This window comes from Myxococcales bacterium, assembly GCA_022184915.1.
Lineage (GTDB): Bacteria > Myxococcota_A > Polyangia > Fen-1088 > Fen-1088 > JAGTJU01.
Genome location: JAGTJU010000002.1, coordinates 1 through 230,686 on the forward strand (window position 1 = coordinate 1; position 230,686 = coordinate 230,686).

184 protein-coding genes and 3 pseudogenes (1 of these 187 cut by a window edge) are annotated in these 230,686 nt (G+C 64.5%); 109 read left to right on the top strand and 78 right to left on the bottom strand.

Features of this window, described 5'->3' with window-relative positions; genetic code table 11:
• A partial coding sequence (locus KA712_07610) for a hypothetical protein (GenBank protein MCG5052812.1) occupies positions 1 to 196 on the top strand: 196 nt, incomplete at its 5' end.
• Between the two features lie 244 nt (positions 197 to 440).
• On the top strand, positions 441 to 875 hold the full coding sequence (locus KA712_07615) for a hypothetical protein (protein MCG5052813.1): 435 nt from the start codon (positions 441 to 443) through the stop codon (positions 873 to 875).
• Between the two features lie 523 nt (positions 876 to 1,398).
• On the opposite strand, the gene KA712_07620 is transcribed toward KA712_07615, so the two are convergent.
• Positions 1,399 to 1,977 carry a Uma2 family endonuclease gene (locus tag KA712_07620; protein MCG5052814.1) on the bottom strand — a complete coding sequence of 193 codons (579 nt, stop codon included), beginning with the start codon at positions 1,975 to 1,977 and terminating at the stop codon, positions 1,399 to 1,401.
• A gap of 424 nt (positions 1,978 to 2,401) precedes the next feature.
• Between KA712_07620 and KA712_07625 the strand changes: the two genes are divergently transcribed.
• From KA712_07625 to KA712_07660, 8 genes are all read left to right on the top strand, one after another.
• Positions 2,402 to 2,758 carry a hypothetical protein gene (locus KA712_07625; GenBank protein ID MCG5052815.1) on the top strand — a complete coding sequence of 119 codons (357 nt, stop codon included), beginning with the start codon at positions 2,402 to 2,404 and terminating at the stop codon, positions 2,756 to 2,758.
• Entirely contained in the window at positions 2,755 to 2,991 is a 237-nt protein-coding gene (locus KA712_07630) for a hypothetical protein (GenBank protein ID MCG5052816.1), read from the top strand. Before KA712_07625 ends, KA712_07630 begins: the two co-directional genes overlap by 4 nt.
• A gap of 464 nt (positions 2,992 to 3,455) precedes the next feature.
• Complete coding sequence (locus tag KA712_07635; GenBank protein ID MCG5052817.1) at positions 3,456 to 6,959, top strand: DUF3883 domain-containing protein; 3,504 nt, start codon at positions 3,456 to 3,458, stop codon at positions 6,957 to 6,959.
• A gap of 181 nt (positions 6,960 to 7,140) precedes the next feature.
• The gene (locus KA712_07640) at positions 7,141 to 7,725 is read left to right on the top strand and encodes an NYN domain-containing protein (protein MCG5052818.1); all 585 of its coding nucleotides are present in this window, start codon (positions 7,141 to 7,143) and stop codon (positions 7,723 to 7,725) included.
• Complete coding sequence (locus tag KA712_07645) at positions 7,722 to 9,710, top strand: DUF1156 domain-containing protein (GenBank protein MCG5052819.1); 1,989 nt, start codon at positions 7,722 to 7,724, stop codon at positions 9,708 to 9,710. Before KA712_07640 ends, KA712_07645 begins: the two co-directional genes overlap by 4 nt.
• A 242-nt stretch (positions 9,711 to 9,952) precedes the next feature.
• Entirely contained in the window at positions 9,953 to 10,618 is a 666-nt protein-coding gene (locus KA712_07650; protein ID MCG5052820.1) for a hypothetical protein, read from the top strand.
• Positions 10,615 to 13,440, top strand: coding sequence for a DUF499 domain-containing protein (locus KA712_07655; GenBank protein MCG5052821.1), 2,826 nt, complete (start codon positions 10,615 to 10,617; stop codon positions 13,438 to 13,440). The genes KA712_07650 and KA712_07655 overlap by 4 nt, the downstream gene beginning before the upstream one ends.
• Positions 13,441 to 13,488: 48 nt before the next feature.
• Positions 13,489 to 13,701 carry a hypothetical protein gene (locus tag KA712_07660; GenBank protein MCG5052822.1) on the top strand — a complete coding sequence of 71 codons (213 nt, stop codon included), beginning with the start codon at positions 13,489 to 13,491 and terminating at the stop codon, positions 13,699 to 13,701.
• A 365-nt stretch (positions 13,702 to 14,066) separates the two neighbouring features.
• Here KA712_07660 and KA712_07665 read toward each other — a convergent pair whose 3' ends face one another.
• Together KA712_07665 and KA712_07670 are read right to left on the bottom strand one after the other, a co-directional pair.
• Entirely contained in the window at positions 14,067 to 15,305 is a 1,239-nt protein-coding gene (locus tag KA712_07665; protein ID MCG5052823.1) for an ISAzo13 family transposase, read from the bottom strand.
• A 1,672-nt stretch (positions 15,306 to 16,977) separates the two neighbouring features.
• Positions 16,978 to 17,262, bottom strand: coding sequence for a hypothetical protein (locus KA712_07670; protein ID MCG5052824.1), 285 nt, complete (start codon positions 17,260 to 17,262; stop codon positions 16,978 to 16,980).
• A 405-nt stretch (positions 17,263 to 17,667) separates the two neighbouring features.
• Here KA712_07670 and KA712_07675 point away from each other — a divergent pair, with 405 nt between their 5' ends.
• The 4 genes from KA712_07675 (at position 17,668) to KA712_07690 (ending at position 21,699) form a co-directional block, all read left to right on the top strand.
• On the top strand, positions 17,668 to 18,837 hold the full coding sequence (locus KA712_07675) for a hypothetical protein (GenBank protein MCG5052825.1): 1,170 nt from the start codon (positions 17,668 to 17,670) through the stop codon (positions 18,835 to 18,837).
• Positions 18,838 to 18,981: 144 nt separating this feature from the next.
• Positions 18,982 to 19,464, top strand: coding sequence for a sigma-70 family RNA polymerase sigma factor (locus tag KA712_07680; protein ID MCG5052826.1), 483 nt, complete (start codon positions 18,982 to 18,984; stop codon positions 19,462 to 19,464).
• Entirely contained in the window at positions 19,461 to 20,243 is a 783-nt protein-coding gene (locus KA712_07685; GenBank protein MCG5052827.1) for a hypothetical protein, read from the top strand. The genes KA712_07680 and KA712_07685 overlap by 4 nt, the downstream gene beginning before the upstream one ends.
• Positions 20,244 to 20,286: 43 nt before the next feature.
• Positions 20,287 to 21,699, top strand: a complete 1,413-nt coding sequence (locus KA712_07690) for a hypothetical protein (GenBank protein ID MCG5052828.1) — start codon at positions 20,287 to 20,289, stop codon at positions 21,697 to 21,699.
• A gap of 219 nt (positions 21,700 to 21,918) precedes the next feature.
• Here KA712_07690 and KA712_07695 read toward each other — a convergent pair whose 3' ends face one another.
• Positions 21,919 to 22,083 (bottom strand): hypothetical protein, encoded by a 165-nt coding sequence (locus tag KA712_07695; protein MCG5052829.1) that lies wholly within the window; start codon positions 22,081 to 22,083, stop codon positions 21,919 to 21,921.
• A 69-nt stretch (positions 22,084 to 22,152) separates the two neighbouring features.
• Between KA712_07695 and KA712_07700 the strand changes: the two genes are divergently transcribed.
• On the top strand, positions 22,153 to 23,646 hold the full coding sequence (locus tag KA712_07700) for an adenylyl-sulfate kinase (protein MCG5052830.1): 1,494 nt from the start codon (positions 22,153 to 22,155) through the stop codon (positions 23,644 to 23,646).
• A 366-nt stretch (positions 23,647 to 24,012) separates the two neighbouring features.
• Here KA712_07700 and KA712_07705 read toward each other — a convergent pair whose 3' ends face one another.
• Both KA712_07705 and KA712_07710 read right to left on the bottom strand, forming a co-directional pair.
• Entirely contained in the window at positions 24,013 to 25,287 is a 1,275-nt protein-coding gene (locus tag KA712_07705; GenBank protein MCG5052831.1) for a DUF1552 domain-containing protein, read from the bottom strand.
• 2 nt (positions 25,288 to 25,289) lie between these two features.
• On the bottom strand, positions 25,290 to 27,017 hold the full coding sequence (locus tag KA712_07710; GenBank protein ID MCG5052832.1) for a DUF1592 domain-containing protein: 1,728 nt from the start codon (positions 27,015 to 27,017) through the stop codon (positions 25,290 to 25,292).
• A gap of 279 nt (positions 27,018 to 27,296) precedes the next feature.
• Here KA712_07710 and KA712_07715 point away from each other — a divergent pair, with 279 nt between their 5' ends.
• The 5 genes and pseudogenes from KA712_07715 to KA712_07735 all read left to right on the top strand — a co-directional run bounded on the left by KA712_07715 (position 27,297) and on the right by KA712_07735 (position 33,446).
• Positions 27,297 to 28,580 carry an IS4 family transposase gene (locus KA712_07715; GenBank protein ID MCG5052833.1) on the top strand — a complete coding sequence of 428 codons (1,284 nt, stop codon included), beginning with the start codon at positions 27,297 to 27,299 and terminating at the stop codon, positions 28,578 to 28,580.
• 932 nt (positions 28,581 to 29,512) lie between these two features.
• Positions 29,513 to 29,857, top strand: coding sequence for a type II toxin-antitoxin system RelE/ParE family toxin (locus tag KA712_07720; GenBank protein MCG5052834.1), 345 nt, complete (start codon positions 29,513 to 29,515; stop codon positions 29,855 to 29,857).
• Positions 29,844 to 30,170 carry a putative addiction module antidote protein gene (locus tag KA712_07725; protein ID MCG5052835.1) on the top strand — a complete coding sequence of 109 codons (327 nt, stop codon included), beginning with the start codon at positions 29,844 to 29,846 and terminating at the stop codon, positions 30,168 to 30,170. The genes KA712_07720 and KA712_07725 overlap by 14 nt, the downstream gene beginning before the upstream one ends.
• 172 nt (positions 30,171 to 30,342) lie before the next feature.
• Positions 30,343 to 31,590: pseudogene (locus tag KA712_07730) on the top strand (ISNCY family transposase).
• A gap of 647 nt (positions 31,591 to 32,237) precedes the next feature.
• On the top strand, positions 32,238 to 33,446 hold the full coding sequence (locus KA712_07735) for a PDDEXK nuclease domain-containing protein (GenBank protein MCG5052836.1): 1,209 nt from the start codon (positions 32,238 to 32,240) through the stop codon (positions 33,444 to 33,446).
• A 410-nt stretch (positions 33,447 to 33,856) separates the two neighbouring features.
• On the opposite strand, the gene KA712_07740 is transcribed toward KA712_07735, so the two are convergent.
• Entirely contained in the window at positions 33,857 to 34,468 is a 612-nt protein-coding gene (locus tag KA712_07740) for a site-specific integrase (GenBank protein ID MCG5052837.1), read from the bottom strand.
• Between the two features lie 466 nt (positions 34,469 to 34,934).
• Between KA712_07740 and KA712_07745 the strand changes: the two genes are divergently transcribed.
• The 4 genes from KA712_07745 to KA712_07760 all read left to right on the top strand — a co-directional run bounded on the left by KA712_07745 (position 34,935) and on the right by KA712_07760 (position 39,716).
• The gene (locus KA712_07745) at positions 34,935 to 35,978 is read left to right on the top strand and encodes a transposase (GenBank protein ID MCG5052838.1); all 1,044 of its coding nucleotides are present in this window, start codon (positions 34,935 to 34,937) and stop codon (positions 35,976 to 35,978) included.
• Positions 35,979 to 36,582: 604 nt separating this feature from the next.
• Positions 36,583 to 38,223 carry a hypothetical protein gene (locus KA712_07750; GenBank protein MCG5052839.1) on the top strand — a complete coding sequence of 547 codons (1,641 nt, stop codon included), beginning with the start codon at positions 36,583 to 36,585 and terminating at the stop codon, positions 38,221 to 38,223.
• 627 nt (positions 38,224 to 38,850) lie between these two features.
• Complete coding sequence (locus tag KA712_07755) at positions 38,851 to 39,285, top strand: nucleotidyltransferase domain-containing protein (protein MCG5052840.1); 435 nt, start codon at positions 38,851 to 38,853, stop codon at positions 39,283 to 39,285.
• On the top strand, positions 39,282 to 39,716 hold the full coding sequence (locus tag KA712_07760) for a DUF86 domain-containing protein (protein MCG5052841.1): 435 nt from the start codon (positions 39,282 to 39,284) through the stop codon (positions 39,714 to 39,716). The genes KA712_07755 and KA712_07760 overlap by 4 nt, the downstream gene beginning before the upstream one ends.
• A 994-nt stretch (positions 39,717 to 40,710) precedes the next feature.
• Here KA712_07760 and istB read toward each other — a convergent pair.
• The 3 genes from istB to KA712_07775 form a co-directional block, all read right to left on the bottom strand.
• Entirely contained in the window at positions 40,711 to 41,457 is a 747-nt protein-coding gene (gene istB / locus KA712_07765) for an IS21-like element helper ATPase IstB (protein ID MCG5052842.1), read from the bottom strand.
• 9 nt (positions 41,458 to 41,466) lie between these two features.
• Positions 41,467 to 43,008: an IS21 family transposase gene (gene istA / locus KA712_07770; protein ID MCG5052843.1), complete on the bottom strand. Its 1,542-nt coding sequence runs from the start codon at positions 43,006 to 43,008 to the stop codon at positions 41,467 to 41,469.
• Positions 43,009 to 43,212: 204 nt separating this feature from the next.
• Positions 43,213 to 43,560, bottom strand: coding sequence for a hypothetical protein (locus KA712_07775; GenBank protein ID MCG5052844.1), 348 nt, complete (start codon positions 43,558 to 43,560; stop codon positions 43,213 to 43,215).
• Positions 43,561 to 43,956: 396 nt separating this feature from the next.
• Between KA712_07775 and KA712_07780 the strand changes: the two genes are divergently transcribed.
• The 3 genes from KA712_07780 (at position 43,957) to KA712_07790 (ending at position 44,977) form a co-directional block, all read left to right on the top strand.
• On the top strand, positions 43,957 to 44,196 hold the full coding sequence (locus KA712_07780) for a hypothetical protein (protein ID MCG5052845.1): 240 nt from the start codon (positions 43,957 to 43,959) through the stop codon (positions 44,194 to 44,196).
• Positions 44,197 to 44,280: 84 nt separating this feature from the next.
• On the top strand, positions 44,281 to 44,568 hold the full coding sequence (locus tag KA712_07785) for an AbrB/MazE/SpoVT family DNA-binding domain-containing protein (protein MCG5052846.1): 288 nt from the start codon (positions 44,281 to 44,283) through the stop codon (positions 44,566 to 44,568).
• Positions 44,552 to 44,977: a PIN domain-containing protein gene (locus tag KA712_07790; protein MCG5052847.1), complete on the top strand. Its 426-nt coding sequence runs from the start codon at positions 44,552 to 44,554 to the stop codon at positions 44,975 to 44,977. The genes KA712_07785 and KA712_07790 overlap by 17 nt, the downstream gene beginning before the upstream one ends.
• Before the next feature lie 109 nt (positions 44,978 to 45,086).
• Here KA712_07790 and KA712_07795 read toward each other — a convergent pair whose 3' ends face one another.
• Positions 45,087 to 45,584: an ATP-binding protein gene (locus KA712_07795; protein ID MCG5052848.1), complete on the bottom strand. Its 498-nt coding sequence runs from the start codon at positions 45,582 to 45,584 to the stop codon at positions 45,087 to 45,089.
• Here KA712_07795 and KA712_07800 point away from each other — a divergent pair.
• The 5 genes from KA712_07800 to KA712_07820 all read left to right on the top strand — a co-directional run bounded on the left by KA712_07800 (position 45,574) and on the right by KA712_07820 (position 48,719).
• Positions 45,574 to 46,020 (top strand): ISAzo13 family transposase, encoded by a 447-nt coding sequence (locus KA712_07800; GenBank protein ID MCG5052849.1) that lies wholly within the window; start codon positions 45,574 to 45,576, stop codon positions 46,018 to 46,020. The two genes, KA712_07795 and KA712_07800, sit on opposite strands and share 11 nt — an antisense overlap.
• Before the next feature lie 3 nt (positions 46,021 to 46,023).
• Entirely contained in the window at positions 46,024 to 46,206 is a 183-nt protein-coding gene (locus KA712_07805; GenBank protein MCG5052850.1) for a hypothetical protein, read from the top strand.
• A 77-nt stretch (positions 46,207 to 46,283) separates the two neighbouring features.
• Positions 46,284 to 46,748, top strand: coding sequence for a nucleotidyl transferase AbiEii/AbiGii toxin family protein (locus tag KA712_07810; GenBank protein MCG5052851.1), 465 nt, complete (start codon positions 46,284 to 46,286; stop codon positions 46,746 to 46,748).
• A gap of 1 nt (position 46,749) precedes the next feature.
• Positions 46,750 to 46,935 carry a hypothetical protein gene (locus KA712_07815; GenBank protein MCG5052852.1) on the top strand — a complete coding sequence of 62 codons (186 nt, stop codon included), beginning with the start codon at positions 46,750 to 46,752 and terminating at the stop codon, positions 46,933 to 46,935.
• Positions 46,936 to 47,435: 500 nt separating this feature from the next.
• Positions 47,436 to 48,719 (top strand): IS4 family transposase, encoded by a 1,284-nt coding sequence (locus tag KA712_07820; GenBank protein MCG5052853.1) that lies wholly within the window; start codon positions 47,436 to 47,438, stop codon positions 48,717 to 48,719.
• Between the two features lie 31 nt (positions 48,720 to 48,750).
• On the opposite strand, the gene KA712_07825 is transcribed toward KA712_07820, so the two are convergent.
• A complete protein-coding gene (locus tag KA712_07825) occupies positions 48,751 to 49,791 on the bottom strand; it encodes an L-rhamnose/proton symporter RhaT (GenBank protein MCG5052854.1) in 1,041 nt (346 codons plus the stop codon).
• Positions 49,792 to 49,919: 128 nt separating this feature from the next.
• Between KA712_07825 and KA712_07830 the strand changes: the two genes are divergently transcribed.
• Positions 49,920 to 50,735, top strand: coding sequence for a TIM barrel protein (locus tag KA712_07830; protein ID MCG5052855.1), 816 nt, complete (start codon positions 49,920 to 49,922; stop codon positions 50,733 to 50,735).
• 14 nt (positions 50,736 to 50,749) lie between these two features.
• Here the strand turns inward: KA712_07830 and KA712_07835 are convergent, their stop codons facing one another.
• Positions 50,750 to 51,688 carry a phytanoyl-CoA dioxygenase family protein gene (locus KA712_07835; GenBank protein ID MCG5052856.1) on the bottom strand — a complete coding sequence of 313 codons (939 nt, stop codon included), beginning with the start codon at positions 51,686 to 51,688 and terminating at the stop codon, positions 50,750 to 50,752.
• Positions 51,689 to 51,769: 81 nt separating this feature from the next.
• Positions 51,770 to 52,603, bottom strand: a complete 834-nt coding sequence (locus KA712_07840; GenBank protein MCG5052857.1) for an AraC family transcriptional regulator — start codon at positions 52,601 to 52,603, stop codon at positions 51,770 to 51,772.
• A gap of 253 nt (positions 52,604 to 52,856) precedes the next feature.
• On the opposite strand from KA712_07840, the gene KA712_07845 reads away from it, so the two are divergent.
• Positions 52,857 to 54,140, top strand: coding sequence for an IS4 family transposase (locus tag KA712_07845; GenBank protein MCG5052858.1), 1,284 nt, complete (start codon positions 52,857 to 52,859; stop codon positions 54,138 to 54,140).
• Between the two features lie 68 nt (positions 54,141 to 54,208).
• On the opposite strand, the gene KA712_07850 is transcribed toward KA712_07845, so the two are convergent.
• The gene (locus KA712_07850; protein MCG5052859.1) at positions 54,209 to 54,847 is read right to left on the bottom strand and encodes a TetR/AcrR family transcriptional regulator; all 639 of its coding nucleotides are present in this window, start codon (positions 54,845 to 54,847) and stop codon (positions 54,209 to 54,211) included.
• Positions 54,848 to 54,943: 96 nt separating this feature from the next.
• Here KA712_07850 and KA712_07855 point away from each other — a divergent pair, with 96 nt between their 5' ends.
• Positions 54,944 to 56,404 carry an FAD-dependent oxidoreductase gene (locus tag KA712_07855; protein MCG5052860.1) on the top strand — a complete coding sequence of 487 codons (1,461 nt, stop codon included), beginning with the start codon at positions 54,944 to 54,946 and terminating at the stop codon, positions 56,402 to 56,404.
• 309 nt (positions 56,405 to 56,713) lie between these two features.
• A complete protein-coding gene (locus KA712_07860) occupies positions 56,714 to 57,277 on the top strand; it encodes a hypothetical protein (GenBank protein ID MCG5052861.1) in 564 nt (187 codons plus the stop codon).
• Here KA712_07860 and KA712_07865 read toward each other — a convergent pair.
• Together KA712_07865 and KA712_07870 are read right to left on the bottom strand one after the other, a co-directional pair.
• Positions 57,261 to 57,959: pseudogene (locus KA712_07865) on the bottom strand (ISAzo13 family transposase). The gene KA712_07860 and the pseudogene KA712_07865 sit on opposite strands and share 17 nt — an antisense overlap.
• Positions 57,960 to 58,243: 284 nt before the next feature.
• Positions 58,244 to 62,533 carry a PKD domain-containing protein gene (locus tag KA712_07870; protein ID MCG5052862.1) on the bottom strand — a complete coding sequence of 1,430 codons (4,290 nt, stop codon included), beginning with the start codon at positions 62,531 to 62,533 and terminating at the stop codon, positions 58,244 to 58,246.
• 389 nt (positions 62,534 to 62,922) lie between these two features.
• Here KA712_07870 and KA712_07875 point away from each other — a divergent pair, with 389 nt between their 5' ends.
• Positions 62,923 to 63,141: a hypothetical protein gene (locus tag KA712_07875; protein ID MCG5052863.1), complete on the top strand. Its 219-nt coding sequence runs from the start codon at positions 62,923 to 62,925 to the stop codon at positions 63,139 to 63,141.
• A 43-nt stretch (positions 63,142 to 63,184) separates the two neighbouring features.
• Here KA712_07875 and KA712_07880 read toward each other — a convergent pair whose 3' ends face one another.
• Positions 63,185 to 63,505, bottom strand: coding sequence for a hypothetical protein (locus tag KA712_07880; GenBank protein MCG5052864.1), 321 nt, complete (start codon positions 63,503 to 63,505; stop codon positions 63,185 to 63,187).
• A gap of 126 nt (positions 63,506 to 63,631) precedes the next feature.
• Here KA712_07880 and KA712_07885 point away from each other — a divergent pair, with 126 nt between their 5' ends.
• Entirely contained in the window at positions 63,632 to 64,576 is a 945-nt protein-coding gene (locus tag KA712_07885; protein ID MCG5052865.1) for a zinc-dependent alcohol dehydrogenase family protein, read from the top strand.
• 377 nt (positions 64,577 to 64,953) lie between these two features.
• On the opposite strand, the gene KA712_07890 is transcribed toward KA712_07885, so the two are convergent.
• Positions 64,954 to 66,291: a diiron oxygenase gene (locus KA712_07890; protein ID MCG5052866.1), complete on the bottom strand. Its 1,338-nt coding sequence runs from the start codon at positions 66,289 to 66,291 to the stop codon at positions 64,954 to 64,956.
• A 277-nt stretch (positions 66,292 to 66,568) separates the two neighbouring features.
• On the opposite strand from KA712_07890, the gene KA712_07895 reads away from it, so the two are divergent.
• A complete protein-coding gene (locus KA712_07895) occupies positions 66,569 to 66,982 on the top strand; it encodes a hypothetical protein (protein MCG5052867.1) in 414 nt (137 codons plus the stop codon).
• Between the two features lie 78 nt (positions 66,983 to 67,060).
• Positions 67,061 to 67,468: a hypothetical protein gene (locus KA712_07900; protein MCG5052868.1), complete on the top strand. Its 408-nt coding sequence runs from the start codon at positions 67,061 to 67,063 to the stop codon at positions 67,466 to 67,468.
• 225 nt (positions 67,469 to 67,693) lie between these two features.
• Here the strand turns inward: KA712_07900 and KA712_07905 are convergent, their stop codons facing one another.
• Complete coding sequence (locus KA712_07905) at positions 67,694 to 68,836, bottom strand: hypothetical protein (protein MCG5052869.1); 1,143 nt, start codon at positions 68,834 to 68,836, stop codon at positions 67,694 to 67,696.
• A gap of 216 nt (positions 68,837 to 69,052) precedes the next feature.
• On the opposite strand from KA712_07905, the pseudogene KA712_07910 reads away from it, so the two are divergent.
• The 4 genes and pseudogenes from KA712_07910 to KA712_07925 all read left to right on the top strand — a co-directional run bounded on the left by KA712_07910 (position 69,053) and on the right by KA712_07925 (position 73,768).
• Positions 69,053 to 69,262, top strand: a pseudogene (locus tag KA712_07910) (biotin synthase).
• Between the two features lie 408 nt (positions 69,263 to 69,670).
• Positions 69,671 to 71,245 carry a DUF2330 domain-containing protein gene (locus KA712_07915; GenBank protein ID MCG5052870.1) on the top strand — a complete coding sequence of 525 codons (1,575 nt, stop codon included), beginning with the start codon at positions 69,671 to 69,673 and terminating at the stop codon, positions 71,243 to 71,245.
• A gap of 17 nt (positions 71,246 to 71,262) precedes the next feature.
• Complete coding sequence (locus KA712_07920) at positions 71,263 to 73,407, top strand: hypothetical protein (protein MCG5052871.1); 2,145 nt, start codon at positions 71,263 to 71,265, stop codon at positions 73,405 to 73,407.
• A gap of 154 nt (positions 73,408 to 73,561) precedes the next feature.
• Positions 73,562 to 73,768, top strand: a complete 207-nt coding sequence (locus KA712_07925; GenBank protein MCG5052872.1) for a hypothetical protein — start codon at positions 73,562 to 73,564, stop codon at positions 73,766 to 73,768.
• A gap of 15 nt (positions 73,769 to 73,783) precedes the next feature.
• Here the strand turns inward: KA712_07925 and KA712_07930 are convergent, their stop codons facing one another.
• The 6 genes from KA712_07930 to KA712_07955 all read right to left on the bottom strand — a co-directional run bounded on the left by KA712_07930 (position 73,784) and on the right by KA712_07955 (position 81,045).
• The gene (locus KA712_07930) at positions 73,784 to 75,376 is read right to left on the bottom strand and encodes a hypothetical protein (protein ID MCG5052873.1); all 1,593 of its coding nucleotides are present in this window, start codon (positions 75,374 to 75,376) and stop codon (positions 73,784 to 73,786) included.
• A gap of 167 nt (positions 75,377 to 75,543) precedes the next feature.
• Entirely contained in the window at positions 75,544 to 76,236 is a 693-nt protein-coding gene (locus tag KA712_07935) for a TetR/AcrR family transcriptional regulator (protein ID MCG5052874.1), read from the bottom strand.
• A 94-nt stretch (positions 76,237 to 76,330) separates the two neighbouring features.
• The gene (locus tag KA712_07940) at positions 76,331 to 77,083 is read right to left on the bottom strand and encodes a hypothetical protein (GenBank protein ID MCG5052875.1); all 753 of its coding nucleotides are present in this window, start codon (positions 77,081 to 77,083) and stop codon (positions 76,331 to 76,333) included.
• Positions 77,080 to 78,357 carry a hypothetical protein gene (locus tag KA712_07945; protein MCG5052876.1) on the bottom strand — a complete coding sequence of 426 codons (1,278 nt, stop codon included), beginning with the start codon at positions 78,355 to 78,357 and terminating at the stop codon, positions 77,080 to 77,082. Before KA712_07945 ends, KA712_07940 begins: the two co-directional genes overlap by 4 nt.
• 532 nt (positions 78,358 to 78,889) lie before the next feature.
• The gene (locus KA712_07950) at positions 78,890 to 79,684 is read right to left on the bottom strand and encodes an acyl-CoA desaturase (GenBank protein MCG5052877.1); all 795 of its coding nucleotides are present in this window, start codon (positions 79,682 to 79,684) and stop codon (positions 78,890 to 78,892) included.
• A 401-nt stretch (positions 79,685 to 80,085) separates the two neighbouring features.
• Entirely contained in the window at positions 80,086 to 81,045 is a 960-nt protein-coding gene (locus KA712_07955) for a LysR family transcriptional regulator (GenBank protein ID MCG5052878.1), read from the bottom strand.
• Positions 81,046 to 81,283: 238 nt separating this feature from the next.
• Between KA712_07955 and KA712_07960 the strand changes: the two genes are divergently transcribed.
• The 12 genes from KA712_07960 to KA712_08015 all read left to right on the top strand — a co-directional run bounded on the left by KA712_07960 (position 81,284) and on the right by KA712_08015 (position 94,389).
• Positions 81,284 to 81,883: a hypothetical protein gene (locus KA712_07960; protein MCG5052879.1), complete on the top strand. Its 600-nt coding sequence runs from the start codon at positions 81,284 to 81,286 to the stop codon at positions 81,881 to 81,883.
• Between the two features lie 21 nt (positions 81,884 to 81,904).
• Positions 81,905 to 82,366: a DUF2141 domain-containing protein gene (locus KA712_07965; GenBank protein MCG5052880.1), complete on the top strand. Its 462-nt coding sequence runs from the start codon at positions 81,905 to 81,907 to the stop codon at positions 82,364 to 82,366.
• A gap of 309 nt (positions 82,367 to 82,675) precedes the next feature.
• The gene (locus KA712_07970; GenBank protein MCG5052881.1) at positions 82,676 to 83,686 is read left to right on the top strand and encodes a hypothetical protein; all 1,011 of its coding nucleotides are present in this window, start codon (positions 82,676 to 82,678) and stop codon (positions 83,684 to 83,686) included.
• A gap of 158 nt (positions 83,687 to 83,844) precedes the next feature.
• A complete protein-coding gene (locus tag KA712_07975; protein MCG5052882.1) occupies positions 83,845 to 84,423 on the top strand; it encodes a hypothetical protein in 579 nt (192 codons plus the stop codon).
• 541 nt (positions 84,424 to 84,964) lie between these two features.
• Positions 84,965 to 86,467, top strand: a complete 1,503-nt coding sequence (locus KA712_07980; protein ID MCG5052883.1) for an RtcB family protein — start codon at positions 84,965 to 84,967, stop codon at positions 86,465 to 86,467.
• A 589-nt stretch (positions 86,468 to 87,056) separates the two neighbouring features.
• Positions 87,057 to 88,235, top strand: coding sequence for a DUF1592 domain-containing protein (locus tag KA712_07985; GenBank protein MCG5052884.1), 1,179 nt, complete (start codon positions 87,057 to 87,059; stop codon positions 88,233 to 88,235).
• A 1,014-nt stretch (positions 88,236 to 89,249) separates the two neighbouring features.
• The gene (locus KA712_07990; protein ID MCG5052885.1) at positions 89,250 to 89,498 is read left to right on the top strand and encodes a hypothetical protein; all 249 of its coding nucleotides are present in this window, start codon (positions 89,250 to 89,252) and stop codon (positions 89,496 to 89,498) included.
• A 575-nt stretch (positions 89,499 to 90,073) separates the two neighbouring features.
• Positions 90,074 to 90,451 (top strand): hypothetical protein, encoded by a 378-nt coding sequence (locus KA712_07995; protein MCG5052886.1) that lies wholly within the window; start codon positions 90,074 to 90,076, stop codon positions 90,449 to 90,451.
• 267 nt (positions 90,452 to 90,718) lie between these two features.
• Entirely contained in the window at positions 90,719 to 92,584 is a 1,866-nt protein-coding gene (locus tag KA712_08000) for a PQQ-dependent sugar dehydrogenase (protein MCG5052887.1), read from the top strand.
• Positions 92,585 to 92,715: 131 nt separating this feature from the next.
• A complete protein-coding gene (locus KA712_08005) occupies positions 92,716 to 93,294 on the top strand; it encodes a hypothetical protein (GenBank protein MCG5052888.1) in 579 nt (192 codons plus the stop codon).
• A gap of 265 nt (positions 93,295 to 93,559) precedes the next feature.
• Complete coding sequence (locus tag KA712_08010; GenBank protein MCG5052889.1) at positions 93,560 to 93,997, top strand: LemA family protein; 438 nt, start codon at positions 93,560 to 93,562, stop codon at positions 93,995 to 93,997.
• Positions 93,994 to 94,389, top strand: coding sequence for a hypothetical protein (locus KA712_08015; GenBank protein MCG5052890.1), 396 nt, complete (start codon positions 93,994 to 93,996; stop codon positions 94,387 to 94,389). The genes KA712_08010 and KA712_08015 overlap by 4 nt, the downstream gene beginning before the upstream one ends.
• A gap of 241 nt (positions 94,390 to 94,630) precedes the next feature.
• Here the strand turns inward: KA712_08015 and KA712_08020 are convergent, their stop codons facing one another.
• The 3 genes from KA712_08020 to KA712_08030 all read right to left on the bottom strand — a co-directional run bounded on the left by KA712_08020 (position 94,631) and on the right by KA712_08030 (position 96,617).
• Positions 94,631 to 94,852: a type II toxin-antitoxin system prevent-host-death family antitoxin gene (locus KA712_08020; protein MCG5052891.1), complete on the bottom strand. Its 222-nt coding sequence runs from the start codon at positions 94,850 to 94,852 to the stop codon at positions 94,631 to 94,633.
• A gap of 93 nt (positions 94,853 to 94,945) precedes the next feature.
• Positions 94,946 to 95,797, bottom strand: a complete 852-nt coding sequence (locus tag KA712_08025; GenBank protein ID MCG5052892.1) for a hypothetical protein — start codon at positions 95,795 to 95,797, stop codon at positions 94,946 to 94,948.
• A 115-nt stretch (positions 95,798 to 95,912) separates the two neighbouring features.
• Positions 95,913 to 96,617: an OmpA family protein gene (locus KA712_08030; protein MCG5052893.1), complete on the bottom strand. Its 705-nt coding sequence runs from the start codon at positions 96,615 to 96,617 to the stop codon at positions 95,913 to 95,915.
• 174 nt (positions 96,618 to 96,791) lie between these two features.
• On the opposite strand from KA712_08030, the gene KA712_08035 reads away from it, so the two are divergent.
• Entirely contained in the window at positions 96,792 to 98,168 is a 1,377-nt protein-coding gene (locus KA712_08035) for a metallophosphoesterase (GenBank protein MCG5052894.1), read from the top strand.
• Here the strand turns inward: KA712_08035 and KA712_08040 are convergent.
• Together KA712_08040 and KA712_08045 are read right to left on the bottom strand one after the other, a co-directional pair.
• Positions 98,147 to 98,983 carry an Fpg/Nei family DNA glycosylase gene (locus tag KA712_08040; protein MCG5052895.1) on the bottom strand — a complete coding sequence of 279 codons (837 nt, stop codon included), beginning with the start codon at positions 98,981 to 98,983 and terminating at the stop codon, positions 98,147 to 98,149. The genes KA712_08035 and KA712_08040 overlap by 22 nt on opposite strands.
• A gap of 6 nt (positions 98,984 to 98,989) precedes the next feature.
• The gene (locus KA712_08045; protein MCG5052896.1) at positions 98,990 to 103,600 is read right to left on the bottom strand and encodes a DEAD/DEAH box helicase; all 4,611 of its coding nucleotides are present in this window, start codon (positions 103,598 to 103,600) and stop codon (positions 98,990 to 98,992) included.
• Between the two features lie 100 nt (positions 103,601 to 103,700).
• On the opposite strand from KA712_08045, the gene KA712_08050 reads away from it, so the two are divergent.
• Entirely contained in the window at positions 103,701 to 104,921 is a 1,221-nt protein-coding gene (locus KA712_08050; GenBank protein ID MCG5052897.1) for a hypothetical protein, read from the top strand.
• Between the two features lie 64 nt (positions 104,922 to 104,985).
• Entirely contained in the window at positions 104,986 to 105,483 is a 498-nt protein-coding gene (locus KA712_08055; GenBank protein ID MCG5052898.1) for an ankyrin repeat domain-containing protein, read from the top strand.
• Between the two features lie 21 nt (positions 105,484 to 105,504).
• Here KA712_08055 and KA712_08060 read toward each other — a convergent pair whose 3' ends face one another.
• Positions 105,505 to 106,164, bottom strand: coding sequence for a TetR/AcrR family transcriptional regulator (locus KA712_08060; GenBank protein ID MCG5052899.1), 660 nt, complete (start codon positions 106,162 to 106,164; stop codon positions 105,505 to 105,507).
• A gap of 270 nt (positions 106,165 to 106,434) precedes the next feature.
• Between KA712_08060 and KA712_08065 the strand changes: the two genes are divergently transcribed.
• From KA712_08065 to KA712_08085, 5 genes are all read left to right on the top strand, one after another.
• Positions 106,435 to 108,855, top strand: a complete 2,421-nt coding sequence (locus KA712_08065; protein ID MCG5052900.1) for a DUF3536 domain-containing protein — start codon at positions 106,435 to 106,437, stop codon at positions 108,853 to 108,855.
• A gap of 57 nt (positions 108,856 to 108,912) precedes the next feature.
• Positions 108,913 to 111,117 carry a 1,4-alpha-glucan branching protein GlgB gene (glgB, locus tag KA712_08070; GenBank protein MCG5052901.1) on the top strand — a complete coding sequence of 735 codons (2,205 nt, stop codon included), beginning with the start codon at positions 108,913 to 108,915 and terminating at the stop codon, positions 111,115 to 111,117.
• Positions 111,118 to 111,172: 55 nt separating this feature from the next.
• Positions 111,173 to 113,011: a UbiD family decarboxylase gene (locus KA712_08075; GenBank protein ID MCG5052902.1), complete on the top strand. Its 1,839-nt coding sequence runs from the start codon at positions 111,173 to 111,175 to the stop codon at positions 113,009 to 113,011.
• A gap of 121 nt (positions 113,012 to 113,132) precedes the next feature.
• Positions 113,133 to 113,480, top strand: coding sequence for a helix-turn-helix domain-containing protein (locus KA712_08080; protein ID MCG5052903.1), 348 nt, complete (start codon positions 113,133 to 113,135; stop codon positions 113,478 to 113,480).
• 3 nt (positions 113,481 to 113,483) lie between these two features.
• Positions 113,484 to 114,764: a type II toxin-antitoxin system HipA family toxin gene (locus tag KA712_08085; GenBank protein MCG5052904.1), complete on the top strand. Its 1,281-nt coding sequence runs from the start codon at positions 113,484 to 113,486 to the stop codon at positions 114,762 to 114,764.
• Between the two features lie 168 nt (positions 114,765 to 114,932).
• Here KA712_08085 and KA712_08090 read toward each other — a convergent pair whose 3' ends face one another.
• From KA712_08090 to KA712_08100, 3 genes are read right to left on the bottom strand one after another with little or no spacing between them, the layout of a single operon-like run.
• The gene (locus KA712_08090; GenBank protein ID MCG5052905.1) at positions 114,933 to 115,664 is read right to left on the bottom strand and encodes a YebC/PmpR family DNA-binding transcriptional regulator; all 732 of its coding nucleotides are present in this window, start codon (positions 115,662 to 115,664) and stop codon (positions 114,933 to 114,935) included.
• A 52-nt stretch (positions 115,665 to 115,716) separates the two neighbouring features.
• Positions 115,717 to 116,694 carry an RluA family pseudouridine synthase gene (locus KA712_08095; GenBank protein ID MCG5052906.1) on the bottom strand — a complete coding sequence of 326 codons (978 nt, stop codon included), beginning with the start codon at positions 116,692 to 116,694 and terminating at the stop codon, positions 115,717 to 115,719.
• 9 nt (positions 116,695 to 116,703) lie between these two features.
• Positions 116,704 to 117,915, bottom strand: coding sequence for a class I SAM-dependent rRNA methyltransferase (locus tag KA712_08100; protein MCG5052907.1), 1,212 nt, complete (start codon positions 117,913 to 117,915; stop codon positions 116,704 to 116,706).
• A 581-nt stretch (positions 117,916 to 118,496) separates the two neighbouring features.
• Between KA712_08100 and KA712_08105 the strand changes: the two genes are divergently transcribed.
• A complete protein-coding gene (locus tag KA712_08105; protein ID MCG5052908.1) occupies positions 118,497 to 120,572 on the top strand; it encodes a glycosyltransferase family 39 protein in 2,076 nt (691 codons plus the stop codon).
• Positions 120,573 to 120,596: 24 nt separating this feature from the next.
• On the opposite strand, the gene KA712_08110 is transcribed toward KA712_08105, so the two are convergent.
• From KA712_08110 to KA712_08125, 4 genes are read right to left on the bottom strand one after another with little or no spacing between them, the layout of a single operon-like run.
• Positions 120,597 to 121,985, bottom strand: coding sequence for an aldehyde dehydrogenase family protein (locus KA712_08110; protein MCG5052909.1), 1,389 nt, complete (start codon positions 121,983 to 121,985; stop codon positions 120,597 to 120,599).
• A 17-nt stretch (positions 121,986 to 122,002) separates the two neighbouring features.
• Positions 122,003 to 122,797: a gamma-glutamyl-gamma-aminobutyrate hydrolase family protein gene (locus KA712_08115; protein ID MCG5052910.1), complete on the bottom strand. Its 795-nt coding sequence runs from the start codon at positions 122,795 to 122,797 to the stop codon at positions 122,003 to 122,005.
• The gene (locus tag KA712_08120) at positions 122,794 to 123,951 is read right to left on the bottom strand and encodes an iron-containing alcohol dehydrogenase (protein MCG5052911.1); all 1,158 of its coding nucleotides are present in this window, start codon (positions 123,949 to 123,951) and stop codon (positions 122,794 to 122,796) included. Before KA712_08120 ends, KA712_08115 begins: the two co-directional genes overlap by 4 nt.
• A 24-nt stretch (positions 123,952 to 123,975) precedes the next feature.
• Entirely contained in the window at positions 123,976 to 125,346 is a 1,371-nt protein-coding gene (locus tag KA712_08125; GenBank protein ID MCG5052912.1) for a glutamine synthetase, read from the bottom strand.
• A gap of 128 nt (positions 125,347 to 125,474) precedes the next feature.
• Here KA712_08125 and KA712_08130 point away from each other — a divergent pair, with 128 nt between their 5' ends.
• From KA712_08130 to KA712_08140, 3 genes are all read left to right on the top strand, one after another.
• The gene (locus KA712_08130) at positions 125,475 to 127,994 is read left to right on the top strand and encodes a hypothetical protein (protein MCG5052913.1); all 2,520 of its coding nucleotides are present in this window, start codon (positions 125,475 to 125,477) and stop codon (positions 127,992 to 127,994) included.
• A gap of 135 nt (positions 127,995 to 128,129) precedes the next feature.
• Positions 128,130 to 129,914, top strand: coding sequence for a hypothetical protein (locus KA712_08135; protein ID MCG5052914.1), 1,785 nt, complete (start codon positions 128,130 to 128,132; stop codon positions 129,912 to 129,914).
• A 100-nt stretch (positions 129,915 to 130,014) separates the two neighbouring features.
• The gene (locus tag KA712_08140) at positions 130,015 to 130,878 is read left to right on the top strand and encodes a hypothetical protein (GenBank protein MCG5052915.1); all 864 of its coding nucleotides are present in this window, start codon (positions 130,015 to 130,017) and stop codon (positions 130,876 to 130,878) included.
• 19 nt (positions 130,879 to 130,897) lie between these two features.
• On the opposite strand, the gene KA712_08145 is transcribed toward KA712_08140, so the two are convergent.
• The 5 genes from KA712_08145 to KA712_08165 form a co-directional block, all read right to left on the bottom strand.
• Positions 130,898 to 131,662 carry a hypothetical protein gene (locus tag KA712_08145; GenBank protein ID MCG5052916.1) on the bottom strand — a complete coding sequence of 255 codons (765 nt, stop codon included), beginning with the start codon at positions 131,660 to 131,662 and terminating at the stop codon, positions 130,898 to 130,900.
• 341 nt (positions 131,663 to 132,003) lie between these two features.
• The gene (locus KA712_08150; GenBank protein MCG5052917.1) at positions 132,004 to 132,738 is read right to left on the bottom strand and encodes a hypothetical protein; all 735 of its coding nucleotides are present in this window, start codon (positions 132,736 to 132,738) and stop codon (positions 132,004 to 132,006) included.
• 473 nt (positions 132,739 to 133,211) lie between these two features.
• A complete protein-coding gene (locus tag KA712_08155) occupies positions 133,212 to 133,454 on the bottom strand; it encodes a hypothetical protein (protein ID MCG5052918.1) in 243 nt (80 codons plus the stop codon).
• 692 nt (positions 133,455 to 134,146) lie between these two features.
• Positions 134,147 to 137,269, bottom strand: a complete 3,123-nt coding sequence (locus KA712_08160; protein MCG5052919.1) for an error-prone DNA polymerase — start codon at positions 137,267 to 137,269, stop codon at positions 134,147 to 134,149.
• 60 nt (positions 137,270 to 137,329) lie between these two features.
• Positions 137,330 to 138,868 carry a GGDEF domain-containing protein gene (locus KA712_08165; GenBank protein MCG5052920.1) on the bottom strand — a complete coding sequence of 513 codons (1,539 nt, stop codon included), beginning with the start codon at positions 138,866 to 138,868 and terminating at the stop codon, positions 137,330 to 137,332.
• 127 nt (positions 138,869 to 138,995) lie between these two features.
• On the opposite strand from KA712_08165, the gene KA712_08170 reads away from it, so the two are divergent.
• The 6 genes from KA712_08170 (at position 138,996) to KA712_08195 (ending at position 143,404) form a co-directional block, all read left to right on the top strand.
• The gene (locus KA712_08170) at positions 138,996 to 139,514 is read left to right on the top strand and encodes a peptidylprolyl isomerase (protein ID MCG5052921.1); all 519 of its coding nucleotides are present in this window, start codon (positions 138,996 to 138,998) and stop codon (positions 139,512 to 139,514) included.
• A 214-nt stretch (positions 139,515 to 139,728) separates the two neighbouring features.
• On the top strand, positions 139,729 to 140,856 hold the full coding sequence (locus KA712_08175) for a hypothetical protein (protein ID MCG5052922.1): 1,128 nt from the start codon (positions 139,729 to 139,731) through the stop codon (positions 140,854 to 140,856).
• A 60-nt stretch (positions 140,857 to 140,916) separates the two neighbouring features.
• Positions 140,917 to 141,210: a DUF493 domain-containing protein gene (locus tag KA712_08180; protein MCG5052923.1), complete on the top strand. Its 294-nt coding sequence runs from the start codon at positions 140,917 to 140,919 to the stop codon at positions 141,208 to 141,210.
• A gap of 110 nt (positions 141,211 to 141,320) precedes the next feature.
• A complete protein-coding gene (locus tag KA712_08185) occupies positions 141,321 to 142,760 on the top strand; it encodes a hypothetical protein (GenBank protein MCG5052924.1) in 1,440 nt (479 codons plus the stop codon).
• Positions 142,761 to 142,773: 13 nt separating this feature from the next.
• A complete protein-coding gene (locus KA712_08190) occupies positions 142,774 to 142,953 on the top strand; it encodes a hypothetical protein (GenBank protein MCG5052925.1) in 180 nt (59 codons plus the stop codon).
• Positions 142,954 to 143,083: 130 nt separating this feature from the next.
• Positions 143,084 to 143,404, top strand: a complete 321-nt coding sequence (locus KA712_08195; GenBank protein MCG5052926.1) for a hypothetical protein — start codon at positions 143,084 to 143,086, stop codon at positions 143,402 to 143,404.
• Between the two features lie 60 nt (positions 143,405 to 143,464).
• Here KA712_08195 and KA712_08200 read toward each other — a convergent pair whose 3' ends face one another.
• The gene (locus KA712_08200; protein ID MCG5052927.1) at positions 143,465 to 143,899 is read right to left on the bottom strand and encodes a thioesterase family protein; all 435 of its coding nucleotides are present in this window, start codon (positions 143,897 to 143,899) and stop codon (positions 143,465 to 143,467) included.
• A gap of 59 nt (positions 143,900 to 143,958) precedes the next feature.
• The gene (locus KA712_08205; GenBank protein MCG5052928.1) at positions 143,959 to 144,384 is read right to left on the bottom strand and encodes a hypothetical protein; all 426 of its coding nucleotides are present in this window, start codon (positions 144,382 to 144,384) and stop codon (positions 143,959 to 143,961) included.
• Positions 144,385 to 144,557: 173 nt separating this feature from the next.
• On the opposite strand from KA712_08205, the gene KA712_08210 reads away from it, so the two are divergent.
• Positions 144,558 to 147,371 carry a glucosidase gene (locus KA712_08210; GenBank protein MCG5052929.1) on the top strand — a complete coding sequence of 938 codons (2,814 nt, stop codon included), beginning with the start codon at positions 144,558 to 144,560 and terminating at the stop codon, positions 147,369 to 147,371.
• Positions 147,372 to 147,414: 43 nt separating this feature from the next.
• On the opposite strand, the gene KA712_08215 is transcribed toward KA712_08210, so the two are convergent.
• A complete protein-coding gene (locus KA712_08215) occupies positions 147,415 to 147,966 on the bottom strand; it encodes a hypothetical protein (protein MCG5052930.1) in 552 nt (183 codons plus the stop codon).
• A gap of 194 nt (positions 147,967 to 148,160) precedes the next feature.
• Between KA712_08215 and KA712_08220 the strand changes: the two genes are divergently transcribed.
• A complete protein-coding gene (locus KA712_08220) occupies positions 148,161 to 148,334 on the top strand; it encodes a hypothetical protein (protein MCG5052931.1) in 174 nt (57 codons plus the stop codon).
• 19 nt (positions 148,335 to 148,353) lie between these two features.
• On the opposite strand, the gene KA712_08225 is transcribed toward KA712_08220, so the two are convergent.
• Positions 148,354 to 149,637 carry a hypothetical protein gene (locus KA712_08225; protein ID MCG5052932.1) on the bottom strand — a complete coding sequence of 428 codons (1,284 nt, stop codon included), beginning with the start codon at positions 149,635 to 149,637 and terminating at the stop codon, positions 148,354 to 148,356.
• Between the two features lie 97 nt (positions 149,638 to 149,734).
• Between KA712_08225 and KA712_08230 the strand changes: the two genes are divergently transcribed.
• The 3 genes from KA712_08230 (at position 149,735) to KA712_08240 (ending at position 154,848) form a co-directional block, all read left to right on the top strand.
• Positions 149,735 to 151,381: a DEAD/DEAH box helicase gene (locus tag KA712_08230; GenBank protein ID MCG5052933.1), complete on the top strand. Its 1,647-nt coding sequence runs from the start codon at positions 149,735 to 149,737 to the stop codon at positions 151,379 to 151,381.
• The gene (locus KA712_08235; protein MCG5052934.1) at positions 151,378 to 152,430 is read left to right on the top strand and encodes a Gfo/Idh/MocA family oxidoreductase; all 1,053 of its coding nucleotides are present in this window, start codon (positions 151,378 to 151,380) and stop codon (positions 152,428 to 152,430) included. Before KA712_08230 ends, KA712_08235 begins: the two co-directional genes overlap by 4 nt.
• A 192-nt stretch (positions 152,431 to 152,622) precedes the next feature.
• A complete protein-coding gene (locus KA712_08240; GenBank protein MCG5052935.1) occupies positions 152,623 to 154,848 on the top strand; it encodes an NADP-dependent isocitrate dehydrogenase in 2,226 nt (741 codons plus the stop codon).
• Positions 154,849 to 154,954: 106 nt separating this feature from the next.
• Here KA712_08240 and KA712_08245 read toward each other — a convergent pair whose 3' ends face one another.
• Positions 154,955 to 155,992 carry a putative zinc-binding peptidase gene (locus KA712_08245; protein ID MCG5052936.1) on the bottom strand — a complete coding sequence of 346 codons (1,038 nt, stop codon included), beginning with the start codon at positions 155,990 to 155,992 and terminating at the stop codon, positions 154,955 to 154,957.
• 69 nt (positions 155,993 to 156,061) lie between these two features.
• On the bottom strand, positions 156,062 to 157,444 hold the full coding sequence (locus KA712_08250; protein ID MCG5052937.1) for a class II fumarate hydratase: 1,383 nt from the start codon (positions 157,442 to 157,444) through the stop codon (positions 156,062 to 156,064).
• Positions 157,445 to 157,621: 177 nt separating this feature from the next.
• On the opposite strand from KA712_08250, the gene KA712_08255 reads away from it, so the two are divergent.
• Both KA712_08255 and KA712_08260 read left to right on the top strand, forming a co-directional pair.
• The gene (locus KA712_08255; GenBank protein MCG5052938.1) at positions 157,622 to 159,772 is read left to right on the top strand and encodes a VTT domain-containing protein; all 2,151 of its coding nucleotides are present in this window, start codon (positions 157,622 to 157,624) and stop codon (positions 159,770 to 159,772) included.
• Positions 159,772 to 160,506, top strand: coding sequence for an endonuclease/exonuclease/phosphatase family protein (locus tag KA712_08260; GenBank protein MCG5052939.1), 735 nt, complete (start codon positions 159,772 to 159,774; stop codon positions 160,504 to 160,506). The genes KA712_08255 and KA712_08260 overlap by 1 nt, the downstream gene beginning before the upstream one ends.
• A 7-nt stretch (positions 160,507 to 160,513) precedes the next feature.
• On the opposite strand, the gene KA712_08265 is transcribed toward KA712_08260, so the two are convergent.
• From KA712_08265 to KA712_08295, 7 genes are all read right to left on the bottom strand, one after another.
• A complete protein-coding gene (locus tag KA712_08265) occupies positions 160,514 to 161,662 on the bottom strand; it encodes an AI-2E family transporter (GenBank protein ID MCG5052940.1) in 1,149 nt (382 codons plus the stop codon).
• Positions 161,659 to 162,165 (bottom strand): tryptophan-rich sensory protein, encoded by a 507-nt coding sequence (locus tag KA712_08270; GenBank protein MCG5052941.1) that lies wholly within the window; start codon positions 162,163 to 162,165, stop codon positions 161,659 to 161,661. Before KA712_08270 ends, KA712_08265 begins: the two co-directional genes overlap by 4 nt.
• 141 nt (positions 162,166 to 162,306) lie before the next feature.
• Positions 162,307 to 162,936: a superoxide dismutase family protein gene (locus KA712_08275; protein MCG5052942.1), complete on the bottom strand. Its 630-nt coding sequence runs from the start codon at positions 162,934 to 162,936 to the stop codon at positions 162,307 to 162,309.
• A 103-nt stretch (positions 162,937 to 163,039) separates the two neighbouring features.
• Positions 163,040 to 163,471 carry a GDP-mannose 4,6-dehydratase gene (locus KA712_08280; GenBank protein ID MCG5052943.1) on the bottom strand — a complete coding sequence of 144 codons (432 nt, stop codon included), beginning with the start codon at positions 163,469 to 163,471 and terminating at the stop codon, positions 163,040 to 163,042.
• 69 nt (positions 163,472 to 163,540) lie between these two features.
• Complete coding sequence (locus tag KA712_08285; GenBank protein ID MCG5052944.1) at positions 163,541 to 164,779, bottom strand: ISAzo13 family transposase; 1,239 nt, start codon at positions 164,777 to 164,779, stop codon at positions 163,541 to 163,543.
• Complete coding sequence (locus tag KA712_08290) at positions 164,776 to 165,345, bottom strand: GDP-mannose 4,6-dehydratase (protein ID MCG5052945.1); 570 nt, start codon at positions 165,343 to 165,345, stop codon at positions 164,776 to 164,778. Before KA712_08290 ends, KA712_08285 begins: the two co-directional genes overlap by 4 nt.
• 133 nt (positions 165,346 to 165,478) lie before the next feature.
• A complete protein-coding gene (locus KA712_08295; protein ID MCG5052946.1) occupies positions 165,479 to 166,417 on the bottom strand; it encodes a GGDEF domain-containing protein in 939 nt (312 codons plus the stop codon).
• A gap of 187 nt (positions 166,418 to 166,604) precedes the next feature.
• On the opposite strand from KA712_08295, the gene KA712_08300 reads away from it, so the two are divergent.
• Positions 166,605 to 166,928, top strand: coding sequence for a DUF3817 domain-containing protein (locus KA712_08300; protein ID MCG5052947.1), 324 nt, complete (start codon positions 166,605 to 166,607; stop codon positions 166,926 to 166,928).
• Between the two features lie 78 nt (positions 166,929 to 167,006).
• Here KA712_08300 and KA712_08305 read toward each other — a convergent pair whose 3' ends face one another.
• The 4 genes from KA712_08305 to KA712_08320 all read right to left on the bottom strand — a co-directional run bounded on the left by KA712_08305 (position 167,007) and on the right by KA712_08320 (position 173,497).
• Positions 167,007 to 167,630, bottom strand: a complete 624-nt coding sequence (locus tag KA712_08305) for a DUF4019 domain-containing protein (GenBank protein ID MCG5052948.1) — start codon at positions 167,628 to 167,630, stop codon at positions 167,007 to 167,009.
• A gap of 82 nt (positions 167,631 to 167,712) precedes the next feature.
• Positions 167,713 to 168,717 carry a hypothetical protein gene (locus KA712_08310; protein MCG5052949.1) on the bottom strand — a complete coding sequence of 335 codons (1,005 nt, stop codon included), beginning with the start codon at positions 168,715 to 168,717 and terminating at the stop codon, positions 167,713 to 167,715.
• A 1,400-nt stretch (positions 168,718 to 170,117) separates the two neighbouring features.
• Positions 170,118 to 170,516 carry a hypothetical protein gene (locus KA712_08315; GenBank protein ID MCG5052950.1) on the bottom strand — a complete coding sequence of 133 codons (399 nt, stop codon included), beginning with the start codon at positions 170,514 to 170,516 and terminating at the stop codon, positions 170,118 to 170,120.
• 293 nt (positions 170,517 to 170,809) lie between these two features.
• Positions 170,810 to 173,497 carry a hypothetical protein gene (locus KA712_08320; protein MCG5052951.1) on the bottom strand — a complete coding sequence of 896 codons (2,688 nt, stop codon included), beginning with the start codon at positions 173,495 to 173,497 and terminating at the stop codon, positions 170,810 to 170,812.
• Between the two features lie 168 nt (positions 173,498 to 173,665).
• On the opposite strand from KA712_08320, the gene KA712_08325 reads away from it, so the two are divergent.
• The 3 genes from KA712_08325 (at position 173,666) to KA712_08335 (ending at position 178,208) form a co-directional block, all read left to right on the top strand.
• Positions 173,666 to 175,570 (top strand): PAS domain-containing protein, encoded by a 1,905-nt coding sequence (locus KA712_08325; GenBank protein ID MCG5052952.1) that lies wholly within the window; start codon positions 173,666 to 173,668, stop codon positions 175,568 to 175,570.
• A 77-nt stretch (positions 175,571 to 175,647) separates the two neighbouring features.
• Positions 175,648 to 176,823 (top strand): hypothetical protein, encoded by a 1,176-nt coding sequence (locus KA712_08330; GenBank protein ID MCG5052953.1) that lies wholly within the window; start codon positions 175,648 to 175,650, stop codon positions 176,821 to 176,823.
• The gene (locus KA712_08335) at positions 176,820 to 178,208 is read left to right on the top strand and encodes a hypothetical protein (protein ID MCG5052954.1); all 1,389 of its coding nucleotides are present in this window, start codon (positions 176,820 to 176,822) and stop codon (positions 178,206 to 178,208) included. Before KA712_08330 ends, KA712_08335 begins: the two co-directional genes overlap by 4 nt.
• Here the strand turns inward: KA712_08335 and KA712_08340 are convergent.
• Complete coding sequence (locus tag KA712_08340) at positions 178,199 to 178,747, bottom strand: DUF3996 domain-containing protein (GenBank protein ID MCG5052955.1); 549 nt, start codon at positions 178,745 to 178,747, stop codon at positions 178,199 to 178,201. The genes KA712_08335 and KA712_08340 overlap by 10 nt on opposite strands.
• Before the next feature lie 210 nt (positions 178,748 to 178,957).
• Here KA712_08340 and KA712_08345 point away from each other — a divergent pair, with 210 nt between their 5' ends.
• The gene (locus tag KA712_08345; GenBank protein MCG5052956.1) at positions 178,958 to 180,481 is read left to right on the top strand and encodes a protein kinase; all 1,524 of its coding nucleotides are present in this window, start codon (positions 178,958 to 178,960) and stop codon (positions 180,479 to 180,481) included.
• A gap of 28 nt (positions 180,482 to 180,509) precedes the next feature.
• Here the strand turns inward: KA712_08345 and ilvD are convergent, their stop codons facing one another.
• The 3 genes from ilvD to KA712_08360 form a co-directional block, all read right to left on the bottom strand.
• The gene (ilvD, locus tag KA712_08350) at positions 180,510 to 182,387 is read right to left on the bottom strand and encodes a dihydroxy-acid dehydratase (GenBank protein MCG5052957.1); all 1,878 of its coding nucleotides are present in this window, start codon (positions 182,385 to 182,387) and stop codon (positions 180,510 to 180,512) included.
• A gap of 101 nt (positions 182,388 to 182,488) precedes the next feature.
• On the bottom strand, positions 182,489 to 183,481 hold the full coding sequence (locus KA712_08355; GenBank protein ID MCG5052958.1) for a 2Fe-2S iron-sulfur cluster binding domain-containing protein: 993 nt from the start codon (positions 183,479 to 183,481) through the stop codon (positions 182,489 to 182,491).
• Positions 183,482 to 183,484: 3 nt separating this feature from the next.
• Positions 183,485 to 183,853, bottom strand: a complete 369-nt coding sequence (locus KA712_08360; GenBank protein ID MCG5052959.1) for a group 1 truncated hemoglobin — start codon at positions 183,851 to 183,853, stop codon at positions 183,485 to 183,487.
• A 100-nt stretch (positions 183,854 to 183,953) separates the two neighbouring features.
• Here KA712_08360 and KA712_08365 point away from each other — a divergent pair, with 100 nt between their 5' ends.
• The 5 genes from KA712_08365 to KA712_08385 all read left to right on the top strand — a co-directional run bounded on the left by KA712_08365 (position 183,954) and on the right by KA712_08385 (position 188,167).
• On the top strand, positions 183,954 to 184,409 hold the full coding sequence (locus KA712_08365) for an Rrf2 family transcriptional regulator (GenBank protein ID MCG5052960.1): 456 nt from the start codon (positions 183,954 to 183,956) through the stop codon (positions 184,407 to 184,409).
• A gap of 192 nt (positions 184,410 to 184,601) precedes the next feature.
• Positions 184,602 to 185,249, top strand: a complete 648-nt coding sequence (locus KA712_08370) for a sigma-70 family RNA polymerase sigma factor (GenBank protein MCG5052961.1) — start codon at positions 184,602 to 184,604, stop codon at positions 185,247 to 185,249.
• Positions 185,236 to 186,282, top strand: coding sequence for a FecR family protein (locus KA712_08375; protein ID MCG5052962.1), 1,047 nt, complete (start codon positions 185,236 to 185,238; stop codon positions 186,280 to 186,282). The genes KA712_08370 and KA712_08375 overlap by 14 nt, the downstream gene beginning before the upstream one ends.
• Positions 186,279 to 187,682 (top strand): hypothetical protein, encoded by a 1,404-nt coding sequence (locus tag KA712_08380; GenBank protein MCG5052963.1) that lies wholly within the window; start codon positions 186,279 to 186,281, stop codon positions 187,680 to 187,682. Before KA712_08375 ends, KA712_08380 begins: the two co-directional genes overlap by 4 nt.
• A 125-nt stretch (positions 187,683 to 187,807) precedes the next feature.
• On the top strand, positions 187,808 to 188,167 hold the full coding sequence (locus tag KA712_08385) for a hypothetical protein (protein MCG5052964.1): 360 nt from the start codon (positions 187,808 to 187,810) through the stop codon (positions 188,165 to 188,167).
• 28 nt (positions 188,168 to 188,195) lie between these two features.
• Here the strand turns inward: KA712_08385 and KA712_08390 are convergent, their stop codons facing one another.
• Together KA712_08390 and KA712_08395 are read right to left on the bottom strand one after the other, a co-directional pair.
• The gene (locus tag KA712_08390; GenBank protein ID MCG5052965.1) at positions 188,196 to 188,945 is read right to left on the bottom strand and encodes a Bax inhibitor-1/YccA family protein; all 750 of its coding nucleotides are present in this window, start codon (positions 188,943 to 188,945) and stop codon (positions 188,196 to 188,198) included.
• Positions 188,946 to 189,013: 68 nt separating this feature from the next.
• A complete protein-coding gene (locus tag KA712_08395; protein MCG5052966.1) occupies positions 189,014 to 193,438 on the bottom strand; it encodes a TonB-dependent receptor in 4,425 nt (1,474 codons plus the stop codon).
• Between the two features lie 345 nt (positions 193,439 to 193,783).
• Between KA712_08395 and KA712_08400 the strand changes: the two genes are divergently transcribed.
• Together KA712_08400 and KA712_08405 are read left to right on the top strand one after the other, a co-directional pair.
• Entirely contained in the window at positions 193,784 to 194,530 is a 747-nt protein-coding gene (locus KA712_08400) for a hypothetical protein (protein ID MCG5052967.1), read from the top strand.
• 5 nt (positions 194,531 to 194,535) lie between these two features.
• A complete protein-coding gene (locus KA712_08405; protein MCG5052968.1) occupies positions 194,536 to 194,907 on the top strand; it encodes a hypothetical protein in 372 nt (123 codons plus the stop codon).
• Positions 194,908 to 194,938: 31 nt separating this feature from the next.
• On the opposite strand, the gene KA712_08410 is transcribed toward KA712_08405, so the two are convergent.
• The 4 genes from KA712_08410 to KA712_08425 all read right to left on the bottom strand — a co-directional run bounded on the left by KA712_08410 (position 194,939) and on the right by KA712_08425 (position 200,361).
• On the bottom strand, positions 194,939 to 195,340 hold the full coding sequence (locus KA712_08410; GenBank protein MCG5052969.1) for a DUF302 domain-containing protein: 402 nt from the start codon (positions 195,338 to 195,340) through the stop codon (positions 194,939 to 194,941).
• Between the two features lie 259 nt (positions 195,341 to 195,599).
• Complete coding sequence (locus KA712_08415; protein MCG5052970.1) at positions 195,600 to 198,812, bottom strand: hypothetical protein; 3,213 nt, start codon at positions 198,810 to 198,812, stop codon at positions 195,600 to 195,602.
• A gap of 230 nt (positions 198,813 to 199,042) precedes the next feature.
• Positions 199,043 to 199,558, bottom strand: a complete 516-nt coding sequence (locus tag KA712_08420; GenBank protein ID MCG5052971.1) for a hypothetical protein — start codon at positions 199,556 to 199,558, stop codon at positions 199,043 to 199,045.
• Entirely contained in the window at positions 199,555 to 200,361 is an 807-nt protein-coding gene (locus KA712_08425) for a DUF4349 domain-containing protein (protein ID MCG5052972.1), read from the bottom strand. Before KA712_08425 ends, KA712_08420 begins: the two co-directional genes overlap by 4 nt.
• 307 nt (positions 200,362 to 200,668) lie before the next feature.
• Here KA712_08425 and KA712_08430 point away from each other — a divergent pair, with 307 nt between their 5' ends.
• Together KA712_08430 and KA712_08435 are read left to right on the top strand one after the other, a co-directional pair.
• The gene (locus KA712_08430) at positions 200,669 to 202,378 is read left to right on the top strand and encodes a hypothetical protein (protein MCG5052973.1); all 1,710 of its coding nucleotides are present in this window, start codon (positions 200,669 to 200,671) and stop codon (positions 202,376 to 202,378) included.
• Between the two features lie 140 nt (positions 202,379 to 202,518).
• A complete protein-coding gene (locus KA712_08435) occupies positions 202,519 to 202,737 on the top strand; it encodes a DUF839 domain-containing protein (GenBank protein MCG5052974.1) in 219 nt (72 codons plus the stop codon).
• A 33-nt stretch (positions 202,738 to 202,770) separates the two neighbouring features.
• On the opposite strand, the gene KA712_08440 is transcribed toward KA712_08435, so the two are convergent.
• Positions 202,771 to 203,682: a LysR family transcriptional regulator gene (locus tag KA712_08440; protein ID MCG5052975.1), complete on the bottom strand. Its 912-nt coding sequence runs from the start codon at positions 203,680 to 203,682 to the stop codon at positions 202,771 to 202,773.
• A gap of 84 nt (positions 203,683 to 203,766) precedes the next feature.
• Between KA712_08440 and KA712_08445 the strand changes: the two genes are divergently transcribed.
• Entirely contained in the window at positions 203,767 to 204,756 is a 990-nt protein-coding gene (locus KA712_08445) for an aldo/keto reductase (protein MCG5052976.1), read from the top strand.
• Positions 204,757 to 204,880: 124 nt separating this feature from the next.
• Here KA712_08445 and KA712_08450 read toward each other — a convergent pair whose 3' ends face one another.
• From KA712_08450 to KA712_08465, 4 genes are all read right to left on the bottom strand, one after another.
• On the bottom strand, positions 204,881 to 205,573 hold the full coding sequence (locus KA712_08450; protein ID MCG5052977.1) for a hypothetical protein: 693 nt from the start codon (positions 205,571 to 205,573) through the stop codon (positions 204,881 to 204,883).
• Between the two features lie 187 nt (positions 205,574 to 205,760).
• Positions 205,761 to 207,209, bottom strand: coding sequence for an NADP-dependent isocitrate dehydrogenase (locus KA712_08455; GenBank protein MCG5052978.1), 1,449 nt, complete (start codon positions 207,207 to 207,209; stop codon positions 205,761 to 205,763).
• 144 nt (positions 207,210 to 207,353) lie between these two features.
• Positions 207,354 to 207,593: a VF530 family protein gene (locus KA712_08460; GenBank protein ID MCG5052979.1), complete on the bottom strand. Its 240-nt coding sequence runs from the start codon at positions 207,591 to 207,593 to the stop codon at positions 207,354 to 207,356.
• Between the two features lie 55 nt (positions 207,594 to 207,648).
• Positions 207,649 to 207,921 (bottom strand): hypothetical protein, encoded by a 273-nt coding sequence (locus KA712_08465; protein ID MCG5052980.1) that lies wholly within the window; start codon positions 207,919 to 207,921, stop codon positions 207,649 to 207,651.
• 425 nt (positions 207,922 to 208,346) lie between these two features.
• On the opposite strand from KA712_08465, the gene KA712_08470 reads away from it, so the two are divergent.
• From KA712_08470 to KA712_08495, 6 genes are all read left to right on the top strand, one after another.
• Entirely contained in the window at positions 208,347 to 209,477 is a 1,131-nt protein-coding gene (locus KA712_08470; protein MCG5052981.1) for a DUF2254 domain-containing protein, read from the top strand.
• A complete protein-coding gene (locus tag KA712_08475; protein ID MCG5052982.1) occupies positions 209,474 to 209,653 on the top strand; it encodes a hypothetical protein in 180 nt (59 codons plus the stop codon). The genes KA712_08470 and KA712_08475 overlap by 4 nt, the downstream gene beginning before the upstream one ends.
• 309 nt (positions 209,654 to 209,962) lie before the next feature.
• A complete protein-coding gene (locus KA712_08480) occupies positions 209,963 to 210,622 on the top strand; it encodes a sigma-70 family RNA polymerase sigma factor (GenBank protein MCG5052983.1) in 660 nt (219 codons plus the stop codon).
• Positions 210,622 to 211,854 carry a tetratricopeptide repeat protein gene (locus KA712_08485; protein MCG5052984.1) on the top strand — a complete coding sequence of 411 codons (1,233 nt, stop codon included), beginning with the start codon at positions 210,622 to 210,624 and terminating at the stop codon, positions 211,852 to 211,854. Before KA712_08480 ends, KA712_08485 begins: the two co-directional genes overlap by 1 nt.
• Positions 211,851 to 212,876, top strand: coding sequence for a hypothetical protein (locus tag KA712_08490; protein MCG5052985.1), 1,026 nt, complete (start codon positions 211,851 to 211,853; stop codon positions 212,874 to 212,876). The genes KA712_08485 and KA712_08490 overlap by 4 nt, the downstream gene beginning before the upstream one ends.
• A gap of 96 nt (positions 212,877 to 212,972) precedes the next feature.
• Positions 212,973 to 214,385, top strand: coding sequence for a hypothetical protein (locus tag KA712_08495; GenBank protein ID MCG5052986.1), 1,413 nt, complete (start codon positions 212,973 to 212,975; stop codon positions 214,383 to 214,385).
• Positions 214,386 to 214,420: 35 nt separating this feature from the next.
• Here KA712_08495 and KA712_08500 read toward each other — a convergent pair whose 3' ends face one another.
• Complete coding sequence (locus KA712_08500) at positions 214,421 to 216,214, bottom strand: hypothetical protein (GenBank protein MCG5052987.1); 1,794 nt, start codon at positions 216,212 to 216,214, stop codon at positions 214,421 to 214,423.
• A gap of 237 nt (positions 216,215 to 216,451) precedes the next feature.
• Here KA712_08500 and KA712_08505 point away from each other — a divergent pair, with 237 nt between their 5' ends.
• From KA712_08505 to KA712_08530, 6 genes are all read left to right on the top strand, one after another.
• Positions 216,452 to 219,880: a hypothetical protein gene (locus KA712_08505; protein ID MCG5052988.1), complete on the top strand. Its 3,429-nt coding sequence runs from the start codon at positions 216,452 to 216,454 to the stop codon at positions 219,878 to 219,880.
• Between the two features lie 72 nt (positions 219,881 to 219,952).
• A complete protein-coding gene (locus tag KA712_08510) occupies positions 219,953 to 220,846 on the top strand; it encodes a UbiA family prenyltransferase (GenBank protein ID MCG5052989.1) in 894 nt (297 codons plus the stop codon).
• Position 220,847: 1 nt separating this feature from the next.
• Positions 220,848 to 222,368: an FAD-dependent oxidoreductase gene (locus tag KA712_08515; GenBank protein MCG5052990.1), complete on the top strand. Its 1,521-nt coding sequence runs from the start codon at positions 220,848 to 220,850 to the stop codon at positions 222,366 to 222,368.
• Positions 222,365 to 223,189 (top strand): carotenoid biosynthesis protein, encoded by an 825-nt coding sequence (locus KA712_08520; protein MCG5052991.1) that lies wholly within the window; start codon positions 222,365 to 222,367, stop codon positions 223,187 to 223,189. The genes KA712_08515 and KA712_08520 overlap by 4 nt, the downstream gene beginning before the upstream one ends.
• A 112-nt stretch (positions 223,190 to 223,301) precedes the next feature.
• Positions 223,302 to 226,457: a PSD1 and planctomycete cytochrome C domain-containing protein gene (locus KA712_08525; GenBank protein ID MCG5052992.1), complete on the top strand. Its 3,156-nt coding sequence runs from the start codon at positions 223,302 to 223,304 to the stop codon at positions 226,455 to 226,457.
• Between the two features lie 6 nt (positions 226,458 to 226,463).
• Positions 226,464 to 227,879 carry a DUF1501 domain-containing protein gene (locus tag KA712_08530; GenBank protein ID MCG5052993.1) on the top strand — a complete coding sequence of 472 codons (1,416 nt, stop codon included), beginning with the start codon at positions 226,464 to 226,466 and terminating at the stop codon, positions 227,877 to 227,879.
• A gap of 16 nt (positions 227,880 to 227,895) precedes the next feature.
• On the opposite strand, the gene KA712_08535 is transcribed toward KA712_08530, so the two are convergent.
• On the bottom strand, positions 227,896 to 228,927 hold the full coding sequence (locus KA712_08535) for a hypothetical protein (protein ID MCG5052994.1): 1,032 nt from the start codon (positions 228,925 to 228,927) through the stop codon (positions 227,896 to 227,898).
• A 168-nt stretch (positions 228,928 to 229,095) separates the two neighbouring features.
• Between KA712_08535 and KA712_08540 the strand changes: the two genes are divergently transcribed.
• On the top strand, positions 229,096 to 230,686 hold the 5' portion of the coding sequence (locus tag KA712_08540; GenBank protein MCG5052995.1) for a hypothetical protein. Its footprint extends 29 nt past the window's final position; 1,591 of the gene's 1,620 nt are visible here — the first part of the coding sequence; its start codon is at positions 229,096 to 229,098; the stop codon falls past the right edge of the window.

The window sequence follows — 230,686 nt, forward strand, 5'->3', positions numbered from 1 at the left end:
CGCCGTCTCGGCTGCAACTTTGACGCTGGTGCGCATGAGCTTGGAAATCGAAGCATGGGTTGCGGGATCGTGGTCGATCGATACGTCAGGGCTCCTTTTGTGCAACTCCCTCATGGTCGCCACCGCACTGTTTCTGGGATTCAGCCCAGCCCGCGGCATCGGGTTTCTCATCCGACGAGGTGCCAGGCCTAGCTGAGGGATCCCCACGAACCATTCGTGAAGAGCCCTGAAGGATTGATGCGCGGATGAGAGGGATTGAGGCGATAAGTCCGAGAGTGGAGACGGACTCTGGCGCCGGGGACGCGCAAGCGGAAGGGCCGCACGATGTGGAGCGCCTTTCTCGCGCACGGGAGTATGGCTGGCGACTACCACCTCAGACGGAAGGATGGCTGCCCTGCCTTCCGTGCTCGACGACGTCTTTGGGCCCGAAGCGTGGAACGATGATCCCCTGCCTGACTTCGGCGACACCCCGCTGCCCCCCCCCACCGGCAGATCTGACGGACGAGGCGGCCACGGAAACCCGCCTGACCCCCGTGCCGCCCCCGGAGGACGACGCCGGCTACAGCGTGGTCAGCTCCGTCAAACCCATGGCCCCGCTTACCGCGAGCCGCCGCCCCTGGGCCGCGCTGGCGGGGGGCGCCCTGCTGCTCTTGGGGGGAGGTGTCGTGGCCTTCCACACGGACGGCAGGCCCCCCCAGGCGCGCCCTGCGGCACCACGTTCAGCGCTGCCGACCTCAAAGGGCGCGTCGCTCCTTTCGCCCGCCGCCGCGCCCCCCGCTCCTGCGCCGGAGCCGCCGGCCGTCAGCGAAGCCCCCCAGGAACCCGAGCCTGGTTTGACGGCCAAGTCGAGGTTAGCCGGAGCCGAGCGCGGCTAGCCAGAGGCGGCCGGGTGGGTATGATCGGGGGTATGCATGTATTGCGCCGCATTACACACGACCCTGCCGTGATGCGCCTATGGCAGGAGGCTCTTGGTCATTCAGGAGAACGTTGCTTCCAGCGAGCGGACGCATACGGGGGTCGCCTTGAGTGACGTCTTTTTGGATACCCACGTCTTCGTTTACGCTGAACGATGGTGACGCGGGATCCAAGCAGGCACGGGCTCAACAAGTGATTTTACAAGTCGTTCAAAGTGGACGAGCGAAGATATGCAGAACGGGCAGGTTATCGAAACAGTCCGGGTGCGGAACCCGTTCGCCTGACGAGCATGGCAAAGAGACTGAAGCCCAAGCGCTGAGCGACTGCTTCAAGGTGTCGTGCACTGAGGATGTCGGGGATCCGCCCGCTGCACGGTTGAGCCGAAAACACCAAGGAGCTCTCGCCACTCGATCACTCGGTGGTCGTCTCCCTTCCAGGTGGAGAATTCGCGATAGCTGACAGGTCACGCCTACGGCCGCTACCTTACGGACTCTCTCGTTGCGCCTGCATCCACAGCGCCGCGACGTCGAGCTCGATGGCGTCGAAGGGCGCGATGCGGGCGGGGACGTCGTCGGCATACGTGCCCAGCAAAAGCCAGTGCGGCCCCTGACGCCGGTAAGCCTCCACCGTGCGCGCGAGAGGATCGACCAGCCAGGCGAACGCCACCTCATGCTCCGCGTAAATGGGCAGTTTGCGCCCCCGATCGCGTGCGGCGGTTGAAGGCGACACGACCTCACAGATCCAATCGGGGGTCAGGGTGAAGAAGGGCGCGTCCGCAGGGCTGGCCATACGCTCGCGACGCCAACCGGCCAGGTCGGGCACCAGCACGTGCCTGCCCAGGTGCAGTTCCGGTTCGTCAAAGAGCCACCATCCGCCCGGCCCGCCACGGCCGCGCTGAAAGGCGCCGCCCAGATCCATGCCCAAAACGCTTGCGGCGAACGCGTGGGGAGACGCGGGGCGCGGGCTTACCTCGAGTTCGCCGTTGATGATCTCTCCCACGACGTGAGGTGGGAGGGCGACGAGGTCGTCGTAGGTTGCCGCTTTCTTCGCGGGCAGGCTCATGGGAGAAGCCTACCATAGTCACGGTGCGCCATGTCCGGCCCATGCGGCAAGCCGCCGCTTGCGCTGACCGCGGGAAGATGTGCCGCAGGTCGGGCCTGGGGCAGCGCCTTGGCCGTCGACGCAAGACGGCGTCGTGCCCGGGCAGCGCCACCGCCGCGTGTGCGTTCACGGCCCGGGCCCCTGGACGCACGTCGCCGCTGGCGTCCTCCTGCAAGTTGCACGTCTGCCCGGGCCTGTCGCGCGCGAACGCGAGACCCGCCATGCCCTTGCCATACGGAATGCGCTGGGTGACCTGCACGACCTGCGGCGGGATGTTCACGGCCGCCCCCATCACGAGCTCCTGTGAGCGTGCGCACCTTGAATCGTTGGGCAAGGTGAACGTCAGGCTAAGGCGACGAGCGTCGCCGGCCTCGACGAAGCTGGTGTGGCCAAGACCGGCGCCGGCAAAGTACGCCTCCTACGCCCGAACGAGTATCCGGCCGATTGGGACCCTCGCAAAGACACGCGCATCCCCATCTGGGAGGCCCTCCATCAACTGATCCGCGCCCTGCGCGATCAAGGCGAGAGCAACGCCGGCGAGATCCTCGCCGTCGTCAAAACAAAGAGCGAGGCCATTCGGCAGCTCGCGTATCGCCTGTACACCCTGTGCGAGCGCCGCGGCTGGGCCGAAGATGCCCGTGCCTACAACGAACTCGTCACCTCGTGGACAGCAATCGAATCCGCGGCCGGTCAATTCCCAGAGACAAACGAGCAGCTGAAACTATTCGGAGAGAAACAATGAAACCGTGGCGTGAGATCAGCGTGCCCCATCCAGACGTGCTTGAGGGCACGTTTCAGCAATCAGAGTTTGCTGCGGACATCACCGCCGTACGGGACGGAAGAGCAACGCAAGAGTATCAAGACGCCACAGCGTTCTTCCAACGGACCTTCATCACTGAGGGTATGCGCCTGCTGCTCACGCAGGTTGCACAGCGGCTTAACAGCAAAGGCGGCGAGCCCAAACACGCCTGCTGATCGCTTTTGGACCTCGACGGCCTACCCAGGCTCCGTCTTTCTGACCTACGTCGATTTTGGCCGCGGCGAGACGGGCCAGCAGGTGAGATACGACACGAATAGCTTGTACTACGTTCGCTGCGTGCGGTAGCGGGGGCATGTGGGCACGGCTGGAACGTGCACCTCGTGTGGATCCTTAGGCGAGGTCCGCGGGTTCACGAACGCCTTAACAAAAGTCGGCTACAGATCGTTGAAGGCGGCCAAGAACATCTGATAAGGTGTTCAGGATCGTACCTAAGCGTCATTTAAAGACGACCTGGGCCCCCTGGCTGACGAGACGCGGAGTATTTGGGAGTGAGCAGAGACACCACCTATATCTGGCTGACGCTGCAGCGCCTTGCCTGCGACAGTAGTATTCAATTTTGGAAGTTCATGGGCGGCGAAGCTGAGGCGTTCACTCGCGTGGGCGGGGCGGGCACCTGGTGGTGAAGCTAGAAGAACTGACCAATGGAATGAGCCTTGAGGGCATAGAGCCGCGAGGTGTGGTGACTGTTGTTGCGGCAGTGTCCATCCCACCGGACTCCGTCCAGCTGGTTTACCGACTTGCCGATGGCGGTTTGCGCGAACGTTTGTTGGGCCGAGCCGACGAAGCGTCGGTCACCGTCGCCACGGTTGAGCGCCCGTGGTCTTTTGACGGCGACGGCGCAGCTTTTCAACTTGCCGCGGAGGCGAAACGCATCGACCTCGCGTTTCTCTTCGATCCTATGATGGCGGTGCACACATCGAACGTTGATCCACTGCCCCATCAAATCACGGCTGTCTACGAATCACTGTTGCCGCGACAACCACTTCGTTTCGTACTCGCCGATGACCCAGGCGCCGGCAAAACAATTATGGCGGGCCTCTACATCCGCGAGCTCATCATGCGAGCCGATGCCCGTCGCATTCTCATTGTTGCGCCAGGTAGCCTGGTGGAACAGTGGCGCGATGAACTGTTTGAGAAATTTGGACTTGAGTTCGGGGTATTCTCAAAAAATCTCGAGCTGGCTTCACCCAGCGGCAATCCCTTCGAGGATGTCGACCGCCTCATCGTGCGACTCGACCAGATGTCCCGCGCCGAGGACATGCACGCCAAACTTTGTGCCACACCATGGGATCTAGTTGTGTTCGACGAGGCCCACAAGCTGTCGGCTCACTTCTTTGGTCAAGAACTCAAACGCACGAAGCGCTTTAACCTCGCCGAAAAGCTGGGCGCGCACACGCGACACCTCTTGCTCATGACGGCGACGCCTCACAACGGCAAAGAAGAAGACTTCCAGCTGTTTCTTTCCTTGCTGGATTCGGATCGCTTCTTCGGCAAGTTCCGCGATGGCGTCCACAAGGTTGACGCTTCGGACTTGATGCGAAGGATGGTCAAGGAGGAACTGCTCAAGTTCGACGGTACGCCCCTTTTCCCGGAACGCCGTGCCTACACGGTCAATTACAAGCTGTCGGATCTGGAGGCGGAGCTCTACAAGCGTGTCACCGATTACGTCAGAGAAGAAATGGGCCGCGCCGAGCAGTTGGAGGGCGGGCACCGTGGGTCGGTCGGCTTTGCCCTGACCGCACTACAACGCCGGCTTGCTTCGAGCCCAGAGGCGATCTTCCAATCACTGAAGCGGCGTCATGCACGTCTTGAGAAGAGATTGCGCGAGGCGAGGCTGGGGGCGCGTGGGCCAATTCTGGCCGACACAATTCCTGAAGTTCCCGATGACGAAGATGACCTCTCGGCAGACGAACAGGAACAACTCGAAGAAACGCTTGTTGATGCGGCGACAACAGCTCAAACGGTTGGCGAACTTGAGGGCGAGGTTCTGGCGCTTCAGGCTCTCGAACAGCGCGCTCTCAGGGTTGTTTCATCAGGGCAAGATCGAAAGTGGGAAGAGCTGTCGCGAATCCTTCAAGACGACCCGCATATGCGTGATGCGGGTGGGCGTCTTCGCAAGATCATTATCTTTACAGAACACCGCGACACGTTGAACTATCTGCATCAAAAGATCGCTGGTGTCCTGGGAAACCAAGAGGCGATTGTGACGATTCACGGTGGCACCCATCGTGACGAACGACGCCGGGTTCAGGCTCTTTTCCGTGACGACGTTGACGTCAGAGTGCTCATCGCGACGGACGCGGCTGGGGAAGGTGTGAACCTTCAATGTGCCAACCTGATGGTCAACTACGACCTGCCTTGGAACCCAAATAGACTTGAGCAACGCTTCGGTCGTATCCACCGCATTGGCCAACAAGAGGTCTGCCACCTGTGGAACCTGGTCGCAAAGGAAACGCGCGAAGGCGATGTCTACCATCGCCTGCTTGAGAAGATCTCAATCGAGAGCGACGCCCTCAAGGGGCGCGTGTTCGACATTCTTGGCGAGGTATTTGAAGAGACAAGCCTCAAGGATCTTTTGCTTGATGCGATCCGGTATGGGGACCAACCCGAGATTCGCGCGAAACTGTATCAAAGGGTCGAGAACGCGCTCGATATCAGCCATCTGCGAACGATCCTCGATCGCAATGCGCTGGCACAGGAATCGATGAACGCGGAGCGGCTGTTTGCCGTCAAGGAAGAGATGGAGAAGGCCGAGGCCAGGCGGCTACAGCCTTTCTTCATCCGTTCGTTTTTCATGAAGGCTTTTGAAGGCCTGGGCGGCATAATTCATCGACGCGAAGCTGACCGCTTTGAGATTTCATATGTGCCGACCTCCATTCGTGAAAGAGATCGCCAGATCACGGGTCGGAATCGGCGTGACACAACGCCGGTTCTGAAGCGGTATGAGCGGGTTTGTTTCACGAAAGATGGCGTTCGCCCGGAGAAGGCTGGTCTTGCGATCGCCGGGATGCTGCATCCTGGGCATCCGCTGATGCTAGCGGTGACGGACATTGTGCTTGAGCAGCATGCGAACCTGCTTCGTCAGGGAGCAATCCTTGTAGATCCCGCTGACGATGGGCTGGAACCGCACCTGTTGTTTCTCCTTACGCACGAGATCAAATCGGGCGACGGCCAAACGCTTTCGAAACGTATGCAGTTCGTTCGGGTCGAGCCCGATGGCAGCGCGAGCTTTGGAGGGTGGGCGCCGCACCTCGATTTGCAGCCGCTCGATAATGCCGATCGTCCACGACTAAAGAGTATCATCGATGCTGACTGGATCCGGGCCGACCTTGAACAAAAGGCATTGACGCTTGCTGCTTCAACTCTGGTGCCCGCGCATTTTGCCGAGGTGGCCGAGCGGCGAATTGCTCACGTCGATAAGACCTTGGCGGCGGTGCATGAGCGCCTGAGCAAAGAAATCAAGTATTGGACCGACCGGTGGATACGACTTGGCGACGATCAAAAGGCTGGCAAAGACGTTCGCTTGAACCTTGAGAACGCGCGACGGACGGTGACCGACCTAGAAGGGCGGCTCGTGAACCGCAAGCGCGAACTTCAGGCGATGCGACATGTTGCCTCGGCGACGCCGGTGGCGCTTGGCGGCGCGCTGGTGATTCCTTTGGGCCTTCTGCGAAAGCTGCGCGACGAGGGTCCAAGTGGCGATGCATTCTCCACCGATCCTGTTGCACGCGCTCGAATTGAAATGCTTGCGATGCGCGCGGTTTGGGCGGCAGAGGAAGCGCGAGGGTGCCGGGTTGTCGACGTCTCTGCACAAAAGTGCGGCTGGGATCTCACTTCCTATCCGAAGGAGATCGATGGCAAGCAGCCACAGGCGCGCCACATCGAAGTCAAGGGGCGCATCAAGGGCGCGAGCACAGTCACCGTCACTCGGAACGAAATGCTTTACGCATTAAACCAGGCCGACAAGTTTCATCTCGCCATCGTGCTTGTTGGAGATGACGACGCGGTGGAAGGGCCCTTCTACCTTCAAAACCCGTTCGACGGTGAGCCGCCCTGGGGTGCTGCTGCCGTGAGCTTCGAGCTGAAGTTGCTTCTTGAACGGGCGGCTCGGAGGAACTCGTGAGCCGCAAAAAAAGAAACGCCCCACAGGCTTTCGCCGCGGAGCGTCGGGCCGGCAGTGCTACCACCGGCGGGGTTCAAATCCAGAGTGCTTCCCGTAGGACCGCCTGTCAAGGCCATTCGAGCCGGTGTGCCGGCGGGGCGCCATGACGAGGCGTGTAAACACATACATCGACGGATTCAACTTGTACTTCGGCCTCCGCTCAAAGGGGTGGCGGAAATACTACTGGCTCGATCTCGTCGCCGTGTCTTCTGCACTCTTGAAAGACGGACAGACCCTTGCGGGCACGCACTACTTCACCTCGCGGATTCGTGCGATGCCGGGGAATGCCAACGACGTTAAACGCCAGTCGACATATCTAGATGCCCTTGATGCCCACGGCGGAGTCGTGCGCCACGAAGGTCACTTTCTTGCCAAAACGCAGCGCTGCAAGGGCTGCGGCATGGAGTGGCAAGGTTTCGAGGAGAAGATGACGGACGTGCGCATTGCGACGCGCTTGCTTGGCGACGCGGTCGACGACCGATTTGACACCGCCATCGTCATCTCGGGCGACAGCGACCTCACTCCGCCCGTTGAGGAGGTGTTGGCGCGCTTTCCCACAAAGCGCATCGTGGTTGCGTTCCCTCCCGGTCGCCATTCTGACCAACTCCGCAAAGCAGCTAGCGGTGCGTTCACTTTGGGTGAAGCACACTTGCGTCGCTCTCAACTTCCGGACGTCGTCACGACGGCCACTGGCTTTCAACTCACGCGTCCGGCGCATTGGAAATGACCTACCCCATCAAGTCCCCTAAGAAGCTTATCGAGGTGGCGTTGCCACTTGATGCCATCAATGTAGCGGCGGCTCGTGAGAAGTCGATTCGCCATGGGCATCCGAGCACACTGCATTTGTGGTGGGCACGGCGTCCACTGGCTGCGGCGCGCGCTGTGATTTTTGCGCAGCTTGTGAATGACCCTGGCTTTCAGCAAGGGGGCGGATTCAAGTACGGCAAGAACAAGAAGGAAGCTGCGGCCGAGCGAAAGCGGCTGTTCGGCATTTTGGAAGAGCTTGTTAAGTGGGAAAGCACCACGAACGAAGAGGTTCTTGAGGCGGCACGCGTGGAGATCCGCAGGTCGTGGCGTGAGGTCTGCGAGCTGAATAAGGATCACCCGCAAGCTGCGGAGTTGTTTGATCCGGAAAAGATGCCGGGGTTGCATGATCCGTTCGCTGGCGGCGGGACGATCCCGTTAGAAGCGCAACGGCTGGGCCTTGAGGCGTTTGCGAGCGATCTCAATCCGGTGGCGGTGCTGATCAACAAGGCGATGATCGAGATCCCACCGAAGTTTGCGGGCAGGCCGCCCGTACATCCCAGGGCAGAAAAGCGCGCGGCGGGGATCGGAGCTTGGAAGGGCGCCGAGGGGCTCGCCGAAGATGTGCGGCGTTACGGGGCGTGGATGCGTGAGGAAGCAGAGAAGCGCATCGGGCATTTGTATCCGAAGATTGAAGTCACTGCCGACATGGCAGAGACGCGGCCGGATCTGCGCCCGCTGGTGGGGCAGAAGCTGACCGTGATTGCGTGGTTGTGGGCGCGTACGGTGAAAAGCCCGAATCCTGCATTTTCGCACGTGGATGTGCCGTTGGTTTCGACGTTTGTGCTTTCGAGTAAAGAAGGCAAGCAAAGTTATGTGGTGCCGGTGGTGGAGGGGGATCAGTATGGCTTCGACGTACGAACGGGTATGCCACCAGACGGTACCGATGAAGGGACGAAGCTGGGGCGGGGCGCGAACTTTCGTTGCGTGCTGTCGAATGCGGCGATCGAGCCCACGTACATCAAGGCGGAGGGCTTTGCCGGTCGCATGGGTACTCGCTTGATGGCTATTGTCGCGGAAGGTCCGAAGGGCCGGTTCTATCTGCCGCCCTTTGCAGATCACGAGGCGGTCGCCAAGTCGGCCGAGCCCGCTTGGAAGTCCGACTTGAACCTTCCGAATGATCCGAGAAATTTTTGGACGCTAAACTATGGGCTCACGAAATACGGCGACCTCTTCACACCTCGGCAATTGGTGGCGTTGACGATGTTCTCGGATCTCGTCACGGAGGCGCGCGAACTCGTCCGCCAAGAAGCCGTCACCGCAGCGCTCTCCGCCGACGGGATCGGGCTCGACAACGGCGGCACCGGTGCCACAGCGTACGGGGAAGCGGTGGGCGTCTATTTGGCCGTCACGATTGACAAGGTCGCCGATTACAACAGTTCACTCTGCGCGTGGAGTCCAACGCGGGATCAAGCTAAGACGACCTTCGGCCGACAGGCACTGCCAATGGTTTGGGATTTCGCGGAGGTCAATACTTTCGCACATGCGGCAGGGGACATCGGTGTTTCGATCGAAGGAATAACCCGCTCATTGAAGGCTGCCGCTACTGCCCCAGGGAGGGTGTTCCAAGCAGGAGCTCAGTCGCAAAACATCTCGGCCGGTAAATTCGTCTCAACAGATCCCCCATACTACGACAACATCGGTTATGCAGACCTTTCCGACTTTTTCTATGTCTGGCTCAGACGGTCATTGAAGGAGTTTTTTTCCCGATCTGTTTTCAACGCTAGCTGTGCCCAAGGCGGAAGAACTCGTGGCGACCCCTTATCGCCACGGAGGAAAGGACGAATCCGAGCGTTTCTTTTTGGATGGCATGACGAAGGCGATGACTGCGCTTGCGCACCAATGCCACCCTTCAGCGCCTGTTACGATCTACTACGCATTCAAACAATCAGAGACCGGGGCCCTTGAGGGAACGTCGTCGAGCGGGTGGGAGACATTCCTGGGAGCGGTTCTTCATGCGGGTTTTGCCATCTCAGGCACTTGGCCGATGCGGACAGAGCGAGACGCTCGGTCGATTGGAATTGGTACCAACGCGCTCGCCTCCAGCATCATCCTCGTCTGCCGCAAGCGTCCGGATACTGCTGCCACCGTCTCCCGCCGCGAGTTCATTTCGTGAACTCAACCTTGTTCTACCCGAAGCTCTCGACGAAATGACCAAGGGTTCGGGGGATGATCGCTCGCCAGTTGCACCCGTCGATCTCTCCCAAGCCATCATCGGCCCTGGCATGGGCGTTTTCTCGAAATACTCCGCCGTGCTCGAAGCTGATGGTTCGCCGATGACGGTGCGCACAGCGCTGCAACTAATCAATCGCTTTCTCGCCGAAGACGACTTCGACCACGACACGCAGTTCTGCCTGCATTGGTTTGATCAATACGGCTGGGCCGAAGGTGCCTATGGCGAAGCCGACGTGCTCGCGCGCGCTAAGGCAACCAGCGTCGCGGGCCTCGATGATGCCGGTGTGGCGAAAACCGGCGCCGGCAAAGTACGCCTCCTACGCCCGAACGAGTATCCTGCCGATTGGGACCCTCGCAAAGACACGCGCATCCCCATCTGGGAAGCCCTCCACCAACTGATCCGCGCCCTGCGTGATCAAGGCGAGAGCAGCGCCGGTCAGATCCTCGCCGTCGTCAAAACAAAGAGCGAGGCCATTCGGCAGCTCGCGTATCGCCTGTACACCCTGTGCGAGCGCCGCGGCTGGGCCGAAGATGCCCGTGCCTACAACGAACTCGTCACCTCGTGGACAGCAATCGAATCCGCGGCCGGTCAATTCCCAGAGACAAACGAGCAGCTGAAACTATTCGGAGAGAAACAATGAAACCGTGGCGTGAGATCAGCGTGCCCCATCCAGACGTGCTTGAGGGCACGTTTCAGCAATCAGAGTTTGCTGCGGACATCACCGCCGTACGGGACGGAAGAGCAACGCACGAGTATCAAGACGCCACAGCGTTCTTCCAACGGACCTTCATCACTGAGGGTATGCGCCTGCTGCTCACGCAGGTTGCACAGCGGCTTAACAGCAAAGGCGGCGAGCCCGTCATTCAATTACAAACGGCCTTCGGGGGCGGCAAGACGCACACAATGCTGGCCGTCTTCCATTTGGCCGCCCGTTCATGCCCGCTCAAAGGTCTCGTTGGCATTCCCGCGCTGCTTGACCAAGCCAATCTCATGGATGTTCCTAAGGCGCGGGTGGCCGTGCTTGACGGAACCGCGCATGCTCCTGGCCAGCCGTGGGCGCACGGCAATGTTCGCGTGGCCACGCTTTGGGGCGAGCTTGCGTGGCAGCTGGGTGGAGAAGAGGGCTTCGCTTTCGTTCGAGATGCCGACGCAACCGGCACCTCACCTGGCAAAGACGTGTTGCGTGCGCTCCTTGAGCGCTTTGCCCCTTGTGTCGTCCTTGTAGATGAATTGGTCGCGTACGTGCGCCAGTTCCCTGATGGCCAAGTTTTGTCCGGCGGGACGTACGACAGCAACCTGTCGTTCATTGATGCCCTCACGAATGCCGTCAAATTGGTACCGAACGCCGTCGTTTTGGGATCATTGCCTGAATCCGAAGTCGAGGCCGGCAGCTCACGTGGTGTTGCAGCGTTGCGGGCGTTGGAAAAGATCTTTGGTCGCGTCCAGGCGTTGTGGAAGCCAGTGGCCACTGAAGAGGCCTTCGAGATCGTGCGGCGTCGGCTGTTCCAGCCAATTCAAGATCGAGGCGGCCGCGATGACGTTTGTCGCGAATTTGTAAAGCTTTATGCCGCCGAGGGATCGAAGTTGCCTTCCGAAACGCACGAGGCGCGCTACTACGATCGCCTAGTTCAGGCATACCCCATTCATCCCGAAGTTTTCGATCGCCTCTACGAGGACTGGACCACGCTGCAATCGTTCCAGCGAACCCGTGGCGTCCTAAAATTGATGGCCCGAGTGATCTATCGCCTGTGGAAGGACCAGAACCAGGATCTGATGATCCTTCCTGGCAGCCTTCCGCTATACGACAGCGGGGCGCGTAACGAACTGGTCTATTATCTGCCGCCTGGTTGGGACGCCGTGCTCGAGCGCGACATTGACGGCGAGCGTTCAGAAACTACCGAGCTTGATACCAGAGAACCACGCTTCGGCGCCGTCCACGCCGCTCGGCGAGTCGCGCGCACGCTGTTCCTCGGCAGCGCACCATCATCTGGTGGGGCGCAGACTGGCACGCGAGGCATGGACCGCGCCCGCGTGTTGCTGGGATGTGTGCAGCCGGGCCAGCCATCAGCGGCATTCTCAGACGCACTCAACCGGATCTGCGACCGCCTGCACTACTTGAACGTTTCTGATGACAAGGCGAAAGAGACGGCGCGTTTTTGGTTCGACACGCGCGCCAACCTTCGTCGAGAAATGGAAGATCGCAAGGGACGGGTAGACGCCATAGCCATCCGCGCGAAGATCGCCGAGGTGTGCAAGCGCCTCACCGATGGTGGCGAACTATTCGACGGGGTCCACGTCTTCACACCGCACGCTGACATTCCCGACGATTCAACCCTGCGACTCGTCTTCCTGCCGCCCGACAAGGCCTACAGCAAGTCCGCATCCCAAGTGGCTTTTGATGAGGTGTTGGAAATCGTTCGCTCAAACGGAAGCAAACCGCGGTATCGCGGAAATCGTCTGGTCTTCATTGCGGCAGACCAGGCATCACTCATCCGACTCAAAGAGTGTGCCTGCACGGCCCTCGCATGGGATTCGATCGTCAAAGACATCAAGGAAGGTCGGCTCAACATCGATCGCCTACAAGAGAAGCAGGCAGCCAAGGAGCTTGAGACAGCGGAAAGCGTTGTACCTCGCGCCGCAAGAGAGACCTTCAAGTGGCTGCTTAGCCCCGGTATGGCATCAGCCACCGATCGGCAGGTCCTTGTTGAGGCATTCCCTCTAAACAGCAGTGGACGAGCCTATGGCGCCGAACTCGAACATGTATGCCAAGAAAACGAAATCGTGTTCCCCATATGGTCCCCCATTCACCTTCGCACGCGACTGCGCGAGCTTTATTGGAAGGATTCAGCGATCGCCGTTCGCGCAGCGGTGGTCTGGGAAGATCTGCAGAAGTACCTGTATCTTCCCCGTCTCAAGAATCGCGGCGTCCTGGAGCAGATCATCCAAAAGGGTGCGGCCACCAAGGATTTCTTTGGAACCGCATACTCCCAATCTGGTGATCAATTCGAAGGCTTCAAGCTCGGTGATCCGAATGTCCAGCTCGACGATACCCTTCTTCTTATCGAACCCACCGCCGCAGCCGCTTACCTCGCCACGATGGAGAAGAGGGCGGAACTCGCCGCTGCGGCAATAGCATCGCCACCCGCCTCAGCGAACGCTGGCGCCACAACGGGCACCGCCCCAGCGCTGCCGCCCAAGGCATCAACACATACGGCCGTGGCTCAGGCCGCGAAGACCAAGGCATTCTTCGGCTCCGTTGACGTAAGCGCCACAAAAGCGAAGATGGATCTGGTCTCAATCGCGGATGAGATCATTGCCGTGCTTGCCTCTGATCCCAATGCCAACGTGAAGGTCACTGTGGAAATCTCTGCGGATTTTCCCGCGGGCGCCACCGAGCAAACAAAGCGCGCGGTATCCGAAAATGCGACGGCGTTGGGGTTCAAGAGCAAGCTGTGGGAGTGACGGAAAGTCGAAATCGCCCATGCCCACTTCTCTGCGTACGCGACCGTTTTGAAGGCATTCGACCTGCAGGCGGATCTGTTTGTGTACCTGCTTCAGGGCGGCCAAGATGCGGAACGCAGCTCAATTCGTCGCGGGATCGCATTGCTTCCCGGTGTCGAGACCATCGACACGGAGAATGAGCGCGACCGCCAGGCGTTTTTCGGTGCGATTGCGAATCCCGGGACGTCCGGGATGAAGCAGCTGAGCAGTCGGAGCGTGTAAGTTCGGCGCGGTGTGCATCAATGCGTCGATTGGCTACGCAGTGAGTAGCTTTTTCTGGTGCCATATGCACGCGTTGGTGCCTGAGGTTCTTGCCGGGACAAGCAGCACCGAAAAGGTGCCCGTTGCCTTGGCCCGGAAACTCTACGAGGTGCGTAGACTATTCAGCTGGTCCACCAGCGCGTGGTCATCGGCGGGTATGTTTGCTTCTCAACGTGCCGTGTTGAAGCGTTTACGACTCCAAAAACCACCGCCTCCTAAGGGGCGATGGGGGGCGCTGTCTCTGCTCTGGGATTCGCCCGGCAGTAAGGCTAAGGACGCAAGGCGGCTTACGTTAGGGGCTGCCGCGAAAAAAGTCGATCGTCTCGTCATGTCGGTACGGTCGGGTGGATGGTGTAGTTCCACTCGCCGTGGAAGACGTTGGGATCGAGATTCACGAGTGCGAGGTCCTTGTCCGAGACGCGGCGACCCTTGGCGTAAGTGCGACTGTCGACTCGGCTCTTCACGAGCAGTCCGGTCGTCGTCGTCGTCGCTGCGATTAGATTGACGATGACTTGATGGGTGACCAGAGGCTTTCCGCGCCAGTTCTGGGTGATGAAGGAAAACAAGCGGTGCTCGATCTTGTTCCACTTGCTCGTTCCCGGAGGCAGATGACAGACGGTGATGGGGAAGCGCAGGTCGTCGACGAGCTTTTGTAGCTCGAGCTTCCATAGGCGCAGCCTATAGCCGTTGCTTCCACCTCCGTCCGCCGTGATCACGAGCGAGGTCGCGTTTGGATACCTCGAGGCGCCCATCTCGCTCCACCAGGTGCGGATGCTCTGCACCGCGAATTCCCCCGTGTCGTGGCTCACGCCAACGCTGACCCACGCCTCGTTCTTCTGGAGGTCGTAGATGCCGTACGGTGTGGCGCGTCCCTTTTCGTCGTCGACGAAGTCGTGCACGTTCACATCGACCGGATCTTCCTTCCCGCTGAGCTCGCGGCCGCCGTTCTTGTACGGTCCGACAAGCTCTCGTTTCTTCGTGTCCACAGAGATCGCCGGCTCGTTCGTTTCGAGCTGTCGACGGAGTGTCTCGTTGATGTGCTCAAACTGAGCGTTTCGATCTGGATGCTGCGCGCCCTCAAGCCGCTTGCGATTCGCCTGGAGACTGTAGCCGAGCTCCTTGAGCAGTCTTGAGACCATCTTCATGCTCGTTTGGTGCCCCTGCTTCTTGAGCGCCTCCACGAGATTGCGCTGGCTACGAGCTGTCCACAGAAGCGGCGACTCGGGATCTCCGCGTGTCGTCGATTCTACAAGCTTCTTCAGATCCGGAATCAATCTCGGATCCTTCTCGGTTGCCTTCTTGCGCCCGGCGCCTGGTCGACGGCTTCGCGTTGGCGGTAAATGGCTCGCCGTCCCGTTTTCGATCGCCCGTACTTCGGCGATCCCGCGCCCCACCACGCTCGGTGCCATACCCGTCGCACGAGATGCAGCGACAATGCCGCCGTAGCCAAAAGCGATCGCCTCGTTCGCCACGAATAGCCGCCGAGCTCTCTCTGTCAGGCTCCCCTTTATCTTGCCGTAGCGATCCCGTATCTCGGATTCACGCCGCGATCGTTCCTTGGTCATGCACCACCAATGGAGATCCTCCTCGCGGATAAAGTCAACCTATTTATTTCGCGGCAGGCCCTTAGCAGCCAAACATGCTCAACTGTGGTGACGGTATGGCCGCAAGTTTGCGTTGGGGCGCCTTTTCGCGGACCTCATAGGCAAACGTTGATCGGCGATGCACAGGTGAGGCACCGCAATTCTGGACGTTTCGCGCAGTGGTCCACGGTCCGGGTAGCGCACTGCTTTCCGGGCACGCAATCCCGATCGCTCTCGCAATCCACGGCGGTGCGCGCAAAGCAGCCGGCCACCGACAGCTTGTTTCCGCTGCAGCCGGGTTCAAGCCACCGACAGGCTTGATCAAGCTCGCATGATTTAAGGTCGCGAATATCGCTACACGACGCGGGGCACGAAGTCATTTGCCAACCGCATTTGCCCTTGCTGCGAGTGCATTCCGGGCCGGCCGTTGAACCATCCTCGCAGATGCGCGTCGCTACTTTCGGCGCCACCCCACACTCCTGCGTGGTGCAAGTGGGGGCCGGGTTGCATTGGCACAGCGGGCAGCCATTGGCGTTCGTCTTGTTGCCGAACTCACACAAAATGCCGCACTCCGGGGCTGTGCACTCGTTGCATTGGCCTATGTTCCAGGTGCATTTACCACTGGTGACGCTGCGTTCGCAGGACATCGAGGGCCCTGTGCCACCAGGGCAAGGCGCTACGGGGGGCACGGGGCCGCAGTCTGCGTTGGCGCATGCGGGGGGCTCAGCACAGCTACAAATGTCACAACCCGAGACGCCTTTTTTGAACCCTGACGGGCAAGCCAGGTCGCACGCCACGGGATTGCAGGCGGTCGGACATTTATCTTGTTGCAGGGAACACCGCCCACGCGAGTCGAGACGGCAAGAAAAGCCCACGGCCGAGCCATCGGGGCATAACATGGCGATGGCAGGCGCCTCCTGGTTTGCGCAATCATCCGGGCTGCATTCTTGGGGCGCTGGCTTGCAAGTGCACGTTGGACAGCCCTCGCCATCAAGGCGGCCGTCAAGCTCGCAGTCCTGGGGGCAGACTTGCCCGCACACGCCGCTGGCCCCGCTGCCGCCCCTGCCATCCCCTGCTGCGCTGCCGCCGGTCCCGTCAGAGTTTAGGCCGTCGTTGCCGAGGCAGGCCGCCAAGGCCATCGCGCCGAGCACAACCACGACCCATTCGCTGGAGCAAGCTTTGAACTTCATGGCGGTCCTTTCGGTGGTTGACATTGACAAAAGAACATTGCAACGCCCATGCCACTCGAAAGTGCGCGTTTCTACGCAATTTTGGCCCGGAAATCCGAAATTCGGAAGGGTCAAGTCTCAAGAAACTGAGGGTTAACCTCTGAAAATCAGTCTGCGCGCCCGGCCCGCAGCCAACGATTGAGCCCTGTTGATCGTTCCAAACGTCGGGTCGTCGCTTTGCCATCGGTGGGTCTCGTAGACGTGCATCGCGATTCTATCTGGTAAGTAGAGGCCTGTGGCTTTGCTCCTGTCCGCCCAATCGTTGGGGCACGCTTTCGCGGCGCGTCCCCTGTTTCAAAATGTCAGCTTTACGATTGCCGGCAGCAGCTGAGGATGTAAGGCGTCTTACGTTATTTGACAGAACATATTTTATCGGACAGATTTGACGCGGAAGGACGTGGCGCTTGTAGTTCCTGTACGCAGTCCTATCGCGTCTCCCTTCGGATTGCGGGGTGACGTGGCCGTACCTCGAGGCCCATCCAGGGCCCCGAACGGAGCGCGCTCGAAGAAGGCCTGCCAGAAGGAGGCTGGTGCACGTTGCCAAAGACGTGCCCCTTGTGCTCGTCCGCCTCCGCGGCGCCAAGCTGCGCGTAGCGCCCGGCAATCCGGCGGGCGATGGCGTCCACGTCTACAGGCTGGACCTCCACCTGGTGCGGAGGCAACGACGCAAAAGACACGCGGATCGCAAAGCGCCTATCGGGAGTCAACATCGCAGACTCGTACGACGCCCCGTTTGGCCCTGCGAACACAGCGGAAGGTTGCGGAACACCGGAAAGCCCAGCGTCCTCACGCTCGGCTGCCGGCAGTAAGGCTAAGGACGCAAGGCGGCTTACGTTAGTTGATAGAACATATTTTATCAGACAAATTTGACGCGGAGGGACGTGGCGCTTGTAGTTCCTGTACGCACGTTAGTTGACGGAACATATTTTATCGGACTTTCTGGCTCTACGCGTTATCTCAATTAAACTTCCTATCCACTCGACATTGGAGACTTTTAAGCCGCGCCAGGACGTGGCGTTTGTTCGTCCTATCCACACACACCGAGACGTGGGCCAATCGCAACACGACTGCACGTATTTTGTTCGGACAAATGCGCTGCGTGTAACATCGCTGCGATGATCAAACGCGCGGCCTTGTGTGTTTCCTTGGCGTTGAGGTGGCCAAGGTCGCGCGCGTTTGACGTGGCGGTGACCCTTTTTGCGTTGAGTGTTGCACCTGCGGCGGCAACCGCCGCGGTCCATGAGAACTTGGTTAAGGTGCTGGTGGTCGATGATGGCAGCGCAGAAGCGCTGGTTCGGCGCATTCGTTTCCAGACGAACGATCTGGCGCTCGAGACAAAAATCGTGAGCGCGCGCCTCGTCGGCGATTTCGCCGAACAATCGCGCGCGGCTTTGGCTATGGCAGCGCGCGCGGACGCACGCATTCTCATCTGGTTCCCAAGCGCGGAGAGCGAAACACTCATCGCATTTGCCGAACCAGCCTCTTCCGCGGTGTATGCGAAAGCCCCCTGTGCCGCCATCCCCACCGGTCGATCCTCGGTTCACGTTTCTTCGTGCCTTGAAACCACTGCGCTGGTCGCGCGCTCCACACTAAGCGCGTTGCTGGAAGGCGCCTCGTTGGTTGCACTTTTGGGGGAACCGCCTTCGCCCAAAAGCGGGCCTGCGCCGAAGCCAACCCCGCCGCCGGACGCGCCCAAAGCGGTGGTGGCAACGCCTTTCGCTGCGGCGCCACAAAACGCTTGGCTTTTTGCTGGTGGCCCACTCGTCATCGCCAACGGCCAAACCCAGCCCGGTATGTGGGGCCTGGCGTTGGGCGCCGCGCGGGTTCACAATTTTTGGATGGGCGAGTTACGGTTGCTGGGCACGCTTGCCTCAACTGTGCGCAGCCAAGGGGTTGCCGCCGATATTTTTGAAATGGGAATGTCGGCCACGCTGTGGCGCAAAATCGGCGCCTTTGAATCGATCGACGTGGCCTTCGGTTTGCCTTTGGGGTGGGCGGCGTGGCGGCGCGGCACAGCGTCGGTGCCGCAAAACGCAGGGGTGGCGGCCACAGGCGCGTCAACCACCTTTTCGGTGACAACCGGCGCCGAAGCGGCGATTGCGTTCAAACCAACGCGCAGCGGCCTAACCGCGCGCTTGCTGGGCGGGCTTCATTTTGTGCCGGGCGCACCAACATTCACCTACGCCGACCGCGGCCAAGACCGCAGCTTATGGATTGTGCAGCCATTTGTTTCGCTGCAGCTGGCCTGGCTCACCGCAGATCCCCGCGCCCGAAACGAAGTTTGACCGAATTGCCGTTGAGGCCGCCTCTATACCGGAAGCGAGATGACCTTGACATCGCCTCCGAAGTCAAAGCAGGCCGATGACGGAAACACAGTAGAGTCTTTGGCTCAGGCGGCGTTGATTGGCGAACGCGCCGACGTGGAACGCTTGCTGACGTTCTTGTTGCCAAGCATTCGAAACCTCATCCGTTACTTGCTGCGAGGTGACGAAGATGTGGACGATGTCACGCAGGAAGCGTTGATCGCTTTGGTGCAGGGGCTTCACACATTCTCTGGCAGCGGCGCATTTGTGTCGTGGGCCAATCGCGTGGTGGCCAGGGTGACCTTTGCGTTCATTAAGCGGCGGCGAAGCGCGGTGGCTTCGTCAGACGCCGCGCTTGACGAAGTTGTGCCCGCACCACCAAGCCACGGTGGCGATTTTCTGGCCCGCCGCGCATTGGTGGATCTGTTGGACAAAATTCCCGAGGACCAGCGCGTGGCGTTCGTCATGCATGATCTGTTGGAACTGACGCCCCTCGACATTGCACGGGATCTGGGTGTGCCCGTTGAGACCGTGCGCAGCCGCGTGCGCCTTGCGAAAGAACGCTTGCGCATACGCGCCGCGTGGCTTTGGCGAGACACCTCTTCTTGAACGGAAAACAAACCGTGAAAACCTCAAAGACACCCAGCGATCAAGAAGCCTTCTTGCTACCACGGCTCGATCGACGCCCGGGCCCGGCGGTGCCGATTTCGCAGGCACGCGCGCACTCGATGGTGGCGATGGCAGTCAACGCCGCGGGACGCCTCGAAACGCCCCGCACAATGAAACCCAACCACCTTTACATGTTTGCGTCCGCGGCGGCGATCACGTTGGTGGCCGCATCAGCGTGGGGGATTGCAACGTGGCAGCGCTCGCCACAAACCGCGGTGCCCATCGTCGTCACCCCCCCAGCCCCAACCACCGTGGCCCCCCACGTGGAGCCCGAGCGAAAAGACACCCTACCCAAGCCACGGCTTGGCCCCCCTTCGGCTGCGCCGCCTGCGCGTCCTCGCCGCAGCGAAGACTGGTTGGCAACTGCCAATCGCTTGCGTGGCCAAAAGCGCTGGCGCGACGCCGCGCGAGCCTATGAAAACGCGGCCCGTCTTGGCAAAGAGCCACACACCGTGAACGCGGCCCAATTCTCGGCGGCTTTGCTGCGACGCGATCACCTAGGCGATCCCAAAGGCGCATTGGTGGCTCTGCAGAAATTGGCGGGCAATTTAACCACCGGTCCGTTGGCGGAAGAAACGTTGTGGGAAACCGCTACAACGCAGCGGATTTTGGGTAAAACCGAAGCTGAACGCGTAACTTTGTTGAAGTTGCTTAACGTTGGCAAAAAAGAAACCGTTGTAACACGGCGAGCGCAAGCAAGGCTGCGCGAAATTCTTTAACCGTTCTTCTGTACGCAACACCTCTATTCAAACGGAGGCCTTCGTGAAAACAAAACTTATGAAATGCGCCGTGATGATCGCCTTGATGTTGACCGCTTGCGATAGCAAAGACGCTGTGGTGGTGGGTGCAGGTGATGCGTCTGAGGCAAAGCTTGATGGCGGTGTTCCGTCCACAAACAACGGTACAGGCAAAGACATATTTCCCGGCCTGATCGGCAATGGCCCAACCAACGCCGATCGCGAAGCCTTTTGCAAAGGCCGCGGCCCCTCGGTTGTGGTGCCGGGGGAAACGCCGGTATGCGCGGGAAAACTTGCGGAGAAAACTTTCCGTTATGGTTTGTGCACCTGCCAAGATGTGATGCTGAATGGCAAACTTCATACAGATTCCATCGACTCCAACGCAGGAATGTCGGTGGCCAATGGCGGAGCCTCTGTGGGCATAAATGGGACCTTCAGTAACCCGGGCGAATCACGCATCGGTGGCAGTTTGATTGTCAAAGGCCCCATGGGAAGCTCTGCGTCTCAAGAGATCACAGGCGATTTGAAGGTGGACGGACTCCTTTCGAGCGAGGGCAAGGTGGCGGTGGGTCGCGACGCATGGATCAACGGATTCATTGCGGTGACTGGCGAACTTTCGGTGGGCCGTGATTTGCACAGCCCTTCGGGAAAACCATTGGTAGACGGTGCAAGAGTAGGCGGCAACGTGATCACTGAGCCGTTCACGTTTTCGCCTCCGTGCGACTGTGAAAAGCCCCTGGATGTAACGGCGATCGTAAATGAAGCCAGAACCAACAACCACAACGCGCTCATCAATTTGGATCCCGACCGCTTGGCGCTCGTGTCACAACCCACAATCCTCGAGTTGCCGTGTGGACGCTACTATCTTTCCGGCATCCGCGGGGCCGCTCCGATTACCATCAAGATCACCGGTCGCACAGCGATTTATGTTGGTGGCAGCATCGAGGCGGCCTCGAGCCTCAACGTGGATGTGGGCCCGCAAGGAGAAGTCGATCTCTTCGCCGAAGGAGCCGTCTTCGCGGTTTCGGGATCAATGAGATTGGGGAGCAGCGACCGCCCCGCCGCTTCTCGCATGTACTTGGGTAGCACAAGCATCATGAACATCGAGGGCTCGGGTGAACTGGTGGCGAACATCTACGCCCCACGCGCACAACTGATCGCCGCGGTGTCGAAACTGCAGATCTACGGTTCGCTGTTTGTGCGCGGGGTCGTTGGCTCCAATCTCAGTGTGCGCTTTGACCGCGCCATCACCGGAGCTGGCAACGATTGCGACAAAGAGATCGCCCCGCCGACGAAGGGAGGGGAATGCAAGGCGTGTGGCGACTGCGCGAACTATGCAGCCTGCATTGATGGCGTGTGTGGCGCCTGCCGCACCGACGCCGATTGTTGTTCGCCCCTGATTTGCCAAAACGGCCAGTGCGTGGTCATCGTGAACTGAGCGCGTAGCCAACGGGGCTGCACCTTAGGGCGGCAGCCCCAGACCCAAGCCCGGCAGTAAGGCTAAGGACGCAAGGCGGCTTACGTTAGTTGATAGAACATATTTTATCAGACAAATTTGACGCGGAGGGACGTGGCGCTTGTAGTTCCTGTACGCCGACGGTGAGTGATATTTCCTTGTGCGGCGTGGGTTCTTCTTGTGTGCCCATGTGGCTCGACCTCATAGCCTCAAAGTCTTGGTGCGGCACTTGTCCTGGGGGCAGAATCGAATGCGTATGGCTGCGCTCTTTGGATTGATGATGAGGCGGTAGCTGCCATTTTCGGTGGCCTCGAAGCCGGGGATCGGCGGGAAGACGAAGTTGTCATAGGGGTTATTATCGGACAAGTGCAAGCGTCTCACCGTTCTTGACGCAAGCGCAAATGCAGCTTATTCGTCCTATGCTCTACGAACGCGTTGCCCGAAGGCAAGCTCGAAGCCGTACGCCGCGAGTGTCTGCGCACCGACAAGCCCTTCGAGTACGCCTTTTTGCTGGACGCGCTTTCGGACGAGCAGGACCAGGGCATCACGATCGACACGGCCCGTGTGTTCTTCAAGACGAACGCCCGGGACTACATCATCATCGATGCGCCCGGGCACATCGAGTTTCTCAAGAACATGATTTCGGGCGCGGCGCGCGCCGAGGCGGCGGTGCTGGTCATCGACGCCAAGGAAGGTGTGCGCGAGAACAGCCGCCGCCACGGGTACATTCTTTCGATGCTGGGCATCCGGCAGGTCGTGGTGTGCGTCAACAAGATGGACCTCGTCAACTTCGACGAGGCCGTGTTCCGGCGCATCGAGCAGGAATACCGGGCGTTTCTCACGGAGATTGGCGCCGTATCCCCCGAGCGCTTCATTCCGATCTCCGGCATGCAGGGCGACAACCTTGCGTCCCGCAGCGACAAAACCCCCTGGTACGACGGGCCCACGCTGCTCGAGATGCTCGACACCTTTCAAAAGGCCCCGCCGAAGGTGGATCGCCCCCTGCGCATGCCCGTGCAGGCCGTCTACAAGTTCACCAACCAGGGTGACGATCGCCGCATCATCGCGGGCCGCATCGAATCGGGCCGGGTGAAGGTGGGCGACAAGGTCGTCTTTACGCCCTCGAACAAGATCACCTACGTCAAGAGCATCGAGGGCTTCAACACGGAGTCGCGCGAGGAGGTCGAGGCGGGTTGGTCCACGGGCTTCACGCTCGCCGAAGAGCTCTACATCACGCGCGGCCAGGTGATGAGCCACGTGGAGCGGGCGCCGCTCGTCAGCACGCGGCTGCGTGCAAACATCATCTGGTTGGGCCGCAAGTCCTTCGAGCCGGGCCGGGATTACAAGCTCAAGCTGCACACGGCCGCCGTGCCGGTGCGCATCCACCGCATCAACAAGGTCATCGACGCTTCCGAGGCGGGCAGCCAGCTCGACAAGCGCCGCGTGGACCGGCACGACGTGGCCGATCTCGTGCTGGAGACGCAAAGCCCTGTCGCGTTCGACACCGTGGGCGACAACGAGGCCAGCGGCCGCTTCGTCATCGTCGATGGGTATGAGATCGCCGGTGGCGGCATCATCGTTTCGGCGGAGGAAGAAGAGCGCGACGAGCTGCGCTTCGAGGCACGCATGCGCGACTTCCACTGGGTCAAAGGCGGCGTGACCGCCAGCCAGCGGGCCGAACGCCATGGTCACCCCGCGGCGCTCGTGATGTTCGTGGGCGGCCCAAAAACGGGCAAACACGGCTACGCCCGCGCACTCGAGAACGCCCTGTTCGAGAGCGGCCGGAACGCGTACATGCTGGACGGCACCAACGTGCTTTTGGGCATCGATGCCGATCTGCACTTCGTCGATGCCACCGGGGATCGGCGGGAAGACGAAGTTGTCATAGGGGTTATTATCGGACAAGTGCAAGCGTCTCACCGTTCTTGACGCAAGCGCAAATGCAGCTTATTCGTCCTATGCTCCGCCAGGTAGGCCAGGAGTGGGCTCAGAACCTTGACCAGGTGCGCTGTCACTTTGCTGGTCGTCTTGGCCGTTTGTTCCAATGTTGCCTGTGCACGAGGTGCTCCAGGGGAGCCCCAGGGCCACAAAGGCTATTGGAAACACACCCTTGCCCATAAACCGCGAACGGACTGAAAACTGGCGCGTCATCTTCGTTGGGTCGCGGGAGCCCAACTTTCCGGGTCAATCTCGAACCAGTTCTTGAGACGCTGGGGAGATGGCCCAGGGAAGCATTTGACAGGGCAAGCGAAAGCATAGGGCTGGCCGCTCGACGTGCGCTAATCCCTGGCCTGGTTACGAGACGCGCAGATCGGGCAGTGGCCCCGTCGAGATGTCCCCGAACTTCTCGATCGGCAGTCCAGCGAAGTTGGCAACCGAGATCAGAACGTCGCTCAGCGCGTGCTTTTTGTCCGGATATTGCAGGTAGCGGCCGCCGCGAAAGTACCCCTTTCCCCCGATCAAGATGGCGGGGTGCGTTTGGGTGCCCTCGTGATGAATCCCGCCGGCCGCGTTGACCCAAACGAAGACGGTGTTGTCCGCCATCGTTCCGCCGCCCTCGGCCGTCGCCTTGAACTTGCCCACCAGACTGGCAAGCCAGGCTGCGTGCTGGGTGTAAGCCTTGGTGAGCTCGGGCATCATCGAAAAGTGGTGCATCTGGTGATGGATGGACCCCTTGATTCCCAGGAACCCATATCCCGAACCGGCCCCGTTGTACCCTTCGATGGAGATGAGCGAGACGTGGGTGAGGGAGCACAGGTGCGCCGCGAAAGCAAGATCGAGCAGCGGCGGAACAGCCTCGCTCGGGAACTCATCGTTTTGCTGGCGGTAGGCGCTCTCGGGCTTTGCCGGGGCCTTGACGGTGTCACACTTCAGCGAGCTGCCGGCCGCCAGGCGGCGCTCTATCTCCCGCAGCGACTCCAGGTACTGGTCCAGCTTCGCTCGCTCGGGGCCGGCGAGCCGACCTGAGGCACGCTGCACGTCCTGCACCAGGAAGTCGAGGGCGCTGCGCTTGGAACTGAGCAGCTGCTGGCCGAGATCGGGCTGCGCCGCCGTCCCGGTCCGACCGGCGAACAGCGTCTGGTATATCTTGTTCGGGCTCCACTCGGCCGGGAACGGTTGGTTCGGACCGTCGGCGCTGACACAGACCACCTGCTTGTTCTCGCCGCCGAGTGTGCCGAAAGCGGTCGAGGAGACGGGATCCGTCTTGCCCAAAGAGCGGGCCAGCACGCGGTCCATCGAGGCCCCGCCTGGCTTTCCCGCGACACCGGTGAGCGTCGCGTAGCCGCTGCCGTGGTTGTCCTCACGGTGCATGTGGAACTTGTCGAGGATGAGGACCTCGTCGCGGTACGGAGCAAGCGGCGCGAGGATCCCGCCCAGCTCGAAGCCACTCTTCGGGGCATAGAGTGCGGGGAGCAGGCCGCAGCTGTCGACGAAGAAGATCACCCTGCGGCGGGGCTGCGCCTGCGCCGTGCCCTCGCCGACGAGCTTGTTCAGCATCGGAACGAGGAAGCTCGCGCCGGCGCCGAGCCCCATCATGCGCACGAAGTCGCGTCTTGTGTGCCGTGTCATGGTTACTTCTCCTGGTTGGAAGCGTTGCTGCGGAAAAGGAAGTGCTCGCCCACCGCGACCTGAACAACCAGCTCGCGGATGTTGCCTCCCGAGGCGACGAACGCGGCGTTCAGGCGTTTGAGCTCGCAGGCATCGTCGCCGGCCGCCGGCTCCCCACGCGCGTAGCGGTACAAATGCTGGACGAAACACTGACCCACGCGCGGGGATCCGGCCAACAGGGAAGAGAGCTCCAGCGCGCTGCCGACCGGGACCCGGCCGCCGTCGGTGACGACCTCCCCTTGCGAGTCCACCGGCCGGGCGCCGTCGGCGGTCCGGTAGGCTCCGATGGCGTCGTAGTTCTCGAAGAGGAAACCCATCGGGTCGATCAGGTTGTGGCAGGCTCGGCAGGTCGGGCTTGCGGAGTGGGCGTTCATGCGCTCGCGGTGGGTCAAGCGCGGGTCGGGCGGCGGCGGAAATATGTCGACCCCAACCGGCGGCGGTGGCAACGGCTCGCAGAGGATGACGTCGCGCAAATAGAGTCCTCGGTGCACGATGTCCGTCTCGGTGTCCGTGGCCAGGACGGCCATCGGCCCCGCCAGGGTCAGGAAGCCGCGGCGCTGTGCGGGCGGCAGCGCCACCCGCTGGAACCCCGAGCCGCCCGACGGGATCCCGTAGAGCCCGGCGAGAGCGGGTGAGACGACGGAGTGATCGGCCGTGAGCAACGTGTGCAGCCGGGCGTCCCCCTCCCACAGCACATGGGAGAACAGCATGCGTCCCTCGCTGGCCATGTCTGCGGCCATCGCCTTCGAGAAGCGCGGGAATTGCGTGGAGTTCTTGGCCTGTTGGGGAACGAGGTCGAAGTTCGCGTATTCCTCAAAGAAGCGAATGATGCCGCGGGCGCCGTCGGGTGTCGCCAGCAGGCGACGCGCCTGCTTCTCGACCTCCGCCGGCGCCCCGAGGGCGCCCGACTCCGCAGCGGCACGCAGCTCGCTGTCCGGCGGTGCGCCCGAGATGAAGAACGACAGGGCCGACGCGCGTTCGGACGGCGTCAACGGGACGACCGCCTTGGTGTCACGAGGATCACCTTGCTCCCAGCGGAAGAGCGCCTGTGGAGACGTCAGGATCACGGTGAGGACCTGCCGCAAGGCCGAAGCGGCCCCGGCGCGGTCGTACTCGGCGGTCGCGTACTGCTCGTAGGCCGCTGTCTCCTCGGCGGTCAAGGCGCGCCGGAACAAACGCGGTGCCAAGCGCGCAACGGCGAGCTGCTTGAGACACCCCAGCTCCGGGGTGCCGCTTGGACACTCCAGCAGCTCCGATCGTCTCGCGTAGATCTCGTCGGCGATCTTGGCCGCTTGATCCAGCAGTTCCTCGACGGCGTTCACGGCGACGCCTGCCTGCCGGGCGTCGCTGCTCGATGTCCCCGGCAGGCGCAGCCGAAGCGTCGGGGCGGGCGTCCCTTTGAGACCACCGGGAACCAGCGCCGAGACCGTCTCGAAGGCCTCTTGCGGGGAGAGCCGCCAGATCCGCGCCGCCGGCACGCGGCAGCCCTGGCCCCAGTCGAGGGGCGACGACCCTAGCGGATCCGGCCTGTCGTCCCCGGGGGGCGGGGTGCCAGGGGTGCCAGGCGTTGGCTCAGAACCTTGACCCGGCGCATTGTCACTTTGCTGGTTGTCTTGGCCGCCTGTTCCAATGTTGCCCGTGCACGAGACGCTCCAGGGGAGCCCCAGGGTCACAAAGGCTATTGGAAACACGCCCATGCCCATAAACCGCGAATGGACTGAAAACTGGCACGTCATCTTCGTAGGGTAGCGCGAACCCAACTTTCCGGGTCAATCTCGAACGAAATCTTCCCGTATTTAGGCCTGGCTCCCGACCTGAGACGCTGACGTTTGCGTTCGCACAGTCGACACCCCTGCGCCTTATAGGTACGGTTCTAAGCGCAATGCTGTTCACTTAAGAAACCTCGTAACCATCTGAAAATATTGTGCAATTCGTCTTGACAAGGCCCGAGGCTGCGAGCGCCGGCCTTCATGAGCCTGCTTCGTGGACCTGGCGATCACTTTCGAGCGTTCTTCAAACTGACCAGTGGCTGTGCGGACAAGTTCGACCGGACACGGACATGGAGCGCCCGCAGCGTCTTGATGTGGCTGATGGTCCTGACGATGCCGGACCGAAAGATGAGCTATCGACGGAGCTTGCGGATCGTGGCGTACTACGGGCGCAAGGTGTTCGATTGGGCGAAGGTACCGACGTTGTCGTCCATCAGTGAAGCAAGAAAGAAGGTCTCGATCGAGACATGCCGTGGGTTGCTGCACCAGCTGGTCGAGCGGTGCGAGTCCATCATGCCGACTCCGAAAACCCCGTGGGGGAAACGTCGATTCATCGCGTTCGATGGAACGCGGGTTGTGTTGCCGCGCAGCGCGGATACAGCGAGGAAGATGGCGCGGCCGAAGCGGCCGAATGGGACGTCGGTGCACAATCCACAAGGGTTGGTGGTGATGGCTGCGGATGTGTTTCGCCGTCTTCCGTTGGATTGGTCCCTGACCGGAAAAGGCATCGGCGAGAGGACGTCCATGCAGAAGCTGGTTCACCGATTGCCGTTCAAGGCAGGCGACGTGGCCGTCATGGACAGAGGGTTTCCGAGTCGCCACCTGTTCTCAGCCTTGATTGAACATGGCGTTGACATCATTGCGAGAATGAGCGCATCGAAGGCGACGGCGTGGAAAGAGCTCAAGCCATTCTTGTCTTCAAACAAGAAGACCGCGAAAGTGACACTGACGCTTCCGGGGGCGAGAGGGAACATTGAGCTTCAGGTGCGCGTCGTCGAGCGCGACGCAAAGCCAGGCCGCCCGAGGAAAGGCACGAAGAACGAAAGGATGGTCATCGTGTCCACCTTGAGCGGAAAGGACGGATTCGATCGCAAAGACATCATCAAGCTCTACGCCTCTCGATGGGGAATCGAATCTCTCTTCAAGGAAATGAAGAGCTTCATGCAGACCGAGGACTTCCACAGCAAGAGCGTCCAAGGATGTGAACAGGAACTCATTTCCGCGATGATCTGGATAGCCCTGGCATCGTTCCTTCAAGCAGAAGCGGAGCGTACCCTTGATGGCCGACGCGTCGTTCGCGCAGACTGCCTACGAGCGGCCGGTGATCTGCTCTCTGCGATGCTTTCAGGAAAATCCATCCATGAACAGATGGACGATGACATCGCCGCCCTTCGAATGTTCGCGTACGCCCCACAACAAGACAGGCACTATCCGAGGGAGTGCAAACGTCCCTTCGGTCGCACCATCCAAAGGGGTGGTGCTTAAGTGAACAGCATTGGTGCTAGCCGGCGGTCTCGACGCTGACTGGACGCCAACCGCATGGGCGTGGCGCAGGCGATAGGGGTCGAGCGGTCTCGGTGCCGTGCGAGATGGTCCCCTCGCGCGCCGTCAAGGGCCTGGAGGGGGGAGCACCAGGTTGACCCGTTGCGATCCGGACTTCGTACACTCAGCATCGATGACAGCGGAAGAGGCGACCGGATCTCCCGGAGCAGGCGCGAATCTTTCGCCCTCGACTGACGTGCCGTCCACTCGTAACCCGCCGGGAAGCTGGCGAGGCGCCCAAGCAACCACTGCGAACCGCGCCGGCCCGCATCCCGGATCGAGGTGGCCGAACGAGCGCTCGTTCGGGGGTGCCTCCGCATCGGCAACCAACACTCCAAGCCGAGATGTTGTGCCGATCAGCGTTTCTCCCGAACCGCCCTCCTGAGGCCGGAGTACCAAGAACACCACGAGCGCACGCTGGGAACCAGCAAGGGCGGTCGTGTCGATAGTTCCCTTGACCTCGAACGCGGACTCGCATCCAGTGAGCGCGAGGAGTAACCCGAATGCAGCGCTCAGGGCTCTCGGTATTTGGACTGGCATCACTCTGGATTCAGCTGGTTCCACGACCGCAGACAATCACATGGCCAGCGCATGGTTTCCACCCCCCTTCTCCCGGCGGGTCCCTCTACCCCCTTGCAGGCCCTGCCCCCCTCGCTCCTCGCTTCCCGGCGAGTCGGGGCATATAGTCCTATGCCCGCCCTTGACCGAACCCGCCTCTGGCCTGTGCAAAAGCACAGGAGCGCGGTTGCGCCGCATCGTAAACAGACTCGCAGACCACTCCAGACGCTCCCAACTGGCGAAAAGCCTGAGAAACCAGGATGCAGCCTGGATTTCTTCTGGCCTCTGAAGTATCCTTGAGGATACGCTGTTTTGCGATGGAGGTAAAGCCAAGAGCGCTACGACGGTATGTCAAGGATGACGGAAGAGTTCCCTTCGGGGAGTGGATGGACGCCCTACGGGACGTCAGAGTCCGAGCAATTATAGCCAAGCGTCTGACGCGGGTTGCGCTAGGCAACTTCGGCGACCACAAAGCAGTAGGGGGCGGCGTGATGGAGCTGCGATTCGATATCGGTCCGGGGTACCGCATCTATTTTGCTGAGCAGGGCTCGACGATCGTCCTGCTTCTAAACGGAGGCGATAAATCGACCCAGGCCCAGGATATTGCCACCGCGAGAGGGTTCTGGGCCCACTGGAAGGAAAAGAACGATGGCCAACTTTAAGAACAGCGATAGTTACGACGACGCCCTTAGTGAATCACTGCGGGATCCGGCTTACGCGGCCGAGTATCTCAACGTTCATCTGGCCAAAGACGAAGGCGACTCGGACGAAGACGCCGAGCGCCTTTTCCTGATCGCGCTACGCAATGTTGCGCGCGCCCACGGCGTGAGCGCCATCGCCGAGCGAACGGCGCTAGGTCGCGAAAGTCTTTACAAGGCACTGTCTGCCGGCGGAAACCCAAAACTCACCACATTGAGGGCGGTGCTCGATGCGATGGGACTGCAGCTGTCAATCCATCCCCGTCACGCTGCCTGATCGCTGCAAAGTAAGCCCGGCAGCAAGGCCGAGGATGCGAGACGGCTTACGTTAGTTGACAGAATATATTATATCGGGTGTTTGCTATGTAGACGCAAAGTGAAAATGTCCGCTTTGTGCAACTTAGAAACGTCCTCTTTTGGGTGCAGCTGCCTGGCAGCCTCGGGCCACAATGGCCAGGGATCTTGTCACAATGAGCGCGCTGGAAATGGACCGAATGCAGGTCGTCCAGCGGGTGTTGGAAAAGCGGCTGACGCAAGCAGAAGCCGGTATGGTTCTGGGTCTTAGTCAGCGCCAGGTGCGGCGATTGTGCCAGTCCATGAGGCGTCAAGGGCCTCGGGCTCTCGTGTCGCGAAAGCGCGGACGCCCCAGCAACCGTCAGTTGCCGAAAGTGGTGCAAGAATACGCCGTAGGTCTCATCAGCGAGCGCTACAGCGACTTCGGGCCGACGTTGGCTCACGAGAAACTTGCTGAGCTACATGGCGTTCGTGTGTCCCGGGAGACGTTGCGAAAGTGGATGATCGGCGCCGAGATCTGGACGCCGCGGGCGCAACGAGGGCCGCGCATCCACCAGCCGCGAAGACGGCGGGACTGTCTTGGTGAGCTGGTTCAGATAGATGGGAGCGATCACGAATGGTTCGAGGGCCGTGGACAAAGATGCACCCTGTTGGTGTTAATCGACGATGCCACGGGAAGGCTGATGGAGCTGCGCTTTGTAGAAGTGGAATCGGCCTTCGACTACTTCGATGCGACCGCAAGCTACGTACGGAAGCATGGAAAGCCGGCGGCCTTCTATAGCGACAAACACAGCATCTTTCGAGTGAACCAGGAAGGTTCAACAGGTGCAGCAAAGGGTGTCACGCAGTTTGGTCGCGCATTGGGCGAACTAAACATAGACATCATCTGTGCGAACACAGCGCAGGCCAAAGGTCGTGTTGAGCGTATGAACAAAATGCTGCAAGACCGTTTGGTCAAGGAGATGCGGCTTCAGGGCATCAGCAATGCGGAAGATGCGAATGCCTTCGTCCCTGCTTTTATGGATGCCTACAACAACCGCTTCGAGCGTGCCCCTCGCAGCCTCCATAATGCGCACCGTCCCTTGCTTGAGGGCGAAGACTTGAATCTCATCTTCACGTGGCAAGAGGACCGAAAGCTGTCGCAGGGTTTGGTGGTGCAGTTTCAGAGAAACTCATATCTGGTTGAACCAACGACAGAAACGAGCAAGCTTGCTGGTAAGACTGTGCGCGTGCACTTGTGGAAAGACGGCCAAGTGCAATTGTGCCATAACGACCAGCCGCTTCCCTTTACACTCTTCGACAAGAGCCCCCACGTGAACCAGGGTGAGATTGTCGAGAACAAACGATTGGGCGCTGCGCTGGCGGTCATTCAGCAGCAGCAGCAGGTTCGAGATGAAGCCCGTCTTAGGTCCAAGAAGGCGCGGAAGCTGAATCATCGGCACCGGTGTCCACAAGCATCAACCCTGCCGCGGCGGAAGCCTTTGCGAACTATCTGCAAGAGGTGCAGCGGGAACAAAAAGCCCGGCAACGCCGCTACAACGAAAACGCACGCTTGCGCAGGGCTGCAGCCCGCGAGGCGGCGCTGAGCCCCACCACAGTCCCGTGAGGCAGAGGGGGGGCGGTCGCTATCGTGCCGCGCCCCTTTGCCTAGCTCCTGCCTAGCTCACCACAAGCCGCTGCGGCATGCTTTTGGCCCTGCACTTGCCCACAGCCGCACGTCGCCACCCGCCTGCGCGTGGGCCGTGCCCGCCGTGCATCTGTGGACAAGTGGCCAAAACCCCGCCTCCGCTACCCCCTCCACGCCGCGCCGCGTGAGGGACATTTCTACTTTGCACAAAAGCGGACATTTCTACTTTGCGTTGACATGTTTGACGCGAGTGGGCTTGGTGCTTGAACTTACTGTACGCAATCCTCCGTGCGCCGGGGAAGTCGATCGGCGTCGAGGACATGCAGGCGTGCGTTCACGGATAGCTCAAGGTCATTCGACCTGTCGGACTGGGCGGCCAGAAGCTGGCTCTTGTCGCCCGTTTGGGGCATTCTCGCCGGCGTCATGGCTCGGTCCCGCAAGACGTTCACGAAGAAGACCGCGCCGGCCAAGCTGGCCGGCTACGAGGGTCTTTTCGCAGACGTCGCCCGGGTGATCGAAGAGGCCCGGCATTCCGCCGTCCGCACCGTCAACGCCGTGATGACGGCAACCTACTGGCTCGTGGGTCGCCGCATCGTCGAAGCTGAGCAGGCCGGAGAGACCAGGGCCGAATACGGCAAGGAGATCGTCGACCGACTCTCGGCCGACCTCACTGAGCGCTTCGGGTGCGGATTCGGCAGGAGCAACCTGTTTCAGATGCGCGCGTTCTTCCTCGCGCGCCGCAACATTGTCCAGACAGCGTCTGGACAATCCTCTCTGCCTGGGGACGGGACCGAGAAAGTCCAGACAGCGTCTGGACAATTGGGGGATGCTGCCAGCCTGAGCGAGGTGGCAGCCTGCTTCCCGCTTCCGTGGTCTCACTACGTGCGCCTGCTCGCCGTGAAGAACGAGAACGCGCGGGCCTTCTACGAGGACGAAGCCCTGCGTGGCGGGTGGACGGTTCGCCAGCTCGACCGGCAGATCCAGTCTCAGTTTTATGAGCGAACCGCACTGTCGCGGAACAAGGCGGCGATGCTGACCAAGGGCGCTCAACCTCGGCCGGAAGACCACATGACTCCCGAGGAGGAGATCAAGGACCCGTACGTGCTCGAGTTCCTTGACCTCAAAGACGAGTACTCAGAGACGGACCTCGAGGCCGCGCTCATCGCAAAGCTCGAGGCGTTCCTGCTCGAGCTGGGTGGTGACTTCACCTTCGTCGGCCGCCAACGCCGCCTGCGCGTCGGCGACGAGTGGTACCGGATTGACCTCCTGTTCTTCCACCGGCGGCTGAGATGCCTGGTGATCATCGACCTGAAGATCGGCAAGTTCACGCACGCCGACGCCGGGCAGATGCACCTCTACCTCAACTACGCACGCGAGCACTGGACGCTACCGGACGAGAACCCACCGGTCGGGCTCATCCTGTGCGCCGAGAAGAACCACGCCGTCGCGAAGTACGCGCTCGAGGGCTTGCCCAACAAGGTCCTCGCCACCGAGTACCGCACGACCTTGCCGAAGGAGCGTGTGCTCGTGGAGGCCATCGAGACGACCAAGCGCCAGCTGGAGACGCGATCGCCCGCGAAGCCGGCGGCTGCCAAGAAGACGACCGCGCGCAAGCGAAAGCCTCGACGTTGAATCGAGTCGCGACGGCGGCCTCCGACGTCGCCGATGCCCACACCGCCCGGTCTGCCTGAACCCGGCGGTTCACCACCACCGCGTTCGCCACTTGTCCGGCCTGTGCGGCCCTTCGAGGCCCGGCAGACCGGGACGCTCAACCGCCGCTTTCCGCAGTCTGGGCGAGGGCTTCGCGTAGTTCATGGCGAGCACGACATCGAGGCCGCGTTCACCGCCGAGACCACCGAGGGGTGGGGGGCCGGTTCATCTTTCGAAAGCTGACATCGACTGCCCACCTGTACCCGGGCCCGACTGCGACAGCGGCGCATCCGGCGATGTGCACGGTGGTCTCGGCGAGCGTGTCCACGTTGACCACCGCGATCACGATGACCGAGGTGGACACCGCGACTGTGCAAGTGGGTCCGAGACCATCAGCATCGCAGGCCTTCGACGGCCTTGACCAGGTCGTCCTCGCTCGGGTGCGTGTAGACCATGGTCGTCACGAGGCTGCGATGCCGGGCGAAACGCTGCGTGAGGCGGATGTCCTTGGTGAGCGTGTAGAGATTGGTCACGGCCGAGTGCCTCAACATGTGAAACGTCACGCGCCGCTCGAACGCGGCCCGGTCCTGCCACACGGTGAAGCCGTGGCGGACCTGCCTGAGCGACAGGCGCCGCCCGAGGCGGCTGACGAAGAGCGGGGCTGCGTCGTCGAGGCTCTCACGCTCCCGGGCCTTCCAGGCCCAGAAGCGGCGCAGCTTGCCGCGCAGGGACTCGCTCAAGAGAACCTCCTGCGTGCCGCCGGCTTTGCCCGCGCCCTTGAAGACCGACAGCAGCAGCCTGCGCCTGGGCCGACCGTCCCGAAACACATCCCCGACCGAGAGCGCGATGAGCTCGTGCTCCCGCAGGCCCGTGCCGAGGGCCATGGCGTACAGGCAGTGATCGCAGTAGCCCGCTCGGTGCTCGCCGGTGACCTTGAGCAGGGCTCTCTGCTCGCGTTCGGTCAGAGTCCGTGGGGTGCGTGTCGAGTCGGCGTAGTTCGCCATCCTTGGGGATGAAGGCGTGGCGTAGCCGGGATGGCAAGTGCCACGACCGACCCTGCCGGTGGAGTACTGTCGGTCGGTTTGCGCTATTTCTGGACCAAGAGAGCAGTACGCCAGTTCGGTTCAGAGTCGACCGGTACGCCCAGCGCCAGCAGATAGCCGTGAAGCATATCGCCCGTTAGACGACTTGATTTGGCTCTTTTCGTGTAGGCCGTTTGGTCCTCGAACGGAAATGCGGTGCCGCTGGTTTCGAAGACCCAGCGTCCACCGTCGTTGGCTGCAGCCACTGATCGCTCAAGAGCAAGGGGTGGCTCTCGCGGAAACCCACGTCAGTGAACCTGTATTCTTGAAGAGCCGGGTGCGGTAGTCCCGCAAGCCCGGATCTGTGGGGGCCCTGGGGTGCGTAAGTGCCCAGGGCTACCCGAGCACATGCGGCGCACGAACCCGCAACGGGGTTTTCGGAGTCGGCATGATGGACTCGCACCGCTCGACCAGCTGGTGCAGCAACCCACGGCATGTCTCGATCGAGACCTTCTTTCTTGCTTCACTGATGGACGACAACGTCGGTACCTTCGCCCAATCGAACACCTTGCGCCCTGGGGGAAACGTCGATTCATCGCGTTCGATGGAACGCGGGTTGTGTTGCCGCGCAGCGCGGATACAGCGAGGAAGATGGCGCGGCCCAGGGTTGGTGGTGATGGCTGCGGATGTGTTTCGCCGTCTTCCGTTGGATTGGTCCCTGACCGGAAAAGGCATCGGCGAGAGGACGTCCATGCAGAAGCTGGTTCACCGATTGCCGTTCAAGGCAGGCGACGTGGCCGTCATGGACAGAGGGTTTCCGAGTCGCCACCTGTTCTCAGCCTTGATTGAACATGGCGTTGACATCATTGCGAGAATGAGCGCATCGAAGGCGACGGCGTGGAAAGAGCTCAAGCCATTCTTGTCTTCAAACAAGAAGACCGCGAAAGTGACACTGACGCTTCCGGGGGCGAAAGGGAACATTGAGCTTCAGGTGCGCGTCGTCGAGCGCGACGCAAAGCCAGGCCGCCCGAGGAAAGGCACGAAGAACGAAAGGATGGTCATCGTGTCCACCTTGAGCGGAAAGGACGGATTCGATCGCAAAGACATCATCAAGCTCTACGCCTCTCGATGGGGAATCGAATCTCTCTTCAAGGAAATGAAGAGCTTCATGCAGACCGAGGACTTCCACAGCAAGAGCGTCCAAGGATGTGAACAGGAACTCATTTCCGCGATGATCTGGATAGCCCTGGCATCGTTCCTTCAAGCAGAAGCGGAGCGTACCCTTGATGGCCGACGCGTCGTTCGCACAGACTGCCTACGAGCGGCCGGTAATCTGCTCTTTGCGATGCTTTCAGGAAAATCCATCATTGAACAGATGGACGATGACATCGCTGCCCTTCGAATGTTCGCGTACGCCCCACAACAAGACAGGCACTATCCGAGGGAGTGCAAACGTCCCTTCGGTCGCACCATCCAAAGGGGTGGTGCTTAAGTGAACAGCATTGTGCCTAGGAGTTGCCTAGGAGACTGACCCGCCTGGCACCTTGGCCGTCCGCTTGGTGGGCATTCGGTCTTCCTCAAGAAACTGCAGTTCGCCTCAGATTTTCGTGGCGGTGAACAAAAAGAGGCAAGGATGCCCCTCATAAAACGCCCCGATGCCGTGCCTTATTGAGGCAAGGCCAGGCTGGACCGCCCTTTGCAGACCGATGCCGCCGATGTCTCAGAACTCGGAACCTCCTCGTCGACCCGCAATGCGTTACGGTGCGTCCTGTTTTCTGGTTGCCCTGTTGGGTTGTCTATCATCGGGCTGCGGTAGTGGTGGAGACTCGCTTTCGGATAGGGAGGAAAGCGGCGCGGAGGAACCTGATGCCGGCGACACGCCTAACCCCATCGCGGGGCGCGGAGCTCGAGGTGAAGGCGCCGCCGGGGGAACAGGCGGCGCTCTGCTGGGGGGCACCATGGAAGGACCGCCCATGGGTGGCATGCCCCAGATGCCCATGGGTGGCATGCCCGAGATGCCCATCGGGGGCGCGTCGCCAGACCTTCCGTTGGACCCGACGGGTCCTTTTCATTACCAACGGCCTCCCCTCGGCCCGATGGCGATCCCGCTCGAGCCTGAACACGTGCGCGAAGGACGCTGCGCCCCTGGCCGCGTTTTGCTCGGCCCGCTCGTGGGCACGCCTCCACGCGTACCGGCTCATGCCGTCTCCGCCGCTTTTTGCGAATTTCCCCTTCTGCCACCCCCGTCAGGCTGGACTTACCAAATTGGTGGTGGACCTGATGCATCGACGGATGGTCTCGTGCGGGCGACCGTGCTGGGTGAAGAGGCTCTCATGAAAACAGGGTGTCATCTCGAGGGAACCCCTCAAAAGTTGGTCTGCCCGAGTGTGGCTGTGTCGAAGGAAGGCGCCAAACGCGTGGCCCTTTATTTTTACGAGCAACGTGTCTCGGAGTCTTTGGCGGCATTTGAAGTTGAAGCGAATCCGTTCCCATTCGATATCCACGCGGGTGCGCCGACGCCCGAGTTCGAATGGGTACCCCAGGGTGAGTCGGTATCGCTCACGTTGGATATGACACGCATGTGGCGTGACCATGCCGTGGACTTTATTGGGTCCGCGCAGTCTCAGAGGGCGTGGCTGTTCGTAAGACGAGCCGAAAGTTCGGATAAAGTCGCCGCCGTCGATTTGGGTCCCGTCCAGGTGGAGACGACGTCGCTTTCCTCTGCATACAGATTTCCTCGGGAGGGGCTTTATGATCTGTCGGTTTGTTTTGGGGCGTTTGCCACTGAGTGCACGGAATCGGACTATCGCAAACGCTTCGTGGTGACCGCGCCGGCGACGGCATTGTACCCGGAGCACAACGACACCTCGCGAGACCGCATCAACCTCGTCTTCGCCCATGCGGGGTTTGGTTCCCAGTCACAGCTGCTCGACAGCATTCAGAGGGCGGTTTCGCTCGATCTGCGAAGTAAGTTCAATGTCGTTCAGACCCAGCGCAGCAACGATGAAGCCACGTGGCTCTTTCGTCCCGGCTTGATGCAGATCGAACCCTTTCGCAAGTTTCCTTCGGCATTCAATTTTTGGGTCATGGCCCTGCCGATTCATGCTTTTGAGGAAAGGCTGGGAACTTTCATAGAAACAGAGGTCCGGAAGGTGGGGGCTCGTGGCCCCGTCATGCGAATCTCGTGGACGACGGGGCGCACCTCGGGTTGGGCTGTAGGTGGAATCTCGGTATTGATCAATCTTCTGGAGTCGCCACCGGAGGGAGACATCCCTGTCAATAGTGCGCCGCTTCGGGTGGATTGGGAAAATGTTTATGACAGATCATCGGCGGTTCTCATCCACGAGCTGGGGCACGCGATCTTCGGTTTTCAAGATGAGTACCTAGCGGCGCCAGGGCGGAGCGCGAGTTACCCAACCACGCTGCCGGCAGATTCCGAGCTTTCGTGGACTTGGTGGAGCCCTTATAGTGGACTTGTTCCGCCGTTCCTCAAAGAACTACAGGGCGTCCTGCAAGGCACGGGGATACTCTACGATAGCAGCATAGATTCTGAAGTGCGCTTCGTCGTGGATTGTAGTGCTGGACTGCAAAGATGCGGCTCCCGTCACCTGGTCGAAAGGCGGGGGCTCATTTCTGCCACGCAGCAATCCGTCATGAGAACTTCGTCCAGCTACGTTTTTCCCTTGCCTGCGATCGACCATATGGAACGCGTCCTCAACCAATTCGCGTCGAAGTAGGCGGGCAGAGCTAAGGCTCGGATAAGGCGGCGTACAGGAAGTTCAAGCACGACTGTCACTGTGCGTTAAAATGTAGACGCAAAGTGAAAATGTCCGCTTTGTGCAACTTAGAAATGTCCTCTTTTGGGTGCAGATGCCTGGCAGCCTCGGGCCACAATGGTCAGGGATCTTGTCACAATGAGCGCGCCGGAAATGGACCGAATGCAGGTCGTCCAGCGGTGTTGGAAAAGCGGCTGACGCAAGCAGAAGCCGCTGTGATTTTGGGTCTTAGTCAGCCTCCGCTACCCCCTCCACGCCGCGCCGCGTGAGGGACATTTCTACTTTGCACAAAAGCGGACATTTTTACTTTGCGTTGACATGTTTGACGCGAGTGGGCTTGGTGCTTGAACTGCCTGTGGTGCGCCAGGAAAGCTTGGCGAAGGTGGACGTCATGACCTGAACAAGACATAAACCATCGACCGGGATCTTACGGGTGAAAGCCCCGTGCGGAAAAGGGTGGTCGCCAACCGCAACCGAGTCTTGCGTGGAACGAGGAGTGGCCCGTGCCCGCGCCGGGCGCGAGCTGTAGGGCGTTGCCTGGGTCGGAGGCGAGTCTGCTGCTACCTGCCGCTGGGCCCAGAGCGAGGTATGCTGATTTGGTTGTCTGTACCAATTCCTTTCGATGCGCTGAAGGCTGCCCTGGCCCAAGGCCCCTCCTTGCGTCTTGCTCTGATATTTGGGTCAGCCGCTACAGGAAGCTTGCGGCCCGATAGCGACCTTGACATCGCCGTTCTTCCGAAGAACCCGAATCTTTCGCTTTCGGACGAACTTGCGCTGCAAGTGGCCCTGACCCGCGCCGCCCGACGTGACGTCGACTTGATCAGGATCGACTGCGCGCCCACGCTCTTGCTGTGGGAGATCGCAAAGCAGGGGATCGTTCTACATCAAAGTACAGATGCAGAGTCCACGCGCTTCAAGGCGGAGGCCGCTGCCGAGTACATTGACTTCGCCCCCGAGTATGATAGGGCGGCAGAACGTTTTCGAGAACGGCTAGCGGGCACGAGGAAAATGTCCAGCACATGACCGACCAGAGACTCATCCTGCGCAAGCTTGCATCCCTGCGCGAGCACGTGAACCGCATGCGCCGCCGTCACATGGGGAACTTGAATGCCTTCGTGGCTGATGTCGATCTGCAGGACGCATTGGGGATGAGTCTTCTGGTTTCTGTTCAAGAGGCTTTGGACATCGCATTGCATTTTTGTTCCAACCAACAATGGGGACTGCCAGCTTCCTACGCTGAAGCCTTTGCGCTGCTTGGGTCCCATGGCGTGATCACGCCGGAGGTTGCGGCATCGCTGGCAAAAATGGCCGCTTTGAGGAACCGCCTTGCACATGGCTACGCCAGTGTGGAAATGGCGCGCATCTGGCACGAGTTGCCTAGCGGCATTGCGGCGCTCGAAACTTTTGCGTCCAGCGTCGCCTCTCATCTGGGCCCTTCCACTTCTATCCCCTGATATCTGCAGGCTCACGGCCAAGCAAAGAGAAACGAATCACCGCTCATCTCGGGGCAGCGTGCGTCTTCTCGTCGCAGTATGAGGTTGGCGCGAGAGCCTGATGGAAGTTGGCGATGAAGTGACCGAGCGACAGCGCGTATGGCAGTTCGCTTTGCGGTTGGCGTGGGCAAAGTCGCCGCAGGGGAAAACTCATCAGAGCAGGTGCAGGCGCAGCGTACGCTATGGCGAAGGCTGCAATCGCTGGGCGATCAATGTGCGCCTGTAGAAAAGCTGACCCCGCCTGCCACGGCCTGCTGCGTCTCATGGCCCTGGTGAAGGAAGCCGCCCCATTGCTGAACAACCTTCGATCTACCTATCGGCCCGAGGACGACCTCGACCAAGTCTCGGCCCGGCTAACCCAGACCTAGACAAAATCCTGTCTGAATGTCTGTATCGGGCGCCCACGGACTCGACGGCATGTACGACCTGGTGATCGAGGGAGGCACCGTGGTGACCCCGACGGGGGCACAGGTGACCAACGTGGCTGTCGCCCCCCGTGGCAACAATACCCGAGACGCCAGATTGACAAGAACTGAAGTACATTGTGGGGCGAGAGTGGTCAAGAAGAAGTGCCAAAACCAGTAAGCATCGACAACAAAGTGATTGCGCTGCCGGAGAACGACGGGCCAGCGGCGAAAGTTCAGCGCGGGGGAGAAGCTCCGGATCTTGAGAGAAGCCGACGCATGCGCCGAGCGCGGTGACGTGGGGAAGCTACTGCGGAAGGAAGGCATCTGCGCGTCGCAGCTTGCGAGCTGGCGGCTGCGCCTCGAGGCGGAGGGGGCCAAGGGTCTGAAAGGAAAGGAGGTGGGGCGTAAGCCGATCAGGGACGCAAAGGATCGGCGGATCTCCGAGCTGGAGAAGCGCAATGTGCATATACCGGCGAACGTGATCAATCAGATCGGGCATCGTGATCGGTCGGAGCGGAGCGACGATGGAAGTTGTTCTGGGGGCAAGGTTACTCGGTCGGGATCTCCTGGGTTGTCTTTCTGCGCGAAGGACCCTTTAGCACGATGCGGTGAGAGTTGTGAAGAAGGCGGTCGAGGATGGCATCTGCCATGGTTTGGTCATTCAGATGTTCGTACCAGCTGTTGGGCGGGAGCTGGCTGGTCATGATGGTGGACCGCTGGCCATAGCGGTCCTCAAGGACCTCGAGAAAGTCCCTGCGCTCCTGCTCACGTGCGGGTGCCAGTCCCCAGTCATCCACCACCAGGACATCTGCGCGCGCGAGCTTTGCAAGAAGGCGCACGTAGCTGCCGTCCGCTCGGGCGAGCGCCAGTTCGTCGAAGAGACGAGAGGCTCGACGGTAGATGGCGGAGAAGCCCTTGCGGCACGCCTGCTGGGCGAGCGCACAGGCAAGAAAGGTCTTTCCGGTTCCAGTCATTCCCGTGACGATCACGTTTTGGTGTTGCTGGATCCAAGCACAGGAAGCCAGCTGACGAACGGTGGCTTTGTCGATCTCTCGGCGTGGTGAGTAGTCGATGTCCTCGATGCAAGCTTGACTCAGGCGTAGCTTGGCTTCTTTCAGCAATCTCGAAAGCCGCTTGTTTTCTCGCGCGAGGCATTCCGCATCGACGAGCAATCCAAGCCTCTCGTCGAAGGACAGTCTGGCGATTTCTGTGTTCTTCTGCTGCTCTGTCCACGTCGTGGCAAAAGCGTCAAGACGTAGGCTGCGAAGCTTGTCGAGTGTCTGTTCCTTCAGCATGTGGTTCCTTCAGTTGTAGTAGTTGGGTCCGCGAATATTCGAATGTGCAGCAGGTGCTGCGCTTGACGAGTTTTCCTGCGAAGGCAAAGGCGAAGCATCCAAGCCGTTTTTCAAGATCGAATCGACATGGCGATAGGACCGCGCGCCCACGGCAACGGCCCGCGCGCATGCGGCCTCCAGCCTTGAGGCGCCGTAGCGCTTCTCCAGGCGCAGAATTCCAAGGCAGGATCGATAGCCCTGCTCCGGGTGGGGCCGATCGCCGAGGATTCGTTCCACCAGAAGGCGCGTCTGTGGTCCGATCGTTGCCGCCCAGTTCGCAATGCGCGAAGGAGACCACTGCATGTGTTTGCGGTGCGCAGCCGGCATATGCTCGGGCACGGTGGTGTGGCGCCCGCGCTGGAAGCTCCTTGCGTGCGAGGCGATGCGATGGCCGTCGCGAATAACCTCAACCGTGAAAGCCGACATCCGAGCCTCGACCTGTTCCCCCACATGCTGATGGGGAACCGAGTAATAGTGACCATCCACCTCGACGTGGTAATCGATGTTCACCTTGACGGCCTTCCACTCGCCGTAGGAGAACGGACGTTCGGGAAGCGGTCGGAGCATCGGTTTATCGAGCCGCTCGAACATCTCGCGCCGGCTGCGTTTGTATATCCGCATCTGCCGGTTGTTCAGGTCCTCAAGCAGTTCCCAAATGCGCTCATTCAACGATACGATCGAGAAGTGCTTCTCGTGGCGCAGACGCGCCAGGATCCACCGCTGTGCGACGCGCACGGCGGTCTCGACTTTGGCCTTGTCCTTGGGATGGTGTGGACGAGCAGGAATGACTGACGTTCCGTAATGTTCTGCCCACTCTTCGTAGGTCCGCTGGATGCCGGGTTCGTATCGGCAAGGGGCCGTGACGCCAGAGCGAAGCTGATCGCACACAACAACCTCGGTGGCACCGCCAAAGTATTGGACCGCGTGGCAGTGGCTCGAAATCCAATCGGGCCCCCGTTGTGTGGGCGTCGCCTCAGCGTACGTGTAGTTGGAAGCTCCGACAACCGCCACGAAGAGCTCAACGTCGATGCGCTCGCCCGTCTTCGGATCCCAAATGCAAGGCTTCTTTCCGGAGTAGTCAACGAACGTCTTCTCGCCGCCGCGGTGAACCTGCCGCATCGAGTAGCTACGCTGCTTGAGCCACGCACGATACATGTCGCAGAACCGCGTGTACCCGTAGCCATTGGGGTTGTCCTGGACATACTCGAGGTGCAGAAGCTCGAGCGTCACGCCAGGATAGCGCCGCTCGCGATGGATCCACGCACAGTCGGGGCGTGGCCTCTCTGCCTCAGCAGAGGACGGGTACAGCCGCCTTTCAAGCGCGCTTGCTGCCAGCGTGTCCACCTCCGCGAACTGTGTGAAGCCTGCTTCCTTGGCACGGCGAACGGTCTCGCCTACCGCCCCCGCGCTGATTCCGAGGCTGCGGGCGATATCGCGATGGCTCCGCCCAAGCAGCCATTTCTGTCGAAGGATTTCTCTGACTTGTCTCATTGGTAGTCGCTCCGTAGGCATCCCCGGCTTTTAGCCGGGGGGCAGCCCCTTCGAGCAACTCCATCGCCGCGACGCGGCGTGTTCCTTCGCAGGACACGCTGCGGCATCCGCTGATCACGATCACCGATCTAGGTGATCATGATGGCCGATCCCGCTGATCGTGAGCACCGATCCAGGTGATCATGATGGCCGATCCCGGCGATCACGATGGTTCGATCCGAGCGATCACGATCCGCCGGTGCATGCATGCCGCAGTACCGGAGTGCCCAGACGCTGGCGGACCTCAGCGAGCGTGGGCTCGCAGTTGCCGAGCAGCGCGGGCGTCGAGGTCACCAGCACCAGCAGGGCCGCCCGGGTGGCGCTGTAGCGGCGGCGCACCCATCGCACCGCCCCGGGCAGTTCGATGTCTGGCCGCAGCCGATCGGCGGCTGCCTCTATCGACGGCGCGGCCTCCACCGCGGTCACCACGGCCTCGACCTCCTCCAGGGAGCCACTGAGCCGAGACGCCAAGCAGTCGGGCAACAGGCTGAAGGTCCGATGTGCCGTCGGGCAGTAGTACCGGGCCACCCGCATCCCAGCTGGCTCCACCCGGGCGTAGGTCCCGAGGCTGCGAAAGCCACATTTGCTACCAGATCCGTGCGCCGGACACCGCTCGAGCCTTGCCTGTTGCCAGCCTTCCTGCTTAACGTATTGCTCGCTGGTCAGTACTGTCGCTTGGCGCAACTGCACGACCGGCCAAGGGCTCGCACGGTTGCCTCCGTGGCGGGCCCAACCTTTTTCTGGGGTCCCAAGGGCGGGCGTTATGCCTGCCGGCCGGTAGCCTCACCCAGATCCCCGTTTCCCGCAAAAAGCCACCTCACCCTTGTCCCGCTTTCCGCCCCCTCATCACGAAAACCACCAGGGACCCAGTGCGGGAATTCCTTCCTGGGGGTTTACGGATTTACGTGAGACCTAACAATCGAGCACCGCTTGTTTTCCTTCATCACCCAGAACTGGCGCGGAAAGCCTCTGGTCACCCATCAAGTCATCGTCAATCTAATCGCAGCGACGACGACGACGACCGGACTGCTCGTGAAGAGCCGAGTCGACAGTCGCACTTACGCCAAGGGTCGCCGCGTCTCGGACAAGGACCTCGCGCTCGTGAATCTCGAGCCCAACGTCTTCCACGGCGAGTGGAACTACACCATCCACCCGACCGTACCGACATGACGAGACGATCGACTTTTTTCGCGGCAGCCCCTGGAGCCTAGGGGTCGAAATTGACAAGGATTCTATCCTTGCTAAAGTAAGGAAATGGCTCGCGTTACGAGCAAACTCCAGGTAACAGTCCCCAAGGTTATTGCGGAGCAGTTCGCCATCCACCCTGGTGACGAAATTGATTGGGTTCCAGCGGGCGACGGCATTCGCGTCGTAAAGCGCGCGCCAGCTCAGGGTAAACTTGCGGGCTCCGGCGCGAATGAACGCTTGCGGCTCTTCGATGAAGCCACCAAGCGACGGGAACAATCGCCCAAGTCACCTGCATCGAGTGGCGAGCGCGCTTGGACAAGAGAGGAGCTGTACGATCGTGGCCGCGTTGGTTGATACCAACGTGCTCGTGTACCGCTTCGATTCGCGGTTTCCGCAAAAACAAGCCACCGCTACGGCATGGTTAAGACAAGCAATTGCCGAAGAGGGTGCGCGCATTCCCCATCAAGCGCTTGTGGAATTCGTAGCGGTTGTCACCCGAAGCTTTGCCGGCGCTGCGCCGATTCTGAGCCGCGCGGAGGCAACACGTGAAGTTGAAGAACTGATCGCCCAATTTCCAATTCTGTATCCGAACGAGCATGTGTTTCTGTTGGCGCTACGGGGCATGGCAACCTACCAGCTCAGTTGGTTCGACGCCCATATGTGGGCCTACGGCGAACACTTCGGCCTTTCAGAACTATGGACAGAAGACTTTCAGCATGGCCGTTTATACGGCTCTGTTCGCGCTGTGAACCCCTTCATTTGATGGCATCACCCGAGCGAGCGACCATCCCTTGAACAAGTAGCGACAGGCTATGCCAGGGCGACTGTTGGCGATCGCGGGAAAGCGCAGAAAAGTGGACAGGCGGCCGAGATCACGGCTTGTCCGGGCGTTTTTGCCTCCGAGCATCGCTGGTGCCTTGGGCTTCGCGGCGCCTGAAGCTGTCGCCCTCGATGGGGATAATGTCGGCGTGGTGGATGATTCGATCGATAAGGGCGATGGCGCAGGTGGCGTTGGGGAAGATGGATGGCCAGTCTGAAAATGGCAGATTGGTCGTGAGCAGAATGCTCTTGTTCTCGTAGCGACGGGAGACGACTTGAAAGAGAAGGTCGGCGTTTCGATTGTCGTAGGAGAGATAGCCGAGCTCGTCGCACACGAGCAGCGCCGGTTGGGCGTAGTGGCGTAGACGGCGATCGAGACCGCGAGGGCTGTCCTGGCTGCTGAGGTCCATGAGGAGCTCCGCGGCTGTCACCGACAGGACCGAGTGGCCGTGAAGAATGGCTTGATGAGCGACGTTTTTGGCTATCATGGTTTTGCCGAGTCCTTGCGGAGCCACCAGGATGAGATTGCGACCATGTTTGGTGAAGTACAAGAATGGCGGCCGCGAGCTCAGCGGGAAGGGAGATCCGGTCGATGTCAACGTGCACGACTTCGTCGACGACGAAAAGGGACGCGCCACACCGTACGGCATCTACGACCTCCAGAAGAACGAGGCGTGGGTCAGCGTTAGCGTGAGCCACGACACGGGGGAATTCGCGGTGCAGAGCATCCGCACCTGGTGGAGCGAGATGGGCGCCCCGAGGTATCCAAACGCGACCTCGCTCGTGATCACGGCGGACGGAGGTGGAAGCAACGGCTATAGGCTGCGCCTATGGAAGCTCGAGCTACAAAAGCTCGTCGACGACCTGCGCTTCCCCATCACCGTCTGTCATCTGCTTCCGGGAACGAGCAAGTGGAACAAGATCGAGCACCGCTTGTATTCCTTCATCCCCCAGAACTGGCGCGGAAAGCCTCTGGTCACCCAATAAGTCATCGTCAATCTCATCGCGGCGACGACGACGAAGTCCGGACGGCTCGTGAAGAGCCGAGGCGACAGTCGCACTTGCGCCAAGGGTCGCCGCGTCTCGGACAAGGGCCTCGCACTCGTGAATCTCGAGCCCAACGTCTTCCACGGCGAGTGGAACTACACCATCCACCCGACCGTACCGACATGACGAGACGATCGACTTTTTTCGCGGCAGTCCCCAAGGCGCGGCGCCCCCGCTTGCAGCCGTCGGCTCGAGAGCCCACAATGTGGGCGATGGACCTTTATGCGGAGCTAACCCAGCTGCTGGGGGAAATGCAGCGGCTAAAAGTGGACTACGCACTGTGCGGCGGCATCGCGTTGGCGGTTCACGGTGTGCCCCGCGCGACCCAAGACATCGACATCCTTGTCCCGGAAGACGCGCTCGATGACTTGCGGCAAAGCGCCCGCGCCGCTGGATACGCTTTCGAGACCGAACCGCTCGATTTTCCAAGCGGCGTGACCATCGTGCGTTTCACCAAGGTCCTCGCCGACGGCCAACCGCTGATGCTTGATGCGCTTATTGCCAAGGGGCCGCTACACAAAGTGTGGAAGCAACGTCAGACCTTGAGTTTCGACGGCGGTACGGTGACCGTCGTCTCGCGCGAGGGGCTCATTTCACTGAAGCTTGCAGCAGGACGGCCTCAAGATCTGGTTGACGTTCAAAAACTCGCGGAGGTCAACCGTGGTTGACATGAGCCCTTCCGCCATCACCGAACGGCTCAAGAGCATGGCGGCCGCGCAGCGGCATCGTGGCTACGTCGCCAAGGGCGTGGATATGTCACCGGCCGCCATCTCCAGCCGCTTGAAGATGCAGAGCCAGTTGACGAACGTGTGCCTGCGCCTGGGCCAACTCCGACCGCGCGCACAAGAGTCATGAGCTCTGCACGTCGCGAACGATATCATCAGCAAGCTCGCGCAAGCATGGGCGGCGCACAGGAAGTCTAAGCACCACATCCTTCCGCGTCAGCCTGGCAACGCAAAGTAGAAATGTCCGCTTTTGTGCAGGCGGTCTCAAGGCAACGACGCAACGGTTCGACGTGACGATTCACTCGAACGGAGGCATATATGGGACGCTGGGGAGATGGCCAAGGGAAGCTGCGCACGGGACGAACGCGCCGAAAGCGCCAAGGGCGAACCTCTGCCCAGGGGCGCATGTGCGACATGGTGATGGTCGGCGACCGACCTGTGCAGGCTTCAGACCGAGCTGTCCCCGTGCATTGGGAGGAAGATCTCATCATCGGCAAGAATGGCGAATCCGCCATCGGAACTCTAGTAGAGGCCTAGCTACAATGCTGTTCACTTAAGAAACCTCGTAACCATCTGAAAATATTGTGCAATTCGTCTTGACAAGGCCCGAGGCTGCGAGCGCCGGCCTTCATGAGCCTGCTTCGTGGACCTGGCGATCACTTTCGAGCGTTCTTCAAACTGACCAGTGGCTGTGCGGACAAGTTCGACCGGACACGGACATGGAGCGCCCGCAGCGTCTTGATGTGGCTGATGGTCCTGACGATGCCGGACCGAAAGATGAGCTATCGACGGAGCTTGCGGATCGTGGCGTACTACGGGCGCAAGGTGTTCGATTGGGCGAAGGTACCGACGTTGTCGTCCATCAGTGAAGCAAGAAAGAAGGTCTCGATCGAGACATGCCGTGGGTTGCTGCACCAGCTGGTCGAGCGGTGCGAGTCCATCATGCCGACTCCGAAAACCCCGTGGGGGAAACGTCGATTCATCGCGTTCGATGGAACGCGGGTTGTGTTGCCGCGCAGCGCGGATACAGCGAGGAAGATGGCGCGGCCGAAGCGGCCGAATGGGACGTCGGTGCACAATCCACAAGGGTTGGTGGTGATGGCTGCGGATGTGTTTCGCCGTCTTCCGTTGGATTGGTCCCTGACCGGAAAAGGCATCGGCGAGAGGACGTCCATGCAGAAGCTGGTTCACCGATTGCCGTTCAAGGCAGGCGACGTGGCCGTCATGGACAGAGGGTTTCCGAGTCGCCACCTGTTCTCAGCCTTGATTGAACATGGCGTTGACATCATTGCGAGAATGAGCGCATCGAAGGCGACGGCGTGGAAAGAGCTCAAGCCATTCTTGTCTTCAAACAAGAAGACCGCCCAAGTGACACTGACGCTTCCGGGGGCAAAAGGGAACATTGAGCTTCAGGTGCGCGTCGTCGAGCGCGACGCAAAGCCAGGCCGCCCGAGGAAAGGCACGAAGAACGAAAGGATGGTCATCGTGTCCACCTTGAGCGGAAAGGACGGATTCGATCGCAAAGACATCATCAAGCTCTACGCCTCTCGATGGGGAATCGAATCTCTCTTCAAGGAAATGAAGAGCTTCATGCAGACCGAGGACTTCCACAGCAAGAGCGTCCAAGGATGTGAACAGGAACTCATTTCCGCGATGATCTGGATAGCCCTGGCATCGTTCCTTCAAGCAGAAGCGGAGCGTACCCTTGATGGCCGACGCGTCGTTCGCGCAGACTGCCTACGAGCGGCCGGTGATCTGCTCTTTGCGATGCTTTCAGGAAAATCCATCCTTGAACAGATGGACGATGACATCGCTGCCCTTCGAATGTTCGCGTACGCCCCACAACAAGACAGGCACTATCCGAGGGAGTGCAAACGTCCCTTCGGTCGCACCATCCAAAGGGGTGGTGCTTAAGTGAACAGCATTGGGCCTAGCTATGGCCTAGCTAGGCTTTACCCAACTTTGCAGCCAAACCGATCACCACGGTGGAAAGCACCACCAACGCCAACCCCGTGGCCAGGCGTTTGAGGGTGTGGCGACCACATCCCTGCCACTCGCCAAGTTGCAAGCCCCACAGGGTGGAGAATACGATGATGAACGCCATGTGCAGCGTCCAGCCGGCGAAGTCGTAGGTGCCCAAGTAGGTGGAGCCAAATCCATAGAACATGAATTGGCTGTACCAAATAACCCCTGCCATTCCCGAAAATAGGTAGTTGTTCGCCAGCGGCTTTTGGGTGTCAACGTAATCGCCGCTGCTGCGGTTGCGCGCATGCAAGAACGTGCACCACAGCAAGTTCGTGGTGAAGCCTCCGCCCATGATGAACACGAACGCGACGCTGTTCTGCCACAAATTTGGCGTTCCTTCGGCCAGCGCCAAGGACGCCAGCGGTTTGCCAGCCGCTAGGCCGAAGGCGAAACACGCGCTCAGTAGCCCCGACACCACCGCCACCAGCAAGCCGCGCCCCAAATGAAACTCGGCCACCGTGGCCCGCTGTTGTGAGGGCGATAGCTCGCGCTCTTTCAGCATGCCGGCTTGTCCGCACAACGCGATGCCAACCACACACAAGGCCACCCCGCCCAACGTGGCCAAGCCCGAAGCTTGCGTGACCAGAAATCCCAACTGCCCTTGCTGCAGCATGGGCACCAAGGTGCCGAAGGCCGCACAGAAGCCCAAGGCCACCGCCATGCCCAAAGACACGCCTAGGTAGCGCATGGTCATGCCGAAGGTCAGGCCGCCAATGCCCCACAACAAGCCAAAGCCAAAGCAGGAGAGGATTACATTCGCGGGCGCCGATTGCATAAGCCGCTCCCAATGCGGCACCATGGCCAGCACCACCAGCCACGGCATCAACAGCCACGCGAACACGCCATTGACCAGCCAATAGCTTTCCCACGACCACCCGCGTACGCGACGAAAAGGCACGTAGAAACTGCCGGCGGCCAGGCCGCCAATGCCGTGAAACAACACCGCAAACAAAGCGCTCATGCTGTGCCACTTCTTGGCCTCGATGGCCGCTTTCGCATTTGACCAGATTGTCCATGCCGCCCACCAGCGGGCACATGGCCTTCGCAAGCCGCGGCGCCCATCATGGCAGCTGTATGAAATTGCAAGTCATGAGGCATTTGTGGGGTTTGGATGCGGTGACGCCCTCGCTGCTGACGCGGATCAAAGGCGCCGGTTACGACGGCGTGGAGGGCATGCTGCCTGCGGGCATGGAAGCGCACGTTTACCGTGAGCTTTGCCTTGAGTATGGCCTCGACTGTGTGTTTCAAGTGGTCACATGTTTTCCCGAACCGGGCGGCAGCGTGCAAGACCACGTGCGGTCGTTTCGCGCGCAGATGGAGGTGGCGGCGCAGGTGCGTCCGCGCTTCGTGAACGCCCACAGCGGCGTTGACTGTTGGGAGGCCGAAGAAGCCAAGGCGTTTTTTCGTGAAGCTTTGGCGATTGAACGCGACCTGGGATTGCTGGTGGCCCACGAAACCCACCGCGGGCGCGTGTTGTTTAACCCGCGCGACACGCTGGCCATGTTGCGCGCGTTTGCCGATCTGAAGATCACGGCAGACTTCAGCCATTGGGTGAATGTGTGTGAGCGGTTGCCGTTTGATCAGAAGGCGGCGTTCGATTTGGCAATTGAGCACGCCGTGCACATTCACGCGCGCGTGGGGCATGAGCAGGGGCCGCAGGTGTACGATCCGCGCGCCCCGCAGTGGCAGGCCCACGTTCAGGCCCACGAAAATTGGTGGTCGCGAATTTGGCAGCGGCAAGCCGCACGTGGGGCCACGACCTCCACGCTGACGCCCGAGTTTGGACCGCCACCTTATGAGATGCTCATGCCCTACACACAAGCGCCGATCGTGAACATGTGGGACGTGGCCGTGTGGCAGATGCAGCGCCAGCGCCAGCGTTTTGCTGACGCGTGCGGCGCCTGATCGCGCCTGCAACATCAGCAGATCTTCCCGCGTTTGCTGGCGGGCCCATGTCCGGGGGGATCGGCACCTACCCAACGTTCGTCCACGGGCTGGCAAGCCAGCTGATAGCGGCTGTCGGATGACAATCGAAAGCTTTGGCTTCGGTTGTCGAGGCCCCCATGCACGAGAAACATATCGAAGATCAGCACGTCACCGGTCGCGAATGGGCTTGTGAGCCAGCGGCCCTTGAACCCGCGTTGCAGGTTCACCGGATCGTCAGAGAGCCATCCGTTAAGCCCGCGCGCTGAGCGCGAATCGTCGTCGGGTTTGTTGCTGCAATAGGTATCCACGTCGCGTTGGCCGTAGCCATTGCGCAACCGCTCGTTCAAATGCGAGCCTTCAAGCACCATCACACCGCCCATGTCGAGATCCACATCGCCGAGCGGCGTCCACGCGGTGTAAAGCCTGTGCGTGCCGCGGCCCATGTACACAATGTCGCAATGGGGGGGCGTGCCTTTTCCCGGGGCCACGCAGCGCAACCATGTAAAATCAAAATGCCGAACTTGCCCGCCCAAGAAGCCCTCAAAAAAGCGCATCATGCGGCCTTCTGGGTTGTAGAGCAGATGCTTGAGCGCCGCGTTTTGCGCCGCCATATCGGGGCGAAAGTAAAGGTCCGTACCACGCCGGGCCACGGCCTCGTCGATGTTGGTGCCGGGTTCAAGCTGCGCTTCGTCGGCCAGCGCTTGCACGATCGGACCGCGCGCGGCCAACACTTCGTTGCGATCCAACAAGTTGCTCAGCAGCAGGTATCCGTCTTGCTTCATGCGCGCCTGAAGCGCCACGGTGTCGGCGGCGATGTCGTCTGATCGGCGCATTGGTCCAAAACGCTCGGGGCTTGTGTCCAAGGCCTTGCCCAATGATGTGATCGGCTGCGCGTGCTCCATGTTCATGGCGATCCCCCTGCCGTCAAGCATGCGCGCCTTGGGCGGGCGGGGGCATGGCGGGCTTGGGCAAAGACTTGTGCGTTTTGGTCGCGCGCCCCGAGCTATCCGCGCTTAGGCCGTTCGCGACATTTTGCGGCGGTAGCTGCGAGGGGGCACGCCAATGATCTGTTTGAAGCGCCGCGAAAAGTGAAATTCGTCGCAGAATCCCAGCTCAAGTGCGATTTCCTTGTCAGTCATGTGGCCATGACGAATCAGCTCGCACGCCCGTTCCAGTAATCGCGCGCTGCGGTATCGGGCCGGGGGCACGCCCACAACTTGCACGAATTTCTTGCGAAAAGTTTCGTAGCTCATGCCCATTTCTCGCGCCAGGTCTGCCAAATCCACCGACTGGTCTACGTCGGACGCCAGCAGCGCGCACGCGCGAGCGATTTCGGGCAAGGGCCCTTGCCCGCGGGCCGCCGCCGCACCGCCCGTGACAATTTCCGCCAACACGTCTTGCAGCCGGCACACCTCAAGCAGCGGCAGCGTCAAGCCGGGCTTGCGGGCGCGCTGCACCACCTGCTCAAGCCGCCGCAACCAAACGTCCACGGGGTGGGCGTGATGTTTGGGCGCGGTGGGATCCAATATGCCCTTGGCCCGCCAAAGATCGAACACGGGGCCGTCGAAGATGAGATAAAACTCGCTCCACGTTTGCCCGGGCTTGGGGCCATAGGCATGGGGCAGGTCGGGAAACAGCAGGATCACGTCACCTGGATCGATGTCTTGGTGGATGCCATTGCGATCGCGGTACTGGGCGCCGCCCGACAACGAATACACCAGCGCGTAATGACCCAAGGTGCGCCACTCGTGCGGGCCTTGGCTATTGCGAATGAGGCCGGCTTCCGTGATCCGTCCCAGTTGTGAGGCGGTGGAATACTGAAAGCGAAAGCGATTGCCGGGCCGCATGCAGTCGGCAGCTTAACGCAAAGTCGGCCGCCCGTTTGGTGCCTGTCACCGGCACCCGAGAAACGCCAAAACCTGAGCGCACTGGTGTGAGATTCGCCTGATCGAGGGTTCCGGGGTAGACGGGGCGCCGCTCGAGGGAGAAGTGGGGAGCTGGGTCTAGACACAATGCTGTTCACTTAAGAAACCTCGTAACCATCTGAAAATATTGTGCAATTCGTCTTGACAAGGCCCGAGGCTGCGAGCGCCGGCCTTCATGAGCCTGCTTCGTGGACCTGGCGATCACTTTCGAGCGTTCTTCAAACTGACCAGTGGCTGTGCGGACAAGTTCGACCGGACACGGACATGGAGCGCCCGCAGCGTCTTGATGTGGCTGATGGTCCTGACGATGCCGGACCGAAAGATGAGCTATCGACGGAGCTTGCGGATCGTGGCGTACTACGGGCGCAAGGTGTTCGATTGGGCGAAGGTACCGACGTTGTCGTCCATCAGTGAAGCAAGAAAGAAGGTCTCGATCGAGACATGCCGTGGGTTGCTGCACCAGCTGGTCGAGCGGTGCGAGTCCATCATGCCGACTCCGAAAACCCCGTGGGGGAAACGTCGATTCATCGCGTTCGATGGAACGCGGGTTGTGTTGCCGCGCAGCGCGGATACAGCGAGGAAGATGGCGCGGCCGAAGCGGCCGAATGGGACGTCGGTGCACAATCCACAAGGGTTGGTGGTGATGGCTGCGGATGTGTTTCGCCGTCTTCCGTTGGATTGGTCCCTGACCGGAAAAGGCATCGGCGAGAGGACGTCCATGCAGAAGCTGGTTCACCGATTGCCGTTCAAGGCAGGCGACGTGGCCGTCATGGACAGAGGGTTTCCGAGTCGCCACCTGTTCTCAGCCTTGATTGAACATGGCGTTGACATCATTGCGAGAATGAGCGCATCGAAGGCGACGGCGTGGAAAGAGCTCAAGCCATTCTTGTCTTCAAACAAGAAGACCGCGAAAGTGACACTGACGCTTCCGGGGGCGAGAGGGAACATTGAGCTTCAGGTGCGCGTCGTCGAGCGCGACGCAAAGCCAGGCCGCCCGAGGAAAGGCACGAAGAACGAAAGGATGGTCATCGTGTCCACCTTGAGCGGAAAGGACGGATTCGATCGCAAAGACATCATCAAGCTCTACGCCTCTCGATGGGGAATCGAATCTCTCTTCAAGGAAATGAAGAGCTTCATGCAGACCGAGGACTTCCACAGCAAGAGCGTCCAAGGATGTGAACAGGAACTCATTTCCGCGATGATCTGGATAGCCCTGGCATCGTTCCTTCAAGCAGAAGCGGAGCGTACCCTTGATGGCCGACGCGTCGTTCGCGCAGACTGCCTACGAGCGGCCGGTGATCTGCTCTCTGCGATGCTTTCAGGAAAATCCATCCATGAACAGATGGACGATGACATCGCCGCCCTTCGAATGTTCGCGTACGCCCCACAACAAGACAGGCACTATCCGAGGGAGTGCAAACGTCCCTTCGGTCGCACCATCCAAAGGGGTGGTGCTTAAGTGAACAGCATTGGGTCTAGACAGACGAGGTCACCCGGGCGCGCTGGGGCTCTGGGTCTAGACACCAACTAGCCCCGCGTGTTCAGGCGGCTGGCTGCACGCTGGGCCACGATCGAAACAGCGGTCTCCACCGAAGCTTCAAGTAGTTTTTGGGGGCTGGCACCGATCTCGCAAGCCGCTTCGTAGGTACTTGCAAGCCCCTCGAACTGCGAGCAGACGAGGGTGGCACAAAGCAATACTTCGTCAGGCGGAAGATCCGGAAACTCCGCTGCGACGATGCTCCCCATGGCTTCAAGGTAAGAGCGCATGAAGCGCTTCAGCGCCTGATGAGATGCCTCATCGTGATGGGCGCGTGCCTCGATCATGGCCAGCACGCCCCCTTGAGCAACCGCCAGCGTCTCGCGCGCCACGAAGTCGAGCATGTTGACGAAGCGCGTCGGAGGCTCGTTTTCGCTGGCAATCCTTGCGATGCGCTTCTGGTACGTGTCGACGCTGTGCTGCACGAAGGCGTCGAAGAGCGCCGCCTTGCTCGGGTAGTGGTACTGCAGGGCCGCCAGCGAGACACTCAAGGCCCGGGCAACGTCGCGCATCGACACGTCGTCAAGCCCCTTCTGACGGGCAAGGTCATCGAGGCATTGCAAGGCCAATCGTGCGGTATCTCCGGCCAAAGCCGGCGCCGCTGAGGTTGTGTGCTGTTGCTTCGTCATCGCTCTTCCGCTGCCATCATGACATCGCACCTGTCACTTGACAAGTGGGGACGCAAGGGATAGCCTGTCAACTGACAAGTCAACGGAGAGAACGAGATGGACCCCTCCAAGATCAGCCGCCGATCGGCCCTTGCCAGCGCAACTGCAAGCATTGCGGCAGGCGCCGGCATGAACGTCGCCTCAGCAGGCGCAATCGAAGCTGCAGACACGCCTGCCAGAGGCGTTTTGGCAGCCTCAAAGCGCCCCGACGTCGTCGTGATAGGGGGCGGCATCGCCGGACTTGCAGCTGCGCGCCGACTGAAGCGGGAGGGCGCGTCGGTGGTCGTTCTCGAGGCTCGCGACCGCCTGGGTGGGCGCATCCATACGCAGCCCTTGGAGAGGGGTGGCGCTATCGACCTTGGCGCGCAGTTCATCGGAGACGCCCAACACCGGATATCCGCTTTGGTCGACGAAGTGGGGCTCACGCGGGTGAAGCCCCATCAGGACGGGGACAGTCTCTACCGGGCAAATGCTGGAGGCGGAAAACCACTGCGGATGGATGATGGGAAGCTCCCGTTGTCGGTACTCAGCCAAATGGATGCCTACCAGGCGACCCAACGCCTGGGCCGCCGGGCAGTGACCGATCCGGCAGCGCGCACCCGTCTTGACGCCATCACCGCGGCTGCATTCGTTGCTGACCAAACGTTCACCCGCGCCACCAACGCGTTCTTGTTGGGTTACCTGGAAAGCGAGTCCTGCATAGCGGGCGATGAGATTTCTGCCCTGGAGATGCTGGATCAGCTTGCGTCGATCGGCGGCTTTGCTGGCGAGCAAGCGTCTGCGCAGTGGTTCTTGGCCGAAGGCACCGGCCCTCTCATCCAGCACCTTGCTGCTGGTTTGGGGCCGTCCATTGCCCTCAACGCTCCTGTCGTGGGGCTGGAAAGGAAATCCGACCGCATGGTGCTTGAGACGCCGCAAGGCTCGTTCGCTGCGCGCCAAGTCGTCGTTGCAGTGCCGCCGCAGCTTTACGGTCGCATGCGGCTCACGCCGTGGTTCTCAGCGGCACAGCAGAAGGTGCTCTCTGAGTACCGGCTGGGTGCGGTGATCAAGACCTTGCTTGTGTTTGCCACGCCTTGGTGGCGCGAACTCGGCCTGTCGGGCCGTGCCGGCGGTGCAGGTGGCCTCTTCAACGCGATGGTCGATGCCTCGCCCGCAGATGACAGCATCGGTATCCTCGTCCTGTTTTCCACGGGCCCCAGCGGACGGCGTCTCGCCGCAACACGGTCGGAAGCTGCGCGCATTGGACTTGCACTAGAGGATCTGCGCAACACTATTGCGAAGACGCCGGCAACGCTCTTCGCACGGTCGGTCGACTGGAACGATGACCCTTGGTCGTTGGGCGGCTATGCAAGTCGGCGAGGCCCTGGCGGATGGGTGCAGGCTCCCGACCTGTTCCAGTCACGCGACTGTTTTCACTTCGCTGGCACTGAGACCGCAGACGAATGGCGCTCGTTCATGGAAGGTGCGCTGCAGTCCGCTGAGCGTGCCGCCCATGCGGCACTGCGCGGCTTGGGCTGACGCGAAGTGCCGCGCGTCGAGCTCCTGTGCCAGCTTTACTGGCACCAGAGCGGCGATCTTGGACAGTGCTTCGCGCGCCGCCGCGGCGAGCGGCCCCTCACCGCGTTCGGCCAGCCAGCGCGAGCCCAGCACCAGCGCCTGCACCTCTTCCGAGGAGAACAAGGCTTGTGGTCAGGTCCACAATCCGAATCCCACCCCAGAGTGACCGAACGCCGGGGATGACGCGCTTTCGGTCTGGTTGACACGGCGCGTTGCATTGGGAGCGGAGTCAAAGCAGCCGTCGGCGAGACACCGCTCCTGGCCGACAGGGTGAGTCCGGCCAGCGCGGAAGCCCGCACGCCCTGCGCCGATGGGTTCAAGGACTTCGAGCGCCGCGAACTAGAGCGCCAGCGGGTCCACCTCCACCGCCCAGCGCAGCACGCCCTTCTGCTGCTGCCGCAGGCCGTGCAGCAGGGGAAGCCAAGCCGCCAGCATGTACTCGCGGCGGTGGGCGAGAGCATCGCCGACGGGATGTACTGGGTGATTGATGCGGACATCGAGCGATACTTCGACTCGACACCTCACGATCGCCTGATGAAGGTGGTAGCGAGGCGAGTGGTGGACAGTTCGATCCTAGCGCTGATCCGAATGTTTCTGGCGGCGCCAGTGATCGATGAACGGAACGGAGTGGGGCCACGAAGGCCACTGGCCGGCGTGCCGCAGGGAGGGGTGGTCTCGCCGCTGCTCGCGAACCTGTATCTACACCTGATGGATCGGAACTTTCGAAGGCGAGTAGAGCATGGGGAACTGAGTGGTCGGTTGGTGCGCTACTGCGACGATTTCGTGCTCGTGACACGGTTGCATCCCGCAAGCGCAGCGTGGCGACGAGGTTGACCCACGCCTCGTTCTTCTGGAGGTCGTAGATGCCGTACGGTGTGGCGCGTCTCTTTTCGTCGTCGACGTACGGTCCGACAAGCTCTCGTTTCTTCGTGTCCACATAGATCGCCGGCTCGTTCGTTTCGAGCTGTCGACGGAGTGTCTCGTTGATGTGCTCAAACTGAGCGTTTCGATCTGGATGCTGCGCGCCCTCAAGCCGCTTGCGATTCGCCTGAAGACTGTAGCCGAGCTCCTTGAGCAGTCTTGAGACCATCTTCATGCTCGTTTGGTACCCCTGCTTCTTGAGCGCCTCCACGAGATTGCGCTGGCTACGAGCTGTCCACAGAAGCGGCGACTCGGGATCTCCGCGAGTCGTCGATTCTACAAGCTTCTTCAGATCCGGAATCAATCTCGGATCCTTCTCGGTTGCCTTCTTGCGCCCGGCGCCTGGTCGACGGCTTCGCGTTGGCGGCAAATGGCTCGCCGTCCCGTTTTCGATCGCCCGTACTTCGGCGATCCCGCGCCCCACCACGCTCGGTGCCATACCCGTCGCACGAGATGCAGCGACAATGCCGCCGTAGCCAAAAGCGATCGCCTCGTTCGCCACGAATAGCCGCCGAGCTCTCTCTGTCAGACTCCCCTTTATCTTGCCGTAGCGATCCCGTATCTCGGATTCACGCCGCGATCGTTCCTTGGTCATGCACCACCATCAGGGCCAAACACGTGTTGAGGAAAGGCTGAGGTTGCCGCGCTCTCGGGTCAAGGGCCCACGTCGTGGAGCGACTTTTGCTGCTACGCCGACGAGGACAAGAGCTTGATGAGCTCTCGAAGCAGAAAGTCGCTGCTCAGCTCGACGAAACCGTGCTCCACGATACCGGTTTGTCTGGCGGTCCGGGAGGCCTTGCGGTCGGGAAATGAACACGCCCCCGGAAGCGGCAGGGCCTCCGGAGGCGTCGGGTTACGTCAGATGGGCTTGGCGGTGGCTTAGCGGGCGCTTTCGGCGGGGCCCTGCCCCGTGGGCCCCGGCAAGCTGGTCAGCTGGATGACCAGCTTGTCGAATCCGGCGCCGTTTTCCCGGAAGGTGATCTCCAGGTCGTGGTCCCCCGCGGCAAGGTCGCTGGCAAACGCCCGGCTGCTCCAGACCCAGGTCCCGATGGGCATGTTGTTCACGCGGTTCCAGGGCCCGCCGTCGAGTCGCCAGTAGAAGGAATCGTCAGCGCTCGAGGCTGCTGCACCCCGGAGCCAGAAGGTGTAGGTGCCTGGGTTGCTGACGATCGTGAAGGGGTAGGTCACGATCCGGGCGGGTTCCGTGGACGCGGGCACGGTGCCCGCCTCGTTGTAGGTGGGCTCGATCTCGATGTAGGCACCCCCGGAGGCCGCCTCGGCTTTGGTCCCGCTGCCCAGTGTTTGCCAGAGCGTCGCCGCATCGAAGCTGCCGTTCTCCGCTTCTATCGAGACCACACCCAGGTCCTCCTGGAAACGCCCCGTTCCGCCGTCGCCACAACTGGAAGACTCCGGGCTCTCCGCGGGCCCCACGCCCGAGGGTGTCGAAGCGCTCAGGTTCGTGGTGAGGAGGATGCGGTCCACGCGATAGCCGTCTTCGCGCTGCACCAGGTGAAGGCGTCGGGTGCCCGCAGCGCTCACCACGACGTTGTCCAGCTTCATCCAGGTCCAGGCGCCCAGGCCCGAGTTCTTGTTGTCGAAGCCGGCGGTCGATGCGACCCCGTCGAGTCCCACCCATACCGAGTTGTCTCCCCCGCCTACGGCGTAGCGGCGGACCCACACCGCATAGGTGCCTGCGGTCGAGAACTCCACGTCGTAAAAGAGCGCGGCGGCCGTGTCGAAGGCCCCGAGGCGGGTTCCGTCCGGCGTGTCGGCGTACCCGGTTCCGGCAAAGCCGGCCATGGCCGTTTGGTCTAGGCGCCAATCCAAGCCGTCAGCGCCGGTGCCCGCCGCCATGGCTTTTTCGGCTTCCATCACCACCAACCCGTTCGCTTCGACGTAAGCGCAGTCCGGAGGAGGCGGGGGCGGCGGAGGAGGTGGGGGCGGCGGAGAACCGGCGCTCAGCAGCTTGACGTTGTCGATGCGCTGCAGGCCGCCCGAAGTCACCCCGGTGACCAGCATGACCACCAAATTGTCGAACCCGGTTTCCAGATCGAGCGTCATCTCGTAAGGACGCCAAGACGAGGTCAGGTCGGTGACGGTGCGGTCGAGAAGCACCTTCGTCGATATGGGGTTGGCGTGATCCAGGGACTTCGGCGGGTTGGTGTTTCGGGTCTCCGAGGTGAAGTAGTTGCCCGCGATGCCGTAGATCAGAACCCGCAGCGTGTCGCCCCCGGTGTTGATCGCGTCGAAGGTGAACTTGTGGGCTCCCCGGGACAGCTTGCCGTCATGGATGTTTTGCACCGCCGTGCGGCCCGGGTTCTTGTCATCGAACGTGGCGTCGAGGGTGCCCTGGGAGACGTTGTGAACCCAAGGACCACTCTTGTGAATGGTCCAGGACTGATCGGTGCGAGGGTGAATGCCGGTGGGCAGGTACATCCAAGGGGCGTCGGTGAAGGTGGTCCGCTGGCCGATGATGGGCTTCGGCTCGAACAGCTTGGTGGTCGGGTTGAACACGGGCATGTTGGTGTCGAAGGTGCCGTCCATCACGACGTTGGCAGCTGCCGTGTCGACCACCTGGATGGTCTTGACGGTGCTGCTGGACCGGCCGTCCTCGTCGTATACGGTCAGCTTGACCGAGTAGGAGCCGGCTGCCGCGAACCGGTGGTCGAAGTAGCGGCCGAACCCCTCGATGGTCCCGTCGTTGTTGACGTCCCAAACGAACGCGGCGAGCGTGTTGTCGTTTTCCTCCGCCCATCCGCCCTCGGCGGCGGATTTGGTGCCCCAAATATAGGCCCCCGTGGGCTTCGCCCCTGAGGGGGCATCGTCGGGATGCCTACCGAGTCGAGTTTGGTAGTCAGGGTCAACGGATCCCTTGCCGCTCAGCCGCACCGTCAAGCCGCCAACGGCGCTGGAGGAGATGGAGGCCGAGGGCGCCTGCCCGCCGGGCTGCGCCGGGAAGGTTGGGCTGCCCTTGAGCGCGAAGTATGTAGGAAAGGGGGGCGACATGATGCGGTCCGCGGACGCGATGTCGTGAAATCGGCTGGGCGGCGGCGCAAAAACGTGGGTGTTGTTGCGGAAAGTGCCCCCGATGACCTCGCTCATGCCGAAGGGGGTCTCCTCGACCTCTCGCAAACCCTGCTGGCCTGTCTGTGCCACCATGACGGCAGCGTAGAAGCCCTCGATGTGGCAGGTGTCGATCTTCGACTCACGGCCGTTCTTCTGGAAATAGATCCCGAATCCAGTCGGATCCGCGCCATCCCAAGCGGCTTCGGTGAAAGGAATGGGGGCTTGTGGTTTTCCAAGGAACAGGCAGTTTTTGAAGTCTGTCCGTGCGCCGTACTGAATCGATGCGCCGGTCTCGGTCAGATTGAAGCCCTTGGCGTTCTCGACCACCTCGTGCAGGGTGTTCGCGCCTCGAAAGAAGTACTTCACCCCGGAGTCGTCGCGGAGGTTGCCCGCGAACATGGCGTAAGCTCGGGCGTTGAACCCTACGTTGTTCTGAAACGGGCCAAACGGTACCTCGGAACTCGTGAAAGTGGCCTCTGCGTTCGTGGTGCCGAAGGCTCCCTGGTACGCGGGAAGAATGTTCTTCAGCTTCACCGGTAGCAGTCCGTGTTTTTCGTCGAACTCGTCGTTGGCGTCGTCGTTGCCGTACACGAAGTAGGCTTCCGCACGCACACCCGAGACCACGTTGCCAGTGGCTTCCCGGATGGAGTAGGGCGAGTCGAACCAGAACCCCACCCCGCGTGCCGCGAAGTCGTTGCGCCAATCGCGTTCATTCGGCAACGCGAGCAGGCCTGTTTCGTAGTCCGACCCGCGTGACGAGATGGCGATGTTGTTGCGGAAGGAGGCGACCTCGGTCTCTTCCTCCGTGACGAAGTGGCCGCCCGTCACGTCGTAGGAGACGTTGTCATCGACCTCGGCGTAGCTCTTGTGAATGACGAGGCCCCATCCCGGGCTGTGCAGAATGGCGAGGCCCTTGAACCGCGCTGGAGGTACCGTGAGGTCTTCGTCTCCGGCGTGATGCAGGTGAACCGCGTAACGTCCTCGTACGTTTTCGGTCGAGATGCGGGTCGTCTGAAGGCTCGCGGGCGCGAAGCGGTCTTTTCCATCACACGAGGAATAGAGGGGCGGGTTGTTCTGAAAGGTCCCTTGCGGATCGGTGACCAGTCGACTCTTGTCGGTTCGGCCCATGAAGCGGAAAGCGGCGTAGCGCAGGTCCTTGTCGAGGTTGTGCATCAACATGACGTGAGCGCGCCGCTGGGGAGTGACACCCGCCCCGTCCACCGTCTCGAAGACGACGTTGCGGGTCGTGTTCGCAAGGTAAAGGGAAAGGCCGAACCCGGTGGGGTAAGTGTGAGCGTACGCGAGCCCCTGGCTGGCCGTGATTTGGTTGGTCCCGATGGCGCCGACGACGAGCTCGTCATCATGGGAAAAGCTCGTGGCATCGTTCGGATCGAGATACGTGCCGGTCAAGATGACGGCGTCGCCCACCTGCCAATCCGCAGGCACCGCCTGAGCGAGCGGTATGGCCGTTTCGCTCACGGCGAACTGGCGGTTCGCCGGGGTGCGCACGAAAGCGGTTCGCGGCGTGCCGTGCACTTGCACCCGACCCATCGCGAGGAGGCCACGGCTGAGGGCCATGGGGTCTCGTGCGAGATCGATCGCGCTGCTCCCAGGAAACTGAAGTTTGGCAGCCACACTCGAGGCCACAGGGCTCGCTTCGGTGCCGATGATGAGGCTGCCGCTTTCCATCACCACCATCGTGTCGAGGCGCATGGTCGTGTTCACGTCGGTGCGGAAGGCGAGCGTGCCGTCCACGCGCACCCAGTCGAGTGTCGTGGTCACGTTGCGATCGTAGGTTACAGTCTTTCCAGCCGGAATCCACACGCGTGCGTTGGCGCCGGGAACACCGTTGTTCCAGGTGGCCGCGCTGTTCCAGTTGCCATTGGCGATCGCCTGGTGGGTTGGACCGGCACTGCCACTCGTCGGGACGAGGGCCATGACGTGGCCCGAGATGGGCAAGCTCACCTTGGTGGGGCGTACACAGTCGGCGCTGGCCAGCCGGCTACTCGCGAAGAGGAGCGCCGCCAGAAGAAGGTGGGTCGTTCGGCTCCGAACGAGTTGTCTTGCCGTTCGTGACGACATGAGGTCTTGGGATTCGGTCATTCTTTTGTACATTCGATCACTCGCGAGAGCCATTTAGTGAAGGTGGTCGCAAGCTGTCTAGACAAAATACGTGCGTGATCGGCGAAGTTACGTGCACGCCGCGTGTGTAACGGCACGAGCCGAAAAATTCACGATTTCCTCTGAAAAACTGCACGCCTCGCCTGCGACATTCTCACCGAACGTCGTCATGGGCGCGCCACGAACGCGGTCACGCTTGGGCCACGGCCGAAGACGTGATGGACGCCCCGCCGTGTGCGGGCCTCATCCTGGGCTCGCCGCAGGTGCCTCGGATTGATGACGCGCCGTTTTGTCTGGCCTGGCAGCGAGGCTGAGGATGCGCGAACCCAGACAGTTCGGCCGCGGTCACGCTGTCCCGTCCGTCCCTCGTGATGCAGACCGCGGTGGCGCGGATGACACGCTCCTTCGCCTTTCCGTTCGATTCTCAAGGGGCCGTCCGCGAAGAGAGGCTCGAGGTGATGATCCAGAATCGCGCTCCTCACGGCAAAGGCGACGCCACCGGCGCCGGACGGGCGACGAATTCGCTGAAGGCGATCTCGGTGGGCTTGCCCGGAACGCCAGACGGCTGGAGCTGCGCATTCGTGAGCTGAAAGTTGAAAACCGAGTCCAAACGTTGAGTGCCCCCGTTGCCTTCTACGTGAAGTTGGTTTGGGTCAGCTTGCCGCTCGCGCCGGCAGAAAGTTGAGTGTACTTGTCGATCAGGACGTTCTTGACGACCTTCGAGGGCGAGCCGCCATGTTGAACGCCGTCTGCGGAGTAGGCATTGGGAATGGCATCGGGCCCCGCGTCGGCGGTGACCATGCCCCCATCGGGCAACGCATCGGGGACGTCGTCTTCACAGCCGACAGAAAAGAGCACAAGCGCCGCGCTCAGACGGAACAAATATGAACGTGGTCCGATCATTGTGAGGTCGCCGACGTGCTCCGATGCGGGCGCGCGGAGATGAGTGGGCATCGGAGGATCCTTTGGTCTGCTTGGGGGGGGCTGGCCTCGACTTGGTCGTCAGATACCTTGCGAGGGGCGCCCGGATTGGCGGCCGCCAGCTCGACAACGCCTCACCCTGCGTACAAAGTACTCGTCATGAAAGCTTCCATCATTCGATCCTTCGGTGGTCCTGAAAACATCGAGCTGGCCGAGATGCCGAAGCCGGTGCCGGGGCCAAAGCAGGTGCTGATTCGCGTTGTTGCGGCCTCAGTGAACCCAGTTGATTACAAGATCAGGCAGAATGGATCGTGGGCAGGCGTGCCAATGCCGGCCATCCTTGGCTACGACGCTGCGGGTATCGTAGAAGCTGTGGGTGCGCAAGCTTCGCGATTCAAACCTGGCGATGAAGTCTTCTACAGCGCGCGCATTTTTGGGCGGCAAGGCACGTACGCTGAGTATCATGTCGAAGACGAAGAGATCATCGCACTCAAGCCGGCTGCGTTGACGTTCGAGGAAGCGGCTGCCGTGCCTTTGGCGGCGATCACAGCTTATGACACTGTGATCTCGTTCTTTCAGACCAAGCCTGGAGATACGGTCCTTATTCAAGCGGGCGCGGGTGGGGTGGGGCATTTCGCGGTGCAGTTGGCGAAAGCTGCGGGCGCGCGGGTGCTGGCCACGGGGCGCGCCTCCAATGCAGAGCTCATCAAGAGCCTGGGCGCTCATCACGTGATCGATTACCAGAAGACGGTGTTCGAAGATGAAGCCTTGCGGCTGACCGATGGCTGCGGTGTTGATTTCGCGTTCGATACCGTGGGAGGCAACACGGTGAGTCGGTCAATCAAAGCGGTGCGCGCCTACGGAAAGCTTGCAAGCGTTGTCAGCGTCGAGGGCTCACTTGCGGGCATGCAACCCAAAAACCTCACGCTTTACTTTGGCTTCATGGAGCGCACAGAAGCAAAGATCCAAGCGATGTCGACCTTGATTGCGCGCGGGCAGATTAAGCCGCTCATCGACAGCGTGTTCCCCCTGGACGGCGTTGCGGACGCACACCGCAAGCTCGAGGCGGGCGGCATCAAGGGTAAAGTCGTCATTCGGGTATAGATGCGTGCGCGTGTCACGAGAGGCCACGCCAGACGCTGGTGTGCGTCTGCGCGGTGGCCGCGAAGGACGGCGAACCCTGCAGCGACACGACCCCATGTCTCGAACCCGCCCGCTGCGTAGGTGGCCGTTGTCAGCTGAACAACAGCTCTACATGCAACTAGAAAACGCGAACCGGGCCTCGCGGAGGTAGGGCTGCTCGCACAAACCGCGAGCGCCGGGCTGGCCCCGTGAAACTCGAGCGGCTGGGCGCGCTCCGGTTAGAGACGGACTTCTGGGCTCGTTGCCGTCGCGGGGTCATTACACCGCAGGCCGATGCGCACGCTACCAATCTCGCGCCTGGGTATGCGGGCGCCTGCCAGTGCCTTCTCGCTGCCGATTCAGGTGGCGTTCAGGTGGGCGAACAGAGACTTGTGAAGCTGCAGAGCGACCTCGGGACGGGGGTACCCGGCGGCGACGTACACCTCTTCGTCGTGGCTTTCCTGGAGGGCCTCCTCGCAGGCGCCGATGGCCGTGAGCCGGGCTGTGTGCACCTGGTGGCGCTCCTCGGGTGAAAGCTGGGGCCAAAGCCATGCGTCCAATTCATGTGCGAGCTCTGCGTGCGAGGCTTCGTCGCGCGCGATCTGCTGCATCAGCGCGGCGACATTGGGATCAGCTGCGCGCGTGGCCTGATAGGCGGCCACGAGCGCGCCGAACGTTTCGCGCACGCAGCCTTCGACGGCGTTGTCCAGAGCCAATGCCAGCCGCGTCTTCGGGGCCGAAGCGTCTACGACGACCTCGCGAACTGCGCTTCCGTATTTGTTCGCCAGGTCCTGGGTGTCTCTTGCGTGCTTGACCTCATCACGTGCAGCCCGGCGGGCCCCGTGGACCAGATCCTCTGGGGCGCCCAAATGTTCGAGGTCGCGCGCCAGCAGCATGAATGCGGGGATGGACGCCGCTTCCAGCTCGGCGATCTCGGCGAAGAACGCTCCCAATGTGCGTCCGCATGGGCTGGCCGGTGTACGCAGGCCTTCGGGCAGGCGGCCCACGGCGCAGTTATTGTTCCGGGGCGGCCCCTCGCGACGAAGCTCGGTCACTGTCCCGTCTTTGCCCACGCGCAAGAGCACGTCATCAACCTCGCAGTCTCCTCGCGTGGACTGTGCGCGAACCTCGAAGCTGCCATTTTCGAGTGGGCGAACGCCCCCTGCCGCGACGGTGCAGCCGATGTTGAACCAGGCGCTACCTACCAAAAGGGCGGCCTCGTCAGCGGTATCGATGGGGGCAATCACGGGGCGAAGCTCTTCGAGGCTCGTCAGGGCTTTTGCCTCGTCACCCCGGGTCATCATGACGATGGACGGGCAGCCGCCGGGCATGCACCCATTCGCGCGAGCCTGCTGAAGCAGGGCTTCGTACGTGCTCTGGCACGCGGCAGGCGTCGTGGCGCCGGAACAAGCCGCCCCGCGGGAGAAAACCTGCGAACGCGTATCGAACAGCCAGTGATCCGCGGGCGGGGTGGCGTTGAGTCCGGGCAGCGGGTTCCAGACCTGGCCCTCGGCCGTCGTCTCACAGCTGCGTGGCTGAAAACCAGCGGAGGGGAGCGCATCACCGCCGCAGGCAAAGAGCGATAGTCCACCGGCACCCATCAGTGCGTCCCGAAGCGCGGCCCTGAGCGCGTTGCGAAGCCGGGCGGAGGCAGAGGGGGAGGTTGGCAGCTTGGGGACCTCGTAAGTCGTGGGCATGGTCTCGGTTTAACGCATTTTCCGTGCCACGGGTCAACAGCCGCAGGACGGGCGGTTCCGGCCTGCGCGGGCGCCGGGGGCCGGACAGCGGTGCCAGGCAGCCTCAGATTTTCGAACGCCGCCTGCGCGCGAGATGAGGGGGGTGGTGGACAGAGCCGTTGTGAACGCCTCCAGGTATCGGCGCCGCGAGCCTGAATAGACGCAGCTCTATCGCATGGCACGGCAGGCTACCACTCTGGCGGTTGCAACCTCACGTCTCTTGCGCAAGGTTTCGGGCATGTGGCTCGACCACCGCGACGCCTCGGGCGTTCGCCCGTCCGATGACGCGCAGGCGCGCACCGCCGCCATGTGCATTGGGATCTACGTCGCGGCGGAGGCGCTCGCGCGGTTGCTTCTGCGCGACACGGCTTGGCCTGCTTGGCTCACGCTGGCGATCGATGCCGGGTTGCTCCTGTTCTTGTGCCTTGGGGAGCGGTGGGCGCGCACGTTGTTCATCATCCGCATCGTCCTGGGGCTCACGGCTTGGCCTGGGTGGTGGCACGGCAAGGATTTTTTGGCTTTGGCAGTGAACGCCTCGAGCGGCGTCTCGTACCTGATTGCCTTGTGGGGTGGTCCACATCACCGCCTTCGCTACCTGGCTTACGCGCTCGCCGTCATGGCAGCTGGCCTCGTGCTGCTCGACGCCTTGTGAAGCTTCGACCGACCTCGCGCTTCGGCTTCGTCGTGGGGTGGTGAGGGCGACGCCCGCGAGGCATGCCCCGTCCACGGCTTGCTTCAGGCGAGCGCAGCGGCAGGCCTGGGCAGCTGGGCTCTCGAGCGGCCCGCCACGGGCGAGCGGCACACCGTCGAGGTTCGTGCACGCATCGTGAGCACCACACCCTCCGTTCTTCGCCAAGCAGCCATCGAAGGGGCGGGCGTGGCCCTGTTGCCGGACTGGCTGGTGGCCCGCGACCTTCAGAGCAAGCGGCTGCGCGCCGTGTTGTCTCAGTGGGTCTCTACGGAGGTCTCCGTCTGGGCGCTCTATCGCCGCGAGCTTCGGGGCACGCCAGGCATTCGAGCGTTTCTCGAAGCTCTGCCACCCCCTCTGGGCATCGCGGGCGCACCGGCCGCCCGGCAAAGAAGAAGGCCGCCGCCAAGTCAGCCGCAAAAAAGAGCCGCATCGAAGCCCGAAAAGTAGGCTGTGGATAGCCCGAGATCAGGCTAGCTTTGAATCGTCGACAACGTCCGCCCGAACTACTTGATCACCAGCTCGCAGCCCCACTTCGTCTGAAGCTTGCCGTCCTTGCTGGCCTCCACGGATTGGCAGGACTGACGCGGCACAGACGAACCGAGTCGCCTTCGAGATAAATCCCGTCGCGACCGGCACACTCGTTTAGCCCCGCAACGGGCAAGAACGTACGGGTCACCCCGGCCTCCTCGAACTCGAGCACGACCGAGGTCCGGTCCAGCGTTTCGCCTTTGGGCGGGGTGGGGATCTGGAACTGGCGCAGGGCAGTTTGGCCTGCTCGTTCAAGCTCTCGGCCATTTTGCGGAACATCGATTCGTAGTTCGGCTCGGCGCCGCAGGTGGGGTAGCGGTAACCGCCCGTCACGATGCTCAGCTCTTGGTAGGCCTGCCCTGCTGCGACCGCGCCTTCGCAGCGTCGGCCAGAGACCGGTGACATGGGGCCTATGGGCTCGCCACCGCCTGCGAGGCCTCCCGCGCTCGACTCCTGGCCCACGAACGACCAGAACACGTAGTTGCGCGTTTCCTCACTGGCTCCGAACAAGTTGGGAGCGATTGACTGAAGCGCAGCCTCGAAGCGGCGTGCCAACGATCTCGGTGCCAGCCGCTGGTCCAACGCGACGGCGCCCCCGGGGGTGGTCGCCGGCAAGGAACAGTTGGGGTTGTCGTCCGTGACGATGGCAATGTTCTTGATGGCGTTCGGGCGGAGCCTGTCGGCAAGGCCCCCGGTGGCCAGCTGAGAGAGCAGGAGGCACAGGCCGTTGTTGCTTCCGATGAGCACGTCCTTGTGAAACAGCAGGGGTGTTTGCGTGGGCTCGGTTCCCACCTGGTCGCAGAACCCATCTTCATCGGCGTCCGTGCCCCCGCCAAGGGGTTCACTCACGCAGACCCGGACCCGTCTCCTCTCGCCGTAACCCGTGAGGATTTGGACATTGAAGTCAGTGCCCGCAGCCTCGAGTACGGGATAGAGCTGCCTGTTCAGCTGCCTGACGACCTCGGCGATTTCGCCCAGCATCGATGTCGAGTTGTCGATGACGAAGACGAGATCCACGGCGCCCGGTTTGGCGACGGCCGTTGCCGTTTGTTGCACGCAGGCCGTTTCGTTGCGGCTCCCGTCTGCCAGCGCGTCGACGAACTCCACGCCGAACGCAGGCGCGGCGTCTGCGGGCCTCTCTTCCTCCGGAGCCTCGTCCTCGCCGGACGTTGTGCCTCCTCCCGAAGCCCCGCAGGCCACGACGGCAGACAACGCCATCGCGAGGACCAGCGTGCGAAGCGGCGCCCAGGGACACTGCGACCATCGACTCTCACCCACTGAAGACATGGAAAAACTCCGAATCCGTGCCCAAGGGTCGAAGCAGCCCCAGCGCCGCTCGACGTCCTCACACTGACGAACGATCAGGCCAACGGTTATCCGTCGCCGAGTGGATTTGCAAGAGAAATACCCCGGGACAGTCAGCTGCGACTGTTGCAATGAGTCGATCTCGGTCGTGGCGCGGATGCCGGGAACTATACAAACGTTCAGACGTGAATGCGGCACACGAAAGGCATGGGGATCTGTCACAGCTATACGCCCGACGGGCGGTGTGTCTCGCTGCTCAAGCTCTTGCTCTCGAACGTCAGCGTTTACGATTGCCAGTTTTGCGTGAACCGTGCTTCGAGCGACACCCCGCGGGCCACGTTCACCCCCCGCGAGGTCGTCGATCTCACGCTCGAGTTTTACCGGAGGAACTACATCGAAGGGCTCTTCGCCTGAAATGAAGGCGCGCACCGGGGGGCTTGCGCCGTGCCAAGCGGCATCCGACGACTGCGCGCATATCACACACCTTTCGGCGCGGCAGCCTCGCATTCATCGCGGCGAAGGCCTCACCGGTGGCTGCGCTTACGTCGGCGGGAGGCGCCAAGGAAGGCGTGGGCGGCAAGGGGCGCCCCCGAAAGAACGCGAATATCCGGCGCGGGACCGCGGATTTCTGAGGGGGGCAGAAGGGGATGCCCCGACTTCGTCCCGCTCCAGCGAGCCTGGTGGTGGCAAACGGGGCCTCGTGTGAGAACTTGCAGACGTGGCGCGTTGCTTGCAAAGCGGTCAACGGAAAGGCCCGCCTCCGGCGCCCGGTCGGGCGTGCCGTGAGATTCCGGTTTGCAAGAAAGCGAAGGACCCATGACAGCTTCACCTCCCACGATTCGTCCCACGCCCTCGAGATGGATACGCACCGCCCTGGCGGCGGGCCTTCTGGCCGCCAGCGGGGCCCCCGGTGCAGCCCATGCATTTTGCGGCTTTTACGTCTCGGGCGGCACCGCCAACCTGTTCAACGACGCCACCCAGGTGGTGCTGATGCGCGACGGGACCAAGACGATCCTCTCGATGCAGAACAACTACCAGGGCCCTCCCACCGACTTTGCCATGGTGGTGCCCGTGCCCGTGGTGCTGCAAGAGGCAAACGTGAAGACCTTGCCGGCTTCGCTCTTTGCCAAGATAGACACCCTCAGCGCCCCGCGCCTGGTGGAGTACTGGGAGCAGGACCCCTGCCAAGAGTACGGGGATGAAGACGACGGGGCGGGCCCTGGGAGAGTCGCTCCGGAAGCAGCCGGAAGCCCCTCCACGGACGGGTCCGATCCGCCGAAGGTCAAGGTGGAAGCCCAGTTCGAGGTGGGCGAGTACCAGATCGTGGTCCTCAGCGCCACCGAGGCCACGGCCCTCGAAAGCTGGCTCACCACCAACAAGTACAACATCCCGACGGGGGCGGCCCCGATCTTCAGCCAGTACATCCAGCAGGGGCAGTACTTCTTCGTGGCCAAGGTCGACCCAAAGAAGGTGACCTTCAAAGAGGGGCGCGCCGTGCTGTCGCCGCTTCGCTTCGATTACACCAGCGACAGCTTTTCGCTGCCCGTGCGCATGGGCATGGTCAACTCGTCCGGGGCGCAGGATTTGATCGTATACATCCTGTCGCGTGAGGGGCGCTTCGAGGTGGCTAACTACCCGAACGTGACCATCCCCACCAACATCGAGGTCTCGCAAGATGTTCGCAAGGATTTCCCGACCTTCTTCACGAAGCTCTTCGAGGCCACGCTGGCCAAGACCCCGAATGCCGTCGTGACGGAGTACGCCTGGGACGCTGCCACCTGCGATCCTTGCCCTGGTCCCACGCTCGAGGGAGACGATTACGCCACCCTCGGCGCCGACGTGCTCGGCAATCTCGAGGACTTCGGTGGCTGGGGCGGGGGGTGGACGCTCACCCGCTTGCACGCGCGCTACGGAAAGACCGGACCCTCCGAGGATCTGGTGTTCAAAAAAGCGCCGGCCATCGTGGGCGGGCGAGAGGCCTACCAGGAGGACGACAAGCTCGAAACGGGCGCAGCACCGTCACCCGCGAGTTTCGACAACTTCCAGGGGCGCTACATCATGCGCAACCGCTGGAAGGGGCCGGTGACCTGCTCCAACCCCCGCTTCGGCAGGTGGGGAGGTCCGCCCAACGAGTCGCAGCCGCCTCCTTCGGCTTCCCTCAGCCCCAACAGCTCGGGCCGCAGCTCCGACGTGGCGGCCGCGAGTGAGCTGGCCCCGCGCTCTTTGGCCAGCCTGGTGAAGGAGCCCATCGTCGAGCTAGACGTGATGCCGCAGGCGTCTGCGAAGACCGGTGGCAGTGGCTGCTCGTTCTCGGCCGGCGCCGCGGCGACGGGCTCGGCGCTGCCGCTCGCGGCGGCCTTCCTGCTGCTGTGGCGTCGTAGGCGGCGCTGAGCGAAACGGCGGGCTCCATGCGCTCTATCTGCATCATCGTGGTGGCGCTGGCGGCGTGTCAGCGGCGCCCGCCACCACCGCCCGCGGATCCCGCGCCGGGTGCCAGCCTGCCCGCCCCGAAGGTCCCCCGGGAGGGCGATGCCTTCAGCCCCTCACTGGCGGCGCTCGAAGGGCCCGCTCGGCCCGAAACGCTACAAACCTTCGCCTCCTGCGCCCGTTGCCACGCGGCCATCGTGCAGGAGTGGAAAGAAAGTGCGCATTCACTCGCTTCGCTCACGAACCCGCTCTACCAGCGAAGCTTCAGCGACTTCGTGCAGGCCCGAGGTGAAGAGAAAACGCGCTTTTGTGCCGGGTGCCACGATCCTGCCTTGCTCTTCGATCCCGGGGCGAAGCTTGCCACCGACCCCACGCAGCCGGGCGCGCACGTGGGCATCGGCTGCGCCGTTTGCCACGGCGCGGTGGCCGCCCGACCCGCAGGCAACGGGGCGTACACGCTCACGACCTCCGAAATTCCTCTGCCAAAGGGGGATCCGGCCTCGCTCGACGCCCATCTCGCGCGGGTGGCGAACACCACCTTGCGCACGAACACGCTCTGCATCAGCTGTCACCGCGGGGCGCTGACCCCGGCGATGGGCCACGCCGTGGCGCTGCTCGGTTTGGACGAGTGGGGCCCGTGGCGCCGATCGGTTTATGCCGGCAACCAGACGAGGCGCATGGACGAGGAGGGCGGGGAGCGGAAGGGATGCACCGATTGCCACATGCCCATGGTGGCAGGGCACCGCTCGCATCGCTTTGCGGGAGGGCACACGACGTTGGCCGGGATGATCCACAGCCCTGGGCAACTTGCCGCCACCCGCGCCATGCTCGAGGGGGCTGCCAGCGTGGACGTGTTTCCGCTGCCTGCGCTTCCCAAGGGGGTAACGCCACCCGCCGGCGCGGCGCTCGCGTTCGACGTGGTGATCTTCAACGAACGCGTGGGGCACAACTTTCCCGGCGGGGCGAAAGATCTCCGCGACACGTGGCTCGAGGTGAAGCTCGAGGACGCCGCGGGCCGGGTGCTGGCCGCGTCCGGGGTGGCGCACGAGACGACAGGCCGTGAGCCCTACGCCTACGTTTTACACACCCGCGTGGCCAACGAGGCCGGCGTGGCCCAGGCCGAGCACGAGGTGGCCCACTTTCGCACGCCCGTTTACGATCACACCATCGCGCCCCGGGATGCCGCCGTGGTCCGTTACGCCGTGTCGCTGCCCCCAGCGGCGCACGGGCCCTTCACCGTGGCGGTTCGGCTGCGCCACAGGCGGCTGACCTCGAGCAGCTTCGAGGCGGGCTGCCAGGTGTTTCGCTCGGACACCGGGCAGGCCTACGCCCGGCGGCTCCGGCAGCTCAAGGGGTTGTCGCTGGATGGTTGTGCACCTCAACCCCTCATCGACGTGGCCAGCGCCCGCGTGGCCCTCGAAAGCCAGGGGCCGGCGCCTGCGCTCGGCGTGGGGGCATGGCGCCGGGCCTACCGGTATGGCCTGGGGCTGCTGCATGCGCGGCAAGAGGATCTGGACGAGGCTCGCTTGGCCTTCGGGCAGGCCCTCTTGGCGCTGGGCGACGGTGGCCCCGCCCGGCTGCGCGCGATGGCGCTCGAGGGGTTGGCCGAAGTGGCGGCGCTGCAGTCACGCCGCGACGAGGCCCTCAAGCTCTTGGCCGAGGCCGGCCGCCTCGTGCCTGACGCCCCTTCGCTTTCCTACGGGGCCGGCGAGGCTCACCTGGCCGCGTGGCGCTTCGCCGAGGCCGCTTTGGCCTTCGAGACCGCCGCCGCGCAACAGGACGACGATCGGAGCTGGCGCCACTTGGCAACGGCCCTTGGCAGCATCGGCCGCCCCAGGGATTCCTTGCTTGCGGCCCAACGGGGGCTGGCGCTCGAAGGGCGAGACGCCCTCTTGCTGCGCAACCAGCTCCTGGCTTACCGCAAGCTGGCGGCGCCCCAGGAATGGGTGTCTCAGGCATCGCGCGCTTTGCAGACCTACGAACGGGATGTCGAGGCCCCGCATGTGCGCGACCGCTGCGCGCAGAACGATCCCGTCTGTCGCGTGGAACGAACTCCGCTCGCGGTCCGCTGGCTTGGGAGTTACCCGCCGCCGCAGAATACGAGGGTCAGTTCCGCTTCTCGATGAGAGACGCCGTGGCTTCCCCCCGGGACCAGCTCCCGCATTTTTTTTCATTTTGCGCGAGCCGATCCGCTCGCACGAGCGTACCTAACCGATCGTGAGGGGGTTTCGTTCAACGTCGCAGGCGTCTCAGCCTCCGCCGCACGCGTCGGCGTGCGCGGTGGTTCCCGCGACGGCCCTTGGCTGGTACGATGCGTTCTTCGCCGTGGTGGTCGCCACGGGGGAAACGAAGTCCCTTCCGAACGGTTTATCGGGCCGCCGAATCAGCTTGTCCGTGGACCAAGGGAAGCCCGGAGACAACTGGCAGACCGGCGTCCCTTACGTCTTTTCCTTTACCGAATCCGAGGGCATCCCAATGCCGATGTAGCCTCTCCTCGAGGCGCTATCGCGGCCGCCCGTGGCGACCACTTGGCTTCGTGTGTGAAACGACCCTGATTCCCTCGGCTTCATGCAAGCGAAAGCGGGCGTTTTCCAAGCCCCGCACGACGGCGCCGTGGACGCGGAGGTTCTCGACGCTGACGTTGCGAATCTGATGCTGCTCATCGTAGCCGTGAAACAGGGAAAAGGGGAACAGCCCGTCGGTGACCTCGACATTGCGCAAGGTGATGTCACGGATCTGGCCTCGCGCCGACGCATGGGCCTGGCGCTGCACAGGGTTGAGTGTGAGCACGCCATCCCAAGCGCCATGCAGATACCGTCGCTCACTCTCTTGTGGGTCCTTCGGAGCATCAACGCTGTACTTGCTGAGCACGATCGCGAGGTCGAATAGCTTATGTCGCGCGTCTTCGATCCTGAGTCGATCGACAAGGACGTTCCTGACCGTGGCCACATCGGCATTGTGTATGGCAAACACAGCGCCACGTTCGACACGAATTATGTCGTTGTTGTGAAACGTTATGTTTTGTACGAAAGGTGACCTCAGCTCGAAGCCTATCTCCAAGGCATTGCCCCAATCCGTGTTCCAGAAAACCGAGTCGATCACGCGGACATCGTCGACGCCTGGGTCCTCGGGTCCACCCGCACCTGGACCGAAGGCTTTGATGGCGATGCAGTCATCTTTTGTGTGCACAAAAACATCCTCGATGAGCACACGCCGGCTCCGCACGATATCAATGCCATCATCCGTGGGGTTGTTGCTGACGATCTTGACATTTCGGACGTGAAAGCCATCGACGTTGTCCGGGATGACTTGCCAGGACGTGGCGTTCGAGAGAGTGACCCCTTCGACCGTGATGTTTTGGCTGTCGCGAAAGTCGATGAACCGGAAGAACTCTCCGTCAGCAGGCTCAGGGTGCTGGCTCGCATCGATGATGCCGTGACCGCGTACCGTAACGTCCTTGACGTTGACTCCGCGAATCGCGCCCTTCACGACGGCACCACCGGCAATGTAGACCGTCTCGCCGCTTTGGACCTGCAGAACGCCCATGTCATGGACCTTCCCGGGACCGAAATAGTGCACACCGGGAGACGGCCCCTCGAGAGGATTGGATTCAGTGGCGTTTGCAAACACAAAGAGTGGTTTGCGCGGACCGCTTTTGAACTCGCCGTTGAGTTCCACGCTTAGCTTGGCTGGTCGCGAGAGGGAGAATTCGATGCGTCCATCCTCGATGCGCCCCCGCACGCCCCTTTGCCGAGGCCGAATGTCGACCCATTTGACATCGCGTTTTGGTTGAATTTCGACATCGACCTCACCCGAAATGTCAAAGCTGACGATCGCGGCTGATGGATTGTCGTAGACGAAGACCGGCTTTCCATCGACTCTTACGCTGTACTCTGCCGAAGGCAGGAGGCCTGCAGGCGGTGGATAAACCGTGGCCTTACCGGCGGCCTGTGCAGAAGACGTCGACAGAACCACGGAAGCGGTCAGCCACAGCGCGCATAGAAACGGCCCTCGAGGCACCTTGCCGAGGCAGCACAGACCCAAAGATGTCATCGAGCGCCAAATCTGTCGGGCGACGTATGCGTCAAGGCTCATGTCGCTCACCCTAGTCGCGGCCTTGCCCGCACGCTACCTGAGAGCAGCGGCTTTCGTGCGTCATCTCACACGCCCCTCGCTCCAAGAAACGGTTTCGTTGCCGAAGACCTGTGTGCCGCAACCTGGCTCGCAGGTGCGCGCGCCCTCGGTGACCACGTGGATGCGGTTCAGAAAAACGGGCGGACGGCGCGTTCGATGAAGGCTGCAATCGCGTTCCAATCCTCGTCGGTTTCCACGTTCAAACCACCGAATCGGCGAATGGTCCGGCTGCGGATGGCGAGATAGTGAATGGCGCCCGCCAAGAAGCTTGAAAACGCCATGAGGTCTGGCGACAGAGGCAGGCCAAGTTCCCGTAGCCTCTTGAAGAGGGCCTGCGTGCGCGCCTCACGCACCTCCTCGAGGACGACGGTCAATTCATTGCGTGCGTTGAGTTCGCCTGCCAGCAAGGCGAGGGTGATGGGGCGTTTGCGAATCGCCCGTGCATAGGCCCCCAAGACCGACGCTGTCACCTTGGCGGGATCCTCTCGATCAAGAACCGAAAATGCGGGGTCAAGCACTTCCTCGACGCTGGGCCAGAAATCCGCGGATTCACCATAGGCGCGCATCAATTCAGGCAGTCCCCCAAAGTATCGATAGATGAGCGCCTTATTGACACCTGAGACTTCCGCGACCTGATTGATACCGAGCGCCGCGACGCCGTGCTCCTCGATGATCTTTCCAATAGCGGCGATGAGCCGCGCTTCGGTTTCTTCGCGCCGAGCCTGTCGTTTGCGCGTGGGTATGGCTTCGGCCTGCGCGGGCGATGCGGCCTCAGTTTCAGGTGTCGTGAGATTCCGTGTGGATTTGTGCGTGCGTTTCAATTGGGAAGCCTCATCCTTCCTCGGATCGAGGTCTGCGTTTATTGGGCGCCGCGCGTTGCGACCGTTGTGACGTAGGTGGCCACGCAGCCGCGCCTCAGAAGGTGTAGCGCAGGCTCAGGTCGAGGGGTACAAACGTCGTCTCGACTTCGTTTTGCAATCGTCCCCCAAAAGTATCGCGTTTCCTCTGTCCGATGGGGACCGTGAAATGCGGGCGCAAGGCGAGGGCGAGCCCCTTCCAGGCGACCGCGGCATGTAAGCCGACCATGGCATGGGAAAACGGGTTTTCAAAGCTGACCCGAGCGCCCAGCATCGGACCAACCTCCACGGCGAGGTGCTTTGTGATGTGGGGCGTATAGACCACCGTTTGCCTTGCGATGAGAGGGAAATCGCCCGGATGATAAACGAGCCCGAATCCCAATTCGGAAAGCGAGACCAAGGGAAGGCCTGCAACGAAAAAGGCCGAGGGCAGGGGGAGCCGGTACCCCACCGTCAAATCGGAGAGCAGCAAAGAGCGGGACGAGCGGGCCATGGTGTCGCCTTGGTCGTCGAGGAGCTCCTGGGACTCGTCGTATCCGGAAAGGGAAGCTTGCACAAAGACGCCCTTTTCATGGGTGTCTCGTGGAACGTCTGCGGCCTGCGATGCGATCGTCTTTTCGGGTGCATCGTCCTGGGCGAACGCCAGCGACGACGTGATCATGAGCCACGCGCCAAGACCGAGACCCATACGGGCGAGACAAAGCCAGAGCGACCGCGGAGAGTATTCGTGTGTGTACATGACGAGGCTCCGATGAAATTGTGATCTTTCCTTTTCGTGTTTCGTATCGACGGCGTTGGTGAAGGTGTTCATGGCCGGTCCTCTGCACGCACCACCCATGCGACGGGGCGTCGAGGGCTGGAGATGACAGGATCCCATGCATAGCCGATGCGGAACAAAAACTGGGCACCCACGTCGGTGCGGCTCTCCATGAAAGACGCAAGCAAAGCCGCGCTTTGCTCGGGCTGGCTAAGTTGCTTCTCGCGATCTTGCCGTTCCGGAAGTTGGTTGAGAGGCTGGATGGCCAGGCCCTCGGAAGTCGCCCAAAGGTGCAATCTTTGGAATACCCGGCCACAGATGAGCTGCTCGATACGAGAATATCGATCGGGCGTCGCCAAAATGCCGAAGGCTCCTGCCGTCGTTTGTGCACCCTTGGTCGCGTCGAGCCAGTAATTGCCGGCCGAAGAGGCGCTGGGTGCTGGCAAGGCTTTGCCGAAGGTGCGTAGCGTCGCCCCGTTGCCGGTGGCGTCGATCGTCACGCCATCACGATGGGTGTCGATATCCTTGGCGCTGTGGCGGTACCACGCGTGGCCATCGTGGCTCATGTCGGCATCGGCGTTGATGGCGCGGGTCGCGTCGATGGTGGCTTGTCGAAACCGCGCTTTGTCCTCTACCGATTGAATCAGGTATAGCGATACGGGCGGTGAGCCCACTGTCACTTGAGGCGCGGGTACGGCACGGGTCAGGGCGTTGGCCACCTCGCCGCGGAACGCCGCTTCGAACGCGGCGGGCATGGGATTCTCCATATAGGCACCGCGATGCGTGTGTCGATTTGGAATCGCTTTGGCAAGCGGATCCTCGACGACGGTGCTGTCCGGGGTCAGGGTGATGCGGGCGACGTGATTCGGCTCCTCGGGAACCGGTAAGAGCACGACGTCCGCGCGAAGCCCAAACTGTGTCGCACCGGTCACCAGGTTTTCGATGGCGCAGCCAAGGCCCATGGTCATTTCGCGATGAAAAGGGTCCATGGCGCCAAGGCTTCGTTCTGTATCGGCAAACAGGTCCACGCGTCCCGGCCGCACCTCGAAGAGCCAGGGCTGGGTGTTGTGAGGGCTCGCGGCAAGGATGGCGGCTGCCACGGCGTTCAGTTCGACCGGCTCCAGCGGTTCGCGCGGCGGATAGTGCCAAGGCTCGTAGGCGGCGCCGTCTTCCGCCGGATAGACACCACAGGCCGCGCTCCCGGCGATGCCCGCGATTCCCGCAGAGCGGAGGGCGGCGGCGCTGCCACCGGCCAAAACACGGATGAGGAAGTTCCTTCGCCCGCTAGGGGCGGATGATGCGGATTGAGCGAGGAGCGGATGAGCCATGGGTGTGTCTCCATCTCGAGTAAAAGTAACCGTGTGGTTGCATTGGTCCATTTACCCGACGCGAGGGCGGCTGTCGAGTGAAAAAGAACCCGATCGGTTACTTTATCGAAGGGCGACCCATGCAAGGCCGTGCAGCCGGCGTGAGGGGACCACGGCCGCCGAAAGTACGAGTCGGTGGGCCTGTGCCACCGGACTGACGAACAACCGTCGTCTCAACGGCGAAATCGACACTGCTCCCGGAGGACCGCAGGCCCCGCTGCCCTGCAAGTGGCATCTCGCCTGCGGCGCCGACGGCGCCGGAAATCCAGACCACGTGATTGCCCGGCGCCAACCGCTCGGCCACAACTCACCTTGGCTTCCTCGGTGTGTGTGGTGGATGAGTCGAGCGCAGTCTGCCTACCCACCCAGTCGGTTGCGGTGCCGTGGGCTTGAACGATTCCCCTTCGCTGGCACTGCAGCTTCGTCGCTTCGTCAGTCGATCACAACCGTCCGGCAGTTGAACGCGAAAACGTTTCGCGCTGGAAACACCACCTCATTGCGTGGGCTTGGTGAACGGCAGGTCACCGTCTGCCCCCTGCAGAGATGAAAGATACTCCCTGTCAATGCTGAGCAAGCCGAACAGCTGAAGCAGCTTACAAAGCGCGTACCCAGTATCTATCTCGAACCACAGGTACGAAAACTTAGCGGATCTCGGGTTCCTGTGATGGTTGTTTTGAAACCCCTCACCGGCGACCAGCATGGCCACAACTAGGTTGTTGGTGGAGCTGTCGCCGTTGTCGAACGTCCGGTACCCCTTGGAGTGTCCAAACGCATTCACCATCCATCCTTGAATCGGATGCGTGACTGATCCCAAATAAAATAGTCCGCCCGCCAACCATCCCCCTACGGACGCGGATACTGCAGCGGCCAAGAGCAAATGAATCGTGTAGGGCAACCACCAGAGCTTTCGCCGGTACAACCAATGGACAGGGAAGTTTAGGTCTCCGCTCTCGATTTCGCGGAATTTCTTCTTCGCAATCAGGCCTCGCATGATTCGCTCGTATGAGCGCAGCTGCTCAACAATGACACGCACGATGCTAGAGTTGGCGGGGCTGTGGGGATCGGCTGGCGTGTCCGAGTGTTTGTGGTGCAGCCTGTGCATGACACACCATGTGAGCGGATCGATTCCGACGACCCATGGGCCAGTTGACACGACAAAACGCCGGAACCGGTCTCCGAACACGACAGCCCCGTGGGTCAGGCCTCGGTGGTAAAGCACCGAAATGTAAATCGAGTTGACCGCGTAGGCCGCAAGAAAAATTCCGGCGCAAATGCCGTAGTATGTCAAGCCCATCTCCCTCGAAATATGGGGTCCATACGCATGGGTGCGTTAAGTCTCAGGATAGCTGTCGCTTTTGTAAATAGCGGCATTGCGTAAGGCAGGTCAAGCAGCGGAGGTCCGTCGACCTCTCATTTCGGTCGGCTTGAGAGCGCCGGAGGTGCCGGAGCACAGTCGGTTCCTTGCACGCGTACACTTTGGGAGGCGCGGAGCCGTTCGGGAATCGAATGAACTCAACCGCACAGCGTCGCCCCAGCCTGCTGAGATTCACGAACCTGCGGGAGTGCCTTTCCGTATAGCCCACAATGAAACATCATAAACAATGCAGTGCATTTCCTTGCGGTGTCTCGCGTGGATCCCCGCCTTCTCGAAGTGCGGGCGTGCGAGCGAACGGACAAAGGTAGGTTCGTTCAAGCGCCCTTGCGGGTGTTGGGGATTGGGCTGGAGGCGCTTTCGCCCCGAATGAGGTCTACGAGCCATTCCCAGACCGCGGCGATCCGGGGCACGTGTCGGTACCTGGAATGGCCAGCGATCCACAGCTCTACGTCAGGAAGTTCGTCGAGGCTGTTGCGCAATCGCTCACCGCAAGGGAGTGACACCACGCCTGTCAAGCGGCCATAGGGCTCCGGAAGTATCGCTGCGCCGAGCCCTTGGCGGACCGCGCCCACGAGACCGTCCATGCTTGCGAAGCGCATGCGCACCTTGTCCGAAGGGACGTGGGTCTCCACCCAACGGGCCTCGGGCAATTGGCTCAGATTCTCGCCCCAGGACAACCACGGAAGATCCCCGACCGTCTCGAGCCGGCCGAGGGCGTTCGCTCGCTCGGGGCTGACCGCTACGATCCACTTGGCAGCAATCAACTTCTGGGCCACCAGATCACCGGCGGCGGGTCGGCTCGTCCGCAGGGCGATCTCGGCCTCGAGGCGGCTCAGGTCCAAAAACGCCACGCTGCCCCTCAGTTCAAGTTGCAGCTGAGGATGGCGAAGCAGCAGGTCGGGCAGTGCAGGGATCAAGAAGTGCTCGAGCAATCCGGGGGGAACGGTGATGCGTACGAGGCCGGCCACCTCCCTCTCGAAATTGGCAAGCGCGTACTCGAAATCGCGCGCGGCTGCTTCAATCGACTCCGCGTACGGCGCAATCTGCGTTGCGGCCGCGGTCTTTCGGAGACCGTCAGGCGTGCGGTCGAAAAGCCGCGTCTTCAAGGCATCCTCCATGTTCTCGAGGCGCCGCGAAACGGTCGAGATGTTGAGGTCTAGCTCCCTGGCGGCCCTTTTGAGGGAGCCGTGGCGCCAAAGCGAGAGGAACACGCGGGCGTCGTCCCAGCGAAGGGAGCGCGCGCCCGGAGGCGGGGTTTGCTTTTTCGCAACCACGACTTGCTTCGATACGACTTTTGCAGCGATTGGGCAAGCGACACAGTGTGGGCATGGCGAAAGGCACTCGTACGGCGGTTGGCGCTCCACCTAGCGGCCGAAGTCGCACGGGTTCGGCTCGTCCCCTGTAGTCCCGCGTCGCGCGTCGCATCACATCCGCATCTGATGTTCGTGCCCGACGACAGTGCCATTCGCGACTCCCTTAGATTCAACCCCATCGAAAAGAGAGAGCAGCATCATGAACTCATCACGCACTCTGATCAGCTTGTGTCTCGGTACCTTCGCCTTTGCTTCGCAAGCGTACGCAACGAACGATCCGGCGCCATCGCTTTCGGATGAGGCGCCTGCGCCTGTGCTCCGCACCTGGGGCATGGAAGCCGACTTGCTGGTGCCGTTCATTCCGGAGGCCGAGATCATCACCATTCGTGGGACCCGCACGCTCTGGGGGCAAGGGCAACCTCTGCATGGCGACCTCGTCTTAGGCGTGTTTCTTCGTCCGAACGTCGAGCACGACATCGTCGAAGAAATCGATGAATACCTCTTCACGATAGGCTACAGGCAGTACCTGTGGAGAGGCTTGCATCTCGAAGGGCAAGTCGATCTTGGCTACGCCTGGGGCACGCGCAACAGGATCGACGGGCGTGACCATAACAACTTCGCGATGCTCGTCGAAGGACACGCCGGGTACCGCTTCGATTTCGCACCATCGGCGGCCACGAGCCTCTACCTCAACCCTCAGGTGGGTGTCATCCACGGGGCCATCACGGACATCGGACCCCGGGGAGGGAAGTCAGACACCTTTCTCTCGGCCAAGATCAATCTGGGCGTGCAGTTCTAGCGCACCAACGTAGGAGTCATCATGAAGCGCAACACATTGATTGGTTCATGGGCCTTCGTTGGCCTGTCTGTGGCAAGGGCGGCCGCCTCGGCCGCGTCGTCCCCGCCCCCCTCGGGACGCCTCGTGGCCGAAGTGGAGGCCTTTGATCCCATGCGAGGCGAACTCGGGTGCTCTCTGTTCCGAAGCGCCAAGGGTTTTCCGGGAGACATTCGTCACGCCGTCGTGCAAAGGCACGCGGTGGTCAGCCGAAAGGGCCAGTGCGTGTTCGAGGGCCTCGCACCGGGGACCTACGCGCTGTCCCTCATCCACGACGTGAACGGCAACAGGAAGTTCGATACGAACTTTCTTTGCATGCCGAAGGAGCCGTGGGGCACCAGCAACAACGTCACCCACAAGTTCTCGGCGCCAAGCTTCGAGGAAAGCGCGTTCACCATCAGCGCAGGAGAAACCAAGCGCATTGCGGTGGTGCTACACGCACGCTGAAGGACCGCAGAGCGCGCCGTGGCGACGCGCGCCTCTCCGAAGCGGCTGATCAGCTCCTTGGGATCTGGGACATTTTCGGAACCTTCGATGGTTCCCGTTGTCTGAACGGAAAGAAGGCGAAAAGAAAGCACCCCGGTCGGGGGCCTCATGAACGCGCTGTTGTTCCTTGTCGGCAACGTTCTCGTGGGCGTTGACCGGGATCGCGTTCGTTCCAGCGGAACAAGGCCCTCCCGGGCCTCCCGGGGCCACTCGCCACGCCACTTCAGGGCTACTCCCTCGAGGTGCCATCCGTTCCAAGGAGTTCTGATCATGTCCACGTCCAAGGTCCCGCTTTGCTTCCCGATGGCAGGCCTGCCGCCGTGCCCCGAGATCGAGGAGCTCGGGAGCCACGCGATCGAGGTGCAGGCGTCTTTCTGCAACGTCGTCATCAACACCCGCCACCTGACGGACCCGAGCGGAAAGCCTCACGACTCCGCCGGCAAGGTGGTGACTCTGGTGGGCTGCGTGCTGGGACTCGTCGGTTTGGTGACCTTGGTGGGGGCTTCGATCCAGGACGGCCATGAAAAGGAGCGTTTCGAGGCTCACCAGGTTGCGGGGAAGGATCTCGAGAAGTTCCCGCGCGGCAATGGAAACCCGGCCCTCGACGTGATCTTTTCCGGCAGCCTGATCACGGGCGTAGCGCTGGCCTACATGGGGCTCAAGCGATGGGGCCACAGTGAGAAGGACTACATCATCGGCAGCGTGCCGGGCGTCGATGCTCCCATGCCCCCCGAGTACCTGGGCGGTGAAAGGTTCAGGTTAGTGCGTGCGACGGGCGCCGACTTCTCGGTGCAGACCACGCCACAGATGCAGGGCGAGGTCTACCTCTCCGGCCAGGCGATCCCGCTCGCGCAGTTCGTCCAGCAGCGTGGCCCCGCATTCCCACTGCCCGAAGGGGCACGCGTGCGCCTTCAGCTCGGCGAGGCGGGTTTCCTGGTGTCTTCCGTGGCGAAGCCGCGCACACTGCCGGTGCCCATTTTTCTGTGGAGTTGGGCCGAGCAAAAGTTCACTGCGGGGGCTGCCGCAGTCCTGCTGCTTTTCCTCGTGATCATTTTCTCCGTGCCGCCGGATCCGAAGTCACTCTCCCTCGATCTTCTCAACACGCACCACCGCTTCGTCAACTTCCTCATCAAGCCTCCCGAGGTGAAAGAAGAGGAGGTTCCCGAGTTCCTCAACAGCAACAAAAACGACGACAAGGGCGGCAAGGGGAAGCGCCACAAGGGCGACGATGGGAAGATGGGTAAGGAGCCGTCCAAGAACAAGCAGGGGCTTTACGCCTGAAGGGTCCGCCGGACAACCCCGATCCTCACCTCGCCAAGAAGCTGGGTGAAGAAAACGCCAAGAACGCGGGTATCCTCGGGATGATCAAGGCCGACGAGGGGTCTCACCTTGCGTCTCTCTTCGGTCGTGACACGGCCCTGGGAACAGATGCGGAGAACGTGCTGGGCGGCCTTCTCGGTAACCACATCGGCGAAGCCTACGGCGTTGGCGGCTTGGGGCTCGTTGGCACCGGGTCCGGCGGTGGCGGTACCGGTGAAGGAACGATCGGTCTTGGAAATCTGGGGACCATCGGCAAAGGTAATGGCGGCGGAGACGGGCTCGACTATGGGCGCAATGTTGACGAACTCCGCGGTCGTCGTACCAGACCTCTCGGCGTCATCTCAGGTGTGCTTGCGGTGCGCGGCTCGCTCTTGACCGAATTTGCCCGCTGGTACCTCGGCGAGGTGCGCATGAACATGTTCTTCATGGCGGAGATGGACATGCACCACCTGACGGTGCGTGGGCAAGAGCGCCTCAAGGACATCAGCCTTCGCCATGTGTTTCGCCCGCTTGGCGAGGTGTTTTCCGGCTTCTCTCCGCTGGCCAAGGAGCCCTTCGATCCCGAGCTCTTCGTCACCAGCTGGATGGCCCTGCAATCCTCGATTCCGGCCTCTCTCATGCTGGGCGACCAGAAGCTCGACCAACTGCTGCGATTCCAGGTCGGGTTGTTTCTCGAAGGGCTTCTCAAGCGGCCTTGACGATCTCGTCATGATCGGAAGATAGGCGCGCGAGGACAGGCGCTCACCCTAATAGACGAGCCGCGCGTTAGGCAGCGAAGGAACGGGTAGGGGCCCGCGAAGACGCATTGCGCTGTTTGCGAGGGACAGGGCAACGGGTTCGTGGGGATTGTGACGAATCCCAAAAGGTGCGAAAGCTTTCGATATCAAGGATGGGCATCTGGTTCCTGAGACGGCTGCACCTGCATGAAGGAAGCGTCGAGGCCCCTGACGGCCATGCGCTTATGCCTCAAGCGATCGCTCAGAGCGAGCGCCTTCTCGCCGCGCTCTTGGCGAGAAGACACGTCCGGAGCCGGGTTGGCTCGTGCTGAGCCGCTCATGCTGCCAAGGAAGAGCGCTGCCAAGGCAACGAGAACGTTACTCCCGATCGCTCTTCCGGACCCCAAATGTCTGCTGGATCCGCGCTGCGCTGAGGAGGAATCAGTGGGGCCCGATACGCCGGGCTTGGGGCAGGGTTCCCGGGCCGGTTGCGAGGCCTGGCGCCAACGGTCAGGCTTCGGGAATGGCGAAGCTTGCTCCCCTTGTTGCGGATGCGGATTGGAAACGCCGGGCGGTGTTCACCAGCGATGGCTACTACGCGCTCGAGACCGAAGACACGCGGGGGGTTCCCGTGCGCCTGTTTTTGACACCCACGTTGCTGGCCGAAGCGGAGACCACGCTGTACCGGCAGATCGTCAACGCCACGCGCTTCCCGGGGGCACGTTTGGTAGCGATCACACCTGACTCGCACTACGGCTACGGAGTGCCCGTTGGATGCGTGATCCTCACCGATCGCGCGGAGGGTGCCGTGGCGATGGGGCCTGTCGGCTTCGACATTGGCTGCGGAATGATGTCGGCGCGCTCTGACGTGTCTGCTGACTTGGCAACGCCTGACCGCAAGCTCGCGTTCAACCGCGAAGTGATGGAGCGCGTCTCCATGGGCGCCGGAGGCACCAGCCTCCGCTTGGGCAAAGTATCAGATGGCGAATTTCAGAACCTCGTGCGGGGTGGGGCTGAATACTACGTCGACAGGTACGGAGCTGCGTTCGACCGCAGCCGCGCCGAGCGGCACCGCATTCCCGTGGACGACGGGTGGCAGATCCCCTGGGGTGGCGAGGGCAGGCCTGAGCGGGGACGGGAGCAGCTTGGCTCGCTGGGGGGCGGTAACCACTTCATTGAGCTGCAACGGGCGGAAGAAAGCGGGTCGCTCTTCGTTCAAGTGCACACAGGCAGCCGCGGTTTTGGACATGGCCTGGCCACAAACTACTTCTCGATGGCGCGTACTGAACACCCGGAGCAGGGCGATGACATCGATCTCGGATACTTTACGCCGAGCTCGCGCCACCATCGCGCCTATCTGAACGCGGTGGCCGCGGGGGGCAACTATGCCATCCTGAACCGTCTCATCATTTTCGAGCAGATCTCCGAAGCCTTTCGCAAGGTCTTCCGCGCCGATTTGGAACTTGTTTACGAGATCTCCCACAACCTGGTCCAGGCGGAAACGCACCCTGACTTCGGTGACGTTTGGGTGCATCGCAAAGGCGCAACGCGCGCCTTTCCCGGTGGCCATCCGGCGCTGGCTGGAACGATTTGGGAGACGAGCGGCCATCCGGTGCTGATTCCCGGCAGCAATCGCGACTACAGCTATATCCTGCGACCGCTTCCAGGAGCGGTGCGAAGTGGATACTCCGTCAACCATGGTGCTGGCCGGCGCATGTCTCGAGGCGAGGCGCTGCGACAACTCGATCAAAACAAGGTGAATGAGCAGTACCGTCGCGATGGCATCTTGGTGAACGTTGATGGGAAAGTGCCTCTGGACGAATCGAGCGCTTGCTACAAGCGGGCAGAGGATGTGGTGCAAGCCGTTGTCGACGCGGGCTTGGCTACCATCGAACACACCCTGTGGCCTCTGGCGTCGCTCAAGGGGACCGACGAGGCGCGCGGGTCCAAACGCGCACGCCGCATGCGAGATCGTTCGCGGGACAAGGACCGCAATGCAGCCCGAAGGACGAAGGTCCATTACTGAAGCACGGGCTCGACGGGGAGAGGCTGAGAGTCATCCGCCCACGCACCCTTTTCGGGTGCGAGGTGACAGCCCCCGGCCGGAAACACGGGGGCAGCAGCCCAACACGAGGTTCGCACGGCTCCTGCTGTGCCCCCTTTTCATGCCGTTGTCGTCGAATCTGGGCCTGTTGTACTTGGCGCTGGTCACGTGGGGCTTGGGTGCAACCTCTTCGTGGGCCAGCGCGTCCTCCGTGGACACCCTCGTCGCCGCTGAACGTGGTAAGGCAAATAGGATGAATCATCAGCCGAGGCCGGTGCCACGAAAAAGCGGCAGGCCTCGGGTAAAGAGTTGATCCGATTTGCCATCCCCGTCCGACGAAGGGGGTATGAGGTATTCGGACCCCAGCGTTGTGCAGTTGCGGCGGGTTTGTCTCCTGGCGACAGGTCTTTTTGTATCATGCACTGCATCGGTTGGCTCCCCGTCTCCGCTAGATGACCAGGACGATGATGTGGGCGAGCAGGGTGGGTCCCCCCCAGGCAACGAGTCACCCTCAGGGGGCAGCGGTCCAGATCCCATCGTCAGGGGTGACGCCACGCCCGGCGGATCCGTCATGCGGAGACTCAACCGCGAAGCCTACGCGTACACGATTCGCGATCTTCTGGGAATCGAGTCGGAGGTTGTGCGGCGGTTTCCTGACGACCAGCGCGCCTTCGGCTTTTCCAATAACGGATCCGTGCAGCCCGCATCGCCAGCGACTACGGCGCTTTGGTACGACGCCTCAGAAGAAATCAGCCGTGCGATGGTCAGCCCAAACACCGAGGCTTACAAACGCTTCGTCAGCTGCACGCCTTCGGGTGTGGATGCGTGCGCGAGAAAGATTGTAGGTGCCTTTGCCACCGCGGCTTGGCGGCGCCCCGCCACGGGTCAAGAGGTGGACGACTTACTGGCACTCTACGAAAAGGTCCAAGAAGCAAATGCGGGCGCAGATGCGCTCGCAGGCCTGCAAGCAGCATTTCAAGGCGTACTGCTATCCCCACACTTCATTTTCTTGGTGGAAGAAACCGGCGCCGAGCAAGGTCGCGGGCTGAGCGGCCGAGAACTTGCCGCACGCCTGTCTTATCTGCTTTGGAGCAGTGTCCCCGACGAAGAACTCTACGAAAAAGCCGACAGCAATGCACTGACAGACCCAAACGTTCTGCGCCAACAAACGGAGCGGATGCTCAAAGATCCGCATGCCACTCGGCTCGTAAAGGCTTTGGCTTCTGAATGGTTGGGGCTCCAACGTCTTCGGATACACCAACCTGATCCCGCACTGTTCCCAGAGTTTACAAGCGATCTGAAGGCCGACATGGTCAAGGAAACCGAACTCACTCTGGCGGGATGGCTCGAAGACAACGCCTCAGTCTCCGCGCTGCTCACCAGCGATGTGTCGTATATCAACAAGCGACTTGCGGCACACTACGGCCTACCCACGGCTGGCGACGAGTTCAAGCGAACAAACTTGGGGGGGAATCGTCGGGGAATCCTGACCCAGGGCAGCGTCCTGACGGTGACCTCAAGGGTCGATGGGACCTCGCCGGTCGTGCGTGGCGTCTGGGTGCTGGAAGATCTGCTTTGCATCACCCCACCCCCGGTTCCCGACAACGTGCCCGCGATACCTGAACAAGACCGCTCTACCAAAACCGCCCGTGAAGCCCTGGAAACCCACAGCGTCCCTGAAACGCGTTCAGGGTCTTCAAGGTTTCTTTGCCTGGCCCCCACTCCGAAAGCCACATTCCGTTGGGCATGAACATACCTGTGCGGCACGAAAGCTGTCCCCGCCCGGGAACCGATGCAGTCCCGTCAAGGCGCAGCCGCGTTCTCGTACGCCTCGTCAATTCGGCTGAGGATCTTCATGTTGCCTCGTCGAGTCACAAACCCCCGCTGCACTAGAAACATTCCGCAGACAAGGGTGGCGAGCCCAAACACGAACCCACCCGTCGCGAAGCGAGGAAGTGAGAAAACATGTTCCACGTTCATGACGGGGCCTTGGCGTGAGGTGACGACAACCGAAGCCGGTGGAAGCGGTCTTGCGAGTTCCTCGAGACTGTGTGCACTTGGCCAAAGGGCACCGACGTTCGAACGCACCCGAAGGTGCGGAAGCTGAGGCAGAGCATGTTCGTACCAAGCCTCTCTCTCCCTTTGGGCTTGGCGCTGCTGCTCCTCGAGACGTTGAACTGCGGGTTCAAGATGCTCCTCGAAGGCGACCTCAATCCGTGCCGTCATGAGATCGGCATAGTTCTGCGCTGCTTCGAAACTGCTGATGCCCTTGGAGAACACGGACGAAAAACGTGGGCCATCTGCGTAGATCGCCTTCTTGAAGCTCTCGAACTCAGGTAGCTTGGCGAGCTGCCGGCTGTAAACCTGCATGGCCCCTGGATCCGAGCGCAAGCTCCTCAAGGCGGAAAGGGTGTCGTCGTCCTCGCGCGATTGGATACGCTCCGCTCGCCTCTCCGCTTCGGCAGCGACGTCATGTAGCTTCCGTCTTGTCAACCAGGAAGACGTTTCGACCTGCGTGCATCGAAGCCGCCCCATCCACGTGGACTACCATGCCCTTCTTCACAGAAGGAGCCTTGACGAGGGCGCCCAGTGACGGAAAGTGAAGCTCGGGGCTGAAGACCGTACGAACCGCCCAAACCATCGTCGTTGCCTCATGCCGGCTCATGGTCATAAGTGACGCTGTGGACCCAACCACGACAGCCATCACGCCAACTCCGAGTGCCATGTTCCTTCGTATCTGGAGCAAGCCGAGCTTCACCTCAGAATGGATCCGTCTCTCCTGGTTCAAAGAGACCACAGGAAGTCCAAGCGTCAATACCGGAGACGGTACCTCAGCAACCTCAACCGCCGTGGGGGCACCGTCCTTCAGATGGGAAAGCCAGTGCGACGGAAACTGCAGGCTGACTCCGTCAATGCAGTAGCTCGTCTGGTGGTGATTCCCGATGCGAACATCCAGGATCTCAAGGGGCCCCTTCAACTCCACGACATGAACGTCATCGTCGGAATCGGGTGAGGCAAGAGTCTTCGCCGCTCGAAAAGACAGCCACGAAATTGCGGCACCCGTGAGGAGCGCAACGGCCGGCATCCAGTACGGAAGGTCGACACTGAGGAGCAGGACCGCGATTGAAAGGCCCAGGATGCCAAAGAGCCATCCACCGAACCGCCAAACGGAGCTGTGATCGCGAGAAAAAGTGGCAACGTACGCCCGCTCTTCCGGGGTCGCCAGCCGCTGTATGCGGCGAGGTGCTCTGCGCGTTGTTCTCCTTTTGGACACGAGATCCGAAAAGATCCATCAGAATCGGTGCGACGTCCAGAACCAAACCGACAAGAAGGTCAAGCGTCTATCGCTGAATTCCTCGAGCCGTAGAGCTTCTCCCCACACGCGGCGTGCGAAGACGATGCCGAACGAAAGGTTCGCGGGGATGGCGGCGTAGCAGCAGCGAGCTGCGACGGAGCGGCAGGCGATCTCGGGTTCGCGGACGCTCTGGACGCAGCGAGCGACGTCGCGCGCATCGATGGGGCCCCTGAACGTTCAAAGCCAACGGAACGATCGTAGGCAACGGGCTTGCGGCCGTTCACCAGGTGTTCGTGAGTGGCGATGGCGACGTATTCGCAGCGAATCGCAATGGCGGAGTGTCGCATTTTGCGTTTTCGGCTGACGGTAGATTTTTGCCCAAAGGCACGATCGGAGGTGGACAGGCGCGTGGTGTCGCAACCGCGCCTGATGGCAAGCGCCTCTACATGACGGGTGCATCCAATGCCATTCGCCAGTTTGATCTGGAGAGCGGGACCGAGTTGGCTGCCGTAACGCTGGCGACGCGAGGCAACCTTCATTACCTGGCCATTCGCAAAGGTCAGCTTTACGCCGCCGCACTCGACGATGGCAGAGTCTATCGGTACGACATCCAGGCAGATGATGCTCTGTCGTTCGTTGACGCCATCAGTGTCCCTTCTCCCATTCCGTAGCCGCGAGCCTTCGCCACCAGTCGCGGAAGGCGGTGCGCCGGCAGGGGGGCCCCGATTCACGCGCTGTGGCAGCTCCGCCCGCTGGCGGACGGCATGCGAGGCCGCCCCTCAGGGTGGCCCCCCCCAACCGATGGGAAACCACGGGATTTTCTAATTGAGAACGGCTTCCCCAGCTCGGAGCATGAAGGGACGCCTTCCGCACCGGGAGGTTCACCTTCGAAGTCATGCGCTCGCTGCGCCTTGGGCAACTGCCCGGGAGGTTTCGTCATGCACATCGCTCTCGTTTGGCGTTCGGCCGCCCTACTGGTCCTCGTTGCCGGCTGCGCCGGGGACGGAGGCCCGGGCGAACGCGATCCCGGGGGCGAAGGCGGGGACACGGGCGCCAGGGCCGGGGCAGGGGGCAATGCGGCCTCCGGCGGCCGAGACGGCGAGGGAGGAAGGGACAGCGTGGGGGGCTCCGATGGGGTGTTTGCAGGCGCCTCTGAAACTGAGGTGGTGGAGGGGGACGGACAGAGCGCCACCGTGGACACGGCCGTAGCAGTTCGTCCACGCATCGTCGTGCGAAATACCGCAGGCCAGCCGGTGGCGGGAATCGCGTTCACGTGGGCCGTCACCGAAGGCATGGGACAGATCACCAACGCCGACAGCGTCACAGGCAGCGACGGGACCGCGGCGGTGGGCAGCTGGACCTTGGGGCCCAGCCCCGGAACGAACCGCCTCGAAGCCCGTTTTCAGGGACTACCGCCGGTGGTCTTCACGGCCACCGGTGTTGCTGACAGCCGCGGCAGCCTCGTCGTGCATGAGGGCAATGATCAGACTGTGTCCGTCGCCACCGCGGTGCCCGTGCGCCCCGCCGTCAGGCTGCAGGGTGGCAACGGGGCCCCCCGGGTGGGCACGAGCGTCACGTTTCGTGTGACATCGGGCGGAGGCACCGTGAGTGGCCCCTCCGCCACCACTGACGTGAGCGGTGTGGCGCGCGTGGGCGGCTGGACTCTGGGCAACACCCCGGGGGACAACACGCTCGTGGCCGAGGTCGAGGGCTTGCCGCCCGTGTCCTTCCGGGCCGTGGGTGTAGCGCTCGGCGCACCGGTGCTGCCGGAGCCAGAGGTGGTCGTCGAAGGACTCGACAACCCCTGGGACATCGGGTTTGCGCCCCGCGGTCCTGGACAAAACCCCGTCATGTTATTCACCGAGCGTCCCGGGCGTCTCAATGCCCTCATCGACGGAAGCCGCGTCACCGTTGCCGATCCGCCTCAGGTCAACGAACAAGGACAAAGCGGCATGCTGGGCTTGGCCGTGGACCCGCAGTTCAGCTCCCATCGCTTCGTATACGTCTATGTCGCCTGGAACACGAACGGCACCATCGACAACCGTGTCGTGCGTTGGCGCGTGTCTGAAGATTTTCGGAGCGTTTCCGATCAGAGGTTCCTCGTGACCGGCATCCCCTACGCGGGTGGCGGTCACTCGGGCGGTCAGCTCGCGTTCGGGCCGGACGGATACCTCTACGTGAGCACCGGCGACAACCGGAACGGAGCGCTCCCCCAGGATTGGAACAGCTTCGGGGGGAAAGTCCTGCGCATCACGCGCGACGGGGCCGCGACACCCGGTGGCTTTGGCCGGGAAAGCAAGCTGTACGCTTACGGCTTCCGCAACATCAACGGCCTGGCGTTTCATCCCGCCTCGGGCCAGCCGTACACCTGTGAGCACGGCCCGGGCTCGCCCACGAACGACGAGGTCACGCCGCTTGTCCAGGGCGGCAATGGCGGATGGAACCCGGGGCCCGGCAATGATGGCTATGGGGGCACCCCCATGACGAACATGAGTTTGCCGAACGTCATGTCGCCCGCCTTCGGCCTGCCTTCGGAGGGCATGTCAGGTTGTGCCTTCGTGACGGGCGGCGCCTGGGGCGCGTGGAGCGGCCGCCTTTTCGTTGGCTCTCTCGCGGGGCGCCGGATCGTCACGGTTGCGCTGGATGCCGCGGGCACCGAGACCCTTGCAAGCGACCGCGCGCTCGACGCTGAGCGCTACCGACGCCGGGTTCGGGCCGTGGTCCAAGGGCCTGACGGCGCTGTGTACGTCACGACAGACGACAACGCGCCCCAAGGTCGTATCTGGCGGGTTCGTCCTCGATGATGAGGGCGGCCTGACCCCGCTTTGGCTTTGCGCACGCCCGGAGGCAAGCGCACCGCAACGGCGCTTCTGGTTCTTCAGTCAACCCACCGCGCCGATTGCCGGTTGCCAGGCAAGCGGCTAGGTTTGCGCTGATGTCCGAGCCACCCCCCCCCGTTCGACGCCGGCCCCATTTCGGCTTGTGGCTCGTTCTTCTCACCTTCGCATGGGGGGCGGGAACCCTGTTGTTGTTCAGCGACGGCGCAGTTTCGTTGTACGTGGACATGGTGGCCCTTTACGTGGGGGCCGTGGTGGTTGGCATGGCGGCGCTCGTGACCCTCATCGCGGGGTCCGTTTCGCGCGCGGGCAATCCACCCGGCGCCCCCCGCCGTTGGCTGCCCCTCGCCACAACGTGCCTGGTGATGGCCATCGTTCCCAGCCTCTGCCGCTACGCTGTCCCGTTCTCGGTGCGCTTTTCCTTGAGTGAACAGTCTCTCCTGGCCGCCGTTCAACACGCTTCGTCTTTACAGGTGAAGCCCGGCTGGATCGGCTGGTTCGATGTGCGGCAGGTCGAGTTCGAGGATGGGACTACGCTCCTTGCGACAGGGGTTTGTGCGGTGAAAGCCCGTTGCGGGATCGCTTACAAGGCCGATGGACGTCCCTCGCCCACGGAACGTACGGCCTACAAGGCGTTTCGAGGGCCCTGGTGGCTTTTCGAACAGCGTTCTCCTTAGCTCTCTCATGGTGGCGCTGCTCGACACGGCCGAAGCGGAAGAATGACGGCCTGAACCGAGCCCCGGAGGTCGGCTGTTCTGGGGATGCTGCATGCGCGCTCCCCCAGGTCCTTGTCCCTGTGATAGTTTACGACGCACCATGACCACCTCCAGTTGGCTAATCGTTGGCGCCGGGGCGCTCATCGTGCTGTTCTTCGTGCTTGCGCACAACACGCTCGTCGGGCGCAAAAACTAGGTCGAGAACGCCTTCGGCGCCATCGACGCCATGCTCAAGAAGCGCTTCGACCTGATTCCGGGGATCGTCGCCACGGTCAAGCAGTACGCACGACACGAGCAGGACACGCTCACCCAGCTCACGGAGCTGCGCGCGCGAACCGGCACCATGGCGACCAGCGAGCGCGTTCAGAGGGAGAATCAAATCTCGCACGCCCTTGGCAACATCATGCTCGTCGCCGAGAACTATCCCGAGCTTCGTGCCAGCGAAAACTTCCAGCAACTGCAGCGAGCGCTCAACGAGCTGGAAGAGCAGCTTTCTGCCGCCCGCCGCGCCTATAACGCGGCCGTCACTGACTACAACGATGCCGTTCAGATGCTGCCCACCAGCCTCGTGGCTTCACTGCTCAAGCACCAGAGGATGGCCGTGTTCACGGCCGAGGCCGCCGAGCGCAAGAACCCGGACGTTCAAGCGATGTTCCAGTCATGAACGCGCGGCAGAAATTGGACACGGTGCTTCCCGCGCTGGAAGCACGTCGCAAGCAGATTCTCATTCGTGGCCTGGCCACATTGACGGTTACGCTGGCCATCGGATTCGCACTGCTTGCGGTGACCCACGTGCCATGGCCCACGTTCGACCTCCTCGCTTCTTTCCTCCCCATTCCGCTTCATCTGGGCCACGTTCTCACGCTGGTGGCTGCGCTCGGCGTGGCGGCCCTCGTGGTGTTCACGTCCGCACAAAGCTTCCGAGCCGACTTCAAGCGAGACGTCGTAGGAACTTTGGTGCACGAGATTGAGCCGACCCTCACTTACACACAGTACGGAGGGTTCACCTGGCACCTGGTCTGCGCAAGTTCGAGCCCACCTGGTTCCGCCCGTTGACTCGTGCATCGTTCATCGAGGGCCTGCGGCGCGACTTGCGCTTCGTGGCCGACTTGGTCGATGAGCTCAACCTGAACACGCGCATCTGGTCAAAGACCTGACAGCGCCCGGCGCGTTCACGCGCCACGAACGCCGCGGGCCGGCTGCACCTCCCGCTTTGCCGTGCCTACCAAACGCAGCGGCGGAAGTTGGCCATCCACCAAAGCAATGCGTACGTATTCAGCAAGTACGGCTGCAACGGTCAGCCCCAGTCCGCGTCGACCGGCCCCATGGGCCCCAGCACATCGCCCGTAATCAAGCCCCTGAAGGCTCCGGGCACGCGCCGCGCTGCGGTCCGAATCGGCACGAGACGGGCGTATGGCTTGCCGTCTTTGGCAATGATCACGTCCTCCCCGCGGTGAGCCTGTTCGAGGAGCCTTGATAAGTGAGTCTTGGCCTCGTGGATGTTGGTCTGAATCGCCATATTTCGGGCTGAGTCCGTCAGTATGACCGACGCAAGTGGGGCCGTCATGACGTCGTAACCCCACCGGGCGTGGCCGGGGCCCACGTCGGGCGTTCACTGAAAGTTCGCCAGCGCCCACGCCTTGCGCACGCGTCGTTTGGCTCGTGCGCGGCACGTGTCGCGGCCGTACGAGACCTCCACGTGCGTTGCCGAGAAGCTGACGATCCCGGGATCCATCTCGACGACGGCGTCTACAGGGAAGCCCCAGTCATGGCCCTCGCGGCTTGCGTAGAGCGTGCAATCCCGCGCGGACATGGGCGGCGGGGCGGGCGCTCTGGCGACGTCGAAGAGGCGATCGGAGATCGTGTTCCAAAGTAAGACCCGGTACCCGGCTTCAAGACTCCCGACGAGCGCGACAAAACGTAGGTCCGGGCTTGGAACGGCGGCGAAGGCGTACCACGTGCGTTCATCTTGCCAACGCTTCACTTCACCTGTGGCTTCGTCCAGGTAGGCCATGGCGCCGTAGGGCTCGAAGGCCCCTTGCTCCCAGGCCCCACCGACGATGTAGCTCTTTCGTTCCGGCACGTACCCGAAGAGCCGCCATCGCCCAAATTGTTCATGCTCGATGCGTGCTCGACCACTCCCGTCCGTGTATTCCATCTCGATGCGGCTTCGTCCGAAGGGGCCGTCGTGCCGCGTCTGCACCGATATCAGGCCGAAGCGGGCGCGTGTCGTCGTGCCCGTCAACCAGGGCGAGGGCTCGTACGTGACCGGGATGGTTCCACGCTGAATGTCCAAGCTCTCGTCGGCGTCCGGACGCGCACGTTCTGTTTCGGCATCTGCTCGTGCCGAAGCGTCAGGCGCGGGCGCAGTGGTCAGGTGATTTTGCTGCGGCTGGCACGCCCATGCAGCCCCCCACGCCCCTAGCGTGATCCACGGGAGCTTCGTGCGAGGAATTCTTTTCACGGATAAGCTCGTAGGAGGGTAGGGCTTGGCATGGAATGACCTTCGTTCTCGCCGCGCGCCCTCGACGCAGGAAGTGCGCACGCCATCCCGGGGCCTTGGCGTGCGCGCGAGGGACTCAGGGCGACGTGGGCGCCGCTGCGGTCTGCTCTTGTTTCTTGAGCTCTTCGTTGGCTGCGATTTCCACCTGAACGCGGCGGTTCTGCATGCGACCGTCTTCGGTGCCATTGTCGCCGATCGGCTTTTCGTCGGCGAAGCCAATCGCGCGCATGCGGCTGCGCTCGACGCCCTGGGCTTCGAGGTACCCGATCACCGCTTCGGCGCGCTCCGTGGACAGCTTTTGGTTGCGGGCCTTTTTGCCCTTGTTGTCGGTGTGGCCCTCGATGATGAGGTCCGTGTCCTTGTACTCCTTGAGCACCTTCGCGAACTCGGCCAAGTCGCGCTCGGACTGCGGCTTGAGCTTCGCCTTGTTCGTGTCGAACAGGATGGCCGAGTCGAACTTCACGAGCAGCTTGTCGCCCTCACGATCGACCTTGGCGCCCTTGACCTCTTTGAGGGCCTGTTCTTGCTTGTCCATGTAGCGGCCAATGAGGGCCCCGGTTCCCGCGCCCGCCGCGGCGCCCACCCCGGCGCCGATGAGCGCGCCGGACTTGCCGCCGGCCAGGGCACCGATGCCCGCGCCCAGCAGCGCGCCCGCACCACCCCCGGCCACCGCGCCCTTGCCCGTGTTGCTCGCACATCCCGCGATTCCCAAGCAGCCCACCAGCCCCACGCTCACCACCGTGTTTCGAAAAGCTCTTCTCGTGACTGTCTGCGACGGCATGGTCGTCCTCCTACGCATGTTGAGGCGCCGAGTATATCCGCGATGGTCCGTTTCGGTGATCGGGAGGCGCTGTGAGAGCCAGAGTCGTTTTTGGGGGGCATTCGCAATGGCAACGGGGATGTGTGCGACGGCGCGGGTTCACGCACGGCTTTGTCGCTATGCTCGCGGGGCACCATGGGTCAGCCCCGCCGCCCCCGCCTCTGGCTCGTCGCCGCCCTCCTGGGGTTGGGGAGCGTCGTGGCCGGCCTGGCGCTGTGGCTGTCGTTCGACCTGCGATCGGCCCGCTGGGCCGTAGCGCCGGTGCCTGTGCCCCGCGAGGATGGCCGGCCGCGGGTGGTGAGGGGCCCCTACTTGCAGACCCTGACGCCGAAGAGTGTCCTCGTCCGTTGGCGTACCGACCTGCCCGTGGAGGGGCGGGTTGCGTTTGCGACCGTGGCAAACCCCACCAAGCGTGTGGTCCGGGAGTCTGCGGCCACGCGGGAACACGAGCTTTTGCTGGGCCCGCTCGCGCCCGGGACTGCCTACGCTTACGACCTTGTGGGCCCTGACGACGCTCCGCTTGCCGGGGGGCCTTCCGTGACCTTCACCTCGCCGCCTGGCCCGGCTTCCCAAGCGCCAGTTCGTGTCTGGGCGCTGGGCGATGCGGGTACGGCCTCCGAAGGCGCACGCGCCGTGCGCGACGCATACCTGCGCCATGCGAAGGGACGCCTGCCCGATGTGTGGCTGATGCTGGGGGACAACGCCTACACGCGGGGCACCGACCTCGAGTACCAGGCCGCCGTGTTCGAGACGTATGCCGACATTCTTGCGCGGGTGTCCCTGTGGCCCACGCGGGGCAATCACGATCAGGGCGAAGGTCTCGCGGCGCCCTACTTCCAGGTCTTCAGCCTGCCCACGCGCGGCGAAGCGGGCGGGCTCGCGTCGGACACCGAGGCCTACTACGCGTTCGAGCACGGCAACACGCATTTCGTGTGCCTGGATTCCTACGGCAGCGATCGCGGCCCGGAGGGCCCCATGGTGTCGTGGTTGCGGCGCGATCTTGCGACCCGTGATGCCCGCTGGACCGTGGTCTTCTTTCACCATCCCCCCTACAGCCGCGGCACCCATGACTCCGACCGCGAGCGCGCGATGATCGAGATGCGCAAAAACGTGCTGCCCGTGTTGGAAGAGGCGGGCGTGGATCTCGTGCTCACCGGGCACAGCCACAACTACGAGCGCTCGGGCTTGCTCGCGGGGCATTACGGGGCGAGGGCGAGCTTCGAGGCCCACCACAAGCTGGCCTCGGGCGGACCGGGAGTGGTGTTCGAAAAACGCGTGGGACCGCGTGGAGGCACCGTGTACGTGGTGGCCGGGGCTTCGGGCAACGTGGGGCGGCGGTTTGCGGGCCTGGATCATCCCGCCATGGACGTGTCGTCGGCCACGTTGGGATCCGTGGTGCTCGAGATCTCCGACGAGGCGATCGAGCTTCTCTACCTGGATGCCAACGCGACGGTGTTCGATCGCTTCACGCTGCGCAAGCTCGCGGCCCCTCAGGGGCGGCGCGGCGGCTGACAGGTCGGGCAAAAGAACGTGGTGCGCGCGTGCACGCCTTGTTTGCGCTCGACGATGGGCGTGCCACAGCGCCGGCAGGGCTGCCCGCTTCGTCCGTAGACCCACAGCCGCGCGCGCGGATCGGCGCGCCTCGTGGTCCGGCGCAAGCCTGTGTACGTGGGCGCCTGGACCTGGGGGTCGAGGGCGTTGTCGCGGATTGACGTGCGCGCCAGCTGCACGAGGCGCGCCCGGGTCGTGAGGTCGAGATCGGCCACGAGCGCAAACGGGTTCACCCCGGCCATGAACAGCACCTCGGACTTGAACACGTTGCCAAGCCCGGCCATCACGCGCTGGTCGAGGAGCGCTTCGGCCACCTCGCGTCCTTCTCCGGCCGCCAGGTTGGCGAGCGCCTGCTTCGTGCTGAATCCCGTATCGAGCAAGTCGGGCCCCAGGCTGCGGAGCTGGGGGTCACGCGCGAGGGCCGCGGCGGTGAGGAAGCGTGCCACCGGCACGTCGAAGCCCACCGCCACGAAGGCCTCCGTTTCGAGAACGATGCGGGCCCGGCTGCGGGCTTTTTGCCAGGATTCCCCGGGGCGGTAGACGTGCCAGCTGCCACTCATGCGCATGTGTGTGACCAGGATCAGATCGTCCGATAGGCTCATGAGAAGGTGCTTGCCCCGCGCCTCCACGGTTTCAACCGTGCGGCCTGCCACCGGCCTGCCCGCATCCACGGTCGCGAGGTGAGCGTAGCCCGTGTCGAAGCGCGTGACCACACGCCCCGCGAGCGCCAAGGACAGCGTACGTGCGGCACGGAAGATCGTATCGCCTTCGGGCATCGCGGCTCACGCGCGGCGGGGCGCGACCCCTTTGTCTCGGGGGCCCCGCCGCATCTGGAGGCCGGCCGCCGTGGCCACGAAGCCTGCCTGCACCAGCGCGTCGGCGAAGGGATGCACCCGCGCCGAAGCGCCCTCGATGTGCGTGAGCAGCACGCCTTCGCCTGTCTGCCCCCCGTGCCGTGCGTGATGGGCAATGGCTTCGGCCACGAGCCGGGCCCTGCGTCCGCGGTCGGGCTCGTCTTCGGGCAGCCACACGCGCAGCTGGCGATGGCCTCGCGAAAGATACGCCCCGAGCTGCCCATCGACGAGCACCACGTGCGCGCCCACGGTGCGCAGCAAGGCGCGGGGATTTGGCCCTTCGGCCTCCGGATCGCCGCTGGCAGCGGCCGGACTCTCCGGGCTTGCCGGCCACGGCAAGAGCGAGCCGTACGGGTTGGCGGGATCCAAAGCGGCGAGGCACAAGACCTCGGGCGTTTCGGGGGGCGTACGCAGCGCACGCAAAAGCTCGAGGGCGGCGGGCTCGGCGAACTGTGTGGCGGCCACGCCCTCCACGAAGTACCCGCGGCGAATGCGGCCGGCTTCCTCCATGAGCTTGAGCGTGTCGTACACGGCGGAAAACCCGCCCACGAGATCCTCGGCCGCCAGCGCGTCGCGGGTCAAAAGGGCGTGCCGCTCGAGCAGCTGCCGGGCCAGCGCGGCGGCCCGCTCCGTGTCGTTCGGGCGCGCCCGATGAGCCGTGCGCGCTTCGACCAGGGACCACCGCCCCTGCGCGTTGGCGGGCGCGAGGCGTCGCGATTGAAAGGAACGTCCGTCGCGCAGCACCCGCCTCCCGCTGCGCTCACCCGCAGGACGCGTGTACGTCCGCAACACGCCGAAGGTGTCGTTCGTGACCAGGCCCTTCCACACCAAGGACCAAAGCGCCTCCACGGTCTCGTTGGCAAAGCCGCCCACCGCTTCGGCCACGGCGGCGAAGAACGAGGCCCCCGCGCCGCGCAGGTTTATGAGCACCGCACGCTCCCGCGGGGTCAGCGCGTCTTCGTCCACGGTGGGCGCGCGGTGAAGGCGCGGGAGCGCATCGGTGAGGTAGAGCGCCACGCGGCCGTCGCGGGGGCCGAGCGGCGACAGGCCCACCCAGACGAGCTCGCCCGCGGCGGCGAGGGCGTCGAGATCTCCGGGCAGGTAATTGTCGACCCGCGCGGGGAAGATCTCGGTTTCGACGAGTGAGGCCGGCAGCGGCGCCCCCTGCAGCTTCTCCACCGCGTCCATGACGGCGTCGAGGCCCCCACGCTTTTGTCTCAGCCCCTGCCAGTGCGCGATCGTGCGTGCCAGTACGGCAGGGGCTGCAGGCTCGACCTCTTTGCGCAGCTTCGCCAGGGAGCGCCGGCGCAGGCTGCTCAAGACCTCGGGGGCGCAATACTCGCGTTCGCGGCCGCCCGGCCGGAAGGCCCCCTCGAGCAGTTTTTGGGCCTCACGCAGGCGCCGCAAGGTGGGCGCGAGCGTGGCGGCCGGGACCCCCCAGCGCGCCGCCGGCTCGGCGGTCGTGAAGGGGCCGTGGGTGCGGGCGTAACGCAACAGCAGGTCGCCCAGAGGATCGGCCACCGGACGCAGCAGCGACTCAGGAAGCCCGGGAGGCAGGGGCAAGCCCAAAGCGTCGCGGTAGCGGCTCGCGTGTTCGATGGCCAGCACACGCGGCTCGGCGGCCACGAAGAGCTCCACGGCGCGCCGTTCGCGCAACAAGGTTGTGAGCGCGGCCGCGGCCGTGCCCGGGAGCATTTTGCGCTCGATCTCGGCGCGGGACAGCTCCCCCAGGCGGAGCAGCAGATCGGCGAGCCCGTCGGCCGTGCGCAGCCGCTCGCGCGGCACGGGTTGGACCAGCTCGGCTTCGAGCGTCTCGAGCGCTTCGGGATCGAGGAGATCGCGCAGCTCGACGTCACCCAGGAGCTCCCGCAGCTGCGCCTGATCGATGGAAAGCGCCTGCGCCCGCCGTTCGGCCAAGGGGGCGTCGCCGTCGTAGATGTAGTTGGCCACGAAGCCGAAAAGCAGGGTGCCCGCGAAGGGGGAGGGCACGTCGGCGTCCACGGTGTGAACGGCGATCTGTCCGCTCTTGATCCCGCGCAGCACCTCGAGCAGGGCGGGAAGATCGAAGGTGTCGCGCAGGCACTCGCGGTAAGCCTCGAGCAGGATCGGAAACGAGCCCGCTTGGGCCGCCACCGCGAGCAGGTCGGCGGCGCGCTTGCGCGTTTGCCACAACGGCGCGCGCCGTCCCGGGTGGCGGCGAGGCAGGAGCAGCGCGCGCGAGGCAGCCTCCCGGAAGCGCGCGGCGAACACGGCGGTGCCCCCGAGCTGCTGCATCAGCAGATCCTCGAGCTCTTCCGGCTCGGGCAGGAGCAGCCGGACATCGGGAGGGTTTTCCGTTTCGGGAAAACGCACCACCAGGCCGTCGTCGGTCCACATCGTTTCGACCTCGGCGCCCGTTTCCGCGCGCACCCGGGCCGCCACCGCCATCGCCCAGGGTGCGTGCACCCGGCCCCCGAGCGGCGACAACACACACACGCGGTAGTCGCCGAGCTCGTCGCGCACCCGCTCCACCACGAGCGTGCGCTCGTCCGGCACCACCCGCGTGGCCGCCGCCTGATCGCTGAGGAACGCCAGCAGGTTCTGGGCCGCCGCCTCGTCGAGCCCGTGGCGCTTGACCAGCAACGCCCGTCCGCTGGCGGCGGAAAGCCCGCGCAGCTCGCGTACGAGCGCGCCCACTTTGCGTCCCAGTTGCACCGAGCGCCCGGCGGCGTCGCCGCGCCAAAAGGGCATCTTGCCCGCCTCGCCGGGCGCAGGCGACACCAGCACACGATCGTGTGTGATCTCTTCGATCCGCCACGTCGAGGCGCCGAGGACAAAGGTCTCCCCGGGCCGGCTCTCGAACACCATCTCTTCGTCGAGCTCGCCGATGCGGGCGTGCCCCCGTTCGCTGCCCACCGCCAGGTACACGCCGTAAAGGCCGCGATCCGGGATGGTGCCCCCGCTCGTCACAGCCACGCGCCGGGCGCTCTCGCGCGCGCTCAAGGTGCCGGCCGCACGATCCCAGGTGAGGCGTGGCCGCAGCTCGGCGAAGTCGTCGGACGCGTAGCGGCCCGACAGCATGTCGAGCAGGTTCTCGAACGCCGCGCGCGGAAGGTGTGCGTAGGGTGCGGCCTTGCACACGGTTTCGTAGAGCGCTTCGGCGCCCCACGGCTCCATGGCCACCATCGCGACCAGCTGCTGGGCGAGCACGTCGAGCGCGTTGCGCGGGTACGCCACCGGCTCGACCTCACCTTCGTTCATGGCGCGCGTGAGGGCTGCGCACGCGAGCAGATCGGCGCGGTACTTGGGAAACAGAACGCCCTGGCTGGTGGCGCCCACCTGATGGCCGCCTCGGCCGATCCGTTGAAGGCCGCTGGCCACCGAAGGGGGCGCTTCGATCTGCACGACCAGGTCCACCGCGCCCATGTCGATGCCGAGCTCGAGCGAAGACGTCGCCACGAGCGCGCGCACCTGCCCTAGCTTGAGACGGTCTTCGATCTCGGCGCGCTGGGAGAGCGCGAGAGAGCCGTGGTGCGCGTACACCAGCGTCTCCCCAGCCAGCTCGTTCAGTGCGGCGGCGAGACGCTCGGCGATGCGGCGGCTGTTCACGAAAATGAGCGTCGACCGGTGTGCCTTGACCAGCTCGAGCAGGCGCGGGTGCATGGCCGTCCAGATCGAGGCGCGCACGGGGCCCTGTGCAGCCGGGCCGCTCGGGATGTCGATCACACGGCCGATCTCCCGCATGTCCTCCACGGGCACCTCCACCCTGAGAGCCAGGGCCTTTTTGAGGCCCGCATCCACAATCGTGACGGGGCGGTACGGGGCCGCTTTATCGGTCGTGTCTCCGAACACCAGCGGATCTTCGGGCGCGGGGGCCGGCTCGGCGCGCCCTGCGAGGCCGCCCAAAAAGCGGGCCACCTCGGCGAGCGGGTTCTGCGTGGCCGACAGCCCCACGCGCTGCAGGGGCCGTCCCCCCAGCGCCTCGAGGCGTTCCAGGGACAGCGCCAGATGCGCGCCCCGCTTGGTGGGCACGAGCGCGTGGATCTCGTCCACGATCACCGTCTCGACGTGGCGCAGCCCCTCGCGGGCCTGGGAGGTGAGCAGCAGATAAAGCGATTCGGGTGTGGTGATGAGGATGTCCGCGGGCGCGCGCAGAAGCCGCGCCCGCTCCCGCGCGGGGGTGTCGCCCGTGCGCAGCGCGATCGACGGCGTGTGGAACACGTCGCCGCGATCGAGGGCCACGTGACCGATACCCGTCAACGGCGCGCGCAAGTTGCGCTCGACATCCACGGCAAGCGCCTTGAGCGGGGACACGTAAAGCACGCGGCAGCGCGGCGTCGCGGGCACCGGCGCAAACATCAGCCGGTCGATGGCGTGCAGGAAGGCCGCCAGGGTTTTGCCGCTGCCGGTGGGGGCCAAGAGCAAGGTGCTCTCGCCTCGCTGCAACACGGGCCAGGCTTGGCTTTGGGCCGCCGTGGGAGCCGCGAAGGTGCGCGCAAACCACGTCCCCACGGCGGGGTGGAAGCCGGCGAGGGCCGCGGGCAGCGCGGAGGGCAGCATGGGCCAAGCATAGGATGCCGTTCCGTCGGCCGCCGGGGCAGCAGCCACGACCGGCAAGAGTTGCCAGGGACGCGGTCTTGCTGGAGGCTGCGCGCCTGCCATGGCCCCCCGCAACGCCTCGTCCGCGCACCCCGCCACGTCGTTCACGCCCCTTGCCCGGGTGCTGGTGGCCACGTTTTTCGGCTCGGTGAGCGGCGGGGCGTTCTGGAGCGCCATGTTCTTCGTCTCGGCGCGCGTTCACCACTTTTCGCCCCTGCGTAACCTCGTTTTGGCCTGCGTTTTGGGGGCGGCCTACACCGTGTGGGCGTGGTCGGCGGGCTGGCTCACGCGCGGTCCCCTCGGCCGCCTGGCGCCGCGCACGTCGTTGCTGCTGGTGTTGGCCACCTGGGCCGCGGCGGCGGTGTTGCCCGCCTGCGCGCCCACGTCGGAGCTCCTGTTCTGGCTGGCCACGCTTGTCGGCACGTCGGCCTCGGCCGTGGTCTGGCCGCTCGTCGAGAGCTTCATGAGCGCGGGCCGTCACGGGCCCGAGCTGCGCAAGACCATCGGGTGGTTCAACGTGACCTGGACCCCCGCGGTGGCGGTGCCCCTTTTGCTCATGCCCTGGGTGACCCGCCTCGGGCCGCTGGCCAGCATCTGGACGAGCGCTCTGTGCAACGGCGTAGCGATGGTGGCGGTGGCCGGTTTTCCCGCGCGCCCCGCGCACCACGATCCCGAGCGGTCGCGCCAAAGCGTGGGCGCCGACTATCGCTTCCTGCGCGACGCCACCCGCTGGCTGCTGCCGCTCGCGTATCTCATGGCCGCCGTTCTTTCCCCGGTGCTCCCGGCGCGCCTTTTGGCCTTGGGAGTGCAACCCGACGTGGCGCCCGTGTTGGCTTCCACCTGGATGGTCAGCCGCTTCGCCACCTTGGCGCTGCTGGCGGCCACTTCGTTTTGGCATGGCCGCTGGAGCACGCTGCTGGGAGGGGGTGTCGCGCTGGGCACCGGCATGGCGTGTGCGCTGCTTGCGCCCACGGCGTGGCTGTTCACGCTCGCGCTGACCCTGTTCGGCGCGGGCATGGCCGTCCTCTACTACGCCTCGCTCTACTACGGCCTGGCCGTGGGCCACGCGCAGGTCGACGCGGGCGGCACCTTCGAGGGGCTCGTGGGCCTTGGGTACTTCCTGGGACCCGCGCTCGGCATCGCGGGCTACCAGCTGGCCGGCGCCGCACGAGGTGAGGTGGCGACGGTGGCGCTCGCCTGGCTGTTTGCGCTGGCAAGTCTTGCCGGACCGCTGCGGGCGTGGCGGCGGAGCGTGGCCGCCGCACGTGCGCGGGGGGAATGAATCACGCCCGCACACACGATCGCTTTCTTGACGCAGTTCGGACAGGCGGGCAGAACGGAAATCAATGCAGCATCCCTACCCGCTGGCTCAACAACTCGTGGACGCCGCCACCTTCGGTGACGCCGCGTGGGTGTGCAGCCTCCTGGCACGCGGGGCCGACACCGAAGGCCGAGACGAGACGTACCGAACGCCTCTTCACCTCTCCGTGCTGAGCGGCGACCGTGACGCCGTGCGGGCGTTGCTCGAAGCCGGCGCCGACGCCAACGCCCGGGATCGCGAGGGCGCCACGCCCTTGCATCTGGCGGCGCGCCGCCGTGATCTGTCCCTGGCTTATTTGCTGGTGACGTACGGGGCCGACGTCAACGCCCAGGACTGGGCCGGCAGCTCCGTGCTGTGGCAGGCCGTGATCGTGGGCCTCTCGTCGTCGGCCGTGGTGCAGTTCCTCCGGCGGCAGGGCGCAAGCGATACAGCGCCCAACCCCGCAGGCTACTGCGCCCAGGATCTCGCCGGGCGCCTCGGTGTTCCGTTCGAGCCCCTGGCGAACGAGTGCCGCGGCCACTGACCGTGGCGGCGGCGCCTTGATTTAGCCTTGCGCCTTCACGCTTGGCCGGGTGGCCCCACGGGAACGCACCGTCTCGTCATCGGGCAGCCCGGCGGTGAGCACGCCAACGATCGTGTCAGGGTTGACGGGGGCGCCCACGGCGATGCGGAACGAACGGTACCCGGTGATCGCGCCCACGAGAGCCGTCACGATGTCGAGCCGGCGGGGATGTGACTCGGCGGTCACGCCCTCGTCGCCCCACAGCGCGCCCGCGATGACCACGAGGTAGTTGGCAAAGGCCTGCCGCAAGCGGCTCGTGCCCTGGGTCTTCAGCTTGAGCAAGCCGCGGGCCTGGTGAAAGAGCACGATCTGCTCGGGGTGCTCGTCGAAGAAGCGTTCGTGTGCCGTGATGACGAATCCAACGCGGTCGTTGAACGGCTTTTCGGGGTCGAGGCCCTGAAGGTTCACGGAGAGGCGCTGAACCCCTTCCGAGATCAGCTCGGCGATGAGGGCGTCCTTCGATTCGAAGTAATTGTAGAAGGCCCCTTTGCCCAGGTCGGCCCGCTCGGTGATGTCCTCGAGCCGGGTGGCGTAGACCCCCCGCTCGGCGAAGAGCTCCATGGCCGCATCCAGCAGGGCTCGTCGGGTCTGTTGCTTGCGCCGCTCCCGGCGCCCCACGGTGGCGAGGTTGTCTTGGGTCACTACCCGGTCTCCTTGAGGGTCGTTTACGAACGATGCTCCCGCTCTGAAAGCTGACTGTCAAGATGTCATGTCGTAACAATCTTGTGTTTTCAAGGTGTTGAAGGCGCAGCTTTCGGGCGACTCAACCGAGGTGACAAAAAAGCGACTGGAGATCTGCGTCGCGAGCCTCGTAGGCGAACGTTTCGGGGTGGATGCGGGGCGGTGCGCTACGGATGCCAGGGCGGGTGTGCCGGGTAGGCGGATTTGTCAGGGTGCGCTAGTCTCACGCCCATGGCGACAGCCCTAGTCATCCACGGCCACTTTTATCAGCCGCCGCGAGAAAACCCCTGGACCAACAATGTGGACCGGGAGCCCAGCGCCCACCCAGAACACGACTGGAACGAGCGGATCTACAGGGAGTGCTACCGCCCGAACGCCTTCGCGCGCATCGTGGGGGACTACGGGCAGATCCAGGAGATCGTCAACAACTACGCCTACCTCAGCTTCAATCTGGGGCCCACGTTGCTGTCCTGGCTCGAGACGCATCATCCCGCAACGTACCTGCGCATCATCGAAGCCGACCGGATGAGCGCCCAGCACTGGGGACACGGCAGCGCGATTGCCCAGGGCTACAATCACGCGATCCTGCCCCTGTGTAGCGAGCGGGATCGCGTGACGCAGGTTCGCTGGGGCATCGCGGACTTTCAGCATCGCTTCGGGCGGAGGCCCGCGTCGCTGTGGCTGCCGGAGACGGCTTGCAACCAGGCCACCCTGGAGACGCTCATCGAAGAGGGCCTGGCGTATGTCGTTCTGTCGCCCTACCAGGCCGAGCAGGTGCGGCCCCTGTCGGCCAACGGCAAGCCCGGCGCGGGCGCCTGGCAGTCCGTGGGAGACGGCAGCATCGACCCGTCGATGGCCTATGAGGCCTTCCACAGCGACGGCTCAGGGCGCTCCATCGCCGTCTTCTTTTACGACGGGCCGAAGTCGCGCTCGATCGCGTTCGAGGGCGCGTTGGCCTCGAGCCAGGCGCTGGTTTGGCGCTTGTCCCAAGGGGTGAGCCCCAACACCAAGTTGGTTCACATCGCCACGGACGGCGAGAGCTACGGGCACCACACCAAGTTCGGTGAGCTCGGCTTGGCGCACGCTCTCGTGCACGAGGCCCCTGCCCAGGGCTTCGAGGTGATGAACTACGGCACCTTCCTCGCCCGCAATCCCCCCACGATGGAGGTGCGGATCAAAACGGGCCCTGACGGTGAAGGCACCGCCTGGAGCTGCGCTCACGGTGTGGGCCGGTGGTACCGCGACTGCGGCTGCAACACCGGCGCCCAACAGGGCTGGAATCAAGCGTGGCGCGGCCCCCTGCGCGCGGCGCTGGACCTGCTGCGCGACACGGCCGCAAACCACTTCGATGGCGAAGGCCGGGAACTCTTCTTGGACCCGTGGGCTGCCCGTGATGCGTACATCGAGCTGGTGCTCGACCGCAGCCGCTCCCGCGAGGCCTGGCTCGAGCGCTTCCAAAGCCGGCCGCTGTCCACGCGGGAACGTGAGCGCGCGCTGGCTCTGCTCGAGATGCAGCGCAACGCCATGCTGATGTACACGAGCTGCGGCTGGTTTTTCGCCGACATCTCGGGAATCGAGACGGTGCAGATCCTGAAGTACGCGGAGCGCGTCTTCGATCAGATGGACGCGCTCGGCATCGAAGCGCCGCGCGAGCGTTTCCTCGCCCGCCTCAGCGAGGCACGCAGCAACGTGAAGGAACACGGCACGGGCGCCGACATCTACCGCAAGTGGGTGGAGCCGATGCGTGTCTCCACGCACAGGGTGGCGGCGCACCTTGGCATCATGAGCCTCGTCGAGGGCGAGGCCGCCGAGGGCATGATTTCGGGCTACCGGTACTGCCGAACGTCTTTCCAGAAGCACCGTCACGGACGCCTCACCTTGGCGACGGGCCGCCTCGAACTCGAAGACGTGCCCACCGGCCGCCTGACCGACTGGGGCTTTACGTCGGTGCACATGGGCGGCGTCGATTTTTACTGCGTGTGCCAGCCCTTCCCCGGTGGCCAGGCCTTCGCCCAGGCCACGCAGAAGATCTGGGGCGTGTACCGGACGGCCACCTTGCCGCGCCTGCTGCGCCTCATTCAAGAGTCGATGGGGCCCGAGGATTACGGGCTCGAATCCATCCTGGAAGAGGGCCAACACCGCATCTCCGAGCTGGTGTACGGCAACATCGTGACGCGTTTTTCACAGCAGTACGTGGCGATGTTCGAGAGCAACCAGCGCATTCTCGACATGCTTCAGGAGGCCGGGCTCGAGCTTCCGGAAGAGCTGGTTCGGGCGGCGGAGTTCACCTTGGGGCGCCGCTTCGAGGAAGAGATCCGGCGTGCGCACGGCAGCTCCGATCCGGCTGCGTACGAGCGGGCGCTGGAGATCGCACGGGAGGTGAAGCGGCGGGGATTCAAGATTGACACCAGCCGGGCGGGGCGGCTGTTCGGACGTACGCTGGCCGACGTGGTCTCCGACGCCTTTGCCGAACCCACGCAGGACAAGTTCGCTGCGGCCACGGCGCTGGCCAACCTGACCGAGCCGCTGGGACTCAAGCCCAACCTCGGCCGTTCTCAAGAGCTCGTCTACCTCGGGTTCAAATCGCATCGGGATTGGAAAACCTCGCTGGTGCAGCTGGCCAAAGCCGTGGGCGTCAAGCCCAGGACTTGACCGTCCGTTCGTACCCTTCGTTCACCCCTCGCACCTTGTCGAAACGGATCACGTCGCATGTCGAAACAAAATCCCCCCCTCCTCATCGATGACAGGTCGCTCGCGCTCTTTTTGGCGCTGGAGCACCACGATCCGCATGCAATCCTGGGTGCGCATCCCACGCCCGCTGGCGTCGTGGTCCGCGTGTTCCAGCCCCATGCCCGCTCCGTGACGGTGCTTGCCGAGGGCGCGCGCCTGCCGCTCGAGAAGGTTCACGACAACGGCCTCTTCGCGGGTCTTTTCCCCGACGCCCAGCAGGTCTTCCCCTACAAGTTGCGCTTCGACTATCACGACGGCGAGTCGCACGAGCAGGTCGACCCTTATAGCTTTTTGCCCACCCTTGGTGATCTCGATCTGCACCTCATCGGCGAGGGACGGCACGAGAAGCTCTACGAAAAGATGGGCGCGCATGTGATGCGCATGGGCAGTGTGGAAGGCACCTCGTTTACCGTGTGGGCCCCGAACGCCCGCGGCGTGAGCGTGGTGGGTGACTTCAACGGCTGGGACGGCCGCGTGAACCCCATGCGTATGTTGGGCGGCTCGGGTATCTGGGAGCTCTTTTTGCCCGGGGTGGGCGCGGGGGCCCGCTACAAGTTCGAGTTGCGCAAGGCGCATGGGGGCATCGTGCTCAAGGCCGATCCCTACGCGCAGGCCGCCGAGCATCCCCCCCAAACAGCTTCGGTGGTGGTGAAGTCTTCCTATAGCTTCAACGACGACGCGTGGCTTCAGCAGAGGAAGGCCTCCAACCCCTGGCGCTCGCCCTTCTCCGTTTACGAAATGCACCTCGGTTCGTGGAAGCGTGTGCCCGAGGACGGCAACCGCAGCATGACCTACCGCGAGTTGGCACCCGAGGTGGCGGACTACCTCGGCCGCATGGGCTTCACCCACGTCGAGCTTTTGCCCGTGTTCGAGCACCCCTTCGACGGCAGCTGGGGCTACCAGGTGAGCGGCTATTTTGCGCCCACGAGCCGCTTCGGCTCTCCCGACGACTTCAAGTACTTCGTGGACTACTTGCACGACAAGGGCTTCGGCGTGCTGGTCGACTGGGTGCCCGCGCACTTCCCGAAGGACGAGTTCGCGCTCGGACGCTTCGATGGAACGGCGCTTTACGAGCACCTGGACTCACGCCAGGGTGAACATCCGGACTGGGGCACGTTCGTGTTCAACTTCGGCCGCCGTGAGGTGCGCAACTTCCTGATCGCGAGCGCGCTGTCCTGGTTCGACCGCTTCCACATCGATGGCCTGCGGGTGGATGCCGTGGCGTCGATGCTGTACCTCGACTACAGCCGCAAGGAGGGCGAATGGGTGCCGAATCAATACGGTGGCCGTGAGAACCTCGAGGCTGTCACTTTCTTGCGTGAGCTCAACGAGGTGGTTCACAGGGATTATCCCGGCGTGTTGATGATCGCGGAAGAGTCCACCGCATGGCCCGGCGTGAGCCGCCCCAACTACCTCGGCGGGCTGGGCTTTGGCTTCAAGTGGAACATGGGCTGGATGCACGACACGCTCCAGTACTTCTCGAAAGATCCGGTCTACCGGCGCTACCACCACAACGATCTTACCTTCGGTCTGGTCTACGCCTGGAGTGAGAACTTCATTTTGCCGTTCTCGCATGACGAGGTCGTGCACGGTAAGGGTTCGATGCTCGACAAGATGCCGGGTGATCGCTGGCAGAAGTTCGCCAACCTGCGCGCGCTTTACGCCTATATGTGGGCTCATCCCGGCAAAAAGTTGTTGTTCATGGGGCAAGAGATCGGCCAGTGGCAGGAGTGGAAACACACCCAGAGCCTCGATTGGAACGTGCTCATGGGCGAAGACCACCAGGGGCTTCAGTGGCTGGTGGCGGATCTCAACCGCGTGTACAAGAGTGAGCCCGCGCTGCACGAAGTGGACGAAAGCCCCGAGGGCTTCGAGTGGATCGATTCGCACTCCGCCGATGACAACGTGATTGCGTTTTTGCGCAAGTCGCCTGCTACGGGGCGCAGTGTGATCTGCGTGGGCAACTTCGCCCCGGTCCCCCGCCACGGCTACCGCATGGGTGTGCCGCGTGCGGGCCAGTACCGTGAGCTCTTGAACACCGACGCCGCCGTGTGGGGGGGAAGCAACGTGGGCAACGATGGCGCCGTGGCGTCCGAGAACGTGCCCCACCATGGGCGCCCCTTCTCGCTCAACCTCACCTTGCCGCCGCTTGGGGTTTTGTGGCTCGAGGTGCCGAGCGCCTGAGCGCTTCGCCTGACACGCCGGTGTGCCGGGCGGCATCCGAAGCTAAAACGCCTCGATGGGATACAGCTCGCTTTTTGCCTGCGTGGACGATCTTGCCCGAACGAAGCAGCTCGTTCGGGTGGACGCCGAGATCGATCCTCACCTGGAGATGGCGGAGATTCAACGCCGCGTGTACCGCGCGGCGGGACCGGCCCTGCTCTTCACGCGGGTGAAGGGCTGCCGGTTCCCCATGGTGGGAAACCTCTTTGGCACCCTTGCGCGGGCCCGGTACATTTTTCGCGACGCCCTCGAGCCCGTGCGGCGTTTGGTCGAGCTAAAGGTCGATCCTTCCCAGGCGTGGCGGCGTCCCTTTCGATACCTGGGGGTGCCCCTGTTTGCCCTGAACGCGCTTCCAAAGCGCGTGAGAGGAGGGCCTGTGTTCGCCCACGAGGCCCGCCTCGGCGAACTGCCTTCTCTCGTGAGCTGGCCCCGCGACGGAGGCCCGTTCATCACGCTGCCGCAGGTGTACACCGAAGATCCACACCGCCCCGGCGTGATGCGCAGCAACCTGGGCATGTACCGCGTGCAGCTTGCAGGGAACGACTACGAGAGGGATCGAGAGATCGGACTTCATTATCAGATCCACCGCGGCATCGGCGTGCACCACACGGCGGCGCTGGCGCGCGGCGAGCCCCTCAAGGTGTGCATTTTCGTGGGCGGGCCTCCGGCCATGACGCTGGCTGCGGTGATGCCGCTGCCCGAGGGGCTGACGGAGCTGGCTTTCGCCGGGGCCCTCAACCGGCGGCGGGTGCGTATGGCCTCCCGCGCGGGCGCACCTGCCGTGCACGCCGAGGCAGATTTTTGCCTCGTGGGCGAGGTGGCGCCCCAGGCGCGCAAGCCCGAAGGCCCCTTTGGCGATCACCTCGGCTATTACAGCCTGACCCATGACTTCCCGGTGATGCGCGTCGAGCGCGTCTACCACCGCCGCGATGCCATCTGGCCCTTCACCGTGGTGGGACGGCCCCCGCAAGAGGACACCGTGTTCGGGCAGCTCATCCATGAACTGACCGGGCCCCTCATCCCCGCGGTGTTGCCCGGGGTCAAAGCCGTGCACGCCGTGGACGCTTCAGGGGTGCACCCGCTCTTGCTGGCCGTGGGCAGCGAGCGCTACACGCCCTACGACACGCCGAAAGAGCCACAGGAGCTGCTCACGCAGGCCAACGCCATTCTGGGACAGGGGCAGCTTTCGTTGGCCAAGTATCTGTTCATGGCCGCCGACGGCGACGGGCCACCCGACGTGCACGATGTCGGGGCGTTTTTCCAGCACCTGCTGGCGCGCTTCGATCCCCGGCGCGATCTGCATTTCCAGACACGCACGACGATCGATACGCTCGACTACTCGGGTACGGGGCTCAACCAGGGCTCGAAGCTGGTGGTGGCCGCGGTGGGCCCTGCCGTACGCACCTTGCCCACGACGGTGCCCAGCGACCTTGCGCTGCCCGAGGGCTTTTCCGCTCCCACCGTGTGCCTGCCCGGCGTTTTGGCCATCAAGGCGCCTGCGGCCGGCGCCCCCGCCGCGTGCGCCGAATCCCGCGAGCGTTTTTGCGGCGCCTTTACACCCGATGCGGGCATCAACCGCTTTCCGCTCATCGTGCTGGTCGACGATCCGGCCTTCGTGGCCCGGCAGCTCCACAACTTCGTGTGGGTGGTGTTCACCCGATCGAATCCGGCGGTGGACGTGAGCGGCATCGGTGCGTTCATTCAAGACAAACACTGGGGCTGCACGGGCGCGGTGGTCATCGACGCCCGTATCAAGCCCCACCACGCGCCGCCGCTCGAGGAAGATCCCGAGGTCAGCCGGCGGGTGGACGCACTGTGCGCTGCCGGTGGCCCGCTGGGCGCGCTCGGGCTTTAATTTCGCGGCAGTCCCTCCGAGAGTCTGAGAAGAGAGCGACGAGCTCGAAACGCCACTGCAAACGGCTTTCGTAAATTATTGTTGCCACCATTTCGCATTAATGGCAATAATAGTTGCTGTTATGGCCCAGGTGACCTCCGCCCCCCATCCCGTCGTCCAGCGACTGCTGAAAGACCTCGGCGAGCGTCTACGACTCGCTCGGCTTCGGCGGGGTTTTTCGATGGAAGTCGTTGCGGAGAGGGCCGGCATGTCGCGCCCGACGTTGAGGGCCGTCGAGAGCGGGGCGCCAGGTGTCAGCCTCGCCTCGTACGTCAACGTGCTCCACAGTTTGGGTCTTCATGACGATCTTTCGCTCCTCGCGCGCGACGACGAGCTGGGTCGCAAGCTTCAAGACGCGCAGCTTCCTACGCGCCGCCGTGCGATCAAGAGTGCGCAAGGTCCGCGAAGAGGGAGCGAAGAACGCTCGTGACGCATGGGCAAGCAGCGAATCATCGAGGTCGCCGCCGACTGGGCAGGGCTTCGGGGCCCCGTCCTGATGGGCCAACTTACGGCGACGCCCTCCCGTGGCAAAGAGATCTTCGCCTTCGAATATGACAAAGCGTGGCTGTCCACGAGCGCACGGCGAGAGCTCGATCCCTCGTTGGCCCTTTATCGGGGGCCCCAGTATCCAGCGAAAGATCGAGAGAATTTTGGCGTCTTCCTTGACTCGTGTCCTGACCGCTGGGGGCGTGTTCTCATGCGTCGCCGGGAAGCCCAACTTGCCCGCGTCGAAGGTCGACAAGAACGGCATCTCCTCGAATCGGACTATCTGCTGGGCGTCCACGATGGGCACCGCATGGGTGCGATTCGATTCAGAGTGAACGGACGGTTCCTCGATGACAATGACGAGCTTGCGTCTCCTCCCTGGACCTCCCTGCGAGACCTCGAGCATGCAAGCCTGGAACTCGAACGAGAGGGGGCCGAAAACGACCCCGATTATGGCCGCTGGCTGCGCATGCTCATTGCCCCGGGCGGGTCGCTTGGCGGAGCGCGTCCCAAGGCGAGCGTTCGCGATGAAGGTGATGCGCTTTGGATTGCGAAGTTCCCGAGTCGCCATGACGATGACGACATCGGCGCCTGGGAGATGGTGGTACACGAACTCGCCGCGAGCTCCGGACTCGTCGTTCCTGACGCCCAATTACGTCGCTTCGGAAAAGGTTCAGGAGGTCGCTCGGCTCATCACACCTTCCTGAGCCGCCGTTTCGATCGATCCGTCCGCGGTGGTCGGCTACATTTCGCCTCGGCCATGACCTTGCTTGGCCGTGTTGACGGTCAGAACGCAGATGACGGGGTCAGCTACCTGGACTTGGCTGACTTGCTCATCCGCCTTGGCTCGAACACGTCTACCGACCTCGAGCAGCTTTTCCGCCGCATCATCTTCTTCGTCTGCGTATCGAATACCGACGATCACTTGCGCAACCACGGCTTCATGCTCACCCCCACGGGCTGGGCGCTCGCCCCGGCCTATGACATGAACCCCGACCCTGATGGCGCCGGCCTCAAGCTGAACATCTCCGAGACGGACAACGCCCAAGACCTCGACCTGGCCATCTCGGTGGCCTCCGCGTTCCGGGTAAAGCCGCGTCGAGCGGAAGAACTCGTGGATGAGATCACGTTCGCCGTCAGAAAGTGGCGCGAGGTCGCAGCTGCCAATGGGATCTCGCGCATGGCCCAGGATCGTATGCGGCGTGCGTTCCGCGTCGTGGAGTCGTGAAAACCACGAGCAAGCGAAAAATGGCACCGTCGTCTGGAAAGCTCGGGATCTGGCTTCAAGCCCAAGCAGGACGCCGGCGCGTTTTTCCGCTCGATCCACGGCACGGGCGGGTGGATGGTGTCGTTCCACTCGCCGTGGAAGACGTTGGGGCCGTCGGGTGCGGCGGCCCTACGCCAGGTTGTGGAAGACGTGCTGAACGTCGTCGTCCTGTTCCATCTTGTCGATGAGCTTGAGGACCTCCGTGGCCTTGTCCTCGGGAAGCTCGACGAGGTTTTGGGCCACGTACTCGGAGGCGGCTGACTGGACCGTCAGGCCGAGCTTTTCGATGGCGGCTTGCAGCTCACCGAAGCCCTGAAAGGCGCCCCGGACGACGATCTCCTTGTCACCCTTTTCGTTGGTGCCTTCGCCCATCTCTTCGAGGCCGTGGTCGATGAGCTCGAGCTCGAGCTCGTCGAGGTTGCGGCCTTCCACCGAGGCCGGATCGATGCGGAACACGCCCATGCGCTTGAACTGGAAGACCACGGAGCCCTCGGCGCCCATGCTGCCGCCGTTCGCGCGGAAGATGCTGCGCACGTTGGCCACGGTGCGCACGATGTTGTTGGTGGCGGTCTCCACCACCACCGCGATGCCGTGAGGGGCGTAGCCTTCGTACAGCACCGTGTCGTAGCTCTCGGCGCCCTGGCCGCTCGCCTTTTTGATGGCGTTTTCCACCTTGTCCTTCGGCATGTTGGCCGTGCGCGCGTTCTGCAGAGCGCGGCGAAGGGCAGGGTTGCTGTCGGTGTTCGGTCCTCCAGCCTTGACGGCGATCGCGATTTCCTTGCCCACGCGGGTGAAGGCTTTCGCCATTTTGTCCCAGCGGGCAAACATCGTCGCTTTGCGCGTTTCGAAAATACGTCCCATGACCCCTCTACATGTATCAGAAACCCGGGCGGCGGTGGAGGTCTCTGCGGTCTCAGCGCGCGCCGGTCAGCCGGGTCCACAGCGCCTCGTACGAGGCCGGGGGCGGCACCGCAAAAGACAGCGTCTTGTGGGTCACCGGGTGCTGGAAGGCCAGGGTCTCGGCGTGCAGCAGCAACCGGGCGGCCGGCAGAGGTTCGTGGCCATCGCGGCGAAAATCCCGCACGTACACGGTTTCGCCCACCAGGGGATGGCCGGACTCGGCGAAGTGGATGCGAATCTGATGCGTGCGTCCGGTCTCGAGCCTCACCCGGCAGCGCGAGACGCTGCGCCCGTCCGGGGCGCCCGTGTCGAAGGGCGGCACGAGCGGCGCCACCTGGCTGCCCAGCACGTGGGTGACCGCGTGACGCCCTTGCTCGGCGAAGCGGGTGCTGCCGCGCAGGCCATCACCGCGGTTTTCCACCATGTGGGAGGTGAAGCTGCGCCGCTGGACCCCGCCGTGAGCCACGGCCACGTATTCGCGGTCGGCTTCGTGGTGTTTGAACACCTGGTGAAGGCCTCGCTCGCCCAGCTTCGACTTCGCGAACACGAGCACGCCTGATGTGTCCTTGTCGAGCCGGTGCACCACCAGAAGCGGTGTGGCTGTGGCCGCGCGCTTTTGCCGGCGCCACGCCTCGCGGATGAGATCGAGGGCGGTGCCACTCTCTTTGGGATCCCAAGGCACGGTGGACACGTCCTCGGGTTTGTTGATGACGACCAGGTGCGGGTCCTCGAAGAGGATCTCGGCGAACGGCTTGTTGCGATCCTTGCGGGGCGCGTTCATCGACAGTGTGACGTGCTCGTCTCCGCGCAGGCGCAGCGCCGCGTCCAGCGCGAGCGTGCCGTTCACCCTTACCTTGCCCGAGGCACAGAGCTGTTTGACGGCCGACCAGCTGCGGTCGGGCAGCGCCGCGCGCAGCGCCGCCGCGAGGGTTTGACCGGGCAAGGCCAAAAAGGCCTCATCCCCAAAACTACGTGACTCGTGGTCGGACATGCTCGGCTTTCAGCTGCGAGGCGAAAGGCGCCCCAGCGCAAACTTGAGATAATCCCCTTCGGGGAAGGCGGCCCGCACGGGGTGGTCGAAGCCTGCGCCCGCGTAAGCCTCGAGGAAGAACCGCTTGCCCGTGCCTTTCTCCACGCCTTCGTGCACCGTCTGCATGAAGGCCTTGCGGGGCACGTGGCTCGAGCACGAGGCCGCCGCCAAGAGGCCGCCGGGGGCCACCACCTGCGCGGCCCTGCGGTGCAGGCGCTCATAGGCGCCGAGGGCTGCGGGCAGCGCGTTTTCGCTGGGGGCGAAGCTCGGGGGGTCGGTGATCACGATGTCCCAGGTTTGGCCCCGGGCCACCGCCGCTTCCAGGAAGGCAAATGCGTCCTCGGCGTAAAAGCCGGCGCGATCGAGTGGCAGTGCGTTCAGCGCGAAGTTGTCTTTCGCGGCGGCGATCGCACCGGGCGCGATGTCGACCGTGTCGGTATGCAGGGCCCCGGCCGCTGCGGCGTAGACGGAGAAGGCCCCCGTGTAGCCGAACAAATTCAAGACCCGCTTGCCGTGGGCCAGGGGCGCGAGGCGCGCGCGGTTTTCACGCTGATCGAGGAAAAGCCCGCCCTTTTGGCCAAACTGTAGGTCCACGGCGAAAGAGAGGCCGTTCTCGCGTACGGAGCGCACCGGGCAGTCGCCCTCGCCCGCGGCGCCCCGCGCGCGGCGCACGAGCGTGTGGGTGAGGCCCACGGCCGCGCCTGTCTCGCGGAGCAGGCTCTGCAGGCCCAAGGTGCCCTCGAAAAAGGCCTGGGGGCCTTCGCCGTCGTGCCGGACCGTGGCCGCCACGTCGTAGATGTCCACGTGGATGCCAGGCAGGCCGTCCGCCTCGCCATGGACCCAGCGAAAGGCGTTCGTTTGGCTGCGGTCGAGCCGTTCGAGCCTCCGGCAAAGAGCGTCGGTCAAGCGCGCCCGCACGAGCGCTTCGGCAGCGGCGCGCGCCCCCGCGGACGTGTGCGCGGGGGGCGCCCCGAGGCCCAGCACCCGCACGGCGATCGGCGAGGCGGCGTCCCAGTAGCCCCAGGCGAGCGCCTCTGCCGAACGCACCACCGACACCAGCGTGCCCGACGCCAGGCGTGGCGTGGGGTCGAGGGCCTCCCGGTAGACCCAGGGGTGCCCCAGGCGCAGGGCCCGCTCGAGCGGCTTTTTGAGGGACACGGTGGGGAGGTCGGAAAAAGCCATGGAAAAAAAGTGAAGCGAGGGGCTCAAGCTCCCCGACGACTCTGCCGAAACTCAGGGCACGAGGCGAGGGGTGGGCGGTCGAAGGGGTCGGGAGCAGGGAGCGGGGAGCGGGGAGGGGAGCGGCGAGTCAGGGCGGCGGCGAGACGGGGTGGCTATGCGGGCGGCGGGGAGGGGGGCAAGTGAGGGGGGGGCGTGTCCGGGAGGAGGACCCGGGCGCGAAGGTGGGGGGAGGGCGTTTGGGCTGCCGTCACACTCGGAAGGGGTGGAGGGAAGGCAACGGGCAGGAGTGTGGCCGGCGGCACCCGAGGTGCAAGGGGTTTGTGAGGGGTGTCGCGGTGCCGCTGGGACCAAAAAGGGTGTGCACCCCCTGAGGTCCGAAACGTGAGGGGATGAAGGACGGGCGAGTCACCGGTGAGCACCGGAGATTCGCCCGTCGCATTTTTGCGTCGAGCGGGTGAAGGGACGCTCAGTGAGGCGCGGTGCGTTGGGGCTTTGCGCCCCTGCCTGGCGATGGTAAACGTCTCCTCCCGTGACCCTTCGTGAACCTCTCGCGCGTGCTCTCTTCGTCCGGCCGGGGCGCCATGTCTAGGGCTTCGGTGCCCCCCTCCGAACGTCGGGGCCTCCGCCTGGAATCCCTCAGCGAAGGGCAGCTCGTGGCCGTGGTCATCGGCTGTGCGCTCCTGCTTTACCTGCCCTTCGCGGGCTCCTACGGCCTGTGGGATCCCTGGGAGACGCACTACGGTGAGGTGGCGCGGCAGATGACCCTGCGGCGCGACTTCATTTCCTTGTGGTGGCCCGGTTCACCGAGGGACGCGGACGTCTTTTGGTCGAAGCCCGTGTTGACCTTCTGGGTCCTCAGCCTGGGCATGCACCTTGCGGGGGTGGGTTTGCCCGGCGGGGCCCCGGGTGAAATGGCATTGTCCTCCCGGGTCGAGTGGGCGATGCGCGTGCCCATGGCCCTCTTTGCGGCCATGGCGCTCGTGGGGGTCTTTTTGGTCGTTGCCCGCTTCGTGAACCGGCGTGCAGCCCTCTTGTCCACGCTGGTGCTGGCCACGAGCCCCATGTTCTCGCTCATCGCCCGTCAGGCCATGACCGACATGCCGTTCGTGGGACCCATGACGCTGGCGTTGTCCCTGGCGGCGCTGGCCCTCTTCGACGACGCCGACGTGCCCCTGCCGCGCCGGGGGCAGGGCTGGCGCAGCTGGCCCCATCACCGCACGTTTTACCTCACGGTGGCCGTCTTTTTGCTGCTCGTGCTGCCGCAGCTCCTGGTGTACTCCGTGGACCTCAAGCTGTGGGTGCCGCTGGGAGGCGGGCGCCGCGTGCTGATGTACGGCGCGGTGGCGATGATCCCTTACGACCTTGGCGCCTTGCTCTTCGTGTGGCTGGCCGCCCGTGCCCGATACCGTGCGCCGCTTTATTTTTACCTGGCGGCCATGCTCTGCGGTTTGGCGGTGCTCGCCAAGGGGCTCGCGGGCTTGGGTCTGCCCGTGATCGTGTTCGTGGCCTACCTGGCGTTCACCTGGAACTGGAAGCGCGTCCAGCGGGCTCAGCTCTTGCCCGCGGTCCTGGTCTCGGTGCTCGCGGTGGTGCTGGTCGCGGCGCCCTGGCATCACAGCATGATCATTCGCCACGGCTGGGCGTTTTGGACCGAGCTGTTCGGCGACAACCACTGGCGCCGCATGGTGCTGGGGCGGCACGGGGATCGCGGCACCTTCGAGTACTTCCTGCGCGAGCTGGGGTTCGCGCTCTTGCCGTGGATCGCGCTGGCGCCCGCCGCGCTCACCGCGCTCGTCAGCCGCAGGGCGGACGACGTGTCCCCCGCGGGGCAACGCCGCCAGGGCATTTACCTCTTCGGGGGCATTTGGTTCGTATCGGCCTATGCGGTGGTGTCGATGTCGATGACCAAGTTCCACCACTACGTGCTGCCCGCCCTTCCCGGCTTGGCGATCGTGGTGGGGAGCTTTGTCGATGATCTGCTCCGTCGCGGCGATGCGCGCGCCGCGCGGCTTGCGGCCCTGGTGGGCTTGCCCTTGCTTGGGCTCGTGGCCTTCGACCTGACGAAGGCACCCCAGGGCGCACAGCTCTTTCTGTGGCTGTTCAACTACGACTACGTGCACAGCCCCACGGGGCGGCCCTGGCCGCAGGGGCTCGACTTTTCAATGAGCCTGGTGGTGTTCGTGGCGCTCTTTGCGCTCGGCGCGGTGTTGCTGTGCTGGCGCCGCACCCAAGCGTTCGGGGTCCTGGGCGCCAGTTTATCGGCCGTGGTCTTCACGTATTTTCTGCTGGACGTCTACATGCCGCGGGTCACGCCCTACTGGACCCAAAAAGACCCCCTTGCGGCGTACTACGAGGCCCGGCGCTCCCCGGAAGAAAAGCTCGTGGCCTACATGATGTACTGGCGAGGCGAAACCTTTTATACGAAGAACGAGATCTACGAGGGGCCCAAGGAGGATCGCACCGTGTTCGACACGGGCACCGCCGATCAGGATCTGCAGGCCTGGTTGGGGCGGCACCGCGGCCGGCGGGTGTTTTTCATGCTCGAGCGGGCGCGCCAGGGGCGGCTCGTCAGTTTGCTACCTGCCGAATCCCGCGCGTCGTTCACGCTGATTCACGATCGCAACAACAAGTTCGTGCTCGGCCACGCCGATCTTTAGGCGCGTGGCCCTGCCCGTGGGCTCTCAGGGGCGGCGCAGATGCCACGCCTTCGGCTGGACGAACGCGCTGATGCCCAGCGTGGAGAGCGTGCTGCCCAGGCCTGAATGGCCTCGCCCCGACCAGGGCAAGCGGGGGCTCACCCGATCACAGCAATTCCAGTAGACCGTGCCCGTCTCCATCGTCGCCAAGAGCGCCTCGGCGCGGGTTTGGTCCTGCCCGTAGATGCTCGCCGTGAGGCCGTAGGGCGTGTCCCGCATGAGCGCCGCCGCCTCGAGGTCGTCCGTGACCTTCTGGATGCCGATCACCGGGCCAAAGGTCTCGTCCCGCATGAGGCGCATGCGATGGTTGGCCTCGGTGACCACCGTCGGCGCAAAGAAAAAACCCGCACGGTCGAGCCGTGCACCGCCGCGGCGTACGTGGCCCCCCTCGGCGCGGGCATCATCGACCTGCGCGTCGAGCACGTCGAGCTGCGCGGCGCGGGTGAGCGGTCCCAAGTACGTGCGTTCATCCATGGGATCCCCCACGACGAAGGCATCCACCGTTTGCAGGAACTTCTCCACGAAGGCGTCGTAGACACTTTCGTGTACGTAGAGCCGCTCCACCGCGCAGCAGCTTTGTCCGGCATTGTAAAACGCGCCGTCTGCCGTGGCCTCGGCGGCCCGGTCCACGTCCACGTCGTCCATCACGTAAACCGCATCCTTACCGCCCAGCTCCAACTGGACCTTCGAGAGCTGCTTGGCGGCCGCCTCTGCCACCTTGACGCCGGTCGCGTGCGAGCCCGTGAAGAAAATCCCGTCGATGGGGGCTTCGACGAGCGCCGCCCCCACGTGGCCTCCCCCCACGACCACCTGAAAGGCGCTCTCGGGCACCCCTGCATTGTGCAGCAAGCTCGCCAGCGCCAGCCCCGTCAGCGTGGCGTGCTCCGAGGGTTTATACAAAACGGCGTTGCCGGCCAGCAGCGCCGGCACGAAGACGTTGCTGCCCACGAAGTAGGGGTAATTCCAGGCCGAGATGTTCGCCACGACCCCCAGCGGCTCCCAGGTGATGCGCTCTTCGAGCGTGTCATCCGAAAACACGGTGCGCGCCGCCAGTGTGGGCGCGACGTTCTCGAGGAAAAAAGCCAAGCGCCCGTCGAGCGCCTTGATCTCGTTGCGCGCCTGGGTGACGGGCTTTCCCGTTTCGCGTGTGGTGGTCTTCGCCAGGGTCTCGACCCGCTCCGCCACGAGCTTGCGAAACCGCGCCAACGTGGCGATGCGCTCCTCGAGGCGGGTGGCCGCCCAGCGCACGCGGGCCTCGCGGGCGCGGTGGGCTTTGTCCATCACGGCGGCGCGGTCGTCGGCGGGCAGGGCGTCGATCACCTCGCCCGTGGCGGGGTTCCAGATTTGCAGCATCTGTGTCGTGCTTCGGGTCATGTCGGTATCGCTTTCGCCTAGCGTTGATCTTGTCCGGGCCGCCCGTCGTGCCGACGTTTGCGAGCCGCCGTCAAAAAGTCTTGCAGCAACACCCGACCGTCCATCAGGGCGGGATCGTTCGGATCGTGCCACTCGGGATGCCACTGCACACCGAAGGCCCACGAGGGGCCCGTGTAGCGCAGGGCCTCCACGACGTCGTCGTCGATCGAGCGGGCCTCCACCTGCAGGTGTTGGCCCACCTCCTTGACGGCTTGGTGGTGGACCGAGCACACCCGCGCCGTGGCCGTATTCGGGTAGAGCGACGCGAGGAGGCTTGGGTGGTGGACACGAATGTTGTGAAAGTTCTGGTCGTAGACGTGCCAATCGCGGTGCACGAACGCGCCGGCCACCTGGGTGCTGATGTCCTGGTAAAGCGATCCGCCCAGGGCCACGTTCAGGATCTGCAGGCCGCGGCAGATGCCGAACACGGGTTTGCCAAGCTCGATGAAGGCGCGAATGAGCGCGATCTCATAGGCGTCACGCACCGGGTCGCCGCTCCAGTCTGGCTGCAGGGGTGTTTCCCCGTAGCTTTCGGGCGCAACGTCTGCCCCCCCCTGCAACACCAGGCCGTCGAGGTCGAGCGCGAAGGCGTCGAGGGCCACCGCATGCTGGCGGTCGGGGGAGGGGATGAGATAGGCCAGCGCGCCTTCCGACATGATCCAGTGGGAGAGCTGCTGCTCGACGTACTTGAGGGTCTTGCCCTTGAAGAGCGCCCGCTGAGGATCGGCGTGGAGGAACCCGGCCGATAGACCAATGCGCAGAGGTGCCGTCACGAGGAAAACGCCTTCTCGAAGAGGGTTTGGAAATCGTCCCGGTTGCAGGGGCGAGGGTTGTTCTGATGACAGCCGTCGGCCACGGCCACGTCCACGAGCGCGCTCAGGTGGTCGCGGCTGACGCCCGCCGCGGTGAGCGTGGCGGGGATCCCGATGCGGGCCTTGAGGCGCTCGAGCCACGCAAAGAACGCGGGCGCCCCGGGGTCGGTCAGGCCCGCGGCTTGCGCCAGCCGACGAAACTTGTCACCCACGGCGTCCACATTGAGGCGCAGGGCGTGGTCGATCATCACGCCATTGGCCAGCCCGTGGTGCATGTTGCAGACCGTTCCCAGGGCGTGTGCCGAGGAGTGCACGATCCCAAGGCCCTTCTGAAAAGCGATCGCCCCCATCATGGATGACATCAACATGCCCGCTCTGGCCTCGAGATCCTCCGGGGTTGCCACCGCGCGCGGCAGATGGAAAGCCGCCAGGTGCACGCCCTCGAGCGCAATGCCCTCGCAGATCGGGTGGTAGGCGCGGGCGAGAAACGCTTCCACGTTGTGGGTGAGGGCGTCCATGCCCGTTGCAGCCGTGACGGCGGCAGGAAGTCCCACGGTCAGCTCGGGATCGGCGTACACCACCTTGGCCAAAAGACGCGGGGAAAAGATGATCTTTTTAACGTGCGTGTCGTCATCCGAGATGACGGCGCTGCGCCCCACTTCGCTGCCGGTGCCCGCGGTGGTGGGCAGGGCCACCCAGAAGGGGATGGGGCGATCGATCGCGCGCGCGCCGGGCAGCTCGTCTTCGTAATCGAAGAGCGCCCCCGGGTGGTTCACCATGAGCGCGATCGCCTTGGCCACGTCGAGTGCGGCGCCGCCTCCGAGTCCCACGATGCCATCGGCGCCGTGTGCGGCGTAGGCCTTCACGCCGGCCGTCACCTGCGACGCGACCGGATTGCCCCACACGCCATCGAACGTGGCCGGCGTGAGGCCTGCTGCCGCCAGGGACGCGGCGAGGTCTTTCGTCAACGGAAGGGCTGCGAGCGCCTTGTCCGTGACGATGAGGGGCCGGCGCAGGCCTTCGGCGTCGAGCCGGGGCGCCACCTGATGACGGGCGCCGTTGCCGAAGTGAATCTCGGTGGGAAACGCAAAACGAGACAGGGGTGTGTCAGTCATGGTTGGGCCTCGCGGCAAGGTGTTTCAGATGATCTCGAAGTATCGTTCCAGCTCCCACGAGGTGACCGCGTCCCGAAAGCGGCGCCATTCCCACCGGCGCGTCGCCACGAAGTGGTCGATGAACGCGGGGGGCAGGATTTCGCGGGCCAGCTGCGAGGTGGCCATCGCCTCCGTGGCCGCCTCGAGCGTGCGGGGCAGACGCGGGGCGTGCTCGTTCACGTAGGCGCTGCCCGTGGTGGGCGGCAACGTCAGCGCAAGCTGATGTCTCACGCCGTACAGGCCGGCGGCCAGGGCTCCCGCGATGGCGAGGTAAGGGTTCACGTCGGCGCCTGGCACGCGCAGCTCGAGCCGGGTCGACTTGGCGCTGCCCGGGATCACGCGCGCAGCGACGGTGCGGTTGTCGAGGCCCCACGACACCTTGGTGGGCGCCCAGAAGCCATCCACGAGCCGCTTGTAGCTGTTCACGGTGGGGGCGAAGAGCGGCAAAATCTCGGGCAGGCAGTGCAGGATGCCCGCCAGATAGCTCTTGAAGGTGGCGCTCATGCGGTGGGGATCTTTGGCGTCGAAAAACACATTTTTTCCCGAGGCCCACAGGCTTTGGTGCAAATGCCCGCTCGATCCGGGGAGCTTGTCGTTCCAGCGCGCCATGAAGGTGGGCATGATGCCGAAGCGCGCCCCGATCTCCTTGGCGGACGCCTTGAAGAGCGTGGCGCGATCGGCGGCCTCGAGCGCATCCGTGTACAGGATGGCGGCCTCGAGCACGCCGGGCCCCGTCTCCGTATGAAGCCCTTCGATGGGAACACCGAAGGCGGCCAAGTCGTCGAGCAGGGCATTGAAAAAGGGAAGATTGCGGCTCGTGCGCAGCAAGGAATAGCCGAACATGCCGGGCGTGAGCGGCGCAAGGTTCGCGTGCTGTTTGTCCCTCAGGCTTTCAGGGCTTTCCTGGAAGTTGAACCACTCGAACTCCATTCCCATCTTCGCCGAAAGCCCTGCCTCTTCGGCCTGCGCGATCACCTCACGCAGCAGGCGGCGCGGGCAGGGGGGCGGGGGAGCCCCGTCTTTCGCTGCGGGCGCGGCAAAGTCGGCGAGGAAAAAGGGGATCTGTCCATCCCAGGGCACGCGCCGAAACGTGCCGAGATCGACCCGCGCCTCGGCGTCTGGATACCCCGTGTGCCAGCCGGTGTACGTGATGTCGTCGTAGCAAACGTCGCCGCAATCCCAGCCGAAGATCACGTTGCAAAAACCAAGGCCCCCTTCGGCTGCTGACAGGAATTTTTCGAGGTGCAGGTACTTGCCCCGCAAAACGCCGTCGATGTCCGTGACCGCCACCTTGACCTTCTGGGTGTCCAGCCGGCGAAGCTGGTCGAGGATGTTCGGTTTCCCGGCTTTCGACATGAGTGGCATTATCCCCCCAAGCGCTGCGGCTGCCCAGCACAGAGCCACGAAGGGGACCCGTGAAGTTCGGAGTCCGCGTCCTCCTGGTGTACGCTGGAACACGAAGGAGAGCCTGGAAAATGTCGGATATGCGCTTAGGTGTGGTTGGGCTTTGGCTGATGGTGCTCTTGGGCGCCGGCTGCGGGTTCACGGCGCTCGGCGGCGATTCGTCGGAGCCGAACCCCAACACCGGCGGCACGACGGGAACGCCGGGAACCGGGAACACGGCGGTGCCTGCAGGGCTCGGCGTGGGGGCACCTTGTGCGATGGATACGCAATGCCGGCGGGGGCTTTCGTGTGCACCGGCCACAGCCACGTGCCAGCCCAAAGGCAACTCGGGCCCGGGGGCGTTTTGTTTGCTCTCCGCCGAATGCCTTCCCGACTACCACTGCGCCGTGGGCGTGAGCGCCCAGGGGCTTCCCGAGACCGCCTGCGCGCCGCGCACGGGCAAGGCGGGCGGCGAGGGCGCTTCCTGCGTGACCGAAGGTGATTGCGCCCCCGGCTTCGCATGTCAGCTCGAGGGCCTTTCGGGCGGGTGCCGGGCAGCAGGCGCAGGCGATGTGGGCGCCCCCTGCACGGGACCTGTCACCTGCCAGGCGGGGCTTTTGTGCCTGGCTTCGGTGTGCAGCACCCCTTTGGCGCTCAGGCCCTGGACGGGCGCCACCTGTTCCCAGGCCGAAGAGCCGGTGGCGCAGGTGAAGTTCGAAATCCCCCGCGCCGCCACGCCGGCCCACCAAGATTTTTTCGCGTTGCCCTTTCCGAACGACGCTCGTCTGAAAAACGGCAAGCTGGACATGAAGAACTTCCCCCGGCCCGGCGCGGGCGCGCTGCCCTACGATCCCGTGGCCCCTTACCTGGCGGCGATCGAGGCCGACGTCGACGGGGCTTCGCCCAACACCACCGTCTTCTTCCGCTTTTCGCGCTGGCCGAACACCGCGCGGCTCAGCGAGCCCGGCGTGCTGTCGGTGGTGAATCTTTCGCCCGGTCCTGCCTTCGGTACGGCGCTGGGGTTTGGGTGGGACGCCACCACGGGGGGGGCGGGCACGGGCACGGGCAGCCGCTACATTTGTCCGCGCTACTTGGCGTTGCGGGTGAGCGGCCGGCTCGAGCCTGGCGGCACGTACGGGGTTCTCATCAAGGGTCCGCTCAGCGACAAGGACAATCAGGCGTTCGTGCCCGCGAGCGATTTTGCCGCTTTGCTGGCTGACACCTCGCCGGTGGATCCCGAGCTCGGCGGCCCGTGGGCCCGCTACGCGCCCCTGCGCACCTGGATCAAGGATCCGCGCAGTGGCTTGCAAGCGGCGCCGCTTTTGGGCGGCACGGTGTTCACGGTGCAAAACTACGAAGCACCCATCCTCGGACTTCACAAGGCCGTTGCGGCGGCGCCGTCCTTTGGGGTCAAGAGCATGGTGAAGTGCGGCGAGGCCCTCTCGCCCTGCGACGACGGCGTGACGGGGCCCACCAAGCAGCGGGGGTGTCTTGCGCCGCAGGCGGCCTTCGATGAATACCAGGGGCTCGTGACCATGCCCGTGTTCCAAAAGGGCACGCGTCCCTACGAACGTCCCGAGCAGGGGGGCGGGATCGCTTACGACGCGCAGGGCACGGCCGTGGTCCAGGGCAGCGAGGATGTGTGCGTGACCGTCACGGTTCCCAAGGGGCCGATGCCCCAGGCCGGCTGGCCTGTCGTCGTTTACGCTCACGGCACGGGGGGCAATTACCTTTCGGGGCGCAGCCAGTGGGCACAAGCCTTCGCGGAGGGTACCGCCGGGACGGGGGCGGCCGTGCCGTTGGCGATGATCTCCTACGACGGCGCGTTGCACGCCACGCGCAAGGGCGTGTCCACCCGCAACGTGGATGAGCTGGTGTTCAACTTCTTGAATCCGCTGTCCGCGCGCGACACGGCCTTGCAGGGGGCCGCGGATCTTTTTGCCCTGGCCCGCGTTGCCGAGGCTTTTTCCCACGGCGGTGTGAAGTTCGATGCGAGCAAGCTTTACCTTTACGGCCACTCGCAAGGTGCCAACGCCGCGGCCACGGCCGCGGGCTACGAGGCGCGCTACAAGACGGTGGTGCTTTCGGGCGCGGGAGGGCTTCTTTCGTATTCGCTCACCACGAAGCAAAAGCCGGTCGACATCAAGGCCGTGCTGCCGGTGGTGCTCGGTGATCAAGTGGAATACGGCAGCGCCGATCCCTTCAAGCGTCCCGAAAACCACCCGCTCATGGCGGTGCTCCAGCTTTACTTCGATCGCAGCGATCCGGCGAATCTGGCACGGCGTATCGCCGCGGCCCCGCTGGCGCCGCTTCTGCCCAAGCATCTGCTGCACGTTTACGGTCAGGGCGACACCTTTGCGCCCGAGCCCACGCAGCAACAGCTGGCGCTGGCGGCGGGGCTGCCGGCCGTGGGGGCCGTGGTGAGCGACTATCCGGGGCTGCCGAAGGTGCCGGGGCCGGTCAAGGCGAACCTGGGTGGCGTCACCGCCGGGCAACGTCAGTTCTCCCCTGCGGGTTACGACGGCCACTTCGTGGGCGCGCAGAATCCTGCGGGACGCACCGCGATCCTGGAAGCGCTCGTCACCTCGGCCCGTGATGGTGTGCCCACGATCTCGCCCTGAACCGCTGCGATGCGGGGGCTTGGCCTCGCGCAGGCCCCGGTCAGGGCAGGCTAGGGACCGAGCCCGCTTTGCGAAGCCGACTTGATGCGTCGGCTCGTTCTTGCCATCTCGACCGCTGTGTCCTAGAAGCCGCCCATGACCGATAAAGTTGCGCGCTCTCAGGCTGTTCTCGACAGCTTGCAGGCGGAGTGGAGTGATAAATCGGAACTGCTCCTGGTAGCCGTCGTGGTAACGCTCGGTGTTCTCGGCCTCTCGTACTGGCGCCCCTACTGGACTCGGAACCGCTGGTTCGTCCGCCTCGCACTAGGGGCCACATTGGTCCTAAGCCTTGTCTGCGCGTGGCGGCTTCGTTGGCTGAGCGATGACGCATTCATCTCGTTTAGATACGCCCGTAACTGGGTGGAGGGACACGGTCTGGTTTTTAACTTGGGCGAAAAGGTTGAGGGGTACACCAATTTCTTGTGGGTCGTGTTGTTGGCCGCTGCGCACTCTCTGGGCGTCGACATGCCGACTGCCGCTGTAGTGTTCAGCCTTGGTTTCTCTACGATGGCCCTCTTGCTGACGTACCACCTGGGACGTCGTTGGATGCCAACGCGAAAAATCGCGTTCGTGTTGCCCGTTGCGTGTATTGCTCTGGCTCTCAACTACACGTGGGCCTCATTTTCGACTGGTGGCCTAGAGACGATGCTTGCTGCGGCGATGGTTCTGTTGGCTCTCGAGCGAGCCTACGCGGAGCGTCCGCTTCAGGCGGGCCTGGCGAACATAGCTGCAACCATGGCGCATCCCGATCACGCTATCTTCTATGTAGCGCTTGCCGTCGCCTTGCTCTTGGACCCGAGACGTCGCCGGGGCCTCGTTTGGTACGGACTAGCGTTCGTCCTGGTCTACCTGCCCTACACCGTGTTGCGCTGGAAGTACTTCGGGGAGTTCTTTCCGAACACGTACTATGCCAAGGCTGGACACCTCGCGAATTTTCCGCAGGGTTGGTTCTACCTCTGGGCTTCCACCCTGGCGTGTGGTTTGTGGGCACTGTTACCCTTGTCACTCTACGGGCTTGTGGCCCTCCGGAGCGAGCTAGTGGTTCGCTACACGGCGATCGCAGTCCCGCTGTATCTGGTCTACGTGGCCAAAATCGGCGGCGACTACATGCTGGGCCGCTTATTGACCCCCATTTTGCCTCTGGTCTTTTTGGTTTCGGAACAGGCGCTGCTCCACATGACGAGCCGATGGCCTGTGGCTTTGGCCGCAACGGCAAGCTTGTCGTTCGTTCCGCTGGTGGTGCCCGCCAAAGTTATCCCACCGGCTGAGGTGAAGTGGTACCTCACCGACGAGCGAACCATGTACCCGTTGAAGTCGCTTTCGCCCTTGGAGATAGGCGGTACCACTGCCCATCGAGGCGAAATGCTTGCGCGGTATCTGGCCAACGAAGGTGTGGAACTCAGCTACGCGGCTTTCGCCATCGGCTATGTGGGATGGCGAACTGGATGGAAGATCGTCGATTTGCATGGGTTGATCGACCCCGTTCTGGCGCGAATGCCACTTGTCAAGCGTGGCCGGCCGGGGCATGAGCGCAGTGCTACGGTGCCTTATGTAAAGAGTAAAGACCCATATATGTCATCGATTCCGTTGTTCGGTCCTGCGCACGCGCAATTGACGTCTGTAACTTTGTTCGATCAAGGCTTCTACTTTGGTCGTTTCTCGGAAAAGGTTGCCGAAGCCTTGCGTGGGCTGCCTGACGTGAAGTTTACCGATATGCCCTCGTACCTGGACGCCTACATCGAAGACTTGGAGCTGCGCCGAAAGGTTCCTGATCACTTGCGCCAGGACATGCCGTTCTTCGACGAGTTTTATTTTCGGAACGTTCAGGACGAAGCTCGTCGACAAAAGTTGTTGGCGTATTTAGGTGGTGTGGGTAACTGAACTTAAGGGCGCGTTACGGGGCCGCCACGCGAGGGCACTCGCCCTCGCTCGTTTCTTTCGTGGTCTGCGCGCGGCAGGTCCTTCACAATGACCGTTACCCGTGTTCCGAGATCGACCCCGGCGTTCCGCCTGCCGCCGCGCGGAGCACCCCAGGCTCCGCAGGCGCGCGCGCCCCTACCTCCTCGCTTCGCGGCTTTGGGCGATCCTGGTGGTGGCCGCGTGGGTGGGCGCGTCGTCCGCGGCGTGGGCGGACCCTCAGCCGCGCACCGAGACGCTCCGCCTTTCGCACCTTCGGAAACGCCTGGAGGGGGAACGAAAGCGCCTTGCGCGGGCCTTCGGCGTCGATGCCGAGCTCGCGCTCTTCGACGACGGCGACGTTCCGAACGCGATGGCCTTCGGTCGGCAAACCTCTCTTGGTTTTTGGGGGATCATCTACCTCGGCCAAACCCTGCTGATGTCGGATCTAGCCCACCCCGCCAAAGGCCCCGACGCGCTCCTGGGCATCTTGGCGCACGAGTTTGCCCACGTTCTGCAGGCCCAGCGCGCCTGCCCGCTCGAGGGGGTCGACCGCGAACTCCACGCGGACTTTCTCGCCGGATGGTACTGGGCCCGGCGGGCGGGGCCTGCGGGGCGCGTGAGCGCCGTGGCGCGGGCGTTGGCGGACCGGGCCGACGCAGAGCCCCTGGTGGCCGGCGCGGCGTTTGGGCGCGATCACGGCTCGGCCCTCGAACGAATCACGGCGCTCCTGGCGGGGGTCGCGGCGCGCGCCTTGCGTCTCGAGGCCGCCTACGAGGCAGGTACGCAGCGTCTTTTGGGGCTGCGCGCCGAGAACGCAGACCTCGCACGCGAAGACGCACCGCTAAAGCGGCGCGCCCACGCTCTCGTGGAGGAGGTGACCTCCCCAGGACCCGCGCGTCGTCGAGGACTCCGCGAGAGGCGTGAAGCTGCCTTTCGCGGGCCCTGACGAACACGTGGCCTTGCCGTTACGGCTGTGGGCTGGCGCCGGCGGCGCTGCGTATGGACTGGACCCAATCGGTACGCCCCACGCGATAAAACTCGACCGTGACGAACTGTCCGGGCAAGAGGCTCTCGATTTCACCCGGGTGGGCCTGCAAGGTCATGTCCTTTTCGGAGGACGTGCTGAGGGTCAACGTTCCCTTGGTTTTGTCGAGCTCACGAATGTCGCCGGTGGCTTGTCCGGTGCGACCGAACTGGCGGCCCCGGGCCTGCTGGTCCATGTGGGAGGCAAGCCACGTCGTGTCGCCGTACACCGCAAACGGCGCCTGAATCTGCTCGCCGGTGCGCAGGCCCGCGATCTGGTTGGGCTTGGCCATGTACTTCGACGAGCCCTCAGGCGTTTTGATGGTCACCTCGCCCTTTTGAAAGTCGACCTTGCTGATCTCCCCTTGCACGTTGCCCTGCACGGCCACCTTTGCGGTTTGCGCCGAGGGGTTTTGCGCCCGACGGCCTTGCAGGCCCTGCATGCCTTCGGTGCCCTTGGGAGCCGGCTGCCCCTGGCCTTCCATATCCTGTCCCGTCATGGCCTCACCGCGCGGGCTCTGTCCCGTCGTGCCCTGAGGCGCCCGCTGTTGTCGACCCTGCATGCCCGCCTGCCCTGCGCTTCCTTGCGACCCCTGTTCGCGTTGCTGCATGCCTTCCTGCGTGGCCAGCTTTTCCGCGAAGGCTGCCCCCGTGACCGTGAGAACCGCTGCCCCCAGCGCCGTGGCCATGAATCCGTTGTATCTCATTGCGTTGTCCCCCCTGTTCTCGTGATGCGCCCGATCCGCACCGTCGCGGTTCGCCGGGTCTGACTGTATCCGGCAGGTTTCTGCAATCCGGCGGCCAAGCCCAGGGGGTGATCGACATCAAGGCCGTGTTGCCGGTGGTGCTCGGTAATCAAGTGGAATACGGCAGCGCCGGGCTACGTCAGTTCTCCCCCGCCGGTTACGATGGACACTTCTCGGGCGCACAGAATCCCGCTGGGCGTACCGCGATCCTGGAAGCCCTGCGACCGGGGGGCGGGCACACCAGGGGTCTTTCTCAATGCGTTCGGTGTGTTTAATTCTGCCATAAGGTCCTCTTGCGCACATTACTTGGGCATGTCGGTGGTGACGACGTATACCACTGACGGTCTCGGTCTTCTCGGGAACCGGCGGGTGCGGAACACGCTGGACACGCAAGGAAAGAGCCGGTCGTCCTTCTTGGGATTGTTCATGGCTCCGCCATCCACCGCCGCTACGACGCCCGCGGGCGTGACCTTCATGCTGGCGGCAAGATAGCCCACCCTCAGATTGTGCAGGCGTTCGCGGGCCTCGTCGAAGCACTTGATGACGGTGGGTAGGGCCGGAGCGAGAGTCTCCTGCACCTGTTTCTCAGACAGTGGCCCATCAGAGCGCACGTCGAAAATCACGCGCGGGGGGCCACGTCGATTGGCGGCTTCCGCCTTGAGGCGCCAGTGCTCGCGAGGGTCCTCGCGTAGCTGCCGGGGCAGGTAGCAGCTGGTTTGGTAGTAGATGCGACCCAGGTACTTCTGGGCGAGCTCCGAACGGACCGGGGGATCTGGTTGCGCGGCCAGTGCCTTCATCAGGTCGGCGCCGCCTTCGGCCTGCAGGCCCAGACCGAGACAGTTCTGGGGATCGACGTCGGGTGCGAGGCATCGCTCCCAGCCCTCGTCGCCGCACAGGAGCTTGGCGTCGTGGTCGCGTTTGTCTTCGATGGACCAGAGATAATGAACGGCGCCTCCAGGGGCAAGCGCTTCGGGTGCAGCGAACGCGGCTCCGAGCGAGAGGAAGTTCCCTTCAGGGGTGAGCCGTCCGACCTGCACAGTGCCCCAGGAGCCGGCACACTCGGGACGCGTGGCATGCCTGAGGCGAGTCCCGTTCCCATGTCCTTTTTCGTCGAATTTTCCGATCGTCCAGAGAGTTTTCCACTCGCAATCTATCGGGACCTGGATACGAAACTCGCGCCAGCGGCGGAACGATTTGGCATCGCAGGAACGGTACTCATCCGTAGAACTGTCACATGTTATCCCGAGGTATCGTAGAAGTGGGTCGCCTTCCAGGGGAGCATCGGGAATGGCTACCGACGGAAGAGCGGGGTCATTGGATGCCCCAACCTCCTCGAAGCACTCCTCACGCTTCAACAGGTCGTCACAGCTTTGGGCTGCCCTCTCGGCGATATCTTCAAGCTCTGCCACGTGCTTCTTTGTAATGGGGTAAGGATATTCTCTCGAGCAGGCGGCGACCACGACAGCAAAGACGAGGCAGCAACGTGGCACGTCTCAGGCTCCCCATAGCGTCAGGACGCACCTGCCGTCCAAAATGACATCGACGCGTCGAAACATTCGAGCTCCACGGTCCCATCCCGCCTCGTGGCCTGGGCGAGCAAGGCGAGTCCCCGGCCGACCTCGGAAGCGCGGTCGGTGATCCGGTAGCCGCCCTCAGCGGTCTCGGCTTTCGCCTGCGAGAACGGTAGCAAGACGAACTCGGGATGAAACGAATCGCCCAATGGCAAAGCGTCGAACCCAAATAGCATGCCCATGACGGCGGGACGCTCCCACAGTCGCGACGACGAGGCAAGCCCCGTGCGGGAAGCGTGGAGAGGAAGCGCCAGGCGTACTGGACGAAGGGCCGCCGATCAGGAACGGTGGACCCAGTCGGCTGATGCAGGACGCAAGGCGCCATTAGCAAGCGGCGGGACGAGACTCGCTACGACTCGAGGAGCCGCACCAACTCGCAGGCCTGGAACCCGCATTGGTATCTTGGAGCCACGCCCGCAGGAGCAGACGTAAACGATGGTGAGGAGATTTGGCAGGAACTCGTGCGAGTCTCACCCAACGTGCGGATCGTGTTGAGTGGACACGTTGCCAAGGACGGCCTTGGCCGGATGGTGAGCAAGAACGACGCCGGGGACAGCGTCCACCAATTCGCCATCAATTACCAGGAGCGCCCTCTCGGAGGAGGGGGCTTTCTCCGCGTTTTCGAGTTCCTCGCTGGCAGAAAACCGTTCGAGCCCGAACATACTCGCCGTACTCGAACAGCCATCTAACTGATGACCAAAACCAGTTTCAGTTCGAGATCGAGCCCTGACCCGACCCGGATCTCTCGGCGTTTCGATCCGTCTCGGCGCACTGCTTCGCTTGGAGGTAGACCTCCTCGTGCTTCGAAGTAAGGGTGGCATGGTGAATCCGCGGCCGGATCGGATGCAATCCGGCGGCCAAGCCCAGGGAGCGATCAATGGAAGTCGTGCGACCGGGAGATCGTGGTGCCTCGATGGACCAGCGGCGCAAAATCATGGGCCTTGACGGTGACCACGCCGTCGCGGTTCTGGATCACCCCTTCGATGATCAAGGCCGCGTGTGCGAGCAAAACGCTGCGGTGTCGGGCAAACACGTCGGGCATGACGACGACGTTCGCGAACCCGGTTTCGTCTTCGAGCGTGATGAACACGAGGCCCTTGGCCGTGCCGGGACGCTGCCGCACGATGACCATGCCTGCGGTGCGCACGCGCTGCCCGTCGCGCATCTCGGGCAGCTGGCTCGCGGGCACCGCGCCCTGCGCCTCGAGCCACGGTCGCGCGAAGCTGACCGGGTGAGGTCCCAGCGTCACCCCCGTGCCCTGCAGATCCGCCAACGCTTCTTCGTCGGCGGTCATCTCGGGCAAGGGCCCGTCGTTCGTGTCGGGGTCTGCCGCGCCGCCAAACAGCACGCCCGAGCGGCCAAGAGCTTCCACTTGCCACAGGGCCGCCCGCCGACGCCCGCCCAGCGCCCCCAGCGCGCCCACGGAAGCCAAGGCCGTCATCTCGTCCTGCCGCGGGCTGACGCGCGTGTGGAAGTCGCCCAGCAAACAAAACGGTTTGTGTTGGCGCTCTTCTTCGATCCGCCGTCCGATCTCTTCTCTCAAGCCAGCCACGTACTTGAGCCCGAGACGGACGCAGAGCGCCCCCGTTTCGTCGCGCTCCAACGTGCAACGCCAAGCGGAGCGGGTGACATCCACCGGCAACGTGGTGATGCCGTGCCGGGCACCGTCAGTCACCAAGGTGGCTGGGTGATAAAACCCCATGGGCCAGTTGTTGAGCAAGGCGCACAAGAAGGCGGCCCCATGATGCGCCTTGAGATAGGCCGACGCGTAGGCGATGAGCGCGAAGGACGCCGCGTGGGATTCGGGGAATCCATAAAGAGCAAACGAGCGGATCCCCTGCACGATCTCGTCCTGTGACGGGCCTTCGATGCCCCGCGCCTTCATGCCAGTCCTGAGTTCGTCTTCAATCTCTTTCATGCGTTCCACGGAGCGCTTGAAGCCCATCGCCCGGCGCAGCTCCTCGGCTTGTCCGCCCGAAAAACCGGCAGCGGTCATCGCCATGCGGATGAGCTGCTCCTGAAAGAGCGGCACGCCCAACGTGCGCTTCAAGATGGGCGCGAGGCAGGGATGGGGGTAGGTCACCGGCGCGCGCCCGGCGCGCCGCTCGAGATAGGGGTTCACCATGCCCCCCACGATCGGCCCGGGCCGGATGATCGCCACCTCCACCACGAGATCGTAAAAACGCTCCGGCCGCATGCGCGGCAAGGTGGCCATCTGCGCGCGCGACTCCACCTGAAACACCCCCACCGTATCCGCCGCGCGCAGCATGCGGTAGACCTCGGGATCGTCGGGAGGCAGATGGGCGTAGTCGATGTCCTTGCCTTCGTGCGCGGCCACGAGGGGGGCCGCCTCTTCCAACACCGCCAACATGCCGAGGCCCAGCAGATCCACCTTCACGATGCCCATGTCGGCGCAGTCGTCCTTGTCCCACTGAACCACGGTACGCCCCGGCATGCTGGCCGGTTCGAGCGGCACCACGTCGTCGAGCCGCCCCGCCGCCAACACCATGCCTCCGGAATGTTGGCCCAAGTGACGGGGCAAATTCAGAAGCTGTGTGGAGACCTCGGCCAGGTGCCGCGTGCGCTCTTCCGTGGGCGGAAACCCCGCCTCTGCGATGAGCGCGGACAGGGGCGTATCCCCGTCCATCAGCCAATGAGGCAGCCGCTTCGAAATGCTCGTGAGCTGCGCTTCCGAAAAGCCCAGCGCCCGGCCCACCGTGCGCACGGCCATGCGGGGCCGAAACGTGATCACGTTGGCGGTCATCGCGGCCCCGGTGCCCGTGCCGCCCCCGTAGCGCTGGTAAACGTACTGGATCACCTTTTCGCGCCGCTCGCCCGAAGGCAGATCCAGATCGATGTCCGGAATGCGATCCGAGGCGCTCGGGGCGCTGCGCACGCGCTCCTCCGACAAAAAGCGCTCGAAGAGCAACTCCATGCCCACGGGATCCACGGCGGTGATCCCCAGCGCGTAACAGATCGCCGAGTTTGCCGCCGACCCGCGCCCCTGCACCAGGATGCCCTGGCTGCGGGCGAAGCGGACGATGTCCCACACCACGAGGAAGTAACCGGCCAGCCCCAGCTTGCCCACCACGTCGAGCTCGTGACGAAGCTGGCGCCGCGCGGCCTCGGACATCGGCTGGTAGCGCTCTTGCGCGTATTGCCAGGTGAGCGTTTCGAGAAGGCCTTGCTCCGTCTCACCGGGGGGCACGGGGAAGGTGGGAAACTGGTATCCCAGATCGGCGAGCGAAAACGCGCAGCGCTCCGCAATTTCCAAGGAGGCCCTCAAGGCCTGGCGGTGGTCGCGAAACAGCGCGGCCATGTGCGCAGGCGGCTTCAGGTGGCGTTCAGCGTTTCGGAGCAACCGGCGCCCGATCGCATCCACCGTGGTCTTCTCGCGCGCACAGGTCAGCACGTCGTGAACACGTTGCCGTGCCGGCGTCGCGTAGCGCACGTCGTTCGTGACCACGGCCGGAATGCCACGGGCCTCGGCTTGCGCGAGGGCGGCGTGATTCGTCAACGCGCCCTCGTCGTCGAGATGTCTTTGGCGTTCCACGTAGAGCGTGCCCGGTGCGAAGATCGCCTTCAGACGATCCAGGTCCGGGCGGGGGTAGGGGCCCGCCAGGGCCACCAAGCCCGCTGCGTGCGCCTCGAGCGCATCGTGGGAGGCGGCGCAGTGCGGATCGTGCTTGGCGCGTCCGCTCTTCGTTTGGGTGAGCAAGCGGCAGAGGTTTTGGTAGCCCAGCCGGTCTTGCACGAGCAGCAACACCGGAGGCGCTCCTGCGAGCGGCAGCTCGGCACCCACGAGGGAACGCACACCCGCGGCCCGCGCGGCCTTGAAGAACCGCGGGGCACCGTAAAGGCCGCCGCGATCGGCCAAGGCCAGGGCGGGCATCTCGACCGCGGCCGCCCGGGCAATCAGATCTTCGGGCAGGGAGGCGCCGTCGAGAAAGCTGAAGGCCGAGCGGCAACGCAGTTCTATGTAGGGGGGGGATCCCATCTCTGGAATCCCAGTCTATCTGAACCTATGTTCAGTGTCGCTCGCGATTGCGACGAAGAGCTATTTGGCCGCGGCCTGGGCTAGCGCCGCCTCGAGCCGCCCCGTGTGCAGATCCCCGGCCAGGCACACTTTGTTGCGCCCGCTGCGCTTGGCCTCGTAAAGCGCCTCGTCTGCTGCCTGGATGAACAGGGCGGGGCTCGGATAGACCGTAGCGTCGTACGACGCGCAGCCGAGCGACGCCGTGACGCGCATGACCTCGCCCGACGGCGTCTGCATGTCCGTGGCGGCGATCTTCGCCCGGGTCCGCTCCGCCACCACACGGCAGCCCTCGGCGGGTGTCTCGGGCAGCACCAGCACGAACTCTTCGCCGCCGTAGCGCGCGGCCAGATCGCGCGGGCGCACGCCGTTTTTCAGCAGCTCGGCCACGGCCTTGAGCACCTCGTCGCCCGCCAAATGCCCATAGGTGTCGTTGACGGACTTGAAGTGGTCCACGTCGACCATGACGATGCTGAGCGACTTTTTGTGAAGCTTGGCGATGGCCATCTGCTCCTTCAAGAAGGCATCGAAGCTCGCCCGGTTTGCAAGACCCGTCATGGGATCGCGCTGCGCCTGCGTCTCGGCGGCCACGGCCCGGGCCTGCGCAGTTCCCAGGGCCTCCTGCATCTGGAGGTCGGCCGCGGCCGAGAGCAACACCAGCGTTTCGCGTGCTTCCTCGAGGAGGCCATCGATCTCTTCGGGAGAGCCGAACGACACGTCGAAGAAGGCGCCCACCTCGGGCACGTGCTTTTTGAGTCCCGAGAGCAACGCCTCGAATTCAGGGGCTTCCATCCCCAGAAGATCCTTCGTGTACGACCGCGCGGGCCCCATGGCCTGTTGCATGTCGTCCGTCAAAAACAGATCGGCCACCCGCCCCGCGGCCGCCACGACGTGCACCAGCCGCGCGACATCCGGTTTCGTGTCCTCGGGAAGCGCGGCCGGCCTGTGGCTGTGTTCCACGACCAGCTTGAAAGCCAGGGGCAGTTTCCATTTTTCCACCAGCCATCCACCCACCCGGCTGTGGTCGCAGCCGTAGGTGGTCTGCTCGGCCTCGGCCAAGCCATCGTGGTGGCCTTCGTGAGCGTTGGCCAGTTCGTCGTATTCCTTGCGGGCGATCTGGGCAAACGCCAGCATGCCGATGTCCTGAAGCAGACCTCCCAGAAACGCCTCTTCGCGTTCACGCATGCCGATGATGTTCGCGATCTCGCGGGCGGCAGACGCTGCCAGGGCCGAACGCTTCCAGAAGTCGTTGAACCACGCCTGCTTGCCGCCCTTCATCGACTGGGCCAGCGTGAACGACAGAGCCATCGTACGCACCGAGTTGAGCCCCAGCATCGAGATGGCATGAGAGACCGTGGTCACCTCGTTGCGCAGTCCGAACAAGGGCGAGTTCACCATCTTGAGCAGCTTGGCGGCCAACGCGGCGTCATTGGAAATGACCTTGGCAATCTGAGGGATTTCCGGATCCGCCTTCTGGCAAAGGTCCAGTACCTGAACGGCCACGGCCGGCAGCGTCGGCAGCGTGGTGCAGCGGCTGAGCTGCGCGAGCAGGGCCTTTTCCATGTGAACAAGGTTTCGGCGGATCCGACCCACCCCTTTACGCCCGGGGCGCAGGCGGGGGGCCGCCCCCGCCCGGGGAAGTGACCCCGCCCGGTGTCAACGTGCGACGCGGCCTGGTATCTTGCCCGCCATGGCAAACCCCACCGCAACCTTCAGCACCACCTTGGGCGACTTTACGGTCGAGCTCTACGCCGACAAGATGCCCAAAACCGCCAACAATTTCGTGACGCTGGCCAAGAGCGGCTTTTATGACGGCCTGCACTTCCACCGAGTGATCGATGGCTTCATGATTCAGTTCGGCTGCCCCCACAGCAAGGATCCCGAAAGCCCCCGTGCGGGCACGGGCAACGCGCCGCATGGGACCATCGCCGACGAGCACCCCGCCGACGCGAAGCTGTCGAACGAGCCTTTCACCCTGTCCATGGCCAACACCGGCCGCCCGAACAGCGGCAGCAGCCAGTTCTTCATCAACACGGCCCACAACGCGTACCTCGACTGGTTCTCCCCCGGGCCCTCGAAGCACCCGGTGTTCGGGAAGGTGGTGGAAGGCACAGACATCATTGGCAAGATCTCCAAGGCGCCCACCGATGGCCGCGACCGCCCCAAAACGCCGGTTCAGGTCGTCAAGGTGACCGTGACCGAGGCCTGATCACGAACGCCGGGTTTCGGCCTGGGACAGGGCGTGCCTCCTGCAGGGCGGCGCGCCCTTTTTTTCAGCGTGCGGGTGGGGAAACCCGCGCCCGCGCTGAAACGATTCGACGCCTCGGGAGTCAAACTCAAGAGTGGGAGCAAATTTGTCGTTCTGATTCCAAAAGAGCGCAGGCGCTCATCGAACCGCTTGGGAACCACTTTGGGGGGGCACCATGGATCATTCGGTCGAAATCATCACTCTGGAGCGCGGCGTGAGGCAATCGGCCCGCACCCTCTCCCAACGTGTCGAGCACAGGGCGGGGGGGTATGCCGCTTCGGTGGCGGCGGGGGTGTCGGCTCTTGGTTTCGTCGGCTTTGCCCTGGCCACCTGGGCGGGCGGGTTCGTGCTGCACGCCCCCGTATTTTTCGGCACCGCCGCCGTGGGCGTTGCGGCCGCGGCCTCCTGGGCCTGGCGACGCACGGTGGGTCGTGCACAGCGGTACCGCATCGGCGCGCGGGTGGAAGACGATGCGTTTTCCTCCCAGGCCGTCGACCTCGTGCGCCGTAGCGGCGAAGGTTACGACCTCGCCCTGGTGCAGGGCATGAGCGGGGTGATCGAGGAGCCCGGCATGCGGCGGCCCGTCGAAGGTCTCACCGTGCGTGATCAGGTCGTTTGTGTGCCCATCGTACCGGGGCAGGTCGCGCGCATCGACCTCGACCAGACCACCTTCCTGGTGCGGGGGCTGGACGGCACCGAGGCTGCGCAGGGGGCCCTGGCCCTGGCTGCCCGCCCCCTCGCGTTACCGGGCCTTCAAAGCAAGACGTTCGTGCGTGCGGCCGTGACCGTCACCACAGCCGCGGCTTTGCTGCCTCTCAGCACCGCGATCGCGAAGCCCCAGCAGCTCGCAACGGCCGACCTCGCCTCCGGGATCCCCTCCCAGGCCACCCCCTGGGAGGTGGAAAAGCTGACGTACAAGGCGGTGCAGCGGCAGAGCGAAAAGCTCTACGCCTGCTTCGAGCCTTTCCCCGCGGGGTGTGGGACCTCGGGATTCGTGGGGGTGGGTCTACGGCTGTCCCAGCAAGGGGACGTACGCGAGCACTGGGTTTCACGGTCGACCTACGGCGCGAGCTGCCCCGTGGCGGCCTGTGTGGAGCAGGTGGTCGCGGAGTTGTTTTTCGAGCCCATGCCCGAGCCGCTCACGGTCATCGTGCCGGTGCAGGTGCTTGCGAACCCGCTGGCGCGACGCGGGGCCGAGGTGCAGGTAGGAGGCGCCTGGGGTCTGAGGCTCGAAAGTGCCGACGCGTCTGCCGACCTCCTTTCCCCGAGCGGCGGGGTGACGGAGCCCGAAGCCCGGCTCTGAGCGGAGCCCTGCGGGATCGGCCAGGCTCGGTGTCCGCGGCCTGCTACGATGGGTTCGACCATGGATGAAGAGCGCAAGCAGCGCATGATCGCCCTGCTCGAGGCCAACCACCATTTTCCGGGGCCCTACCACCTTTCGCTGGTCACCCTCAACGAGGTGGCCGTGTCGATCACGGTGCGGGCGCTGGTCGAGGAGGGGCGGGGCCCGGTTCCGGACGCGGATTGGCAAACGCGGCTTTCGAGCGGTGGCAAGTACGCCAGCCACCGCGTGCGGGTGACCTGCGACAGCGCCCACGAGGTCGTGGGCATCTATGTGCGGCTCTGGGGCACCACGGGCCTGGTTTCGCTGATGTGAGGCGGGGCGGCCGCTTCACGCACCGCGTTTCGAGGCGGCAGTTGAGCTGCGCGGTGGCTTGTGAGTAAAGTGCCCGCTTCTCTTTCGTTTCCCCCGCTGTCCGAGGCCCCATGTCCCAAGCCGTCGCGATCGAGCCGTCCGCAGATGCCACCGAAGACACCGAGTTCGAGCGCGAACCGGTCCCTGAAAAACGACGCCTTGGCTTCAAGAGCTTCGTAGGCATGTACGCGGGGGAGCATGCCGCCGGTACGGAGTTCATGATCGGACCTCTGTTCGTGGCCGGCGGTGCCAGCGTCTTCGACGTGGTGGTGGGGCTCTTGCTCGGCAACCTCCTGGCGGTGCTGTCGTGGCGCTACGTGTGCGCACCCATCGCGGTTCGCACGCGGCTCACGCTTTACTACAAGCTCGAAAAGATCTGCGGCTCGAAGCTCGTCAACATCTACAACCTGGCCAACGGCGTGATGTTCTGCTTCCTCGCCGGGGCCATGGTGGCGGTCTCCGCCACCGCCGTGGGGGTGCCCTTCGACATGCCCATGCCGGGCCTCGACGACTGGATGCCGAGTGGGGTCAGCTGGATCGTCGCCGTGTTCGGCGTGGGCGCAGTGATTTCCTTGGTGGCCGCCAAGGGCTACGACACGGTGGCGCGCTTTGCGAACTTGGCCTCACCCTGGATGGTGCTGGTGTTCTTGGCCTGTGGCCTCGCGGCCCTGCCAGCCCTGGGGATTCATTCGCCGGGGCAGTTCTGGGCGGTTGCGGAGCAGAAGGTCTGGACCGGTACGCCTCTGCCCGGCCAAACGCAGCTTTCGTTCTGGCACCTCACGTTCTTCGCCTGGTTCGCCAACATGGCCATGCACATCGGCATGGCCGACCTGTCGATTTTCCGCTTCGCCCACAAGGCGAGCAGCGGGTGGGCGGCGGCCACGGGGATGTTCGTGGGGCACTACATGGCCTGGATCGCCGCCGCTTTGCTTTATGCCGTTCAGCTGCAGGCCGATCCCACGAACACGCAGGTGGCGCCGGGGCCCATGGCTTACGGCATCGCAGGCTGGGCAGGCATCGTGGTGGTGATCGTGGCCGGCTGGACCACGGCCAATCCCACGATCTACCGGGCGGGCCTGGCGTTCCAAAGCCTGTTTCCCCGCGCCAGCCGGGCGCAGGTCACGATCTTGGCTGGCGTGGTGGCTACCCTCGGTGGGTGCTTCCCCGCGCTCGTGATGAAGCTGCTGGGGTTCGTGGCGCTCTACGGCCTCGTGCTCATGCCCATGGGCACCGTCGTCTTTGTCGATTTCTGGCTCTTCCCGCGATTGGGCCTCACCCAGGATTTCGCTCTGGCTGCGGGTCGTCGCTTCAACTGGGCCGCTGGCCTGACGTGGTTCATTACCTTGGGCCTCTGCCTTCTGCTCAACCGTTTCGCCGGTGTAGAGATCTTCTTCGTGGCGCTGCCTGGTTGGTTTCTGGCGGCCGTGCTCTACGTGGTGCTCAGCAAGATTGTCCAGCGCCGCGCGCGCTCTTCCCTTCCCTCCGCGTCGCCTTCGGCCTCTGCCGCGTAACGAAAGGTCCCGCATGGTAACGCTGCTCAAGTCGCTCGGGGCCCTGGGATTGGGGCTCACGGTCATTCCGTCCCTGCTGGTAATGTGGGGCCGCTTGCCTCTGGAAACGAACAAAATGCTCATGACGGTGGGCATGGTCGTGTGGTTCGCCTCGTCGCTCGCCGTGGGGCGTCTCAAGGCGCGGGCGAGCTGATCTGGGCCCCCGTCCCGGCACGCGCGACAGGAATGTCAGGGTGTTAAGGCCGAGGGGCTCGGAAGTGCCTGTTTTCGGCGGGTCATCGTTCGGCATGTAGGTTGCTAAGGCTGTGCGGCACAGGTTGCTCATGACTTTCAAAACTTACTTCTCGAACGGACTCAAATTGACTTTCACCTACGCGGGCCGGGCCCTCTTGCTCGGCCTTCTGACGGCCGCCGTGGCAGCGACCGGCTGTGACGACGACGACCCCGAAGGCGGCACCGATGCGGCGGTTCTGGATGGGGGCGGCGACGCCAACGTGACCGATACGAATCCATCGCCCGGCGACGCTTCCGCCGCCGATACGGGAACGCCTGACAGCGCCGCGGGGGATGCGGCCCCGGGTGACGCTGCTATGGGCGACGCGGCCGCGGGCGACGCCGCCATCGACGCTGCCTCCGGCGTCTGAAGCTCGACTGGGCTTCCGAGAGGAAGCCCCGTGAGGACGCCCTACGATGAGTAGGGCGCCTCACGCCCCGGCGGGCGTCATCAGGGAGAGCAGGCCCGCAGGCAGCTTGACCACGCGACGGCTGACAGGGTCCAAAAAGACCACTCCGGTTTTGGCCTCGGCCACGAGCTTGCCGTCGGAGGGGCGGCTCACGCGGTAGACGAAGTCACAGCCCACACGGCTTGGGTCCACGAGCGCCACGTCGATGCGGAGCTGGTCGCCCGCGAAGGCCTCGGCGCGATAAACCACAGCGGCATCGTTCATGATGAGGACCGTGCCGCCCACGTCGCCTTCGTGCATGCCATGCGCCCGCAGAAACCTCACCCGCGCTTCATGCAAGAGCGCCAAGAGCGCATCGTTCGCCAGGTGGTTGCCGTAGTTGAGATCGGTCACACGCACCTCGAGGGCGGTGGAGAAGGGAAAAAGCTCTGGCAGGTCGATACGCACGCGGGCCATGGCGCGAACGTAGTTCCCTTCGCGCCAGGGTGCCAGCGGGGGCGTGCGGTTCCGTGAGGTCAGGCGGCCGAACGAACGGCTTCGGGCCGGCGCTCGGTCAAGCAGCTGCGCGTGATCACGCCCACCAGAACGGCCCCCAAGCGGACCGGCAGCCAGTGCGACCCGGTGACCTCCATCAGCGTGGCCGCCTCCGCACGGCTGGCCTGCGGGGAAACCTCGGCCCGGGTGGGCGTGGCCCAGCGGGAGACCATGTGATGACCAGGAGCGCCCTCCAGGGCGTCCAGCGCCACCAGGCCAACCTGTCCCCCGGTCTGTTCGACCAGGACGTGGTCGACCCGCTTGGCTTGCGCCACTTTGCGGGCCGCAGCCACGGTGAACCACGGCGGAACCTGTACGAACGACGCGGAACAAAGGTTGGCCACGCGCTTTGCGGGCCCGCGCCTTTGGGTGTGCGTCTGCTTCGTCCTTGATTCCCGGGTTTCCATGTCGAACGTCTCCTTCAGGGGATAGTGTTTCTCACGCCACACTGAGATGCGCCTGAATCCCCCGGCGTTGCAGGGATTCGCGTCGTTCACTCCCTCCCTGCTTCAAGTTCCGTGCCGGCCTGACCGGACGCCTGTCCGTTGCGCAGGGGGGGCCTACGCCGCACTATGGCGACATGCCCAAATCTCCTCCGCCGCCCGCCGAACACCCCAGCTTGGAGGTCGGGGCTCGTATGCGCGCCACGGCCGAAGGCCAGCGCATGGTCGAGCCTGGTCCGTGGCGCCGGTTTGGTCCCTACGTCTCGGATCGCGCCTGGGGCACCGTGCGCGAGGACTACAGCGCCGACGGCAACGCCTGGAGCCACTTCCCCCACGATCTCGCGCGTAGCAAAGCGTACCGCTGGGGTGAGGACGCGCTTGCGGGCCTGTGCGATCGTTACCAAATCCTGGTCTTCGGGCTGGCGCTCTGGAACGAGCAGGATGCCATCCTCAAGGAGCGTCTCTACGGACTCGTGCCCTCCGAGGGCAACCACGGCGAAGACGTCAAGGAGTGTTACTTCTACCTGGATAACCTTCCGAGCCACGCGTACATGAAGTGGCTTTACAAGTATCCGCAGCAGGCGTTCCCGTACACCCAGCTCATCGAAGAGAACCAACGCCGCAATGGCCAGGGCCCCGAGTACGAGCTCCTCGACACCGGCATCTTCGACGACGACCGCTACTTCGATGTGTTCGTGGAGTACGCGAAAGCGAGTCCTGACGACATCGCGATTCGCATCACGGTGGAAAACCGCAGCTCTTCGCCCGCCCCGCTGCACGTGCTGCCGCACCTTTGGTTTCGCAACACGTGGGCCTGGGAGGGCGCCCATCGTCCGAAGCCCCGTTTGCGCCCGGGTCCCAAAGGGCCAGGCTTCGTGTCCCTTCACGGCGACGATCACGAAGCTCTACCGCCCGACAGTCTTTTGCAGCCCTATCACCTGGGTGACCGCTACCTCGTCGCCGAGGCCGATGGTGTGCCGCTCTTTTGCGACAACGAGACCAACGGCCCGCGGGTTTATGGCCCCGGGGCCGAGAGCCAAAGCGCCTACCCCAAAGACGGGATTCACCGCTACCTGGTGGAGGGTGAGGGCTGCGCCGTCAACCCCGCCCACACGGGCACGAAGAGCGCCTTTCACTTCCACCGGGTGGTTCCGGCCTTGGGCAAGGTGGTCCTACGCTTGCGGCTGACGCCCACGAGCCCTTCGCCGCTTGGGCCTTCGCCGCTTCTCGAGGTGGACGAGATCGTGGACACGCGCAAAGCCGAGGCGGACGCGTTCTACGCCGCGGTTCACCCGCCCGAGGCCAGCGCCGACGAGTGCTTGGTGCAGCGCCAGGCGTTGGCGGGCCTCTTGTGGTCGAAGCAAATCTATCTATTGGACGTGGAACGCTGGCTCGAGGGCGACAACCCCCACTGGCCTCCCCCGAAAAACCGTGCGTCGATTCGCAATGGCCACTGGCGCCATCTGAACTCGATGCGCCTCATGCTGGTGCCCGACAAGTGGGAGTATCCCTGGTTCGCGGCCTGGGATCTGGCGTTTCACGCCGTGACGATGGCGCTGGTGGATCCTGCCTTTGCCAAGGATCAGTTGTGGATCCTGCTCTTCGAGCAGTTCCTGCACCCGTCAGGTCAGATCCCCGCCTATGAATGGGAGTTTTCAGACCTGAACCCGCCGGTGCACGCCTGGGCCGTGTGGCGGGTGTACAACATGGAACGCCACCGCACCGGTAAGGCCGATCGGGCGTTCCTCGAGCGTTGCTTTCACAAGCTGATGCTCAATTTTTCGTTCTGGGTTAACCGGGTGGATCGCGAGGGCAACAACGTCTTCGAGGGGGGCTTTTTGGGGCTCGACAACATCACGGTCATCGATCGCAGCCACCCGCTGCCCGATGGTGTGCGGCTCGAGCAGTCAGACGGTACGGGCTGGATGGGCATGTTCTGTTTGCAGCTCATGCGCATGGCGCTCGAGCTGGCGCACGAAAATCCGGTCTACGAGGGGCTGGCCACGAAATTCTTTCAGCACTACGTGTACGTGGCGGCGGCCATGAAGCACATGGGCGGCCGCAGCTACAGCCTGTGGGACGACAAGGATGGGTTCTTCTACGACGTGCTCCGCTTTCCAGATGGCCACTTCGAGCGGTTTCGGCTGCGTTCTCTCGTGGGGCTGATTCCGCTTTATGCGGTGGAGCGGCTCGAAGAGGCGTGGATCGAGCCCTTCGAGGAGTTTCGCGCGGATCTGCACTGGTTTCTCCAGAACCGTCGGCCGATGCTCGAGGGCGTCTGTGAACCGCTCTTGGGCCCCACGGGAACCACCCACCTGCTCACGGTGTTCGACACCTCGCAGCTGCGCCACGTGCTAGGCCACGTGCTGGATCCGAACGAGTTCATGTCGCCTTTCGGCTTGCGAAGCCTTTCGAAACTTCACGAACACAAGCCCTTTGTCTTCGACGGATCGGAGGTGCGCTACGAAGCCGCCGAGTCGGTCTCGAAACTCAAGGGGGGCAACTCGAACTGGCGGGGTCCCATCTGGTTTCCCACGGCGTTTTTGGTGATCGAGACGCTCCGTAAGCTCGGAACGGCGCTGGGCGATGGCGTGAAGGTGCCCGAGAACGGGGTTGATGGGCCGGAAAAAGACTTGAGGAGTTTGGCGGAGGCCCAGGCCAACCGGCTCATTCGCATCTTCACCAAAGACGAACACGGCCGCCGCCCGGTGCATGGGGGCCGCCGCAAGTTCGACGAGGATCCCCACTTTCGGGACCTTCCCCTCTTTTACGAGTACTTCAACGGCGACACGGGGGAGGGGCTGGGGGCCGCTCACCAGACGGGTTGGTCATCGCTTGTGGCCTCGCTCATCGACGAGTGGCGTCGGCCCCCCTGGAAAACCACCCGCCAAGCTTCGCCGGAACCCGCCGCGGGGGGAGCTGCGCGGTGGCCTGCCTGGCGCGAAGAGTGACACGCGACCGATCCGCGACAGGTCTGACAGGTTTTCCCCACCCTCACCACGGGGAGGCTTGCAGCTCGAGCGCCAGAGTCTGGGTTCGTTGCGCGCTCGTGTAGGCGTCGACCAGGCCGTGGACCCGCCCCGCGGCGAGGAGTCCAGCTCCGAAGACGGCGCCGGTGAGGCGCATGTCGCGCGCCTCGGACCCCTCGAAAGGGTCCGACACAACGAGCAGCAGGCTGGCGATGCCGGCGCCCAGCAGCATCCACGTGGTGACCGCGCCCGTTCCATTGTCGGCGTAGACGCTGCCGCCGCCGGGGATGAACCACTCGATGGCCAGGGCCGCCACGGGGCTTACGGGGCTGGGTATCGCGAGCATCTGGGGGGGCGTGGGGCCGGGCCGGGGGCTCGCCGCGGGCGTCACCCAGGCGTCGGGCGTGGAGGCGGGCATGGCCGTGGGCTGCCCGGTCGAAGACGTGGCGGGCAGGGCCACCGCCTCCATCGAAGGGGCAGGGCCTTCACCGACGGCCTCTGCGTGAGCGCTGCGGGGGGGACCGAGCACGCTGGCCATCGCGAGCAGAGCGATGAAGCAAGGGGAGAGGGTGGGCATGGCCAACCGGTTTAGCAAAAGGCAGACCAGGGTACCCCCCTGCTTCCGCGGGTTCTCTGTAACCGCCACGTTTCCTTCGCACATGGGCCCACAAGTGAGAAGAGCAAGTGGCAACCAAGGGTCGCTTTCGCTGTAAGTGCCTGGAATCTCATCTTGTGGGGGATGGTACGTCCATTGCTTCATTCGGGGCCGCCATGAACGTGCCCGTTGTCTCCCCTCCCTCCGATACCCTCAAGCCTGCCTTGGCGTTGGTCGAGACCAGCCCGCCGGGTCGCAAGGGGCTCCGGTCCGAGACGAAACGCCCGGCGCCTTCGGCCTTGGGCCTCGAGCCCCACTGGGTGCAGGTGATCGAATCCGCCACCGACTAGGCGCCCCGCAGGGGGCCCCTCACTTCAAAGACGCTGGCCGGCACCCGAGCGCCAAGGGCGGCCCCACGGTGACCAGCGCGCGGCCCTGCACGCGCAGCACGGTCAGGGTCTCGTCCTTGAAGTTGCCCACGAAGAGGTACTGCCCATCGGCGGAAAACGCGATGCCTTCGGCGAGCGCCCCCACCTCGATCGTGTCCAGGACCTCGAGCGTCTGCGGTCCTCGCGCCAGCGAGAGCAGGCTGACGGTGGCGTTGCGATGGTACGCGGGCGCTGTGGCTTTCGAGCTGCTCCCCGTGAGGTTCACGGTGGCCGCATGCAGGCCTTGGGGGCTGATCGCCAAGCCCTCGGGGCTGTCGCCCACGAGCACCTGCGCCACCATGCGCGGTGGGGTGAGCGCCAGGTCGATCACGCCGAGCGGGTCGGCCACCCCATCGGAGGACGGTGAGCTTGCACCCATACTGGCCACCAGCGCGAACGCGCCGTTCGGCGCGACCACCACGGGGTAGGGGTTTGGCACCACGTCCAGCCGGTGCGCGAGCGTCACGTCCTGGCCGCTCACGTCCAGGACCGCCACCGCCGCCTCGGAAAACAACGTCACCAAGGCCCGTTTGCCGTCGGGTGTGAAGCGGACGTCCGACGCCTGGCCGGCCACGTCCACGTCGCCGAGATGACGGGCCGTGGGCCTTTCCCCCACGAAGCCGAGCGCCACGCGCGACACGCTTTGCCCTTTACGGTTGGCGGTGAGCGCGAGCGCACCGTGAGGGCTGATGTCCACGCCCGAGGGCTGAAGGCCCACGGTCACGCTGCCGACCCAGGCGATGGGCTGCGCCCGCAGATCGATCAGGTGAACTTCGTCCTTGGCCACGGCGACGAAGGCGCCCTCTTGCTCCACGTTGCGCATGGAGTCCGCCACCAGCGCGAAGGCGCCTGCCGGGGCCAAGGCGAGGTTCGTGGGCGGGCCCCACACGGAATTGCCCACCGCGACGCTGCCGGCAAGGCGAGGCGCTGCCGGGGCCGAGACGTCGAACACGAGCACCCGATCGCCCGAGGGGGCCACCGCGGTGAGGGCGGTCTCGGGATCGTGGATGGTCTTGCCGTCGCAGCCCACGAGCAGGGTCGCCGGGGGCGCCTTCGGCACGTGCAGGGCCTTCTGTGCGCGACAGGCCGGCACGAGCGCGAGCGCTGCGAGCAGGCCCGTAAGGCAGAGGCGCGCGCCAAGGCGGATCGGGAGGGGCGGGAGGGACGAAAGGGACAGGAAGGGCAAGAAGCGAAGCACGGCAGCTCCTGAAAAGCGATGGCCCACGGGCGGGTTCCCGGTACTTATCATCGCGCTCGGGGCACGGGCAAGGCGCGGGCTGTGCGCCGGTGCCCCTGGGCCTGCGCACGCGATGAGATTCCCGATGGCATCACGCGCGGTTTTGAACGAGGCTTCCCCCATGTCTGGCCCGCTTGCCCTTCGCCCTTACCAACGCGAAGCGATCGCCGCCGTGCTCGGCGCACGCCGGGACGGCGTGCGGCGGATGGTGGTGTGCTTGCCAACCGGTGCGGGCAAAACGGTGGTGTTTTCCGAGCTGGCCAAGCTGGCCCGGCGTCAGGTCTTGGTGCTGGCCCATCGCGAGGAACTCCTGGATCAGGCGCGGGCCAAGCTGGAGGCCGCCCTGGCTGGGCAACGGGTGGTGGCGATCGAACGGGGCGCTGCGCGGGCGCCCGCCGAAGCGAAGATTTTGGTTTGTTCTGTGCGTTCGCTGCACGAGGAGCGGCTCGCCCGTGTGCTGCGGGGACGCGACGTGGGGCTCGTGATTTACGACGAGTGCCACCACGCCGCGGCCGACGACAACCGGCGGGTGCTGCGACAACTGGGCGCCTTCGATCCTGCGTGGACGGGCACGCTGCTGGGCTTTACCGCTACCACGTCGCGGGGTGACGGCAAGGGGCTCGACGAGATCTTCGAGCGCATCGTCTACACACGCACGTTGCCCGAGATGATCGAGGACGGGTACTTGGCGCCTCTGCGCGGCTATCGCATCTCGACCTCCGCGGACCTGTCGCGTCTCGCGGCGACGGGGCTCGATTTTCGCGAAGACGAACTGGAGGCGGCGGTGGACATCGAAGAGCGCAACGCCCTCGTGGCGCGCTCCATCCAGGAGCTGGCACGGGATCGGCGCACGCTCGCGTTCTGTGTCACCGTGAACCACGCCCGCAACCTCTGCCGCTCCTTGAACCTGCTGGGTGTGCCGGCGGGGCTCGTGCATGGCGCGATGGCCGCCGAGCCGCGCGCGCGGGCTTTGGCCGACTTTCGCGCCGGCCGGACGCAGGTGCTGACGAACGTGGCCGTTTTGACCGAAGGGTTCGACGACCCGGGGGTGTCCTGCGTGGCGATGGCCCGCCCCACCCGCTCGGAGGGGCTCTACGCCCAGTGCGTGGGGCGCGGCACGCGGCTTTTCCCCGGCAAGCAAGACTGCTTGATTCTCGACTTCGTCGACGTGTCACAGCTCAGCCTGTGTACGTTGCCGTCGCTGTTCGGGGCGCCGAGGGATCTCGACCTGCAAGGCGGCGATGCGCGGGCGGCGTGGCGCGCCTGGCAGCAGATTGCGTTTGATCACCCTGGCTTCGAGCTGGAGGCCGGCGCCGTCACGCTGCCCGAGATTCAGGCGCGGGCCGCGGCCTTCGATCCGCTCACGCTGGAGGTGCACGAGGAAGTGCGGGCGATCTCCGTCAACGCCTGGTTTTCGTTGGGACGGTTCGGCCTGGGCCTGCATTTCGAAGAGGCCCCCGGCCGCGTCGCCGAGGTGGTCATCTTGAAGCGCCCCGGGCGGGGCAAGGTGTGGGAGATCATGATGAACGGCACGTTCCAGACGCGATCATCGCGGCTCGAGGACGCCGTGGCCGCGGTGGACTTCGAGATTGAGGCGGGGGGGCGGGCGGTGGCGGCGTCAGCCCTCCCCACCGCCCCCTGGCGGCAGCTCGGTGGCCTTGGTGAGCGGTTGCAAAAAGCTTTATGGGAGAGACTCCCCAGGTCGCCCTTCTCCGAAAAGAAAGGAAAATGATGTCCCTTGGAGTGGCCCTCATGGGCAGTGGTGCGATCAGTGACATTCACGTGCGGGCCGTCGCGGCGGTGGCGGGCCTCGAGCTCGTCTCCTTGTGGTCGCGCACCCCCGAGGCCGCCCTGCGGCGCGCCCGGGAGGCCGGGTGTCGTGCCGTACACGATGAGGCCGAGGTGTTCACCGACCCGCAGGTTGAGCTCGTGACCATCCTCACGAGCAGCGGCTCGCATGCGCGCCTGGCGCTAGCGGCGTTGCGCGCCGGCAAACACGTGCTCATCGAAAAGCCCATGGCCCTGTCGCTTGCCGACTGTGAAACGCTCATTGCCGAGGCGAAGCGTTGCGAGCGCGTGCTGTCCGTGGTGTCGCAACGGCGCTTCGAGCCCCAGCACCTGGCCGCCAAGCGTGTGCTCGAGGCCGGTGCGCTCGGGAAGCTCTTGTGGGTCGAAGCCAAGTGTCCCTATTTTCGCACCCAGGCGTACTACGATTCGGCGTCCTGGCGGGGCACGTGGGCCGAGGACGGGGGCGCTTTGATGAACCAGGCCATCCACGCCGTAGACCTGCTCTTGTGGTTGGCGGGGCCGGCGGATTCGCTGGTGGCAGAGACCGCCACGCAGACCCACGACATGGAAGCCGAGGATCTCGCGCTCGTGCTCGCGCGGCTGCGCTCAGGCGCGTTCGCCTCCGTGATGGCCTCGACCAGTATCTGCCCGGGTTTTCCTCCCACGCTGGCCTTTCACGGTGAAAAAGGCAGTCTGTGCCTGGCGGGCACCCGCGTGACGGCCTGGCACGTGCCCGGCGTCGAAGCGCCTTTGCCCTGCGAGGAAGAGAGCGTGCGCCCCGACGGCGCGGCCCTGCCGAGCGCGCGCTACCACCAGGCGCAATACGAAGACCTGCGCGAAGCGCTGCGCGCGGGGCGCCCCCCCTTGGTGACGGCAGAGCAGGGCGCGGCGGCGGTGGCGTTCGTGGAGGCGGCCTACGAATCGAGCCGTCGAGGGGGGCGGGTGCATATGCCCCCTAGGTCGGATTCTGACGACGTGACTGGCGCTGCGTGAACACGGCGTTTCGCTGCGTTTCGTTTTCGGCTGCCACCTAGGGAGGCCGCGGGCGTTTCACGGCGCGTGCCCCAGGTGCCGCGCCGCAAGGCGCCAGGCGTTGCGAAGGCACTCCGTGACGGTGCGGGGCAGGGGCCGCCGCTTTCGGGGGGGCGACCTGGGGGCCAATCCGTGATAGTCAGGGACGAGCCCATGACGAAGCGATCCACCATCATCTACACGAAGACAGACGAAGCCCCGGCGCTGGCCACAGACTCCTTTCTGCCCATCGTGCGGGCCTTCTCCCGCCAGGCGGGGGTGAGCGTGGAGACCCGTGACATCTCGCTTGCGGGGCGCATCCTGGCGACGTTCGCGGACCAGCTGCCCGAGGGGCGGCGGGTGCCCGATCATCTGGCCGAGCTGGGGGCGCTGGCCCAGACCCCGGAAGCCAACATCATCAAGCTGCCGAACATCAGCGCCTCGGTGCCCCAACTCAAGGCCGCCCTCGCCGAGCTTCAGCGCAAGGGCTATCCGCTGCCGAATTACCCCGACGAGCCGAAGACCGACGCCGAGCGGGACGCAAAGGCCCGCTATGACCGGGTGAAGGGCAGCGCCGTCAACCCCGTGCTGCGTGAAGGCAACTCGGATCGCCGCGCGCCCCGGGCGGTCAAGGAATACGCGCGCAAGAACCCGCACGCCATGGGCGCCTGGCAGGCGAGCTCGAAGACGCACGTGGCCACGATGAACGCGGGCGACTTCTTCCACAACGAGACCTCCGTCACGGTGGCGGCCGCCACCACCGTGCGCATCGAGCACGTGGGCACCGACGGCAAGGTCACCTTGCTCAAGGACGGCATCAAGCTTCAAGCGGGCGAGATCCTCGATGGTACCTTCATGAGCAAGCAGGCCCTGGTGGCCTTCCTGGCCCGCGAGGTCGATGACGCTCGCACGTCCGGTGTGCTGTTTTCGCTTCACCTCAAGGCCACGATGATGAAGGTCTCCGATCCGATCATCTTCGGTCAGGCCGTGCGCGTGTACTTCGAGGACCTATGGAAAAAGCACGGTGCCACCTTCGACCGACTCGGAGTGGACGTGAACAATGGCTTTGGGGATCTGGTCGCGAAGCTGGGCCAACTGCCCGAGGCCGAACGTCAGGCGATTGAAGCGGACATCGAGGCCATCTATGCCAAGGGCCCGCCGCTGGCCATGGTGAACTCCGACAAGGGCATCACCAACCTTCACGTCCCGAGCGACGTCATCGTGGACGCATCCATGCCCGCGATGATTCGCACGTCGGGGCAGATGTGGAACGCAGCGGGCAAGCCCCAAGACACCAAGGCCGTGATTCCCGACAGCAGCTACGCAGGGGTCTATGAGGCCGTGATCGCCTTTTGTAAGGCGCACGGAGCCCTGGATCCGCGCACGATGGGCAGCGTGCCCAACGTGGGACTCATGGCTCAGAAGGCCGAGGAATACGGGTCTCACGACAAGACCTTCGAGATCCAGGCCGCCGGGACCGTGCGCGTGGTGGACGCCAGCGGCAAGGAGCTCATGGCCCACGCCGTGTCACAGGGTGACATCTGGCGCGCATGCCAGGTCAAGGACGCACCCGTGCGCGACTGGGTGAAGTTGGCGGTGACCCGTGCGCGGCTCTCGTCGACCCCCGCCGTCTTCTGGCTCGATGAGAACCGTCCGCACGACGCCGAGCTCATCAAGAAGGTGAAAGCCTACCTACTCGAGCACGACACGCGCGGGCTCGAGATCCAGATCCTGTCGCCGGTCAAGGCGTGCACCCTTTCGCTCCAGCGTCTCAAAGAAGGCCAAGACACCATCTCGGTCACCGGCAATGTCTTGCGCGACTACCTCACGGATCTTTTCCCGATCCTCGAGGTGGGCACCAGCGCCAAGATGTTGTCGATCGTGCCCCTGATGAACGGGGGGGGGCTGTTCGAGACGGGCGCGGGCGGCTCGGCTCCGAAGCACGTCGAACAGTTCCTCGCCGAGGGCCACCTGCGCTGGGATTCCCTGGGTGAGTTCCTGGCCCTGGCCGTGTCGTTCGAGCACCTCGCCGAGGTGGAACACCACCCGGGTGCGGCGGTGTTGGCCAAGACCTTGGATGCGGCGAACACCGAGTACCTCATGCAGAACAAGGCCCCTGGTCGCAAGGCGGGTGAGCTCGACAACCGGGGAAGCCACTTCTACGTGGCGCTCTACTGGGCCGAGGCCCTGGCCGCGCAAACGGACGACGCGGCCTTGGCGGCCAGGTTCGCCCCGGTCGCGCAGGCGCTGCGGGGTCAGGAAGCGAAGATCGTGGCCGAGCTGGCGGCCAGCGCGGGCAAGCCCCAGGACATTGGTGGCTACTACGCCCCGGACGAGGCTTTGTCGGCGCGCGCGATGCGTCCCAGCGGGACGTTGAACGCCATCATCGATGGCCTCTGACGGGCGCGGGGGTGTGAGCTCGTGAGCCTAGGCGCGGGTGGCCCGAAGCCACCCCGCCCTTGGCTCGTGCGCCGAAGCGCCCTTCAAGCACCGGGCCGCTGCCGATTTACGTAACGAAGGTCCGGCGTTCGAGCACCTGATGAACGAAGCGCAGCTTTTCGAGGGCGGGCGGCGGCAAAATGAAGGGATACCAATCCGGGTGTCCCATGGAGCGGTTGAGGCTGTTGAGCGCAAAGGTCAGCGGGTACCAGGCGTTGACCAGGGCGCCGAAGCCGTCCGATGCCGGCACCGCGGGCGCAAGGCCGGGTGTCGCCGGCGCCTTGCCCGTGGGCCTTGGATGAAGCCTCATGCCGTAGGCGCGGGCTGTGTCGACGGTATCCACCATGTGAAGATAGTGGGCGTAAGTCTCGGCCCAGTCTTCCCAGGGATGCATCGACGCGTATGCGCTGACGTGACGTTCGTTCCAGTCTGATGGGGGGCCTTGTTCGTAGTGACGGGCGAGAGCTTCATCGTAGGGGTGCCTCTCGTCGCCGAACAGGGAACGAAACGCGTTCAGCGCTGCGGGCACAGGCTCGACAAGGCGTTCCCAGTAATGGTGGCCGATCTCGTGTCGTAAGTGTCCCAGCAAGGTGCGATACGGTTCGTTCAGATCCACCCGGACTTGCTCCCGAAACGGATCGTCGGCCTCGGCCACGTTCAAGGTCACCACACCGTGGGCATGGCCCGTCGTCACGGGTGCGCCCTCTTGGGGTAACAGGATCTCGAAGGCCACACCGTGCGGATCCTCCGAGAGCGGACTGACGGGCAACCTCAAGGCGAACAAGGTGTAAAGCAGTCGTCGTTTGGCCCGCTCGATCTTGGCCCAACCGAGGCGAGCGGCATCGTCGGTCAAAACGGGGATCGTGCGCGTCAAGCGGCAGCTGCGGCAGAGCGTGTGGTCCCGAGCCGCTTCCGTCACGTCGACGCCCCAATTGCATCCCGCTGCCTCGAAGTTGCTGCAGCGCCGCAGCTCGTGCCCCTTTGCCTCGAGGCCGCGCAAACGCACGCGTTCTGGATCGTAAACGAACGCGAGACCGCAGCGGGTGCACACCGTGTTCTCGAAGAAGGCAATCTGCCCACACGCCTCGCAGGTGAATAGACGCATGTCCCGATTGCTCCCCCGTCCAATCGTTGCAAAAAGCTGGCCGTGCGCCGTCTGCCTGCGCGGCGACGCTCAGATCATGCGCGACGGGCGCACCAACTCGTCGAACCGCTCGAGGGCGAGCGCCCCCGTGCGCTGCACGGCTTCGCGGAGCGTGATGCCCTCTGCAAGGGCCCGCTGCGCGAGGGCCGCGGCCTTGTCGTAGCCAATCTCGGGCGACAGGGCCGTGGCCAGCATCAACGACCGCTCGAGGTGCTCCGCGATCCGCGTTTCCTGGAGAGCGAGCCCGTCGACGCAGCGAAGACGAAAGGACGTGGCCGCATCCGCGAGCAAGTCGCACGATTCCAAAAGAGCATAGGCCAGTACGGGCTTGGCGACGTTGAGCTGAAGAGAGCCGGAGGCCGCTGCGATGAAGATGGTCGTGTGGTTGCCCGCCACCCGCGCGCAGACCATGAGGAGCGCTTCGATCTGCGATGGATTCACCTTGCCGGGCATGATGGAGCTGCCGGGTTCGTTGGCGGGCAGCGCGAGCTCTTGGAGGCCGCAACGCGGCCCCGAGGCCAAGAGCCGCAGATCGTTGCCGATCTTGGTGAGCGCTGCGGCCACGCCGGACAGCGCACCCGAGACGGATACGAAGCCATCGTGACTCGAGAGTGCCTCGAATTTGTTGGGTGCCGATGTGAAGGTCAGGCCCGTGAACGTACTCAGCCGAAGGGCCATGCTCTCGCCCCATCCGGCGGGCGCATTTTGGCCCGTGCCCACGGCGGTGCCTCCGATGGCCAGTCGTCTCAAGAGCCGTGCGGCTCGCGCCACCTCCTCACGCATGCTGCCCAGCTGGGCTGCCCAGCCGCTGGCCTCCTGCCCGGCGGTAAGCGGCGTGGCGTCCTGGCCGTGGGTGCGCCCGATCTTCACCACACCTTGCCACGCCTGTGCGTGGCGCTCGAAGGCTTGCTCCAACGCATGCAGAGCGGGGAGCAGACGGGCTTCGATCTGGACCGTTGCGGCCATGTAGATCGCCGCCGAGAACACATCGTTCGAGGATTGCGCCAAGTTGACGTGATCGTTGGGATGAATGGGTGCTTTGTGACCGCGTTGACCTCCCAGGATCTCGCTGGCCCGGTTGGCGATTACCTCATTCACGTTCATGTTCGTGTGGGTGCCGCTGCCTGTTTGCCAGACCGAAAGCGGAAACTCGTCGTCGTGACGTCCATCCAAGATCTCGTCGCACGCCCTTTGGATGCCTTCCGCCAGGTGCGGATCCAAGGCGCCGCGCGCGGCGTTCTCGAGCGCGGCGGCTTTTTTGATGAGCGTCAGCGCCGCCACGATCGGAAGCGGCATGCGGTGCCGACCGATGGGAAAATTCTCGAGCGAGCGCTGGGTCTGGGCACCCCAGAGCCTGTCGACGGAGACCTCGATCGAGCCGAGTGCATCGTGCTCCACGCGCGTGTTCTGCATGGACGAGTCATACAACGCGCCGGGGGTTTGCGTCGGCACCCCGGCCTCCCGTCTTGAGTCACGTCTGTGAAACGTAAGTACCCTCCCGCAGGCGCACACACGTGTCCTGGAGGGATCATCCCTGGTTCGCGGCCTCTTCTCCTGCGTTGGCATGAACTTTGATGAGTTGCGCCCGCAATGACAGCTCCGGTCGCCATCGACGGGTCTGCACTTGCGTCGAACCCGTGCCTCCTGCGTCCGGGTGAGACCTGCTCGAGCGTGGCGGACGCCGAGCAGGTTTCGTTCCTCATTGATGCAGAGGACTTCGTGGCTGCGTTGCGCATGGTCTTTGCCCGCGCGCGCCACACCATCTACATCGTGGGATGGGACGTCGACACCCGGACGCCGCTTCCGCCCGGCAAAGACGAGCCGGGCGCCAGAACGGAGACGCTGCTTGCGTTGTTGAACCGCTTGCTCGAGACCCGCCCGGAGCTGCGCGTGTACGTGTTGTCGTGGGATTTTGCGCTGCTCTACAGCCTCGAGCGGCAGGCGTTTCCCAGTTACCGCTTTGCGTGGCAGGGTCACGAGCGGCTCGCGTTCGCGCTGGAGGGCGCTTCGGCCACCTGGGCGTCTCATCACCAAAAGATCGTCGTGGTGGACGATGCGGTGGCCTTTGTCGGAGGGATCGATCTCACCGTCAGGCGATGGGACAGCTCCGCCCACGCCCCTCACGATTCCCGTCGTGTGGGGCCGGGGCGTAAGGCCTACGGACCCATGCATGACGTTGCGCTGGGGGTGGCGGGGCCTGTGGCCGAGAGGCTGGGCGCACTCTTTCGGCAGCGCTGGCACGACGCCACGGGGACCCGCCTGGCCGCCCCAGGCCCCTCATCGCTTCGCCTCCCACAAAGTGATCTCGAGGGCGTTCCCGTGGCCATCGCCCGTACCACGACGGTCGCCCACAGCCCGCCCGTCCGAGAGATCGAAACCCTGCTCGTCGAGGCGATAGGCCAAGCGGAGCGTTTCGTGCTGATCGAGAGCCAGTTCCTCACGTCGGCGGCCATCGGCCATGCGCTGGCCAAAAAGTTGAGCCAGGTTGCCGGGCCCGAGGTGCTGGCCATCCTGCCGCTGCGCGAGTCGGGTTGGCTCGAGCAGGAGTCGCTGGGCGTGCTCCGTGCGCGCCTGCTGGGCCGCCTCGCAGCCGCCGACACGCATGGCCGCCTTCGCGTGCTGTATCCGGAGGTTGGTCGCGGCCGCAGCGCGGTGCCGGTGTACGTGCACTCGAAAGTCGTGGTGATCGACGATCGTTTCGTGAAGGTGGGCTCTGCCAACATGAGCAACCGTTCGATGGGCCTCGACACCGAATGCGATCTTGCCCTGGTGGCGGAGGGCCCCCGCGCAGCGGACATCTCACGCGCGATCCGGACCTTCCGGTCGCGCTTGCTGTCCGAACACCTCGGCTGTACCCTGGCGCAGTTCGAGGCAGAGTACGCCCACCGTGGTTGTCTGCGGGTGTGTCTGGATACCCTTTCCACAGGCTCCCGGGGCTTGCGGCCACTCGACTGGAAACGGGAGCCCGGGTTCGATTTTTCTTTCTACGATGGCCTCGTTTGTGATCCCGAGCGGCCGCTCGACGCCGAGGCGCTGCTGCGCATGATGATGCCCGAAGCCCATCGCTCGGGCGCGCGCCGCACGTTGCTGATCTACCTGGGACTTGCCGGCGTGGCCTTGGCCCTGGTGGCCGCGTTCGAGTTCACCTCGCTCGCCACGTGGTTTCACCCCGAAACCCTGGCGACCTCAGCCGCCTCGGCCCTCGAACACCCGGCAGGCATGGTGGGCGTGTTCATCGCCGCAGTGGTTGCTTTGTGTTTGTTCGCCCCGATCACCTTGCTGCTCACGGCGGGGGCGTTGCTTCTGCCACCCTGGACGGCCTTCGGGATGCTCTATACGGTCGCCATGACCTCGGCGGCGCTCTCGTTCTGGCTCGGGCGCTTCATGGGCTTGCCGTCGCTTGGCCGCCTGCTCTCGCGGGGTGCGGAGCGGCTCAGCCGACACCTGCAGCGGGGGGGCTTCATGGCCGTCCTGACGGCGCGTCTGCTTCCCGTGGGCAACTTCGGTGCGATCAACCTCATTGCGGGCGCCCTGCGGGTTCCGTTCGCGTCGTACATGATCGCAAACGTCGTGGGGCTCTTGCCGGGCCTCACCCTGATCTGTCTCGTCGGCGCGCGGGTGGTGGCCTGGTGGAAACATCCCACCGTCGTGAACCTGTCCATCGCCTTGCTCGTTCTGGCGGCGGTGGCCGGGTTACTCGCCGCCGCGAGATACCTCTTTCGGAAGCGGCGCGGGCGCTGATGGCAGATGAAGCGCACGGCCTTCGGCCCCCGTTGCGCATCGTCAGTTACAACGTGCACGGCTGTCGGGGCACGGACGGTGTACATGACCCCGAGCGGATAGGCGCCGTCGTGGCAGCACTCGACGCCGACCTCGTCGGCCTTCAGGAGGTGAGCTCTCGCACCGAGCTCGACCGTGGCCCCTCGGATCTCGAGCGCGTCGCCCAGGTGGCGGGCCTGCACGTGTGTCCGGGGCCCGTTCGCCACAAGGTCACAGGGCCCTACGGAAACGCCTTGCTCAGCCGCTGGCCGGCCGAGGCGGTGCGTCGGGTGGACTTGAGCGTGGGACACCACGAGCCCCGGGGGGCGCTGGACGTCGAGCTCGTCGCGTTGAGGCTCAAGGTCAGGGTGATCGTGACGCACCTTGGGCTATCGCCGGGGGAGCGCCGCTTGCAAGCGCGCAAGCTCGTTGCCTTCGTGACCGCGCACGATGGCTGGGCGGATCTGACGGTGCTCTTGGGCGATCTCAACGAGTGGTTCACGTGGGGCCGTTCGCTGCGTTGGCTACATCGCCAATTTGGACACTGTCCGGGCGTGGCCACGTTTCCGTCGATGATGCCTGCCCTGGCGCTCGACCGAATCTGGGCCAAGCCCCGCGAGGCGTTGACGGGGATCGCGCGCGCCTGGGACGCCCGCACCCGCCGCGCGTCCGACCACCTTCCCATCGTGGCCACCGTGGTGTGGCCCCGCCCGTGAAGTCGCGTCAGCGGCGGGCCGCGACAACGGCGCTATCGGTTTGCGCCTCGCTTGGTAGGTCGCCTGCACTGATCCGCTGCCACAAATCGAGCATGGTCAGAAACGCGCTCAGGGCCAAGGGACCCAGCACGAGACCGATCGCCCCGAAGAGGGAGATGCTGCCAAGGATCGCAAAGAGCACCACGGCGCCGTGTGAGTGCGTATTGCCGCGGGCCAGATAGGGCCGCACGACGTTGTCGACCAGTCCCACGGCCACCATGGACCAGACTGCCAGAAAGACCGCTGCGTAGAGGTGTCCGGCCAGGGCCATGCCGGCGGCCACGGGGAGTGACACGATCGCCGTGCCGATGCCGGGAAAAAAGGACGTGAAGAAGGTGAGCAAGCCGAAGAACAGCGCCTGAGGGACTCCGGCTATCAGGTACCCCACGGTGGCGATGCTGGCTTGAATGATCGAGGTCAGGAGGTTGGCGCCGAGGATGGTGCGCGACGTCTCACGGAACCTTTGCACGATGGCGCCGGTGCGGGTCGGGTGCAGGGGCAAAACCTGAACCATCCACCCTCGCAAGCGGGGGCCATCCATCAGCAAAAAATAGAGCGCGACGATCATGAGCACGAACTGCGTGAGCAGGGAGCCCATCACCGTGAGACCTCCCACGGCCTGTCGCGCAACAGACGCGGTCACGCCCTTGCTGGCCAAGGACGACAGCGTGGTGGGCAAGGTGGCGATGAACTCCTCGACGCGGGTACGGAGGGCCTCCGGGAGAGCCTCGACGAGGGACTGGTATCCCCGCTCGGCGATGAAGGTCTGGACCAGCGCGATCACCTCGTCGAACTGGGAGACGGCCATGGCGACCAGGCCCGCGATGGGCAGCAGGATGAGGATGTTGACGGCGAGGGTCACGACGGCCGCCGCGATCCAGCGCCGCCCGCGCAGGGCCTGGCAGATGCGCTCGTGAATGCCGGAAACCGCGGCCGCAAGGAGGCTCGCCATGAGCAGAGGTTTCCAGAACGGAAACAGTGTGGCGCCCCAGATCAGCATCGCCGCGAACAAACACCAAAACGCGAAGCGGCGGTTGGGCGGCGGCACGCCGGCGGCGGGCTGCGGGGAGGTCTCTCCCGCTGCTTGCGGGCTCTGACTCTTCACGGCGCGGCTCATCTGTTCTTCATCACCAAGCCCGCGTTCAGGTAAGTGGCGTACCCGCTCCAACCGAGATAGGGCAGCATCAGACCCGCCGCCAGGCCGTCGACTTTGCGGGCCTCGGCCGCATAAGCTCCGATCGCAGGCACGAGCGCGGTCGAGACCGCGAGCGCCGCCCGCAGGCGGTGCGCGCCGAAAAAAAGTGGCGACCAAGCAGCGTTGAGTGCCAGCTGCGCGGTCCAGAAGCCGAGCGCGCGCTGCCTCGCCCGGGAGTCCTCCGCTCGGAACACGCGCCACGCGGAGTAGGCCATGCTGGCGTAAAGGAAGGTCCAGACGGGACCAAAAACCTTCGCCGGTGGGGTACCCCGCGGTTTTTTCAGACGGCGATACCAGCGGCCCGACCCCGAGGCCTTCGCGCCCACGAGGGCCGCGGCAACGGTGCCTCCGACGATGAGCCCGCCGGCGACAGCATGTCTCACCCAGCTCTTCGATCCCCACGCGCAGGTGCGGCTCGGTGTCATGGTTCTCGTACCTCCCGAGCGGCTCGCTGCACGGGGCATGCCGCCCGCCCGCGTGCGCGCGTGGGGGCCACGCGGGCCAAGCGCCGTGTCGGTGGGGTGACGGCGTAACGCTGTCGCCACGCGCCTCCGGGCCGGCCCCTCTCAGCGTGCAGGCGTACCCTGGCGAATCACCCCACACGCCACGCGGCCCCCCGCATCTCCCGAGGGCTGCGAGCGCAGATCGTCCTTGCCCGCGTGTACGATGAAGGCGCGTCCCACCACGTACTGTGGGCCTATCGTGAGCAGCGGCAACGAGGACCACAGGTCTACCCGGGCCACGCCCTGGGCGTCGGCGTCGATGTTGCCGAAGTCTCCGGAGTGATGCCGTTGCTCCGGGTCGTCAGGGCTGCCGTGGGGATGCCCCTCGGGGGCAAAGTGTCCACCGGCGCTCGTGGCATCGGGCGCGCTACAGTCTCCCGTTTCGTGGATGTGAAAGCCGTGGAGGCCCTCGGTCAGGCCGGTCACGGTGCCCGTGATGTGAACCCGTTCACCCTGCCGCTCGAGCACGAGCACGCCTTCCACGGTCTGGTTCCTCGTAGGGACAAGCAGGACGTGGGCGAGGGCGTCCCGGGCAGAAGTTCCTGCCTGTGCGGCGTCCCGTTCGGGCGGGGCCGCCAAAGGTGCCTGCGACGCCGGGGGCATCGTGCTGCGGCAGGCAACGAAAAACGGTGAAGCGAAGGCCGCACAGGCAAGACCCGTTGCGAGCCGCGCGCGTAAGTTCATTGATGTCATGGCTGTCTCCCGTGAAGCGAACGCCCTCACGTCGAGGGCGCCCTTTTGGGATGCTTACCAGGTACGGGGCGTCTCAGCCCGCGCGGTGGTTCTGTCCACCCGCTTACGAGGCCGCGCGCGCGGGAACGTCCGCCTCGAGACCGAGCCGTCGTCGAAAGTCGGCGACGGTCTCCGCAATGCCCCTTTCGAGCGGAACGGCGGGGCCCCATCCGAGCGCCTCGCGGGCCCTGGTGATGTCGGGCTTGCGGCGAACGGGGTCGTCTTTCGGCAGAGGGTTGAAGACCAGGGGCGCTTGCGAGCCCACTTCTTCCTTGATGATCCGCGCGAGCTCCAACATGGTGCTTTCGCGGGGGTTCCCGAGGTTCACAGGCGTGGCTTGCAGGTCGCTCTCCATCAGGCGCAAGAACCCCTCGATGAGGTCGGTCACATAGCAGAAGGAGCGTGTCTGTTGGCCATCTCCGAACATGGTGAGCGGCTCGTCCCGCAGCGCCTGGACCACGAGGTTCGAGACCACCCGTCCATCGGCCTCGTGCATGCGGGGCCCGTAGGTGTTGAAGATGCGCGCGATCCTAAGGGGCTGCCGCGAAAAAAGTCGATCGTCTCGTCATGTCGGTACGGTCGGGTGGATGGTGTAGTTCCACTCGCCGTGGAAGACGTTGGGATCGAGATTCACGAGTGCGAGGTCCTTGTCCGAGACGCGGCGACCCTTGGCGTAAGTGCGACTGTCGACTCGGCTCTTCACGAGCAGTCCGGTCGTCGTCGTCGTCGCTGCGATTAGATTGACGATGACTTGATGGGTGACCAGAGGCTTTCCGCGCCAGTTCTGGGTGATGAAGGAAAACAAGCGGTGCTCGATCTTGTTCCACTTGCTCGTTCCCGGAGGCAGATGACAGACGGTGATGGGGAAGCGCAGGTCGTCGACGAGCTTTTGTAGCTCGAGCTTCCATAGGCGCAGCCTATAGCCGTTGCTTCCACCTCCGTCCGCCGTGATCACGAGCGAGGTCGCGTTTGGATACCTCGAGGCGCCCATCTCGCTCCACCAGGTGCGGATGCTCTGCACCGCGAATTCCCCCGTGTCGTGGCTCACGCCAACGCTGACCCACGCCTCGTTCTTCTGGAGGTCGTAGATGCCGTACGGTGTGGCGCGTCCCTTTTCGTCGTCGACGAAGTCGTGCACGTTGACATCGACCGGATCTTCCTTCCCGCTGAGCTCGCGGCCGCCGTTCTTGTACGGTCCGACAAGCTCTCGTTTCTTCGTGTCCACAGAGATCGCCGGCTCGTTCGTTTCGAGCTGTCGACGGAGTGTCTCGTTGATGTGCTCAAACTGAGCGTTTCGATCTGGATGCTGCGCGCCCTCAAGCCGCTTGCGATTCGCCTGGAGACTGTAGCCGAGCTCCTTGAGCAGTCTTGAGACCATCTTCATGCTCGTTTGGTGCCCCTGCTTCTTGAGCGCCTCCACGAGATTGCGCTGGCTACGAGCTGTCCACAGAAGCGGCGACTCGGGATCTCCGCGTGTCGTCGATTCTACAAGCTTCTTCAGATCCGGAATCAATCTCGGATCCTTCTCGGTTGCCTTCTTGCGCCCGGCGCCTGGTCGACGGCTTCGCGTTGGCGGTAAATGCCTCGCCGTCCCGTTTTCGATCGCCCGTACTTCGGCGATCCCGCGCCCCACCACGCTCGGTGCCATACCCGTCGCACGAGATGCAGCGACAATGCCGCCGTAGCCAAAAGCGATCGCCTCGTTCGCCACGAATAGCCGCCGAGCTCTCTCTGTCAGACTCCCCTTTATCTTGCCGTAGCGATCCCGTATCTCGGATTCACGCCGCGATCGTTCCTTGGTCATGCACCTCCAATGGAGATCCTCCTCGCAGATAAAGTCAACCTATTTATTTCGCGGCATGCCCTAACCTCGAGACCATACTGGCTGGCATAGGCGACCGTGAGAGATTCGGCACACCGTTTCCCTTCGTCGTAACAGGAGCGAGGCCCTATCGGGTTGACGTGCCCCCAGTAGCTTTCGGGTTGAGGGTGGATCGCTGGGTCACCGTAGACTTCCGAGGTGGACGCGATGAGCACGCGGGCGTGGGCTTCGCGGGCCACTTCCAGCACGTTCAGGGTGCCTTCGACCGCCGTACGGATCGTGCGCACCGGATTGCGCTGGTAGTGAACGGGCGAGGCAGGACAGGCCAGATGATAGATCTGATCGATCTCCATCGTGAAGGGGATCTGGACGTCGTGCCGAACCAACTCGAAGCGGGGTTTGCCCAGCAGACGTTCGATGTTGCGCCGGCTTCCCGTGAAAAAATTGTCGAGACAGACCACCTCGTGTCCCTGCGCCAGCAGGCGTTCGCACAAATGCGAGCCCAAAAATCCGCTGCCGCCCGTCACCAAAATGCGCTTCATTCGCATGTTGCCCCCTGCCTTTGTCCCAAAGTTCGCCGGGCAGCTCCTTGCGTCGCACGTGACGTGTGAGCGCGCCGCCCCGACTTCGCGCGAACGGATGCACCCGGCATGCCACGAGGGCTACTGGTGGGGATGCCCCTCAGGCGCGGGTGACGACCCGGTTTTTCCCTGTGTGTTTCGCTTCGTAGAGGGCCTGGTCGGCGGCGAACACCAGTCCCTCCTCGGCCATGCCGGTGGCGAGCGTGGCCACCCCCACGCTCACCGTCACCTGGAACGGACGATCCACACCTTCCCCCGTGTGAACGAGGCTGGCGACCCCCGCGCGGAGCCGCTCTGCCAGCACGAGCGCACCATCCATGGCGGTTTCGCGCAGGATGACGGCGAACTCTTCGCCGCCGTAGCGAAACACGGCGTCTTCCCTCCGAATCGCCGCCGACAGCTGGCCGGCAACGCCCTTGAGGACTGCATCGCCCACCGGGTGTCCGAGGCTGTCGTTGACGCGCTTGAAGTTGTCCACGTCGACCATGATCAAGGAGAGCGGGCGCATGTGCCGACGCGCCCCCGCGCACTCGGAGGCCAGCCGCTCGTCGAAGTGACGCCGGTTGAACACGCCCGTCAGTGCGTCCCGTGAGGCCGCGGCGTGCAGCCGCTGATGCATCTCCTCTTCGAGCGGATCGAGGTGAGTCAGCCGTAAAAGCGTGGTGGCGCCCGCGCGGATGACGTCCCGGGCCTCGAGCACGTGCCGGGTGACCGGGCGTTCGTTCACGAAGGTGCCGTTCCGGCTGCCGAGGTCCTCCAGCACGAAGGCCTCACCCACGCGCTCGATCCGCAGGTGCTGACGCGACATCCCGTCGTCCTCCAGCAGGAAGTGGGCTCCCGCCCCCCGACCCAGCACCCAGTGTTCACCTGGCCACAGCCGCAACACCCGGCCTTCGTAGGGGCCCTGCAGCACGACCAGGCAGGGACGTCGGGGGCCTTGCGCCGGGCCGACGGAGGGGGCCGCCGGAGCCGCCGAGAGCAGAAGGCCCGTTTCGTCAGGTGCCACCGCTTCGGGCACCGCATCGTCTTCGCCATTCATGTTGGTCCGTGCGTTCGTATCGGCCTGCGAGGTCGTGCTCCGGGGGGCATCGACAGCCGCCGCGCCTGCCTTGAGACCGAAGCGGGGCCCCTTCGGGGCAACGACGTGCCCCAGGTGGGCCGGGTGCTGTCATTGAGGGCGCGCCCCCCGCTCTGGCGCGGCCCCTTGTGCGTGGTATCCCCAGCGCATGTCGATCACCTCCGTGTCCCGTTTGCGACGCATCGGTTTCGTCGAGGGCCTGTCGTTTTTGGTGTTGCTGCTCATCGCCATGCCTCTCAAGTACGCCGCAGGTATGCCCCTGGCGGTCAAGTACGTGGGCTGGGTGCACGGCGCGCTCTTCGTCGCCTACGTGGTGGCGCTCGGGCAGGCGACGTCGGCCATGATGTGGCGTCCGCTCACAGCGGTGGCCCTGTTCGTGGCTGCGGTCGTGCCGGGAGGAACCTTCGTGGCCGATCGCTGGCTCAAAAAACAGGTGGCACCCGACCCGGTGATGCCCTCCGCCGCCGCCTGAGCCGCGGCGGGGTGACAGGCACCGCCGGCCGGAAGTGAAGCGCCGGGCACCCTGAGCCCCGGCGTTGCGCCAGACGCGTCAGTTCGCGGCGGGGGCGGCTTCGTCTTCCGACTCTTGCTCGGACTCTGTCGCGGCGCCCTCGGCGGGGGCGTCCTCGGGCGGTGCCTCCTTCGTCTTTTCGATGCCGTACATCACCACGCGCCACTGGTTGTCCTCGTCCTGCACGACCGTGACGGACTCGAGGGCCGGCGCGTTCTCGAACAGGCTGTGGTACGAGACGACGACGTATTGCCCTGCAGGCTGGAGCTTGTTCGTGTAGCGGGTTTTCACGAAGTGCCGCCGGGTGAGGGCGCCGAACGATCCGCGGGCGCCCGTGAGGCCCTTCGTCCAGTCGCCCTTGCCCACCGTGTTTTGCAGCCGCGAGGCCGCCGTTTCCCAGCTGGTGGCGAAGTCGCCCCGGTCCACGTCGAGCAGCCACGTGCCGGCAACGACCTGGGCGTTCATGCGGGCTTCTTTCATGGCCTCGCGCGAGAGCTTTTGCAGCGTTTTGGGGGCGGATGCGCTGGCTTCGGACTCGGCTTGGGGGCCGCTGCTGGTGGTCGCACACGCCGTCGTGAACAGGGCGGCGCCGACGATGCCGAAGGTGGCGTGGCGCAGCCACGAGACAAGGGAGGCGGGGGGGCGAAGGGTACCGTTCGTCATGGTGAGGCGAATCTAGTCGAGGCCGGTGCCTCTGTCATTCGGGGGGGTGGCCCGCGCGGGGCGGCCGCTCCCCCGGCGCTCCTCAAGGCCCGTCGAACTGCGCCTTCGTGAGCAGCCGCACGCCCGTGATCGACCACTCGATGGCAGGGTTGCTGTTCTCCACGTGCATCAAGATATCGATGCGTCCCAGGGCCTTCGGGTCGAAAGACGTGCCCGAAAAGTCTTGTTCGAAGCTGAGACGGATCCGCCGCCAACTCGTGGTGATCGCGTTCGTCCCGGAGCTCTTGTAGCCGCTGGCGCCCGAGTAAAGGGCGGCGTTGAATCCGCGGGCGAGGCTGGACTTCGCATAGAACTCGAAGCCTTCGTAGCCAGACACGTCGAGGGGCTGCCAATCGGCGCGCTTGCCCCCGTTGCCCTTGTCCGCGCGGAAGTTGATGTTCCAGATGAGGTTCACGGCGCCCGGGTCCTCGGTCCGGCTCCACAGCGCGTACTTGGTGCCGGCGGGCAGGGCGGGATCGCTGACCTCCTTGGGCTCGATGGGGATCTGCTGCACATTGGAGACCGTGACACCATTGTTGAGGCGCATGTAGCCCGGCTTGGCGTCGGCAGCCACCACCTTCGAGATGTCCGGCGACAAGCCCGAGAACATCACACCTGGGCCTTCGGCTGCGGGGGGCGGCCCCTGCGTCGTGCCACCCGTGCCGGTGCCACCCGTGCCTGGCATGCCCCCTTGGGCTTGCCCCCCTCCCATACCACCCACGCTGGCGCCACCGCTTCCGCCCGCCCCGCCGGCCTTGGAGCCACCGCCGCCACCGGCCTGGGTACCGCCGCTGCCTCCCGATGGGGAGCCGCCGTTACCACCGGCCTGGGAGCCGCCGCTGCCTCCCATTTGGGAACCGCCGCTGCCGCCGGCCTTGGAGCCGCCGCCTGCGCCACCCCCTCCGGAGCCGGCCGCGTTACCTCCGCCGCCTCCTTCGCCCGCCACGTCGTCGTCACCGTCGCTGGGGCTGCTGCTACAGCTCACGGCCAAAGAAAGCACCATGGCCGCGGCAAGGCCGCGAACCGGAACCGCACGTCTTCGTTCCACGGCTTCATCAAAGCCGAAACATGGGCCGGGTCCGGTTGACAGGTGTCAATGCAACTTTGTGAGCGCGGCCGTCGGCGTGCGGTCACCGGTAGCCACTCGGTACCGATTCTTTGCGGTTCGGTGAACGCCTTTCGCCGATGCGTCGCGCCAAAAAAAAGTCGGCGCTTAACGAGAGGCCCGTCACTGGACGGCGGGAGATGAGAATTCCTCTAGTTTCGTCCGAGAATCTCGGTAAGCTTCGCCAGCTGTGCCGCTAGCTCCGCGATCTCGGCTGCCTGCTCCCAGCTTCGCGTCCCGCTCCGCCACGGCTGCCTCGAGAGCGAGTACGCGCTCGTCATGGGCATTCCCGGAAGCAGTCTCGTCACTCTGGCTCACACAAAGCTTAGATCACGATCCGATCCCGCTGTCGATCCCCTTTCTGGCGTTGCAGACGAACTTCTTGGGGGTGAACAGTTACCCGCTACCTTCGCGTGCGTGACGTCTTGAAGGCTGTGGATATGGAAAAGCATGGCTACCAAAGCATTACCTCGATGATTCGATACACGGCTTCTGGGGGTAGTCCGCGCAGGGCTCGCAGTGCTTATCGATCAACCTTGTTCCTACAAAGAATTCGGCAGCCTTGAAGTCGCGGGCGGCTTTTAGCAAAAACCTCCCGGAGTCTGTTACTTGATCGAACATTCGCCGGTCGCCGCCATTTGGGTGCTGGCGAAGCCAGGGCAGAGGACGATATTTCACGAGGATTTCCGCATCGCTTTCGCGATCGATGTGAACGCTATCGAAAACGAGGCGGCCGGGAAAGTCGCGGCTTGGATGGTACCTTGGCAGAGTCTGTCTTGAAGTGGGGTCGACGTGTCGAGGGGCGCGGAGCTCGAGCGAAACGCTTGTCACGAATCCACCCCTCTCAAGTGTGGCAATGACGCCGAAATTGTCCCAGGTCATTGTACGGCGAATGTTATTTCCCGCCTCCCAGTGGTTCCATTCTATCGGGTATCTCATCGAGTACCCCACGACTCTGGCGGGCCCCAAAACGGCCTGCCACTCATCAGCCGTTTGGCACAGCGAGAGTTTTCGGCCGTTGAAGTCAAGGAGGTGGCTGTCGCTTTGAATCACCACGTCTAGAATGGGGCTGGGAAGTGGCAAGGGAGGGGCTTGCAAGATCTGCCGGTGTTCAGCCCAACATGAACACACGCATGCCACGCTCGCCCACGTGAGCATGCGTCGCGGGCTTATTGCGCCCGGCCGCCTCACACGAATTTCCGGCTCGGGTGAATTATGGACACCGAGCGTCTCTCTGTTTGCCTATGCATTCGCCTGCTCGGCGTGTTGTAGGTTGTCGCTGCGGGTAGAAATGGTTGCCAAGACGTTGCCTTGACGATTTAGTGCGCGTCTCCTTCCTGAATTCAGCGCAGGGTTCCGCAGGGGTTTCGATCAGCCAGCGGGGAAGTCGCGACTACTGCGAACTGGGCAACCTTGAAGTCGATGTCCGCTTTCAGGAGGAAAACTCCAGACTCGGTTGCGTGATCGAACATGAGGGGATCGCCGCCAGGCAGGAGCCAATTTCTGTGCTGGCAAAGCCACGGACGAGGGCGATATTTCACGAGGGTTTCTGCGTCGCTCTCGCGGTCGATGTGAATGCCATCGAGAACGAGCCGGCCGGGAAAGTCGTGGCTTGGATGGAACACTGGCAGAGGCTGCATTAGAGTCGGGTCACCGTATCGATGGTCGCGGAGCTCAAACAAAACGCTTGTCACGAATCCTCTCTCAAGGGTGGCCCAGACTCCGAAGGTGTCCCAGGTCATCGTACGTCGAATGCCTGCAGCTGGCTTCGCGTAGTTCCATTCGATTGGGTATCTCATCGAATGCCCCACGACTCTGGCGGGTCCCAAGACGGCCTGCCACTCATCAGCCGTTTGGCATAGCGAGAGTTTTCGACCGTTGAAGTCAAGTAGGTGGCTGTCGCTTTGAATCACGACGTCCAGAATGGGGCTGGGTGGTGGCAAGGGAGGGGCTTGCAAAAGCTGCCTGTGTTCATCCCAACACGAGCACATCACGCTCATCGCAATTCCGGCGACGACGCAGCTTGAAGATCTTCTCAAGCGTGCCCCCTCATCCGCTTTTCGATCTCGGGCGCGCCCAGCCGAGTAAACTGGTCTTGTCGTGCTTGATCCAAAAGCAAAGCGGCGATTTCTACCGTGACTTTGCGCCTTTCTGTCTGAGCGTGTTCCCTGCGCTCCTCCTTCGATCCCTGCTTCGACAGGCGCCTCAACGCAGCAGGATTCTTCTCTGCCCATGTCCAGATGGCTTCAATGATCCGTCGGGGTGTTCCCGCTTGAGCAGCGGCAAGGGCGGGGTGCGCCAAGAACTTCGTGGCAGCTGTCACCACCGTATCTGGGTCGCCGTCTTCGGAGTCCCAAGCCTGGTCGATCGCATCGCCCACGTCAGAAATTGCCAGTTTTGCCACTTCAGCCGAAAGCTCATGAAGCGGATGGTCTGAATGGTCCTTGGCCAAAAGTGAGTGAGTTGGATCCGTGGAGGTCTCGTCACCGAAGAAGGCCTCTTCGGCAGCTTCAACGACTGCCACCGTGCCCCTCATCATCTGAACCAGCCCTTGGACGATGAGATTGGTAAGTGCCACCCCCTGTTCTTGGGCCAATTGGGCCTGCCGGATCTGCTGGCGGCCAAGGGCGTCAAGGACGCGCTTCCACCAAGGCGCGTTCGCTTCCAAGATCTCCAACGCTGGAAAAGAAAGGACTTGTCTTGGATGGGCCACGAGCGCGTTGGCAAGAGGCAACAGAATGCTCGGCGCCATGTCAAGGGTGCCGAATGTGCCCGTAACCAACGGATAGAACCGTTCTGGCGTCATGGCCGTCCAGAGGTTGATCCCCGCAAAGCCACCCACATGAAGCGCGAGTTCGATATAGTTGCTGTGGGCAAACAGGTCTTCTAGTGTGTGTAGGGCCGAGCCCAGGTGGCGAAGCCCTTTCTCACTGCGGCCCGCGGACGCAGCCGCCTTGAGTTGCAGGGTCATGTGGCCCTTAGCGGTGGCGATGCCGCCGAATGGCCCCCCGTGGATGTAGTTCTTCATCATCGCGCGAGGATCCACCTCGATCTCGTAGGGTATGACCGGGCCGCGGAAGTCCGGATCTATGCCTGTGCCGTCGATGCAGCCTTTAGGGTTGTCGATATGCTCCTCGGGGCGATAGACCCCCACGCCCTTCAGGGTTGCCTCGAATGCGTCGGGAATCGACTTGAACTCTTCCTGGGCGAGCCCAGCAACATATCTGGTCACGAAAGCACGGGGAATGAGCGGGAACAAGGCAGGTCCCGCTGAGCCGAATCTGTGCACCCCCTTGCCTGCGATCCACTTCGGGTCCAGAAACTGGGAGTAGTCGCGGAGCCAATTTCCAAAGTAGATGTTTTCGATGTCCCCGGGTTGGTCGAAAGTTTTTCGCAACGCATCTTCGATCGACTGGTGGCCATAGGAGTGACCGACGACCCCTTTCCCGCGGCCGGCCTCGAAGTACTCGATGCGCGACAGGGAGACAGATTCATCGTCGTCGCCCTTCGGTAAGGCCTTGAGCGCTTGGTTTAGTTCCTTGAACTTGACTTTGACGTCGCGGCTTGCGCCTCGCCGCGTATAGATGCCAATGCTGGCTTCCTCTCTGCCGTCATAACGCAGGTTGAGCAAGGCATACGTGAATCGAACGCCTTCTTCACCTTCGGCGTCGGTCTTGGCAGCAGGTGTACCGGTCGCTTCTTTCTCCAGGTCCTGTCGAAGGACGTTGTCGATATGGTGGCCGAATTCGTGAATCAAGACCCTCAGGAGCAACCACGCTGATTCATTGTCGCCATCGGCAGCTGCGTTGACGAGTGCAGGATCAAGATAGACCGTGCGCGTTTCGTTGTCGTAGGAACCAGACGCTCCGCCCGCGAGCTCAATCGCGGGTCTTGTGAGCGAACCAGCCTTCGCCAAACGATAGAGCCTTCTATGCGCAGCCAAGCTTACATCGCCGCCAAAGTGCTGAATGCTCCACGCAACGAACGCATCCTCGCAAAAGAGCTGCGCTACACCTCGAAACTGAACGAGAGGCAAGTCGCTGGCGAAAGTTTCCCTTTCGTGCTGCTCCTTCAACTCCTTGAGCCTGGCCGGAGTGATCGCGCTCTCTCGCGACCCGAAACCTTTCGCCCTCGACGCCGGCGCGCGCAGCAACACAAACGCCCCTTGCGAAGAACCCGCTGGAGCCCGCAGGTCGACGATGCTCTTTGTCAGAAGGGAAAGGACGGGGTCTGGTAGGCAATTCCGACGTGCCCTGACGGCGCTCGAGACGATGGTTCGTGCTTCGGAAGCCGGGACGACGTCGTAATCTGCATCACGACGAAGGCGCACCGCAGATTCACGGCTTACGAGACGGTGGGCGCGCATGCCGATCGTGAACTCCCGGCCGAGAACCGCTATGAACGCGTCGTACGCACCCCAGATGCGGTCGGAGGGAGTGGCCGCAGGTACATGCCCCTCACGCACGAGGACCAACCTGCCCCAGCGAAGTGCTTCCATGAACACGGATACCATGGCTCCCGGAGCGGAGACGACCTGGACCGAAAACGCCCCGAGGGCGTCCAGGAGATCCCAGGCTGCACCGGTATGGCACCTAACCTCGTCCTCGATGGCTTGCTCGAGCGCGTGGTGCCCAGCATCGAGGTAAAGAGCGCTCTCTTCGCCCGGGTAAGTGGGACGACGTAGTTCAAATGAGCCCGCAAGCAGAGAAACCTTGAACGACATGAAGGTTTCTTTGTACGCCGCGTCGCGTGGCGACACAAGTGGAGGGGCCGGCCTGCGACCGGCAGGGTGAACGCGCATGAACACGCGGCGGCGTATCCCCGTCGCGGTCCGGCCCGCCAAGGGCGCCGCTGGGTCGCGAAGGCGTTTTGGGGCTCCAAGCGCTTCCTTGTGAATCTGTCCGTTTCGGGCGACGCTGAGCCCGAGGGAATTCGTGGTGTGGACGTGTCGATGAGTGGCGAGCCGATCATCCGGGAGCGCTTGCAGAGGTTCGTGGACCTCATGCAACGCGTGGTCCCCTTGCGTTTCCACGTCACCGATGCGCAGGGGGGCACGCTGGCTGGTGCCCCGGAGGGGGGCGCGCCGGTGGCCGAGGCCCCCGTGGTCGTGGGGCTCGTCGTGGCGGGGCGGGTGTTTGCCTTCGCCGCCGGGACCGTGGAGGCGGGGCGCTTTCGGGGTGTCGCAGAAGCCGTGGCCGAATATACCGTGGGGCTCATGGCCTGGTCTGCTGAAGCCGGCGCGGCGGGCCTCGCCGTGGCCCGCCTCGAGGAGCGCCTCCGCTTGGCGTTGCAAGCCACCACCGACGCCATCTGGGACTGGGACCTGTCGACCAACCAGACCTACTACAGCCCAAGGTGGTACGAGATGCTCGGGTACGAACCGGGGGCCTTCCCGCCCACCTTTGCGTCGTGGGCGGCGATGACCGATCCCGAAGACGTCGAGCGCACCGTCACCGTGGTCAACGCCGCCGTGGCACGGGGCGAAGGGTACGAGTCCGAGTTTCGGATGCGCCACGCTGATGGCTCGTGGCGGGTGATCCTCGGCCGCGGTCGCGTGAGCGCGCGCGACGCCGCGGGCAAGCCCATCCGCATGTCAGGAACGAACTCCGACATCACGGCGGTGCGCGAGGCCGAACAGGAACGCCAGCGGCTCGAGGCCGCTCTCTTGCAGCGGGAGAAGTTGAGCGCCATCGGGCAGCTGGCTGGCGGTGTCGCGCACGACTTCAACAACCAGCTCACCACGGTGCTCGGCTGCGCGGAGCTGCTGATGGCCGAAGAGCAAGACCCCCAAAAACGGGAGTTGGTCGCCGACATCTTGGCGGCTGCCATGCGCTCGGCCGATCTGACGCGCAAGCTGCTGTCGTTTTCTCGGCAGGGGAAGATCCAGCGGAGCGATGTCGACGTTCACGCGCTGGTCGCCGAGGTGGTGGGCGTGCTCAGGCGCAGCATCGATCGCCGCATCCGGATCGAGACGCGCCTCGAGGCGCCCTGCCCCGTGGTCAAGGGCGACGCGGCCGATTTGCAGAACGCCCTGCTCAACTTGGCGCTCAACGCCCGAGACGCCATGCCCATGGGAGGTGTGTTGACCTTCCAAACCGAAAACGCCGTGGTGAACCACGCGCCTTCGGCCGAGGATCTCGTGCCTGGGCGCTATCTGGTGCTATCCGTGATCGACACCGGACAGGGCATATCGCCCGAGGTCAGGTCTCGTCTCTTCGAGCCCTTTTTCACCACCAAACACGCTGGCCAGGGAACCGGTATGGGTTTGCCTTCGGTCTACGGCACGGTGCGGGCGCATCAAGGCGCGATCCGGGTGACGAGTGAGGTGGGGCGGGGCAGCGCGTTTTCGCTGCATCTGCCGGCGGTCGAACGGGGAACGCCCGTCGCCCGGCGCCCCAGCGAGATTCCGGGCGTGCCCCCCTGTCGTGTGTTGGTGGTGGACGACGAGCCTTTAGTGCGCGAGCAATTGGCCCGCTCGCTGCGCAGCATGGGCCACGAGGTGGACCTGTTCGCACGCGGGGCCGACGGGATTGCGCGGCTGCGGGAAGCTCCGCAGGCCTATGAGGTGGCCATCGTCGACGTCAGCATGCCCGAGATGAGCGGGCGCGAGACGCTTGCGTCCATGCGGCAGGTGGCCCCGGGCGTGCGCTTCATCGTCGCCTCGGGTTTTGCGCAGCAGGGAGAAGTGCAGACGGCTCTCGACGAGGGGGCGGCCGCCTTTTTGGCCAAGCCGTTCTTTCGTGCGGCTCTCGCGCAGGCTTTGGCGCAGGCCCTCGCGAACCCCCGCGGGGGCTGACGGTCCCGGTCGGTCGCGCCCCAAGCGGTGCGCGGCCGTGGCTCTTTGCCCTCCGACCGCATATCTTCGCCCGGCGCATGTCCGAACGAGAGATTGACGCCCTGCGAGAGGAGAACGCCCGGCTGCGGGCCGAGCTCGATGCCGTGGTGGACGCCGAGGCCCGGGCGGCCGGGCAGCGGCGCAAGGCGCTCTTCGGGGGCCTGCGGATGTTGTTGATGCCGGCGCTCGATCGCAAGCGCGTGGTCCGCAACTTCGTGTACCTGTTCAAGGTGGGCACCCGGTATGCGGGACCCCGGCAGACCTGGCCGCGCAACGAAGAGGTGGCGGAGGCGGCCGAGGCCTTCGCGGTGTCGCTGCTGCGGTTCGCAATTCGACGCCGGCTGTTTCTCTTTTTGTTCTCGTTGATTGCGGTTTTGGTGCCTGCCGTTCAGGTCTACATCGCGCTTCAGCAAAACCGCCTGGTCAACATGCAGAACGAGCTCATCACGATCGAAGCGGACGATATCGTCTCGCGGGGCGTGAGCTCGGAGAGCCTGCTCACCAACGAGCTCAACGGCGCCTTGCTTTCGGGGCGCGACGTCGAGGCGCTCAACCGCATGTTGAACCGGATCTTTTCGGCGCAGATGGGCGAGATGATGGGTGGCCTCGACTTCGAGGCGTCGCGGCGCCTCTACCTGCAAGGCACGGCCGGGCGCGCGCACCTGCTCCTGGCTTTGGGAGAGGCGTTGCGGCGCCCGCAGAGCGAGCAGGCCCTCACGCCCGCCGCTCTGTGGCGCCTGGTGAGCGATCCGCATCAGGGTGCGCTGTCTGCCGCCGTCGACGAGGCGGCGCGGGGCCGCTTGTTTTCGACCTTACGCACGCCCCGGGCTGCGTTCGACAGCCCGAAGCTCGAGGCCGAATGCCAGCGGTATCTCTTGGGCTTGTCGAACGTTCTGCGGCGGGCCTGGGCGTTGGCCGTGGCGGCGGACGAACGTGAGGCCTTCTTCCGATTGCTCCGCCCGCTGATGGCGCGCGTGTCTCAAGTCGAGCCCGATGGTGACAGACCGCTCGTGCCCACGCTGGTGCAAACCTTCGGGGATTTTCTCATCGACCTGGCGGTAGAGCCCACCTTCGGTCAAGCCGATCCGGCGTTGCCCGCGGACGTCGATGGGGCGCTCAAAGCGGGGTTCACCAAGTTACAACGCGGGGTCGGGGGCGCGCCGCCGAAGGTCAACTGGGTGCGCCTGCGCGCCTTGCTGGGTGTGCCCCGATGAGGTCCTGTCTGCGGACAGGCACGGCGCGGGGGCGTGTCCTCATCGGGCTTATCGCCCTGACCCCGCTTTGCGCGTGCGGCGGGCCTGCGGCGGTGCGGGCTCCGGTGGCGTTGGCCGGGGCACCAGAGCCTGCCCTGCCCGCGGGGGCCTTCGTGGCCTCGGCGCGGGGGCTCTCGGCCGAGGCCGCGCGGACGGCTGCGCAGGACGCGGTGGCGCGGCACTTTTTGGGGCACGCTCTTTCGGGCGGGCTGCCCGCTCCCGGTGACCCGCCCCTCGAGGAGGCGCTGCTCGCGCAGCACACGCACCGGGCTTCCGAGCAGGCGGACGGCCGCGAGGTCAGCGTTTCGTTGTGGGTGGACGTGGAGGGCTTGCGGCAAGCCGCCCTCACGCACGTGGCGGCGCTTGGTGAGCCGGTGTGGCCCGCCGGGCCCCTGCGCACCCGCGAAGCGATCGAGGCGGCCGCCAGGGCCTTGCGGCACGCAGAGCAAAGGGCGTCGCTGTGCACGCTGGCGCAGCAGGCGGGCGCAGCCCCGTGTCCCGGCGACGAGACCACGACCACCCTGGCGGCTCTCGTGGCCGAGGCCGCGGCGGCCGTGACGTTGACGGTGCAGCCCTTGCCCGGGGTGCCCCACCGTCCCGGACACCTTCCGCTTTCGCCCCTCGTGATCGGGGCCCACACGCACGGCGATGCGGGCCCGGTGCCGTGGGCCGAACTGCCTCTGCGTGTGCACGCGCCTGCCGGGTTGCTGGCCGCCACGGAGGTCCAGACGGACGCGCAAGGGCGGGTCTCGATCGCCTGGTTACGCCCGCTCGCCGCAGAGGAACGTGTCGCCGTCGAGGTCGACGCCGTGGCGCTCATGGGGGCGCCCCTCGCGGCGACCTGGCCGCGCGTGCCCGTCGAGGTGCCGATGCGTGCGCTCACCTTCAACAGCTTGCGGGTGCGGCTCGAGGTCACCAGCACGTCGCGCCCGGGGGACGTGCTGGTGAGTCTCGGACGGGGCACCTTGATGCACGCGCTCTCCTCGGCATTGCCAGGCGCCGAGATCAGCGGGGCAAGCGCGGCGCCCCCGGCCGCGCAGAGCCCCCACGACGTGCTCGTCAGCGCCGATGTGCACTGGGCCTTCGCGTCCGCGCTCGGCGGCCGCAGCGTATGGTACGAGGCCAGGGCGTCACTCGAAGGCACGGATGCCTGGGGCGGTGAACACTTCGTGAAAAGCGACGTGACCGTCCAGGAGGCGGGCCTCGGCGAGCAGCACGCGGCCAAGCAGGCTGTGATCAAGCTGGCTCGCGCGCTCGGCCAAAAGGTCGCCGAAGCTTTGAAGCAGACGTACCCCACCAGCGGCGCCGCGGCGGGCGTCGTGCCAGAGGCCTCGGCTCAGAAGTAAAACCGCGCGCCCAGGAGCCCTTCGAAGTCGAGGCCCACGCCGGGTACCACATAAAGCGTGGGCGCGATCTCGGCGAACACTTCCAGGAAGGAAGGCCGTGAAAACATGAGGTCGAGCCCCACGGGCATGCGGCCTGCGAGCGCGACCGAGTCGTTGCTGTTGTTGTCGAAGCGGTCCTGATCGATGATCCAGATGCGGCCGCCCGCACCGATGTGCCAGTCGAGCGTGACCTTGCTGTAGACGAGGTTCTCTTGCCAGAGGTAGTCGACGTTGATGCCCACGTCGCTGAAGCCGTCGCGGCAGCGGACATACCCATCGCCGTTCCAGCAGCGGCCCCATCCGTAGCGGCTGACGCCGATGCCGAAATCGAGCGCTTGGCCGGGGCCCAGGAAGACCTTGCCCACGAGGCTGTTGGGAGAGCCAAGACCGAAACCCAGGCCGAACGTACGTGCGTTGCCCACTTCGGTGGCGTGGGCCGGTGCCGTTACCCCGAGGGCCGTCACGAACGCGGCGGTGCAGAGGAGTCGAGTGATGTTCACGGCGACCAATAACGACGAAGAAACGCAAAAGGTGCAAGTAAAAGGTTGGCAAAGCAAACGTAATGCCAGCAGTCCCTGGCCCAAGGCCCATGGGGAGCAGGGCGTCGGAAAATCACACGTGCACGAAGCACGTCTCGTGAGAAAATGGGGGCATCCGTGCGGCACGTCGGCGAGGGGTCGACCGAAAGAGCCACACGGCGGGAAAAAACGATGAGCGACTCCGATGCCTGGATCGGCAGCGTCTTGCAAGGGCGCTACCGTGTAATCGAACGTTTGGCGGAAGGGGCCATGGGGGTCGTGTACCGCGGCGAACGCCTGCAGCTGCAAAAGCCTGTGGCGATCAAATTCCTTCATCCTGGTGTGGCCCAACAAGAGTCTTTACGAAGACGCTTCGAGGTCGAAGCGCGGGCCATGGGCCGGCTGGCACACCCCAACTGCGTGTCCGTTTTGGATTTTGGCGTCGAGGACGTGCCCTACCTCGTGATGGAATACGCGCACGGGCGGAGTCTCCGGGCGCTCCTGCAGGACGGCCCCATGCCGAAGGCGCGGGCGCTGCACCTTGGTCGGCAGTTGCTGACGGCGCTCGTCCACGCGCACGCCCACGGCATCGTCCATCGCGACGTCAAACCCGAAAACGTCATGGTTCAACAAAGCGCCGGCCTCGAAGACCACCTGCGCGTGCTGGACTTCGGCTTGGCGAAGATGCTGGGCGATACGGGGCAACTCACCGCGGGGCTGACGGTGGGCACGCCCAACTACATGGCGCCCGAGCAAACGCAGGAGGGCGCCGTGGATGCCCGCGTGGATCTCTATGCGGCCGGGATCGTGCTCTTCGAGATGCTCACGGGGCGGCAGCCCTTCGCGGCGGATTCGGTGGGAGAGATTCTGCGGCGCCAGCTGCACATGCCGGCCCCGCTCTTGCGCCAGGTGCATCCCGCGGCGGGGATCTCCCCTGCGCTCGAAGCGGTGGTGTACAAGGCCATGGCCAAGCGACCCGACGAGCGGTTCGAAGGCGCGCAGCAGATGCTCGACGCCCTCGAGCGTGTGCCCGAGCTCGCGGCCGATGCGGCGTCTCCGCTCGTGGACGCAAGCCGTGTGGCGGCGCGCACGCCCCCACCGCCTTTGCCGCTGCAAGCGCGTTTGCCTCCCCCACCGGGCGGTAAAGCGGTCGTGGCGCCCCCCGTGATCGCACCCGGGTCCGGTCCCCTGCCTTCCGCGCAGGCGGCGCGTGCCGACGCGCCCAGCGAGCCCTCTGCGCAGCCCACGATCGTGCTGAGCGACGCCGACAACCTGGCAGCGGCAGACGGGACCGTGGGGGCTCACCGGGGCGCCTTCGGGGGCGCTGTGGGGGCCGCCTGGCAGCGCGCTCGGCTCGTGCCCGTCAAGGTCCGCTACGGCCTTCTGGCTCTGCTGGTGGCGGGCCTGGTGCTGTTCGTCTGGCCACGGGAACGCGGCGAGCCCACACCGGCAGAGGCTCCCTCCGCTGCGGCGTCGGCCTCTCGGGCGCGTGCGGAGGGCGAGCGCACGCCGGTCCCCGCCGCGGTCAAGGCCGCGCGGCCGTCACCGTCCGCGCAAAGCCCTGCCCCGGAGCCGCCGTCCCCCGCCGGTACCCCCCGCCCGGCGCGCGCCCCCGACCGCTGGGGAAAAGTGCCCGCCCGCGGCGCCAAGCCGGCGCGGGAGGGTGGCTCCCTGCGCCGTGCTTCCGATCGCGAGCGTTGGGGCTCGCGCTGGTGAGGGCCGTTGGCCGGCCCTCGGGCGCGGCCTAGGCCTTCCGCCCGCGCGTCAGCTGAGAGACGTCCCGGGCGGCGCCCCGCGAGGCGCTGGTGGTCATCAACGCATAGGCCTCGAGGGTGGGGGACACCCCGCGGTCGCGGTTCGGACGCCAGGCGTCTTTGCCCAGGGCTTCTCTTTCCGTTCGGCGTGCCTTCAAGGTGGCGTCATCGACCACGAGCTCCATGTGCCGTGCGGGGATATCGATGCGGATGAGGTCACCCTCGTGCACGAGCCCGATCGCGCCGCCTTCGGCCGCCTCGGGAGAGATGTGCCCGATGGACAAGCCCGACGTGCCCCCCGAAAAGCGGCCGTCGGTGATGAGCGCACAGGCCTTGCCGAGGCCCTTACCCTTGAGGAAAGACGTGGGGTACAGCATCTCCTGCATGCCGGGCCCGCCGCGGGGTCCCTCGTAGACGATGACCACCACGTCACCGGCCTTGATCTGGTTGTCCATGATGGCGTCGCACGCGGCGTCTTGTGAGTGGAACACGCGCGCGGGCCCCTCGAACTTCCAGATGGACTCGTCCACGCCGGCGGTCTTCACGATGCAGCCCTCCTCGGCGATGTTGCCGAAGAGCACCGCCAGACCGCCCTCCTGGCTGTAGGCGTGGGCGCCGTCGCGAATGCAGCCCTTCTGCGCGTCCATGTCGGCCTCGCCAAAGTACTTGTCCTGAGAGAACGCCACCTGCGTGGGCACACCGCCGGGGGCGGCGAGGGCACGTTGCCGTGCGGCCTCGGTGACGGTGGGGCGGCGCAGATCGTTTTCGTCGATGGCCTGTCCCATGCTGGAGCTGTGCACCGTGAGCACGTCACGGTGGATGAGCCCCAAGCGATCCAGCTCGCCCAGGATCGTGAAGATCCCTCCGGCCCGGTGCACGTCTTCCACGTGGTAATGAGACGAGGGCGCCACCTTGCACAGGTTCGGCACCTTGCGGGACAGGCGATCCATGTCGGCCATCGTGAAGTCCACACGCGCCTCGCGCGCGATGGCGAGGATGTGCAGCACGGTGTTCGTAGAGCCGCCCATGGCGATGTCGAGGGCCATGGCGTTCTCGAACGCCGCGAAGTTGGCGATGCTGCGCGGGAGCACGCTGCGGTCGTCCTGCAGATAGCGGCGCTTCGCCAGCTCCACGATGCGCTGGCCGGCCGCCTCGAAGAGCTCCCAGCGACGTGCGTGCGTGGCGAGCAGCGTGCCGTTGCCGGGCAGGGCCAGCCCCAAGGCCTCGTTCAGGCAGTTCATGCTGTTGGCGGTGAACATGCCCGAACACGAGCCGCAGGTGGGGCACGCAGAGCGCTCGAGCTCGGCCAGGTCCGCGTCGCTGACGCTGTCGTCGCTGGCGGCGATCATCGAGTCGATGAGGTCGAGTTTGCGTACGAGGGGCTTGCCGTCGCGGCTGTGCGTTCCCACGATCTTGCCCGCCTCCATGGGCCCACCCGAGACGAAAATTGTAGGGATGTCGAGGCGCATGGCCGCGATCAACATGCCGGGCGTGATCTTGTCGCAGTTCGAGATACACACCAGCGCGTCCGCGCAGTGGGCGTTCACCATGTACTCGACGCTGTCGGCGATGAGATCCCGGCTGGGCAGGCTGTAGAGCATGCCGCCGTGGCCCATGGCGATGCCGTCGTCCACGGCGATCGTGTTGAACTCGACGCCCCAGCCCCCCGCGGCGTCGATGACCTTCTTGACCCGCTGACCCACGTCGTGCAGGTGTACGTGGCCTGGCACGAACTGCGTAAAGCTGTTGGCGATGGCAATGATGGGCTTGTCGAAGTCAGCGTCCTTCATGCCGGTGGCCCGCCACAAAGAGCGGGCTCCTGCCATGTTGCGACCGTGGGTGGTGGTGCGGCTACGGTATCCAGGCATGGGGCTAACGTATAGGCGGCCTCGGCGCGTCCGTCCACCGGATTGCAGCCGCCGCGGGAGGGTGTGCGCGGCCTTGCGCCTGCCCGCCCGGACGCCCAACTTCAGGCCGCTTCGGTCGAGGGGCCCGGGGGCGGGGCGAGAATGAAGGGATCGCTGTAGATGTCTCGCAGGCGGGCCCCCGCCAAGAAGGCGCGCTTGCGCAGCGCCGTCACGAGGGTGGGATCTCCGCAGAGAAACACGCGCTGGTCCTTCGCCGCCCCTGCGCTCATCGCCAGCTCGTCGAGAGCGCCCACGGTCACACCCGCCTCGCCTGCGCCCTCACGCACGCAGGCGGTGTAGGAGACCTGAGGGTGCGTGCTGGCCAAGGCCCGCAGTTCGTCCTGTAGGTAGAGCCCGCGGGGCGTGCGCGCACCGTGAAAAAGCCGGATAGGTCCGCTGTGGCCTGCCCGGAGCGCGTCGCGCAGGATGCCGTAGAGCGGAGCGAGTCCCGTGCCCGTGCCCACCAGCAGGAGGGGCTGCGTGGGGCGACCTTCTACGTAAAAGCAAGACCCCGCCGGGCCTCGGAGGTTCACCAGGGCGCCCAGGGCACCGGGCGAGGCGAGCCACGTGCTCATCCGTCCCTGGGAAACCACGCGCACGTGCAAGGTCAGCGTGGGACCGTCCCCGGGCAGGTTGGCCAGGGAGTAACTGCGGGTGAGCCCATCCGCACGCACCACGTTGACGAACTGTCCGGCGCGGTAGGCGAACGTTTTCGTGGGGGCCAGCTCCACACGCAGCACGCTTTCGGCCAGCCACGCGACGTGGGTGATGTGGGCGGGCGTCAGCCCCTCGGCCTGGTCGGGCAGGCTCACCGCGAGATCGGTCTTCGGGCGCGCGCTGCAGGCCAAAAAGTACCCCTCCGCCTTCTGCGTGTCCTTCAGCCCCACCTGGGCTTCGCTGGGAACGAGCCCCTCCGTGGCGCGCACCAGACAAGACTGGCACGCGCCGGCGCGGCAGGAATGGGCCACGGTGAGCCCCGCACGCAGAAGACCCTCGAGCACGGTCTCCGTTGGGCCAAGCTCCACGGCCTTGCCCCCGCAGAGGAGCTTCGGCATGGCCTACGCCCGTCCCAACACGTGGTCGCGCACCGAGTTGGCGAGCGCAGCGACCTCGGCGATCTTGTCGTCGGCGACGCCCAGCTCCTTGAGGGTGCCGCCCAGATGCTCAATCACGATGTCGACGTGCTGATCGTTCAGGCCCTTTTCGAGCAGGTGCGCGTGTCCGGTGCGCATGTCCTTGCCCGTGTAGCTGTGAGGGCCTCCGAGCACCATGGTCAAAAAGGCCTTCTGTTTGCCGGCCTGGCGTTCCATGTCGACACCTTCGAAGAAGCGCGACACGCGTTCGTCCGAGAGCATCTTTCGGTAGAAGATGTCCACGGCGGCATCCAACGCCGCGGCCCCGCCCAGCTGATCGTAAAGTGTGGTCATGATTGCTCCTGTGAGAGAAAAGGTGTAAACAGAATGCAAGTTAAGTCGGCCCTTCGTCAACGCGAAACGTCTGCGTAGGGCACGCGGCTTCCAGGTCGCCATGCAGTTGACGCTCTTCAGTGACTACAGCCTCCGCGTGGCGCTCTATCTCGCCATGCATCCGGACGAGCGTGTGACCCTCGACGAGATCAGCGCGGCCTACGGGATCTCGCGCAACCATCTGGTGAAGGTGGTTCAACGGCTCGTGGAACTCGAGGTGGTGGCCTCCGTGCGCGGGCGGGGCGGGGGCCTGCGCCTGGCGAAGGCGCCGGCGGAGCTGAACGTGGGCGCGCTCGTGCGTGCCACCGAGCCCCACTTCAACATCGTGGAGTGCTTCGACCCGGAGACGAACACCTGCCCCATCGATCCCGTGTGTGGGCTCAAGGGCGTTCTGCGCAAAGCGGAAAAGGCGTTTTTGGCCCAGCTCGACGCCCACAGCCTGGCCGATTTCCTGCCGCGGGCCGAGCGCCTGATTCCCTTGTGGCGCCAGCATGCGGGGCGGGATCCACGGGGGTGAGCGGCCCGGGCCCGGGGGCGTTCGAAAGTTTGGCCCAAGGTCACGCCGCCGCGGCACCTAACCGAGGGAACGCACACGCATGCTCGGTTTTGTCCTGCCCCAGCCCTTTTGCCGCCTCGCGGGTCCGTCGACCCGCTGGCCGGGCATGAGGCCGTGGCAGGGCTCAAGACGAGCGCCCGGGGAGGCTCGCCCATGACGCGCGCGCCCTCCGTGCGCACCTCGGCCGACGCCCCTGCGGCGCCCACGGACGCCGACCTGGTTCTGGCGGCGCGCCAGGGTGAAGCCTGGGCCCCCGAGGCCCTCTTTCGCCGCCACGCGGACGCGCTCAACCGCTTCGTGTACCGCCTTCTCGGCGGAGACCAAGAGCTCGATGACGTGGTCCAGGACAGCTTCGTGGAAGCGCTCAAGAGCCTCGCCAAGCTGGCCGAACCCCAGGCCTTCCAAAGCTGGCTGTTTTCGATCGCCGTGGCCCGTGTGAGGCGCACGCTTCGTCATCGGCGCATGCTGAGCCGCCTGGGGCTGCGCAAGGTGGAACGGCTCGATGACCATCCGCTCGTGGCCTCCACGGCGCCGGCCGACACCCGGGCCGAGCTGAGGTCGGCTCTGGCGCTGATGGACAAGCTGCCCACGGACCTCAGGATCGTGTTTTCCCTGCGACGTGTGGAAGGTCTAGCCGTGGAAGACATCGCGCACTTGACGAAGCTGTCCCCCCGCACCGTCAAACGCAGAGCTGCCGAGGCCGAAGCCCTCTTTGCCCGCATCGCGGGCGAGCCCGAGGGCGCTGGGCGCAAAAAACAAGCGGGGCGCCGTCTGGGAGGCGTTGACGATGAAGGAGCCTGAAGACGTGACGGGAATGGGACGCGAGGCCTTGAGGGACTTTCAGCTGGACGATGTGCGGCGGGAGCGCCAGTGGAGGCAGATCCAGGCGCGCTTGGCGCCGGCCCAGGCGTCCCGTAGGACGACCCCGCGCTGGTGGTGGGCGGCGGGGGCCGGGGTGGCGTGTGCGGGCCTGGCGCTCGTTGTCGTCAGGCCCTTCATGGCGACAGACGCGCAGGACCGCTCCGCCCCTGCGTTGGCAAGCCACGAGACGCCGAAAGCGTCCGCGCCTGTGGGGGGCACGCCCGCGCGGCCGGCTGCGCCCGAAGGCGGCGGCTCTGTCGTGTTGTCCGATGGCTCCGTGGTCAAGACCCACGTACGGAGCCGCGTGCGCGTGGTCAAGGACGAGCCCGACGAGATCGCCTTGAGGGTCACGGAAGGCACCGCTGCCTTCGACGTGACGCACGCCCCGGAGCGCGGCGCCTTTTTGGTCGAGGCGGCCGACGTGGAGGTGCGCGTGGTGGGCACGCGCTTTTCGGTGGCCGTGGAACCCGGGCCAGGACAAAGCCGCACGGTGCGCGTCGTGGTGGACGAGGGGCGGGTGGCCATTCGGCGGCTCGGACAAGCGGGTCCTGCGACCACGTTCGTATCGGCGGGAGGCACCTGGAGCGGCGAGACCGAGCGCCAGGAGCTGGCGTCGAGGCGCTTCGCGGAAGCCGAGCGCCTGTTTGCGGCGGGGCACGTGGAGGCGGCCGCCCGCCGCTACGACGAGCTGCGACGGGAACACCGGGACGATCCCCGCGCGCCGCTCGCCAGCCTCGCGCTGGCGCGGCTTTACCAGGATCACTTCGCGCAGCCCCGCAAGGCGCTCGCGGCGCTCGACGATGCCCTGGCCCTGGATCCACCGCCGGCCCTCACCGAGCATGCGTCCGCGCGGCGCATCTGGGCGTTGCATGCGCTCGCCCTGACCGAGGCCTGTCGCGAAGCGCGCGAGGCCTTCACCGCGCGCTATCCGCAAAGCCCCCACGTCTCGAAGCTGCGCGGTCTTTGCAAATGACGCCCCCGGGGGGGCATGCCTCGTACAGTTTGCCTTTCGTCCTGGGCGTGCTCCTCGGCGTTTGTCCCGCGACGGCCCGGGCACAAGACGCGCAGGCGCCCCCCGGGGTGCAGAGCGCTTGCCGTCCAGGCACAAAAGGTGTGTCGCTCGAGGCCCGCGGCCCCCGGGCGGAATCGTTGCTGTCCGCGGTTGCCGAGCGGCTCGGGCCGCAGCTCCGGAGCGGGGGCCATCACTTGTGTCTCGCGCCCAGGCAAGGGCTTGCCGTGCGCACGCCCACCCGCATCGTTCTTCAGGATCTCGACCTGCCGGACCTCGTTGCCGTGAGGGTCATGGCGCTCACAACGACGGAGCAGCCAGTGAACCTGGCCTCGCTGCCTGCCGATGGCCGCGCCCACGTTGTGGCAGCGGTGGCGCTCGAACTTTGGCAGCTCCAGCGCCCCGAACTGTCCGGGCCTCCGCCCGCGCCCCCGAAAGCTTCGGCCCCCGCCACGCCCACAAAGGCTCCTGCACCGCCGGCGCCCACCAAGGCGCCTGCACTCACGGAGCCCGCAAGGACTCTGGCACGTCCTGCGCCCGCAGAGGGTGTTGCTCCCCCTGCGGCTCCTCGTGCCGCAGTGCCTTCTGGGGCGGCTCCTGCGCCTGTGCTGGCTCCTGCGCCGCCGGTGGTTGGGCCACCGCCGGTGGTTGCGTCGCCGCCGGTGTTTGCGCCGCTGCCGGTGGTTGGGCCGCCGCCGGTGGTTGCGCCGCCGCCGGTCGAGCCCCCGCGCCCGCCGGAGCGACGTGCGGCGCCCGAAGCGTCACCGCCCGAGGAGGGGCCCTCGCCCGAGGCGTCCGCGGGCGCGTCTTACATGACCGGTCGCGACGAAAAAGTCCCAGCGTGGCTGGCCACGGCCGGCGTGAGCGTTTCCCACTTGTCCTCGGGCTTGACGCTTTGGGGACCCCAGGCGCGCGTGGTGTGGACGCCTGGGAGATGGAGTGCCGAGGCGCGGATGGCTTTCGGTACGGATGAACGCGCCGTGAGCGTCCTGGGGCGGATCCGCACCCGGACGCTCGGGGCGGGCTTGGGTCTGCATCGGCGGCTTGCCGGCGAGGAGGTCCCGCTGTCACGGCGGCCCGGATTCGCACTCAGCGCGGGGGGCTTCGTGGAGGGGCTCGGGGTTCATTTCCAGCCGGAGGCCGCCCAGGGTGCCGAGGGGACATCGGCCTGGCTTGGGGCCTTCGTTGCGGGAGCAGGCCTCGACGGATCCTTCGGCCTGTCTCCACGCCTGTGCCTGGGGCTGCGGCTCGAAACCGCCTGGGTGCCCCTGGCGGCCCGGGCTCAGGATGACGAGAACAGTGATCTGGTGGCGTTCGCGGGCTTCGTGGCCGGCGCTCACCTCTATCTCGGGAGTCGCTTCTGATGAGACATGAACGAACCTTTGCCCCTTCCACCGCGCGGCGTAGGACGCGCACGAGCTGTTCCCTCGGGGGGCTCTTGCTGAGTGGACTGCTTGCAGTTGCTTCTTGTGAGAACACCGCCGAAGTGTTGCGTGCGAACGATGCCGGCGTTCAAGACAGCGGCGCGGACAGCGGTGGCGCTCCGGCCACTGGGGGCGCCCCGGGCAGCGGTGGCAGTGGCGGAGCCGGAATGAGCGCAGGCGGTGGCGCGGGTGGTGGCGCGGGTGGCGGTGGAGGCGCACGTGCCGTCCCGCTGTCTCAGGTGCCGGACGACGTGCTCCGCGCGGCGGACGCTGCTGTTCCGGGTTTCGTCCCTGACGAGGCAGAGATGGAAACCGATGAACAAGGCGTCACGGAATACACCTTGAAGGGCACTGCCAACGGCGTCCGCCGGGAAATCGAGATCGACGTGGGGCCTGACGGGACCATTTTGGAGGTAGACGTGTAGCTGGTCTAGCGCCTTGTCGGCCCTGAGCTTAGCGCCGTCGGGACTGCAACTTCGCGAGGAGCCGCAAGATTTCGAGGTAGAGCCACACGAGTGTGACCATGAGACCAAAGGCGGCGTACCACTCCATGTACTTCGGCGCGCCTCGCTCGGCGCCTTGCTCGATGAAGTCGAAGTCGAGCACCAGGTTGAGCGCAGCCACCACCACCACGCCCACGCTGAACAGGATCCCGAACGTTCCTGAGCCGTGAATGAAGCCAAGGCTGATACCAAAGAACCTCAGCACGAAGGTGGCCAGGTAGACGAGCGCGATGCTCCCGGTGGCGGCCACCACGCCCAGCTTGAAGTTTTCGGTGGCCTTGATGGCACCCGACTTGTACGCGAGCAGCAGCGCCAAGAGCGTTCCGAAGGTCAACGCAACAGCCTGGAACACGATGCCTGGGTAGCGAAGCTCGAAGAGCGCGGAGATGGCGCCCAGGGCCAAGCCTTCGGCCAGCGCGTACAGGGGGGCTGTGACCTTGGCCCACGACTTCTTAAACACGGTGACGAGCGCAAGCAGGAGCCCTCCCACCGCGCCCCCGATCAGGTACGGCGCCACGCTGCCGGGCTCGTCACCCGAGAAGACAGACCGCCACGGCACGAGCGCGGAGATCAAGGCCAACGCCAGCAGCACGGCCGTTTTGTTCACCGTGCCCTGGATCGTCATGGCCCCCTGGCCAGACCTCGTGCCTACGAAGCCCCCAAAGGTTTTGGTGCTCAGAGCGGGGTTTGCCGTCCTCATGGTCTTGCTGTCTCTCGTCTTTCTCGCACAGCTTGGGCTGATGGCTGAATCTGTACCAGGCTCGATCGTCAGAACCTGTACGACACGCCCAGGCGGGCCTGCCGGCCATACCTGGCGACGGTGGGGGAAGGCAGGTCCGGCCCCACGGGAAAGCCTGTTCGCGGCCCCACGACGTCGAGCACGTTGAAGACCCCTGCGAAATAGCGCAGGCCCAAGGGCCTGAAGTCCCCCGACACGGAGACGTTCCAGATGAGCGCGTCGTCGAGCCGTTCGCCGTCGCGGTCTCGCCGTCCGATGTCGTAGAGCACCTCGTTCGAGAGGCGTGCTTTGCCGGGAATCAGCGACCAGATCGAACGTAGCGAAGCAACGTCCGTGGGCGCGTTGATGAAGGGCTCCGATTCCCCATTGGCGTATGAGCGAACGGATTGAACCGTGTAGGCCGCAACGAGCGTCGTCCCGGTCGCTGGATCCCAACGCAGTTCTCCCGTGCCCCCGAAGCCTCGCACCTCGTTGCCCCGGTTCTGGTAGGCCAGCAAGCCGTCCTCAGGGTCCGCTGCCAGCACGATCAAGTCGTTCACCTGGTTGGCGAACACGCTGCCGAGCGCCGTCAGCGAATCGGTGGCGTGGTGAGCGTGCTCGATCTCCAAGCTGACGATCGTCTCGGGCTGCAAGTCACGAGCGGCCTTCTGCGATTCGTCCCCATCGTTGTAGAACCGTTCATACGTCGTGGGCGCGCGGAAGGCTCGCCCCGCAAGAACCTTGGTGTTGCCATTCGCGTAAGGGCGCAACATCAGCGCGACACGCGGGTTGACCGTCGAGCCGAAGCTGTTGGTGTAGTGGTCCGCCCGAACGCCGAAGTTCAACCGGACGGAGTCCGAAAACTTCATGTCATCGACGAAGTAACCGGAGACGACCAACTCGTCTTCAGCGTTCGCTTCCCGCTGCGCAGCGATCGAAGGCTCGCCCAGGTCGAGCGAGAACTGGTTTTGAGCCTCGGCCCCGATGGTGACGCTCTGGCCCCAGAACGAGGGCAGGGAAAGACGCAGTTCCCCCGTGGCCCAGCGCGCGCGCAGCGTCTCCTCGTAGGGTTCGGGGACGTTCTCATTGACCCCGGGCAGCTGGTAGACCCCCGTGAACCGTGACTCGTCGAAAGCCGCGCGTGCGGTCAAGACGAAGGAGGCGAGTGGGATGTCGCCACGGAGTTCGACGTAGCTTCGCCGATCGGAATAGGTCGTTCCCCGAAGTGGGAGCGTGTCGTACGCACCGGTCGGCACGTCTTTTTTCCGCCGGTTGAGTCCCGCGCGCACGCTGAGGCGCCCCAGGCGCGCCCAGAAATCGAGGTGGCCCACCTGCTCCTCATCGGCGCGCTCCGCCACCGTATCGGGGGTGGTGAGGCTGCCGTCGTTCCAGGAGTATCGTCTGTCTCCCAGCTGATTCAGGCCCGCGGCGCTCACCCGCACGAAGTCCCCCTTGGTGCCATACCCCAAAGTCAGGCGACCCGCCTGAAGCCCCAACGTCCCCGCCGTCGCGCCGAGCTCCGCGGAGGCGCCCTTGGGAGCTCCCCTCGTCACCACGTTCACGACGCCAAAGACCGCGCTGGTACCGTACAGCACCGAGCCGGGGCCCCGCACGACCTCGATCCTCTGGACGTTCGCGAGATCCACGTCGAAATCGTGACCCACCCAGTTTTGCCCCACGAGCACATCGTTGAGAGGGTGACCGTCGACCAAAACCAAGATCCGTTTGGTGTAGTCCCCCGGAGGGGAGAACCCCTGGAACCCAACCGACTGGTAGGCGCGGTCGTACGAGCCGAAAATGCCCCGTAGGCCCTGGAGCGCTTCGGCGAGCGTCAGCCAACCGAAGGCCGCAATCTCGTTGGACGTGATGACGGACACGGCGCCGGGGGCCTGCTCGGCACTCACCAAGCTCTTGGTTGCGGCCGACACTTCGGGGTCGGCGCGCCTCAATCTGGCGTTCAGGTACACACGCTCGTTTTGCTCGATGACCACCTCTGATTTGAACGTGGTCCGCCCCTCGCGCTCGACCTCCACCGTGTGAGGCCCCACGACGAGCCCTTCGATCACGGCCGGGGTGAATTCCATCTCTCGGCCGTCCACCTTCACGAGGGCCCCGTCCACGTTCGCCTGCACCACCAAGATGCCCGTTGGGGGCCGCTGAACACTGAGCGGGGCGTCCACAATCACCGTGGTCGCTGGCTTCACGTCGACCTCGAAGCGCGAGGTCGCAAAGCCCGGTGCGGATACGAAAAGCACCACCCTCCCGGTCTCCAGGCGAATCGTCCCGGGGCCCTTGCGAAGCAAAGGACCATCGACCAGGCCCCTGCGGACCTCGGCACCCTCCGGAATCTGGCGAACTTCGACATCACCAAAGATTCGTTTGAGCTTGACCTTGAGCCGCACCTCCCTGCCCGTCTGCAGGAGCGCGTCGACCTCTGCCGGGTGATAGCCAGGCAAGTCCAGGATGAGGTGCGCCTGCCCCGGCTCCAGGGCAAGTCGTGTGGGCGTTGCGCCCAGGCTGCCCAGGTCACGACGCCGGTAGTAGACGAGCGCGCCCGGCGGTTCGCTTTCGACGCTCACCAGGGCCAGGTTGGCGCTGAGAGCCTCGATGGCGGCACTGATGCGCTCGCGTTCCTCGGCACTGGCTTCGCTCGCCAGCAGTCCGGACCACGCGCGGAACGCTTCATCAAACTTGCTCAGCTTCTCGAGACAGCGCGCGATGTTGAACGCGACGTTGCGGTTTGGCACCAGACGGTTAGAGGCGTAGTACGCCGCCAACGCCGCCTCGAAGTCACCCTTGCGGTAGGCCGTGTTCCCTCGGTCGAAGTGAAACTGTGCTTCGTCAGCCAGGTCGGAAGGTGTGGTCGCAGCGGTTGCGTTCAGAGGGGAGACTGTTGACGCCGCGAACGAGAGGACAATGAAGACAGCGGTAACTTGAAGACTGTGCATGGAAGAATGGGTGTAGGGGGCCCTCAGCGCTCGGATCGGATGTCGTCGTACCTTGGGGAAGGTGCAGGCTGGCTCGGTGGCTGGGGCCGGGGCTTCGATCGGTAAGACGGCCGGGCTGTGAGTGGGGGAGGAGCCAACGGCTTCGGGGGGGGGCGCGGTCGCAGGGGCGGCAGCGGCGGCAGGCGCCGCAGGCGTCAGCTCGGCGCTCAAGGTCAGCCCCTCGTTCAACAGCGCCCGGACGGTTTCGCGTCGGTGCCCGGGCAGCACGAAGTGAAACTCCGAAGGCTCCTGGGACCTGCGCAGGGAGGCGCTGCCAGGCGTCCTCACGACGAGAACGTCACCCTGGTAGACAGCGGCCCCCGGTGGCGATGACTCGAAACGTACGTCCAAGCGGCCCTGCTCCCGGGCGACCGCGGCCTGCTCCTTTTCCTTCTGGTCGCGTAGAGCTGGCCAGAGCACGAAGGCCGCAGCGGCGGCGAGTCCCAAGCAGAGGACCGCCACGAAGGCGCGCCCCCATCGCTTTTTGGGCCCCACAGGGCCCTGCAGGGGCGACGTCGCCCCTCTGGCGTCGGCCGCCACCGAAAGGGTCGTCGAATGGGCGGGCCGCCTGGAATAAGGGGCGGGAGGCGCCACGAAGACGTGCCCGATGATTGTGCGCCCCCGGTCGGGCCAAAGGTTCAGCCGCACCGACTCGGCGATCAGCGCGTCCTGGAAGGCCGTCATCGAGGCGAAGCGCTCCTCGGGGATCTTGGCGAGCGACCGCAAAACGATGGCCTGAAGTTCGTCGGATAAATTCGGGTTCAGCTCCTGGGGCGGGCGAGGCTGGGCGTTGATCTGAAGGTTGATGAGTTCCCCCACCCCCGGCGAGAGAAACGGGGCCCTGCCCGTGAACAGTTCGTAGAGGATCACGCCGAGGGAATAGATGTCCGTTCGGAAATCGACCTCGCGCAAGCCCTGGCATTGCTCAGGAGACATGTACTTGGGGGTGCCCATGAGCGCACCGGTGCGCGTGTGGTGGCCGACGCGGAGCCAGTTTTTCTCGAGCTTGGCGATACCGAAATCCAAAATCTTGACCACGCGCGCCGAATCCCCCTGGGGGGAGTGCGTGAGATAGATGTTCTCGGGCTTGAGGTCCCGGTGGATGACCCCTGCGGAGTGCGCTGCGGCCAGGGCCGAGGCCAGCTGCACCCCGAAGTCCATCGCCTCGGCGAGCGTCACCCCCCCTCGCGCAACCCGCCTCGCCAGCGTCTCCCCTTCCAGGAGCTCCATGGCGATGTACGGCGTGCCATCCGGGAGGTTGCCGTAGTCGTAAATGTCCACGATGCCCGCATGGCGAACGACGTTCGATACCTTGGCCTCGTTGAAGAAGCGGCTCACGGCTTCGGGGTCGGACGCGAGCTCGGGCCGCAGAACCTTGATGGCCGCCTTTCGTGCCAGGCCCGGATGTTCCGCGACAAAGACGGTGCCCATGCCGCCCTCGGCGACGACGGCCGAGATCCTATAGTTGCCAACGGTACGGCCCAACATGAGCGTCGGCAGTTTTGCAGCGCCCGAGGCGCTACGCAATGAGCACTTTGCTCAGTCGAGGCCAGTTTCGTGGCTTACACGTTTTTTGGCAAAGGCTGCATGGCATCCCAAGTGAGCCATCCTCTGGACCCTGGCTCGGCGCAATAAGTCATTAAGGATTATCTTAGCGCAGCAAGCACATGTGTTTCCAGGAGTTTTCCTGTGAGCCCCGATGAGGTGCTGCGCGCCATCGCCAACAATGCGACGCGCCGTTGGCCTCGGTTCCGTGAGCGGCGCCTTCAACGGCAGGTAGGGAAGGCGCGCGCTTGACGGGGTTTCGGGAGCAGGGTAGGCCGTGCAACGCCCATGATTCACGGAGGCCTCCGCTCGGGTGCGTTGCCCCTCTTGGTGCTCTTGTCGGTGGCGCTTTCTTCGGGGGTGCAGGGGTGTAGCGCGGGTAACCGGTCTTCGCTCGATGCCTCGAGCCTTGCCACACGGTCGGTCGAGGCGGCGCGGCGGGGGCAGCGGCTCGCGCTCGACGAACGCGAGCGCTGGCTTCTCAAGCAGCTGTTCGGCGCCTCGCTCGACGTGGAACGCGTCACGCTCGTCCATGGTGCGATCATGAGCGAGGGGGCGCCACGTACGGTGGAAAACGAGATTCATCTTCCGAAAGACAAACCTGTCGAAGATCCGACGTTTCGCCGTTCGATGAAGCACGTGGTCTTGCTGGCGCATGAGGCCACGCATGTCTGGCAGTTCCAAACGCGCGGTCTCGTCTATGCAGCCGACGCGCTGGCCAACCAAGGGCACGCGTACGCAACGACCGGGGATCGCAGCCAGGCCTATCGGTACGCGCTCGATGAGACGACATCGTTTGCGGCCTTGAACGCGGAACAGCAGGGAAGGCTCGTTGAGGACTATGTACGGTTGGTGCTCTACGGAGCACCGCCGCGCGGACTCACCAACGCGGACGTACTGGGCCTCGAGACCTTTCGTGCCCGTGTCGAAGCCGAACTCAAGGCGCACGTCAACCCCGCGTTCGTCTCCCTCGAGGGTGCGGTGGCGCGTGCGATCATGTCGGGAGAGTCACCGCCACCCGCGACGGCACCGTGACACGCATGTCGTGCCCGCTCCTCCTGTTTTCCACCCAGGCGGCCGGGCGACTCACGATCGCGTACCCGTATGCGGCGCCCTTCTCGATCGCTACCAGATCGAGCGAAACCTTCCGTGTGTCGTGGGGATGCGGTCTGCCCCAAACGCTCCCAGTCATGTACAAGACCTTCAGGCAAACGAAGTCATCCTCGACCGAGACGTTCTTCGAGCGCGACCGCGAGGGCTGCTGCTCCGAGGAATGCGTCGACGCCACGGTCACATCTCGCGAAGACGTTCGAGCCCAGGAGGTCTCGCTGCGTCCGGCCGTGAGCCCCGACAAGATGGGTACCCTCGAGTGGGTGGTGGGGCCGGCGCACCAGCTCGTTCCCCTCGAGTGAGACAGAAGCCGGTTTCCCGGCCGCTGAGTCGCTAGGCCTGCGTGGCCAGACTGTCCTTGACCCGCCGCAGGCGAAGGGCTGCGTCCTCCGCGAGGGGCGCCACGCGCGGATCATCCACCACCTGGAACATCGCGTGCGGATCGGCGATCGACACCTCGACCCCGCCTTCAACCTGGCGAACGACCACGTTGCAAGGCAAAAGCAGCCCCATGGCCGGGTCGGCGTCCAGCGCGCGCTTGGCCAATCCGGGGTTGCAGGCCCCTAGAATGACGTAGGGGGAAAACTCGATGTCCAGCTTCTTCTTGAACGTCTGACTCACGTCAATCGTCGTCAGGACGCCGAACCCCTCTTGCGCCAACGCCTTCGTGACTTGTTCCACGGCTTGCGGCACCGCAACGCCGGTCAACCTGATATCGAACCCCAGCTTGCTCATCACACTGCCTCTTCGTCTTCACCGGACCCGGTCACGTGCACCAAACCATCCCGCACGCTTTGATTACCACGCAGAAGCCCCCGAAGCTCGCGGTTCCGCCGCCTCAATGTGGCCTTGCGGCCACCGATGACAGATTTGCTAGCGGGGGTGTGAGCAATCGACTTCAGTGTCTCGAAGTGAATAGGCGCATCGCCCAGCGTCGATGGCGGTACCGACAATGCAGACAAAAGTGCTTGAACAAGAGGCGCGTTCACACCCATCACTTGATCTTGTTCAGGAAGTCGTCCACCAGGTCCTTCTTGGCCGGCGCCTTGGCGGCCGCTCGAGCGGGGGAGCGAGCCGACTTTGCTGAGGCACGCGCAGCACGACGGGGGTGCCGCGCGGAGACCCGCGGCGATGGGCGTGGTTTGTTGCGGCTGAGGAGGCGTGCCGGTTTTTCTGCAGGCTCGCTGGGCGCTGACGTCTTCGACGAAGGAGGGGGGCTCGCGGGCGCCTTGGCGGGCCGGGGCGCCGTGGCGATCGGCGTCCCTGCAGGCGCTGGCGCAGGTGCCGTGGTTGGGGTTACGGCGACGGGCGGCAGGGGCTCGCGCTGACCCGAAACGAATGCGATCACGCCCGCCTGAACGAGCACGAGCCCCCCGAGACAGGCCACAGCCACTGTCACCCACGTGGGCCGCTTCTTCGGGCGGTCGAGCCTTGCCGGAGTCATCGCAACTTCAGGCAGAGCGGGGAGCGGAGGGGATACCTCTGCGGGCGGCGCAGGCTCGTGGGCGGACTGGGGAAGCTCGGTCGCCCCGGCGCTCGGAGCAACGGGCGCAGGGATGACGACGCTGGGCTCCCGTTCCAGCGCTGCAGCGGTATCGAGCGCGGCGCTGGCCTGGTTCATGTCGCCAAGGTGCGAGCGATGAATCGCGGACAGCGAGCGCCACAGTTGCGCCAGCGCTGCACGTTCCGAGGCGCTTGTTGGATCGCCCCTGCGTCGAATCATGCGTCGATAGGCGGCCTCGAGCCTCTGCCAGGCCTTTTGCTCGGTGAAGATCTTCACGATCCGGCTGAAGGTCTTGATGTCCGAAGGGTCGACATCCAGCGCCTCCTCGAAGAGATCGACGGCCTCGTGCGGGCGATCGAGCTCAACGTGGCAGATCTTGCCGGCGGCCACGAGGGCGCGCGATCGGACCTTGGCGTTGGCCGTGCTCGCGGCCAGCCTCTTGAGAATCAGCACGGCGTCCGCCCAGCGCCTCTCGGCGGTGTGAAGCTCGAGCACGAGGTGAAGGAGGTGCTGGTCCTCGGGACGGATCTCCGCAGCGCGAAGAAAAAAGCCGATAGCCCCCTGGCGATCCGCGAGTTTGTCTCGCAGCAGAACGCCCACCTCACACATCAACGTGAAGCGCTCGTCCGCCGAATCGACCAGCTCGAGGAGAGCGGTCTTCGCTGCAACTGCACCGCGGTGATCCCCCAGCTCCTGGCGAACGCGCGCCAGAGACTCCAGAGACGGCTTGTGACGGCCGTCCACGTCGACCGCCGCTTGCAGCGCTTCCGTGGCGGCCCTGCGCTCGCCAAGCTCCAAGCGTGCCCGCCCAAGCCGGTACGCCCGCTCCAGCCGCTCGGCAGGAGGGGCCGAAGCCACGCGCTGCTGGTAAACGATGTCGTAGAGCGCCGCCGCGCCCCCCCACTCTTTTTTCTCGAAGAGCGCGTCTGCCCAGGAGCTGAGATCTGGTTGTAGCCCTGCATCCAGCTGTGCGGCCCGCCGGTAATGTTGCGTCGCCTTGGTCACGTCACCGAGGTGCTGTGCGGCCTTCGCCAAAGTCAGGTGCAAGCGGGCCGCGTCAGCCTCGCTCCGCGCGGGCCGGCTCTCGCCGCGCTGTGGAGGCTTGAGCAGCCTCTCCGCGAACCGCACCACGGAGCCCCACTCCTCGAGCGTGAAGGCCACCTCTACCAGACCCTCGGCGGCCGGAACGTTGCCCCGATCCAAATCAAGGGCCTGCGCGTAGAGTTCGAAGGCCTTTGCGGTGTCCTCCAGAGGACCGCGGTGCAAGACCGCGGCTTCGATCAAAGCCGCGACCTTTTCGCTGCCGTCCGGGCAGGCCTCAGCCACCTGCGCGAGCACGTCGGTGGCCTCCTTGGTCTGCCCGCGGTCCAGATAGAGCTGTGCCAGCGCGCGGAGGGTCTCGAGGCGCTTCGGTTCGAGCTCGATGGCGCTCCACCAGTGTCGTTCGGCCGTGGTGGGCTCATGCAGGTGCGCAAGCGCGATGACCCCCATGCGGTGGAGCATGCCGGCTTGCTCGGCCCGATCCGTCACGCCTGGCAGGCGCTTGAGCATGGCCTCGTACGCCTCACCGAGTTCGCCTGCCAGCTCGGACAGGCGCGCGACGGCGGCGAGCGCGTCTGCGTGGTCAGGAACGATCGTGAGCGTCTCGCCGTAGGCCCGAGTGGCCTCCTCCAGATCGCCGAACCGTTCCCACGCTTCGCCCATGCGGTACGTCAGCTCGGCCTGCTCGTCGCGGGCGCTTGCAGCCGCGACCTGCCGGCGGTACAGCTGCGCCAAGTCTTGCCACTGCTGCTCTTGGCGATAGAGGCGCCCGAGCTCTCGCTGAACGTGAGCGTCTGACGGCTGCACGACCAAGATCTTCTCGAAAGCCTGGCAGGCGCGCAGCGGTTTGTGCATGCGCGTCTCCCACAGCTCGGCCATGTGCTGCTGGATGGCCACGAACTCGGCGTCCGACTCGACGAACTCTACCCGGCGCTCGAGGATCTCGAGGTACGCCAGCATGTCGCTGCCGTCCGCGTAGATCCGCTCGAGCGCGAGCACCGCTTCCCGAAGGCTGGGATCGTGGCGGAGTGCGTCCTCCCAGGCCTGGCGCGCCCGCTCGCGACTCCCGAGATACTGCTCCGAGATGGTGGCAAGTTCTGCAAGGAGGCGCGCGGCCTCGGCGGGGCGGTCGCTGGCGAGATCTGCATGGCGCGCGAGCAGCTGCGCCAGGTCCTTCCAGCGTTCGGCGCTTCTCGCAAGATGCTCCAAAGTCACAAGCGCGAGCTCACGTCGAGGTGACACCTCGAGGGCCCGGCGGCAGGCAGGTTCGAGATCGCCCGTCCGGTTCGTTGCGCCCGCCAGCCGCACGAGCCAGTCGAACACCTCCTCGTTGGCGGGATCGTCGGCGTGCGCGGCCTCCAGCGTCACGAAGGCGCTGTCCAGATCTCCGAGCTTCGTCTCGTACGTCGACGCGATCTGCTGGAGCACGCGGCTGCGGTCCAAGCCTTCGAACCGCTCGGCACGCGCCAGCAGCAGATCGACGAGGTCCTGCCAGCGGCTCTGGTCCGTGAACCGTAGCTCGAGAACGCTCGAGGTTTCGGGCGCCGATTCGCCTCCGGGGAGGGCGCCAACCGATCCTGGGTCAACGACCGTTGCCGGCGGCGTGGCCATTTCGGTCTCGAACGACGAGCTTGAGTCCAAGGGCTCTTGCGGTTCTCGCATGGTGTCTCCTTGGCCGATCCGGCAAAGGGCCTCGTTCGCCAAAGGGGAACCCCATGAGAATAGCCTCACGATCGCAGAATGAAAACCCGTCTCTTTCCCAACGCGTTCGGGCAGGGAGCGCGCACCGATCGCGCCGTGACTGAGGGCATCGACCCGAAAATAATTTGAAGAATTATTGTTACATCAGGCACGCGTCGGGATGCCCCCGGGGCCTTCGCCCCCGGAAACCTTCAAGGAAGCGAGACCGAAGCCAACATGCTGTCGATGGCCTTCCGGTGCTGTTCGACGGTGGCCTGCCTGCCGCCCACCTCGCAGAGGTAGATCCAGTCCTTCGTGAGCACGAGGCCCAGCTCGTAGAGGTAGGGGGCGCCCGCCTGGTCGCGTCCGAAGCGCAAGAGCGGGCCGAGGCCCGATCCGCCGAGGCGTACCTGTTTTTTCTCAATGAGAGCGTAGCCGCCGTGCTGGCGGAAGTGGGTCTGCAGCGCCTCGGTCCAGAACGCTTCGCTGGCGTCCCCGGGCTCACGCGGCTCTCGTCGCACGGCCACCACCACGCCGTCGGCGGAGGTGGCACGATAGAGGTAGTCGCCGCCTGCGAGCTTGGTCACATCGGCGAAGGTGGGCGCCGTCTTGATCCGCAGCTTGGGCGCGCAGCCCACGGCCAAGAGAGCCAGAACGAGAGCTCCCACCCCAGCACCCCTGGAAGCGGCGCGGAGCACGAGGATCTTGATCTCGACGTGCATCTTCATGGTTGAAGCTCCAGCAAACGCGATAGGCCCAGCCGCTCGAACCAGGGGAAGGGCAGGCGCACTCCCTGGCTCATGGGCTCGGGGGACGGCACCTGAAAGTGCACCGTGATGGTGGAGTAAGCGATGAGCTCTTGAAGGCGCTTGATCTGCCCCTTCATGCTCTCGATCTCGCCGGTCACGCGGGCCAGCTCTCGCTCCACAGCCAAGGCATCCTCCACGTTCTGAGCCCTGGCGATCAGCTCGGCGAGCCGCTCGCGTACGGCGAGGGCGTTCTTTAGCCTCACCTCCAGATCGAGGAGCTGGTCGGTGACATCCTGCACGTCCACGTTCTTGTTCAGCACGTCGCCCAGGGCCTCGATGTCCCCCAGGGCTTTGCGGAAGGCATCGGCGGGCACCCGGATGGTGATGGTCTCGTCGGTGCGGCTCACCAGATAACCGCCCAGGTCCCGGGCCAGTCGATCGACTTTCTCGAGCGATGCCCGCGCCTGGAACACGGCGAGGGACACATCGGCCCTGTAAACCAGGTAGCGGGCCGGCGCCTCGGCGGAGGGCGCGTCGGATGCCACAGCAGGACTCTGGGCGGTAGGGGCGGCGGGCGCCTGCGCCAACGCCGCTCGATCAGCGAAGACGCCCTGGCTCGCACGCGCCTCCTCGGATCCTGCGTACGCGGGTAGAGCCATGTCTTCGACGCTGGCGGTGCTCCCCGCCAAGCCAGAGCCGTCCTGCGACTTCAAGGCGCTGTGGGCAGTGCCACAAGCCGTCGCAAGGGTCAAAAGGAACGCCAAGGGAGCGAGGGCAGACATCGTCGTTGGCGCTCACGCTAATCCCGCCGGTCGGGCTTGTCCAGAGCAGCGGCGGAGCGCATGACCCTCGCGCTCTTTGCGATTCTTGGCCGGATCGCAGCGGCCGGCCCGTCTTATCGATATGGCGAACCCGAGACTCCAGGCTGCTCTCGTTCTCGTCGCGATGATTCTCTGCGGCTGTGGCCAGCCAGGCACCCACAACCTCTTACCCGACGCCGACGAGGCTTCCGGGTCCAACAGAGCCGATGCGGCCAACACCGTTGAAGCGCCATGTACCCTTTCGCTGCCTCCCCTCGTGCCTATGGACATGTCAGGTGAAGCTTGGCCGCTCTTCGGGGGATTCGTAGGCGTCGCCGCGGCCGTGGCTGATTCGCCGCCCCGTGGGGCGCTTGTGCTGTCCCGATGGGTGGGCGGAAGCCAGGAGGAAGCGATCGCCCTGGGAGACCTCGGAGCCGACGAAACGAAGGGCGACCTCCTCCAACCCATCGAAGTCTTGGACGGTCGGCGCGCCTTCATCGTGATCAACCTGCCGGATCGCAAAGGCAGTGTCATTCGACTCGTCGACCGAACGTCGGTCGTCTGGTCGAAAACGGTGACCGAACAGGGCAGCCTCACGATCGTTGGCTCCAAAGACGACGCGCTTTTCGTGGCGTATGGGGACAACCTGTGGCGGGTGAAGCCTGACCGCGCTGGTGCCCTCGAGGAGTTACGCGCGCCAGAAGAAAAGCTCAAGCAAGGGTCTGCCAACCCGCTTTTGGTACATGAAGGACGGGAGTACTTCAACTGTAGAGGGGCCCCCGCCCTATGCCGCCACGCTCTCGGGCAGCCGTACGAGATATCGGTCTACCCTCGTCAAGCCAAGGCCGCCTTCCTTGATGGAAAGACTGCCTACTTCGTCACGGATCAGGGCCTGGCGCGCATCACGGACGATCTCCAGAGGGTTGAGGAGGTATCGCTTCCCGCGAAACTCACTCCCGAGGTGACTTCGCTACGAGCAGCATCCGATGAGGAGTTCTTGTACCTCGACGCGGGGGGCTCGGTCCTGGCGATTCCTCGCGACGGCAGTGCGATCCAGATCGCCACACGCGCAGGGCAGATCAAGGCTGCAGGCGATCAGCTCTATGTCAGTTTGGGCGGTAAGATGTATGCGACCCGTCGACCTTCGCTGCGTGCATCCGAGCGCCAGCCCCAAGGGCTTTGCACGCCTCCCGCAACGATGTCGCCGCAGGTTCGGCAGGTCGGGGTCGATCCAGAAACTCATCGGATCCCTGTCGACGCCAAGGGGAATCTCCTCGTTCTGCCTGCAGACTTACCCGTGCACCCCATGGTCGTTCCCGAATTCTGGAATTCCTGGATGTTCGCTCGTTCAGGAGATCGGTGGGCCGCTGAGGGCTACGGAGGCCTCATTGGAGGTCGCTTCGACGAAGAGCCCGTGGTCATTGCGAGTCACTCTTCCGGGTCGCTCCGTCACATGGCCCTGACCGAATCCGCCGTTTACACGAGCAGCCATTTGGGAATATTCACGGCTCCTTTTGGAGGCGTGCTCCCCAATCATCCCGTGCCGCTCGTGACTGACCTCGGGCCGACGGGAATGATCGTGGTCGACGAGAATAGGCTCTACTTTGCCTCATCTTCGGGAATCGACGCCCTGTCGTTCGCTGGCGGCACCTGTCAATCCTTGGTGAAATCCGAGTCCGCCGGACCGCTTGCCCAAGATGAAGCGTATTTGTACTTCGGCCGTGGGGGAGCGCTGTACGAGATCGGCCGCGTTCCCAAGATTGGTGGCCGCGTTGAGATTTTGGGCGCCGCTTGGGGGCACCTCGACGGTGACCTCGCGGTCGTGGCGGGGCGGGTTTGCTGGACCGCCGACGGTGATGTCTTCTGCGTGGCGAAGACCGGAGGACACCTTGAACGAATCACCGTGACGGGCGACGTTTCTCACTTCCAATCGGAGGGAGACGCCCTGTTTTGGTCGCTCCCCTTGCTCGGGGTGGCGTCAGCTCAGTTTGTACCGTGAATGACCCTCACGCGTGCTTCGCATTCCCGCTCTGCCAAGGGGCCGGCTTGGCGAGCTGGCCCGTGGTGCCCGGAGGGCGTATTTTCTATCGAGTGACGCTCCTGTAGGCGCCTTCGAGTGCGACGAAGCTGGCACCGCCTTTGCTCCAGCCTTCCTCGTACGACCTGGTTTTGGACGACCCCGAAGACTTCGAGGAGGACTGTACGGCGCGTCCGGTGCCGGGCATCGGCGAGGTGTTCGGGCACAGCGAGACCTGCGGCCCTTGCTTCAGCCCCGACGGCGAATGGATGTTCCTCAACGTCCAGACACGCGGTCTTACTGTCGCCATCACCGGCCCTTGGCGCAAGGGGGCCTTGTAGAACGTCAAGAGCGGCTGAAACGCCGGCCCGAAGCTATCCGAGGGCCGCCGCGATCCGCTCGATTCTCTCCCGCACGAAGGCCAACGCCGGATCGTCGGCGCTGGCCTTGCGGTGCAATAGCTCCATCGGGGTCCGTCCCAGGTCGAAGGGCAGGTGCGCGGTGCGTAGGTGGGGGCGCGTCTTGCGGATCACCTGGGCTGTCAGCTCGGGCACGGTGGCCAGCAGGCGGCTGCCGTCGATGACGGGCCCCACGGCCGCAAAGCTCGGCACCGATACGCGGACGTTGCGCGTGCGTCCCAACGTGTCTTCGACGATGCCGCGCAGATCTCCGTTGTAGGACACGATGATGTGCGCGTGCGTGAAATAGGCCTTTTCCGAAAGCGTCCGAGGTAGACGCAGCTTCTGGCCGTCGAAGAGGCACGTAAAGCCGCCAACAAAGAGTGACGTGCGGGTGATGTCGGCGGGCAGCTCGTCGGCCACCGTCACCGCGAGATCGAGTCGGCCGTTCACGAGCGCCTCACCCACGGTGCGCCACTGCACGGGCAACACGATCACCTGCATCCCGGGCGCTTCGGCCCCGAGCGTCTTCAACAGCTGCGGCAACAACCACATTTCGCTGGCGTCGGACAAGCCCAATCGGATGACCCTATCGCTGCGCCGGGGATCGAACACCGGTGGTGATAGGGCCGCCTGGACCAGCGCCTGCAGATGCGGGCGGGCCACGTCCTTCAACCGGTCGCCCCGCGCTGTCAGGACCAGGTGGCGCCCCGACCGTGCGAATAGCTTCGCCCCCACGGCCGCGTTCAACCGGCGCAAGGCCGCGCTGACGGCGGGCTGGGTCAGATAAAGTCGGCTGGCCGCCGCGGTGACGCTGCCTGTGTCCGCGACCACCAGGAACACCCGCAGCAGATTCAGATCCAGGTCTCGTCCATAAATTTCGTTCATGTGACGTATTCATCCTATTCACTGGAATGAATCTTGGCCAGGCGCCATTGTCAGCGTGGACGTGGCAATAACAGGAGAGCGCAGATGAACGAAACCAAACGAGTGAATCTGGGGCGGAGCGGCCCCGCGGTGTTCCCGGTGGGCCTGGGATGCATGGGAATGTCGGGTATGTATGGTCCCACCGACGATGCGGAAAGTGTGGCGACCCTTCGGGCGGCGCTGGATGCGGGCATCGATCTCTTCGACACCGGCGACTTCTACGGAATGGGCCACAACGAGGCCCTGATCGCCGAGGTCATCGCGGGACGCCGGGCGGAGGTGAAGCTGTCGGTGAAGTTCGGGGCTTTACGGGGCCCGGACGGGGCTTGGTTGGGCGTCGACAACCGGCCCGCCGCCGTGAAGACGTTTGCCGCCTACAGCCTCAAGCGGTTGGGCGTCGAGGCCATCGACCTTTACCGGCCGGCTCGGTTGGATCCTCAGGTGCCCATCGAAGACACGATAGGCGCTGTCGCCGACCTGGTAAAGGCTGGCTACGTCAAGCACATCGGTTTGTCGGAAGTGGGCCCCGACACGATCAGGCGGGCGCAAGCGGTGGCGCCGATTGCGGATCTGCAGATCGAATACTCCCTGGTCAGCCGCGGTCCCGAAGCGCGCATCTTCCCGCTGTTGCACGAGCTCGGCATCGGCGCGACCTTGTACGGCGTGCTGTCGCGCGGCCTGCTCTCGGGCAGACGCCCTCAGGGGCCCGCAGATTTTCGGGCCTATCTGCCGCGATTTACCGGGGACGCGCAAGATGCCAACGCGCGCGCCGTTTCGGCCTTGGCGGGCTTCGCCGGAGAAAAGGACCTGACACCTGCGCAGCTATCGCTGGCCTACGTGCTGGCGAAACAACCCGGTTTCGTGCCGCTTCTGGGCGTCAAGACGCGCACGCAGCTCGCGGGCTTGCTCGAGGCACTGGAATCGCCGCTGTCGTTGGCCGATGTGAGCGCCCTCGAGGCCCTGGTCCCTCCGTCATCCATCGTGGGGACGCGCTATGCGCCCCAACACATGGCTCACCTCGATAGCGAACGCTGAATAGGAGCGGGGGCCTGCCTGTCCGATGCCCTGTCCCGTCGTCTTGTGATGCGCCTCTCCTCCGGGAGGCACGAACGGCAAAGGCCCCACACCGGGTGGGGCCTTCTTCCGCTCTCGAGCGGTCCTACTCTTCCGAGTCGTCGTCGCCTTCGCTTTCCTTCGTCTCGGGTTTGTCGTCCTCGTCGTCCTTGCCGTCGTCGTCCTCGTCCTTGTCGTCCTGGCCGTCGTCGTCCTTGTCGGTATCGTCGTCTCTCTCGACCTCCACCTCGAGGATCCGGCCGGTCCCATCAACCTCGATCTCGACCTCGTGTGCGACACCGCTGACAGTGCCTTCCAGTTCGTACTCGGTCACGCCATCATCCTCCACCTCAACCTCGACCTCTTCGGCCACGAAGCCAGGCAGAGCCGCGGCTGCTGCGGCAAGCACGGCGGGCGGGACATCCGCGAGGGGGATCTTCTTCCCGTCGTCGTCACGGTCATCGTCATCCTCGCGATCGTCCTTGTCTGCCCTCGAGACCTCCACCTCGACGATGTTGCCGGCGGTGTCCACCTCGACCTCGACCTCGTAGGCCACGCCCCCTGCGAGGCCTTCCAACTCGTACTCGAGTCCCCTGTCGTCTTCATCTTCCACTTCGGCTTCGTTGATGACGAGGCCGGGGACTGCCGCCTGTGCCGCAGCGACCACGGCGGGAGGGAGGTCAGCCACGGCCAGTGCCTGGCCGCCCGTGCCGAGTGTGGATTCGCTCCCACAGGCCGACACCGTGGCCAGGGCTACCGACAAACCCAACAAGCGCAAATACTGACTCGCGTTCCTCATCTGTCTGGTCCTTTCGTTGTTGCCGAGCGCAACAGAAACCCCGATGGCGTACGGGCCGTGCCCCGCGAGACGCGCACCCTCGGATCTGTTCACTCTCGAGCGGTCGAAAGGGAGGTGCCCCCACGCCGCGCACGCGGGCCAAAAAATCGACAAGGACCTGCGCACACCCGGCTTCGGCCCGCCGTCCTCATTCGCCCTGACCCAGGGAGTAGCCCTTCCGTCCGTCAAAACTGTAGAGATGTTCGGTCTTTATCACTTCGAACCCTTGCTCATCGAGAGCGCCCAGCAACGCAAGCACGTCCTGGAATCTGACGGGGGCATCCGGCGCCGGCAGGAACCGACAGCGCCAGTGGTCGGTGCAGAAGGTTTCGGGAAACCCGCCGGGATACACCTTCACGCCGCGGTTGGTGATCATCTTCAGCGTCCAGTGTGGCGGGACCGCGGCCTCGAGCGCCTGCCCGAGGTGATGGGCGTTGCGGTCGCCCTTTCCCCAGTCGATGAACACGTCGACGCCCTCGAGGACCTTCGTCGTGGGCGGGGTGGGGCTGGCGTGAACCAGGATGCCCCCCGGCCGGTACGCCACGGGCGTGAGGTGGTCGGGCTGCTCACCGAGGTGCGCGATGACGGCGTCCGTGAAGCGCCTCGTGCCCACCTGCATCCGGCTCAGGTTCGGACGGTAGATGTCCGCCGTGTGAATGCCACTTTCGAGGGCGCACAACCACGCGTTCTTGATGGTCTCGGCGACCTCGGCTTCTCCCAGGTGCACCAGCATTTGCGTGGCGGCCAGAAGCAGCCCCGAGGGGTTGGCCACGTCCTTGCCCGCGATGTCGGGCGCGGAGCCGTGCACCGCCTCGAACATGGAGACGTTCGGCCCGATGTTGGCTGAGCCGGCGAGCCCAATGGAGCCCGCCACTTGAGACGCGATGTCGGAAAGGATGTCGCCGTAGAGGTTCAAGGTGACGATGACGTCGAAGCGCTCGGGCTGGGCCGCCACCCGTGCCGCACCGATATCGATGATCTGATGTTCGCTTTGTACGTCGGGGTAGTCCTTCGCAACCTCTTCGAAGACGCGGTGAAAGAGCCCATCGGTGAGCTTCATGATGTTGTCCTTCGTCATACAGGTCACCTTGCGGCGGCCGTAGGCGCGGGCGTATTCGAAGGCGTAGCGCACGATGCGTTCGGTTCCCGGACGCGTGACGAGTTTGAGGACCTGTGTGACTTCGGGCGTTTGTTGATGCTCGATGCCTGCGTACAGGTCCTCCTCGTTCTCGCGAATGATGACCAGGTTCATTCCCGGGTGCGACGAGGCGACGTAGGGTGCGTAGGATTTCGTCGGTCGCACGTTGGCGAAGAGGTTGAGCGCTTTGCGAATCGTGACGTTGAGGCTCTTGTAGCCCCCCCCAAGCGGTGTGGTGATCGGAGCCTTGAGGAACACCCGGTTGCGCCGGATCGTCTCCCACGACGCGGGCGCGATCCCGGAGGTGTGGCCCTGCTCGTAAAGCTTGTGGCCGATGTCGACGAACTCGTAGTTGAGCGGAGCCTTGGCCGCTTCGAGGACCCGTAAGGTGGCCTCCGTGATCTCGGGACCGACGCCGTCTCCCTTGGCGACGGTGACGTTGTGCAGGGGTAAGCTCATGGCAGCGTCTCTCCTTTCGGGGCAGGGGTTTGCGCCGCGGCCGCCCGGAGGCAACCGACGGGGGGCACGTGGGCGTGCCTCTCCCTTGGTGTCGGGCCCGCAATGGTTCTCGTCCAATTCAATGAATCGGCGAAAACGTTCTCTTTATCTGAACGTTCGCTTCTTCTCGCGCAGCATGAACAGGTAGAAGCTCTCCACCTTCTGCCGCGCCCAGGGCGTTCTGCGCAGGAACTTCAGGCTCGAAGACACACTGGGATCGTCGGTAAAGCAGCGGATGTTGACGTTCCGGCCCAGCTCCTCCCAGCCGTAGTGGTCCACCAGCTGGTTCACGATCATCTCCAAAGTCACGCCGTGCAGGGGATCGGGGGATTGTGAACCTGACATGGTCGTGTGGGTGGGGGGAAGCTCAGGTCGTGCGCGTGCACGCCGATCTCTGACTCTAGCGGGCACAGGGGTCGCGCGCGAGGCGATCCGTACCTTCTGCCCGCAAGTCTACGGCTTCGGCTCGTGAGCGCCGGGGGGCCCGGCGTGGGATGACCTTGGGGGCCGGCGTGAGCGCCACCTGCGGGCCAGGGAGACGCGGGGTGAGGGCCAGGTCACGCGCGTCGTCGACGTCGAGCAGTTGGCGGACGCGCAGGAGCGCCAGATCGCGTTGCATGCGGCGGTCTAGCAAAACGGGCAGCTGATTCTGAGCGGCCACGTCCGCCCGCAAGACCTCGAACTCGGCCGTCCGCGCGGCTGGGGAAGAGCCCCTCGAATTCTGTGCGCAGCGTTCGGTCGTAAGAGGCGCCCACCGTCACCTGCGGAAAAAGACCGCTACGGGCCTGTAGCGTTTGGTCCGAGGCGCGTAGCTTCGCCGTGCAGGCGATCTCGACCTCGAGGCTTGCCGCTTCTGCGCGGTTCATGGCTTGAACAAGGGACGTGCCGCGTGGCGTGCCGGGCGCGCCCCCACCGCTCCGAGCGCCGAGGATCAAGCAGGGTCGCTTCGTGGCGCGACGACGGTAGCGAAAGGAGATCTGGCGGTATGCTTCTTGAAGGCCAGCTCCGAAGAACGCTTCCGAGCGAAGAACGGCCTCGATGCACCTACAAGCTCAAGCTTCTGTCATTTGGTCGCGGGCACGTGATGGGTTGTGGTTCGTGCCTGCGCTTCTGGTGGCTTTGGCCGTCTGTCTGTCCGTCGTTTTCCTTCACCTCGACAGGACCATGCCCGCGGTGGCTTGGCTTTGGTTCTCGGAGGCAGAAGCCAGAGCCGCTCGACAGATCCTGGCCGTCACTGCAGGGTCCTTGATCACCGTCATCTCCGTGGCGTTCTCTGTGACGATGATCGCGCTGCAGCAGGCGGCCACGCAGTACTCCCCGCGCATCCTCCGCAATTTCACGCGCGACCGTGGCAACCAGATCGTCCTTGGAACCTATATCGCCACCTTCGCGTACTCGATCTTGGTCCTGCGTGAGGTCCGCGACGCAACCGACGCGGTGGCGGGGTTCGTGCCGGCGCTGTCGGTCACGATGGCCATGGTGTTCGCCATGGTGAGCCTGGGAATGCTCATCTACTTCATTCATCACGTGGCACAGTCTCTTCAGGTACCGTTCGTTTTGCAGTCGATTCGCGACGAGCTGCAGCCAGAGCTCGAAAGCCTCTATCCGACCGAGCTCGGGGAATCTCCGTCTGTTGAGCTCCCTCCTGACGAAGCGTCTCGACGCTTGGGTCTCACTCTTCTTCAGGAGAGACCACGGCTTTACGAGCTGCGGTCGAGTTCGGAGGGGCATCTCGCGTCGGTCGATGAGCGGCAGATCAAGGAGCTGAGTGGGCGCGGTGTTCGTTTCGTGTGGATTCCCGTTCAGGTGGGCTCGTACGTTCACCGCTGGCAGGTCATCGCCAGGTACTGTTGTGATGACGAACGAGAGCGTCCGGACATCGACGCGTGCATGGTCGCGTCGATGATCTTCTCGGCACAGCGCTCGATGCGGCAAGACGTGCTCTTCGGCATCGAGCAGATGGTCGAGATTGCCGTCAAGGCGCTGTCTCCGGGGATCAACGACCCGGCGACGGCGAAGCAGAGCCTCACCTCGATCGCGGCGGTCCTCGCGCAGCTCATTCGGCGCGAGTTTCCTCCGGCCGCCCGCACGTTCGAGGGGGGGGAGAAGCATTGTTCGCCCGGCCGACGTTCGAGGACTATGCCGACGCCGGGCTTTCGCAACTGCGACGGGCTGCGGGAAGCGACTACAGCGTCACCATGCACTTTTTGGATGTCCTTGGGTTCTTGAGTGAACTGACCCGCCGCCCCGAACGCCTCGAGCCGCTGCGGGCCCAGCTTCGTGCGGTCGTCGCGGCGGCAAAGCTGGGCCCGTTTTCGGAGGACGAGGTTTTTGAGATCAGGCAGCGCGCCGCCCACGTGGGCCGTCAAGGGTGCGGGCCTGGCCCCGTGGGGACGGTCCGCTAGACTCCTTTGGTGTGGTTCGGTCGGTACAGGGTGTTGCGGGGGCGGGCGCTGCGGGGGCGCGGGCTTGTCATTTGGTTCGGGTTGCTGCTGTTTCTGGCAGGCTTGACGATCGTGATGGGGCGCTTGACGAGCGGCGGAGACCCGACGAGGTCCGTACCGTCGCAGCCCAGCCGCTTCCATCCGACGAATCCGTCCTGAGGGGGCCCGCGGGGCGCGGACGCTTTGCCGGTGGGGAGCGGCGATCAAAAGAAACGTCGCGCGTCGCTTTTTGTTGAGCGCTGCGAACCGGCTGGCGACACTCCCTCTACGGTGACATCCGTTTTACGCGTCAAGCCCTGGGGGGCATCCGCCGTCTCGAGCGCTTCCTTGGAAGGGGGGGGGCGGGACGACGTTCGCCTGGTGGAGGGCCTGCGGGGGGACGAACCCTGGGCCCGCGCCGCCCTTGTGGATCGCTACGGAGTCTTCGTCCGCCGCGTGCTGGTGCGCGTACTCGGAGCCGCCGATCCTGAACTCGAGGACCTGGCGCAGGATGCGATGATTGCGGTCTTGCAGGGCATCGGCAAGCTGGGCCATGCGGAGGCCTTTCGGGGTTGGTTGACCAGCATCGTTGTGTTTACGGCGCGGGGGGCGATTCGGAGGCGGCAACGGTGGCGTTGGCTGAAGAGCGGCTCCGATCCCGCCGAGGCGCCCGCGCCAAGCGCTTCGCCAGAGGTGCAGGACGCTGCGGCGTGCGTGTACCGCATTCTCGAAGACATGCCGGCCGACGAGCGCATACCCTTCACGTTGCGCATGTTCGAGGGCTACGAGCTCACTGAGCTGGCTGGCATTTGTGGTCTTTCAGTCGCAACGCTGCGCCGGAGGCTTGCCGCGGCCCAAAAGCGGTTCGATAAGAAGGCCCAGGACGCCGAGGCCTTGAAGCCCTGGCTGAATGGCTCTTCAGACGGCAACTTTTCCAGGGAGGAACCGTGATGCCACGGCCCTCCGATGCCTTGTTTCGTGACCTGGCCGAATCGCAATCCCGGGCGGTGGCCGATCCCGCCGCGCTCGAGCGGCTGAGGGCGGCGGTGATGAGGGCCGAGCTGCCGCAGCGGCGATGGGCCAAGAGGGGGCTTTGGGCGGCGGGTGTAGTGGCCCTGGCATGGGTCGTGTGGGGGCGTTTCGGACCAGAGCCTCGTTTCCACGTGGCGGGAAGCGCCGGGCGCGTGGGCATGGTGCTCACGGCCGCCCACACCTCGGTGCCGGTGCGGTTCGCCGAAGGCTCGTCAGTGGTGTTGACGCCGGGGACCCGCGGGCACGTGATCGCGCTCGGGGAGGCCGGGGCCGCACTGGCCATCGAACGGGGCAGCTTTGACGTGTCCGTGGTGCACGCGAAGCGGACGCGTTGGCAGTTTTTGGCGGGGCCCTTCACCGTGCTGGTGACGGGCACGAAGTTTCGCGCCACCTGGGAGCCAGGCGCGGGCACACTGGAGATCGAGATGCGCGAGGGCAGCGTTCGTGTGAGCGGTGGTCCGCTCGGCCGGCCCGTCGCCGTTCGTGACCAACAGATCTTTCGTGTGGCTGCGTCGGGGCGCGGGCCTGCCACAGGTGAGCTTTCGGATGTGGCCCGAAGGCCTGCGGCGCCGCTGCCGGCGTTGCCTCCGGCCGTGGCGCCGGAGGGAGCGTCTGCGGAGTCTCCCGCGCTGGCCCCTCGGCCGTTCTCTCCGCCCTCGCGAGCCGCCCGCGTTCGTGGCAGCCCCGCGTGGGTGGCCTATGCCCACCGGGGTGAGTACGCACGCGCCTTCGCCACGGCCCAAGGGCTGGGTCTCGAGGGCCTCGCCGGCTCGCTCGGGCCCGCCGACCTGTTGCTGCTGGCCGACACGGCGCGCTTCGCACGACAGCCTTCGACGGCGGCGCGGGTCTTCGAGCACCTGGTGTCGCGCTTTCCGGACGCCCCGGAAGCCGCCGACGCCCGCTTCGGCTTGGGGCGCCTGGCGTTCCAGCTGGGCAAGTGGCAGGAGGCCTCTCGATGGTTCGGTGAGCTCGTCGATGTGGGGGGGGAGGGGGCGTTGACCCAGGCCGCGTGGGCGCGCCTTTTCGAGAGCCTCGACCGCGTGGGTGATGGGCCGGCCGCGCGGGCGCGCGCACGCGAATACATGCATCGGTTTCCGGTCGGCCCGCACCGCGAGGCGGCTCTTCGCTTTGCGGGCAACGAGCCACCGTGACGCGCGCCTCTTCCCTGTGGTGTGCGGCGCTGCTCGTGTTGCTGGGGGCGCGAGCCGCGGCGTGGGCGCAGGCCGAGCCTTCCTCCGCCGCGTCCGAGCTCGTGGTCGTGCCGACCCCGGACGCGCGCGCCTGTGGGGGCGCAACGGCCGAGTTGCTGCGGGAGCTCGAAGCCGCAGGGTTTGCCCCGCATGTGTTGCCCCACGCGGGGGACGTGGAGCGTGCCTTCGCCGTGGTGGTGTTCGACGATGACGGCACCAAGGTTCGGGTGCTCGTTTCGCCCGGACCCTCCGGGCGCGAGGAACTCGCCGTGCTCGCCGTGGATTGCCGTGAACGCCTCGTCAGACGGCGACTGTGGACGCTGGTGTCCGAGATGCTGTGGGCCCACCGCCAGACGCGCCCGGCGGTAGATGCCGCCCCGCCACCCCCTCCGGAGCCTCCCTCGGCCGGGGCTCCCCTTTCGGAAGCGCAGCCCCTGGTCGCGGCCACAAATTTGCGCGAGGCCGAAGCGAGTCCGATTTACTTCGGCGCGGCGCCGCTCGTGACCACGAGCCCCATCGCCCTCGCTTCGACGCTGGGCGTGGCGCTCTTGGGGGGGCGGCGTTTCAAGGGCGGGTATCGGCTGGGCGGGCGCGTGAGCTGGCCACTCACGGGGGCCACGAACGATACGGTCATCGGCAGAACGCGTCTTTGGACCTTCTCCGGCGACATCGAGGCCAGTTCGGTGATGGGGCGTTTTCACTCGCTCGTGGCCCCTTACGTCGGACTCACGCTTGGCCTCGATTTCACCCTTCTCGACGCCTCGGATGGTTCGGCGTGGGCAGGCCGTCGCTGGGGTGCCGTGCACGCTCACGCGCTTGCACACCTCGGGTTGCTCGTTCGGCTCGCTCGCTACGCGCCCTTCGCACAGGTGGAGATCGGCGGCGCGCATCGGCTCGACGCCGCCACGCCCGTGCGCGCTCTCGAACGTGGCATGCGCGTCATGATGGTGAGCGCTGCGATCGGCATTTTGTTCGATTACTGAGCAGCGGACGTAAGTCCCCGACACTCGATCAGGCGAAGACGTCGGCATATCCGTGCCGCGGGGGTCGCTGGGCGCGACGTCTTTGCAGGAGCTCTCATGTATCGAGCCGTTCATGTTTTTCACGTTGTCTTCGTCGTGTGCACCGCCTGTCAGTCGCACTCCCTCGTGGCCGTCGATCCGTCTCCGCGCGGAGAGGTCACGGGCCGCTTTTCCGAAGCTGCGGCCCCGAAGCTCGATCTGCTGTTCGTGATCGACAACTCGGGTTCGATGGAAAAGGAGCAGAGCCTGCTCAGACGAGGGTTTCAAGACATGATGCGGGCTTTCGAGCAAGGCGCGGGCGCTGCCCTGGACCTTCACGTGGCCGTGGTCTCGACCGATGTGGGGGCCGGCAATGCCTCGTCGGATGACGCGTGCTCGGCGCGTGTGGGCGGAGATCGCGGCCGGTTTCACGCAGGAACGGACTGCGGGCTCGAGGCAGGGGCTTCGTTCTTGGCGGCATCGCCAGGCGGAACGAGAAACTTTGGGGGATCGCTGGCCGAAGCGTTCTCGTGCGTGGCCGATCTCGGTACCAAGGGGTGTGGGTATGAACACCCCCTCTTGGCGCTTGCGTTGGCACTCGACCCGTCGCGGACGCCCGAGAATGCAGGCTTCCTTCGTGAGGATGCGTTTTTGGGCGTGGTGATCGTGAGTGACGAAGACGATTGCTCGGCGCCGCCCGAAAGCGACTTCTTCGCAGCCCCTTTCGTCGCGGGACAGGAACCAGACTTGCGGTGCGCCCTTGCGGGACATCTTTGTGAGGGAAGGTCCTTGCCCTCGCGGGCGTCGTCTTTCTCCATCGGCTCGTGTGCGGCCGCGCCCGACGGAGGTGGCAGACTCTTCGGCATCACCACCTTGGTGGAGGCCTTGACTGCCCGTAAGGCAGGCCGTACCGACCGCATCTTCGTGTCCGTGCTCGCCGGTTGGCCAGAGCCGGAGACCGCGCGGTATCAGCTGGCCTTGGGGAGCCGCGAACTTCTGCAGCTTTCGCCCGCATGCAAGAGCGGGGAGGGGATCGAGGCGGCGCCCGCTTTACGACTGAAAGCCTTCGCAGAGGCCTTCGGGAGGCGAGGCCGCTTCGATACCATTTGCCGGGCCGATTTCACGCCGGTTCTCGAAGACATCGGGAAGGGCTGGGGCGGTGAGCTGCGCCCCCGCTGCCTCGCAGGGACCCTCGCAGACACCGACCCCGGGGTGCCCGGCGTACAGCCCCACTGCGTGGTCAATGAAGTACGGCCAGGGCCCTCAGGGCCGCAGAACTCAGCGCTCCCGGCGTGTTCCGGTGCGAACGCACCGTGCTGGGCGATCGTGACGGCGGCCGGACCCATGAGCCTTTGCGAAGGAGGCGGCAGCGCCTTGGAGATTCGGCGCTCGTCTCCTGCACCGGAGGGCGCGACCGTTTCCGTGGCCTGTGAACTGTGCCTGGATCCGAACGACCCGGCGTGCGGAGAGTCGGAACCTGAATCCGAATGAAGGTTTCGCGCAGACGTCGCGCGCCTCGGCGTGTGTCACTTGGGCAGGGCGAGCTTCGCGCTCCCCAGCAGGCGTCGCGGGAAAGGACCCACCGCCGGCACGTCCCCCTTCGACATCCACCCCGCCCGGTGCTTGGCGATCCCGTCGCCTTCGTCGTCGTCCCAGACCACCACATCGATTCCGAACACGCTTTGAGAGGGGCTTTGGGGCCACAGCGACCAGGGCAGCGCGACCTCGAGCCGCCTGCGCGTGGGGCTGACGACTTGCCAGGCGAAAGCGACGCGGGCCAAATCGACGTCGGTGTTGTGGTAGGGCGGTTGCGCGGCGTTGCTCGCGTTTGCACGGAAGAAGAGGCGTGTGGCCGGGGTTGGCGCGGCGTTTGCCGTCGGGTCTTCCGGGGACATCACGATTTCCACGACGTCGTCGAACCAGGGGTGGAAGTCCTGGATGCTGGCGACATCGTCCGTGACCTCGACCACGAAGTAAAGGGCCGCCTCGTCCCCCCCGACGGCCAACGTGGCGTGAAGGTCGTCCGGCGACAGGGGGCCCGCCCGCTCGGACGCCGGCTGGTGTAAGTGCGTGAGCGGCCAGCGAGAGGCAGGCCAGTCTTGCGCATTTCCATCGATCGTGGGTGGGCTCATGCGGGGGATCTCGATGCGGGGTTGCAGAGCCTCTGCAACGAAGGTCGCCTGGCCCCACAGCTCCTTGTTGTTGAAGGTCTGGTTGACCTTGGAGGCCCACGACGTCTTCCAACGGCTCTTGAACTCGAGGTCACCCGCGTCGTCGTCGTTGACGTGAAGATCGATGAGGATGGCGCGGCCGGGTTTGGGATCCACACCCAGCTGCTGGGCGGGAAAAAACGCCTCGAAGCTGTACCCGTTGCTGGCGACTTGCCAAGCCACCTGGTACCCGGGCACGGGCACCACCCGCGACACCCGGTCTGCATCGGGGCTTCGCACGAAGTTTTCGCCGAAACGAATCTGCAAGATGCCGTCGTTGACGTTGTCGAGAAGGCCGGTGGCGGGCATGCGATCGCCGTCCAGGAAGATCTCGATCGAGTCGTCCTCCCAGGGTTCCTTCGCATCATCCGGCACCGACGGCCCCTTGCTGCCATCGACCACGAGGCTGTCGTCTTCGACCTGCACGAAAAGGTACAAGCCCAGGCTGTCGCGGAGCCCGGCCCAGCGGGCCCGGGGCGCCGCGGTGGGCGCTGCGACCCCGTCCTCCACGATGAGGTGGGGGAAGTCGTAGCCGCGGGCCAAGGCGTTGATCCAAACCTCCTCCGCGTGCCCGTCGATCACCGGTCGGCTTCCCGACATCGACCAAATCAAAGCCGAGGGCCGTACGACGTCTGGCTGGAGCGCGTCGGGTTCCATGGCCCCGTCATCGTTTCGATTCGCGTCGGAAGCGCCAGAGTCCAGGGGCGCGGTGTCGTCCCCGGCGTCGAGAGTTCCTTCGGGCCCCCAGAGGGAGGGCTGCCCCCGTTCGTCAATACGAATGCGCACAGGGGGCGAAAACCCTGCGCCGAGCGTGAACGCTTGCTTCGAGGTTCCGAGCAGGGTGCTCCCCTCGAGGACCTCGAGACCGAGTTCGACGGTTTGCGTCCGGATGTCGCCGAGCGGTAAGGACAATCGTTGGTAGCGGCCGACCAGCTGGGCCTCGAATTGGCGCGGTGGGGTCAAGGCCAGGCTCACACGCAGGCCGTTGGCCTGGCGGCTCGCGTTCTCTACGTCGAGCCGAAGCACCGTCTCTTCGTCCGGAGAACACGAAGAGCCCAAGACGACCGTGACCACGCTCCAAATCCAGACGCTGGCCGGCAAGCTTCGCATGGCCGTGTCTATTGACGATCGCGTCCCTCTCGGCAACGTGGCAGGCCGGTGAGCCATCGGTTTTCCCGGACACTTGGCGGGGCCTCGACAGGGGGCGCGGCGTGCCGGCCCCCGTGGCGATCCCCTCGGCCGGCGCTTAAGCTAGGCCCTCACGTCCGCCCGGCAGCAAGTTGAGATCGTCGAAGTCTTCGGTCGTTGATGCCGGCGTCGCCCGTTCCAGGAGAAGCAGAAAGCATCATGAAGACGCGTCGTCGGGGAAGGCTGGGGCTCGTCCTGGCCATCGTTGCTGGCAGTGGGGTGCTGCTCCTGGTCGTGGCCCACGTGGTGGTGGCGGCGATGGCGAAGGGACAGGTCGAGGCCGCTTTGGCTGACCTCTCCGCGCAGGCGGCACGCCCCTTCACGCTCGGCGACCTGCGCGTGTCGCTTCTGGGCGCGTCCGTCGAGCTCGAGGGGTTGCGGATCGGCGCGGCTGCCGATGAGCCCTCGGATCTGCCTTTGCTCACGGTGCCCCGCGCCGTGGTGGATGTCGGGGTCTTGCGCACGCTGCTGTCGTTCGGGCAAAGGCCGCGCGTCGAGGAGGTGACGTTCGAAGGGCTCGACGTGAACGTGGTCAAGCGCGCGGATGGCACCTTCAACGTCACCCACCTCACGTCTCGCCTCGCCGGGCCTGAGGAAGAGCCGCCCCCGGAGTCGGCCGCGTTGCCGGAGGTTGCGAAGAATGCCTCCCTCGGGCAGCTGCTCGTCAGCTTCGCGCGCATCCAGTTCATCGACCTCATGTCGGCGAAGGTGCAAGGCGAGGCCAGCGCGCCCCTGGCCATTCGCGGTCTCACCCTCACGACGCGCGAGGCTTCGCTGCGCAAGGGGCTCGAACTTTCGCTCGAAGCCGCTTTGTTCGCGGCGGAGCGTAACTTGACCTTCGTGGTCCGAACAGCCCCGTGGCAAGACGGTGCGGTGGTGCCGGTCGTGGAGCATCTCGCGTTCGATCTTTCGCCCCTTCCCCTCGGCCCGTTGTCGCCCTTTCTGAATGCCACGGCCGCAGGCCTGTCTTTGCAGCAGGGCACGCTCATGGCAAAGGCCAAGGTTGCGTCGCGGCCGGGTGAGGCCGGGGACCTGGTGTCCGAGGCCGTCGGCAAGGTCTCGCTCGCGGACGTTGCCTTCGCGGGGGGGCAACCCTTTTCGGCCCACGTGTCCTGGGACCAGGGGTTCAGCGCAGAGAAGGGGCGTCTCGATCTGCGGTCCTTCGAGCTTGCGCTCGGACCGATGAAGGTGCGCTTACAAGGCCTGCTCACGCATTTGCATGCGGTGCCCCGGATCGAAGCGCTCGATGTAGCGTCGGAGGCGCTTTCGTTCGACACTTTGGCCCGCCTGTGGCCTGGATTCGACGAAGCGACCGCGCCGGCCGTGCTGCGCGGTCCCTTTGAGCTTTCCGCAAAGGCGTCGGGCCGGGCGGAGGCGGCGGATGTCGACGCGCGGTTCAGCTTGACAGGCGCGGCCATCCGCATTCCCGACGTGTTCGTGAAGCCGCCCGGGACGGCGCTGGCCCTCGAGGCGCGCTTGAAGAGCACTCCCGAGAGGCTGACGATCGAGCGCGCGTCGCTCCAGGTGGCCACGTGGACGACCCAGCTTGCGGGGCACGTGGACACGCTGCCGGCAGGGCCGCGTCTGGATCTGAAGGTGTCTACGCCTTCACCCGAAGTGGCGGGTGTGATGATGCTCCTGCCTGCCGTGAAAACCAACCTCTCGCCCAAGCGCCCGCTCGCAGGCCGCGTGGAGGTGACGGGTGCCCTCGCGGGCCACGCAGAGGCGCTCGACTACGACCTGCGGGTCAACGTGGACGGTCTCGACGTTGATGCCGCCGCGGCGCAGATGCACGGCGGCGGGTCGCTTGCAGTGGCAGGGAAACAAACCCCGGCGGCGGCGTCCGGTCGGCTGCAGATGGATTTCACCCGCCTCGAAGCCCGTTATCCCGCGCTGCTGGGAAAGCCCGCAGGCAGTCCGCTCGTCCTGGACGTGAAGTTCGATGCGAAGAACCTGAAGGGCGCCGACGTGGTGGCGGACATCGTGGCGTCCCTCGCGGCCGCTGGCCTCGATCTCAGCGCCAGGGCGCACGTCGAAGGGGCGGCTCCCGCGCAGCGCTTCGAGGCGTCGCTGTCGTTTGCGCCCTTCGCTACGCAGCCGCTGTTGGCCTGGCTGCCGGCCGCGACGGCAGGGATCAAGCCCATGACCGTCGGCGCCACGATCAGCGCTTCGGGGCGGACGGATCGGCCATCGTCGCTCGCGCTCGCGGTTCCCTCGTTCTCGGTCAAAGCAGGGCAGTCGGATCTCGAGGGGAGGTTGACCTTTGCGAATCCGGAGGCCCCCACGTTCGAGCTGACCGCACAGTCACAAAGGTTCGTCGTCGAAGACTTCGTGGTGGACGACGGCACGAAGGAGGCGGCTTCGGCCCCCGCCCCGGCGGCAAAGCCCGAAGCCGCGGCGCCGCCGAACCCCCTTCTGACCGCGGCGAAGGGTCGTATTCAAGTTGCGATCGCCAAGGGGCGCGCCGACACGATCACCTTCGACGACCTCGCAGCGAAGCTCAGGGTGGGCGAGGGGCTGGCCGTTGCCGAGACCCTCGAGGTGGACGTCTTCGGGGGCCGCTTCTCCGGGTCGGGCACGCGGGTGCCGCTGGCCGAGACGGGCACCCCCTTCTTGATCAAGGGCGCCTTGAAGAACATCGACTTGGCGATCCTGACGCAGCAATTGGCGAAGGAGCGTGGCCTCGTCAAGGGGCGCTTCGATGCGAAGGTGGACTTGACCACACGGGATCTTGCACCCGCCATTTTGGCGGAGTCGTTGACGGGGATCATGGGCGCCGACCTCCACGACTTCACATTGGAGGTGGGGGACGCGCTGGGCGAGCTCCGCGGCGCCCTGCAGGCCCGGTTCGACAAGGCACCGGCGCTCAAGAAGGCCTTGGCGAAAACGAAGGACCGGCTGACGAAGCTGGACGACTGGAAGATCAAAGACGCGGCGACCACCTTGCGCTTCGACGAAGGCGTGTTGAAGCTGGTCGAGCCGCTCGAGACCTCGCTGGCAGGCGGCGCCGCCCGCATGGGCGGCAGCGTGAGCTTCGCGGAGCGTCGGCTTGGCCTGGAAGGCACGTGGCAGGTCCCTGCCGCCGTGATCGCCGAGCTCACCGGTGGCGAGGTGACGATCCAGGAAGGCGTGCCGGTGGGGGTGCGCGTGGAGGGGCCGCCCACGGCGCCCCGGGTGCGGTTGGCGGACGTGGACACCTTCGCGCTGACCTTGCTCAAGGCCTACGCGTCGTCGAAGGGACGGGCGCTCCTCGAGGGCGCGCTCGGCGGGGCGCTCGACAAGGCTCCCTTGCCCGCAGGGGCCAAAGGAAAGCTTGCCGATGTCGTCGCCGATCCGGCCAAGGCGCGGCGGGACGCAGAGGAAAAAGCCCGCGCGCGGGTGGAAGCCGAGGCCGCGGAAGCGCGGCAACGGGCCGAGCAGGCGGCCCGCGCCAAAACGGCCGAGCTCGAGGCCCGGGCGAAGGCCGAGGCCGAGGCCCGCGCGGCCGAAGTGCGACGCCAGGCCGAAGCAGCCGCGAAAAAAGAGGCCGAGGCGCGCGCCAAAGACAAGGTCAAGGACAAGCTCAAGAAGCTGCCCGTCCCGTTCTGACGGCGGTCGCGGGCGGGCTGGGTGTCACGAGGCTCGGGCGCAAAGAGCGGCGCCTGAGCATCAAAGAAGCCCATGACAGCCACCACGGTTGCGCAGCGACTGTCCCCGGGCGCCTTGCGGGCACAGGCGCCCTGGTTGCTTCGGGTGTCGCGCCCCGCGCTCTGGATCAACACGGTGGGAACGGCTTTCGTGGGCTTGTGGATGACGGGCACGTTGTTCACGTGGCGCTTCGTGCCCGTCCTGCTGTGGCTGACGCTCCCCTTCAATTTGCTGATCTACGGGGTCAACGACGTCTCCGACCTCGATACCGACGCCCGCAACGAACGCAAGGGAGGGTGGCAGGGGGCGCGGATTGCCAGCCACGACGTGGGCTCGATCCTGCGCTGGGTGGCCGCCCTGAACCTTCCATTTCTGCTGTATTTCGCAGGAGCGTACCCCTGGCAAGCGGTGGCGGTTGCGCTGCTCTACGCAGGCATCTTCATTGGCTATTCGTTACCGCCTCGCTTCAAGGCCCATCCCTTCGTGGATAGCCTCAGCAACGCAGCCTATGCTCTGCCTCTCGTGCTCGTGCCCGTGGCGCTGGAGGCGCCGGTGTCATGGATGGCGGCTGCCGGCTTGATGGTCTGGAGCGCTGCCAAGCACAGCTTCGACGCCATCCAGGACCGCGCCGAGGACAGCGCCGCCGGCCTCGAGACCACCGCGGTGGTGCTGGGGCAAGCCGGAACGCTCGTCTACTGCGGCGCCCTGTGGCTCTTGTCCACGCTCTGTTTCGCCACACTCGACGTCACGTTGGCTCTGCTCAACGGGGTCTTCGCTGCGGGGCTGATCGTGCGCATGGCCCGGGCCCGTACACGTTCTGCTTACGAGCGCGTCTATGCCTGGTCCGTGGCGTTCCCCTACGTCGTCGGCGGCTACGCGGGCGTGGGGCTCGCGCTCTCACTCGCCCGGGCGCAGTGGGGACACTGACGTGCGCGGCAAAGAGGTTCTGGTCCTGGGGGGAGGTCTGGGAGGGCTGACGACCGCGGCGCTGCTTTGCGCCCGGGGCCATCGCGTCACTCTGGTCGAAAAGAACGCGTGGCTGGGCGGCAAGTCACGTCGGCTCACTCACCACGGTGTGGTCATCGACACGGGGCCCGCGCTCGTCACCTTCCCCGAGGTCTGGGAGGGGGTGGTGCAGACTTGGCGCGCGGCGTTTCCCCAGCTCGCCTCGCAGATCGCCTGGCCGCGCTTCTTGCGCCTGCCCGGGCTCGGCCTTTACCGCCACGAACACTACGCCCTCACATTGCCCCCAAGTCCCGCCGACCCCGGAGCCGAAGCCTTCGCTGCGTACGCCGCGCGGTACGCCCCGCTCGGCCCCCTGTTGTCGCGTCTTTTGCAGGTTGATCCTCGTGATCGCCGGGCCATCGGGCCCGCGTTGCGCATGATGCAGAGGCTTCGCTTTGCCAGCTCGATGCACGCGTGGATGCGGCGAAACCAGCCCCTGCCTCCGCCCCTCGGAGAGCTCATCGCCATCCACGCGCTCAATGCCGGGGCCGGGCCGCGCGACGTGCCCTCGCTCTACGGCGCCCTGCCGGCCGTCATGGCCGATGCAGGCGTCTTCGTGCCCGAAGGCGGGGTGTACCGATTGGTGCAAACTCTGGTCTCCCTGTTGGAGGCGGGTGGGGTGCAGATCCGCACCGGCTGCGCGGCCACGCGCATCGACGGAGAGCGGGTGACCCTCGACGGCGGGCAGACCCTGCGCGCTGACGCCATCGTGAGCAACCTGGATCCGGTGTGTACCGAGCGGCTTTTGTCGGAGCCGGCATCACCCTCGCAACGGCCGCATCGGGAAAAGCTCAGCTGTTCGGTCATGGCCTTCCATGGCGCCGTCGACCCCGCCAAGACAGCAGGCTGGCCGCTTCATCAAGTCATCATGCCCGCCGATTCCCCCTCTTTCTTTGCGGCCCTCGGGGCGGGGCTGTGGCCTGCCACCACGATGGCATTTCTCCATCATCACCCGCTTGGCCATCCCGCCAACCCCGACCCGCACCACGCGACCCTGGCGGTGTTGTTGACGGTCCCGGCGGGCCCCCCGCCACCCGAAGCGGAGGCCTTCGTGGCGCGGCAGCTCCGCCGCATCGAGCGCCTCACGGGCCTTGACGTGGCCGCGCTCGACCCCCACCGACCCGGGCGCGCCTGGGTGGCGCCTCCGCTGGCCCTCACCCCGGCGTACTACGGGGCGTTCGGTCACCCGAGCGGTGCGCTGTATGGACAGCTTCATCCGCCGCACCGGGCGGGGCCCTTCCACCCGGTGCCTACGCGGCATCCTCGGCACCCGTTGCTCTTTCGCGTGGGGGCCGGAATTCATCCGGGGGGAGGCATTCCGGCGGTGCTTGCGGGGGCACGCGGCGTGGCTGCGGCCGTGCATGCTCATCTCGGGGCGGATGCCCTCCCGACGCGGCCCGCGGTCCGCACGCAACACCAGCGGTCACCGGGCGAGGCCGCATGAGCTGGGGCCGTCCATCGGCCCTTGGGCGCAGCCACCGCATAAAGCTCGCGTTCCTCGGCGCGCTGCTCGTCCTCGGCGTGGGGGCGGTGGGGGTGGTGCATTTTCCGCAGCAACCCGGGCAGGCCGCGCTGAGCGCGGTCTTCACCGTGCTCATGGCGGTGCCTGCGGGCGCGGCGTTCCTCCAGCGTCTCGGGGCCCGCCGCGGGCTTGCCATCCTGGCGCTGCTCTCCGTCTTCGGCTTCGCCATCGAAGGCACGGGCGTGGCCACGGGCTGGCCTTACGGCGCCTTTCGTTACGGCGACGCGCTGGGCCCGAAGCTGCTGGGCCTCGTGCCCTGGACCTTGCCCTTTTCTTGGGTGCCTCTCGTGCTCGCGGCCGTGGCCCTCGCGTCGTCCGGGCGCAAGGTGCGGCACCCGCTCGTTGTGGCCTTCATCGCCACCGCTTACCTCGTGGCCTTCGACCTGGTTCTCGATCCCGCTGCCACCCGCTTGGGTTTCTGGAGCTGGCAAGACCCCGCGGCCGGGGCTCGCGTCATCGAGACGCTGCGGTTTTACGACGTACCGCTGTCCAACTTTCTGGGGTGGATCGTATCGTCCCTGGCGGCCAGTCTGCTTTTGCTCGCGTGTCTACGGATCGCAAGGGTGGGTCTTGTGGCCCACCCCACGCTGCTCGGCACCTGGGCTGCGAACCTCGTCTTCTTGACCCTCGTCAATGCGCTCTTGGGGTTCGTTTTGCCCGCCTTACTGGGCGTGACGCTCGCCGGGCTGACGGCGGCACGACTTCAGCTTTCAGGCAGCGGGCGCGGGGGCAGGGACACGTAACGTCCAGACCCGGGGCGGCGCTTCGTTGCGGGCCCTGTCGAACGTCAAGCATTCGAGCCTCGAGCATTCATTTTCGTTGCCTCTCCTCAGGGCACCAAGACCAAATGCCCCCGTGGTAACGAGTCGACCCGCAGGCCCTGCTGCCACCCGCTGCACACGCCCCCTCGGCGTGGTCTGCTTGGCCCTGGCCTCTGTGATCTCGCTCACGTTGTGCTGCGCTTCTGCGCGCGCAGCGGACAAGCCCAGCCCGGTCAGCTTCGACGAGCACATCCGGCCCTTGTTGGAAAAGCATTGCACGCGTTGCCACGGCAGCGGCAAACAGCGCGCGGGCCTGCGCCTCGACCGGCGCCCCGCCGCGGCCTTCGATGACGGGATCATCACGCCGGGCCGTCCCGACAAAAGCACGCTTTATCTTCTGCTCGTGACGGGTGATGCCGACGATCGCATGCCGCAAGACGCGCCCGCCCTGATGCCCGACGAGGCTGCGTTGGTTTCCCGCTGGATTGCGGAAGGAGCGCCGTGGCCCGCGCACGATCCTGACGACAAGGCCACCACGCACTGGGCGTATCAGGCGCCCGTACTGCCCACGCTTCCTGCGCTCGACGATCCCTGGATCAATAACCCGATCGATGCGTTCGTGCGGGAGGTCATGCGGGCCAAAGGCCTGCGCCCCTCGCCGCGCGCGGAGCCTGAGGTGCTGATGCGCCGGGTGAGCCTGGACCTCACCGGGCTGCCCCCGAGCCCGGACGAAATCGATGCCTTCACGCAAGACGCGTCGCCTGATGCCTGGGAGCGCTTGGTCAAGCGGCTTTTGGCGTCTCCGCAGTACGGCGAGAGGTGGGCCCGCCCCTGGCTGGATCTGGCCCGTTACGGGGACTCGAACGGCTACGAAAAAGATCGTCTGCGATCGATGTGGATGTTTCGCGACTGGGTCATCGAAAGCCTCAACGCCAACATGCCCTTCGATCGCTTCACCATCGAACAGCTCGCCGGCGACATGTTGCCGAACGCGACGACCGCTCAGAAGATCGCGTCGGGTTTTCACGCGAACACGCTGCTCAACGAAGAAGGAGGCGTGGACCCTCTGGAGGCGCGCTTCGAGGTGATGGTCGACCGTACCAACACCACGGCGTCCGTGTGGATGGGATCCACGCTCGGCTGCGCGCAGTGCCACAACCACAAGTACGATCCCTTCTCGGCACGCGACTACTACCGGTTCCTGGCGTTCTTCGACAACACGGAGACCATCACCACCGGAGACTTCGCGGGAAACGGGCGCCCCATGGGCGATCCCAAGCTGCTCGTGCCGAACGAAGCGCAGGCCAGGGCGCTCCAGCAGCTGAGCCGCGCCTTGCAGGACGCCCAACGGCAGCTCGATACCGATACACCTGCCGTGGTGTCCGAGCGCGCGGCATGGATGCAAAGCGCCCTGGGCCAGGCACGCGCCTGGAAGACGGTGGAAGAGGTGCGGGGACAGTCCGCGCACGGGGCACGCTTCTCCCTGCGCCCCGATCGTGCCGTGTTGGTGAGCGGTCCAAGCTCGCCCACCGACGACTACACGCTTCGTGTCAGCTCACCCGCGAAGCGGGTCACCGCGTTGCAGATCGAGGTGCTTCCGGATGCGTCGCTGCCCGAAGGGGGACCTGGGCGGGCCCCCAACGGCTCCTTCATGATCTCGCGGCTGCGGGTGTTTGCGGCTCCGCGGGGCCGGCCGGCCGAACGCGTGGAGGTGCGCCTCGCGCGGGCCATCGATTCCGTGGCCAACAAGACGTCGCCCGCGGAAGACATGCTCGACGACGACCCCCACACTGGCTGGTCGATCGGCGCGCAGATGGGGACGGCGCAGCTGGCTGCCGTGGAGTTCGCCACGCCTCTTTTCTTCGATGACGGCGTCGAGCTCACCGTCACGCTCGAGCACCAGTCCATCCATCCGGAGCACACGCTCGGCTGCTTTCGTCTCTCCGTGAGCGAAAATGCCGAGGCGTTGGTCTTCTTGGGTATGCCCGCCGAGGTGCGCACCTTCGTGCAGAAGCCCGCCGCCCGTGCCGCCGACGCGCCCGCTGCCGTGGCAGCGTTTCACCGCAGCGTATCGAAGGTGCTAGCGCCCGTGCGGGAGCGTATCGAGTCCCTCGGACGATCCATCGAAGCGCTCGGGATCCCCAGCACTCTGGTCATGAAGGAGAAGGCAGGCCCAGCACCCCCCTCGACACCCTTCCGCGACAAGGGCGCCTTCACCAGCCCTGGAGAGCCGCTGGCGGCCGGCACCCCTGCCGTGTTGCCGCCCATGAACCCCGCGTTGCCCCGCAACCGACTGGGCTTGGCGCAATGGCTGGCGTCGCGTGACAACCCCCTCATCGCCCGCGTGACCATGAACCGCATGTGGGAAACACTGTTTGGGCGAGGGCTCGTGGAGACGGCGGAGGACTTCGGCACGCAAGGCTCCCCCCCCTCACACCCCAAGCTGCTCGATTGGCTCGCGGTGACCTTCATGGATAAGGGCTGGGATGCCAAAGCGATGCTCGAGCTCATCGTCAGCTCGGCCACGTACCAACAGAGCGCGCGCACCTCCCCGCGCTTGCAGGCGCTGGACCCGTACAACGTTTATCTGGCGCGAGGGCCTCGCTTCCGGGTCGAAGCCGAGATGGTGCGCGACATCGCGCTTGCTGCCAGCGGACTTCTGTCCCTCAAGAGGGGAGGCCCCAGCGTGTTCCCCCCCCAACCCGAGGGCGTTTGGGAGATCCCGTACAACGACGCCGTGGATTCGCCGCGCTGGACGACCGCCTCCGGAGAGGATCGGTTTCGCCGGGGCGTCTACACGTTCATCCGGCGCTCGGCCACCTATCCCGTGCTCACGACCTTCGACGGCAACAGCCGGCAGGTCTGCACCGTGCGGCGCATACGCACGAACACACCTCTGCAGGCGCTGACGCTGCTCAACGACCAAGCGTTTCTCGAGATGGCGCGTGGGCTTTCCGAGCGCATGGCCAAAGAGGCAGGTAGCCACCCCACGGCGCGCCTCCAGCACGGACATCGCCTGGCGACCGGCAGGCGTGCCAGTGCAAAGACGCTTGGAATTCTGACAACGTTGCTGCACAACGAAGAGAAGCGCTTCGCCAGGGCCGGCGCCGTGGCTTTGCTCGAACAGACACGGGCGGGCTCACGGTCGGCCGAAGACGCTGCGCGGGTGGGCGCGCCGCACGAGCAAGCGGCCTGGACGTTGGTGGCCAACGTCTTGCTGAACATGGATGCCACGCAGACCAAGGAATAGCGACTCGTGACGATAAGGCTGACTGGCGGTCGACTGACCCGCAGGCACGTGCTCACGGGCGCGGGACTTGGGAGCCTGGCTTTGGCGGACCTCTTGGGCCGGGAGGCCGAGGCCCGCACGGGCGTGCCGGTGCAGGGGCCTGCCAAGGCCAAGAGCGTGATCTTTTTGTTCATGGCCGGGGCGCCGTCGCAGCTCGATCTCTTCGACCACAAACCGGATCTGCAGCGCTGGAATGGCAAACCCTGCCCCGACGAGTTGATCAAGGGGGAGCGCTTTGCGTTCATCAAGGGGCGGCCGCGCTTGTTGGGCTCTCCCTACCGCTTCGCGCGCTGTGGGCAAACGGGGGCCGAGGTCTCGGAGCTGCTTCCGCACTTTCGTGCGGTGGTCGACGACGTCGCGCTCATCAAATCCATGCACACCACGCAGTTCAACCACGCGCCCGCTCAGGTCTTCATGAACACGGGCCACCAGATCGTAGGGCGTCCGAGCATGGGCGCCTGGCTTACCTATGGGCTTGGCTCTGAAAGTAAAGACTTACCCGGTTTCGTCGTCTTGCTTTCGGGCGACGCGGCTCCGGATGGCGGCAAGTCGTGTTGGGGGTCGGGGTTCCTTCCCACGAACTATCAAGGTGTAGAGTTTCGCAGCAAGGGGGATCCGGTGTTGTTTCTCTCGAACCCGCCGGGTGTTTCCGAGTTGGCGCGCAAGAACTCGATTCGCGCCCTCAACGCGCTCAACGCCGAGCACAAGCTCCGCATCGGCGACCCTGAAGTGGATACGCGGATCGCCGCCTACGAAATGGCTTTCCGCATGCAGGCGAGCGTGCCCGAATTGATGGACATCTCCCGCGAGACGCCTGCGACCCATGCGATGTACGGCACAGAACCCGGCAAGGAGTCGTTCGCGAACAACTGTCTGCTGGCACGCCGCCTGGTCGAACGGGGCGTGCGCTTCGTTCAGCTGTTTCACCGCGGCTGGGACCATCATGGAAACAAAAAGGGAGGTGACCTCGTGCACGGACTGCCCGCGCGGTGCAAAGAGGTCGACCAGGCGATGACGGCGTTGATCACCGACCTCAAACAGCGGGGGCTCTTGGACAGCACGCTCGTGGTCTGGGGCGGAGAGTTTGGCCGCACGCCCATGAACGAGGAGCGAGGCGGATCAAAGCTGCTAGGCCGTGATCACAATCCGAAGGCCTTTACGATGTGGGTGGCCGGAGGCGGCACGAAACCCGGAATCGAGATCGGCTCCACCGACAACTTCGGCTACCGCGTGGCCAACGATCCCGTGCACGTTCATGATCTGCATGCCACCGCGCTTCACCAGCTGGGCATCGACCACACCAAGCTGGTGTTCAAGTTTCAGGGCAGGGACTATCGGCTCACCGACGTGCACGGAGAGGTCGTTCACAAACTCGTGAGCTGAGCGGCGACACACGCGCTCAACGTGGGGCGGCTGGCTCCGCGGGCTTGCGTAGCAGCTTGTTGATGCGCCCGTACGCGTTCCACTCGGCCACATACAGGTTCCCCTGCGAGTCCCAGGCCGCTCCGTGGGGGGCGTTGAACTCACCCGGCCTCCATTCCGCGGGTGGCACCGCGTACTTTCCCCGCAGCTCGGGGTTGCTGTTGTCGCCCAGGTGAGCGGTCACCCGGTAGCTCTCGTCGAACAGGGTCACCCGGCCTTCGAGGTCGACGACCAGCAGATCGCGACCCCGCGCTACGATCTTCGACGGCCTCCGTAGGCCCTCTTCGACCTGCCCGAGATACGTGCCGTCGAGTGCGAAGCGCTGCAAGCGGTGGTTGGCGCGATCGGCAACCACCACTTGAGGTGTGGCGCCTCGGAGGTCGATGCCCACACCGTGCGGCTCGCGGAAGGGACCGGCCTGCCCCTCGCTGCCGTTCCACGACTGCACGTAGTTGCCTTCGTTGTCGAAGCGGTGAAGCCAATAGCGGCCGTAGCCATCCACCACGTAGACGTCTCCATTCGGGGCCACGTCGACGGCGGTGGGCCTGTATTCCTCGGCCGTCCGGTAAATGCCTCGGCGGTCGGGGAAGGGGATGGTCAACAACGTTTCACCCGTAAGGGAGATCTTGATCACCTCGTGGCGCCCGAGATGAGCCAGCCAAATGACTTCGCGACCGTTCGCCTCCTTCACGAGGCGCATACCGTGTATGCCGGCGGCCAGGTCTTGCCCGAACACGCGCAGGATCCGACCCTCAGGATCGGCCATGAAGAGGGCGTTGCCCGTATCGACACTGAAGAAGACGCGATCCTTGCTGTCGATCACCACGTCGCCATGCGTTTGCCCGACGTTCATGCCGGGTGGGAGCTTCGGCCAGCCCTCGACCCACTCGTAACGGTGCGGACCCTGCCCCACTTTCACGCCCGGCTTTGCCCGCGCCGGGGCCGGCAACATCAAGACAATCCCAGCCAGCGTCACGCCGGCCCAACGAAGAAGGAATGAGGGTCGCATGGGTAGGCCACGTCATTTACATGCGAAATTTGTGTGAGCGCAATCAGATTCGCAGCGAAATCACGCGACGCGTTTAAGGATTTGCTGGAGTCGTGGGGGGATAAATCGCGAGACCAGTGTTTGACCTGTCCACGGGTGTCCTCTTGTCGTAGCTTCGACCCGCTTTCCATGAACGCCGTCCAAGAGAATGCCTCGAAAGCCGAAAAGCCGACCAAAAGCCAACGCCTGTTCGGTAGGGCCACACCCGCGGTTCTGCTGGCAATGCTGCTCATCGTCTCCGCCTACTCGACCCTGAACTGGGCCAGAGGCTACGCATACCTGCATTGGCCAGACATGCGCATCGGAGGCATGCTGGACGGAACGGCGCGGCAGCCGTTCGTGAGCCGAACGCTGGTTCCCAGTGTTTACAAACCCATCGCAGCCGCCGCCGAGTCGCTGGTATCTCCCCTTCGTTCTATGCTTAACGAGGCCGATATCACTAGAGGGATGCTCCATGGTTTTTCGGTGGCGCACCGGATGGGGTCCGAGGATAGAGCCGCGGTCTTCTTGGCGATGGTTTGGCTCTCCCTCGTGCTTCTGGGAGTCGGCATCGTGGCGTTTCTCAGGAGTCTCGGACATGTCTCGACGGCGCCCTGGTGGACGGCGATATGTGCCGTGCTTCTTTGGCCGCTTCTAAAGTGTGAAGAGCGCGGCATCTACTTCATGTACGATCCCTTTACGCCCACGTTGGTTCTGTGGACGTTCATTGCGTTCTACAGCCGGCGCTGGGTGCTTGCGTTCTCCGGATTCGTCGCCTCAACACTGAATCGAGAGACGGGTGCCCTGTTGCCCTTGGTGGCAAGCTTCGCTTTGATCCCTGGACAAAGCGTTCGCGAGAAGTTGTCGAGTTTTGCCGGTATCCTGAAAGGAAAGGCGCCCGCCAAGTCGCGCATGGCTATCCTGGGGTTGCTGGCTGCATCTCTGTTGGGGGTTGCGATTCGGCAGGTCTCCACTCGACTCGTGTATCGAGATGCCATGGGAGACGCGCTCGAATTCCATCTCATGAATACGACGCTGTCATTTCATGCGGTCATGTCGTATTTGCCTAGAATGACGCTTGTCGTTGTCGTCTACTACCTGGTCGGCATGAGATCCTGGAATCGACTGGGAGGTCTTTTTCAAGGCGCGTCGATCATGTTTGGTTTGCAGTTGCTGGCGGGTGCGACCGTGGGCGTGATCGATGAAGTTCGGCAGTATGGTGAGCTTTATGGTGTAGGTTCTGTTCTCGCTTGTGTTCTCGTCTCTCGTCATCCCGAATCTATTGGCGCCGTGTCATTGCGAACTTTGACAAGAGGTGCAAGGCAGGCCGATGTCGCAGCTGGTTCCCTTGTGGCCCTCTTGTTGGCCTGGTCGACGGCAAACCACTGGAGAGATTCGATGAATTCCCACGCAAGTTTCGAGCGCGTTCACCTTAGTGAAAGATCGGGGTTATCCACACGTTCCCCTGAAGGAGAGCCCTGGGACGCAAACGGCAACTACGTCTTCGGAGACGACCGAGTCACGGTTTTTGTTGCGCAGTCGAAGGTTCGGCTCGATTCTCTAGAAATCGGTCTCGATGGCAACGACGAGTATAGAGTGTCCCTGAGGACCGACCAAAGTCGGGAGGAACACATCGTCTCTCCGGTGGGAGCTCCCGGGATCAGAAATCACCGGTTTCGCATCCCGGATGGCAGGCTAAATGAGGTGTACGTATTCCCAATCACAGGAGACGGCCGCTACG

Bases quoted from the DNA above. Each gene is read 5' to 3' on its own strand.
- KA712_08220 (MCG5052931.1), top strand. From the start codon at position 148,161: ATGAACGTGCCCGTTGTCTCCCCTCCCTCCGATACCCTCAAGCCTGCC.
- KA712_08405 (MCG5052968.1), top strand. From the start codon at position 194,536: ATGTCGTGCCCGCTCCTCCTGTTTTCCACCCAGGCGGCCGGGCGACTC.
- KA712_07835 (MCG5052856.1), bottom strand. From the start codon at position 51,688: ATGCTTGACGGCAGGGGGATCGCCATGAACATGGAGCACGCGCAGCCG.
- KA712_07825 (MCG5052854.1), bottom strand. From the start codon at position 49,791: ATGAGCGCTTTGTTTGCGGTGTTGTTTCACGGCATTGGCGGCCTGGCC.
- KA712_07890 (MCG5052866.1), bottom strand. From the start codon at position 66,291: ATGCCCACGACTTACGAGGTCCCCAAGCTGCCAACCTCCCCCTCTGCC.
- KA712_08170 (MCG5052921.1), top strand. From the start codon at position 138,996: ATGGCAAACCCCACCGCAACCTTCAGCACCACCTTGGGCGACTTTACG.
- KA712_08335 (MCG5052954.1), top strand. From the start codon at position 176,820: ATGAGGTCCTGTCTGCGGACAGGCACGGCGCGGGGGCGTGTCCTCATC.
- KA712_07720 (MCG5052834.1), top strand. From the start codon at position 29,513: ATGGAGGTAAAGCCAAGAGCGCTACGACGGTATGTCAAGGATGACGGA.
- KA712_08300 (MCG5052947.1), top strand. From the start codon at position 166,605: ATGTCGATCACCTCCGTGTCCCGTTTGCGACGCATCGGTTTCGTCGAG.
- KA712_08430 (MCG5052973.1), top strand. From the start codon at position 200,669: ATGTCAGGTGAAGCTTGGCCGCTCTTCGGGGGATTCGTAGGCGTCGCC.
- KA712_08175 (MCG5052922.1), top strand. From the start codon at position 139,729: ATGGATCATTCGGTCGAAATCATCACTCTGGAGCGCGGCGTGAGGCAA.
- KA712_08390 (MCG5052965.1), bottom strand. From the start codon at position 188,945: ATGAGGACGGCAAACCCCGCTCTGAGCACCAAAACCTTTGGGGGCTTC.
- KA712_08160 (MCG5052919.1), bottom strand. From the start codon at position 137,269: ATGGGATCCCCCCCCTACATAGAACTGCGTTGCCGCTCGGCCTTCAGC.
- KA712_08130 (MCG5052913.1), top strand. From the start codon at position 125,475: ATGCGCTTAGGTGTGGTTGGGCTTTGGCTGATGGTGCTCTTGGGCGCC.
- KA712_08145 (MCG5052916.1), bottom strand. From the start codon at position 131,662: ATGAGATACAACGGATTCATGGCCACGGCGCTGGGGGCAGCGGTTCTC.
- KA712_07980 (MCG5052883.1), top strand. From the start codon at position 84,965: ATGGCGAAGCTTGCTCCCCTTGTTGCGGATGCGGATTGGAAACGCCGG.
- KA712_08190 (MCG5052925.1), top strand. From the start codon at position 142,774: ATGGTAACGCTGCTCAAGTCGCTCGGGGCCCTGGGATTGGGGCTCACG.
- KA712_08265 (MCG5052940.1), bottom strand. From the start codon at position 161,662: ATGAGCCGCGCCGTGAAGAGTCAGAGCCCGCAAGCAGCGGGAGAGACC.
- KA712_07645 (MCG5052819.1), top strand. From the start codon at position 7,722: ATGACCTACCCCATCAAGTCCCCTAAGAAGCTTATCGAGGTGGCGTTG.
- KA712_07845 (MCG5052858.1), top strand. From the start codon at position 52,857: ATGAGCCTGCTTCGTGGACCTGGCGATCACTTTCGAGCGTTCTTCAAA.
- KA712_07850 (MCG5052859.1), bottom strand. From the start codon at position 54,847: ATGACGAAGCAACAGCACACAACCTCAGCGGCGCCGGCTTTGGCCGGA.
- KA712_08000 (MCG5052887.1), top strand. From the start codon at position 90,719: ATGCACATCGCTCTCGTTTGGCGTTCGGCCGCCCTACTGGTCCTCGTT.
- KA712_08420 (MCG5052971.1), bottom strand. From the start codon at position 199,558: ATGAAGATGCACGTCGAGATCAAGATCCTCGTGCTCCGCGCCGCTTCC.
- glgB (MCG5052901.1), top strand. From the start codon at position 108,913: ATGTCGAAACAAAATCCCCCCCTCCTCATCGATGACAGGTCGCTCGCG.
- KA712_07620 (MCG5052814.1), bottom strand. From the start codon at position 1,977: ATGAGCCTGCCCGCGAAGAAAGCGGCAACCTACGACGACCTCGTCGCC.
- KA712_08205 (MCG5052928.1), bottom strand. From the start codon at position 144,384: ATGGAAACCCGGGAATCAAGGACGAAGCAGACGCACACCCAAAGGCGC.
- istB (MCG5052842.1), bottom strand. From the start codon at position 41,457: ATGCTGAAGGAACAGACACTCGACAAGCTTCGCAGCCTACGTCTTGAC.
- KA712_08005 (MCG5052888.1), top strand. From the start codon at position 92,716: ATGTCCGAGCCACCCCCCCCCGTTCGACGCCGGCCCCATTTCGGCTTG.
- KA712_08315 (MCG5052950.1), bottom strand. From the start codon at position 170,516: ATGACCTGGGACACCTTCGGAGTCTGGGCCACCCTTGAGAGAGGATTC.
- KA712_08355 (MCG5052958.1), bottom strand. From the start codon at position 183,481: ATGCCGAAGCTCCTCTGCGGGGGCAAGGCCGTGGAGCTTGGCCCAACG.
- KA712_08440 (MCG5052975.1), bottom strand. From the start codon at position 203,682: ATGAACGAAATTTATGGACGAGACCTGGATCTGAATCTGCTGCGGGTG.
- KA712_07650 (MCG5052820.1), top strand. From the start codon at position 9,953: ATGACCAAGGGTTCGGGGGATGATCGCTCGCCAGTTGCACCCGTCGAT.
- KA712_08135 (MCG5052914.1), top strand. From the start codon at position 128,130: ATGACCGATAAAGTTGCGCGCTCTCAGGCTGTTCTCGACAGCTTGCAG.
- KA712_07775 (MCG5052844.1), bottom strand. From the start codon at position 43,560: ATGCGGGTGGCCCGGTACTACTGCCCGACGGCACATCGGACCTTCAGC.
- KA712_07630 (MCG5052816.1), top strand. From the start codon at position 2,755: ATGAAACCGTGGCGTGAGATCAGCGTGCCCCATCCAGACGTGCTTGAG.
- KA712_07905 (MCG5052869.1), bottom strand. From the start codon at position 68,836: ATGTCTTCAGTGGGTGAGAGTCGATGGTCGCAGTGTCCCTGGGCGCCG.
- KA712_07985 (MCG5052884.1), top strand. From the start codon at position 87,057: ATGCGGAGACTCAACCGCGAAGCCTACGCGTACACGATTCGCGATCTT.
- KA712_07820 (MCG5052853.1), top strand. From the start codon at position 47,436: ATGAGCCTGCTTCGTGGACCTGGCGATCACTTTCGAGCGTTCTTCAAA.
- KA712_08040 (MCG5052895.1), bottom strand. From the start codon at position 98,983: ATGCCCGAAGGCGATACGATCTTCCGTGCCGCACGTACGCTGTCCTTG.
- KA712_07760 (MCG5052841.1), top strand. From the start codon at position 39,282: ATGACCGACCAGAGACTCATCCTGCGCAAGCTTGCATCCCTGCGCGAG.
- KA712_08270 (MCG5052941.1), bottom strand. From the start codon at position 162,165: ATGACACCGAGCCGCACCTGCGCGTGGGGATCGAAGAGCTGGGTGAGA.
- KA712_08090 (MCG5052905.1), bottom strand. From the start codon at position 115,664: ATGGGACGTATTTTCGAAACGCGCAAAGCGACGATGTTTGCCCGCTGG.
- KA712_08495 (MCG5052986.1), top strand. From the start codon at position 212,973: ATGTATCGAGCCGTTCATGTTTTTCACGTTGTCTTCGTCGTGTGCACC.
- KA712_08155 (MCG5052918.1), bottom strand. From the start codon at position 133,454: ATGGGCATGCTATTTGGGTTCGACGCTTTGCCATTGGGCGATTCGTTT.
- KA712_08380 (MCG5052963.1), top strand. From the start codon at position 186,279: ATGACGCCCCCGGGGGGGCATGCCTCGTACAGTTTGCCTTTCGTCCTG.
- KA712_07745 (MCG5052838.1), top strand. From the start codon at position 34,935: ATGATGGACTCGCACCGCTCGACCAGCTGGTGCAGCAACCCACGGCAT.
- KA712_07965 (MCG5052880.1), top strand. From the start codon at position 81,905: ATGAAGCGCAACACATTGATTGGTTCATGGGCCTTCGTTGGCCTGTCT.
- KA712_08370 (MCG5052961.1), top strand. From the start codon at position 184,602: ATGACGCGCGCGCCCTCCGTGCGCACCTCGGCCGACGCCCCTGCGGCG.
- KA712_08295 (MCG5052946.1), bottom strand. From the start codon at position 166,417: ATGAATGGCGAAGACGATGCGGTGCCCGAAGCGGTGGCACCTGACGAA.
- KA712_08450 (MCG5052977.1), bottom strand. From the start codon at position 205,573: ATGAGGAACGCGAGTCAGTATTTGCGCTTGTTGGGTTTGTCGGTAGCC.
- KA712_07930 (MCG5052873.1), bottom strand. From the start codon at position 75,376: ATGAGCCTTGACGCATACGTCGCCCGACAGATTTGGCGCTCGATGACA.
- KA712_07855 (MCG5052860.1), top strand. From the start codon at position 54,944: ATGGACCCCTCCAAGATCAGCCGCCGATCGGCCCTTGCCAGCGCAACT.
- KA712_07920 (MCG5052871.1), top strand. From the start codon at position 71,263: ATGCGCTCTATCTGCATCATCGTGGTGGCGCTGGCGGCGTGTCAGCGG.
- KA712_08125 (MCG5052912.1), bottom strand. From the start codon at position 125,346: ATGTCGAAAGCCGGGAAACCGAACATCCTCGACCAGCTTCGCCGGCTG.
- KA712_08255 (MCG5052938.1), top strand. From the start codon at position 157,622: ATGACAGCTCCGGTCGCCATCGACGGGTCTGCACTTGCGTCGAACCCG.
- KA712_08460 (MCG5052979.1), bottom strand. From the start codon at position 207,593: ATGTCAGGTTCACAATCCCCCGATCCCCTGCACGGCGTGACTTTGGAG.
- KA712_08395 (MCG5052966.1), bottom strand. From the start codon at position 193,438: ATGTTGGGCCGTACCGTTGGCAACTATAGGATCTCGGCCGTCGTCGCC.
- KA712_07675 (MCG5052825.1), top strand. From the start codon at position 17,668: ATGATCAAACGCGCGGCCTTGTGTGTTTCCTTGGCGTTGAGGTGGCCA.
- KA712_08365 (MCG5052960.1), top strand. From the start codon at position 183,954: ATGCAGTTGACGCTCTTCAGTGACTACAGCCTCCGCGTGGCGCTCTAT.
- KA712_08055 (MCG5052898.1), top strand. From the start codon at position 104,986: ATGCAGCATCCCTACCCGCTGGCTCAACAACTCGTGGACGCCGCCACC.
- KA712_08075 (MCG5052902.1), top strand. From the start codon at position 111,173: ATGGGATACAGCTCGCTTTTTGCCTGCGTGGACGATCTTGCCCGAACG.
- KA712_08260 (MCG5052939.1), top strand. From the start codon at position 159,772: ATGGCAGATGAAGCGCACGGCCTTCGGCCCCCGTTGCGCATCGTCAGT.
- KA712_08050 (MCG5052897.1), top strand. From the start codon at position 103,701: ATGGCCCCCCGCAACGCCTCGTCCGCGCACCCCGCCACGTCGTTCACG.
- istA (MCG5052843.1), bottom strand. From the start codon at position 43,008: ATGCCTACGGAGCGACTACCAATGAGACAAGTCAGAGAAATCCTTCGA.
- KA712_08320 (MCG5052951.1), bottom strand. From the start codon at position 173,497: ATGTCGTTCAAGGTTTCTCTGCTTGCGGGCTCATTTGAACTACGTCGT.
- KA712_08400 (MCG5052967.1), top strand. From the start codon at position 193,784: ATGATTCACGGAGGCCTCCGCTCGGGTGCGTTGCCCCTCTTGGTGCTC.
- KA712_08185 (MCG5052924.1), top strand. From the start codon at position 141,321: ATGTCCCAAGCCGTCGCGATCGAGCCGTCCGCAGATGCCACCGAAGAC.
- KA712_07895 (MCG5052867.1), top strand. From the start codon at position 66,569: ATGTGGCTCGACCACCGCGACGCCTCGGGCGTTCGCCCGTCCGATGAC.
- KA712_08110 (MCG5052909.1), bottom strand. From the start codon at position 121,985: ATGACCCGAAGCACGACACAGATGCTGCAAATCTGGAACCCCGCCACG.
- KA712_07945 (MCG5052876.1), bottom strand. From the start codon at position 78,357: ATGGCTCATCCGCTCCTCGCTCAATCCGCATCATCCGCCCCTAGCGGG.
- KA712_07940 (MCG5052875.1), bottom strand. From the start codon at position 77,083: ATGAACACCTTCACCAACGCCGTCGATACGAAACACGAAAAGGAAAGA.
- KA712_07725 (MCG5052835.1), top strand. From the start codon at position 29,844: ATGGCCAACTTTAAGAACAGCGATAGTTACGACGACGCCCTTAGTGAA.
- KA712_08455 (MCG5052978.1), bottom strand. From the start codon at position 207,209: ATGAGCTTACCCCTGCACAACGTCACCGTCGCCAAGGGAGACGGCGTC.
- KA712_08500 (MCG5052987.1), bottom strand. From the start codon at position 216,214: ATGCGAAGCTTGCCGGCCAGCGTCTGGATTTGGAGCGTGGTCACGGTC.
- KA712_08230 (MCG5052933.1), top strand. From the start codon at position 149,735: ATGGCATCACGCGCGGTTTTGAACGAGGCTTCCCCCATGTCTGGCCCG.
- KA712_08305 (MCG5052948.1), bottom strand. From the start codon at position 167,630: ATGACGAACGGTACCCTTCGCCCCCCCGCCTCCCTTGTCTCGTGGCTG.
- KA712_08120 (MCG5052911.1), bottom strand. From the start codon at position 123,951: ATGACTGACACACCCCTGTCTCGTTTTGCGTTTCCCACCGAGATTCAC.
- KA712_08180 (MCG5052923.1), top strand. From the start codon at position 140,917: ATGGATGAAGAGCGCAAGCAGCGCATGATCGCCCTGCTCGAGGCCAAC.
- KA712_08485 (MCG5052984.1), top strand. From the start codon at position 210,622: ATGCCACGGCCCTCCGATGCCTTGTTTCGTGACCTGGCCGAATCGCAA.
- KA712_08095 (MCG5052906.1), bottom strand. From the start codon at position 116,694: ATGTCCGACCACGAGTCACGTAGTTTTGGGGATGAGGCCTTTTTGGCC.
- KA712_07870 (MCG5052862.1), bottom strand. From the start codon at position 62,533: ATGACCGAATCCCAAGACCTCATGTCGTCACGAACGGCAAGACAACTC.
- KA712_07785 (MCG5052846.1), top strand. From the start codon at position 44,281: ATGGCTCGCGTTACGAGCAAACTCCAGGTAACAGTCCCCAAGGTTATT.
- KA712_07990 (MCG5052885.1), top strand. From the start codon at position 89,250: ATGGATCCGTCTCTCCTGGTTCAAAGAGACCACAGGAAGTCCAAGCGT.
- KA712_07740 (MCG5052837.1), bottom strand. From the start codon at position 34,468: ATGGCGAACTACGCCGACTCGACACGCACCCCACGGACTCTGACCGAA.
- KA712_08425 (MCG5052972.1), bottom strand. From the start codon at position 200,361: ATGTCTGCCCTCGCTCCCTTGGCGTTCCTTTTGACCCTTGCGACGGCT.
- KA712_07815 (MCG5052852.1), top strand. From the start codon at position 46,750: ATGAGCCCTTCCGCCATCACCGAACGGCTCAAGAGCATGGCGGCCGCG.
- KA712_08510 (MCG5052989.1), top strand. From the start codon at position 219,953: ATGACAGCCACCACGGTTGCGCAGCGACTGTCCCCGGGCGCCTTGCGG.
- KA712_08210 (MCG5052929.1), top strand. From the start codon at position 144,558: ATGCCCAAATCTCCTCCGCCGCCCGCCGAACACCCCAGCTTGGAGGTC.
- KA712_08085 (MCG5052904.1), top strand. From the start codon at position 113,484: ATGGGCAAGCAGCGAATCATCGAGGTCGCCGCCGACTGGGCAGGGCTT.
- ilvD (MCG5052957.1), bottom strand. From the start codon at position 182,387: ATGCCTGGATACCGTAGCCGCACCACCACCCACGGTCGCAACATGGCA.
- KA712_07755 (MCG5052840.1), top strand. From the start codon at position 38,851: ATGCTGATTTGGTTGTCTGTACCAATTCCTTTCGATGCGCTGAAGGCT.
- KA712_08235 (MCG5052934.1), top strand. From the start codon at position 151,378: ATGATGTCCCTTGGAGTGGCCCTCATGGGCAGTGGTGCGATCAGTGAC.
- KA712_08250 (MCG5052937.1), bottom strand. From the start codon at position 157,444: ATGCAGAACACGCGCGTGGAGCACGATGCACTCGGCTCGATCGAGGTC.
- KA712_07830 (MCG5052855.1), top strand. From the start codon at position 49,920: ATGAGGCATTTGTGGGGTTTGGATGCGGTGACGCCCTCGCTGCTGACG.
- KA712_08415 (MCG5052970.1), bottom strand. From the start codon at position 198,812: ATGCGAGAACCGCAAGAGCCCTTGGACTCAAGCTCGTCGTTCGAGACC.
- KA712_08045 (MCG5052896.1), bottom strand. From the start codon at position 103,600: ATGCTGCCCTCCGCGCTGCCCGCGGCCCTCGCCGGCTTCCACCCCGCC.
- KA712_08330 (MCG5052953.1), top strand. From the start codon at position 175,648: ATGTCCGAACGAGAGATTGACGCCCTGCGAGAGGAGAACGCCCGGCTG.
- KA712_08015 (MCG5052890.1), top strand. From the start codon at position 93,994: ATGAACGCGCGGCAGAAATTGGACACGGTGCTTCCCGCGCTGGAAGCA.
- KA712_08275 (MCG5052942.1), bottom strand. From the start codon at position 162,936: ATGACATCAATGAACTTACGCGCGCGGCTCGCAACGGGTCTTGCCTGT.
- KA712_08280 (MCG5052943.1), bottom strand. From the start codon at position 163,471: ATGCACGAGGCCGATGGACGGGTGGTCTCGAACCTCGTGGTCCAGGCG.
- KA712_07840 (MCG5052857.1), bottom strand. From the start codon at position 52,603: ATGCGGCCCGGCAATCGCTTTCGCTTTCAGTATTCCACCGCCTCACAA.
- KA712_08290 (MCG5052945.1), bottom strand. From the start codon at position 165,345: ATGCGAATGAAGCGCATTTTGGTGACGGGCGGCAGCGGATTTTTGGGC.
- KA712_08020 (MCG5052891.1), bottom strand. From the start codon at position 94,852: ATGGCGATTCAGACCAACATCCACGAGGCCAAGACTCACTTATCAAGG.
- KA712_07750 (MCG5052839.1), top strand. From the start codon at position 36,583: ATGGCGATCCCGCTCGAGCCTGAACACGTGCGCGAAGGACGCTGCGCC.
- KA712_08030 (MCG5052893.1), bottom strand. From the start codon at position 96,617: ATGCCGTCGCAGACAGTCACGAGAAGAGCTTTTCGAAACACGGTGGTG.
- KA712_07880 (MCG5052864.1), bottom strand. From the start codon at position 63,505: ATGCCCACTCATCTCCGCGCGCCCGCATCGGAGCACGTCGGCGACCTC.
- KA712_07810 (MCG5052851.1), top strand. From the start codon at position 46,284: ATGTGGGCGATGGACCTTTATGCGGAGCTAACCCAGCTGCTGGGGGAA.
- KA712_08285 (MCG5052944.1), bottom strand. From the start codon at position 164,779: ATGACCAAGGAACGATCGCGGCGTGAATCCGAGATACGGGATCGCTAC.
- KA712_08165 (MCG5052920.1), bottom strand. From the start codon at position 138,868: ATGGAAAAGGCCCTGCTCGCGCAGCTCAGCCGCTGCACCACGCTGCCG.
- KA712_08200 (MCG5052927.1), bottom strand. From the start codon at position 143,899: ATGGCCCGCGTGCGTATCGACCTGCCAGAGCTTTTTCCCTTCTCCACC.
- KA712_07670 (MCG5052824.1), bottom strand. From the start codon at position 17,262: ATGTTGACTCCCGATAGGCGCTTTGCGATCCGCGTGTCTTTTGCGTCG.
- KA712_07705 (MCG5052831.1), bottom strand. From the start codon at position 25,287: ATGACACGGCACACAAGACGCGACTTCGTGCGCATGATGGGGCTCGGC.
- KA712_08240 (MCG5052935.1), top strand. From the start codon at position 152,623: ATGACGAAGCGATCCACCATCATCTACACGAAGACAGACGAAGCCCCG.
- KA712_08035 (MCG5052894.1), top strand. From the start codon at position 96,792: ATGGGTCAGCCCCGCCGCCCCCGCCTCTGGCTCGTCGCCGCCCTCCTG.
- KA712_07615 (MCG5052813.1), top strand. From the start codon at position 441: ATGATCCCCTGCCTGACTTCGGCGACACCCCGCTGCCCCCCCCCACCG.
- KA712_07875 (MCG5052863.1), top strand. From the start codon at position 62,923: ATGCAGACCGCGGTGGCGCGGATGACACGCTCCTTCGCCTTTCCGTTC.
- KA712_08360 (MCG5052959.1), bottom strand. From the start codon at position 183,853: ATGACCACACTTTACGATCAGCTGGGCGGGGCCGCGGCGTTGGATGCC.
- KA712_07960 (MCG5052879.1), top strand. From the start codon at position 81,284: ATGAACTCATCACGCACTCTGATCAGCTTGTGTCTCGGTACCTTCGCC.
- KA712_07665 (MCG5052823.1), bottom strand. From the start codon at position 15,305: ATGACCAAGGAACGATCGCGGCGTGAATCCGAGATACGGGATCGCTAC.
- KA712_07715 (MCG5052833.1), top strand. From the start codon at position 27,297: ATGAGCCTGCTTCGTGGACCTGGCGATCACTTTCGAGCGTTCTTCAAA.
- KA712_08065 (MCG5052900.1), top strand. From the start codon at position 106,435: ATGGCGACAGCCCTAGTCATCCACGGCCACTTTTATCAGCCGCCGCGA.
- KA712_08445 (MCG5052976.1), top strand. From the start codon at position 203,767: ATGAACGAAACCAAACGAGTGAATCTGGGGCGGAGCGGCCCCGCGGTG.
- KA712_08410 (MCG5052969.1), bottom strand. From the start codon at position 195,340: ATGAGCAAGCTGGGGTTCGATATCAGGTTGACCGGCGTTGCGGTGCCG.
- KA712_07735 (MCG5052836.1), top strand. From the start codon at position 32,238: ATGGCTCGGTCCCGCAAGACGTTCACGAAGAAGACCGCGCCGGCCAAG.
- KA712_08010 (MCG5052889.1), top strand. From the start codon at position 93,560: ATGCTCAAGAAGCGCTTCGACCTGATTCCGGGGATCGTCGCCACGGTC.
- KA712_08535 (MCG5052994.1), bottom strand. From the start codon at position 228,927: ATGCGACCCTCATTCCTTCTTCGTTGGGCCGGCGTGACGCTGGCTGGG.
- KA712_07970 (MCG5052881.1), top strand. From the start codon at position 82,676: ATGTCCACGTCCAAGGTCCCGCTTTGCTTCCCGATGGCAGGCCTGCCG.
- KA712_08345 (MCG5052956.1), top strand. From the start codon at position 178,958: ATGAGCGACTCCGATGCCTGGATCGGCAGCGTCTTGCAAGGGCGCTAC.
- KA712_08215 (MCG5052930.1), bottom strand. From the start codon at position 147,966: ATGCCCACCCTCTCCCCTTGCTTCATCGCTCTGCTCGCGATGGCCAGC.
- KA712_08080 (MCG5052903.1), top strand. From the start codon at position 113,133: ATGGCCCAGGTGACCTCCGCCCCCCATCCCGTCGTCCAGCGACTGCTG.
- KA712_08100 (MCG5052907.1), bottom strand. From the start codon at position 117,915: ATGGCTTTTTCCGACCTCCCCACCGTGTCCCTCAAAAAGCCGCTCGAG.
- KA712_07655 (MCG5052821.1), top strand. From the start codon at position 10,615: ATGAAACCGTGGCGTGAGATCAGCGTGCCCCATCCAGACGTGCTTGAG.
- KA712_08505 (MCG5052988.1), top strand. From the start codon at position 216,452: ATGAAGACGCGTCGTCGGGGAAGGCTGGGGCTCGTCCTGGCCATCGTT.
- KA712_08105 (MCG5052908.1), top strand. From the start codon at position 118,497: ATGTCTAGGGCTTCGGTGCCCCCCTCCGAACGTCGGGGCCTCCGCCTG.
- KA712_08195 (MCG5052926.1), top strand. From the start codon at position 143,084: ATGACTTTCAAAACTTACTTCTCGAACGGACTCAAATTGACTTTCACC.
- KA712_08375 (MCG5052962.1), top strand. From the start codon at position 185,236: ATGAAGGAGCCTGAAGACGTGACGGGAATGGGACGCGAGGCCTTGAGG.
- KA712_07915 (MCG5052870.1), top strand. From the start codon at position 69,671: ATGACAGCTTCACCTCCCACGATTCGTCCCACGCCCTCGAGATGGATA.
- KA712_08245 (MCG5052936.1), bottom strand. From the start codon at position 155,992: ATGCGTCTATTCACCTGCGAGGCGTGTGGGCAGATTGCCTTCTTCGAG.
- KA712_07885 (MCG5052865.1), top strand. From the start codon at position 63,632: ATGAAAGCTTCCATCATTCGATCCTTCGGTGGTCCTGAAAACATCGAG.
- KA712_08520 (MCG5052991.1), top strand. From the start codon at position 222,365: ATGAGCTGGGGCCGTCCATCGGCCCTTGGGCGCAGCCACCGCATAAAG.